We start from the raw sequence: 213,575 nt of genomic DNA, 5'->3' as shown, positions 1-213,575 counted from the left end.
CGACCCGCTACGACAAACTCGCCCTCACCTACCGCGGCGGCGCCGTACTACGCGCGATTACCCTCTGGCTCAAACGGTTAGGAGACACGCCCTAGCGGAGGGCCGAGATGGCGTGCTCGAGGTCGCCGATCAGATCCTCGATGTCCTCGATGCCGACCGACAGCCGGATGAGGTTCTCGGGCACGGCCAGTTCGGTGCCCTTCACGGAGGCGTGCGTCATGTCGCTCGGGTAGTTCATGAGCGACTCGATACCGCCGAGGGACTCCGCGAGCGTGAACACGTGGGTGGACTCGGCCACCTTCTTCGCGGCCTCCGCCCCACCCTTGAAGGTCACGGAGATCATGCCACCGAAGTCCTTCATCTGGGCTGCAGCGAGGTCGTGGCCGGGGTGCTCGGGCAGTCCGGGGTAGAACACGCGCTCCACCTCGTCCTGCTCCTGCAGCCAGCGGGCGATCGCCATCGCGTTCGAGGAGTGCCGGTCCATCCGGATGCCGAGGGTCTTGAGGCCACGCGTGGTCAGCCAGGCCTCCATCGGCGCGGACACGGCACCGACCGCGAACTGCACGAACCCGACCTTCTCCGCGAGTGCGTCGTCGTTCACGACGACGGCACCGCCGCTGGCGTCGGAGTGCCCGCCGATGTACTTGGTGGTCGAATGCACGACGACGTCGGCCCCGAAGGTGAGCGGCTGCTGCAGGTACGGCGACGCGAACGTGTTGTCGACGACGAGCAGCGCGCCGGCCTCGTGCGCGAGCTGGGCCGTGGCGGCGATGTCGGTGATCTTCATCATGGGGTTCGACGGCGTCTCGACCCAGACCATCTTCGTGTTGTTCGCGGCGATGGCGGCCTGGACGGCAGCGCTGTCCGCCATGTCCACGGCGGTGTTCGTGATGCCCCACTCGGACAGGACACGGTCGATCAGGCGGTGGGTGCCCCCGTAGGCGTCGTTCCCGAGCACGATGTGGTCACCCGGTCGGAGTGCGGCACGGATCAGGGCGTCCTCGGCGGCGAGGCCCGAGGAGAAACTGAAGGCGTGGTTGCCTCCCTCGAGCGCCGCGATCTGGACCTGCAGCGAGTCACGGGTGGGATTGGTACCGCGGCCGTACTCGTAGCCGTTGCGCAGCTGGCCGATGCCGTCCTGCGCGAACGTGGTGGTCTGGTAGAGGGGGGGGATCACCGCTCCGGTCGTCGGATCGGGGGTCTGGCCTGCGTGGATGGCCCGGGTGTTGAAGCCCTGGGCGTCAGAGTGCGTCATGATGCTCCTGGAGTTCGGGGTTACTTGCTCATGTATGTCAGCAAGTCATGCCGCGTGAGAATTCCCACCGGCGAGCCGACGGAGGTCACCATCAGCGTGTCGCTGTGCTGGAGCCGCTCGCGGGCCGTCTCCATGGACTCGAGGGACCCGATGAGGGGCAGCTTCGCATCCATGTGCTGGGAGACCGTGTCCGTCGGCTTCGCCTCGCCGTGGAAGATCTTCTCCGTCAGGGACCGCTCGTCGATCGATCCGAGGACTTCGCCCATCCTGACCGGGGGCTCCTGCGAGAGCACCGGGATGCTGGACACCCCGTACTCGTTCATGATCGCGATGACGTCGTGGACCGTCTCGGTGGGGTGCGTGTGCACCAGGTCCGGCAGGGCACCGCTCTTGGCGTGCAGCACCTCCCGCACGCTCGTGCCCTCGCCGCTGTCCATGAAGCCGTAGGACTTCATCCAGTCGTCGTTGAAGATCTTGCCGAGGTAGCCGCGGCCGCCGTCGGGCAGGAGGACCACGACGACGTCGTCCTCCGTCAGGTCCTTCGCCACGCGCAGTGCAGCGACCACCGCCATGCCGCAGGAGCCGCCGACCAGCAGGCCCTCCTCGCGGGCGAGGCGCCGGGTCATCTCGAAGCTCTCGGCGTCGGTGACGCCGAGGATCTCGTCGGGCACCTCAGGGTCGTAGGAGCCCGGCCACATGTCCTCGCCGACCCCCTCGACGAAGTAGGGACGGCCGGTGCCGCCGGAGTAGATGGAGCCGTCCGGGTCCGCGCCGATGATGCGCACTGGACCGCCCGCGCGGTCGGCGGAGATCTCCTTGAGGTACCGGCCAGTGCCGGTGATGGTCCCGCCGGTGCCGACGCCGGTGACGAAGTGCGTCAGGGTGCCGTCGGTGTCGTTCCAGATCTCGGGCCCGGTGGTCTCGTAGTGGCTGAGCGGACCGTTCAGGTTGGAGAACTGGTCAGGCTTGTAGGCGCCGGGGATCTCGCGGACCAGGCGGTCGGAGACGCCGTAGTACGACTGCGGGCTGTCGGGGGCCACGGCCGTGGGGGTGACCACGACCTCCGCGCCGTACGCCTTCAGGACGTTGCGCTTGTCCTCGCCCACCTTGTCGGGGACCACGAACACGCACTTGTAGCCGCGCTGCTGGGCGACGAGGGCGAGACCGACGCCGGTGTTGCCGGAGGTCGGTTCGACGATGGTGCCGCCGGGCTTGATCTTGCCCTCGGCCTCCGCGGCGTCGATGATCTTCGCCGCGATACGGTCCTTCACCGACCCGCCGGGGTTGAGGTATTCGACCTTCGCGAGAACGGTGGCCCTGATGCCGTCGGTGACGGAGTTGAGCTTGACCAGCGGGGTGTTGCCGATCAGGTCAACGATGGAATTGGCGTACTTCATGACTACAAAGCTACCGGTTGGCTCCCCCAACCTCCGCGCCGCTGTTACGTCGCGGGACGTCGGCGCCGGCCGCGGCGGCCGTCGGGGCGCCGTGCCATACTGGCCCGCGGAACGGAGACCGCCCTTGAACCTGCGCAACGCCTCGCATGCGATCCTGCCCGTCATCGCGGTGCTCTGCGTCCTGACCGGGCTGCTGCCCGGCCCGGACCTTGCAGCCCTGTGGGAGCGCATCTGGCCGATCCTGCTGTTCGTGACGGCCATGACCGTGGTCACCGACCTCCTGTTCTCAGCCGGCGTGTTCGAGCGCATCATCGCAGGCTCGGCACGCCTCGCCGGCGGCCGCACCCTGGTGCTGTGGCTCGTGACGGTCCTCCTCGCCGTCGCCTGCACGGTGTTCTTCTCCCTCGACACGACGGCCGTCCTGCTCACACCGCTCGTGGTCCTGCTCGCCCGCCGGGCCGGCCTGCCGCCGCTGCCGTTCGCAGTGACGATCGTCTGGCTCGCCAACACGGCGTCGCTGCTCCTGCCCGTGTCCAACCTCACGAACCTGCTGGTGCAGCAGCGTCTGCAGCTCAGCCCGTCCGCGTTCGCGGAGCTCGTGTACGGGCCCGCCGTCGTCGGCGTCGTCGTGCCCTGCGCCGTCCTGCTCCTGATCTTCCGACGGCACCTCGTGGGACGGTTCTCCCCCGCCCCCTCCCGAGCGGCCGATGACCGCGTCCTGCTGCGCTGCGGCTATGTGGTCCTCGCCCTCCTCCTTCCCGCGCTGGTCAGCGGGATCCCGGTGGCCCTCAGCGCCACCCTCGCCGCCGTCGTCCTCACTGTCCTCTTCGCCGTCCGGCGCCGCGACGCGCTCACGTTCCGGCTCATCCCCGTCAATCCGCTCCTCCTCGCGCTCAGCCTCTTCGTGCTCGTGACCGCGGCCCACGCCCAGGGACTCGATGCCTTCCTCGCCCCGGCGGCCGGGACCGGAGAGGGGTTGACCGACCTGCTGCAACTCGCGGCCGCCGGTGCGGCGGGCGCCAATGCCGTGAACAACCTGCCCGCCTATCTGGCCCTCGAACCCGCCGCAGGGTCACCCCTCCGGCTCGCGGCGCTGCTGATCGGCGTCAATCTCGGTCCGCTCGTCACCCCGTGGGGCTCCCTCGCGACGCTGCTCTGGGCCGAGCGACTGCGCTCGCTGGGTCTCCACATCCGGTGGGTGCCGTTCGGCCTGATCGGCCTGCTGGTCACCTCGCTGATGCTGCCCGCCGCCGTCGCCGCGCTGTGGCTGTCCGGCGCCTGAGCCTAGGGTGGGGGGACAGCACCGAGCCGATGAAGGAGACCCGGATATGACCAGGACGTACAGGATCGCGGTGATCGCGGGGGACGGCATCGGCAAGGAGGTCGTGCCGGAGGGGCTGAGGGCGCTCCGGGCAGCCGCGGACAGGTTCGGATTCACCGTCGACACCGTCGAGTTCGACTACGCCAGCGCGGAGTACTACGTGGCGCACGGGCAGATGCTGCCCGACGGCTGGTTCGAGGAGCTGCGCACCTTCGACGCCATCTTCTTCGGTGCGGTCGGCTGGCCCGACGTCGTCCCCGACCACGTGTCCCTGTGGGGCAGCCTGCTGCAGTTCCGGCGCCACTTCGACCAGTACGCGAACCTGCGCCCGGTACGCCTGCTGCCGGGGATCACCAGTCCGCTCGCCGGGCGGAAGCCGGGCGACGTCGATTTCTACGTGGTCCGCGAGAACACCGAGGGCGAGTACTCGAGTGTGGGCGGCCGCATGTTCGAGGGGACGGACCGCGAGACCGTCATCCAGGACACGGTGATGACCCGTGTCGGCGTGGACCGGATCCTCCGGTACGCGTTCGAGCTCGCGCAGCGGCGCGGGAAGAAGCACCTGACGTCCGCGACGAAGAGCAACGGCATCTCGATCACCATGCCCTACTGGGACGAGCGGGTGGAGGCGATGGCGGCGCACTACGGGGACGTCCGTGTGGACAAGTTCCACATCGACATCCTCTGCGCGAACTTCGTGCTGCACCCCGACTGGTTCGACGTCGTCGTGGCCAGCAACCTCTTCGGCGACATCCTCTCCGACCTCGGGCCGGCCTGCACCGGCACCATCGGCGTGGCCCCCAGCGGCAACATCAACCCGGACCGCACGTTCCCCAGCCTCTTCGAACCGGTGCACGGCTCAGCCCCCGATATCGCGGGCCAGGGCATCGCCAACCCGGTGGGCCAGATCTGGAGCGCCTCGATGATGCTCGAGCACCTCGGGGAGGCGGACGCCGCGGCGTGCATCCTCTCCGCGATCGAATCGGTGCTCGCCGCGGGCGGGGACGCGCTCACGCGGGACCTGGGCGGAACCGGGACGACGGCGTCACTGGGCGACACGATCGCGCGCACCATCGCGGGGACGTCCTAACGCCCCGTGCCCTCGGCGGACAGGTCCCACGGGCGGGCTCCCGCACCGGCGGCGCCGAGGGATTCGACCACGCTTCGGGTGCGCTCCCGGACGGCCGCCTCCTGCTCGGGCGACGAGCAGGCCCCGGCGGGCCGGTCGGGGGCCAGGGAGCACCAGCGGTACGGGTCGGCGACGATCAGGGACGGCAGCCAGTCGAGCCCGGAGACCGACCAGGTGCCCGCGTCTTCCCGGCTGAGGCGGGCCCGGACCATCAGTCCCTCGTTGTTGACCTGGTAGGTCGGTGACAGCTCGGTCACCCCGTTCCCCAGGCCGTAGACGATCCACGTGCCGTTGTACTTCTCGATGGGCAGGACCGAGTGGGTGTGGTGTCCGTAGATGAAGTCCACCTGGCCGCTGTCGGCGAGCGCGTGCGCGACCTCCGTCTGCTGGGCGTTCGGGACCGAGGAGTACTCGTCGCCGGCGTGGAGTGCCGCGACGACGATGTCGGCTCCCAGGGCCCTCGCGGCCGTCGCTTTGGCGATCATCGTCGGTGCGTCGAGCAGGTCCACCCGCCAGGGTTGATCGGGCACGAGCCCGTTCAGGCCGTAGGTCGCCTCGATGACCGCCACCCTCGCCCCCGCTCGGTCGAGGACGAGGATCTCCTCCGCGTCCGCGGCGCGGGCGTAGGAACCGGTATGGTCGAGGCCCGCCGCGTCCAGGGCCGCCAGGGTCCGCTCGACGCCCTCCGGCCCCCAGTCCAGGGAGTGGTTGCTGGCGGTGGTGCAGGCGTCGTAGCCGACGTCCCTGGCTGCGGTGATGATCTGCGGGGGGACGTTGAACCGCGGGTACCCCGCGAAGGGCCCTTCCGCGTCGGCCACAGGCGTCTCGAGGTGGCAGATTCCCAGCGTGGCGGCCGCGAGGTAGGGGCGCTGGCCCGCGAGGAGCGGCTCGAAATCGAGCGGAGGCCTCCCCGTCACCACGGCGTCCTCCGCGGCCTGCTCCCACAGTTGCGGATGCACCAGGAGGTCTCCCGTGAGGACGATACTCGCGCAGTCGTCGCAGGCCACGGGGGGCGGCGAGGACTGCGCGGAGGGCGTCGGTCGCGGTGCCGGGGTCGCCGCCTCCTCCCCCGGCCCGCCCGTGCACCCGCTGCACAGCAGGACCACCCACAGGAGGACGACGAGACGTGCGAGGGTGGACGGCGTGCGGCAACGCGCCCCGGGCACGGTCGGGGACGTGATCCGCTCCCGATCCCTGCGCGCCACTGCCATTGGTGTCCTCACGACAATTCCACCGGATGCCCGATGCTACTCCCGCCCGGAACGGAACGGGGGGACACGCCGTCCGGCCCGGACACCAGCGGCACCGTGGCACGATTGACCCATGACCATCGCTCCCGCCGTCGTGCCCTCGGGTGCGGAGGCCGCCGAGTGGGTGCCCGACGGCCCGTACAACCTGGCCAGGACCATCGGTTCCCTGCAGTGCGGGCCGCATGACCCGTCGTTCATCGTGCAGGGCCCGGATCACTGGCTCGCGTTCCGGACCGCGGACGGACCGGTCACCCTGGCCCTGCGCCAGCGCGGGTCGCTGAACGAGAGCCGCGTCCAGGCCAGGGCGTGGGGACCCGGTGCGGCCTGCGCGCTCGCGTCCGTCCCCCGCCTGCTCGGCGCGGACGACGACTGGAGCGCGTTCGACGCGTCCGAGTTCCGCGCCACCCTGCCCGACCTCGCCCGCAAGGGGAGGTACCTCAGTCCCGGGCTGCGCCTGCCGTCATCGGGGCGCATGCTCGACACCGTCGCACGGGCCGTCCTCGAGCAGAGGGTGACCGGCATCGAGGCCAAGCGCGCCTGGCGCTATCTGCTGGCCCGGTACGGGGATGCCGCTCCCGGCGCCGGCGACGTCGGACCCGCCGGGCTCCGCCTCCCACCGACCGCCGACCAGTGGCGCCGGGTCCCGTCCTGGGACTGGCACAAGGCCGGCGTCGACGCCCAGCGCTCGTCCACCATCCTGAAGGCGGCGCTCGTGGCCACCGGCCTGGAACGCCTCGCGTCGCTGGCCGGGGGCGACGCCGTCCGTGCAGGCCTCCGGTCCGTGCCGGGGATCGGCGTCTGGACGGTGGCCGAGGTGGTGCAGCGGACGCACGGCTGTCCCGATTCCATCTCGGTGGGCGACTACCACCTCGCCGCCTACGTGGGTGCCGCGCTCACCGGCCGGCGTACCGACGACGCCGGCATGATCGAACTCCTGAGGCCGTGGAAGGGCCACCGCCAGCGCGTGGTCCGCTCGCTCTACGCCAGCGGGTTCCGCAAGCCGACGTTCGGCCCGCGGCTCTCGCCGGAGGACCACCGCCGGCGCTGACGACGACGGCGGCACCGGCGACAGCCCTTGCGACAGCGGACCGCGATGCTGCGGACGGGCTGCGCGGAGGGCCGCCGCGCCGCGATGCTGCGGACGGGCCGGCCACCGCTAGGGTTGGAGGATGAGCCAGCCCGTAGACGTCACCGCAGTATTCACCCCGCTCGACGGCGAGTTCTTCCGTGTGAAGCTCGCCCTCGGCATCGCCATCGAACAGGTGGTGGAGGAGCCCGGCTGCATCCGCTACGAGATCACGGATGCCCGGGAGGACCGCATCCTCCTCACCGAGCAGTGGGAGTCCACCGAACTCCTGGACCAGCACCTGCGCGGCCCCGCCATCCAGGACCTCGGCGAATCCCTGAGCGCCCTGCTGGCCCGTCCGGTGGAGGTCGTGCGCTCGGACCAGGCCTGACCAGGCGCCCGGACCGACGGACGAAGAAGCCCCGCACTCGAAGGAGTGCGGGGCTTTCCCGATTCTTCGGGGCGACTACTGGCCGTCGGCGGCTGCGGGCCCCGCGGCCTGCTGCTGGGCGATCTGCTCGTGCACGGCCTTCATGTCCAGGCCCTTCACGGCGTCGACGAGTTCGCCGAACTGGGTCGCGTTCAGGGCGCCCGGCTGCGAGAAGACCAGCACCTTGTCGCGGAACGCCATCAGCGTGGGGATGGAGGTGATGCCCGCGGCGGCAGCGAGCGACTGCTCGACCTCGGTGTCCACCTTCGCGAAGGTGACGTCCTCGTGCTTCTGCGACACGGCATCGTACACCGGCGCGAACTGCTTGCACGGGCCACACCACTCGGCCCAGAAGTCAACGAACACGATGTCGTTGCCCTCGATGGTTTCGGGGAAGCTTGCCTCGGTGATATTGATTGTCGACATCCTTCAACGCTAACGACAGACGGCAGCGATGTCAGGTGTGTTCGCTACCGATGAAGAATCCGCACCCCCGACTGAAGGAGGCACGAGTGACCGACGACCCCTACGACCTGGCGCGATTCGTCGAGGCGCAGGATGCCGGTGGCACCTATGCGCAGGCCCTCGCCGAGCTGAACCAGGGCCGGAAGTCGAGCCACTGGATGTGGTTCGTGTTCCCCCAGATCGCAGGGCTCGGGAGCAGTCCGACGGCGGTCCGGTACGCCATCGCATCGCTCGACGAGGCGCAGGCCTTCCTGTCGCATCCCGTCCTGGGACCCCGGCTGATGGAGAGCACCCAGGCCCTCCTCACCCTGGACGGCAGCGACCCCGTGGCGGTGTTCGGCGGGATCGATGCCCGCAAACTGCGGTCCTCCATGACGCTCTTCAGCCGGGCCGCGCCGCAGGAGCCGTGGTTCACGGCAGTGCTGGACCGTTACTACGGCGGGGTGGAGGACCAGGGGACGGCGACGATCCTCGCCGGATGACGCCGTGGTGCCCCGCTCCCCTACTCGAGGGTGTGGTTGATCTTCTCGATGATGGGCAGGGCGGCGGCGAGCGCGGCCCTCTCGCCGTCGTCGAGCCCTTCGAGCAGGGCGGCCACGCGTGCATTGCGACGCCGGCCGGCCTCCTCCCACGCGGCGCGGCCCTGTTCGGTGAGCTGCACCAGGACGGCGCGTGAGTCGGTGGGGTCCGGGCGGCGACTGACGAGGCCCGCCTGTTCGAGCCTGATGATCTGTTCCGTCGCCGAGGGGACCCGGATGCCGAGATTCGCCGCGACCCGGCTCACCCGGAGCGGGGCATCCGCCGCCATGCCGAGGGTGCTCATCTGCATGGCGGTGATGTCGCTGTCGCTGTCCATGGAGCGGCTCAGGTAGACGGTGTGGCGCAGGGTGGTGCGGAAGGACTGCGCCAGGGCCAGCAGCTGCGGGTCCGGCGTCTCGAAACTCATAGTTAGGCAGCCTAACATTTTTGGACGTCGCTGATCAAGGTGCGCCGCCGCCGGAGCCGCGCTAGCGTGGGTCGGAGCCGACACGAGGAGGGACCATGCAGGACGCCGTGCAGCCGCCCGCATCCCGCACCGTCGGGCCGGTCCCCGTCCCCGATCCTCTCACCTTCCTCGCCGGCACGTGGACGACGGAGCGGACCATGCTGGACCGCGCCGGCAGCGCGACCGGCACCTTCACCGGCACCACCACCTTCACGCCCGACGGCGGCGGCCTGCGCTGGGACGAGGAGGGCACGGCCTGCTGGTCCTCCTACCGGGGACCGGCTTTCCGCTCCTACCGTGTCGACGTCGAGGACGCCCGGGTGGTGGTCACCTTCCCCGATGGACGGGTGCTGTGCCGCCTGGACCTCGGCCGCGGTCACGCACGCGACGAACACCCCTGCTCCCCGGACACCTACCGCGTGGACTTCACCGTCACCCGACCCGGTTCGATCGAATACTCGTGGGACGTGACGGGACCGGCAAAGGACCTCCTGCTGACCACCACGCTCACACGGCGGGCCTGAGCGCCTACCCCGCTCGCGAACGCCTTCCGGCCGACGCCGCCTCGCCCGGTCGGCGCTTGAGCGCCGGCAGTTCGAACAGCAGGTTCACCGAGGCGTGCTTCCTCGTCGAATACATCCACGCCAGGCCCAGCGGAACCCCGACACCGGCCACGAGCAGGACCGGCAGCAGCCAGGTCCCGGCGACCCCGAGGGCGTCCGCGACGGCGAGCGTGAGCATCACGGGTCCGAGGTGCACCACGTAGAAGACGATGGAGTAGCGGCCCACGAACTCGAGGGCCGCCGTCGCGCGATGGGCACCGAGCCGTGGGAAGAGCCAGCACACGACGCCGAGCGCACCCACCACGCCCCAGGCGAACTCCCCCCGGTAGAGCACGTCCCTGCCGGCCAGGTTGAGGACGCCCACCGTGATCGCCGACGCAGCGCCGAGCGCCAGCACCCAGGGTCGGCCGATGGCACGCTCGACCATCGGCGCGTGCTGCGCACACCATGCGCCGAAGAAGAAGAACGCCGCCAGGAAGGTCATCGTCTCGAGGCGGCCGCCGTCGGGCATCACGAACGACGCGGCAAGCCAGGCACCGGCGACGACGGACGACGGGACACGGCGCAGCGGGTAGGCCGCGGCGTAGAAGACGAGGATGAACCACAGGTACCAGAGGTAGGTCGGCGAGAGGTAGACGATCTGCCCGACGGCTCCTGTGCCGAGCCCCCCGGTCGCGGCCAGGACGATCAGCGACCACAGGAGGTACGGCCAGGCCACCAGGGACACCTTGCCCGTGAAATAGGCGCGGGCAGGCTTGGCCACCGACCGCGGCAGAAGGATGCCGGAGAGGAACATCAGCACGGGCATGCGGAAGGGCTCGAGGAGGAGGTTGAACTGGTCGAGTCCGGGCGTCGGGCCGACCGCCATCCTCAGCGCGTCGCCCGCATGGAGCAGGACGACGAGGAGGATGGCGACGCCGCGGAGGCTGTCCAGCCATCCGACCCGAGTCCGTGTGGTGCTGCTGATCATGGTCCCCCGCCGTCGAGCTTCTCCTGTAGTCATGCGCACGGAGTCTTCGTCGACACCGTCCCACGGGATTGCCGCGGCCACCGATCCGTGGTGGGGAAGCCCCGCCGCCGGTATCGACGCAGCCACGCGCCGCAGCGGGAGGAGCGCTCCCGGCCCACCCGAACGACAGGCTCCCGGAGCGTCGACGACGAAGGGCCCGCTCCGAGGAGCGGGCCCTTCCTTGCTGTGGCAGATGAGGGATTCGAACCCCCGTAGGCGTTGCCAGCTGATTTACAGTCAGCCCCCTTTGGCCGCTCGGGTAATCTGCCGAACGTCTTCATAGGAAGACCGCCCGCAGCAAGCGCGGGCAAGACAACTTTACCCACAAACGGGCCCGGTGACGAATCGGCCCGGGACGCTACAGGCCTGCTGCCACCCGACGCTCGATCTGCGCGTAGAAACCGGTGGCCTGCTGCGGCGTGACCAGACGCAGCAGGACGGCATTGTCGAGGTCCGCCCGGACTCCCGCCAGCCGCTCCTCGGCCGACGCGACCATGGCCTCGGTCGCGCCGGCACCCCACGACGCGATGCCGGCCGACGCCGGGCCCGCCGCCGGGAGGAGATCGCGCGCGTCGCCGTTCGAACCCTCTGAGCTGTCCGTCCCGGCGACCACCGACGGCGGGGCGGCGAGCGCCGGCGCCGCGGCCAGCCCCGTCAGCGATGCCGCCGAGGCTGCTGCGAGGAAGGACCCGGCGACGGCCCGGTTGAGGCGGACGCTGGTGCGGCGGCGTCGTGCTTCGGTCATGGCAGTTCTCCTTCGGTGCGGTTCCTCGTCACCACAGTGCCGACCCAGCGTGTGCCCGCCCCCTGCGCCGCCTGAGCGCCCGCTGTGAAAAGCAGCCGCACGGGGGTTGCGGATAGTCTTGGAGGCAAGGAACCCAACCACCCCGAGGAGGCATCGTGGCGAGTGAATCCACGTTCGACGTCGTAAGCAAAGTGGACAAGCAGGAGGTCGCCAACGCGCTGAACCAGGCGCAGAAGGAGATCGCACAGCGGTACGACTTCAAGGGGGTCGGCGCGGAGGTGGACTTCAGCGGCGAGAAGATCCTCATGAAGGCGAATTCGGAGGAGCGCGTCCTCGCGGTGCTGGACGTCCTGCAGTCCAAGATGATCAAGCGCGGGATCTCCCTGAAGTCCCTCGACACCGGTGAGCCCTTCCCCTCGGGCAAGGAGTACCGCCTCGAGACCTCCATCAAGGAGGGCATCGCCCAGGACCTCGCGAAGAAGATCAACAAGCTGATCCGCGATGAGGGACCCAAGGGCGTCAAGTCGCAGATCCAGGGCGACGAGCTGCGCGTCAGCTCCAAGTCGCGCGATGACCTGCAGGCCACCATGGCCCTGCTCAAGAACTTCGACGAGGCCGACCTCCAGTTCGTGAACATGCGCTGACCGAGCGACCCCGCTGACAGCACCCACGGCACGGACGACGGCGGCCCCACCTGCGGAAGGTGGGGCCGCCGTCGTCCGTGCCGGCCCTACCGGCTGAGTGGACGGCCCGCCATGCCCTCGAGGCGGGCGATGCGCTGGTCCATCGGCGGGTGGGTCGCGAACAGCTTGCCCACGCCGGCACCCTTGAACGGGTTGGCGATCATCAGGTGGGAGGTGTTGACGAGGCGCTGGTCCTGCGGCATCGGGGCCCGCTGGGTCCCGCTCTCGAGCTTGCGCAGGGCCGAGGCGAGGGCCAGCGGGTCGTCGGTCAGGGCGGCACCGTCCTCGTCGGCGTCGTACTCGCGGGTGCGGCCGATCGCGGTCTGGATGAGCCCTGCGGCCAGCGGCGCGAGGAAGGCGAGCAGCAGCGCCGCGATGGGGTTGCCGCCCTGGTTGCGGTTCCCGCCCATGATGCCGGCGAAGGCGAACATCTGCGCCACGGACGTGATCACACCGGCGACGGCGGCCGCGATGGACCCGGTGAGGATGTCGCGGTTGTAGACGTGCATGAGCTCGTGCCCGAGGACGCCGCGCAGTTCACGCTCGTTCAGCAACTGCAGGATGCCCTGCGTGCAGCACACCGCGGCGTTCTCCGGGTTGCGGCCGGTCGCGAAGGCGTTGGGGGCCATGGTCGGTGACACGTAGAGCCGCGGCATGGGCTTGTTGGCCCGCGTGCTGAGCTCCCGGACGATCCGGTACATGGTCGGCGCCTGCTGCTCCGTGACCTCGACGGCCCGCATGCTGCGGATCGCGATCTTGTCGCTGTTCCAGTAGCTGTACGCGACCGAGCCGACGCCGAGCAGGGCGAACAGCCAGATGAACATCGAGCTGCCGGTCGCCCCGGCGATGACCGCGCCGAAGACGAGGAAGATCCCCATCAGGGCGCCGAACAACAACGCCGTCTTGGCACCGTTGAAATGGTTGTGCACTGCTCTCTCCTTGCGCTGTGGAGGCCGTGGCGAATATCGGTACAACGCGGGCGCCGGGCGGCCTGTTCCGCTCATCGTACGGGCCCACGCTGCGGGCCGGCAGGGAGGAGCCAGGACGTCAGGGCTCGGGATGGCGCGCGTCGTACTGCGCGAAGCGGGGCTGCCAGCGGGCGACGGCGAGCACCAGCACCGCGCAGGCGATCCCCCCGACGACGGCGGTCCAGCCCTCCCCCAGCCATGCCGCCTGCCCGCCGGCCACCATGTCCCCGAGGCGGGGTCCACCGGCAACGACGACGATGAACACGCCCTGGAGGCGCCCGCGCATCGCGTCCGGCGTCGCCGACTGGAGGATCGTGTTGCGGAAGACACTGCTGATGGAGTCGGCGATGCCGGCGAGCACGAGGCAGGCGGCCGCGGGGAGGACCCACACGGAGATCTCACCCTCGTCTGCCGCGGGCAGCGCGGTCGCGGTGGCCATGACGACGACCAGCCCGAAGCCGGCCACGGACGCACCCCAGCCGACGATCGACCAGATGACCGCCTGGCCCTGCCGGTGGATGTGCCCGAGCGGGCCGGAGAACAGCCCCGCCAGCACCGATCCGAAGGCGCCGGAGGCCAGCAGGATGCCGACGGTCAGCTCGCCGCCGCCGATGAGCACCGCGCCGACGGCCGGCAGCAGCGCCCGCGGCTGCGCCATGATCATGGCGATGAGGTCGAGGATGAAGGTCATGCGGATGTTCGGCCGGGTGCCGAGGAAGCGGAACCCCTCGAGCACGGTCGCGAGGCCGGCCCGCCGCGTGGGGCCTTCGGGTGGCAGCGGCGGGAGTCTGTAGACGGCCCACAGCGCGAAGGTGAAGGTCACGACGTCGACCGTGTACGTCCAGGCGTAGCCCACCTGCGCCACGAGGACGCCCGCGAGCAGCGGACCCACTGTGAAGGCGAGGCCGAACGTGATCATGCTCAGGGCGTTGGCGGCGGGCAGCAGCGCCGGCCGCACCAGGCGCGGGATGATGGAGCTCCGCGTGGGCTGGTTGATGCCTGCTGCACCGGACTGGACGGCGATCAGGGCGTAGAGCAGCCACACGCTGTCGACGCCGATCCACGCCTGCAGCGCGATGGCCGCGGTGGTGGCCCACAGCGCCAGGCCCGAGAGCAGCGCGACCGTGCGGCGGTCCTGCGCATCGGCGATCGCACCGCCGTAGAGGCCCGCCACCACCAGGGGCACGAGGGCGAACAGGCTGAGCAGCCCGACGCTCAGGGTGGACTGCGTGAGGGAGTAGATCTGCAGGCTCACCGCGACGATGGTGAGCTGCGTGCCGATCGCCGAGAGCGCCGTGCCGATGTACAGCCGCCGGAAGGCCGGACTCTCCTTCAGCGGGGTGATGTCGGCGAGGAGTCTGGGCACGGGGAAAGTCTAGCCGCGGAGTGATTCGCTGCGGCAACCGTTGTGGCGCAGCGGACAGACCCTGCTCAGGCGGCGGCATCCTCCGCGGCGATCGCCCGATCGATCTCCCGCAGGACGCGCCCGTCCGCGATGGGCCGGAAGTGGCCCATCGTCTCGAGCTGCACGTTGCGGGCACCCTCCACGTAGCTGCCGCCCGGGATGTGCGGATCGAACCGCCCGTAGATGGAGGTGATGCGCCCGTTCAGGCTGAGATGGGCGCGGAGCATCTTCAGCGTCCGGTTGTACGGCGAGAACGCCCTGATGCTGGGCAGCAGGAAGAAGGCGGCATAGATGGAGCCCGAGAACGGGGTGTTGACCGCCACGAGGCGCTTGACGCGCGGGGCCGAACTCGACATCGTCAGGAGGAATTTGCCGATCAGGCCACCCTTGCTGTGCGCGACGATGACGACGTCGGTGAGGTCGTGCTCCTTCAGGTGCGCGGCGGCGAGGTGCGCCATGTCCTCCACCGTGCCCAGGTTGTACCCCAGCTTCTGCACCACGTGGACCGCATGCCCCGCCTGGTGCAGGTGGTGGGCGATCGGCCGCATGAACTGCCAGGTCTCGTAGATGCCGGGGAGGAGCAGGATGGGCGCCTTGCCCTCCGGCGCCCCCGGAACGGGCGTCCGGTACCGCGTGGGATCCGCCCGCAGCAGGAAGCCGTGCGCCTGCCAGAAGCCCACGTAGGCGTAGTCCAGCGCCCAGGCCCAGCCGCGCGCGAAAAGGTTCATTCTGTCAACGGTACCGACTGCACGGGCCGTGTGGGGCAGAAATTGCTGCTTCCTATTATGACAAAGTCACATTTACTGGTTCACTGAAGCAATGATGCAGACGATGGCAGCGACCCGCGAGGCCCGGTGGTCCGCTGCCCTGCACGCGCACCAGCGTCGTGTGACCCGCCAGCGCCTCGCCGTCCTCGCCGCCGTCGAGCAGTCGCCGCACGCCACCGCCGACGACGCCGCCACCGCGGTCCGCGCCGAGCTGCCCCAGATCACCGTGCAGTCCGTGTACGTGATCCTGGCCGACCTCACCGCGATCGGCCTGCTGCGCCGCATCGAGACGCCGCACTCCCCCGCCCGGTACGAGACCCGGGTGGGCGACAACCACCACCACGCAGTCTGCACCGGCTGCGGGCGGATCGAGGACGTCGACTGCGCCGTCGGGCATGCGCCGTGCCTCACCCCCGAGTGGTCGCCCGGCGCCTCCCGCATGACCATCCAGATCGCGGAGGTCCTCTACCAGGGACTCTGCGACGACTGCCGACCGGCAGCCCCGAGCCACCACCGATCACACCACCAGGAATAGGAGCACTATGTCCGCGAACTTCAGCACCACGCAGTCCGGCGCGCCCGTCATCGACGACAGCAACTCGTCCGCCCTCGGCCGCGACGGCGTCATCCCGCTGACCGACCACTACCTCATCGAGAAGCTGGCCCAGTTCAACCGCGAGCGCGTCCCCGAGCGTGTGGTCCATGCCAAGGGCGGCGGAGCGTTCGGCGTCTTCGAGACGACCGAGGACGTCAGCATGTACACGCGTGCCGCGCTCTTCCAGAAGGGCACGACGACCGAGACGCTCCTGCGCTTCTCCTCCGTGGCCGGCGAGCAGGGCTCCCCCGACACCTGGCGCGACCCGCGCGGCTTCGCCCTGAAGTTCTACACGTCCGAGGGCAACTACGATCTCGTGGGCAACAACACCCCGGTGTTCTTCATCCGCGACGGCATCAAGTTCCCCGATTTCATCCACTCGCAGAAGCGCCTGCCCGGCACCAACCTGCGCGATGCCGACATGCAGTGGGACTTCTGGACCCTCAGCCCCGAATCCGCGCACCAGGTGACCTGGCTGATGGGCGATCGCGGCCTGCCGAACTCGTGGCGCACCATGAACGGCTACGGCTCGCACACCTACATGTGGATCAACGAGTCCAACGAGAAGTTCTGGGTCAAGTACCACTTCAAGTCCGCCCAGGGCCACGAGGTGCTGACGGTCGACGAGGCCGAGGCGCTCGCCGGGTCGGACGCCGACCACCACCTGCGCGACCTCTCGGAGAACATCGCCAAGGGCAACCACCCGAGCTGGGACCTCAAGGTCCAGATCATGCCGTACGACGACGCGAAGACGTACCGCTTCAACCCGTTCGACCTCACGAAGGTGTGGCCTCAGGCCGACTACCCGCTGGTCCCGGTCGGCAGGCTCACGCTGAACCGCAACCCGGAGAACTACTTCGCGCAGATCGAGCAGGCCACGTTCGCGCCGTCGAACTTCGTGCCCGGTATCGCGGCGAGCCCTGACCGCATGCTGCAGGCACGGATCTTCTCCTACGCCGACGCGCACCGCTACCGCGTGGGCACCAACCACGCGCAGCTGCCCGTGAACATGCCGAAGAACGAGGTGCGGAACTACTCGAAGGACGGCGCGGCGCGCTACCACTTCAATGCAGCCTCCACCCCGGTCTACGCACCGAACTCCGTCGGCGGCCCCGCCGCCGATCCGGCGCAGTACGGCGCGCACGGCGGCTGGGAGAACGACGGCGACCTCGTGTATGCGGCCCACTCGCTGCATGCAGAGGACGACGACTTCGGCCAGGCCGGGACGCTCTACCGCGAGGTGTTCGACGACGCCGAGCGTGCCCGCTTCCTCGAGACCATCACCGGCGCCGTGGGCGGCGTGCAGAGCGACGAGATCCGCGCGCGGGCCATCCAGTACTGGGCCAACGTGGACGCCGAACTCGGCGCGAAGCTCGCCGCGAACCTCGGTCACGGCGATACGCCGGCCACCGAGTCGGAAGCCGCGCTCTACTAGCAGCTCCGGCGCGTAGCACGAGGAGGGCGGACCCGGAGGGGTCCGCCCTCCTCTCGCGTCCCCGGGGTCATGCGCCGGCCAGGATCCCGAGCGAGACCTCCCACAGCCGCCGGGCGCTGACCGGATCCAGCGCGTAGTCCCGGACGCCGTGGAGCCCGTCGACAATCGCCGGCACGACGTCGGCTTCCCGGCAGTCCTCGAAGTACCGGCCGCCGAGTCCCTCGAGCAGGGGGGACGTCGCGGCGAACACCGATGTGGCGGCGCCCTGCGCGGGCGTCTTCACGGTGAAGCCCTGCGCTGCGACCCGGGCCTTCGTGGCGGCGAGCTCCTCGGGGTCCCAGTGCCGCTGGAGCCCGGTCCAGACCCCGCCCGGCATGACGGCGTTCGCAGTGACGCCGTCCTCCGCCCAGCGCTGCGTCGCCTCGACCGCGAAGAGCACGTTCGCGGTCTTGGACTGGCCGTAGGCGTGCCCCGCGTCATACGGGCGACGGTCGAAGAACAGGTCGTCGTAGGCGATGTCCGAGCTCCCGTGGCCGCTCGAACTCACGGACACGATGCGCGCACCCCCGGCCGCCGCGAGCGCGCGGTGGAGTCCTGTGGCGAGGGCGAAGTGGCCCAGGTGATTCGTGGCGAACTGCAGCTCCCACCCCTGCGGGGTCCGCAGCTCCGGCGTCATCATGACACCTGCGTTGTTGACGAGCAGATGGAGCGGCCCGGTCCAGTCCTCGGTGAAGCGGCCCACGGATCCCGGGTCCGCGAGATCCAGCGTCCGGACGTGCACGGTGGCGCCGGGACTGCTGCGCCGGATGTCGACGGCGGCGCGCCGGCCGGCCTCGACATCTCGGACGGCGAGGGTCACCGCGGCACCCGCATGGGCCAGCGCCCGGGCGGTCTCGACCCCGATGCCCGCGGAGCCGCCCGTCACGATGGCGGCGCGTCCCAGGAGGTCGACGCCGTCGACCACGTCCAGGGCGGTACTGTCCGCCCCGAAGGCGGTGGGCGGGGCCATCAGCCCAGCCTCGTCGACGGGAGGCCGCGGTCGAGGAGCGCGGGCGGGGCAGGGGAGGTCGATGTCGGTCTGGTTGTCATGCTCCTGTTCTATCCGGCGCGCAGCGGGAGGACCAGACCGTACCGGACCGGGGCACGGCAGGACCACGCTGCGGGCGGCACCACCTCCTAGAGTGGGGGGATGCCCGCCGACCGCACCCAGCTCGGAGCGTTCCTCCGATCCCGCCGCGACAGCCTGACGCCGGCCGACGTCGGCCTGCGCGCCTTCCCCGGCCCGCGGCGCGTGCCCGGCCTGCGGAAGGAGGAGCTCGCCGTGCTGGCCGGAGTGAGTTCCGACTACTACAGCAGGCTGGAGCAGGGACGGCAGGCGAACATCTCCCGCGGCGTCCTCGACGGCCTCGCGACGGCGCTCCAGCTCGACGACGTCGAACGGGACCACCTGTTCGCGCTGGCCGACCCGTCGAACCGCCGGCGGGCGTCGACGCCCGCCGTCCAGCAGGCCGATCCCGGGTTGCTGCGCCTGATGACCGCACTGGACCACGTCCCGGCGCTGGTGCTCGGCCGGCGCGGGGACGTGCTGGCCACCAACGCGTTGCTCGCCGCCGTGCTCACCGGCCTGCGGCCGTCGTCGTCCTTCGTCCGGTTCATGTTCTTCGACCCGCTGGCGCGCGAGCGCATCGTCAACTGGGAGCACTTCGCTGCGGCGTCGATGGCCGCCCTGCGCGGTGAGCTGGGCCGGCATCCTGATGACGACCGGCTGGTCGCACTGATCGACGAGCTCCGCGCGCGGGACGCCGATGCGGAGCGGTGGTGGGCCGATCACGGCGTGCAGGACTATGCGTCCGCGGCCAAGCGGATCCTGCATCCGGTCGTCGGCGACCTCTCCTTCGACATCGAGACGGTGATGCCGCCGCGGGTCGCCGATCAGGTGCTCATCGTCTATACGGCGCAGCCGGACTCCGAGACGGCCCGTAAGCTGCCCTTCCTCGCGAGCTGGAGCGTGCAGGAGTCGGCCGGGCGCTGACCGGGTCGCTATCGCCGGGCCGGGAAGCGGTCCTCCGCCGCGTAGTCGGACGAGTCCTCGAAGAAGTCCGTCGGCTGGACGCCCGACCGTCCAGCCCGCGTGCAGCAGCCGCAGCGCCGCGGCGCGCCCGATGACACCCGTCCCACCCATGATGATCGCCCTGGCCATCCGAGCACCCTCCCGTCTGGCGGCCCGCCGCCCGTCTCTCCTAGGCTGGGACGATGCTGCCACTGCCCTGCGCCGAACTGCACCTGCACATCGAGGGGACGCTCGAACCGGAGCTCATCTTCGCGCTCGCGGCACGGAACGGCATCACCCTCCCCTACGCCGACCCCGCGGATCTCGCGGCGCGGTACGCGTTCTCGGACCTGCAGTCCTTCCTGGACCTCTACTACGCGAACATGGACGTGCTGCGCACGGAGGAGGACTTCACGGACATGACCCGGGCGTATCTGCGCCGGGCTGCCGCGGCCGGCGTCCGCCATGCCGAGATCATGATGGACCCGCAGGCGCACCTGGCCCGCGGCATCCCCCTCGCGACGTGCGTCAACGGTGTGGCGGCCGCCCTGTCCACGAGCGAGGCGGACGTCGGCATCAGCACGTCCCTGATCGCCGCGTTCCTGCGGGACCGTCCCGCGGCGGAGGCCCTGGTGGTGCTGCGCGACCTCCTCGCGATGGACGCGCCGATCGTCGGGATCGGCCTGGACTCGGCGGAGCTGGGCTATCCGCCGTCGCTCTTCCGGGAGGTGTACGACGTCGCCCGCGGGGCCGGCCTGAAGTGCGTCGCACACGCGGGTGAGGAGGGCCCGCCCGCCTACATGTGGGAGGCGCTCGACCTCCTGGCGGTCGACCGGATCGATCACGGGATCCGCTGCCTCGAGGACGAGGCGCTCGTCGAGCGGCTCGTCGCGGACCAGGTACCCCTGACGGTCTGCCCGCTCTCGAACGTGCGGCTGCGGGCCCTGGACACCATCGGGGATCATCCCCTGCCGGAGATGCTCGCGCGGGGCCTGAACGTCTCCGTGCATTCGGACGACCCGGCGTACTTCGGCGGCTACCTCGACGACAACCTCCAGGCGCTGCTGCACGCGTTCGGGCTGGGCGTCGACGCCCGCGCGCGGCTCGCCGCGAATTCGGTCCGGTCGGCGTTCGTCGGCGAGGAACGCCGCGGGCACCTGCTGGCGGAGATCGAGGAGTGGCGGATCGCCGCCCACGCCTCGCGCGCCGTTTAGGCGACCGTGCTCCGGCAGTGGGAGACTGCACTCGACAGTGCCTGCACCGGCAGGTGCCGAGCGAGGGAGGTGCCATCGTGGAGGACTTCACGATCACCCACGACGCGGGCATCCTCGAGGTCCTCTGGCGGCCCGGTATCGGGATCGGTCCGGCGGAGCTCGATGTCCTGGCGAACACGGTCACGCACTTCCCGCGCTGGCATGTGTCACCGGTGCTCGTGCACCTGAACCTCGTCCGGCACATCACGCCGCCCGCCCGCCGGATGCTCGTCGCCTACCGCCACGCGGGGCCGATCGGGCTGACCGGCAGCGACCCCGTGGACCGGGTCCTCGCAGCGTTCATCGCCCAGTCGCGCAGCAGGACCCGCTATTTCACGGACAGCGGGGACGCCCGCACCTGGCTGTCCTCCATCGGGACGGCGTCCCGGCTACGGCCCGCCCCCGCTCCCGCCCGCTAGGGCCGGGAGATGAAACCGTTGTCCACCATGAAGTCGAAGGCGACGTCGGCGGGTTCCTCACCCTCGACGTCGACGCGGAGGTTCATGACCCGCAGCGCCTCGTCCGTGAGGGTCGGCGTGATCGCATCGAACACCTCCTGGAGCTCGGGGAACTCCTCGAGCGTCTCCCCGTAGTACACGGGGGCGGCGTTGTAGGCGGGGAAGAATCCGAGGTCGTCCTCGAGGAGAGTGAGGTCCAGGGCCTCGATGCGTCCATCCGTCGCGAAGACCTCCCCGAAGTTGCAGGCGCCGGTGTCGGTCGCCCCGTAGATGGCGCCCGTGTCGTAGATGCCGATGTTCCCGTCCGGGACGCCGGTCGCCGCACCGCGCTCGAGGCCGTAGTGCTCCAGCATCGGCGTCATCCCGTCAGCGCGTGAGTTGAACTCCGCCTCCACGCAGAAGGTCCGCTGCTCGGGCGGCAGCTCGGCGAGCCCCGACATGGTGGTGATACCGCCCAGCTCCGGGAGGGCCTCGGTCCGCACGGCCATGGCGTAGGTGTTGTTCAGGGGCGCCGGCCCGCCCCAGACGAGCCCGTTGGCGACGTCGGCGTCGCGGACCGCTGCCCACTGCTCCTGCTGGTCGGCGATGCCCGCGTCCTCGCCCAGGAAGGCGAGCCAGGCCGTGCCGGTGTACTCCCACGTCAGGTCGGCCTCACCCGAGAGGATCAGGTCGCGGGGCGGCTGTGACCCGGGCGCGTTGGTCAAGTCCGTGACGTCGAAGCCGGCAGCCTGGGCCGCCAGGACGGAAATCTTCCCGAGGATCAGCTGCTCCGTGAAGTTCTTCGACGTCACGGTGAGCGGTGCGTCGTCGACGCCCTCGAGGGGCTGGATGGAGCCGGGGCCGGCAACGGGGACGTAGGACGTGGCGGGCTGCAGTCCGCACCCGGCTGCGAGGAGGCCTACGGCGGCGGCACCGGTCAGGGCGCCGGCGGCACGCAGCCGATGGCTGCGGGGGCCGGGACGGCGGCTCATGACAGTCCCTTCGGACGGGCGAGGAGTTCGACGACGCGCCCCACCCAGTCCACGAGCAGCGCCAGGAGGGCGACGCTCACGGCGCCCGCGACGAGGACGCGCGTCAGGTTGAGGTTCACCCCGGTGGTGATGAGGATGCCGAGCCCGCCGCCGTTGATGAAGGTGGAGAGCGCGGCCGTGCCGACGAGCAGCACGAGCGCCGTGCGGATGCCCGCGAGCATGATGGGCGCCGCGAGGGGGAGCTCGACGCGGAAGAGGACCGCGGGGGCGCTCATGCCCATCCCCCGGCCTGCCTCGACGAGGCGCTCGTCGACCTGGCCGAGCCCGACCATGGTGTTCCGGAGGACCGGCAGGAGCGCGTAGACCACGAGCGCGGTCACGGCCGCCCGGAAGCCGAAGCCGAGCCACGCGGCGAGCAGCACCACGAGCCCGATGGCCGGCGCGGACTGGCCGATGTTCACGAGCGCGAGCACGGGCCCGGCCAGCCGCCGGAACGGCTTCCGGGTCAGCACGATGCCGAGCGGGATGGCGAGCAGGAGCACGATCACGGCGGACAGCAGCGTCAGTGCCAGATGCTCCCGCGTATAGACGAGGAGTGAGGCCGGGTTGAGGGTGATCTGTTCCGTCTCGGTCAGCTGCGCCGTCACGAGCCAGACGGCCAGGGCACCGCCGGCCAGGAGGATTCCTGCGAGCTGGAGGAGCAGCGGACGCCAGCCACGGCCCGTGCCGACGGTCAGGGGATCGACCGCGCCCCGCGGGACGACCGCGGTCCCCGCCGTCGGGCCCTGGACTGCAGCGGCGGCGGGAACGCCGAGACGCTCACTCACCTCCGGCACCCCTGACGGCCGGGTGCAGGGGTCCGGGCTCGCCGCCGGCTCCCGGGAGCGTGGTGAGCCCACCGGTGTTGATGCCGACCGGCTTGCCCTCCGCGTGGGAGGTACGCGCCTGGGCGTGCGCCTGGCTCATCGCGACCATGATGGTCTCCACGTCGACGACGCCGCGGAAGCTGTCGCGACCACCGGTGACGAGCGCCGCGCCGACACTCGAGACGAGCATGATGTCGAGGGCGTCGTTCAGGGTGGCGCGCTCGCCGATGACGGGCAGGCGCGGATCGCTGTCGCCCCCGATCCGCTCGAGCCGGGCGAGCTGCCGTCGCGACAGCCACTGCAGCGGCCGGTTCCGGCCGTCGATGATGACCGCGTGGTCGTCGCCTTGCTGGTCGAGGCGCGAGAGGACGTCGGAGGCGAGATCGCCCGGTGAGGCGGTCACGGCGGACTGCAGGGTTACCTCGTTGACGCGCGTGAGGGTCAGTTGCTTCAGGCCCGCACCGGCGCCGATGAAGTTCTCGACGAACTCGTTGGCGGGCTCGGCGAGGATCCGCGCCGGGGTGTCGTACTGCACCAGCTGCGCGCCTTCCGTGAAGATGGCGATCCAGTCCCCGAGCTTCACGGCTTCGTCGAAGTCGTGGGTGACGCAGACGATCGTCTTCTGCAGCTCCTTCTGGATGCTGATGAGCTCGTCCTGCAGCCGCACCCGGGTGATCGGGTCCACGGCGCCGAATGGCTCGTCCATGAGCAGCACGGGGGGGTCCGCGGCGAGCGCCCGGGCGACGCCCACACGCTGCTGCTGCCCGCCGGAGAGCTCCCGGGGGAACCTGTCGCGGTACTGCTCCGGGTCGAGGGAGACGAGCTCCAGGAGCTCGTCGACCCGCGCGGCGACGCGCTCCTTGTCCCAGCCGAGCATCTTCGGGACGATCGCGATGTTCGTGGCGACGGTCATGTGCGGGAACAGGCCGCCGGCCTGGATGACGTAGCCGATGCGGCGGCGCAGGGCATCGCCGTCGATCGCCGTGACGTCGTCGCCGTCGAGCACGATCCGTCCCTCGGAGGGTTCGATCAGGCGGTTGATCATCTTCAGGGTGGTGGTCTTGCCGCAGCCCGAGGGGCCCACCAGCATGACGATCTTGCCGGCAGGGATCTCCATCGTGAGTCCGTCGACGGCCGCCTTGGCCTGACCCGGGTATCGCTTGCTGACCTTGTCCAGCAGGATGCTCGCGCCGGTGATCTCGGCCGAGGGGGCCGCGGACGTTGGGGTGGCGGGAATGCTCTCAGACACGGATACCTCGCGGGATTGTGAGCCGGCCGAGGCCGACCAGAAGGAGATCGAGCACCATGGCCAGGATGACCACGGCGATGATCCCGGTGGCGACCGATTCGAGGGCGTTGGCGCCGCCGAGCCGGGCGAGCCCGGTGAAGATGAATCCGCCGAGGCCGGGCCCGAGGACGTACGCGGTGATCGCGGCGATGCCCATGACCATCTGCGCCGACACCCGCACCCCGGCCAGGATGACCGGCCATGCCAGGGGGAGCTCGATCCGGCGGAAGGTCTGGAAGCGGCTCAGCCCGACACCCCGCGCGGATTCGACGATCGAACGGTCCACGCTGGTCAGGCCGACGACGGCGTTGCGCAGGATCGGCAGGACGGCGAAGAACACGACCACGATCACGGCCGGCGCGACACCGAAGCCGAACGGGGCGATCAGGAGGCCGATGAGGGCGAAGGACGGGATGGTCAGGCCGATCGCGGAGACACTGTTCGCGACGGCGGTGAGGGCGGGACTGCGGTAGACGAGCGCCGCGACGGCGATGGCCAGGACGGTTGCGATCACCAGGCACTGGACCACGAGCGAGAAATGCTGCCAACTGGCGAAGAGGATCTGCTCGAGCCTGCTGCCAACGTACTCGACCACGTCCACCTCCTCGTCGCGGCCCCGCCGCATCCCCGGTCCGGCGCAGGGCACGCCCGGAGGGCGCAACCATAAGCCGGCTGATTTTCAACCGTACCGGAGATCAGGGACGAGCGGGAAAGCTGTTCCTGCGCGGCACCGCTGGACTTCCCGGCACCGGCGAGCCGCGGGCGTCCGGCTCTCCGCCGTCGGCGCGGTGGTGTCAGGCCGGGACGGACACGGCCTCCTTCTCCTTCTCGTCGCGCAGGAGCCGTGCCCCTTCGACGTCGACGTCCGGGAGGATCCTCCCGAGCCATGCCGGGAGCCACCAGGCGTGCCGGCCCAGCAGGTACATGGCGGCCGGGACCAGGGTCATCCGGACCACGAAGGCGTCGAGCAGCACCCCGAAGGCGAGGCCGAAGCCGATGGGGCGCACCATGGCCAGGTGGGAGAACACGAATCCCGCGAACACGGAGACCATGATGATCGCGGCGGCCGTGACCACGCGGGCGCCGTGGCTGAAGCCGATGCGCACCGCGGCCTTCGGGTCGTCCCCGTGGACGTACGCCTCGCGCATGCCGGACACCAGGAACATCTGGTAGTCCATGGCGAGGCCGAAGAGCACCCCGATCAGGATGATGGGCAGGAAGCTCAGGATCGGCCCGGGGTTCGTGACCCCGAAGACGTCACCGAGCCACCCCCACTGGTAGATGGCGACCGTCGCGCCGAAGCTCGCGAGCAGCGAGAGCAGGAACCCGGCAGTCGCGATGATGGGCACCAGGATGGAGCGGAACACCAGCAGGAGCAGCAGCAGGGACAGCCCCACCACGATGGCGAGGTACACCGGCAGTGCCTCCATGAGCTTGGCGGAGACGTCGATGTTCGCTGCGGTCTGGCCCGTCACGGCGATCGCGACGCCCGTCCGTTCCTCGAACTCCCCGGTCGCGGCGCGGAGGTCGCGGACCAGGTCCTCGGTGGCCTCGCTGGCCGGCCCCTCCTCGGGGATGACCTGGAAGATCGCGGTGCGGCCGTCCTCGCTCACCGTCGCCGGTACGGACGCGGCGACGCCCGGCACGTCCAGCAGGCGGTCGTTGACGTCGAGCCGGAGCGCGGTGAGCTCGGCCTCGTCGGCGGTCTCGGGGAGGGATCCGACGACGATCAGCGGACCGTTGGTACCGGCCCCGAACTTGTCGCCGATGGTCCTGTAGGCCTGGAACGCCGTCGAATCGGCCGGCTCCGTGCCGCCGTCGGGGAGCCCGACGCGCAGCTGCGCCGCGGGGATCGCGATGACGCCGAGCAGGACCACGCCGGCCAGGACCGTCAGGACCGGCTTCCGTGTCACGAAGCCACCCCAGCCCGCACCCCTCGCCGCACGCCGGTCGGCCTGTGCGGTGCTGTCCTCGGAATCCAGGGACCCGGCAGCGGGGTGCTTGTGGCCGGCGGCCTTGGCCCAGCGGCGCTTCGAGATCAGCCGGCGCCCCATCAGCGCGAGGAGCGCCGGAGTGAGGGTGAGCGCCACAAGGACGGACACCGCGACCGTCCCGGCCGCGGAGAGACCCATGACGGTCAGGAAGGGGAGCCCGGGCACGGCGAGCGCGGCGAGGGCCACGATCACCGTGATGCCCGCGAAGAGCACCGCGTTCCCGGCGGTACCGGTGGCACGCGCGATCGACTCCTGCATGTCCATGCCGTGCAGCAGCTGCGTCCGGTGCCGGTTCACGATGAACAGGCAGTAGTCGATACCGACGGCGAGGCCGAGCATGAGGGCGAGGACCGGGGAGATGCTGTTCATCTCGACGATCCCGGACAGCGCGAAGGTGATCCCCACGCCCACGCCGACGCCGACGATGGCCATGAGCAGCGGCAGCCCGGCGGCGATCAGGGTGCCGAGCATCAGGATGAGGACGATGGCGGCGACGGCCAGTCCGACGGCCTCCGTCGCCCCGATGATCCCGGAGACGTCCTCGACGATCTCCTTGCTGTAGTCGACCGTCACTCCGGCGGACTCCGCCTCGGCGGCCGTCTCCTGCACCTCTCCGCGCAGTTCCGGCGAGACCGCATTGATCTGCTGGTCGAACTGCACGCTGGCGACTCCGGTGGAGCCGTCCTCGGACACGAGCCTCACCCCGGAGGTGGCGTCGAGCTGCCGCTGGGCGAGCTCGAGTTCCGCACGCCCGGACTCGAGCTGCGCCCTCCCGGACTCCAGTTCGGTGCGGCTCGCATCGAGGGTCGCCTGGCCCTGCTCGAGCTGCTGCGCGGTGGCCGCCGCCTGGGCGGCCGGAAGCTGTGCCCGGGCCTGTTCGAACTGTGCACGCTGCTGGTCGAGCTGCTGCTGGCCCTGCGCGAGCTGGTCCTCGCCGGCACTCAGCTGCTGCTCGCTGGCGTCGAGTTCCGCGCGACCCGCCTCGAGCTCGGAGCCGCCGGACGCCACCTGGTCCGCGACGTCGAAGGGGTCGATGACGCCGCGGACGCCGTCGAGCGCGGCGATGTCGGCCAGGGCCGACTGCACGCCCTCGCGCTGCTCGGGTGAGAAGGCGGCGCCGCCCTCCGCCGTGAACACCACGGTGCCCGTGCCGCCGACCGCCTCGGGCAGTTCTTCCCGCAGGCGGTCGGAGATCCGCTGGGACTCGGTGCCGGGGATGGTGAAGTTGTTGGTGAGCGTCCCGGAGAACGCGACGGCGGCGGCGCCCACCGCCAGGATGATGGCGAGCCATGCGGAGACGACCCACCACCGCCTCCGATACGCGAAGGAACCGAGCCGGTAGAGAAGAAAAGCCATCGAGGAGTCCTAGCAGGAGGGGGACGGACGGGGGAGGAAGGACAAGGAATCAGGCCCGGGATGCGGGGGCGACACCGATGGTGCGATGGGAGAACCCGTCGCGGAGCATGGTCAGCGCTGCGAGGATGCGCCCCTCGAGCTCCTGCCCGGGGTCTCCGGCGGAGTGGGGGGTCAGGGCGGCCCAGTCGCGCATCGCCGCCTTGGTGCAGGACAGCACGCTTCCCACGAGGGCGGTGAGGTAGAGCTCGGAGGCGTCCGCCCCGAGGCGGCGGCGCAGCCCCTCGACGATCCGCGCCTCGGCGCGCTCCCACGAGTGCAGTTGCGCGCGCAGGAGCTCCGGGTTGGTGTCCGCCATGCGGAAGAGCTCGCCGTGCTGCGAGAGGCCCTCCATCCGCGTGGTCTCGGTGAACGCGCGGATGATGGAGTCGAAGAGGGGTTCGTCCTGCGGCATCCGCCCGAAGACCTCCAGTGCCAGTTCGAGGAATCCGTCCGTACGGACGGTCAGGGCATCCTCGGCGCTGTGGAAGTAGTTGAAGAACGTGCGGCGGGAGACGCCGGCACGCCCGGCGATCTGGTCCACCGTGAACGAGCCGGGCCCCACGGACAGCGCGAGGTCGAAGGCGGCATCCGCGATCGCGCGCCGGGTGTCGATCTTGTTCTGCTCGCGGCGGCCCACGGGCGCTGCGTTGTCGGTGGTGTCCAGCACGATCCCAGCGTAGGCGAATTCTTGCACTGCGTGCAACAAGGTAACCGCAGGGTGACCCTGCCTGCGGGCGTCCGGCCCGGCGTACGCTGGCCGAGGCATCATCTCCCCCATTCCTCCCTGCGAAGGCGGCTCCCATGAAGACCATCACCCTCGGCACGCTCGGCTCGGGCCTCGACGTCTCCCGGCTGGGCCTCGGCTGCATGGGGATGTCGGCGTTCTACACCGGCAGCGGGAAGGACGACGCCGGCGCGACGGCCACCCTGCACCGCGCGCTCGACCTCGGCGTCACCTTCTTCGACACCGCGGAGATGTACGGTCCGTACACCAACGAGGAACTGCTGGGCCGGGCGTTCGTGGGCAGGCGCGACGACGTCGTGCTGGCCACGAAGTTCGGCACCATCCGCCACACCGCGGAGGACGCCTCCGGGCTGGACGGCAGCCCGGAGAACGTGCGACTCGCGGTCGAGGGGTCGCTGAAGCGGCTGCAGACCGACTACATCGACCTCTACTACCAGCACCGCATGGACCCTTCGGTGCCGATCGAGGACACCATGGGCGCCCTGGCCGCCCTCGTGCAGGAGGGCAAGATCCGGCACATCGGGCTGTCGGAGGCGGCACCCGCGACGATCCGCAGGGCTCACGCCGTCCACCCGGTGACCGCCCTCCAGACCGAGTACTCGCTGTGGAGCAGGGACCCGGAGGCGGAGATCCTTCCGCTCGTCCGCGAACTCGGGATCGGCTTCGTCCCCTACTCGCCGCTCGGCCGCGGCTTCCTGACCGGGACCATCCGTTCGGTCGACCAGCTCGACGAGTCCGATTTCCGCCGCAACAATCCGCGCTTCGCGGGGGAGAACCTGCAGGCCAACATCCGGATCGTGGAGCAGGTGGACGACGTCGCACGACAGCTCGATGCGACGCCTGGGCAGGTCGCCCTCGCATGGCTCCTCGCGCAGGGCACGGACATCGCCCCGATCCCCGGGACCAAGCAGGTGCGCTACCTGGAGGAGAACGTCGCGGCCGACGCCCTGGCGCTCTCCCCCGAACAGCTCGCGCAGCTGGACGGGGTCGCCGCCCCCGTGGGGGACCGGTACGAGGACATGTCCGGCGTCGACCGGTAGCGGCCGCTCTTACCGGCCCGCAGCAGGAACGGCGGGAGACCGCAACCCTCCCCGCCCGAACCCCAAGGTTCACGACCGGATGTACTATCGGGGCATGGGTTCCCACCACCACGCACCGGCGAGCGCCGACAGGCGCGGACCGCTGGCCGGCGCGCTCGCCATCACGCTCGGCGTCTTCGTCTTCCAGATCATCGGGGCGCTGCTGACCGGGAGCCTGGCCCTCCTCTTCGACTCCGTGCACGTCCTGACCGACGCCGCCGGCCTCGCGATGGCGCTCGGCGCCGCCACGCTCTCGGTCCGCCCGGCGTCGGCGCGCCGCTCGTGGGGTTTCCGGCGGGCGGAGGTCATCGCCGCGCTGCTGCAGGCAGCGTTCCTGCTCGCCGTCGGGGCCTACGTCCTGTTCGAGGGCGTACGGCGCCTCATCACGCCGACGGACGTCGCCGCCCCGGAAATGATCGTCTTCGGCGTGATCGGCCTCGCGGGCAATCTCGCTGCGCTCGGACTGCTCGCGCGACACCGGACCGCCAGCTTCAACCTGAGGGCGGCGTTCCTCGAGGTGCTCAACGATGCCCTCGGATCCGTGGCCGTCATCGTGGCCGCCGTGATCATCACCTTCACGGGGTGGATGCGGGCGGACGCCGTCGTGGCCCTGCTCATCGGCGCGCTGATCATCCCGCGGACCCTGAAACTGCTGCGCGAGACCATCGACGTGCTGCTGGAGTCCACCCCCGCCGGCATCGACCTCGAGGAGGTCCGCAGCCACATCGCGCGCCTGCCCCAGGTCCGCGACGTCCATGACCTGCACATCACCCAGATCGCCACGGGCCTGCCGGTCCTCACCGCGCACATCGTCGTCGACGACGGCTGCTACCGTGACGGCTCCGCGCACGCGGTGCTGGACCAGCTCCAGGAGTGCGTCGGCCAGCACTTCGACGTGAGCATCGACCACTGCACGTTCCAGATCGAGCCGCTGGGCCACATGCACCACGAGACGGAGCTGACACACTGATGCTGCAGACCCTGACCTCGACGTCGGTCCTGGAACGCGTGGGCACGGCGTTGTCCGATCCGACGCGCGTGCGGATCCTCGTGGCCCTGCGGGATGCTCCGGCCTACCCCACGGAACTGGCCGTCCTGCTCGGCGTCAGTCGCCAGAGCCTGTCCAACCACCTCTCGTGCCTGCGTGGCTGCGGCCTCGTGGTGTCGGTCCCCGAAGGCCGGCGCTCCCGGTACGAACTCGTGGACCCGAAGCTCGGGCACGCCCTCACGGACCTCCTCGGCATCGTCCTCGCAGTGGACCCCGCGCACCAGGGCCACCGCTGAAACGGGGCCGGCGGGCATGAAAAGGGCCCGGCGCATCACGTGCGCCGGGCCCTCCCACGATCCCTAGGTCATCAGCCGGGAGCGGATGAGGAACCTCTTGCCCTCCGGCGCCTCCACGGAGAAGCCGCTCCCCCGGCCCTGGACGACATCGACCGTCAGGTGCGTGTGGCGCCAGTACTCGAACTGCTCCCGCGACATCCAGAAATCGATGAGCCGCGGCTCACCCTCCCCGGACTGCGCGCGGGCGCCCTCCGAGATGTCCAGGACGCCGAGCAGCAGGTCCGCCTCGGCCGTGATGAACTCGCCCGCCGGGTAGCACATCGGCGACGAGCCGTCGCAGCACCCGCCGGACTGGTGGAACATCAGCGGCCCGTGGATGAGCCACAGCTTCTCCAGCAGTTCGACGGCGGCATCGGTGAGAGCCACCCGCGAGGTGGTCTCGCCCGGGATGGTCACCGAGGCTTCGACGGTCACGGCATCTCCTAGAAGAACCCGAGCTTGGACTCGGAGTAGCTGACCAGCAGGTTCTTGGTCTGCTGGTAGTGGTCGAGCATCATGGCGTGGTTCTCGCGACCGATACCCGAGGACTTGTAACCGCCGAACGCCGCTCCCGCGGGGTAGGCGTGGTAGTTGTTCACCCACACGCGCCCGGCCTGGATCTCGCGCCCTGCCCGGTACGCCACGTTCCCGTTCCGCGACCAGACGCCCGCGCCGAGCCCGTAGAGGGTGTCGTTGGCGATCTCGAGGGCCTCCGCGTAGTCGTTGAACCGGGTCACCGAGACCACGGGACCGAAGATCTCCTCCTGGAACACCCGCATGTTGTTGGTGCCCTCGAACACGGTGGGCTTCATGTAGTAGCCCTCGGCGAGGTCGCCACCGAGGATGTTCCGCTCGCCGCCGATGAGGACCTTCGCGCCCTCCTGCTTGCCGATGTCCATGTAGGAGAGGATCTTCTCGAGCTGGTCGTTGGACGCCTGGGCTCCCACCTGCGTGTCGGTGTCCAGCGGGTTGCCCTGCACCATCTTCTCCACGCGGGCGATCGCGTCGGCCATGAACGAGTCGTAGATGGAGCCCTGCACGAGCGCGCGGGAGGGGCAGGTGCAGACCTCGCCCTGGTTCAGCGCGAAGAGCGCGAAGCCCTCGAGTGCCTTGTCGTAGAACGAGTCGTTGCTCTCCGCGACGTCCGCGAAGAAGATGTTCGGGCTCTTGCCGCCGAGCTCGAGCGTGACCGGGATCAGGTTCTGGCTCGCGTACTGGCTGATCAGACGGCCCGTGGTCGTCTCGCCGGTGAACGCGATCTTGCGGATGCGCTTGCTCGAGGCGAGCGGCTTGCCTGCCTCCACGCCGAATCCGTTCACGACGTTGATGACACCCGCCGGCAGGATGTCGCTGATCAGTTCCATGAGGACGAGGATCGACGACGGCGTCTGCTCCGCAGGCTTGAGCACGACGGCGTTGCCTGCGGCGATCGCGGGGGCGAGCTTCCACGTCGCCATGAGGATCGGGAAGTTCCACGGGATGATCTGCCCGACGACGCCGAGCGGCTCGCGGTAGTGGTAGGCCGTCATGTCCTCGTCGAGCTGGGACAGGTTGCCTTCCTGGGCGCGGATGGCGGCGGCGAAGTAGCGGAAGTGGTCGACCGCGAGGGGCATATCGGCGGCGAGGGTCTCCCGGACGGGCTTGCCGTTGTCCCAGGTCTCCGCCACCGCGAGCATCTCGAGGTTCTCCTCCATGCGGTCCGCGATGCGGTTGAGCACCATGGCCCTCTCTGCTGCGGAGGTCTTGCCCCAGGACGGGGCGGCCTTGTGGGCTGCGTCCAGTGCCAGCTCGATGTCCTCGGCGGTGCCGCGGGCCACTTCGCAGAAGGCCTTACCCGTGACCGGGGAGATGTTCTCGAAGTACTGGCCCTTGATGGGGGGAACCCACTCCCCGCCGATCCAGTTCTCGTACCGCGGCTTGAAAGTGACCTTCGATCCATCCTGGCCAGGCTGGGCGTAAACAGTCATCGTCGAACTCCTTGAACTCCATGGGTGCAGGACGTCGTCGTCCCTTGATCACACAGTAGGAGCCCGAACGTTGCATCGACGTTGCACACCGCCCGACGCCGCCGAGGCTCCGTCGTGTCGCCGCGCTGTCGCGTCAGCCCTTCCCGGCTGCGGGTGCCGCCTCGTCCTCGGTCGGCTTGGCGGGCGCAGGTACGGCGGGGTCGGCGCTAGCTGGGGCAGGCGCCGGGCCGGGCTCGGCCGGTGCCTCCGGCCCGTCGCATGACGGATGGGCCAGGTCGGACGCGTCGCCGGGCTTCGGCCCGGTGCCGGTCTCGGCATCAGTCACGGTGCCGTCCTCCGGGGCTGCAGCCGCTGGGTCCGCCGTTCCGGCGGGCGTCGGCGGCTGCGCCGCGGGATCAGCACCATCGGCGGGCGTCTCCGACTCGGCGTCGTCCGGCGCCGACGGATCCGTTGCGCACGGCTCCTCGGGGGTCGTGGGATCTGGGGTCGGTGCCGGCGCGGGAGCCGGTGCCGGGGCTGGTGCCGGTGCGGGGGCCGGTGCCGGGGCCGGTGCCGGTGCCGGGGCTGGCGCGGGCGTCTCGTCAGCCGTGGCAGGCTCGGCGGGCTCTACCGGCTTCTCGGCGGGCTTTTCTCCTGGCTTGGCAGGCTCCCCGACAGGCTTGTTCGTCTGCTCCTCGACCGGCTTCCCTGCTGGCTCGGCAGGCTTCTCGGCAGGCTTGTTCGTCTGCTCCTCGACCGGCTTCCCTGCTGGCTCGGCAGGCTTCTCGGCAGGCTTGTTCGTCTGCTCCTCGACCGGCTTCTCAGCTGGCTCGGCAGGCTTCTCGGCAGGCTTGTTCGTCTGCTCCTCGACCGGCTTCTCAGCAGGCTTTTCCGCAGGCTTGTCCAGCGGCTTGTCGGCCGGCTTCTGAACCGGCTTCTCAGCAGGCTTCCCCGTCCCGGCGGGGGCGGGCGTGCTGCCCGAAGATGCCGCGGGGAGGTCGGGACGCTTCGGCGACGCCGGCGTCTCACGCCCCGACACGGTGACACCGGCAGCCCCGGTCGCCTCATCCGCACCGGCCACAATGCTCGCGCCCCATGGAGCAGCATCGAACCGAGGGTCGCCCTGCCCGCGCTGGCCCGACGGGGTGGTGGACTGCGCCCACGCAGGGATGTCGGCCGTACTGCGGCCCTCGGGGTTGTAGTCCCTGAGTGCCCCGATGCGCTTTCCGTGGTGCGTCGGTGCCATCTTCCAGTCGAGGGGGTCTGCGTGCTCACCGTCGAGGATCGTCTCGAAGTGCAGGTGGCAGCCGGTCGAGGATCCCGTGGTGCCGACCTCGGCGATGGGGTCCCCGCCATTGACGGCGTCGCCCTTCAGCACGGAGATGCCCTGCAGGTGGTTGTAGCTCGTGATCAGGCCGTTGCCGTGGTCGATCTCCACCCGGTTACCGCCACCCCAGGGATGCCAGCCCACGGCACGCACCGTGCCGGCGTCGGCCGCGTACACGAGTGTGCCGCAGGGAGCGGCGTAGTCCTGGCCCGTGTGGAACTCGCCGTCCTCCCCGGAGATGGGGCTGGTCCGGTGGCCGAAGGACGAACTGGCCACGAGTGCGTCGAGGGGTGCGAAGAGGGTGCCCGCCGTCGGTCGTCGCGTGGCGGACGCCGTCAGGACCTCAGGACCGTCAGCTTCACTGCCTGTGGTCGGCGGAACGTCGGCGGACGGTCGCCCGGGGGTGAGGGCGTCCAGCGGGTCGATGGCATCAAGGGGTACCAGCAGTGACGGGCCCACGATGCCCGACGCCGACAGGGCGTCGTTCCCCGACAGGACGAGGGTCGAGGCCGACACCGGCCCGGGTGAGACCGTGGAGGCGGCCTCCCATGACTGCGGCACGAAGCCCTGGAAGCCGACGAAGCAGACCACGATCGCCAGACTGGCATGCATGGTGGTTCGCGATGTCCGTGCGCTCCGGGCCGGTCCGGCCGGATGCCTTGTGGATTGCGTCATGAGTACCCCCCCTTGCCCGTCTGCTGCGTCAGTACAGCCGCCGGGAACTGTTGTCCGGCGGAATCATCAGCCACCAGGCCTAACGTTAACCCGGCCCCTGCCCGTATGACGACGGTTTATTGCGATTGGCTAACAAACTTTAGAAGAAATTGAGGGGGACGTCGAGGGTGCCGCCAATTCGGCGTCCAACCATTCCGCGTGGGCCACGACCGCGGCCCGCCGTGGGGAGCGCCGCGGCAGCACGCGCAGGGCGAGCTGCCATGCCTCGGCGTCGTACTCCGCCTCGGCGAGCGCGAGGTACTGCAGCACGGTCTCCGGTGCGCCGTCGTTCAGGACGGCATCACGCAGGAGCACCGACACCTCGTTGCGCAGTCTCACGATCGCGGGAGCCTGCGACCGCGGGAGGACGGGCCCTCGGTAGATCCCGAGTGCCATGCGGTGGGCTCCGCGGTGCAGGTAGCTCAGGACCTGTACCGCATCGACGACCAGCTGTCCCGGCAACCGGTAGGGACGCGACTGCGGCACCGTCGCGTCCCCGTGCTGCGCCAGGACCTTCCGCAGCCGCAGGATCTCCGCGCGGACCGTCGTCCCGGATGCTTCCTCCGGATAGGCCATGGTGGCCAGCTGGTCCGCGGTGAGCCCTTCCGGGTGCAGGGCGAGGATGGTCAGCAGCTCCGCATGGCGGAGGCTCAGCTCGAGCGAGGCCCCTCCGGTGTGGACCACCCCGTGGTCGATGCCCAGGATCTGCAGGCTGTTCCGGTAGAGCGCCGTCTGGGGGCGCCCCTGCCGGCGGCGCTTGGTCCGCGGCAGCCGGTCCTGCAGCCGATGGATGCTCAGCTGCGCCTCCGCGGCGGCGACCGCGGCTTCGACGAGCGCCAGCGTGTGGGTGGCGACGGCGTCGGCGGTTCCCGTGATGTCGACGACACCGAGCACCGTCCTCGAATCGGGATCGTGCACCGGCACCGCCGTGCAACTCCAGGGGTGTGCCTTGTGGCTGAAATGCTCCGCCCCGGCGATCTGCACGCTGCGGTCGAGGGCGAGCGCCGTTCCGGGAGCGCTCGTACCGACGGTCGATTCGGACCAGTCTGCGCCGGCGACGAAGAGCATGCCCTCGGCCCGGCGCCGTAGCTCGCGATCGCCGTCGACCCAGAGGAGCCGCCCGTTCTCGTCGCCGACGGCCACGAGCATCCCCGCCTCGAGGCTGGGCTGGACGAGCAGGCGATGGATCACGGGCATGACCGCGGCCAGGGGGTGGCCTTGCCGGTAGGACTCGAGCTCCTCCTCGGAGCAGAACAGGCGGGCCTCGGCGGCGGCCGGATCGCGGAGGAAACCGAGCGACCTGCGCCACGACTCCAGGACGACGCCGCGGAGGTCACCGTCGACCACCGCGCCCCGCCCCAGCGCCTCGTGCGCCGCGAATGCTCTTCGTTGCAGCGCATCGGAAGAGAGCTCGGCTTCGGCTAGTGAACGGGACGGCGACATCGGCACTCCGCTTCGTGACCTGTCCCATGGGTGGCGTGGGACAGGTCACAGTGTAGCCGGACTACTCACCTCGGGAAATGGCCACCATGTCTTCGCGGGGCACGAGCTTCACGCGCTCCCTGACGAGTTCCGCGTTGCCGGACGTGTTGACGAAGTTGGCGCCTGATTTCATCTCATGGGCGTCGAGTTTGAGCCACCCCTCCCACGTGGTGTAGCGGACCCCGCGCTCCTCGAGGAGGTCGATGATGGCGTCCGCCGACCCGTCCTCGGCCGGCGGGAGATTCAGCCGGTCCTCGAGGAGGTAGCCGATGGTCTCGAGCGCGTCTCCCTTGGTGTGGCCGATCAGCCCCACGGGTCCGCGCTTGATCCAGCCGGTGGCGTAGATGCCCGGCACGGGCCTGCCGTCCTCGTCGATGACGCGCCCGCCCTCGTTGGGGATGACGCCGCGCTTCTCGTCGAAGCCGACCTCGGGCAGTTCCGACCCGAAGTAGCCGATGGCCCGGTAGACGGCCTGGACGGGGTAGTCGATGATCTCGCCGGTCCCCCGGACGCTGCCGTCTCCGGTCAGCTCCGTGCGCTCGAAGCGCATGCCCGCGACCCGGCCGGGGGTCTCGGGAGAATCGTGGACCTCGACCGGCGAGTGGAGGAAGTGCAGGTGGAGGCGACGCGACGCCCCCGTCGGCTCGTCCTCGACCAGCCAGTTGGTGAGCGTCTTCACCATGGTCTTGGTCTGGTTGTTCGATGCGATCTGCGCCTCGGAACCCGCGTCGAAGTCGAAGTCCTCGGGGTAGAGGACGATGTCGACGTCGCGCGAGTGCGAGAGCTCCCGCAGTTCCAGGGGAGTGAACTTCACCTGCGCGGGTCCGCGACGGCCGAAGACGTGGACATCGGTCACGGGCGAGGCCTTGAGTCCCTGGTAGACGTTTTCCGGGATCTCGGTGGACAGGAGGTCGTCCGCGTGCTTGGACAGGACACGGGCGACGTCGAGCGCCACGTTCCCGTTGCCGATCACGGCGATCTCGCGGGCCTCGAGCGGCCAGTCCCGGCTCACGTCGGGGTGCCCGTCGTACCAGGACACGAAGTCGGCGCCACCGAAGGAGCCCTCGAGCCCGATGCCCGGGATGTCCAGGTCCGCATCCCTGATGGCGCCCGTCGCGAAGATGACGGCGTCGTAGAAACGCCGGAAATCGGAGAGGGTGAGGTCGCGTCCGTAGTTCACGTTCCCGAGGAAGCGGATGTCACCGCGGTCCAGCACCTTGTGCAGCGCGTTGACGATGCCCTTGATACGCGGGTGGTCCGGCGCGACCCCGTAGCGGATCAGGCCGTAGGGTGCCGGGTACTGGTCGAAGAGATCGATGCTGACGGCGAAATCGCCCCCCTGGACCTCGTTCGACTTCGTGAGGATGTCGGCGGCATAGACGCCCGCCGGACCGGCGCCGATGATCGCGACCCGCAGCGGTCGAGCCGCAGCTGAGGTAGACACTGATGATCCTTCTTCCCGGTGGAATGCTCCCGATGGTTACCGCGGTGCGATTAAGCGCACAGTTCCCTATTCTAAATGCCCCAGGGCGGCACCGACGAAAACAGTGGCGCGCATCTCCCCCGGGATTCGTCACCGGGAGCGTACCGGATCGGGCGGGGAGGGGAATAAAGGGCTTACGGGCCCCGTTCACGCCCTCGTGACTTCAACGGGCGGAAAGACACCGAGGCCGGCGCGGAGCGAGAACTCCACGGGCATCCTCTTCGGCATCGGAGCGTACGGCCTGTGGGGCCTGCTCCCGCTGTACTTCCTCATCCTGGCGCCCGCCGGCCCCGTGGAGATCGTGGCCAACCGCGTGCTCTGGTCGCTGGCCTTCTGCGCCCTGCTCCTCACGGTCCTGCGCTCGTGGCGGCCCGTCCTGACGGCCCTGCGCACGCCGCGGATCGTCGGGACCCTGACCGTCGCGGCGCTGCTGATCGCGGTCAACTGGCTGGTCTACACCTATGGGGTGACCACCGGGCAGGCGATCGAGGCCGCTCTCGGGTACTTCATCAATCCGATCGTCTCGGTCCTGCTGGGCGTGGTGGTGCTCCGCGAGAAACTCCGTCCGCTGCAGTGGACGGCGATCGGCATGGGCATCTTCGCCGTGATCGTCCTGGCGGTCGGGCACGGCGGCGTGCCCTGGATCGCCCTGACCCTCGCCTTCTCCTTCGGCCTCTACGGGTTCGCGAAGAAGAAGGTCGGCTCCCGCGTGGACGCGATCACCAGCCTCAGCATCGAGACGGTGGTCCTGGCACCGATCGCCCTCGCGGTCATGCTGTGGCTCGGCTCGACGGGCGCCGCGACCCTGACGACCGAGGGTACGGGGCACTTCTGGATCATGGCGGCGTCGGGCGTCATCACGGCGATCCCCCTCATCTTCTTCGGCGCTGCGGCGCGCCGCCTGCCCCTGACCACCATCGGGCTGCTGCAGTACCTCGCCCCCGTGCTCCAGTTCCTGCTCGCGCTCCTCGTCCTCCATGAGGAGATGCCGTTCGAGCGGTGGGTCGGCTTCAGCCTCGTGTGGGTGGGGCTCATCCTCCTGACCGTGGACATGCTCCGCACCGTACGCCGCCGGCCGAAGCCGGCACGGGTGCAGGAACCTGCGGCGACCGCCGTCTGAGACCGGTCTCAGCCCCTCCTCCGCACCCGGGGGTCAGCGCTCCTCCATCCCCCAGGGGGATCCGTAACCCAGCGGCGCATCCGCGGCCAGCAGGTCCAGGAAGGGCCGGGCGTCGAAGGCTTCCGGCCCGAGGACCCCGGAGCCCCGCCAGGTGCCGGCGGCCAGTAGCTCGAGGGCGATCACCGGGTTGACGGCGGTCTGCCACACCACCGCCTGGGAGTTGTACTCGGCCATGGACCACTCGTTGTCAACCACGTGGTAGAGGTAGACCGAGCGGGGCTCCCCGTCCCTGCCCACGCCCGTGACGAGGAGCCCGGCGCAGGTCTTGCCCGTCATCCTGTCGCCCAGGGTGGCGGGATCCGGCAGGACGGCGGCCACCACGTCCCGTGGCGCCACGGACACGCCTTTCACGGACACCGCCTCGGTGGAGTCCAGGCCCAGTTTGTGCAGGGTCCGGAGGACCCCGATGAACTCCTCACCGAGCCCGTACTTGAAGGTCACCTTGCTGGCGTCGGTCCACCGCGGCATCAGGATCACCTCCTCGTGCTCCACGTTCACGCACTCCACGGGGCCGATGCCCTCCGGGAAGTGGAACACCTCCGGCTCGCTGAACGGCTCCGTCGTGTACCAGCCGCGCTCCCGTTCGAAGACCACCGGCGGGTTCAGGCACTCCTCGATGGTGGTCCAGATGGAGAACGACGGCGCGAAGTCGTATCCCTCCACGGTCAGGTTGGCCCCGTCGCGGACCCCGAGTTCGTCGATGGAGGAGAACAGCTCGTCCTCCGCGTAGCGGGCGAAGACATCCGACAGTCCCGGCTCCACACCGATGCCCACCACGGCGAGCCGCCCCGCATCCGACCAGCGCCCGGCCGCCTCGAACTGCTCGTCGCCGAGCATCACCCCCGTCTTCTCGTACGGATGGTCGGGGTGCCGCGCGGAGAGGCTCATCGCCATGTCGAGGTAGGTGGCTCCGGCGTCGAAGCAGCCGTTGAACACCGGCATCACGAAGCGCGGGTCGACGGCGTTCAGCACGTGGGTGATCCCGTGTTCGCGCACGACGGCGGCCACGGCCTCCGCGGACGAGGCGTCGATCTGCGCCGCGAGCAGCCGCGGGTCGCCCAGCTCCTCCACGAGGCGCTGCGGGCGGGCGGGGTCGTAGTCGGAGACCACCAGCAGTTCGAAGAACGACCGGCGCACCGCGATCCGGGCGGCGGCGGAGCCGACCCCGCCGGTGCCGACGATGAGTATGCGCATCAGGAAAGACCTCCGTCGATCGAACGTCTGCGGGTGTCCGGCGAGTCCGGCACCAGGACCGGGGTGTCCTCGTTGAGGCTCTCCCCCCGGAAGAAGGGAAGCGACGCGGAGCGGGTCCGCCAGAGCACCATGACGACGAGCCCCAGCGCCAGCGACCCGACGCCGGTCACGAAGGTGCCGCCGATGCCCAGCAGCACGCTGTAGCCGTAGTCGACGTCGGCCATGTCCACGGCGGACCTGATGAATGCCGCCGTGAGCATCAGCGCACCGAGCAGCGGCAGCAGGAACCGGAAGACCACGTTGTGGCGTGAGGTGAACAGCTCGCGCCGGAAGTACCAGACGCAGGCGTACCCGGTGATGGCGTAGTAGAAGGCGATGGCCAGGCCGAGCGAGAGGATGGAGTCGGCCAGGATGTTCTCGCTGATGATGGTCATGACCACGTAGTAGGCGATCGCGGAGATCCCCATCACCAGGGTCGAGAAGGAGGGTGTCCTGAAGCGGGGGTGCACCACGCCGAAGCGGGCCGGCAGCGCCCGGTAGACGGCCATGGAGAGCGTGCCGCGTGCGGTGGGGAGGATGGTCGTCTGGGTGGAGGAGACCGCGGACACGAGGACCGCGACGACCAGCAGCCACGACCACGGCCCCAGGACGGCGTCCTTCAGTGCGAGGAACACGTCCTCGGAGTTGGCCTCGTTCCCGAGACCGATCCCTTCGTCCCCCACGCCCGCGTACATCATCGCGGCGACGCTGACCCCCACGTAGGTGACGAGGAGCAGGACCGTCGACACGAGGGCGGCGCGACCCGGGGTGTGCCGCGGGTCCTTCGTCTCCTCGTTGAGGGCCAGGCACGCATCCCAGCCCCAGTAGATGAACAGGGCGAGGAGGATGGACTCGGTGAAGCCCTCGACGCTCTCGAAGGCGAAGGGGTTGAACCATTCGAGGGACACCGGGGTGGCGTTCTCAGCGGTCCCGTTCGCCACGGAGACGAGAGCGGCGATCACGAACAGGGCCAGCGCCAGGTACTGGATGCCGAGCAGGACGTTCTGCAGCCGGGCACCGATCTCGACCCCGCGATAGCTCACCAGGGTCATCAGGGCGATGAAGACGACCCCCGTGACCGTGACCAGCAGCGGGTTCTCGGCGAGGGACCCGTCGCCCACGAGCAGCCAGAGATAGAGGCCGCTGATCTGTGCGAGATTGGCGAGGACGACGATGCCGGCGACGGCGACGCCCCAGCCGGCCATCCAGCCCGCCCAGGGGCCGAACGCCTTGGTGGCCCAGGTGAAGGAGGTCCCGCAGTCGGGGATGGCCTCGTTGAGTTCCCGGTAGGCGAAGGCGACGAACAGCATCGGGATGAACGCGAGGATGAACGCGATCGGTGTCTGGGCCCCCACGGCGAGGACCACGAAGCCGAGGGTGGCCACCAGGGAATAGACGGGCGCCGTGGATGCCAGGCCGATGACCACGGACGCCCAGAGCCCCAGCGTGCCGGTCGCCAGGCCCTTGCCGGGCCGCGCCGATCCACCACCGGAGGCCCTCGTCTCGGACGGGATCGAATTCATGGGGCGCCTCGACTCTGGAAGGGACTGTTTCCGCCACACGCCGTGGCACAGGTCACTATACCGACCAGTCGGTTTTCTGAAAAGGGTCCTAGACTGCGGATCATGGCCACGCCTCCGACCACCGTCCAGCGCCTGATCGACGCCTACGAGGACATCCTCCTCACGGACGGCGAGCGGGCCGCGACCCTCGATGCGATCGCCATGAGGGCGGGGGTGTCCAAGGGCGGCCTCACCTACCACTTCAAGTCCAAGGACGAGCTGGCAGCAGCGCTGTTCGACCGCCTCCGCCTCCTCGTGGACGAGGACGTGGCCATCATGCGCGCCGATCCGGCGACGGCGGCCACCTACTACGTCACGAGTTCGCTCGACGTCCGCAGCCCCCTGGAGCGGTGCAACGTCGCCGTGACGCGACTGGCGCAGGGCTCCCATCCGGAGGCGAACGAGCTGCTGGCCCAGTGCCGGACGCGGTGGTTCGAGGTCCTGATGGAGGCCATGGGACACGAGGACATGGTGCACCTCGTCATGCTGCTGGGCGACGGCATCTACTTCAACGCATCCCTCACCGGCACGGGCGCGATGCCCGCGGAGACGGACCCGGCGACGATCGACCGCATCATCGCGCTGGTGGGGACCATCCGGTACTGAGCCCTCGCGGTCGTGGCGGCACCTCAGGCGGGGGGAGCGTCGGCCCCGCGGAGATAGGACGCATTGAAGCGGGTCAGCAGATCCGCCAGGTCGACGACGTCGGTCCGGCTCCAGCCCTCGAGCTGCCGCAGGAAGCTCCGGCGCCGGCCGGCGCGCGCCTCGTCGATGCGCCGGAGGCCCTCGGGCGTCAGTCGCACGGGGTGGGACCGCTCGTCGTCGAGGGTGGCCCCGCGCTCCACCAGCCCGAGCCGCCGCAGGGCTGCCACATGCCCGCTCACGGCCGAGGTGCTCATCCCGAGGGTCGCGGCGAGGTCGGTCACCCGGCAGGACCCGGCCATGCGCACGGCGCACAGCAGGCTGTAGGCCGCCGGTTCCATCGCCGGGTCGATCCGGCGGGCGAGCGTCCAGCACACGAGCTGCTCACTGCGGCACATGGCGGCGGCCGTGCCCTCCACGACGTCGAGCACGGCGCGGCGGCCGTCTTCGCGGGGATCAGCGGGGAGCGGGTTCGCGCCCGCGCCGTCGTGGAGTGCGTCCATCGCCGCATCGTAGGCCGGAGTGGGCCCGTTCCGACCCGGAATCCCCAGCATTACGCGCCATGACGCGGGGCCGGGGCGGGAGCGGGGATCAGTGCGGAGCGCGCACCCAGTCCCGGGGGACCACGACCATGGGCACCGGCAGCGCGCGGAGCATCTGGTTGGCGGTGGTACCGAGGAAGATCTGGCGGCGCTGGGCGAGACGGCTCGACCCCACGATCACGAGCTCTCCGGGATCCCACTCGATCTCGTCGATGGCCTGCTCGATCGTCCGGCCGTGGGCGACGGCGATCGACGCCTCATGGCCCGCGGGCAGCTGCCCGACGGCGCGGGCCAGCACCGAGTGGGCATGCTGGTGGGCCTTGTTGATGGCCTCGCCGGAGTCGGACGCCTCGTAGACGTCCAGGGCGACGAGGGAGATCAGCCGCAGCGGGAGGCCACGCCGAGCCGCGGACTCGACGGCGACGTCGAGCACGCCGTCCGCCCCGGCCCGGGTGCCGACAGCGCTCGTCATCCGGGTGAAGGCGGACCGGTGCCGGTACCCGCGCGGGGCGAGCGCCACCGGGACGCTGGAACTGTGGAGCACGGCGTTCGCGACGCTGCCGACGGTGAAACGACGGAGGAGGCCGTTGCTGGACGCGCCGACCACGATCAGGCCGGCGTCGACTTCGGCCGCCACCTCGAGGAGTCCCTGCGCGAACGAGTCGGCGAGGCGCACGTGCGTGGCGACCTCGACGCCGTCGGGAACATGCTCGGCCGCGCGGTCGAGGGCGTCCTGCGCGCGCTGGCGTCCCGGTGCGACACTGCCGTCCTGGGGCCAGTCGAGGACGGTGACCAGATCGATGGCCGCCGACTGCGTGAGGGCCATCGATGTGGCCAGCTCGAGGGCGTCCTGCCCGCGGTCATTCCCGGTATAGCCAACGACGTAGCGCACGGCGGTTCCTCTTCTTCGATCGGTGCGAAGGCGATGCGGCCTTCGGGAGCGCCGCGGAGTCGATCCACTCTAGCGCAGCGCCCCCGTCCGGCCCGCTATTCCTTCGGAGCCGACCCCCGGATGATCACCTCCTGGCGGAAGAACGCCGGGTTGATCCGCCACCAGACGAGCATGAGCACGGCGCCGAGCAGGATCACGCCGACCCCGAGGATGAACACCATGCCGATGCCGAACAGCTCGGAGCCGGAGCCGTAGGCGGGATCCATCGAATCCGTGGCGGTCTTGAAGAACATGACGAGCAGGATGACCCCGCCGAGCAGCGGCGCGAGGAAGCGGAACAGCACGTTCCTGGCACTGCTGAACGCCTGGGCCCGGAAATACCAGACGCACGCGAGCGCGGTGATGCCGTAGTAGAAGCAGATCATCATGCCGAGCGCCGTGATGGTGTCCCACAGCGCGTTCTCCGACACCAGCCGCGTGAACACGTAGAAGGCGGCGGCCGCGACGGCGGCGGCGATCGTGGCGTAGCTCGGCGACTTGTACTGCGGGCTGATGCGGCCGTAGCCCTTCGGCAGGGCCTTGTAGTGGCCCATGGCGAGCAGGGTGCGGGCCGGGGAGACGAAGGTGGACTGCAGCGATGCGGCCGAGGAGCTGAGGACGGCGATCGACATCAGGATGGCGAACGGGCCCATCACGGGACCGGCCAGCGTCGCGAAGATGCTCTCCTGGTTGTCCGGGTTGCCCGCTCCGAGTTCACCCTCGCCCACGCCCGCGAAGGAGAGGGTCGCGAGTGCGACGGTGAGGTAGATGATCACGATGACGACGACGGTGAGGGCGCCGGCACGGCCCGGGGTCTTCTCCGGGTTCCTGGTCTCCTCGTTCATCGTGAGCGTCACGTCCCAGCCCCAGTAGATGAAGATGGACAGCGAGACACCCGCGGCGAAGGCGGAGAAGGAGCCGACGGCGAACGGGTTGAACCACTCCGCGCTGATCGGTGTGGCGTCGAAGGCCGTGCCGTTGGCCACATGGACGAACGCGGCGATCGCGAACCAGGCGAGGACGACGACCTGGAAGGTCACGAGCACGTACTGGACCGCCTTGGTGGTCTCCATCCCGCGGTAGGAGACGTAACAGGCGAGCGCGATGAAGACGAGCGTCGTCGCGATGTTCACCGGCAGGTTGAGCGTGAGGTCGGCGATGCCCGGGTTGCCGAACACCTGCGCGAGCATCAGGTAGAAGAAGTCGACGGCGACGGCGGCCAGGTTGGAGAGCACGATCACGGTGGCGGCGATGAGCCCCCACCCGCCCATCCAGCCGACCCAGGGCCCGAATGCACGGGTGGCCCAGGTGAAGGTGGTGCCGGAGTCGGGCATGGCGCTGTTGAGCTCCCGGTAGCCGAGGGCCACGAGCAGCATGGGGACGAAGCCCACCAGGAAGATGGCCGGCAGGTTCACCCCGACCTCCGCGACCGTGGGCCCGAGGGCCGCGGTCAGCGTGTACGCGGGGGCCACGCAGGACACCCCGATGACGACGGCGCCCAGCAGGCCGACGGTTCCGGCGTCAAGGCCCTTCTTGCTGAGCCCTGTGCCTTTCTGTGTTGTCTCCTCGATACTCATGCGTCCGCCTCTTTGGTCAGGGCGCCCGGGCCGGTGGTGGTGCCGGGCACGGCGTACGTACGCGGGACGACGATCATGGGAATGGTCAGCGTACGCAGGATCTTGTTCGCGGTGGAGCCGAGGAAGATGCGCATGTGCTGCGCGAGGCGGCTGGAGCCGACCAGCAGCACCTCCCCCTCGTCCCAGGCCAGGGCTTCGATGGCGTCCTCGATGGAGGAGCCGTGTGCCGTCTCGACGCTCACCCGCCCGCCGGCGGCGAGGGCGGAAGCGGCCTCCGCGAGCCGACGGTTCGCCTCGTCCTCCACGCCCTCCGGGTCGGAGTGTCCCGCGTCGAGCGCGACGAGGGACACGAGGCGCAGCGGGAGGCCGCGGCGCAGCGCCGAGGCCACGGCGACGGAGACGACGTCGTCCGCTCCCGCGCGGTTGCCGACCGCGCAGGTCAGGCGGGTGACGGGATCGGTGCGGCGGTAGGACTTGGGCGCCAGCGCCACCGGGACGGGCGACGCGTGCAGGAGGCCCCGGGCCACGTTGCCGACGTTGAACCGGTTGGCGAGGCCGCGGGAGCTGGCGCCGATCACGATCAGGGACGCCTCGGTGTCCTCGGCCGCCCGGATGAGGCCCTCCGCATTGGACTCCGCGCGCACCACCACGCCGCGTGCGGAGACGCCGTCCGGCACGAGGGCGAGACCCTGGTCCATCCACTCCTGCAGCTGGTCCGTCAGGAGGCTCTCGAAGGGCTTGCCCGGCAGGTAGATCCCCGAGTAGGGGGAGTGCTCGGGGGTGACGAGGACGAGGTCGAGGCTCGCGTCCTGGCGGCGCGCGAGGGCGACGGCGAGGCAGACGGCGTCGTGCCCGCGCTCATCGGCGGTGTACCCGACGACGTAGCGCATGACTACGCCCCCCGACCGGTCGCGGCGGCCTGCACACCGGCCGACAGCGCACGGTGGATCTCGACCGCGGTGCGCTGCCCCATCCGGATGGCGCCGTCGACATGCTGGTATCCCTCGGCCGCGATGTCGGAGCAGGACCAGTGGATGGGGCCCACAGGCGTGCGCTGGTCGCGGCCGTAGCGGTGCAGCCCGCCGAGGTCGTAGCTCGAGGCGTAGGCGCCCCGCGTCCACTCCTCCGAGGCCCAGTCCGATTCGTAGTACACCTCCGGCTCCAGCGCCTGCGGCCCGAGGAAGTTCGCGATCGCGGAGAGGATCCGCTCGCGGCGCTCGTGCGGAGGCAGCTCGAACATGGCGTCCGCCTTCTCGTCGGAGACGAAGCCCACCAGGGTGCCGCGGGGGTCCTCGAAGTTCGTGTTGTCGTAGACCTCCTGGACGATCGACCCCGCGCTGAAGCCCGTCCCCGAGAGCCCGTCCTCGCGCCAGAACGGCGTGGTGTAGACGGCGTGGACCTTGATCACCAGGCCGAGCGACTGGTGCTGGTGCATCTGGTGCTGGCGGCGCGGCAGCGGCGGGTCGTAGCTGATGCGCGAATAGAGGTTCGGTGGGACGGCGACGACCGCGAACCGGGCCCGCACCGTCGTCGTGTCCGAGACGACCGTGACCCCCTCGGTGCTGTCCGGGCCTTCCATGCCGCTCCAGCGGAGCGTGCGCACGGGGCTCGAGAGGATGACGTCCTCCCCCAGCTCGGCCGCCATGCGCTCCGACACGGACTGCATGCCGCCGATCACGCGCTTGTCGAGGATGAAGTCCTCGTCCACCAGGTTCGAGAAGGACCCGGCGGTCGCCGCCATCAGGACCGCCTGGAGGGTCGAGAACGAGTGCGCCGGCTTCGTCAGCATGCCGCCCGCGATGAACAGGCCGATGTTGTCGCAGGCCTCCTCGTCGTCGGACTGCTGCCGGAGCCAGTGGTGGAAGGAGATGGTGTCCAGGGCCCGCGCGTCCGGGTGGTTCCACGGCGATTCCGGCCCGGCCTCGGCGACGAGCCGGTCGAGGATCACGATGAGGCGCTCCATCTCCTCACGCGTGTACTCGCTGACGGGGAACATCTCCCCGCTGTAGCGGATCGGTTCGCCGTCGGGGCCGATGTACACGGAGTCACCCTCCCGGTACCGGGAGAACGTCTTCAGGCCCAGTTCGCCGAGGAGACCGATGAGCGCGGTCTGGTCCGGCGACACCCACTGCCCCCCGACCTCGAAGACGGCGCCGTCGATCACGTCCGTGTGGGTACGCCCGCCGACGCGGTCGCGCGCCTCGAGCACGGCGACCGAGTGACCGGCCTTCCTCAGCTCGCGTGCGGCGGTGAGGCCCGAGGGGCCGGCTCCGATGATGACGACGTCGCGTTCGATGGTTTTCACGTGATCCTCCTAGGGCTGCATGACGCAGGCCACAAAATGAATGGGATTCATTATTGCGCCCTACTATAGCCACAGGCACCCGGGGAGGGAAGGGCCCGCCCGTAGAGTTAACGCCATCGCAACAGGGAGCAGGATCGATGACCTCAGCAACACCGACCCCCCGGCGCGCCGGGCGCCCTCCGCGCAGCGTCCTGTCCAGGGATCGCATCACGGCCGCGGCGCTCGACCTCATCGCCGCGGAGGGCTACGAGGGTCTGACGATGTCCGCGCTCGCCCGCCGGCTCCGGGTGGCACCCTCCGCCCTCTACAACCACGCCGCCTCGAAGCAGGAGGTGCTCCGCTGGGTCCAGGACCACGTCATGACCATGGTGGACTTCAGCGCATTCGCCGTGGAGCCGTGGGACGAGGCCGTGCGGCAGTGGGCCTGGTCCTACCGTGAGGTCTTCGCGCGGCACGCCCCCCTGGTCCCGGTGATCGCCGTCATGCCGGTGACCGACGCGGCGGAGACGCTGCGCATGTACGAGGAGGTGGCCCGCGGCTTCGCCTCGGCGGGCTGGCTCGAGGACCGGATCGTGCCCGCGATCGTCGCCCTCGAGTCCTTCATCTACGGCTCGGCACTCGACGTGGCCGCACCCGGCGACATCTTCGACTCCGGCACGCTCGCGGACGAGTTCCCGGTGTTCACGTCCGCGGTGCGCAGCGCCTCGGAGGCGGCAGGAGCCGGACGATCCGCGGATGCCGCCTTCCGGGCCGGGCTCGAGGGCATGATCGCCGGCCTCCGCCAGCAGTTGGCCGCCGGCTCCTCCTGATCCCCGCGGGACCTCCGGCGGGTCCATGGACCCGCCGGAGCGCCGGTCGGGAGCGAACACCCCCGATTGCTAAAGCGCCTAGCTTTACGGATCCCCCGTCGGGTGTTACCTTTCTGTCAAAGGTCAAGCAACGGCCCAACTACTCCCTGATCATCAGAGGTACATCATGTCCGTTGCCCCCCTTCCCCCCACCTCCGGTTCCCGTCCCGCGGACCGCCGTGCGCCCGACACCCTGTCCGACGCCGACCTCGTCCCCTTCGCCGATCCGGATGCTCCGGCGGCGTCCGGTGCAGAGACCCCGGATGTCCCCCGCGACCTGTCCGCCGTCTCCACCCGTGAGCTGCGCATCCTGTGCAACGAGCTCTACCAGGCCCTGGACACCGCGTACCCGCCCTACGGCGTGCTGGACGACTACGAGGCGGTCGTCCAGGCCATCACCGACCGCGAGTCCCGTGCGGCCGAGCGCTCGGAGACCGAGCAGCTCCGCGAGAAGTTCCGCGACAACCAGGCCGCCTCGCGCTTCGAGCTGTTCCACGACGGCGTCATGGTCGGCTATGTGAAGTACGACCTGCGGGCCGGCCGCCTCCGCCTGCTGCAGACCGTCGTCGGGTCCGCCTACCTTCGGCTGGGCCTGGAGTCGGTGCTGGTCCGCAAATCGCTCCTGAACGCGCATCGACGCCGCCTCGCGCCCGTCCCCTACTGCGAACATGCCCAGGCCTTCCTGGTCGAGAACCCCCATTTCAGGGCCCTCATCCCGGTCGGCTGACCCCGGGAACGCACGGAAAAGGCCCTGCAGCACCGCTGCAGGGCCTTTTCCGTGCGTCGGTGATCAGCCGGCGCTGACCGCGCGGATCGCGGCCTCAAGGACGTCGAGGCCGTCCTCCAGCAGGTCCTCGGTGATCACGAGCGGCGGCAGCAGCCGGACCACGTTGCCGTAGGTGCCGCAGGTGAGGATGATGACGCCCTCGCGGAGGCATCGTGCGGCGATCGCCTTGGTGGCCTCGGCATTGGGCGTCCTGCCGCCCGGCTCCACGAACTCGATGGCCAGCATGGCGCCGCGTCCGCGGAGCTCCCCCACGATGCTCCGCTCGCCGAGCTCGGCCTGCAGTGCGGCCATGCGCTCGGAGACCCGGGCCTCGATGCTGCGGGCACGGCCCGCGAGGTCCTGGTCCTTCATGGTGCCGATCGCGGCGAGCGCCGCGGCGCAGGCCACCGGGTTGCCACCGTAGGTGCCGCCGAGCCCCCCGGCGTGCACGGCGTCGAGCAGGTCCGCGCGCCCCGTGATGGCCGAGAGCGGCATGCCACCGGCGATGCCCTTGGCCATGGTGATGATGTCGGGCACGACACCCTCGTGGTTCACGGCGAACCACTCGCCGGTGCGGCAGAACCCGGACTGCACCTCGTCGGCGATGAACACGACGCCGTTGGCCTTGGCCCATTCCGCGAGCGCGGGGAGGAAGCCCTCGGCCGGCACGATGAAGCCGCCCTCGCCCTGGACGGGTTCGATGATGATCGCGGCGACCGACTGGGCGCCGATCTGCTTCTCGATCATGGTGATGGCACGCTGCGCCGCCGCGGGGCCCGTGATGGACGGGTTCTCCTCGCGGAACGGGTAGCTCATGGGGACGCGGTAGATCTCCGGTGCGAACGGACCGAAGTTCGCCTTGTACGGCATCGACTTCGCGGTCAGCGCCATGGTCAGGTTGGTGCGGCCGTGGTAGGCGTGGTCGAACGCGACGACGGCGTCCCGGCCCGTGGCCAGCCGTGCCACCTTGACGGCGTTCTCGACCGCCTCGGCGCCCGAGTTGAACAGGACCGTCCGCTTCTCGAAGTCGCCCGGCGTCAGCTCGGCGAGCTGCTCCGCGACGGCGATGTAGCCCTCGTAGGGAGTGACCATGAAGCACGTGTGCGTGAAGTGCTCCACCTGCTCCTTGACCGCGCCGACCACGGCGGGGTCCGAGGCCCCGACGCTCGTCACGGCGATGCCGGAGCCGAGGTCGATGAAGGAGTTGCCGTCGACGTCCTGGAGGATCCCGCCGTCGGCGTCCGCCACGTACACGGGAACACCCGAGGCGACGCCCTTGGCGACGACGGCGGAGCGGCGCGCGGCCAGCTCGGTGGACTTCGGGCCGGGGAAGTCACCGGTGATGCGGCGCTTCTGCTCGAGCCTGAAACGGGGGGCGACCGCACCGGGAGTGGTTGCGAAGGTGGTCATAAGGAGTTCCTATCTAGAACGGATCTGTCAGACGTCCAGCACGCTCATGACGTGCTTGATGCGGGTGTAGTCCTCCACGCCGTACATGGAGAGGTCCTTGCCGTAGCCGGAGTGCTTGAAGCCGCCGTGGGGCATCTCGGCGGTGAGCATGATGTGCGTGTTGATCCAGACGGCGCCGAAGTCGAGGTCGCGGGAGACGCGCATCGCGGTGCCGTGGTTCGAGGTCCAGATGCTGGAGGCCAGCGCGTAGTCCACACCGTTGGCGAGCTCGACGGCCTCCTCCTCGGTGGTGAACGTCTGCACCGTCACGACGGGGCCGAACGTCTCCTGCTGCACCACGGGGTCGTCCTGCAGGGCACCGGTGACGATCGTCGGCTCGAAGAAGTAACCCTTGTCCCCGGCACGCCTGCCGCCCGTCGCGATCGTGCAGTGGGCGGGCAGCGCGTCGATGACGGCATTGACGGCGTTGAAGTGGTTGATGTTGTTCAGCGGCCCGAAGTAGTTCTCCGAGTCCTCGGTACTGCCGGTCTTCAGGGTGGCGGTGTGCGCGACCATCGCGGCGACGAACTCGTCGTGCGCCTGCTCCTGCACGAGGACCCGGGTGATGGCGGTGCAGTCCTGGCCGGCGTTGAAGAAGGCGAACTCGGCGATGGCCTCGGCGCTCTTCGTGAGGTCGGCGTCCGCGAAGACGACGGCGGGGGCCTTGCCGCCGAGCTCGAGGTGGGCCCGCTTGAGGCCCTTCGCGGCGCTGGTCGCGACGGCGATGCCGGCACGCACGGATCCCGTGATGGACACCAGTCCGGGCACGGGGTGTTCGGTCATGGCGGCACCGGTCTCACCCGTGCCGAGCACGACGTTCAGGACGCCGTCGGGCAGGATGCCCTGGGTGAGGCGCGCCAGGACGAGGGTCGATTCCGGGGTCGTGTCGCTCGGCTTCAGGACCACCGTGTTGCCGGCGGCGAGGGCGGGGCCGATCTTCCAGATGGCCATGAGGAGCGGGTAGTTCCACGGGGCCACCTGGGCGACGACGCCGATGGGCTCGCGGCGGACGTAGGAGGTGTGGCCCTCCATGTACTCGCCCGCGGACTTCCCCTCCATGAGCCGTGCGGCGCCGGCGAAGAACCGCAGCTGGTCGGCGCCGACGGCGACCTCCTCGGCGGCGATCATCGCACGCACCTGGCCGGTGTTGCGGTGCTGCGCCTCGACGAGCTCGTCGCTGGCGCCCTCGACGGCGTCCGCGAGCTTCAGCAGCATGAGCTGGCGCTGGCTCGGGGTGGTCCGCTTCCAGGTGGTGAAGGCACGTGCCGCGGCCTGCATGGCGTCGTCGACGTCCGCCGGGGTGGAGACAGGCGACTGCGCGACCACCTCGCCGTTGGTCGGGTTGACGATGTCCAGGAGCTCAGTGCCGGCGGGCGTCACGAACGCTCCGTCGATGTAGTTCTGAAGGGTCTCAGCCACGCTGCAGTGCCTTTCACGAGGGTGGAGTCCGCGGCGCGTACGGGGTGCATCCGGCCACGGGGTATCGACATGACCGTACCGGGGCACCGCACGGCGTGCCAGAGTGATCTGCACAGCGCATGACCGGACCTGCCGTGCAATGGCACAGTGCCGCCTAAGCTGGCTCCATGGCCATCACGCTCGCCGACCTGCTCTCCGATCCTGCCCTGGGCCTGGTCACGGAGGGCCGCTCGGAACCGCCCGCCCAGCCCATCCAATGGGTCGCCGTGACCGAGCTCGAGGACCCGCGACCCTTCCTCAACGGGGCGGAGGTGGTCCTCACGACGGGCGTGCGGCTGAAGACGGGCGCCGCCCAGCGGGCCTTCGTCCGGCGGGCGCACGACGCCGGGGCCCTGGCCATCGGGTTCGGTGTCGGCCTCACCCACCGGAGGATCCCCGCTGCCGTGCTCGCGGAGGCGGACGCCGTCGGCCTCCCCGCCTTCCGGGTCCCCTACGAGGTCCCCTTCATCGCCATCGGCAAGAGGGTGGCCGACGCCCTGTCCGCCGATCGCTACGCCGGGCTCGAGGACCTCCTCGAGGGCCACGCCGTCCTCGCCTCGGCGCTGCTGGGCCCGGGGGGCCTTGCCGCCCTCCTCGGCGAGCTCGCCCGGATGCTCGGCACCGACGTCGCACTGTTCCAGTACGGCGCGTGCATCGCACGTGCCTCCGGTCCCGGCACGGCCGGCCGCGCGCCCGGCGTCGCCCCCGCCCCCGGGACCGACGCTGCGGATCCGGAGCCGACGACGTGGCATCGGCTGCCGGTCGCCACCGGCCTGAAGGACCGCTGCACGCTCGCGATCGCCGAACCCTATGGCCGAACCGCCGTCGTCGACTACGCGCAGAGCCTGATCTCGGTCGAGCTCACCAACCAGGCCCGCAACCGGACCGGCGCCCGCACCGCGATGGGCCAGCTGCTCGAGGACGTGGTGCGCGGCTCGCTCGCCGGCGCCGAGGCGGCGGCCCGGCTCGCCAGTTCCGGCATCGACACGACACACCGGCACAGCGTCCTGATCGTCGACGTCGCCTCCGGTCAGCGACGCGCGCTGCGGACGCTCCCGCTGCCGGACGGCTGGAACGGCGGCGCCACGGGACTCGTCGACGAACGGCTCGTGCTCGTCCTCCCCGCCGGCGTCGCGCGCGACCCCGCCGAGTTGAGCCGGTACCTGCACGGCGCCGGGCTCACGGCGCGCGTCGGCGTCGGCGGCACCTACGCCCAGCCGAACGGCCTGCGGTGGAGCTACTTCGAAGCGCGCGAGGCGCTCCAGCGGGGGCAGCCCCTGAACTTCGCGGACCGCCTGAGCCTGACGTCCCTGCTGATGTCCAGCGCGGACGTGCCGCTCGCCGACCTCGCCGCGGAGACCCTGCGGCCGCTCGAGGCGTTCGACAGCGCCCACGGCGCGGGACTGATGACCACGCTGCAGCGCTACCTCGACCTCGACGGCTCGGTGGCTGCCGTCGCCGCGGACCTCGACCTGCACCGCAACACCATCCGCTACCGGCTCCAGCAGGTCGTGGCGCTCACGGGCTACGATCCGGCGGTCACCGCGGACCGCGTCCACCTGTACCTGGCCCTGCGCGTCCGGGCCCTCGGCTGACGCGGGCCGCTCCTGCCACGGCACGGCCCGTCGGCGTGGGATAGTTGACCCACCTACACCGGTCTCAGTCCCTCGGGGGTATTCGTGTCTCTGCTTTCTACCGATCCTTCCACCGAGCCTTCCACCGACGAGTTCGACCTCCGGGAGCTCGCCCGCCAGGCGGTCCTGCAGGAATACCGGCTGCCCTACGGCGAAGCCGGCGGCACACCGGTGGAGAAGCCCGACTACGAGACGCCGCCGGAGCTGCTCAACCTCGTGAAGCTCGCGGTGCGTGTGAGCGGCATGGATGCCGGTGTCATCAACATCATCACGGCGGACCAGCAGCACCAGATCGCGGCCGTCGGGGTGGACGCCGCGGTGTGCTCGCGGGACGACTCGATGTGCTCCAAGGTCTTCACCGGCGGCGCGATCACCGCGCTGGCGGACGCCTCCCTCGACCCGCGGTTCGCCGACAACCCCTTCGTCAACGGCGGTATCGCCCAGGTGCGCTCCTACGCGTCCGTCCCGCTCGTGACCGGGGGCGGCGCCGCCCTCGGCACCCTCTGCGTGTTCTCGCCGGCGGTCAGGGCGTTCGACGCCGAACAGCGGGAAGGGCTGGAGATCCTCGCACGCCAGGTCGTGGAGGTCCTCGAACTGCAGTTCAAGACGCGTCAACTCGTCGAGGCCCTCGAGGTGGTGCGGCGCAGCAACGAGGACCTGGCCGGGTTCGCGGCGCGCGTGAGCCACGATCTCAAGAACCCGCTGACGGCGATCCTCGGCTACACGGAACTCAGCGAACAGGACGACGACGTCGCGCCTGCCGGGCAGGCGGCGCGCTACTTCAGCATCATCCGGGGCAGTGCCAGCCGCATGCTGTCCACCGTGGAGGAGGTCCTCGAGTTCTCACGCATCGGCGGCACGATCAGCCGCCGGACGGTCCGGCTGAACACGATGATGAACGCCGTGCTGCAGGACGTCCTTCCGCTGAGCAGCGCCTGCGACGCCGTGGTGACCGTGCAGGACGCCGAGCTCACCGTCGACCAGGCGCAGGTCACCGCGCTGCTGCAGAATCTGGTGGCGAACGGGATGAAATACACGATGCCCGGCTGTCCTCCTCGCGTCGAGGTGATCGCGAGCGTCGGGGAGACGCAGGTGCTGCGCGTCATCGACCACGGCAAGGGCATCGCCCCGGCGGACCGGCAGCGGGTCCTGGAACCCCTCGTGCGGCTGCACCGGGACGGCGACCCCGCCGGGAGCGGGATCGGCCTGGCGACGTGCGCGCGGATCGCGGCTGCGCACGGAGGGTCGATCGGCCTCACGGAGACGCCCGGCGGTGGCATCACGGTGACCGTGGATCTCGGGCCCGCCTGACAGGGCCTCCCGGGTCCGTCGTCGCGGGGCCTCCCGGTCCGCCCGACAGGGCCTCCCGGGTCATCGGGAGCTAGCCCCGGGCCTGCAGTTCCTGGACCTGCTCCGCATGGGCGAGCGGCAGGAGGAAGGTGAAGGTGGAACCTTCACCGACGGCGCTCCGGCACGTGATGCTGCCGCCGTGGCGCTGGACGATCGCCTTGGAGATGGCCAGCCCGAGACCCACGCCGGGGATCGCCGCGTTGCGGGCCCCGGCGGTGCGGAAGAACTTGGAGAAGACGCCCTTCTGCTCCTCCGCGGTCATGCCGCTGCCCTGGTCGGTCACGCTGCACTCCACCTCGCCCTCGATCTCGCGGGCACGGATGGTCACGCGCCCACCGGCCGGCGAGTACTTGATCGCGTTCGAGAGCAGGTTGTCCAGCACCTGGCCGATCCGGGAGGCGTCGCACAGCGCGACCAGCCCCGGATCGGTGAGGTCCTCGAAACGCACCAGCGGGTTCGTGTTGCCCTGTTCGGCCGTGGCCACGCGCCGGCCGACGAGGTCGGAGAAATCCGTGGGCACAGGCCTGACCTCGGGGGAGCCCTCCGCGGTGGACAGCAGGTCCACCACGAGCTTGTGCAGCCGTTCGGAGTTGCGGGACACCACTTCGAGGCCGGAGGCGACCTCGGGGTCGAGATCCGGCGTCCCCAGCAGCAGTTCGAGGTATCCCCGGATAGCGGTCAGCGGGGTGCGCAGTTCGTGCGAGACGGTCGCCACGAACTCGTCCTTCGCATTCAGGGCCGTGACGAGCTCCGTGACGTCGTTGAACGTCACGACGGAACCCTCGCGGTGCCCGTCCTGGTTGGTCATCAGCCGGGACGACGCCGAGAGCACCCGCTGGCCGGGGCGCTCGCCCCACCAGAGGAGATAGTCGGAGAAGACGTGGCCCTCCGCGGCGCGCCGTGTCGGCCGCCGGGCCGCCGGCAGGTCCGTCTCGCCGTCCTGCTGGAAGATGCGCAGGGCGGCCTCGTCGGAGTCGCCGGCCCCACCGGCGAGCGCACGGAACTGGTCCAGCTTGCGGTTCGCGAGGAGCGTCCGCCCGGCTTCGTCGACGGCCGTCACCCCGATGTCCACGCTGTTGACCACGGTGTCCAGCAGCCGTTCACGGCGGGCGCTCTCCTCGAGCATCCCCAGCAGGGCGCGGTCCTTCTCCTCCACGACGGCCTGCTGCGCCATCATGCTCGCCGTCATCACGCGGATCGTGACGCCGATGGCCAGCATGATGAAGGGCAGGAGGAAGGACTGCGTGAGCGACTGCGAGGTGACTGCGGTGTCCGTGACGAAGACGGGCACCCAGACGATGGCCAGCGAGGAGAGGAAACCCGCAGCCAGGAGGGCCCGCGGATACAGCCCGGACGCGGCGAGCCAGATGATGGGGAACACGGCGAGCAGGCCCACGCCGGTGATGACGGTGCCCGCCCCGTAGCGCATGAAGCCGATGGGGATGAAGTCGAGCAGCGGGATGACCAGGAAGCTCGCGTAGGGAAGCCTGTCCCACGGGACGACCACGCACAGCACCAGCAGCGCAGCCTGCATCCAGAGGCCGATCATGAAGGACGGGCTGGCGAAGAGGTCCGGGTGGAACAGCAGGCCTCCGACGAGGAGCAGCAGGACGGTGAGCGACAGTGGCAACTGGCTGAGGATCACGCGCCATCGCATCGTGAGTTCGTGGAACTGCCTCGTGTTGAGCGTCAGGTGGGAGAGCACTCTGTCCATCTGCTGGCCGTGCCCCCCCCTGGTAGTGGTCGAACTCGTTCGTCGGAAGTGACGGGTGGGGCGATTCTCGGCCCGCCTGCGAAAGAATAACGCGGCAGGCCCTTGATTCCGGGTGCCGAAAGGCGGCCCGCCCCTCAAGATCGCATCAAGTTCACCGCAACAAGCCGATGAATCGGGCGAAGCCGTGTGCCTCGTCCGGGGAACGGCGCACCGTAGCGTTTAATGAGGTCCATGACTGCCCCTCCGGAGATCCGCCGTGCCCTCGTCGTCGAGGACGACGTCGACATCCGGGGCCTGCTCGTCCAGATCCTGAAGCGCGAGGGATTCGAGGTCACCGAAGCCGCGACCGCGCGTGAGGGGCTCCAGAAGGCACGCGCCGGCGCCGATCTGATCACCCTCGACCTCAACCTCCCGGACGGCGACGGCGTGGAGATCTGCCGCGAGGTCCGCACGTTCTCCGACGCCTACATCCTGATGATCACGGCCAGGACGGACGAGATCGAACGCCTCACGGGGCTCGAGACGGGCGCGGACGAATACATCAGCAAGCCCTTCAGCCCCCGCGAACTCGTGGCGCGCATCAATTCCCTGTTCCGCCGCCAGAGCCACCAGTCCGCCGTCGACGTCGCCAACGCCGACGAGCGGCGGCGCGCCGCTGAGGTGCAGCAGAACCTCCTCCCCCGCGACCGGCTCGCCCTCGACGGCTTCGAACTGGCCGGCCGCTTCAGGCCGTCGAGGAGCGTCGGCGGCGACTTCTACGACTGGTACCCGACGCCGGACGGACTGCACTTCACCGTCGCCGATGCCATGGGCAAGGGCATGGGCGCCGCACTGGTCGCCGCGACCGTGCGCGCGATCATGCGCTCCGTCGCCTCCCAGCCGAGCCTCGAGACCGCGTTCGCGACGGCGGCACGGGCCACGGAGGCGGACCTCGACCACACCAGCTCCTTCGTCACGCTGTTCCATGGCCGCCTAGACGCCGCCAGCGGCGTCGTCGGCTATGTGGACGCCGGGCACGGCCTCGCGCTGCATGTCGCGGCGGACGGCACCGTGACCCGCCTGCCCTCCGCGGGCCCGCCTGTCGGTGCGTGGCCTGACCAGGTCTGGCCCGCCGCCACCCTGCGCCTTGAACCGGGCGATACGCTCGCCATCGTGAGCGACGGCCTGCTCGACATCTACGAGACGGTGGACGAGTTCACCGAGGCGGTGGCGGGCGTGGTCTCCGGGGCGGCCAGCGCCGAGGAGGCTTGTGCGGTGCTGCTGGACCTGGCCGACGTGCCCGAGGTCGCCGACGACGTCACGGTCGTCATCCTGCGCCACTCGCGCGGCTGAGGCGTCCGCCGCGCCGGAGCAGGGCCGGAGCAGGGCCGGTTCTGCGGGGAGACTCGCGCGGCCGGCCCACAACGATGCACGACACACCGACAGGCAGCTGAAGAGGGAAGAGCAGATGGAATTCACGGTCCAGGACAAAGGGCGTTATACCGAGGTCACGGCGAACGGACGCCTGAACATGGTCGCGGCACCGAAGCTGCGCAAGGTCGTCGACGAGGTCGTGAGCGGCGGCGGGAAGCGGATCGTCGTGAACCTCGCGGACACCAGTTTCATGGACTCCTCGGGCCTCGGCGCGCTCATCGGGTGCCTGAAGCTGGCCAGGCAGTCCGGCGGTGACCTGCGGATCGCCGCGGTCCAGCCGCAGGTCACCATGGTGCTCGAACTCACCAGCATGAACCGGGTGCTCACCCCCCACGCGACGCCCGACGAAGCCTTCCGCAATGACTGACATCCTGGCGCGGCGCACCCTCGAGGAGCCCGCTGCGGAGCAGGCCATCGAGGATCTGCACGTCCTCCTGGAGCAGTTGTGGCTGGACGCCGCCTTCGTGCCGGCGCCGGACCAGATGGCCTTCACCACGGCGGTGATCGAGGCCGCGAGCAACGTCGTGCAGCACAGCGTCCCCGCGGAGGGCGCCACGCTCCTCCTCGGCGTCGAGCTCACCGTTGCCGTCGAGCGGCTGCGCGCCGTGATCAGCGAGATCGGCGCCGAGCCGCTGGACCCGGTCCCCGATCTCGAGGGGCACCTCGGGATCCCCGGGCCCGACGACGACGCGCTGCTGGAGGACTACGACGAGTCCGGGCGCGGGCTCTCGATGATCCGTGCCCTCGTCACCACCGTGACGGTCGAGCGCGAGGGCGACACCAACGTCTGGGTCCTGTCCCGGGACTCCGGCCAGGGCTGACCTCCCCGTCGGGAACCGGCGCGGCCCCCTGGACCCGGCGGCCGGTCACGGGAGCGCCGGCCTGCCCAGGAACGCGGCGATGTCCGCATAGACCTCCCGTGACTCCGGGAGGCGGGGGAACGCCGGGAACACGTGGAAACCGCCCGGGTAGACCTTCAGCTCCACGGCGGCACCGGCCGCGACCGCACGGTTCCGGAAGACCGCCGCGTCCGCCATGCAGACGTCGCGCGTGCCCTGGTAGATCCGCGTGGGCGGGAGGGTCGCCAGCATGTCTGCCGGAGCGCAGGCCGGGCTGACCAGCGGCGTCCGGGGGTCGTCGCCGTCCGCCCACCACAGCCCGGCCTGCACCCCGCCCGCCGCGGAGAGCATCGGGTCGACGGCGTCGTAGGCGGGGATGTCGGGGTTCGTGGCGGTGACGTCGAGCCACGGCGAGACAGCGACGACGCGGCCGGGCGCGGGAAGCCCTGCCTCACGGAACGCCCAGGTCTGCGCGACGGCGAGCCCGGCACCGGCCGAGTCCCCCATCAGCGTGACGTCGTCGGGCTCCGTGGTCCTGAGGACCTCGCGGAACACCGACACGAGGTAGGGGAAGGCCTCCCGGTAGCTGCTCTCGGGCGCCAGCCGGTACAGGGGCACCGTGACGGCCGCGCCCGTCCGCTTCGTCAGCTCGGCGATGATCCACCAGTGCGGCCGGGCGAGCTCGTTGATGTAGATCCCGCCGTGCGTGTAGATGATGTGCGAGCGGGTGGCGCCGAGCAGCGGGCGGACCGTGATGGTCCTGATGCCGTCGATCCGCTTCTCCTGGATGGTGTGCGTCTGCTTCAGCGTCCAGGGGATCGCGGCCATCGCCGGATAGCTGCGGCCCGGGTACTTCGCGTTCACCCAATCGGTGCCGCTCAGGTTCCTCTTCGTCGGCAGGACGCCGATCAGGCGGGCCGCCAGACGCATCGCGCGCGAGCCGTCCTTCGCACTCGGCTCCACCGTCTCCGTGCCGCCCGCGTATCTGCTCGTCATGGGCCCAGCCTAGTGCCGAGCACACGGCCGGTCCCGTCTGTCATGCTGGACTGGCCCTCCTGGCCCCCGTCGACCGGGCGGATCCTGCCGGGCACCCCTGCCGGAACGCCGAAGGAAGAGATGGATACCGCTTCACATGTCGCGCTCGGCGCCGACCTCCTCGGCGTGTTCTTCTTCGCCGTCTCCGGATCGCTGCTGGCGGCCCGCAAGGGCTTCGACCTCGTCGGGTCGCTCCTGCTCGCGTCCCTCGCTTCGCTCGGCGGCGGCGTGGCCCGGGACCTCATCATCAACGTCCCGCCCGCTGCCTTCACGAACCCGGCCTACCTGCTGCCTCCCCTGTTCGCCACCGTGGTGGTGTACTTCGTGTTCTCCGGCGTGGAACGCGGCATGCGCGTCCTGGTGGTCTTCGACGCCGCCGGGCTGGCCCTGTTCTGCATCACCGGCACCCTCAAGGCGCTCGACGCCGGCCTCCACCCCGTCTCGGCCGCCCTGCTGGGCGTCACCACGGCCGTCGGCGGCGGCCTGATGCGCGACGTCGTCGCGAACGAGGTCCCGCAGCTCTTCGACCCACGGGACATCTACGCGCTCCCCGCCATGCTGGGCGCCGTCGTCGTCACCGTGCTGTACCTGACCGGGACCTTCACCCTCGTCACGGGGACGGTCGCCGCGTCGGTGGTGTTCTCCCTGCGGGTCCTCGCCTGGCGCTACGGCTGGCACGCGCCGCTCGCCGCACGCACGTGGCACGCGCAGAGGTAGCCCGGGCGCCGGACGCGGCGGCTAGGATGGGGGTATCCCCCCACCCCACTCCTGGAGTACTTGTGACTGAGCTGTTTTCCGACAAATTCCGCGCCCTGGTGCCCCAGTACTTCGAGGACGAGTGGGCCGAGGAAGACGGCCTGTCCGACGACGAGCTGGCCGAGATGCTCGAGGGCAAGGACTTCGACCTGCCCCTGGCCCTGCGCGACTTCTACCGTGCCGTGGGTGCCACCGAGGACATCATGGAGGCCTTCCACTTCTTCTGGGATCCCGACGAGCTCGAGATCGAGGACGGCTTCCTGCTGTTCCTCGAGGACGAGAACGAGGAGTACACCTGGGGTATGCGGGCGGACCAGCTGGACGTCCCCGACCCGATCGTCTGGCGGCGCAACAACGTCCGCGGCGAATGGCAGAGCGAGGAGGGCACCTTCAGCGAGTACGTGCTCGATCTGTTCGAGTGGGTCTTCGAGGAGGGCGACGAGGACTGATGCAGTTCGCCCACCACGCCCCGGAGGGGTACCGGTGCCCGTTCTGCGACCTCGCACGGTCGGACTTCGGTAACGTCAGGAACCTCTGCCGCCCGGGTGACGTCATCTACGCCGACGACCTCGCCCTCGCGTTCATCGCCTCGCACGGCTTCGACCCGAATCCCGGCCACGTCCTGGTCACCCCGCGGGAGCACGTCGAGCTGCTGTACGAACTGCCGGATGCCGCCGCCGCCCGCATCATGACGCTGACCCGCGACATCGCGATCGCCATCAAGCTCGCGTGGGAGCCCGACGGCATCTCGACCCGGCAGCACAACGAGCCGGCCGGCAGCCAGCACGTGTGGCACTACCACCAGCACGTCCTGCCGCGCTGGCACGACGACGGTTTCTACTTCACGCCGAAGCGGCCGATCGTGGACCCGGAGATCAGGGCGCGGAAGGCCGACGAGCTGAGGGCGTTCCTGCCCCGCTAGCCTGCCGTCGTTCCTGCCCTCTGGTCCACCACGGTGTGTCGTCCCGCGACACACCTGTGATCTGCCGGGGGTCGGCGCCACCCCACCCAGGGACGCAGGTGCTCCTTCGAGGATTACGGAGCGTGTCCCGTTACGACACGCCGCTGAACCGCCGCGGGATTCGGCGAAGCCGGGAACGACAGCCGGTCCGGGCTAGACGTCCCGGCTGACGACGGCCTGCGCGAAGCTCGCCAGCGCCTGCTTGACCACGCTGTCCGGGAGGGGGTCGAGCGCCTCCACGGCGTCGTCCGCCCACTGCTGGGCCACGGCCCACGCCTCCTGCGTCTGCGGGTGCTCGCGCACCGCGGTGACTGCGGCGGCGAGGGCCTCGTCGGAGGACAGGTCACTGTCGACGAGCGCGACGACGTCGGCCGCCGACGGGTCGCCCGCGGCCGCGGCGCGGCGCAGCAGGATGACCGGCAGGGTCGGGACGCCCTCGCGGAGATCCGTCCCGGGCGCCTTGCCGGACTTCACCTTGCGGCCGGTCACGTCGATGACGTCGTCGGCCAGTTGGAACGCGACGCCGACCTTCTCGCCGTAGGAGACCATGATGTCGATGACCTCCCGCGGGGTGTCCGCGAAGAGGGCGCCGAGCTGCCCCGACGCGGCCACGAGCGAGCCGGTCTTGTCGGCGATCACCGAGAGGTAGTGCTCGAGGGCGTCCTGGCCGTCGCGCGGGCCCACGGTCTCGTGGAGCTGGCCGAGGCACAACCGCTCGAAGGTGCGGGCCTGGATACCGAGGGCCTCGCCGCCGAGTTCGGAGACGAGGATCGACGCCCGGGCGAAGATCAGGTCCCCGGTGAGGATGGCGACCGAGTTGCCCCACACCTCGTGTGCGGTCGGGGCTCCGCGGCGGTACGGGGCGGAGTCCATGACGTCGTCGTGGTAGAGCGTGGCGAGGTGGGTCAGTTCGACGACGACGGCGGCCTGGACCACCTTGGCCCGGGTCGGGTTGCCGAGGTGCGAGGCGAGGATCGTCAGGAGCGGGCGGATGCGCTTGCCGCCGGCCTCCACGAGGTGGCGGCTCGTCGCGTCGGCCAGCGGGTCCGAGTTGGCGATGGCGCTGCGGAGCTGCTTCTCCACCTCGGCCAGGCAGGACGAGACGGACGGTCCGAGCTCCGGATCCTCGGCGATGAGGGCGAAGCCGGGAGGCAGGCGCAGGGCGTCGCCGGGGGTGTCCGCCGTATCCAGCGCGCTGTTCAGGCCCACGCTGGTCCACCCGGAGTCGAAGGAGTGTGTCACGGTCTAAGACTAACGAAGTGAAGCGGCGCTTTGCGCACGCAGGTGAACGGCCACGGAAGGCTGGTTGGAGGTGGCCGGCACGAGCGACTCGAGCAGGTGGATGACGCGGTCCTCGAAGCCCCGGCCGCCGGCATCCGTCAGGTTCGCGAGCATGCGCACCACGAAGCGCATGAGGATGGGGACGGGCATGCCCGTGCGCAGGGCCAGGGAGAGGATGGCGGGCTTACCGATCAGCTGCGCGAAGATGCGGCCGAGCGTGAAGTGGCTCCCCCACTGCTCCCGGATGTAGGGCGCGTACCCGGACATCACCTGGTCGCGGCCGAGTGGCGATGCCACGCCCTGCGCACGTTCGATGAACTCCGCGGCGTAGCGGGCGGACTCCATCGCGTAGGAGATGCCCTCGCCGTTGAACGGGGACACCATGCCGCCGGCGTCGCCGAGGAGCAGGAGCCCCGGGCTGTAGTGAGGGGTCCGGTTGAAGCCCATGGGCAGCGCCGCGCCGCGGATCCCGCCCACCATGTTCGACGGCGTGAACCCCCACTCGGGGGGCATCCCGGCGGTCCAGTCCCGCAGCACCTGCTTGTAGTCCAGCTTGCCGAACTCGGCGGAGGAGTTCAGGATGCCGAGGCCTACGTTGGAGGTGCCGTCGCCGACGCCGAACACCCAGCCGTACCCGGGCAGAGGCTTCCCGGTGGCGTCCGGCAGCTCGAGCCAGCCCTCCATCCAGTCGTCGTCCGTGCGGGGGCTCGTGAAGTAGGTGCGGACGGCGACGCCGAGCGGGCGGTCGTCGCGCTTCTGCATCCCGAGGCTGACGGCGGTCCGGGTCGAGTTGCCGTCGGCGGCGAGGACGACGTCGGCCGTGAAGGTGCGGGTCTCGCCCGTCTTGCGGCCGTCGGCGTCGAGCAGGTTCACGGTGACGCCCGTGACGCGTCCGGTCTCGTCCCGGACGGCGGAGGACACGGAGTGGCCCTCGAGGATCGTGGCGCCGGCGGAGCGGGCGTGCCGGGCGAGGGCCTCGTCGAACCCGAGGCGCGTGCGGACCAGGCCGTAGTCGGGGAAGTCGCTGAGCTCGGGCCAGGGCACCTCGACGGTGCGCTTGCCGGCGATCAGGCGGAGCCCGCGGTTGCGACGCCAGCCCTCGCTCTCATCATGCGGCAGGCCGAGGAGCTGCAGTTCCCGCGTGGCGCGGGGCGTCAGGCCGTCGCCGCAGACCTTCTCCCGGGGGAAGAAGGTCTTCTCGAGGACGGTCACCTCGATCCCGGCACTCGCGAGGTAGTAGGCGGCCGTGGAACCCGCGGGGCCGGCCCCGACGATGAGGACCGACATCTAGCCGACCGCCGACGTCCGGCGGCTCAACCGCACCTGGCCGGGCAGGAGCGGTTCCTCGCCCGGTGCCGCGGGGGCCTTCGTGGCGCGGTGCACGGCGACGATGCCGCCATTGAGGTTCCGGTACGCGACGTCGTTCCAGCCGCTGTCGGCGATCCAGGCGGCGAGCTGGTCCTGGTCCGGCCAGGCCCGGATGGACTCGGCGAGGTACACGTAGGCGTCGGGATTGGAGCTGACCTTGCGGGCGATCGCGGGGAGCGCGCGCATGAGGTACTCGGTGTAGGTGGTGCGCCAGAGCGCGACGGTGGGCTGGGAGAACTCGGCGATGACCAGGCGTCCGCCCGGCCGCGTCACCCGCAGCATCTCCGCGAGCGCCTTCTTCGGCTCGTTCACGTTGCGCAGGCCGAAGGAGATGGTGCACGCGTCGAAGGAGTTGTCCGCGAAGGGGAGGTTGGTGGCGTCCCCTGCCACGAAGTCGATGTCCGGGCGGCGTCGCTTGCCCACCTTCAGCATGCCGAGCGAGAAATCGCAGGCGACGACGTCGATGCCCGCGTCCGCGTACGGCTCGCTCGAGGTGCCGGTGCCGGCCGCGAGGTCCAGGACGCGCTGGCCCGGCTCCGCGCCGACGGCGTCCACGACGATGCGGCGCCACCGGCGCGTCTGCCCCATCGACAGGACGTCGTTGACGACGTCGTACTTGGGCGCCACGTCGTCGAACATGGCTGCTACTTCGTCAGGCCGCTTCTCCAGCGATGCACGATTCACTCGCCCATTGTCTCAAACAAACTCCCATCGCCGGACCGGTGTCCGCCCGACGTGCCGAACCTCACGGACCCGCACGAATGCGGCCCGACGCCGCGGAGTACGCTTGAGGCATCATGAGCACTCCGTCCCTCACTGCGCTGCCCCCTGCGCCCGGACAGTCCCGCGGACTCCGCAGCATCACCGTGGCACGGGCGGACATGGACCCGCAGACGGGCCTCCTCGACCACGTGGTCCGCAACGACGTCCATACCTGGATCCGCCGTGGAGGCGGACTCGTGGCCTACGGCGAGACCGCCCGGTTCACCGTCACCGGCCCGGACCGCTTCACGCTGGCCCAGGAATGGTGGCGTAGCGAACTCGCCGGCGCGGAGGTGCTGGACGATCTCGGGGTCCCCGGCACGGGCCTGATCGCCTTCGGCTCCTTCGCCTTCTCCAAGACCTCGCAGCACGAGTCACGCCTGATCGTCCCCGAAGTGGTGGTGGGCTGCAGCGAGGGCCGGACCTGGCTGACCCTGATCACCGACGACGCCGAGGCCGAGCTGAGTGCGGAGGCCGCGGAAGCGGCGCTCGCCGCCTACCTCGTGGAACCCGATCCCGGGCGCTCCCCCAGCCCGGGCGATCACCTCGGCCCGGGCGTGCTCAGCGAGGACCAGTACGAACGCGCGGTCGCCGAGGGCGTGAAGCACGTGCAGGCCGGCGAGCTGAGCAAGCTGGTGCTGGCGCGGGACGTCGTCGCGCACCTCGAGACGCCGATGGCCACGGCGCAGGTCCTGCGTGAACTGGCGGTGCGGTACGAGGACTGCTGGACGTACGCCGTGGACGGCCTGATCGGGTCGACGCCGGAGATGCTCATCAAGGTGGAGAACAACACGGCCCGCGCCCGCGTGCTCGCCGGGACGCTGGACCGGGCCAACGCCCCCGCCGACGACCCCGGCTACGCCGACCGCGTGCTCGCGGGGTCCGAGAAGCAGCTGCACGAGCACCAGATCGCGATCGACTCGCTCACCGAGACGCTCCAGCCGTTCACGAGTTCCATGACCTCCCACAGCGAGCCGTTCGTGCTGCAGCTGCCCAACGTGTGGCACCTCGCCTCGGACGTCACGGCGCAGCTGGCTGTGGACGACGACGGCCGCGTGCCGACGTCGCTGGCCCTCGTCCAGGCCCTCCATCCCACCGCCGCGGTCTGCGGCACCCCCACGACGGTCGCCGGGGCGCTCATCCGCGAACTCGAGCACCTGCAGCGCGGCCCCTACGCCGGGCCGGTGGGCTGGATCGACGCCGGGGGCAACGGCGAGTGGGGCATCGCCCTCCGCGGCGCCGTCGTCGAGACGCCCACGCGCGTGCGGCTCTACGCCGGGTGTGGGATCGTCGAGGGGTCGCAGCCCGAGGCGGAACTCGCGGAGACGTGGAGCAAGTTCCGGCCGATGATCGAGGCCCTCGGGCTGTCCCGATAACCGGGCCCAGGTTACCGATAGGCAATCCCTGTAGCCTGTGATGCACCTCTCCCTGACGCTAGAATCAGCAGGACCGTTCCCCGTCCCACCCCCGTCCGCCCAAGTGAGGTACCCATGCTTTCCAAGAAATCAGCACTGCTCGCCGCCATGGCCGCCGGCGCACTCGCGCTGAGCGCCTGCGGCGGAGGCTCCGACGACGCCTCCTCCGAGGAGGCGAGCGGCCTGAACCTCGTCTCCGAGGGCTCGCTCACCGTCTGCTCGGACATCCCCTACCCGCCCTTCGAGTTCGAGGAGAACGGCGAGTACACCGGCTTCGACATGGACCTGATGAAGGAGATCGCCTCGGGCATGGGCCTCGAGCTCTCCGTGCAGGACGTCGGCTTCGACGGCCTCCAGAGCGGCGCCGTCCTCGGAGCCCGCCAGTGCGACATCGGCGCCAGCGCCGTGACCATCACCGAGGAGCGCAAGGCGAACCTCACGTTCTCGGACCCGTACTACGACTCCCTGCAGTCCATCCTCGTGCCGACCGACTCGGACATCGCCTCGATCGACGATCTCGCCGGCAAGCAGGTCGGTGTCCAGCAGGGCACCACCGGCGCCACCTACGCCGCGGAGAACGCACCCGAAGCGGAACTGGTCCAGTTCCCCTCCGACGCCGAGATGTATGCCGCCATCCAGGCCGGGAACGTCGACGCCCTGCTGCAGGACCTGCCCGTGAACATCGGCCACACCGAGGACGGCGCGTTCACGATCGCCGAGGAGCTGCCGACCGACGAGCAGTACGGCTTCATCATGGCCAAGACCGGCAGCGAGGAGCTTGTCGCCGCCGTCAACGAGCAGCTGGGCACGCTGCGCGACAACGGCAAGTACCAGGAAATCTACGACACCTACTTCGCGGAGTAGCCCAGCCCTGCCTGTGCGGCCCCGGATGTCCGACGACTCCGGGGCCGCACGGGTGCCACCTCCCGAAGGAAGGTAGACCCCCGCGTGAAACGTTCAACCCGCAGACGCCTCACCCAAGGCGTCCTCTACGCGGTCTTCGCCGCCGTCGTCGTCTTCGTGCTCCTCGCCGCCGACTGGGCGACGATCCGGGCGTACTTCTTCGACCTCGACGTCGCCCTGGATGTCTTCCCCGAGATCGTCACGATCGCGGCGAAGAACACGGTCGTGTACACGGCCATCGCCTTCGTCGGAGGGCTGCTGCTCGGCCTCCTGCTGGCGCTCATGAAACTCTCCCCGGTGCTCCCGTACCGCTGGTTCGCGACCGGCTACATCGAACTGTTCCGCGGGCTGCCGGCGCTGCTGGTCATCTTCGGGTTCGCCTACGCCATCCCCATCGCCTTCCAGTGGCGGGCACCCGGCGGCAATGCCGGTGCGGGCCTGATCGCGCTCATCATCGTCTCGTCCGCCTACATCGCGGAGACCATCCGGGCCGGCATCGAGGCCGTGCCCAAGGGGCAGGTCGAGGCGGCGCGCTCGCTCGGCATGAACGGGCCGTGGACCATGGTCACCGTCATCCTCCCCCAGGCCTTCCGCATCATCACGCCCCCGCTGACGAACGAGCTGGTCATCCTCATCAAGGACACGTCGCTCCTCTTCATCGCGGGCATGGCCATCGGCGACCGCGAGCTGACCACGTTCTCGCGCGACGCCCTCACCAGCCAGGCCAACGCGACACCGCTCGTGGTCGCCGCGCTGCTGTACCTGGTGATCACGCTGCCGCTGACGCAGCTCGTCGCGAAGCTCGAACGACACAACAAGAGAGGCCGGTGATTCCGGTGTCCCACCCAGCATCGGCTCCTGCGCATTCCACGGCGGTCCCCGCGATCGAGGTCCGCGCGCTGTGCAAGAACTTCGGCACCAACGAGGTGCTCAAGGGCATCGACTTCCACGTGGACCACGGCGAGGTGGTGTGCGTCATCGGGCCTTCCGGCTCCGGCAAGTCCACGCTGCTCCGCTGCGTCAACCGGCTCGAGGAGCCCACCAGCGGCACGGTCATGGTGGAGGGCGTCGACATCACGGACGGCGAGACGGACCTCGACGACGTGCGCACGCGCATCGGCATGGTCTTCCAGCAGTTCAACCTCTTCCCGCACCTGAGCGTCCTGAAGAACCTGACGCTCGCACAGCAGCGTGCCAAGAAGCGCGGCAAGGCCGAGGCGATCGAGGTCGCCCACCGGAACCTCGAGAAGGTGGGTCTGGCGGAGAAGGCGGACGCCTTCCCCGCGCAGCTCTCCGGCGGCCAGCAGCAGCGCGTCGCGATCGCCCGCGCCCTGTCGATGGACCCGGACATGATGCTGTTCGACGAGCCCACCAGTGCCCTGGACCCGGAGCTCGTCGGTGACGTCCTCGAGGTCATGAAGCAGCTGGCCAGGGAGGGCATGACCATGATGGTGGTCACGCACGAGATGGGCTTCGCCCGCGAGGTCGGCGACCGCGTGGTCTTCATGGACGGCGGCGTCGTCGTGGAGCAGGGCAAGCCCGAGGACGTGCTCGGGAACCCGCAGAACGAGCGCACGAAGCTGTTCCTCTCGAAGGTGCTCTAGGCAGGACCCACCGCGGACGCCACCGCCCGGCGGACGCGGGCGTGGAGGTCACGGAGCGTCGAACGCTCCGTGCGGACCTCCAGGATGGAGCGGCCCCTGATGGGCCGCTCCATCGCCGTATCCAGCTCCGCCAGCGTCGTCGCCCGCTCGTAGCGCAGCCCGTAGGCGGCGGCGAGCGCGGCGATGTCCACGGTGTGCGGCGTCCCGAACAGTCGCTCGACGGCGGTCCCGTAGCGCGCCGTCGTGCTCTCCGCCCCGTGCTCGAGCAGGCCGAAGATCCCGCCGCCGCCGTCGTTGAGGACCACGAGCTGCAGGTCGGGCTGCGGTTCGCCGCTGCCGAGCAGCAGGCCCCCGACGTCGTGCAGGAACGTGAGGTCCCCCAGGAGGGCGCGCGTGGGGATGCCCGCGGCGAGGGCCACACCGGACGCGGTGGAGATGGTGCCGTCGATCCCGGCGAGCCCGCGGTTGGCGAAGACCTCCAGGGGGTGCCAGTCCGTCGCGGCGACGAGGTCCACGTCCCGGATCGGATTGGAGGAGCCGAGCACCAGGTTGCCGTCCGTGTGCTCCCAGACGGCGTCGGCCACCTGCAGCCCGGTGATGGACTGCTCGTCCTCCAGCAGCGACTGGATCGCGGCCTCCGCCGCCGCCCCGGCCGCCCGCCAGGATTGCAGCCAGGCCTCCTCGCCGCGCCCCGCGAACTCGAGCAGCTCCGGCAGGGTGTCGATGATGCGCTCGGGGCGCCGACCCTCCTCGAACCAGGCGACGGGCACCGGCAGGTACAGCGCGTGCTCGACGTCGGGCCGGGCCAGCAGTGCGGTGACCGGGCGGGACAGCGTGGGGCGCCCGAAGACCACCACGCGCGTGATGGCGGAGCCGAGGTGCTCCAGGAGCAGCCGGTAGGGGGCGACGGCGCTGCTGCCGAACCGGGCGTTGGAGGACGGCTCCGCGAGCAGCGGGAGGTCGAGGTGCGCGGCGAAGACCGCGGCGAGCTCCCCCGCACCGTGACCGGCGACGACGACGGTCCTGCTGCCGGACTGCCGAGGGTCCGCAGGGCGGGCGGCGCGCGGCTCCTCCCGTGGTGCGGGGTCGGCGGTGGGAGGTCGGATGTGCTGGGCGCGCTCATCCGCGCGTCCACCGGGGACCAGCGGGTCGCGGAAGGCGAGGTTCAGGTGCACGGGGCCCGCCGGCCGGGTGGGCACGCCCTCCACGGGGTGGCCGAGCGCGGCGCGCAGGGCGTCCCCGATCGCACCGCTCGGGTCCTCCCCCGCTCCGACGTCCGCGCCCGCGCGCACGTGCACGCCGAACAGATCCGGCTGCACCGTGGTCTGGTTGGCCCCGGTGCCCCGCAGCTCGCCGGGCCGGTCGGCGGAGACGACGACGAGCGGCACCGCGGCGTGGTTCGCCTCCATGATCGCGGGCAGGAGCTCACCCACGGCCGTGCCCGACGTCGTCACCACCGCCGCCGGACGCTGGGCGCCGAGCGCCAGCCCGAGGGCGGTGAAGGCACCGGACCTCTCGTCGATCCGCACATGCAGCCTCACCAGGCCGGCGTCCTCCGCCTCGGACAGAGCGTAGGCGAGGGGGGCGCTGCGCGAGCCGGGAGCGACGACGACGTCCCTCACGCCGCCCGCCACGAGGGCCCGGACGGCGTGCCCGGCCGACGCCGCGGAGTCGAGGGGTACGGGGGGCGTCGCTGCGGGTCCGGCCGCTATGTCTGTCACCGTTCCATCCTTCCACCCCGACACGGACGCGACCCCACCCGGGGGTGGGGTCGCGTCGGATCGTGGCATCAGCGGCTGTCCGCCGCCTCAGCCCTCATGCCGGACGCCTAGCGGCGCGGCTTGCCCTGGCGTGCGCGGCCGCGGCCCGAGTGGTCCTCGTCGCGGCGACCCTCGGACGCCTTGTAGACCTGGACGACCGACGGGCGCGGCAGCGCGGCTTCGCCCGCCCGCGGGGTGCCACCCAGGGGCACGTAGTCGGGGAACAGCGACGCCTGCGCGGCCCAGCTGCCGTCCTCACCGGGGTGCTGCACCGCGACGAACACCGTGCCGTCCTGGTCGTGGATGACCGGACCGCACGTCTCGGCGTCGCGGGGCACGGCGAGGAACTGCTGCACGCGACCGCGCTCGGCGCCCTCGAGTCCCACCTTGAACAGGCCGTCGGCGAAGCCCACGGTGCTCGGCTGGCCGTCCGTGGAGATCCAGAGGTTGCCCGCCGAGTCGAAGGCCACGTTGTCGGGGCAGGAGATCGGGGAGACCTTGTCCGTCGGGTAGCCGGCGAAGTAGGTGGAGGGGTTGCGGGCCGGATCGCCGCAAACGAGCAGCAGGTTCCACGTGAAGCGCGTGCCGGTGGCATTGCCGCCCGCTTCCGTGAGCTCGACGACGTGTCCGTCGCGGTTCGCGGTGCGGGGGTTGGCCTCGTCGGCGACGGCGTTGGTGCCCACGCCGCGGTTCGTGTTGTTGGTGCACGCCACGTACACCTTGCCGGTCCGCGGATTCGGTTCGACGTCCTCGCACCGGTCCATCTTGGTCGCGCCCATCTTGTCCGCGGCCAGGCGCGTGAAGACGGAGACCTCGGCGGCGGTCATGCCGGCGACCACGGACTTGTTGTCGATGAGCAGCGGCAGCCACTCGCCGACGCCGTCGAACGCCCCGTCGGAGGGGAGCGTGCCGGTGCCGTTGATCTCGGCCACGGAGTTGCCCTGGAAGCGGGCCACGTACAGCGAGCCCTCGCTCAGCAGGGTCATGTTGGCCTTGCGTGCAGCGGGGCTCGCGCCCGGCTGGACCTTCTTCGTGGACACGAACTTGTAGAGGTAGTCGAAACGCTCGTCGTCGCCCATGTAGGCCACGACGCGCCCGTCGGCGGCGACGGTCACGTTCGCGCCCTCGTGCTTGAAGCGGCCCAGCGCGGAGTGCTTCCTCGGCGTCGACGTGGGGTCGAAGGGGTCCACCTCGACGATGTAGCCGAAACGGTGCTTCTCGTTCTCGTAGCCCGCGTTGCGGGTGTCGAAGCGCGGCTCGTCGATCTCCCAGCCGCGCACCGTCGGCTTGCTGGTGATGCCGTAGCGGCGGTCGCCGTCGCTGGTGCCGGCGGCCACGAAGTAGCCGTTGAAGTTCTCCTCGCCGGAGAGGATGGTGCCCCACGGGGTGGTTCCACCGGCGCAGTTGCCGAGGGTGCCGAGGATGGTGCGGCCGGCCGCATCGTCCTTGGTCTTGAGCAGGTCCGACCCCGCAGCCGGGCCGGTCACCTCGTAGGGGGTGGTGGTCAGGTAGCGGCGGTTGAGCGGGGCACCCTGGACGTAGGACCAGGGCTTGTTCCTGTTCTTGCGCTCGAGCTCGACGACGGACAACCCGTGGGCCGCCTTGCCGATGCCACGGACCTCCGCCGCGGGCGTCGTCGGGGGCACCATGATGTTCTCGTTCGTGTACTCGTGATTGGCGAACAGGACCGCGCGGCGGCCCTTGCTCCCGGCGATCTCGAGGACGTCGGTGTAGTCGCAGTTGTAGCCGAACTGCAGCGCCTGCGCGGCGGCGGTCTGGTTGTTCGCGTCGAAGGCCGGCGACGTGCGGAAGAGCGGATCGCCCCACCGGATGACGGGCTTCCAGCCGTAGCCCTGTGGCACGGTCATGTCGTCGACCAGCGCGTCCACGGGTGCGATGGCGTTGAAGGCCAGCGCGTTCGACGCCCTCGACCCACCGGGCGCGGCGACGGCGGACCCGGCCCCGGTCTGCGAACCGACGAGGAGCGTCAGCGCACCCGCCGCCCCCGTGCCGAGGGCGCTGCGGCGGGAGAACTCGCGCGAGACGATGTCGCGGAAGTAGTTGTTGCCGGAGGTGTTGCAGACAGCGTCCGAGCACGCGTTGTCGCACTTCAGCGCGCAGGTGACGGCGCTGCGCTTTCCCTTGGTGTGGCCGAGCATGGGCAGCAGGCGGCGCGTGGTGTCAGTCATGGGGGTGGTACCTCTCGACAGGATGAACAGCGTTCGTCCTCACCCTGTCGAGGGCAGCTGAACAACCGCGGTGCACGCCGGTGAACCCCGGGTGAACGGGACCGGAACACACGTCAGTGCTGCTGCGCCGCGGCGAGCACGGCGTAGCACCGAGCCAGGCGGTCCAGCCACCAGCGCTGCCGCTCCCCCGCGGCGGCGTAGCGTTCCAGCCGCTCCTCCCGGACCTCGACGTCGCGCACCGGGAGGTACCCGTGCTCGGCCACGAGGGACGGCTCGGCGACGTCGCCGGCCATGAGCGAGACCGTGGCCAGGCCGCACGCATACGGGAGTGCCGGCAGAGCGGCGGCGAGGGCCACCCCGGCGCGGATGCCCACGGAGGTGTCGAGGGCGGAGCTCACGACGGCGGGCAGCCCGGCGCGGTCGATGATGTCCAGCGCCCGCCGCACTCCGCCGAGCGGTGGTGCCTTGATGACGAGGACGTCGGCGGCGTCCTCGCGTGCCACCCGCAGCGGATCGTCCTGGCGCCGCACACTCTCGTCGGCCGCGACGAGGACCGCCTCCCCCCGGCGGCGCAGTTCGAGCCGGACGGCACGGAGGCCGGGGATGTCCGCGACCGGCTGCTCAACGTACTGCAGGTCGAACCGTCCGAGGGCGTCGAGGGCCCGCAGCGCCTCCGCCACCTCCCAGCCGCCGTTGGCGTCGATCTTGATGCCGGCGTCGGGCAGGAGGCGGCGCACCTCGGCCACCCGGGCGACGTCGTCCGCGAGCGACTGCCCCCGCTCGGCCACCTTCACCTTGACCGCGCCCACCTCGCCGAAACGGGACAGCACCCCCTCGACGTCGGCGGCCCCGACGGCCGGGACCGTCGCATTCACCGGGATCGCGGACCGGACCGGGTCCGGGAAGCCGTGCCAGGCAGCTTCGAGGGCGCAGGCGAGCCACGGGGCGGATTCGGCGTCGTCGTACTCCAGGAACGGGCAGAACTCCCCCCAGCCGGACGGCCCCCGGACCAGCAGGGCCTCACGGACGAGGACACCTCGGAACTTCACGCGCATGGGCACCGAGACGACCCGCGCCGAGGCCGCCACCTCCTCGAGGGGCGGCAGGGAGAGGGCGTCCGGCAGGGGCTGGTCCGAGGTTCGCACGCCCTCAGGCTACGGGAGCCGCCCGCCCGCGGGGAGGTCGCGGGAGGGTGACGGGTCGGGACGGATCGTGTGGAACGATGGACGGGATGACGTCCCAGCGAACCTCCACCGGACCGGCGCGGGCAGCACGCTCGCCGCTGTTGTTCGTCCTGGCCGCTGTCTTCTGCGCCTCGGCCCTCGGATGGACCTACTGGGCCTTCGTCCGGACCACCAGGGGCCAGTTCGCGGACGAGTCGGCGTGGCGCGAGGCGGGCGTCGCCGCGCCCGACACCCAGCTCCCGTTCCTCCGCTTCCTCGACACCCTGCCGCTCGTCTCGGTGGTCGTCGCGGCGGCCGCGATCCTGTTCGTCGCCGTGGTGCGCAGGCGTATCGCGGCCGCGGTGACCGCCGTCGGCGTCATCCTCGCCGCGAACCTGACGACGCAGCTGCTCAAGAACATCGTGTTCGACCGCCCGGACCGGGGCGTGGAGACGCTCGCCTTCAATTCATTACCCTCAGGGCATACGACGCTCGCGGCCTCTGCCGCGGCCGCCGTCTTCATCATCGTGACGCCCCGGTGGAGGCCGTTCGCCGCGGCCGCCGGCGGCGCCTACTCCGTCCTCGCGGGCGCGGCCACGTTCATCAACCTCTGGCACCGTCCGGCGGACGTCGTCGCAGCGCTCCTCGCCGTCGGGACCTGGACGCTCATCGGCGGGCTCATCATCATGCGGACCGGCGACCACTGGAACAACTGGCACGGATTCGGCGCGCACTGGGCGTCCCGGCGCGGCTGGCTGGTGCTGTGCTGGGTGCTGGGGATCGGTGGCCTGTTGGTCTCCCTGGTGCTCTACCTCTCCGTCCTGGCCATCGGGCCGGCCCCGGAGCCCGGCACCGCGAACGTCCCGCTGTTCTTCTGGTGGGGGCTCACCTGGATCATCGGCGTCGGCTTCACCCTCGCGGCCGCCGCGGGGTGGCTCTTCTCCGCGCAGGCCCGCGTGACCGCTCCCCCGCGCAGCCGCTGACCCTTCGAGCCGCCGCGTTGATCCCACTCAACTGCTTCACCGAGTGGGCATGGTCGAACACTCCCACTCCACGGGGTCACCCGGTGGGCCTGCGTGTCAGCCCCGGGAACGCGCCGGTTCGGCCGATCCCGGGGCCGCCCGCGGGATCCAGTACCAGAGGACCCCGGCCCCGAGGAAGCCGAGCACCGCCGTCGCCCAGATGCCGGCCGACAGGGTGGCGAGGGCAGTCACGAGGGCGAGCAGCCCGGGGCCGCCCATGGTCCCGAAGTCCGTGAGCAGGCGCCAGATCCCGAGGAACTGCGGCCGGCCGGGCGACGGCGAGAAGTCTGCTCCGAGCGTCATGACGATGCCGGAGCCGATGCCGTTACCGAACCCGATGAGCAGGGCGACCAGGAGCAGACCGGTCGCGTCCACGGTCAGGGGCAGCAGCGTGAGCGCCGCACCCATGATGAGCATGCACGGGACCGCGATCCAGCGGCGGCCCCGGACGTCCATGACCTTGCCGGACGGATAGAAGATCAGCATGTCGATCGCGCCCGACAATCCGTAGATCAGCGCCGTGGCCGACGCGTCCAGGCCGATGTTCTCGGCCCACAGCGGCAGGACCGCCTGCCGGGTGGCCCGCACCGCCGCGATCAGCAGGACCCCGATCCCGACGGTGAGGAAGACCCGGGCGTGGCTGCGCATCAGGGAGCGCACCGTCGGCGGAGACGCGAGCGCAGCCCCGATCGGGGTCAGGGCCGTCATCGCAACCCGGCCCGGGGCGTCGAGTTCGGGGACACGCCAGCTCAGGGCCGCAGCGGCGAGGCTCGCCACTCCGCCCACCCAGTACGCGCCGTCGAGACCGACGGCGCTCATCGCGAGGGCCGCCGCGAAGGGCCCGACGAAGACCCCGATGCGCGTGACGCCCCCGAGCGTGGACAGCGCGCGGGCGCGGAAGTACGCGGGCACGGCCTCCGTGAGGTAGCTCTGGCGCGCCAGCCCGAACACCGCCCCCGCCATACCCACCATGAAGACGGCGGCGGCGAAGAGGGGGAGAGTCGGGGCCGCGAGCGCGAGGAACATGGCCGCCGCGCACCAGAGGGCCGCCCCCACGAGCGCCGTGCGTTCGCCGAACCGCGTGGCGATCAGGGTCGCCGGGACGTTCGTGACGAGGGAACCGATGCCCGAGAGCGTGATGACCAGCGCCGCCGTCGCCACGTCCGCACCGAGGTCGCGCGCGGTGAGCGCGATGACCGGCAGGATGGCGCCGGTGGCCACCCCGTACAGCAGCGACGGACCGTAGGCGCCCACGGCGATCGCACGGAGGTCGAAGGTTTCCTTGGGCACCCTTCCAGCCTAGTCCGCGGACGTCGGGCCGGGCAGGCGGCAGGCCCGGGGCTATTCGGCGCCGTCGGGCCCGCGGCCGGTGGACTCCGCGTCCCCGCCGCCGGCGACGGGGCCGAGCTTTTCGAAGAGGGTCAGCTGAAGCCCTGCCGGCCCGTCCAGCCGCGCGTTCAGGGAGCGCCAGGGTGTCTCCACCGGTTCGGCGATGACCTGCGCACCGCCGTTCCGTGCCCGGTCCGTCGACGCGGAGGCATCGTCCACTTCGAGGGCCACGCGGATCCGGCGGCTGGGCCGACCGTCTGCTTCGACGGCGTCGATCAGGCGCTTCTGGGCGGGATTGGCGATCTCGAGGGTGGCCCGGCCGGCATCGAGAATGGTCACCAGGGCACCACCCCCGCCCTGGAACGCTGCCTCTTCGGGCATGCCGAGGACGTCCCGGTAGAAGGCGACGGCGTCGTCGTAGTCCTCTGCCTCCACGACGAGCCGCAGCTGACGGACGGGCGGTACCGGGCCGGTGGGAGCGCTCATGGCTGCAGCCTAGGCGAGCAGCAGCCCGGCGGACAGGCCCAGCGCGGCCGCCGCGAGCGCCGCGAGCGCCGTGCCCGCTCCCGAGAGCACGGCGGCACCGACGCGGTCCGCCTGGAGCAGGCGCACCGTCTCGCTGCTCGCCGTGCTGAAGGTGGTGTACCCGCCGAGGAAGCCCACGCCCCAGATCAGTGTCCACTCGGGTGGGAGGACGGAGATCATGCCCAGCGCAGTGAGGAGACCGAGCAGGAACGAGCCGCTGATGTTGACGGTCATGGTGCCGATGGGGACCACACCCCGGAGGGGAGCGCGGATGACGCCGTCGAGCACGAAGCGCGCCACCGCGCCCAGCCCGCCCGCGGCACCGAGCGCGAGCACCACGGCGAGGCTCACGGCCGTCCTCCCGGGAGTCCCGAGGACCGGCGGCGGACCAGGTGTCCCGCGACGACCCCGAGCGCCGTCGCCCCGAGCCCCACCAGGACGGACAGCGCGAGGTAGGCGAGGCCCGCGGCGGCCCGCCCGCCGCCCAGGAGGAGCGCGGAGTCGACGGCGAGCGCACTGTAGGTGGTGAAGCCGCCCAGGAAGCCCGTGCCGAAGAGGAGCCGGACCGCGCGACGCCGGCCCGCATCCGGCCCCCGCCGCGCCAGTGCCTCGAGGAGCAGGCCGAGGGCGAACGCCCCCGCGATGTTGGTCAGGAAGGTGTCGACCGGGAGGCCCGCCGTCTCCGGGAGAACCTCGGACAGCCCGAACCGCGCGAGGGTCCCGCCCATGCCGCCGAGGAACACCAGCCCGAGGTACTCGGGCCGGAGGTGCGGTGGCGCCTCACGCCGAGCGCGTCGGCTCAGACTCTGCGGATCAGGCAACGTACCGTGCGAGGAAGTCCAGGGTCCGGGTCCAGGCGTCCTCGGCCGCCTCGGCGCGGTAGGCGAAGCGGTTCGAGTCGTTGAAGAACGCGTGGCCCGCCCCCGGGTACACCACGGCGGTGAAATCCACGCCCGCTTCCGCCATCGCCGTCTCGAGCGCCGGCAGGCCGGCGATCAGGCCCCCGTCCTCGTCCCCGTAGAAGGCGAGGACGGGCGCCGTGATCCGGGAGAGTTCCTCGCCCGAGAAATCGGCATGGCCGTAGAACGGCGCGCAGGCGAGCAGGCGCGGCTCGTGGACGGCGAGCGAGAAGCTGTAGGTCCCGCCGAAGCAGAAACCGGTGATGCCCACGCGTCCTGCCACCTCGGCGTCGTCGTGCAGGAAGGTGAAGCAGGCCCGGACACGCTCCGTGGTGAGCACGCCGAACTCGGGATTCTGCAGCGGCGCGAGAAGCGCCCGGAGCTTCGGCTGCGCCTCGTTGCGGGCCGCCTCGTCCGGCCCGAAGAGGGCCTCGCCGAGCCCTGCGGTGGTCTCCTCGGTGATGCCCTGGTCGGCCAGGAGATCGGGGGCGACGACGACGTAGCCTTCACGGGCGAAGCGGTCGGCGACATCGCGGGTGTGGGAGACGAGTCCCCACACCTCATGGATGAGGACGAGGCCGCCCCGCACCGGTCCGTCGGGTCGCGCCACGTAGGCGGAGAGTGGGCCGGTGGTGGTCGGTATGTCCTGGAGCGGGCTCATCCGCCTAGGTTTGCACGCTTGGTGATGCGGCGCCAACCGCCCGCGCGGTGGTCAGCGGTGACGGGCCGGAAGATCTCCCGGAGACCCGGCCCGTGAACGAGGGAGGATCGTGCGACGTGTGCCTTTCAGGATCTCTCCGGGCATCCTCGGACGGGGCGCTGTCAGGCGAGGGACAGGAAGAGCTTCTCGAGGTCCTTCCTGTCCATGCTCGCGTCCTTCCGGAGGCGGCACTGCTCCAGGCCCGTGGCGATGATGGCGAACCCTTTCTCCGAGGTCGAGGGACTCCGTACCTTATACCCCAGGGGGTATTTTGACTACCCCCGGGGGTATCTGCGATACTCGGGGGGGTATTCATCTTCCCCCTACCGAGAGGCCAGCAATGACTTCCCCCACCGCGGCCACAGCCGTCACCGCCCTTGCTCCCGAGACCCTGCGCACCTGGATCACCGAGCACGAGGACCTCATCGTGATCGACGTTCGATCCGCCGCCGAGTACGAGTCCATGCACATCAAGGGCTCCTACAACGTGCCCCTGCCGCTGCTGTCCGAGCACACCGATGAACTCGCCGCACGGCTGGGCTCCCGCGTGGTCCTGGTATGCCAATCCGGAGTCCGCGCCGAGCAGGCACGCCAACGCCTCGGCAAGGCCGGCATGGACAGCACCTACGTCCTCACGGGCGGGGCCCCCGGCTTCGCGGCCGCCGGCGGCGACGTCGTCCAGGGCAGGGACCGCTGGGACCTGGAGCGCCAGGTCCGTCTGGCCGCGGGCTCGCTGGTGATGCTGGGCCTGACAGGAGGCCGGTTCATCTCGCCGAAGGTCCGCGTCCTGGCCGGCGCCATCGGTACCGGTCTGACGTTCTCCGCAGCAACCAACACCTGCGCCATGGGCAAGGCCCTCTCGGTGATGCCCTGGAACAGGGCGACGACGGAACCCACCCGCGAGAGCGCCATCCTTCAGCTCCCCGTTCCCGCGACCGACGGAGCCGCAGCGGCATGATTGCGGCCCTGCTCCTGGGGCTCCTCGTCGGTATCGTCCTGGGCGTAGTGGGCGGCGGCGGGTCGATCATCGCCGTTCCGGCCCTGGTGTACGGGATAGGCATGAGCCCGGCCCAGGCGATCCCGACCTCGCTCCTGGTCGTGGGGCTCTCCTCCCTGGCCGCGTTGCTGCCCCGTATCCGCGAAGGCCTGAACTGGCCCGTGATCGCCCTGGTCGGAGCAGCGGGCATCCCTGCGGCCTGGGGTGGGGCGGCCGTGGGCCGGCTCGTGGACCCCGACATCCTGATGCTGGCATTCGCACTGATCATGGTGGTCGCCGGCATCCGGATGCTCGTCGCGACCCGCGAGAGCGAGGGCTCCTGCAGCACCGGTCCCACCCGGGCTTTCCGGACCTGCGCACCCAAGGCGGTGGCAGTGGGCCTGCTCGTAGGCTTCCTCACCGGCATGCTGGGTGTAGGCGGCGGCTTCCTCATCACCCCGGCCCTGACGATCTTCCTCGGCCTGCGCATGAAACAGGCAGTCGGCACGTCCCTGGCGATCATCGTCATCAACTCCGCCGCAGGTTTCAGCGCCCACGCCGCCGGATACACGATCGATTGGCCGACCACGCTGACCTTCGCCGTCCCGGCCATCCTCGGCTCGATGGTCGCCGCCCGGTTCGCCCGACGACTGAAGGACAAACACATCCGCGTCTCGTTCGCGGCACTCATCTTCGCCGTGGCGGCGTGGGTCACCGCCAGCACTGTCACCGCCTGACCCCTCACCGATAGGAGAACACCATGGGCCTCTTGAATTCCCTGAAGAAAGCCTTCGCCAAGCCCTACAGGACGATCTCGGTCGCCGAAGCCAAGGAGCTCCTGTCCTCGGGCGCCACCCTCGTCGATGTCCGGTCAGTCCAGGAATGGCGCTCCGGTCGGGCACCGAAGCCCAAGCACGTCCCCCTGGACCGACTCCAGGCAAGCACTGCCGGAATCCCGCAGGGCCGGCCGGTGATCGCCATGTGCCAGTCCGGAGTCCGCTCCGCATCGGCGGCACAACTGCTGGCAGCCAAGGGCTACGAAGCCTTCTCCCTCCGCGGCGGGATGACAGCCTGGCGGCAAGCCGGCGAAACCGTCCGCTGAGAACACCACCCTCGAAGGAGAATCCAATGGCTGAAATCACCATCACGGAAACCGAACAACGACGCCCTACCGCCCGCATCCTCGACGTCCGCGAGGACTTCGAGGTCGTGGAGGGCATGATTCCCGGTGCCCTGCACATCCCCATGGGCCAGTTGCAGGCACGCCTGCCCGAGCTGGACCCCTCGATCCCGATCATCGCCGTCTGCCGCAGTGGAAACCGCTCCGCCAGCGTCGCCGACGCCCTCAACGGTGCCGGCTTCACCGCGGACACCATGGCCGGCGGCATGACCGCCTGGACCCGCGCGGGCTTCCCCACCACCTGAGCCCTCAGGACCACCACGACACCCCGTCCCACACCCGGAAGGACACAAAAGACCATGACAACCATCGACGTCACGGAACAAAGCCTCGCTGAGACCCTGGAGAAGAACGACATCGTCTTCGTCGACTTCTGGGCAGCATGGTGCGGCCCCTGCCGCATGTTCGCCCCCACCTACGGAGCCGCCGCGGAAAGGCACCCGGATATCGTCTTCGCCAAGGTGGACACCGAAACCGAGCAGGCCCTCGCCGCAGCGGCGAGCATCACCTCCATCCCGACCCTGATGGCCTTCAAGGACAAGACACTGGTCTTCTCCCAGCCCGGGGCCCTGAACGCCGCGGGGCTGGAGGAGGTCGTCCAGGGCGTGAAGAACCTGGACCTGGACAAACTCCGCACGGATGCAGCCCGGCACCAGGCCTGAGGCGGGATACCCGCCCGAACCGTTGCGCATCATCACGGACGACGGACTCGCGGTCCTCCGGCCCGGCGCCGCACCGGCGGACGTCCGGAGCGGGGTCACCGAGTGGTACCGCTGCGGCCACCGCGTCACCTGCACGCCGCCGCCGGAGAATCGACCGCACGCGCGGCGGCGGCACGCCCCCTCATCCATCGTGGACCGGCTCCGCCGCCGGCCCACGAGCAGTTCCCGACCTGCCGCAGCCCACTTGCGGTATACCCCTAGGGGTATTACGCTGAAGGAGAGCTAGATACCCCAGGGGGTATCGAGCACCGCCCCGACCGAAGGAGTACCCGATGCTGATCGAACGCATTTACGACGAGGACCTCGCCCAGGCCAGCTACCTGATCGGCTGCCAGGCCAACGGGACGGCGGTCGTCGTCGACGGCCGCCGCGACATCGCCGTCTACCAGGACCTCGCCGCGAAGAACAACATGAGGATCGTGGCCGTCACCGAGACCCACATCCACGCGGACTACCTCTCGGGCACCCGCGAACTGGCCGCCGCCACCGGTGCGACGATCTACGTCTCCGGCGAAGGCGGACCGGACTGGCAGTACGCCTTCGACGGGACCCGCCTGTTCGACGGCGACGCGATCACCGTCGGCAACATCAGCATCCAGGCCGTCCATACGCCCGGGCACACCCCCGAGCACCTGTCCTTCCTCGTCACCGACGGCGCGTTCAGCGACCAGCCCGGCTACCTGCTCTCAGGGGACTTCGTGTTCTCCGGGGACCTCGGCCGCCCCGACCTCCTCGATGAAGCCGCGGGCGGCGTCGATACCCGCTTCGAGGGGGCGAAGCAGCTGTTCCGGAGCCTGCAGGAGAAGTTCCTGACCCTGCCCGACTACGTGCAGGTCCACCCCGCCCACGGCGCCGGCAGCGCCTGCGGCAAGGCCCTGGGCGCGATCCCGTCCTCCACCGTCGGCTACGAGCGGCTCTACTCCTGGTGGGGCCCCTACCTCGCGGCGAACGACGAGCAGGGCTTCATCGACGAACTCCTCGACGGCCAGCCCGACGCCCACGCCTATTTCGGCCGGATGAAGCGCGAGAACCGCGACGGCCCCGCCATCATGGGCGAGCGCGCACCCCTGACCGAACTCGACCAGGACGACGTCGCCAAGGGTATTGCCGCGGACACGGTCACGTTCATCGACACCCGCACCGCCGACGAGGTGCACACCGGGACCGTGGCGGGGTCCCTGAACATCCCCGCACGCCCCACGCCCGCCACACACGGTGCCTGGGTCGTCAACCCCGAGACCGACAACAACCCGCTGGTCCTGCTCGCCTCCGGCCAGGACCAGGCCCAGGAGCTGTGGGACCACCTGGTCCGCGTCGGTATCGATAACGTCGCCGGGTACGTCACCAGCCTCGACGGACTACCCGCCACCACCCCGAAGCTGATCCAGCCCGCCGAGCTCGAGGGTTTCGACACCGCCATGGTGCTGGATGTCCGGAACCGCACCGAACACACCGCAGGACACATCCCGGGCGCCCACCAGCTCAATGGCGGACGCGTCATGTGGCACCTCGACGAACTCCCCGCCGACGGCACCATCGTCAGCTACTGCCAGAGCGGACTCAGGAACTCGGTCGCCGCAAGCGCCCTCCGCCGGGCCGGCTACGACGTCGTCGAACTCGACGGCAGCTACGCGGCCTGGACCGCCTCGCAGCAGGCACGGGAAACCGTGTCCGCCAACTGAACAGGTCTCCCTGGACACAGGCCATGGCGGCGGCACGGTGGACCCGGCCGCCGCCATCGCTCTGCCCCCGACCATGCTGCCGCCTTTGCGCTGTCCGGCAATGGACAGCACCGCGCGCCGGACGTTAGAGGGAGCTGGTCCAGGTACAGGTCACGTCGAGTATTGGCGGCACTGCGCAAGGCGCTGCCCAACAAGCCCGGTTCCGCCGTCCCGCCGCGTGGATCAGCAGACCCTTCATGTCCATGGCTGGGCGGACCTCAGGAGTGGGGGGGGCGAGCCCCACCCCTCATGGATGGGGACGGGCTCATCGGCCTGGGTTGGCATGCTTGGTGATGCTGCGCCAACCGCCGGCGCGATTGTCGGCGATGACGGCCCGGAAGATCTCCCGGAGCGCGTCCTCGGCGACCGGATGGTCCTCGTAGACGGCGATCGTCCGGCCTGTCGCGTTGCCGTGGCCCCCGGTGATGATGCCGTGCGGGTCGGGGGCCAGGCCGCCGTCGTAGAGGAAGACATCGACGTGGTCCCTGGTGGCGAGAAGAGCGCACACGTTGCCGTGGAGCACGAAGTGGGGCTGACGGGTGCGCTTGATCGTCTCCTCGACGTCAGGATCGGCCTCGTGCGCCACCCGGCGGACGGTGCGGCAGATCTCCTGCTGCCAGGCGGGCAGGGCGGCGATGTAGTCGTCGATACGGGCGTCAGGGGCTCCGGCCATGTGCACAGTCTGCCAGCGGGGGAAGCAGCAGGAAGGGCCGAGGGAGCCTGCACCCACCACCGTGACCGAGGGCGCCGGACACCCCGGACTACAGTTGCCGGGTGCCCTCCCCCACCTTGCCATCCGGCGTGACCATGCGCGGGCTGTCGGCGGTCGACGCCGCCGCCCTCGCCCGGGCATACCGGGACAACCGGGAGCACCTCGCACCGTGGGAGCCGCTGCGGGACGACGCCTTCTTCGCCGAGGCGGGCCAGGCCGAGCAGATCACGCGGCGACTCGAGGGCCTGGCGGCCGGCACCGACGTGCTGTGGGTCCTGGTGGCGGACGAGCGGATCGTCGGCACGATGACCCTGTCCGGCATCGTCCGCGGCCCGTTCCTCAGCGCCCATGTGGGCTACTGGGTCGACGCGCGGATGCAGGGCCGGGGCGTCTGCTCGGCCGCCCTGCAGGCAGCGTTGCAGCATGCCCGGGACGAGCTGGGACTGCATCGCGTCGAGGCGTCCGTCCTGCCGCGCAACGCTGCGTCGACCGCGGTCCTGCACCGGGCGGGATTCGGCCTCATCGGGACGGCGCCGTCCTACCTCCGCATCGCCGGGACCTGGCAGGACCACCTGCTGTACCAGCGCCTCCTGCACTGAGGCGCCGACCCGTCGACCCCCGGAGACGCCGGGCATCAGAGCGCGCCGAGCGCCTGCGCGATCGGCACGGCGGAGGCTGCGGCCCACGCCTGCGGACGGCACGACGCCGGGTAGGGCACCGGCCGCTCGACGTCGTCGGCCGCATGCCCCGAGAAGAGTTCGGGCAGCCGCCAGTCGAAGCCCTCGGCGGCATCGAGCAGCCCGAGCGCGAGGACCGCGGCCTCGTCCGCGAAGCCCGCCCGCAGCATCCCGCTGATGATCATGCCGGTATCGTGGCTCCACACGGACCCGGCATGGTACCGCGTGGGCCAGAAGCCCCCATTCGTCGTCGAGACCGTCCGGATGCCGAAGCCCGAGAACATCGTCGGGTCCAGCAGCCGAGCGACCACCACGGCTTCCTCCTCGGCCGTGAGGATCCCCGTACCGAGGAGGTGGCCCATGTTGCTCGTCACGCCGTCGACGGCGCGCTTCTGCGCATCGAGGGCAATCGCCGGGTAGCGGCCGGTGTCATCCGAGCACCAGAACGAGTCCCTGAAGCGCTCCGCCAGCGAGCCCGCGTAGCTGCGCCAGCCGTCCGCGCCAGGGCGGCCGAAGGCCTCGAGCAGGGCCGCTCCCCCGAGGGCCGCCTCGTAGGCGTAGCCCTGGACCTCGCTCAGCGCGATCGGCCCCTCGGCGAGGGAGCCGTCGTGCCAGCGGATCGAATCACCGGAGTCCTTCCAGCCCTGATTGGCCAGGCCGTGTCCGCTCGTGTCGAGATACTCGAGGAAGCCGTCGCCGTCCGAGTCCCCGAAGTCGCGCAGCCAGGCCAGCGCCTTCTCGAGCGGATCGAGGAGGTGCTCGACGACGTCGTCGTCGAGGCCCGCGCGCCAGGCGTCGTGGAGCAGCATGATCCACAGCGGCGTGGCGTCGATGGTGCCGTAGTAGACCGGCGGCAGCGCGATCCCGGTGCCGCCCTCCTCGAACTGGAGCGTGCCGCGGCGCACCTCGTGGAGGATCTTGCCCGGCTGCTCGGCCGTGGAGGCATCACTGACGGCGCCCTGCCGGGAGGCGAGGGCGGCGAGCGTCGAGCCGGCGAGCTCCGTGGACACCGGGAGCAGCATGCGCGCGGCGATAAGGGAGTCACGGCCGAACATCGTGAAGAACCAGGGCGCGCCTGCAGCGAGGAACGTCGCTGCAGGCTCATCCGCCGAGGCCATGCGGAGGCCGTTGAGGTCCGAGATGGAGCGGCGCAGCAGGTGATCGAGGCGGCGATCCCCCACCGCCGGCACCTGCAGGGGTCCGGTGGTGGGAGCGATCATCGGGGCACCCGCGTCCCGCAGCGCCAGCGACCAGACCACTTCTGCCGCCGATCCCGGGTCGACGGTGACCAGCCACCGGAGGTCGATCACGCCGCCGTCGAAGGAGACGGACGCCGTGCCGGGATCGAGCACGGCGGAGGTGTCGTCGTTACGCCAGTTCCACTGCAGCCCGTCGACCCGGAGCGGCGCGCCGGGCCCCTGGCCGGACTTCACCTTCTCCATCGGCGTGCTGTCCGCCGTGAGGCTGCAGGCGAGCGCCACGGTCAACGGTTCATCGAGAGCGGACTCGATCCGCAGGACCTCGCGGACACCCTCCGCGGACGCCGTCCGGGTGCGTGTGAGCTGCACGAGCGGATCCGCGCCGGCATTCTCGATCCGGACCATTGCCAGGAAGTCCACCCGGCGAGCCGACCTCACCTGGGCGCTGACCCACTCCGGTTCCGTACCGTCCACCGTCAGCACGGCCCGGCTGATCACTCGGTCGTCCCCGCAATGGATGCCCTGCGCACCTGTGGCACGGATTTGGCCGTGGGGATCCGACCACGCCTGGATGGGTGCGCTGAACACGCCGGTCAGATCGTGCAGGAAAGGCTGGAGGTGCGCCATCGGAGCTCCTTGTGGTTGGTCCAGTCGTCCACCCTCGCAGGGGATTCACACTGTTGGATCGTTCAAATTAGTCGCTGACAGCCTATTTGAACGTTCATATGGTTGTAAACACGCACCGACCGCCGGCGCCCGACCCGATGACGAGGAGGACGAACCCATGACGAAGACCACCCTGGTTTCCCTCGCTGACTCCCTCGGCGTATCACGGCAGACCATCTCGAACGTCATCAACGCCCCGCACCGGGTGAAGCCGGAGACCCGCGCCCGGGTCGAGGCGGCGATCGCGGCCAGCGGCTACCGCCCCAGCGCGGCAGCCCGGCAGTTGCGGACCCGCCGCTCCATGAACCTCGGCCTGCGACTCATGCCGGTTCACGACGGCATCAACGGCTCCATCCTCGACCGCTTCCTGCACTCCCTGACGGAGACCGCGCAGCGCGAGGGCTACCGGCTGACGCTGTTCTGCGCCGACTCCGACACCGACGAGATCCGCCAGTACGAGGAACTGCTCCAGGTCTCCGACATCGACGGGTTCGTCCTCACCGGCACCCACCACGGCGACCGCCGGACCGCCTGGCTCCTCGACCACGACGTCCCCTTCGCCGCCTTCGGCCGGCCCTGGGACGACGCCGAGGATCCCCTCCGGAGCAGGCACGCGTGGGTCGACGTCGACGGCGGGGCCGGGACGGCCGAGGCCACCGCCGCCTTCCTCGGTGAGGGCCACGAGTCCATCGGGTTCCTCGGCTGGCCGACCGGGTCGGGGGCCGGCGACGATCGCCGTGCGGGCTGGCAGCGCACCCTCGCGGCCGCCGGCGTCGGACCCGGCCGCATCCAGGAACTGACGGCGTCCATCGACGACGGCGTACAGACGGGGGCAGTGGCGGCCCGCCACCTCCTGGCAGCAGGCGCGACGGCGATCGTCTGCGTGAGCGACTCCCTCGCACTGGGCGCCGCCATGCAGCTGCGCCTGGCCTTCCCCGGCATACCGGCGGCCGTGACGGGCTTCGACGACACCCCGGTGGCCGCTGCCGTCGGGCTGTCGAGCGTCGCCCAACCCATCGAGGACGCCGCCCGCCACGCGATCGCCGTCCTCACCCACCAGCTTGCGGAAACGACCACGGGAGGCGCGGGCGGCCTGGCGCCGGAGCAGCACCTGCTGCTCCCGGCGACGCTCGTCCGGCGCATCCCCTATCCCATCGACACCGGCATCCCCACCGCCGGCACCACCTGACAGCACCCCACCGAAGAAGGACACAGACAATGATGACTGGCACTCCACGAAGCTCCCGACGCCTTGCCGCCGCAACCCTGGTGGCCGTAGGCGCACTGGCACTGACCGCCTGCGGCGGGTCGGGCTTCTCCAACGCCGGCGAGGGCTCGGGCGACCAGACCGAGGCCACGGACGCTCCCCTGACCGTCCTGATCGGATCCTCGGGCACCGCCGAGACGGACGCCGTGACCGAGGCAGTGTCCTCGTGGTCCGCAGAGTCCGGCACCGACGCGACCGTGAACGTCGCCTCGGACCTCCCGCAGCAGCTCAGCCAGGGCTTCGCCTCCGGCAAGCCCGCCGACGTCTTCTACGTCTCCGCGGACTCCTTCGCCGGCTACGCGGCCAACGGTTCGCTCGAACCCTACGCGGAGGACCTCCCCGCCAAGGACGACTTCTACCCGGCGCTGCGCGAGGCGTTCACGTACGAGGACACGCTCTACTGTGCGCCGAAGGACTTCTCGACGCTGGCGCTCGTGATCAACGACGAGCTCTGGGCCGCAGCCGGCCTCTCGGAGGAGGACATCCCGACCACCTGGGACGAACTCGCGGAGACCGCGAAGACGCTGACGAAGGAAGGCACTGTCGGACTGGCCTTCAGCCCCGAATTCCAGCGCGTCGGCGCGTTCGCAGCCGCGGCCGGTGGCGGCCTGGTCACCGGCGGCGAAGCGACCGCCAACAGCCCCGAGAACGTCGAAGCGCTCACCTACGTGCAGCAGTTGCTGAACGACGGCGTGGCCAGCTACTCCTCGGACCTCGGCGCAGGCTGGGGCGGCGAAGCCTTCGGCAAGGGGCAGGCCGCCATGGTCATCGAGGGCAACTGGATCGCCGGCGCCATGAGTGCGGACTACCCGGACCTCGGCTACACCGTCGCGGAACTCCCCGAGGGTCCGGGCGGCAAGGGCACCCTGCAGTTCACCAACTGCTGGGGCATCGCCGCGGACAGCGACAACGTCGAGGGCGCACGGCAGCTCGTGGAGCAGCTGACCTCGGTCGACAGCCAGCTGGCCTTTGCGGAGGCCTTCGGCGTGATGCCGTCCGTCCAGTCCGCAGCAGATCAGTGGTCGGAGCAGTACCCGGATCTCGCTCCGTTCATCGCGGGCGGCGACTACGCCCAGAACGTCCCGGCCCAGCCCGGCGCCGTGGACGTCGTCGCCGAGCTCAACGCGCAGCTCGAGAGCCTGAAGACTGCCGATCCGCAGCAGCTCCTCGACGGCATCCAGCCGGACCTCGAGGCCGTGATCGCCGACACCCAGTAGGGCATCAAGACCCGCGGCAGCGCCCGACCCGCAGGACGGGCGTTGCCGCGGTCCACCCCTGGCCAGGCCCTCATGGCCGGCCGCACCGCTGCAAAGGAGCACCCCGGTGGCACGATCGAGTACCTCCCCCCGACGCACAGGCAGCGCCCGTCGTCGAACCTCGCGAGGGCAGCAGGGCCTCACCGGCTGGCTGTTCATCTCGCCGGTCGTGCTGATCCTCGACCTCTTCCTCGTCATCCCGGTCCTGATGGCGGCGTGGGTGAGCATGTCCGACTGGACCGGGCGCGGCAGCCCGCTCGGGGAGTCGGTCTCCTTCGTGGGCGGGGAGAACTACACCGCGATCCTCGACGGCGACGGACTGGCCTCCCGCGATTTCGGGACGTCCATCCGGAACAACCTGTACTACGTCCTGCTCGTGGTGCCCCTGCAGACCGGGCTGAGCATGTTCCTGGCGGTCCTCGTAAATCGGGAAGTGCTCCGCGGGCGGGGATTCTTCCGCACGGCGTTCTACTTCCCCTCGGTCACGAGCTCGGTGGCGATCACGGTCCTCTGGCTGTTCCTGTTCAGCTCCACCGGCGTCGTGAACCGCGTGCTCTCCTTCATCTCGGTGACCGGGCCCAACTGGTTCCAGGATCCGCGCGGTGTGATCCACCTGATCCTCGCGGCAGCCGGCATCGGGACCGCCCCGGAATCCCTGAACGAGCCCGCCTTCCTCGGCATCTCAGGGTGGGAGTGGCTCGCGGGCCCGTCCGTGGCGATGAGCGCGTTCATCCTGATGGCGATCTTCACGACGTCGGGCACCTTCATGCTGCTGTTCATCGCCGCGTTGCAGAACATCAGTGGCGAGGTGCAGGAGGCGGCTATGGTCGACGGCGCCAACGGCTGGCAGCGTTTCTGGCAGGTGACCCTGCCCATGCTGCGGCCCACCCTGTTCACCGTGCTCACGCTCGGGCTGATCGGTTCCTGGCAGGTGTTCGACCAGATCTACACCGGCACGCAGGGCGGTCCCGCGAAAACCACGCTGACCCCGGCCTACCTGTCCTTCAGCACCGCCTTCAACAACCAGCGATGGGGTGAGGGTGCCGCAATCGCATTCATCCTGTTCGCCATCATCGTGGTCCTCACGCTGCTGCAGCGCCTCGCGCTCCGCGAGCGCGACATCCCCCGGCGCCGCCGCATCGTGCCGGTGACGGTGTCATCCACCGGCGCGCGCACCGCCTCCAGCAGCGCCCTGCCCGTCAAGGAGCCGAAGCCATGAGCCAGCTCGCCACCCGTCCCGCCGCATCGACGCCTCCCCCGCAACCGACCCCGTCCGCCGCCCGGCGCCGGAAGTCCCCGGGCGTGGGGCGCAGGGCGCTGACCCTCTACGTGCTGCTGGCCGTCCTGGCCCTGATCTACATCTTCCCGTTCCTCGTCCAGGTGTCGAGCTCGTTCAAGACGGAGCCGGAGGCGGCCCAGAACCCGCTCGGGCTGATCCCCCAGAACTGGACCACCGCGGCCTACACCCAGCTCTTCGCAGCGTCGGACTTCCCCACGTGGGCGCAGAACTCCTTCATCGTCACCCTCTTCGTGACGGCGGGCCGCGTGTTCTTCAACTCCCTCGCCGGCTACGCCCTGGCTCGCATCCCGTTCCGCGGGCGGGGCCTGGTCTTCGCCCTCCTGGTGGCGATCATGGCCGTGCCCGGCGTGGTGCTGCTCATCCCGAAGTTCCTCGTCATCAACCAACTCGGCATCTACGATTCCTACGCCGGAATGGTATTGCCGCTGCTCGCGGACGCCGCAGGGGTCTTCATCATGAAGAACTTCTTCGAGTCCATCCCGGCCAGCGTCGAGGAGCAGGCGAGGATCGACGGCGCCGGGACGTTCCGGACCTTCTGGTCCGTGGTCCTCCCCATGGCCCGCCCCGCCGTCATGACCATCGTCATCCTGTCCTTCCAGGGGTCCTGGAACGAGCTGAACCACTTCATCGTGTCCACGCAGGATCCGGCGCTCACCACCCTGACGAAGGGCGTCGCCCAGCTCTCGTCGGGCCAGCTGAGCCAAGGCACGCAGTACCCGCTGAAACTCGCGGCAGCGGCCCTGATGACCGTCCCGGTGGCCATCGTCTTCTTCGTCTTCCAGAAGCGGATCATGAACGCGTCGGCGGGTGCCGTGAAGGAGTAGGGCCGGCCCTTCGGTCGATGCCGCGCCCTCTGGATCGCGTCGCCGGCCGGGGGTACCATCGGTCCCACACCACCAGTCAACGACGACGGACGTGTGATGACCACCAGGCTGCTCCTTCCCCTTGCCACCCTCAGCATCTCCCTCGGGATCTTCGCGCTCGCCGCGGGGTCCCGGTACTACCCCCTCCTCCTCATCGTCACGGGCGGCGTCCTCCTCGCCCGGCTGTGCATCCGCCCGGGCGGCCCCCGGACCCCGCCGGCTGCCATGGGTCGCGAGAAGGCCGATCCCTCTCCCCATGGACGGTTCTCCATGCCCCCCGTGGAGGGCTGCTCGCCCGAGCGCCTGCGTGAGGCGCGCGATCTCGCAGCGCGGGTCCTCGACGCGACGGGACCGCGGCAGCACCAGCCCTGACGCTGCCGGCGCGCCCGGTGACCAAAGCCTCTGCCGCTGCGCCCGAGCGCGACCGACCATGGGCATGACGGTGGCGCAAGGACGGCCGCCCCGGATCCGGGTGCATCGAGGCGACTCTCGCGGACGCCGTCCGGGGGGAGAAACCATGACGGCGACACCAGCCGGAACCGGACGGCGGCGCTCGGCCGCTATCGTCCTCACGCTCGTCCTCCTGGTGCTCACCGTGGTGCTCACCGTGGTGATCGCTGTGGTGATCGCGGGCCGCGCCGGCGGCCCACCGCCGTCGGCCGAGCCCGTGCAGACCTCGCCGGGGCCGGTCACGACCTCCCCCGGCCCGACGGCGCCCGTGCCGGAGCCGACGCCCCCACCACCCTCCACACCCTTCCCACCGTCACTGCGCGGTCAGGACCTCACGGTCATCCCCGGCGCAGGGAACGTGGTGGCACTCACCTTCGACGCCGGCGCCAATTCCGCCGGCCTGCCGAAGATCCTGTCGACCCTGTCCGCCAAGGGAGTTCCCGCCACCTTCTTCCTGACCGGGACCTGGGCCACGGCGAATCCCGGAGGTGCCGGGCAGATCACCGCGGCGGGTCACCGCGTCGCGAACCATTCCATGACGCACCCCGGCTTCACGAGCCTCTCGGATCCGCTCATCGCCCAGGAAGTGCTCGGCGCCGAGCAGACGATCCTGGCGGCCGGCGCCGATCCCCGCCCGTTCTTCCGCTTCCCCTTCGGTGAACGGGATGCACGGACGATCGCCACCGTGAACGACCTCGGCTATGTCGCCGTCCGGTGGACCGTGGACACCCTGGGATGGAAGGGCACCAGTGGCGGCATCAGCACGCAGACGGTCACGGACCGGGTTCTCGGCGGGCTCCAGCCGGGCGAGATCGTCCTCATGCATATCGGGTCCAACCCGGACGACGGCAGCACCCTCGACGCCGACGCCCTGGGCCAGGTCATCGATCAGATCAGCAGCGCCGGCTACGGCTTCGTCACCCTCGACCAGCTCGTGGGCGGTTGAGGGAGTTCCGCTCCAGCGAGACCCTAGGACCGGCTCCTCGACCGGGGCCAGTAGCCCTCCACCTGGCTGACCGGACGGACGGACGCCGAGTCGGGATTCTCCCCGTACTCCTTCTTGGCCCGGCGCTGCCGCAGCAGGTCCCAGCACTGGTCCAGGCTCTCCTCGAGGCGGCGCAGGCGTCCCTCGTTCTCGTGACCGCGGACGCTACCGGCCGCTCCCTCGCGGAGACGGTGCTCCTCCTCCACGAGGGACCGGATGGTGGACAGGATGTCCTGGTCGTCCATGCCCGGCCTCCTCCCCGTTCCTGGGGGTACCGTACCCGCGAACGGCAGACGGGACCAGAGGTTCCCGCGGCCGCGAGAGGGCCCAATGAACGGCGATCAGGCCGTGCGAGCGGTCATTTCCGCCCTCCCGACCCGAGCGACCGGGGCGACCGGAGCCGACCGGGGCTACAGCGCCGAGATGGTCCAGCCGGTCCGGTGCGTCTCCCCCGGCTCGAGGACGATCAGGTCCTCGCCGGTGTTGAAGGCGTCGGGTGGGCAGGTCATGGGCTCGACGGCGAGACCGAGGCGCGTGCTCTCCGGCTTCAGCGGCAGGTCCGCCGTGTGGATCTGGACCCACGGGCAACTCCCGCCCCACACCATCGCCGTCCCGCTGCCGTGGATCGGGTCGATGACCCGCACCGTGGCCCGGCCGTCGGCGTCGCGCTGCAGGTCGGTGAACGCGTGGTCGATCTTCACGTCGCCGAGCGCATGGGCCGCCCGGAAGTCAAACGGCGTCCCGGCGACGGGCTCCTTGGCCACGGGCAGCAGCCGGTCGGGTGTGACCGTCAGGACCGTGGCGGCGGGCAGGTCGAGCACCCACTCGTCGAGGGGCGAGGGCCCGGCGACGAGGTACGGGTGCGGGCAGACGCCGTAGGGGGCGCGCCGCGAGCCGGTGTTCGTCGCCGTGATGTCGGTGCGGAAGCCCTGCACGTCGACGCCGAAGCGCGCCTCGAGGGCCACCTCGAAGGGGTAGCCCGCGCTCGGCGCGATGGTGCACGCGAGCGTGACGGAGGACCCGGTGTGGTCCACGAGCGACCAGGGGATGTCGTGGACGAGACCGTGGAGGGCCGTGCCGCGCTCGGGTTCGTTGATGGGCAGCCGGTGATCGGCGCCGTCGAACGAGTAGCGACCGTCCTCGATGCGGTTGGGCCACGGGGCGACGAAGGCGCCGCGGAAGTTGGGCATCGCCTCCGCCGCGCCGAAGCCGACCACGAGCGGACGCCCGTCATGGGTGAGTTCGCGGACTGCGGCGCCGAGGACGAGGACGACAGCCGCGTACCCCCCGCCCTCGATCCTGTACTCGGCGGGTTCCACGGAGGTATTCGGTCTCATGGTCACGCGGTCGGGCTCCTCGAGGGTGTTCCGGGCATAGGTCCGTATCGTACAGCGACTCCGCGGCGACCCGGGGGAGCCCCGGACCGGCGGCGTCGCCGGGACGGTGCGGAGGGCCCCTGCCGGATGACTAGGATGGGCGGGCACCCCTCCGAGTGTGCCGCCCCAGCCCTGCTGTGCGCGGCCGCGACGCCGGCCAGATGAGGAAGACCATGATCGAGGAACAGGTACGGGACAGGCTCAACTGGGCGGGCAACTACGAGTACCGGGCCCGGACGATCGAGCACCCTACCTCGCTCGCCGACCTCCAGCGGACCGTCGCGGGAGCCACCCGGGTCCGGACGCTCGGCTCGCGCCATTCCTTCAATGACATCGCGGACAGCCCCGGCACCCTCGTCTGCCTGGATGCGCTCGATCCCGGGGTACGGATCGATGAGGGCGCGCTCACCGTCACGGTCGGCGCGGGCGTGCGGTACGGGGTGCTCGCGGAACACCTGCAGCGTCACGGCTTCGCCCTGCACAATCTCGCCTCACTCCCCCACATCTCGGTCGGAGGCGCCATCGCCACCGCCACCCACGGCTCGGGGAATGCGAACGGCAACCTCGCCACCGCGGTCGTCGGGCTGGAGCTCGTGACCGCGGCCGGCGACGTCCTGGTCCTGGTCTCGGGCGACGACGATTTCGACGGCGCCGTCGTGGGCCTCGGCGCCCTCGGCGTCGTCCACAGCGTGACCCTGCGCATCGAGCCCTCGTTCGACGTGCGCCAGGACGTGTTCACGGACGTCCCGTGGGACGCGGTGCTCGCGGACTACGACGCCGCCACCTCCGCCGCGTACAGCGTCAGCCTGTTCACGGACTGGTCGGGCGACACCATCGGGCAGGCGTGGCTCAAGAGCCGCGTCGACGGCGCCGGTCCCGTGCCCGGGGCGTTCCACGGCGGCACACCGGCGGACCGCGCCTACCATCCGGTGCCGGGTGTGGCCGCGGACCACTGCACGCAGCAGCTCGGCGTCCCGGGACCGTGGTCGGACCGGCTGGCCCATTTCCGCCTCGCATTCACCCCCAGCAACGGTCAGGAACTGCAGACCGAGTACCTCGTGGGCCGCGACCACGCGGTGGAGGCGATCCAGGCGGTGCGTGCCCTCGCCCCGAGGATCGCACCGCTGCTGCTGGTCTCGGAGGTGCGCTCCATGGCGGCGGACGAGCTGTGGCTCAGCAGCAACTACCGCCGCGACGGGATCGGCCTGCACTTCACCTGGAAGCCGATGCAGGCCGACGTCGAGGCGCTGCTGCCGGACCTCGAGGCGGCACTGCTCCCGCTGGGTGCCCGCCCGCACTGGGGGAAGCTGTTCGCCGCGGACGCCGCGCAGCTGGCACCGCTCTATCCCCGTTTCGAGGACTTCCGGAGCCTCGCCCGTCGCATGGATCCCGAGGGCACGTTCCGCAACGCCTTCCTGGACCGCACGGTCTTCGGCGGCTAGGCGGACGCCGGCCTCAGTGCTTGCGCGTCAGCCACTTCCAGTGCGCGAGCGTGCGCAGGCGGATGAGGAGCGCGCGGGACTGCTCGGGGCCGTACGGCAGGATCGGGATGGCCTTCGTCATGTCCACCGAGGCCTCGTCCATCGCCATCCGGGTCACCCGGATGGCGCTGCGCATCGTGTTCATCTGCGTGACGACGTCCTCGACGGCCACGGGCTCGCCGTGGCCGGGAACGAACACGTCGTAGAGGTCCTCCAGCGCCGTGACCTTGCCGAGCGTCCGCACCCAGTCCACAGGGAACGAATCCTCGAAGGCGGGGTCGGTACCCTCCTCCACGAGGTCGCCGGTGAACAGGACGTTCCCGGCACCCACGAGCAGATCGTGATCGGTGTGGCCGCGACCGAGGTGGAACAGCGTCACCGACTGTTCGCCCAGGTCGAGGTCCACGGGCTTGCCCTCCACCAGCCGGTTCGCGGCGAGGATCCGCGTGTGCTCGCCCTCGCCCGCACCCATGGCGGGTTCGACGGCGGCGACCAGTGTCCGCTGGTCCTCGCCGTTCTCGGCCTGGACGGCGCCGCACCGCGACGTGGCCCAGAACTCCTCGACGCCATGCGCGGCGAAGTAGCTGTTCCCAAAGAAGTGATCCGCATGGGCGTGCGTGTTCACGACGACGAGCGGCAGGCCGGTGACGGCCCGCACGTGGGAGTACACCTCGGCCGCACCAAGCGGTCCCGCGCCGGTATCGACGACCAGCGCCTGCTCGGAGCCGACGATGAGCCCGACATTCATCCGGAAAGCCGGGGTGCGCAGCACGTAGATGCCCGGTCCGAGCTCGCGCCACGGACTGCGGGTCTCGGCGCTGGGGGCGTCGGTGGTCATGGGGTCCTCTCTGACGGCAGGAGTTCCAGTCTAGGGCGGCGGGCATCGGACCCGGGCCGCGCGGCGCGCTGCTGGATACTGCACGGCGTCGGTGCGGTGCTCGGCCCGGCAGGCGTCCGGTGGTGCCCGGCTCGGGCGGTCCGGCCAGACGGCGGCAGGTGCCGTGCCCGGGCGGTCCGGTCAGGCGGCGACGGCGGCCGGCGCCGGGCCCTGGCGCCGTTCGGGCATGCGGAAGATCGGCAGCGCGATGTTGATCATCGGCCCGATGAGCAGGGCGAAGGCGACGGTACCGAGACCGACGGACCCGCCGAGCAGCCAGCCGAGCAGCAGCACGGTCCCCTCGATGGCCGTCCGGACCAGCCAGATCGGCAGCCCGAACCGGGCGTGGAGCCCTGTCATGAGGCCGTCGCGCGGGCCCGGGCCGAGCCGAGCGCCGATGTAGAGGCCGCTGGCAACCGCCAGCAGCACCAGTCCGCCGGTGAACAGCAGGATCCGCGCCCACAGCTGGCTGGGCTCTCCGAGCAGCGCGAGCCCGATCTCGGCACTGGGCCCTACGAGCAGGACGTTCAGCACGGTCCCGATGCCGGGACGCTGCCGGAGCGGGATCCAGAGCAGCAGGACGATGACGCCGATGATGTTGGTCATGAAGCCGAACGGGATGCCGGTCCTGAGCGATCCACCCTGCCCGAGGACGTCCCACGGCGAGACCCCGAGCGTAGCCCTGATCATCATGGCGAGCGAGAAACCGTAGAGGAAGAGGCCGATCAGGAGCTGCAGCCCGCGTCGGGCGCCGAGGAACGTCATGGTCCCAGTAGAACCGTCGGACGGCCTCACCTCAAGACGCCGCGCGTGCCGCCGTGGCGGATGCTTCGTCCCGCCGTGGACCACACCGCGCCGGCGGCGGTGGAGGACTGCCGGTGCAGGGCCACCATTCCAGCACCGCCGGTACAGGACCGCGGGGTCAGGCCCCGCCCTGTGCTCCGAGGTGTTCCGCGAGGTACGGCGCCGTCGCGCTCACGTCCGGACCGAGCCCGGCGATCTGAGCGGGCGTGCCGGCGGCCACGATCCTGCCGCCGGCGGACCCTCCCCCCGGGCCGAGGTCGATCACCCAGTCGGCGGCTGCGACGACCGCCATCGTGTGTTCGACGACGACCACCGTGTTGCCGGCCCCGACCAGCTTCCCCAGCTGCGCGAGGAGCAGGACGACATCCGCGGGATGGAGGCCGGTGGTCGGCTCGTCCAGCAGGTAGAGGGTATGGCCACGCCGTGCCCGTTGCAGTTCGGTGGCCAGCTTGATGCGCTGGGCCTCCCCTCCGGAGAGTTCGGTGGCAGGCTGCCCCAGGCGCAGGTAGCCCAGGCCCACCTCCTGCAGCGTGGCGAGCGAGCGGGCTGCCGCCGGGATGCCCCCGAGGAAGGAGGCGGCATCGTCGACGGTCATCCCGAGGACGTCCGCGACGGTGCGGCCGTCCAGCGTGACCTCGAGCGTCTCCTCGTTGTAGCGGGATCCGGCACAGGCCGGGCAGGGGCCGTAGCTCCCGGGCAGGAACAGGAGTTCCACTGCCACGAAGCCCTCGCCCTGGCAGGTCTCGCAGCGTCCACCCTGCACGTTGAAGGAGAACCGCCCGGCCCCGAAGCCCCGTGACCTCGCAGCGGGTGTCGCGGCGAACGCCTTCCGCACGGCGTCGAACAGTCCCGTGTAGGTCGCGAGATTGGAGCGCGGTGTCCGCCCGATGGGTTTCTGGTCCACGCTGACCAGGCGGTCGAAGGCCTCCAGTCCGCTGATGCCCGCCACCGTGGAGCCAGGGTCCGCCTCGTGGGCCGGCTCGGCGTCGACGGGTTCGGCGTCGGCGGGGGTGTCGTCGCGGACGTGCGCCCCGACGGCCTCCGCGAGGACCTTGCTGACGAGCGTCGACTTCCCGGATCCGGACACACCCGTCACCGCGGTCAGGACGCCCACGGGGATGGCGGCGTCGAGCCCCTGGAGGTTGTGGCGGCGGATCCCCTCGAGGCGCAGCCAGGCCGAGGGCTCCCGTCGGGCGCCGTCGACCGGCGCCGTGGGCGCGGTCCGGGCGAGGAACGGCGCGGTGAGGGAGGCCTGGACGTCGACGAGCCCGCCGGCGGGGCCGCTGTAGATGATGCCGCCCCCGCCCTCCCCGGCGAGCGGGCCGACGTCCACGATCCAGTCCGAGTGCCGGACGACGTCCATGTTGTGTTCGACGACGAACACCGAGTTCCCGGCGTCCTTCAGTGCTTCCAGGACGGCGAGGAGCGGCTCGACGTCGGCGGGGTGCAGTCCGGCGGACGGCTCGTCGAGCACGTAGACGACGCCGAACAGGCCGGACCGGAGCTGCGTGGCGATGCGCAGGCGCTGCATCTCGCCGGGCGAGAGCGTGGGGGTGGAGCGGCTCAGGCTGAGGTAGCCCAGGCCGAGGTCCACGAGGACGCCGAGCCGCTGGACGAGATCGCGGCTGATGGTGACCGAGACTTCCGTCCCCTCCCCCGAGGTCCACGACCGGTGGGCTGCGACCGGGTGCTCCAGCGTGGCCGCCGGCTCGAGGTGGGCGGCGAGGTCCGCCAGCGGGAGGGCGTTCGCCTCCGCGATCGACAGCCCGGCGAAGGTCACGGCGAGCGCCTCGGGCCGCAGGCCGCTGCCACCGCACACGCCGCACGGGCCGGACTCCATGAAGGGCAGCACGCGGTCGCGCATCTGCTGGCTCTTCGAGTCGCGGAGGGTGTGCATCACGTAGCTCTTGGCACTCCAGAAGCGCCCCTTGTACGGCTTGGCCACCCGGTCCCGCTGCGGCGTGACTTCGACGACGGGCTGCTCCTCCGTGAACAGCAGCCAGTCCCGCGCCTGCTTCGGGAGCCTCCGCCAGGGGACGTCGATGTCGTGGCCGAGCTCGCTGACGATGTCGCGGAGGTTCTTGCCCTGCCAGGCGCCCGGCCAGGCGGCGATGGCGCCCTCGCGGATGGTCAGGTCCTGGTCGGGGACGAGCGTCTCCTCGGTGACGTCCCGCGCGATCCCCAGTCCGTGGCACCGCGGACACGCTCCCCCGGCGGTGTTGGGCGAGAAGGCATCGGATTCCAGCCGTTCGACGGCGTCCGCCGGGTAGGTGCCCGCGCGGGAGTACAGCATCCTGAGCGAATTGGAGAGGGTGGTGAGTGTCCCCACGGTCGAGCGCACGCTCGGCGTGCCGCGCCGTTGCTGGAGCGCCACGGCGGGAGGGAGCCCGGTGATCGAGCCGACGTGCGGAGAGTGCCCCTGCTGGATGAGCCTGCGCGCGTAGGGTGCGACGGATTCGAGGTAGCGGCGCTGCGCCTCGGCGTAGATCGTCCCGAACGCCAGCGACGACTTGCCCGAACCGGAGACGCCGGTGAAGGCCACCACGGCGTCGCGCGGGACATCGACGTCGACGCCCCGCAGGTTGTTCTCGCTGGCACCACGGACGCTGACGAAGCCGTCCCGGGTTATGGCGGGGTGGGTGGGGGCGTTGTTCGGGGACTCGATCACCAACCCCACCCTACGGTTTTCCGATGAGCGCATGGGACCGTCCTGCCCCGCGATGGACCCGCTTGCCGATCGGGGCGGGAGGCGGCTAGGACCTCTCGGGTCCCCCGTGCCCGTCCGGCTGCTCCCGCTCTTCCGGCTGTGTGGACGCGGGCGGTGCCGAGGGGTGCTTTTGCACCGCGTAGTGGTGCCCGAGGGAGTCCGTGTGGATCTCCATGGACAGCAGCGTGCTGTCGGAGAGATCCTCTGCGGCGTCATGACGATGCACCACCGGCGTGCCCCCGTCGGTGCGCGCCGCGGGTCCGAGGAAGGTCCGAGCGGCGGTGTCGAGTCCGTCGAAGAAGGATCTGTGGGCGTGCGGCCCAGCGTGCGGCGGGTCCTGCGCCGGCCCGCCGGCGGCCGTCGACGCCCAGGTGGACGGAGGTGCGGGCTGCGGGTCGTGCTTCCTGTGATTCCGGCCGATTTTCATCATGCACCTGATTCATCGTGGGACCCACAGTCTACTCCGCCGGGCCCTCGAAGGACCCGGCGGACCGTTCCCGTCCGCCTACAGGTCGGCGAGCATCCCGCCCGGGTTCTCGATCGCGTCCGCGACGAACCGCAGGAAGCCCCCGGCGGTTCCGCCGTCGCACACGCGGTGGTCGAACGCGAGCGTCAGCTCGGTCACCTTGCGCACCGCGAGCCCACCGTCCACGACCCAGGGCCGGTCGATGATCCTGCCCATCCCGAGGATCGCCGATTCGGGGTAGTTGATGATGGCTGCGCTGCCGTCCACGCCGAACACCCCGTAGTTGTTCAGGGTGAAGGTGCCGGAGGACAGGTCCGACGGCGTGGCCTTGCCCTCGCGCGCCAGGACGGCAAGGCGGCGGATCTCGGTGTCGAGCCCCCGGGCGGACAGGGTGTCGGCCCGTCGGACGCTGGGCACTACGAGGCCCCGATCCGTCTGCGCGGCGATCCCGAGGTTCACGCCGTCCACCCGCACGATCTCCTGGGCTCCGTCGTCGGCCGTCGCGATCCGGCTGTTCAGCTCCGGGTAGCGGGCGAGGCCCGCCACGACGAACCGTGCCACGAAGGCGAGCAGGCCGGGCACGGCGTCCGGCGTGCGGCGCTTCATCGCCTCGCGCAGTTCCACGAGGGCGGTGGCGTCGACGTCGACCCAGACCGTGGCCTCGGGGATCTCGCGCCGGCTGCGGGTCATCGCGTCGGCGATGGTCCGGCGCACCCCCCGCAGCGGGCTGCGTTCGAGGACGACGAGCCCGGACCGGGAATCGAGTGGGGCGTCCGCCGGCTCGGTGGTGCCGTCCGGCGCGCGGGTCACCGGCGTTGCGCCGGGGGCGGCTTCGACGGCGACTTCGAGATCCGACGACGCCGTCCCCGCGGCGATCGCCTGCTCCACGTCGCGGCGCAGAATCATCCCCTTCTCCCCCGATCCGCGGAGATCGGTGAGCCGGACGCCGTGGTCACGCGCGAGTTTCCGGACCAGGGGCGACACACACGTCGGAGCCGTCCCGCCGTCGGGCGAAGCGGCGGACGTCGGTGCCGGTGAGGCGGCGGACGTCGGTGCCGGTGAGGCGGCGGCCGCCGGCAGGGCCGGAGCCGCAGTCGATGGCGAGGCCGGAACGGCGTCCGACGCAGCGGCAGGCGGTGCCGACACTGCGGCCCCCGGCGTCGCTCCCTTGCGCGGCCGGGTGCGGCCACCGGTGAGACCGCCGGGAGTGCCGTAACCGATGAGCACGTTCCCCGAGCCGCCGCTGTTCGCGGCTGCGTCGCCATCGTCCCCGGTGGCGGCGGCAGGGACACCGGACTCCTCGCGGAGGGCAGCCGCTGCGGGACCGGCAGTCCCCGAGATCTCGCCCGCCGGTCCGCCGTCCACGCCGTCGGGCCGGACGGAGAGGAACGGCGCACCGACCTCGAGCACTTCGCCGGGCCTGCCGTGCAGCACGGCGACGGTCCCCGCGAAGGGCGAGGGGACCTCGACGACCGACTTGGCGGTCTCGACTTCCGCGATCGGCTGGTCGACGGCCACGGTGTCGCCCTCGGCGACGAGCCAGGACACCAGCTCGGCCTCGGTCAGCCCCTCTCCGAGATCGGGAAGGGCGAACACCTGGAGCCCGGAATCGACGGCGGGTGCACTCATGTCAGTCCTCCCACTGCAGGTCGTCCACGGCGTCGAGGATGCGGTCGACGCTCGGGAGGTAGAAATGTTCGAGCTTGGGCGAGGGATACGGGATGTCGAAACCGGTCACGCGCAGCACCGGGGCGGCGAGGGAGTGGAAGCAGCGTTCCTGCACCCGGGCCACGATCTCGGACGCCACGGACGCGAAGCCCGGGGCCTCGGCGACGACGACGGCGCGCCCGGTCCGGCGGACGCTCGCGCACACGGTCTCGTCGTCGAACGGCACGATGGAGCGGAGGTCGATGACCTCGATGGACCGGCCCTCCTCGGCGGCCGCGGCGGCGGCGGCGAGCGCGGTCGGCACGGACGGCCCGTAGCTGATGAGGGTCGCGTCCGTCCCGGGGCGGGCGACGACGGCCTTGCCGATGCGGCGGGGGGCCTGTCCGGCCTCGAAGGTCCTGCGCAGCTCCGCGAGGTCGACCTCCTCCTTGGACCAGTACAGCTTCTTCGGTTCGAGGAACACCACGGGGTCCGGGGACGCTATCGCCTCACGCAGCATGAAGTAGGCGTCGCGGACGGTCGCGGGGGCGAGGACCGTCAGGCCGGGGGTGTGTGCGTAGTAGGCCTCGGAGGAATCGCAGTGGTGTTCCACGCCGCCGATGCCGCCGGCGTACGGGATCCTGATGACGAGGGGGAGGCGGACCTTGCCCTTCGTGCGGTTCGGCATCTTCGCGACGTGGCTGACCACCTGCTCGAAGGCCGGGTAGGCGAAGGCGTCGAACTGCATCTCGACGACGGGCTTCATGCCGTTCATCGCCATGCCGATGGCCATGCCCATGATGCCGGCCTCCGCGAGCGGGGTGTCGAAGCAGCGTTCCTCCCCGAAGCGGGCCGTCAGGCCGTCCGTGATGCGGAAGACGCCGCCGAGCGTCCCGACGTCCTCGCCGAACATCAGCACGGAGGCGTCGGCAGCCATGGAGTCGGCAAGGGCGGCGTTGAGGGCCTTGGCGAAGGTGGACATGATGCGTCCTCCCGGCGCGGCGTCGGGCCGGGCTGACACGCCGCCCGTGGGCGCCGCCGTGGTCTGCGTCATGGTTGGTCCGCCTTCGTGTCCGACGTGGGGGTTCCTGTGCCTGCGGCGTCGCGCGCCAGTTCCTCGCGCAGCTGCTCGGCCTGCTCGCGCAGCTGCGTCGTCTTCTCCGTGTATACGTACTCGAACAGCTCTGCAGGGTTCACCTGGACCTCCGTGTTGAGTCCCTTCCGGATGGCGGCGGCAATCGCGTCCGCCTCGTCGGCCAGGGACTGCTCCTTCTCGTCCGTGAGCAGGTCCAGCGCCCGCAGGTAGGTGCGCATGCGGATGATCGGATCCTTCGGCACCCAGCGCTGGACGTCGTCGGCGGAGCGGTAGCGCGTCGCGTCGTCCGCGTTGGTATGGGCCTGCATCCGGTAGGTGTGGGCTTCGACGAGGGTGGGGCCGCCGCCGTCGCGGGCCCTGCGCACGGCGCCTCCAAGCACGGCGAGGAGCGCGGCGAGGTCGTTGCCGTCCACACGCTCACCGGGCATGCCGTACCCGATGGCCTTGTGCGCGAGGGACGGCGCGACGCTCTGGTTCCTGAGCGGCACCGAGATGGCGAATTCGTTGTTCTGGACGAAGAACACGACGGGGACATGGAACACGGCAGCGAAGTTCAGGGCCTCGTGGAAGTCGCCCTCGCTGGTCGCTCCGTCACCGCACATGGCGAGCACGACGGTCGGTTCGCCGCGCAGCTTGGCCGCGTGGGCTACACCGACCGCGTGGAGGAGCTGCGTGGCCAGCGGCGTGGCCTGGGTGGCCACGCGGTGCTCGTACGGGTCGTAGCCGCTGTGCCAGTCGCCGCGGAGCAGCGTGAGGACCTGGAGCGGGTCGACGCCGCGCGTGATGACCGCGACCGTGTCCCGGTAGGTCGGGAAGAGCCAGTCCTCGTCGCCGAGGACCACGGCGGCGGCGACCTGGCAGGCCTCCTGCCCGTGGGAGGAGGGGTACACGGCCATCCGGCCCTGGCGGACGAGCGCGTTGGCCTGATCGTTGATGCGGCGGCCGGCGACGAGGCGGCCGTAGGCGGCGAGCAGCACGTCGCCGTCGGGAAGCAGGTAGCGCGCGTCCGTGTGATGGCGACCGTCCGGGTCGACCAGTTGCACGGGCTCCGCCGACGGGAGCAGGGCGCCGTCCGGCGTCGTGCCGCCGTCGTGCACTCCGCGCTCGGATGCCCCGCCCAGCATGCTGCCGCGGCCCTCATTCGTTGCCGTACTCATTCCGCCTCCATCCCCAGCCGTTGGAACGGCTTTTCCTTCATGGCACGGAGCGGTGCTCCGGCACTGGATGCTGTGTGAGACCAGTATGGCCAGCGGGCATCTTTTGTATCCACGGAGTCGCCGAAGTGTGGATCTTCGCCCTGTTACCGATGTATTCTTTGGACGAATTGGCAGTGTGACCTGCATTACGCAAAGGAGCGTGGACACGTGGTGGACGGAGTGCTCGACGACGTCGATCGGAAGATCCTCGCCGAACTCACCCGGGACGGGCGGCAGTCCGTGACCTCCGTCGCAGAGCGCGTGCACATCTCGCGGGCCCATGCCTACTCCCGCATCGCGAAGCTCACCGAGGACGGCGTGCTGACGCGGTTCACAGCGATCATCGACCCGGCGAAGGCCGGCCTCCGTTCCTCCGCCTACGTGACCCTCAAGGTGCGGCAGCACTCCTGGCGCGAGCTCCGCGACAGGCTCCGCAGCGTCCCCGAGATCCACCACATCGCACTGGTCGGCGGGGACTTCGACGTCATCCTCCTGGTGCGGGCGGAGGACAACGTGGGGCTGCGGAAGGTCATCTTCGACCAGCTGCAGTCCATGCCCGGTGTCCTCGACACGCAGACGTTCCTGGTCTTCGAGGACCTCGACACGCGCTGAGGCCCGTGTCACCGAACCCGGTCATCACCCATGATCGCGACAAGCCCGAAGGAGTTCCCATGTCCCTCGTCCGCGTCCACAACTTCTCCGTCTCCCTCGACGGCTTCGCCACCGGTGAGGGCCAGACCCTCGATGCCCCGTTCGGCCACGCGGGCTCACGGCTCATGGGGTGGGCGATGGGAACCCGCACCTTCCGCGCGATGGGACTCCCCGGGGAGTCCGAGCCCTCCTTCGGCGTCGACGATACGTTCGCCGCCGCGTGGGGCCCGGGGATCGGCGTGGAGATCATGGGGCGCAACAAGTTCGGCCCTCACCGAGGCCCCTGGGAGGACGAGGAATGGAAGGGGTGGTGGGGCGGGAACCCCGTCTTCCACACCCCCGTCGTCGTCCTGACCCACCATCCCCGGCCGGTCCTCAAGATGGAGGGCGGGACGACCTTCCACTTCGTCGACGCCGACCCCGTCGCCGCACTGGAGCAGGCCCGCGCCCTGGCCGGCGACCTCGACGTGAGGATCGGCGGCGGCGCCATCACGGTGCGACAGTTCCTCGAGGCCGACCTGATCGATCACCTGCACATCGTCGTCGTGCCGATCGTCCTGGGCCGGGGCGAACGCCTGTGGGACGGACTCGAAGGACTGGAGGAACGGTTCGAGATCGAGGCGACGCCCTCCCCGTCGGGGGTCGTGCACCTGGTCTTCACGCGCCGGGCCCCCCGATAGGCCCCGAAGGCCGCGGCGGGCGTCAGGCCCCGAAGCGCGGCGGCCGCTTCTCCCGGAACGCCTTGAGCCCCTCGCGGTAGTCCTCGGAGGCACCGAGCACGCCCTGGACGTCGTTCTCGCCGCTGATGGCCTGCCACAGTCCGAGCCGCTCGTCGCGGATCCGTGCGACGAGCTGCTTCGAGGCGACCAAGGCCTGCAGCGGACCGCTCGCCGCCCGTGCGGCCTTCGACCGGGTGAAGCCGAGCAGCTCCCCGGCGGGGACGGCACGGCTGAAGAGTCCGCCGGCCACCGCCTCCGCTCCGGTCATCAGGTCGCCCGTGTACATCAGGTCCAGCGCCCGGTGCGGGCCGAGCCGCTCCGTGAACAGCCAGTGCCCGCCGGAGTCCAGCGCCAGCCCGAGGGCGGCGAACGGCGAGCCGATCTTCGCGTTCTCCGCGACGTACACGACGTCCGTCGCGAGCAGCAGTCCCAGTCCGACGCCGAGGCAGGCGCCCTGCGCCGCCGCGAACGTCGGGGCCGGGAAGTCGGCCATCTTCTTCAGCAGCGGCGTGAGCGTGGCATCGAGGAACCCGAAGGCGTCGTCGGCCCCGGGCACGATCGAGCCGAGGTCCCGGCCCGCGCAGAACGCGCGGCCCTCCCCGCGCAGCACGAGCGCACGGACGGTGCCGTCGCTCACCCCGGCCGCGGCGGCGTCGTAGGCGTCGGAGAGCTCGGAGAGCGCCTGCTCGTCCACGGCGTTGAGCCGGTGCGGCGCGTCCAGCACCACCTCGGCGATCCCGCCGTCGATGCTCAGGCGGATCATGCCGGCCTGCGGTTCACTGCTCGACGGCGTCGTCGTGGAGTGGGTGGTCATGGCTGCCTCTCAGGCGTCGTAGTCGACGGCGACGGCGTCGCTCGTGGGATGGGCCTGGCAGGTGAGGACGTACCCGGCGGCCAGCTCGTCGGGTTCGAGCGCGTAGTTCTCCTCCATCCGCACCGTGCCCTCGACGAGCTTCGCCCGGCAGGTCCCGCACACGCCGCCGGCGCAGGCGAACGGCACGTCGGGACGCACCCTGAGGGCGGCGTTGAGGATCGATTCGCGGGCGTGGGTGGGGCTCTGCACGGATCCCTGCAGGCCGTCCAGGTTGAAGGCGATGGTGTAGTTCTCGCCGCTGTCCGCGGGCGCCACCGGGCGTCCGTGGCTGCCCTCCGGCCGGGTGGGCTCGCCGGTGGTGAACAGTTCGAAGCGCACCTTCTCCGCGGGCACGCCGCGTTCGGTGAGGAAGTCCCGGCACAGCTGCACGAGCTCGAACGGCCCGCAGAGGAACCATTCGTCCACGCGGTCCGTGTCGATGACCGTGCCGAGCAGTTTCCCCAGCTTGTCGGCGTCGATCCTGCCCGAGAGCAGGGGCGAGATGCGCTGTTCGCGGGACAGGACATGGTGCAGCGCGAACCGGGCGGGGTAGCGGTCCTTGAGGTCCGCGAGTTCCTCGAGGAACATGACGTCCATCGCGGCCCGGTTCGCGTAGACGAGGTCGAAGCGCACGTTCGGCCCGCCGGCCAGCATGGACCGGGCGATCGCGATCACCGGGGTGATGCCGGATCCGGCGGCGACGGCCACGAAGGAGGCGACGTCCTGACCCGGCGTCGTGCGCGGGGTGAACTGCCCGAGCGGGCTCATGGCCTCGAGGGTGTCCCCCGCCTGCAGGGACTCGTTCACCCAGGTGGAGAAGACGCCGCCGAGGTCACGTTTCACCGCGACGCGCAGCTCACCGGGGCGCGGGTCCGCGCAGATCGAGTAGCTGCGGCGGACCTCTTTCGGTTCGCCGTCGACGTCGAGCGTGGTGCGCAGCGCGACGTACTGCCCGGGCAGGTACCCGAACGCGTCCTGCAGGCGGGGAGGGACGTCGAGGGTGACCTCGACGGCGTCCTCGGTCAGCCGGCGGACGCTGCGCACCGTGAGCGTGTGGAAGGCGCTCCGCCGCTTGGTGGAGGGGGCGAGGACAACGGCCATCAATGCACCTTGAAGTAGTCGAAGGGTTCCCTGCAGTCATTGCACACGTAGAGCGCCTTGCAGGAGGTGGACCCGAAGCGGGTCAGTTCGCGGGTGTTCAGGGACGAGCACTGGGGGCACTTGACGCTCAGGCCGATGCGCACCGGTCCGGCGGCGGCCTTGCCCGTGGGCGGCGCGATGCCGTACTGCGCGAGCTTCGCCTTGCCGTCGTCGCTGAGCCAATCGGTGGTCCAGGCGGGCGCGAGCACGAGCCGGACGGCGACGTCGTCGTACCCCGCCGCATGCAGCGCCGAGGTGACGTCGTCGCGGATGGCATCCATCGCCGGGCAACCCGAGTAGGTCGGGGTGATCGCGACCTCGACCCGGCCCGACGGCCCCACGTGCGCCTCGCGCAGCACGCCGAGGTCCGCGATGGTCAGGACCGGGATCTCGGGGTCGCAGACCGTCGCCGCGACGTCCCATACCGCCGCATCGAACGCCTCCGAGGGCCGCAGCTCCGTCCCGGTCACCATGACGTCCTCACCTCGACTCCTTCACCAGGACGCGCCCGGGAATTCGCGGGCGAGGACCTGCATCTCGGCTAGCATGTATCCGAGGTGCTCGCTGTGACGCCCCAGGCGTCCGCCGCCGACGGCGCCGGGCACCGCAGGGACCTCGAGTTCGGCTTCGGCGAGGACCTTGTGTACGGCCGCGTCGAAGGATTCGCGGAGGTCGCTCGGGCGCACGCCGGCGTCACCCACCTCGTCGATGAGCGGGTAGTCGGTGAAGAGCTCCTCCACGTAGGGCCAGGTGAGCCGGAGGCCGGCGATCATCCTGCGGCGCGATTCGTCGGTGCCGAGCGCGAGGCGCAGGACCCACTGGGTGGCGTGGTCCCGGTGGTAGTCGACCTCCTTGACGGCCTTCGCGGCGATCGCGGCGAGGGTGGGGTCGCTGGAGTGGACGAGGCGGGAGTAGAGCTCCCACTGATAGAGCGCGACGACGAACTGCCGGGCGATGGTGCGGGCGAAGTCCCCGTTGGGCTGCTCCACGAGGTGCACCGAGCGGAACTCGGGTTCGCGGCGGAAGTAGGCGAGGTCGTCCTCGGTCTTGTCCCAGGCGCGGCCGGCGTAGGTCAGGAAGGACCGGGCGTGCCCGATCTGGTCCAGCGCGATGTTCGCCAGCGCCACATCCTCCTCGAGTTCGGGTGCCCGGGAGATCCACCAGCCGAGCCGCTGCGCGAGGATCAGGGCGTCGTCGCCGAGCCCCAGCGCGTACCGGGCGACGGCGTCGCCGGGCCTCGACTCCTGGAGCGCGATGTCCTCGGGCCGCAGCGCGTTGCCCGGCGTGATGCGCGTCGCACTGGCATTCGCCTCGCTCACAGGTGCTTCACCCCCTCGCTCTTCGTGTAGTACGTGGCGTGGCGGTAGTCCTTGCCCTGCGGCGATTCGAAGAACGCATCCTTCACGTCCGGATCGCTCGTGATGATCGACGACGCCGGGACGACCCACAGGCTCACGCCCTCGTTGCGGCGCGTGTACAGGTCACGCGCGTTGCGGAGGGCCATCTCGGCGTCGGGCGCGTGCAGCGATCCCGCGTGCACGTGGGAGAGCCCGCGTGCGGACCGCACGAAGACCTCCCAGAGCGGCCAGGCCGCGCGTTCCTCGTGGAGGCCCGACGACGGCGCCGTCGCGCCGTCGTCGCCCGTGGTCGATCCGCCGGTCACCTAGGCCGCCTTCGCCGTCGTGCGCTTCGCTGCCTGCCGGGCGGCGTAGGCCGACGCCGCTTCGCGGACCCAGGCGCCGTCCTCGTGGGCCTCGCGGCGCCGTTCCATGCGCTGGGCGTTGCAGGGGCCGCGGCCGGCGAGGACTTCCTTGAACTCGTTCCAGTCGAGGGGGCCGTACTGCCACCGGCCGGTCTCCTCGTCGAAGCGGACGTCCTTGTCCGGCAGGTCGAGTCCGAGGACCTTGATCTGCTCGACCATCATGCCGACGAAGCGGGACCGCAGTTCATCGTTGGAGAAGCGCTTGATCTTCCACTCCATGGACTTCTGCGAATTGGGTGAATCGTCGTCCGGCGGACCGAACATCATGAGCGACGGCGCGTACCAGCGGTTCACGGCGTCCTGCGCCATGGCGCGCTGCTCGGGGGTGCCGTTGGCCAGTTCGAGCAGGATCTCGAAGCCCTGCCGCTGGTGGAACGACTCCTCCTTGCAGACGCGGACCATCGCCCGACCGTACGGGCCGTAGGAGGCACGGCAGAGGGGCACCTGGTTGCAGATGGCCGCTCCGTCGACCAGCCAGCCGATGGCCCCGATGTCCGCCCAGGTCAGGACGGGGTAGTTGAAGATGCTCGAGTAGCGGGCCTTGCCGGCGATCAGGTCCTCGGTCATCTGCTCGCGCGGGGTCCCGAGGGTCTCGGCGGCGGAGTACAGGTAGAGCCCGTGCCCGGCTTCGTCCTGGACCTTGGCCATGAGGACGGCCTTGCGCTTGAGGGACGGCGCCCGCGTGATCCAGTTCGCCTCCGGCTGCATACCGATGATCTCGGAGTGCGCATGCTGGGAGATCTGGCGGGTCAGGGACTTGCGATAGTCGGCCGGCATCCAGTCGCGCGGTTCGATCCGGGAGTCCTGGGCGATGAGGTCGTTGAAGACCTTCTCCCGGGCGGCATCGTGGTCCGTGCGGGTGGGGATCGCTGTAGCCGTCATGGTGCCTGCCTCGCTCGTCCGGACGTCCGGTTTAATTACCGACCGTTCGTTCAGTATAGGGAGGGTGCGCAAGGGCAGTCAACGGTCGGGGAGAACCGGGAAGGCGGCATCGGGCCGCGCGTCGTGCGGCTGTGCGGCTGGATCATCGCCGAGGCGGGAAGAGCCCGGCGGCATGTCTGGTTCACTGTCGTTCGTGGTTCTCTGCCCCCGGTCACGGTGCGGCAGGGTCTGACGTCAGCCGACCCGGGCGAGCGGCGCGTCCCGGCTGCCCTTGCTCCCGGCCAGGATCTCCCGCAGGGCACGGGCGGGTCCGTTCTCCACGGCCCGGGAGGAGAGCTGGGCGTTCATCCAGGCGGCGAGGCGCTTCTCTCCGGCGGAGGCGGGGGACGAGAGCGATGGCAGCCGGCCCTCGTCCTGGAGGAACGCGGAGATGCTCTCGACCTTCAGCCAGGCCGCTCCGGTGCGCTGGTGTTCGATCGCGTCCTCGGAGAGCAGCCCCGCCTCGCAGAGCTTCGCGCGGTGTTCGGCCGTCAACCGGCCGGCGCGGGCGGATTTGCGCTGTTCGTCGAGCCACATGGCCAGGCGGTGCTCGCCAGGGGTGGTCGCTCTGAAGTACGGGTCACGGCCCTCGCTGTCACGGAAGGCGATGAGTGCCCGCAGGCGGAGATCCCAGGAGGTCGTTAGCACGGGAGCGCCCTTTCGGAACGGAGCAGATGATAGTAATAAGCCTACTACTTACTAGGAAAGCTAACTATCACCCGTTAAGAGTGATGCGGGGTTGTCCGGGCACCGCTCGGGCTACCGACCGAACGGTCGTGCAAAAATGAGCGCATGACCGTCGATGGATCCCGCCCTGCCTCCACCGCCCGGCGTGGACGCCCCGGGTACGACCAGCAGTCGGTCCTCGCCGTCGCGGTCGCGGCCTTCAACCGGCACGGCTACGAGGCGACGTCGATGGGGATGCTCGCCGAGGAACTGGGCATCAGCAAGTCCGCGATCTACCACCACGTGCCGTCCAAGGGGGACCTCCTGCGACTGGCCCTCGATCATGCGCTGGGCGGCCTGGAGTCCGTGCTGCAGGATCCCGGGGCACACGCCGGTCGCGCGGACGCCCGACTCGAATTCGTGCTGCGGGGGACCATCGCCGTCCTGACCGAACGGCTCCCCTTCGTCACGCTGCTGCTGCGGCTTCGCGGCAACACGGAGATCGAGCGCGAGGCGCTGGAGCGGCGCCGGGCCTTCGACCGCGAGGTGGCGGCACTCGTCGATGCCGCGCGGCACGAGGGGTCCATCCGGAAGGACATCGACCCCAGGACCACCACGCGCCTGATCTTCGGCACCATCAACTCGATCGTCGAGTGGTACAAGCCGGGCGGGCCCCTGACCGCCGGGAAGCTCTCCGACGACGTCATCCACATGGTGTTCGACGGCCTGCACCGGCGCTGACCGGTCCGCCGTCGTCGTCCGCCTCTGCCTCGGCGCCTCTGATCCCATTCTGCGGCGATTCTGCCCGCCGCTACTTCCACGCCTTCGCGGTTCTGCCCGCTGAGGTGCGGTACTCGGTGGGCAACACCGGTCATGCCCACCGACTCGCCGGTCCCCATGGGCAGGACGGCGCATGTCCCGCCCACGTGAGCCGGACCCGGTGGGCAGGACGGCGCATACCCCGCCCACGTGAGCCGGACCCGGTGGGCAGGACGGCGCATACCCCGTGCACATAGGGCGGTCTCGTGGAACCGGAAGGCGGAGAAGCCGGCAGGGTCCTCTCATGGACCCTCGCACTGCACTCGAAGCACTCGGCGGCGTAGCCCGCAGCACGAAGCTTCTGCGGGCCGGTGTCAGCCCTCATAGGCTCAGGCTTGCCCTGGATCGCGGAGATGTGCTCCGTCCGGTTCGTGGCGTGTACTGCCTACCCGGTCATACCAGCGATCTCCTGACGGCAACCTGCGCGCACGCAGAACTCGCCTGCATCAGTGCCGCGCAGGGTCTCGGTCTCTGGATCTTTCAGGAACCTTCGCTGATCCACGCGAGCGTGAATCACGGACGCCCCCTCGACGCCAGATTCCGCGTGCACCGATCGGAGGGACCACTCACGCCCTTGCGGATCTGCCTGCAGGCGATGCGCTGCCTCCCCGAACTCGAAGCGCTGTGCATCGTCGAATCCGCGGTCGTGCTGGGCCATCTCCCGCTCGCCCGGCTGCGGGACGCGGTGGGAGGACAGAGAAACGCGGCCCTTCGCCGGGTTGTCGGCCTCGTCGATCCGCATTCCGAGTCCGTCATCGAGACGGTGGCCCGCTACCACCTCCGATCCGCAGGCTTCAGCACACAGTCGCAGGTGTACGTCCAGGGCGTGGGCCGGCTCGATCTGTACGTCGACGGCATCCTCGGTATCGAGGCGGACGGCCGGCAGTACCACAGCGACCGCCGCGAGTTCGAGGAGGACCGCCGCCGCTGGAACCTGCTCACCACTCGGGGGATCCCGATCCTCCGGGTGACCCATGCCCTGTTGACTCGGCACCCGGATCACTTCCTGATACTCGTGCGGGCTGCCATCGCCTCACGCCGGCCCGACGACTGAGCGGTCCCGGTGGGCATGAATACTGCTGCCCACCGGGACCCCTCAGTCAGTGGGCAGCCGCGGCGAGGACCCGACAGGCGGGGCGCCCGCTACTTCCGCACGAGGGTCAGGACGTCGTAGGTCGCCACGATCTCGTCGTCCTGGTTGTGCAGGACGGCGTCCCACGCGACCTCGCCGTACTCGTCCGTCTCGCGCGGCGTGATGCGCTTGGCCGTCAGTGTCACACGGATGGAATCCTCCGCGGCGACCGGCGTGAGGAACCGGAGGTTCTCCAGGCCGTAGTTGGCGAGCACGGGTCCCGGTGCGGGGTCCACGAACAGGCCGGCAGCCCAGGACAGCAGCAGGTACCCGTGGGCCACGATCCCCGGGAAGAACGGGTTCGCCGCCGCCGCCTCCTCGTTGGTGTGGGCGAAGAAGGTGTCGCCGGTGGTCTCCGCGAAGGCCGTGATGTCCTCGAGCGTCACCCGGCGCAGCCCCGACCGCACGGCGTCGCCGATGCGCAGCGTCGCCAGGTCCTTCCGGAACGGGTGGGAGTCGTCGAACCGGCGGTCCGCGCCCGTGTGCCACTCCCCCGTGATGCTCGTCAGCATGTTCGGCGAGCCCTGCACGGCGGTGCGCTGCATGTGGTGCAGCACCGAGCGCATGCCGCCCAGCTCCTCGCCGCCGCCTGCGCGCCCCGGCCCTCCGTGCACGAGGTGCGGGACCGGCGACCCGTGGCCCGTGGAACTGCGGGCGTCCTCGCGGTTGAGGATGAGGACGCGGCCGTGGTGGGCTGCGATCCCGAGCACGAGTTCCTGCGCCACCGCCGGGTCGTTGGTGCATACCGTGGCGACGAGGGAGCCCGAGCCGAGGGCCGCGAGGCGGACGGCGTGCGCGAGGTCGTCGTAGCCGATGACGGACGCGACCGGTCCGAAGGCCTCGACGGAGTGCAGGGCGCCGGCCTCGACGTCCTTCCAGGTGAGCAGCACCGGCTCCATGAACGCGCCGTCGGGGGCCTTGCCGGTGGTGTTGTCGGCGAGCACGACGTCGGGCGCGTCCAGTGAGCCGAAGGCCAGGGAGGCCCCGCCGTCGAGCAGTTCGCGGACGGCGTCCTGCACGCCCTCGAGCTGGGCGAGCGAGGCGAGCGCACCCATGGTGACGCCCTCGGCCCGCGGGTCCCCCAGCGTCACCCGGGAGCGGATCCGCTCACCGGCGGCGCGCACGACGTCGTCGACCAGCGCCTCCGGCACGATGGACCGCCGGATGCTCGTGCACTTCTGCCCGGCCTTGACGGTCATCTCGGTGACGAGGGACTTGATGAAGGCCTCGAACTCGGGGGTGCCCGGCACGGCGTCCGGACCGAGGATGGCCGCGTTCAGGGAGTCGGTCTCGCAGGTGAAGCGGACGCCGCCGCGCTCGACGGACGGATGGGACTTGAGGTGGTTGGCGGTGGACGCCGAGCCGGTGAAGGACACGAGGTCGCGGTAGTCGAGGTGGTCGAGGATGTCGCGGGCCGGGCCCGAGATGAGCTGCAGGGACCCCTCGGGGAGGATCGCGGAGCCGATGATGAGCTTCACGACGGCGGCGGTCAGGAACCCGGTGGGTGTTGCCGGCTTCACGATCGTGGGCACCCCGGCGAGGAACGCGGGGGCGAGCTTCTCGAGCATGCCCCACACCGGGAAGTTGAACGCGTTGATCTGCACCGCGACGCCGGGGATGCGCGTGTGGATGTGCGTGCCGAGGAAGGAGCCGTCCTTGGACAGCACCTCGGGCGGGCCGTCGACGATCACGTGCGAGTTGGGCAGCTCGCGGCGCCCCTTCGACCCGAAGGTGAAGAGCACGCCGATGCCACCGTCGATGTCCACCATCGAATCGACCCTGGTGGCGCCGGTCTTCGCCGACAGGTCGTACAGCGGCTCCCGCTGCGCGTTCAGGTACTGCGCGAGCTCCTTGAGCTTCAGGGCGCGCTCGTGGAAGGTGAACCGGCCGAGCGCCGCCTGGCCCGTGGTCCGTGCGAACCGGATCGCGGCGGCGGTGTCGATGCCGGCGGTGCTGACGAGGGCGAGTTCCTCGCCGGTGCTGGCGTCGCGCACCACGATCCCGTCTCCCGCAGCGGCCGTCCGCTCGGGCGCCCACCAGGAGTCCTCGAGGAAGCTGGGGACGACGTCGATCTGTACTCGTTCCGGGGCGGTTGTCATGGTCCGCTCGCCTTTCACTGGTGCTGCGGGGATGGGCGCTGGGGGTCCTGGTCGGTGGCGGGCGACGGCGGCGCGTCCTCCCAGTCGAAGAAGCCGCGGCCGCTCTTGCGGCCGAGCTCACCGCGCGCCACCTTGTCGCGGAGGATCGCCGGCGGACTGAAGCGGGGTCCGAGGGTGGACTCGAGGTATTCGGCGATGCCGAGGCGGACGTCCAGGCCCACGAGGTCCGTGGTGCGCAGCGGGCCCACGGGGTGCCGATAACCGAGGACCATCGCGGCGTCGATGTCCTCCGCCGTGGCGACGCCCTCCTCGAGCATGCGCATCGCCTCCAGCGCGATGGCCACGCCGAGCCGCGAGCTCGCGAACCCGGGAGAGTCGCGGACGACGACGGGCGTCTTGCCGAGCGCGGCCACCCAGGACCGGGCAGCCTCCTCGAGGTCGGCGGAGGTCTCCGTGCCGAGGACCACCTCGATCAGGGCCGACGCCGGGACGGGGTTGAAGAAGTGGAGTCCGCAGAACCGGGAGGGGCGCTGCAGGGCGCCCGCGAGGGAATCGACGGAGAGGGACGAGGTGTTCGTCGCCAGCCACGCGCCGTCGTCGAGCACGTCCTCGACGGCCCGCAGCGCCTGCCGCTTCAGGGCGGGGTCCTCCGGCACGGCCTCCACCACGAGGGCGCACCCGGCGAAGGAGGCGTAGTCCGTGGACACGGAGATCCGGGCCTCGAGCTCCGCGAGCGGGGCCGTCGTCGTCCCGCGCTCGACACTGCTCGCGAGCGCCCGGGTGGCGCGGACGAGGCCGGCGTCCGCCGCGGCGTCGTCCCGTTCGACGACGACCACGCTCGACCCGGCGAGGCAGAACGCGTGGGCGATGCCGGCGCCCATGCGGCCGCCGCCGAGGACGCCGACGCGCGCGGGGATGCCGACACGTGTGCTGGTGGGGTCGCCGCTCATGAGCCCTTCTTCCGGTCGAGGAACCGCTGCATGCGGTCGAACTTCGCATCGGATTCGAAGAGGACGGCCTGCGCCAGCTGGTCGATCACCGGGTGCGCATCCCGGGGCGCACGGAAGACGCTCTTGGTGATGCGGACGGCGAGGGGGTCCTGCCGTCCGATGCGGTCGGCGAGCGCGTGGGCCGCCGCCAGGAGGTCCTCCGGGGCGTGGATCTCGGTGATGAGCCGGGCATCCAGGGCCTCCTCGGCGGAGAGGATCCGCCCGGCGAGCAGGATCTCCAGGGCGAGGGGCTCCCCCACCAGCTCCTTCAGCCGCCAGGTGGCGCCGGCGGCGGGCAGGATGCCGAGGCCCGTCTCCGGATTGCCGATCCTCAGGCGCGGCGTCCCGAGGCGGAAGTCCGCCGCGAAGGCGAGTTCCGCGCCCCCGCCGAGCGCGAACCCGTCGAGGGCCGCGATGACGGGCATGGGCAGTGCGGCGATGCGCGCGAAGAGCGTGGAGTTGATGCCGGCGAGGGCGTCGTCGCGTCGGCGCTCGCGCAGCTCGGCGATATCGGCGCCCGAGGCGAAGACGCCGTCGGACCCGGTGAGGATGAGCGTGCGCGGAGACCCCTCGAGGTCCTCGCACACGGCGTGCAGCTCGTCGACCATCCGGCGGTCGATCGCGTTGCGGACCTCCGGCCGGTGCAGTTCGACGACGAGCCGGTCGGGTGCGTCGGTGAGCTTGAGGGAGGACGGCATCAGACGGCCTCGACGAGCATGGCGGTGCCCTGGCCGACGCCGACGCACATGGTCGCGAGGCCCAGGCGCCGGGCCGGGCCGGCGAGTTCGCGTTCGAGCCTGCCGAGCAGGGTGACGGCGATCCGGGCGCCCGAGGAGCCGAGGGGGTGGCCGAGCGCGATCGCCCCGCCGTCCCGGTTCACGATCGACTCGTCGAGCCCGAGCCGGCGGATGCACGCGAGCGACTGGGTCGCGAACGCCTCGTTGAGTTCGACGGCGCCGAGCTCGGCGACGGTGAGCCCGGTGCGTTCGAGCACCTTCTGCGTGGCCGGTACCGGGCCGATGCCCATGATCTCCGGCGGGACGCCCGCGGACGCACCGTCGAGGATGCGGGCGCGCGGCGTCAGGCCGTACCGCGCGATGGCCGCCTCCGAGGCGACGATGACGGCGGACGCGCCGTCGTTCAGCGAGCTCGAGTTGCCAGCGGTGACGATCCCGTCCGGCCGGACCACGGGGCGGAGCCCCGCGAGCGCCTCGAGGGTCGTGTCGGCGCGTGGCCCTTCGTCGGTGTCCACCGAGAAGGACGTCCTGCCGCGGTCCACCTGCACGGGGACGATCTCGTCCGCGAAGCGCCCGGCCTCGATGGCCGCGAGCGCCCGCTGGTGGGACCGGAGCGCGAAGGCGTCGGCGTCGTCGCGCGTGATGCGGTCCAGCGCCGCGAGTTCCTCGGCGGTCTCGGGCATCGAGTAGGTGGCCTTGTCGCGGGCGGCGAGCAGCGGGTTGGTGAAGCGCCACCCGATCGAGGTATCGACCACGGCGCCCGGCTTCGCGAACGCCCTGGTGGGCTTCTCCATGACCCACGGCGCGCGGCTCATGGACTCGACCCCGCCGGCGATGACGACGTCCGCGGCCCCGGCTTTGACCATGTGGGACGCCATGATGATGGCGGAGAGACCCGAGGCGCAGAGCCGGTTGACGGTGATGCCGGGGACGCCGTCCGGGAAGCCCGCCAGGAGGGAGGCGAGCCGTGCGACGTTGCGGTTCTCCTCCCCCGCGCCGTTGGCGTTGCCGAGGATCACCTCGTCGACGGCGGCCGGGTCGAGGCCGGCGCGCTGCACGACGGCGGAGAGCACGAGCGCGGCGAGGTCGTCCGGCCGGACGCTCGAGAGGGCTCCGCCGTAGCGGCCCACGGGGGTGCGGACGCCACCCACCAGGAAAGCCTCGGCCATGTTCGTCTCCCTCGTCGTCGTGGTCGGCCCGCTCCTGTCGAACGAATTACCGAACGTTCGTTCTGTAAAGGCCTGCTCCAGAATTGCACGGCCGCCCAGCACGGTCAACCGTCCGGGGCGGCACACCCGCCGGCGCCCGTCCGAGCCCGGCGGCGGACCGCCGGCGGACCGGCGGCGACGAGGCAGTGGCAAGATGGAAGCCATGACCGCTGACGCCGCTCGTGTACCTCTCCCTGTCCCCTCACCCGCCCGGAAGGTGCCCTCCGAGCGCACCCACCACGGGGACACGTTCATCGACCACTACGAGTGGATGCGCGACAAGGAGAGCCCGGAGCTGATCGAGCACCTCAAGCGTGAGAACGCCTACACCGAGGCCGTCACCCGCGGCCAGGAGCCGCTGCGCGAGGCCATCTTCGGCGAGATCAGGGACCGGACGCAGGAGACGGACCTGTCCGTCCCCGCCCGGAAGAAGGGCTGGTGGTACTACTCCCGCACCGAGGAGGGCAAGCAGTACGGCATCCAGTGCCGGGTGGCCGCCCAGGACACCGGCGACCTCAGCCGCGACTGGACGCCGCCCGTGGTGGTCCCCGGGCAGCCCGTCCCCGGCGAGCAGGTCATGCTCGACGGCAACGAGCTCGCTGAGGGCAAGCCGTTCTTCTCCCTGGGCGGCCTGTCCGTCACCGAGGACGGCACGCTGCTCGCCTACAGCGAGGACAACGCCGGCGACGAGCGCTTCACCCTGCGCATCAAGGACCTCGGGACCGGGGAGCTGCTGCCCGACGCCGTGCCGAACGTCTTCTACGGCCTGGCCTTCTCCCCGGACGGCACGCGGGTCTACTACACCGTCGTCGACGACTCCTGGCGTCCCTACCAGGTGCGCGCGCACACGCTCGGCACCCCCGTGACGGACGACGACGTCGTCTACCAGGAGGACGACGTCGCACTGTGGACCGGGTTCGAGGTCTCTGCCGACCGCACGCGGCTGCTCATCAGCATCGGCTGCTCCGAGTACAGCGAGTACCGCGTCCTCGACCTGGCCGCGCCGGAGCGGGGGCTGACCACGCTGCTCTCCCGCGACGAGCGCATCCTGTACGACGTCGAGCCGGTCACCGTCGACGGCGCACCGCACTACCTGCTCACCCACGACCGCGACGCGAAGAACTCGATGGTGAGCCTCGTGGCCGCGGGCGAGTTCGCCAGGCCGCTCGCCGAACAGTCGTGGACGACGGTCTTGCCGCACGACGACGCCGTCCGCGTCGAAGGCGCCACCGTCACCCGCACCCACCTCGTCCTGTCCGTCCGGAAGGACACCATCGAGCGCGTGCAGGTCCTGCCCCTGGCCGGCCTCGGGACGCCCGGGCAGGGCGCGCCGGCGGAACCGGACTTCGACGAGGAGCTGTTCACGAGCAACCTCGCCAATGCCGAGTTCGACTCCCCGATCATCCGGCTCTCCTACTCCTCCTACCTCACGCCGCCGCGCGTCTACGACTACGTGCTCGAGGACGGGTCGCTGGAGCTGCGGAAGGAGACCGAGGTGCGCGGGGGCTACGACCCCGCGGACTACGTCGCCGAACGGCACTGGGCCCCGGCCGCGGACGGGACGCTGATCCCGCTCTCCGTGGTCCGCCGCGCGGACCTCGCCCAGGACGGCACCAATCCCGGCCTGATCTACGCGTACGGCAGCTACGAGGTCAGCATGGATCCGGGGTTCTCGATCGCCCGGCTCTCCCTGCTGGACCGGGGCGTCGTCTTCGTCGTCGCGCACATCCGGGGCGGCGGCGAGATGGGCCGCAGCTGGTACGAACAGGGCAAGAAGCTCGCCAAGAAGAACACGTTCACGGACTTCGTGGACGCCACGACCTACCTCGGCACTTCGGGGTGGGTGGACGCCCACCGGATCGCGGCGATGGGCGGGTCCGCGGGAGGGCTGCTCATGGGCGCCGTCGCGAACCTGGCCCCGGAGAAGTACCGGGCGATCGTGGCGCAGGTGCCCTTCGTGGACGCCCTCACGACGATCCTCGACCCGGAACTGCCGCTCTCGGCGCTCGAGTGGGAGGAGTGGGGCAACCCGATCACGGACCCGGCGGTGTACCGCTACATGAAGGAGTACACGCCCTACGAGACCGTGCGCCCCGTCGCCTACCCGCGCATCGCCGCAGTGACCAGCTTCAATGACACGCGGGTGCTGTACGTGGAGCCCGCGAAATGGGTGGCCCAGCTGCGCGAGACGACCACGGGCACCGAACCGATCGTCCTGAAGACGGAGATGGACGGCGGCCACGGCGGGGCCAGCGGCCGCTACTCGCGCTGGCGCGACATCGCCTGGGACTACGCGTTCGCCGCGGACGCGGTGGGAGCCACGGCGGTGCTGGCCCGCTCGACGAGCTCCGTCGAGTAGATGACGGGCTCCGGGTGCGAGCCCGGGGCCTCGATCTCCTCGAGGAGCATCCTCCCCGCCCTCACGGCCATCTCGACCATGGGCTGCGTGATCGTGGTGAGGGGCGTCGGCGCCGTCTCGGCGACCGCATGGTTGTCGTAGCCCATCACGGCGATGTCCCCGGGGACGGTCTTCCCCGCGGCACGGAGGGCTTCCACCACGCCGAGCGCCATGAGGTCCGACGCCGCGAAGATGCCGTCGATGTCCGGGTGGTCGGCGAGCAGCCTGCGGGCCGCGTCGGCGCCGCCGTCGGTGGTGAAGTCGCCGTACGCCACGGGCGAGGCGGGGAGCCCCGCCGCGGCGAGTCCCTCGTTCCAGCCGCGCAGGCGGTCGACGGCGGCCGTCATGTCGGCGGGGCCGGCGATCGTCGCGAGGCGGCGGCGTCCGATCCCGAAGAGGTGCTGCGCCGCCAGCCGGCCACCGCCCACATTGTCGGAATCCACATAGGTGACCTCGGAGGCCGTGTCCCACGGCCGGCCGATGAAGATGGTGGGGAGGCCCGTCTGGGCGAGCGATCTCGCCCAGGAGTCGGCCTCGTGGTGCGAGACCACGATGGCGCCGTCCACGTGCCCGCCCCGCAGGTAGCGCAGGGTGCGGGAGGAGTCGTCGTCGGTCCGCGACATCAGCAGCACCAGCTGCACGTCGGTCTCGCGGAGGGCCTCCGTGATGCCGGTGATGACGACGGCGAAGAAGGGATCCATCATGACGCGGACGTCCGGTTCGGGGATGACCAGGGCGATCGAGGACGTCCGGCGCGTCACGAGGCTGCGGGCCGCCCGGTTCGGGATGTATCCGAGGTCCACGACGGCGCGGTCCACCGCGGCCTGGGCCTCGGGGCTGACGCGGTCGCCGCCGTTGATGGCGCGCGACGCCGTGGACCGCGACACCCCGGCCGCCAGCGCAAGATCCTCCAGCGTGGGGCTAGGGCGGCTTGCGGTCCGGCGCAGCGACCGGGGCGGAGACGTGTTCATCATCCCGACAATACGACACCCGCCGTCCCGGCGTCCTGCGTCGAGGCGATGGCCGGCACGGTGTTGGTGGCGGCCAGGCGCGCGTACCAGAGGGCACTCGCCTTCGGGGTGCGCTCGAGCGTCTCGTAGTCCACCCGGACCAGGCCGAAGCGCTGGTGGTAGCCCCAGGCCCACTCGAAGTTGTCCATGAGGGACCACGCGAGATAGCCGCGGAGGTCCACGCCGTCGTCGATGGCGTCCTTCATGGCCCGGACATGGACGTCGAAGAAGCCGAGGCGGTCCTGGTCGTCCACGAATCCGTCGGCGTCCGGGACGTCGTCGTAGGCGGCGCCGTTCTCCGTGACGTAGATCGGGATGCCGGCCGGCCCGGTGTACTCGTCCTGCAGGCGGTTGAGCAGGCGGCGGAGCCCCTCGGGCTGGACCTCCCAGTCCATGGCCGTCACGGGCAGCCCCCGCGGGACCGAGCGGACACCGTGCGCGGCCACGTAGGGCGAGGAGACCGGGCGCTCGAGCGGGGCGTGGCCCTCCTGCGGTGCGGCCTCGTCCGCGGGCGTCATGGTCACGGCCTCGCCATGGTAGTAGTTCACGCCCAGCACGTCGATGGGGGTGCCGATGACGTCCAGGTCCCCCGCCCGGATATGGTCGGCCATCCCCAGGTGCTCGACGTCGCGGAGGACGTCCTCGGGGTAGGCGGCCCGCAGCACGGGGTCGAGGAAGATGCGGTTGAACTGCCCGTCGATCCGCCGGGCGGCGTCGCGGTCCGCCTCGCTGCTCGGGTCCACGGGATCCGGGACCGTGAGGTTCAGCGTGATGCCAAGGGTCGCGTCCGCGTCCCGGCGGCGCAGCTCCTGCGTCGCCAGGCCGTGCCCCAGCAGGAGGTGGTGCGCGGCGGCGAGGGCCGCCGTCGGCTCCTGTCGGCCGGGCGCGTGCACGCCGGCGGCGTAGCCGAGGAAGGCCGCGCACCAGGGCTCGTTGAGCGTCGTCCAGATGCGGACACGGTCACCGAGGGCCTCGTGCATCACCGCTGCGTACTCGGCGAAGCGGTAGGCCGTGTCGCGGTTGGTCCAGCCGCCCGTGTTCTCGAGGGCCTGCGGGAGGTCCCAGTGGTACAGGGTGAGCCAGGGCTTGATCCCGGCGTCGATCAGCTGGTCGACGAGCCGGGAGTAGAAGCGGATGCCCTCGACGTTCGGCGTGACGCCGTCCGGCATGCAGCGGGACCAGGACGTCGAGAAGCGGTAGGCCTGCAGGTTCAGGCTTTTCATCAGCGCGACGTCGTCGGCCGAGCGGTGGTAGTGGTCGCAGGCGACGTCGCCGGTGTGGGCGTCCGCCACGGCGCCCGGGACGCGGGAGAACGTGTCCCAGATGGACGGACCGCGGCCGCCGTCGCGGGCCCCGCCCTCGATCTGGTAGGCGGCGGTCGCCGCGCCCCAGAGGAAGCCCTCGGGGAAGGTGATCTCGGTACTGCTCATCCTTTGACTGCTCCTTGCATGATTCCGGAAACGAGTTGGCGTCCTGCGACTGCGAAGAGGAGCAGGAGCGGGATGGTCGAGAGCACCGCTCCGGCGAGCACGATCGAGTAGTCGACGAAGTGCGCGGCCTGGAGCAGCTGCAGTGCCACCGGGAGGGTGGGGTTGGACGGGTCCAGCACGATGAACGGCCAGAAGAAGTTGGTCCAGGTGGCGACGAACGTGAACAGGGCGAGCATAGCGGCCGCCGGGCGCGCCGCGGGCAGCCCGAGGTACCAGAACGCCTGGATCATCGAGGCCCCGTCGATGCGCACGGCCTCGATCAGCTCATCGGGCAGCGCGTCGCGGAGGTACTGCGTCATCCAGAAGACACCGAACGCCGTGACGACGCCGGGCACGATCACCGCCCACAACGACCCGGTCCAGCCGAGCTTCGCCATCACGATGAACAGCGGCACCACGCCGAGCTGGGTGGGGACGGCCATCGTGGCGACCACGAACACCAGCAGCCCCTTGCTCCCCCGGAACCGGAGCTTCGCGAAGGCGAACCCGGCGAGCGTGGAGAAGAGGACGACCGAGGCTGCCGTGACCGTCGAGACGATCATGCTGTTGCCGAGCGCCTTCCAGAACGGGATGCTGTCCAGCACGGTGGCCGCGTTGGCGAGGAAGTTGCCGCCGGGCACCAGGGGGACGCCCTGGCTGATCACCGAGCTGTCGTGGCTCCCGACCAGGAAGGACCACCAGAGCGGGAAGACCGATCCGAGGATCACTGCTCCGAGGAATCCGTAGGTGAGGAAGCCGGGGCGGCGCATGGTCCCGCCCGGCGCGCCGCGGCGTCGTGCGCCGAGGCCCCGCCTGGCGGCGCGCGCGGCCCCCTTGCCCGCGGTCTGCTCGATCATGGGGATGGAACTCATCGTCGGCCTCCCTGGCTTGCGATGCGGCGGGTGATGAGGAAGTTGGCCATCGCGATCACCACGATGATCAGGAACAGCAGCCAGGCGACGGCCGATGCCCTGCCGAAGTTGCGCTGGCCCCAGCCGAGCTCCCAGATGTACATGGTGAGCGTTTGCCACTGCCGGTCCGCACCGCCGAGGCCCGCCTGGTCGAAGACCCGTGCCTCGTCGAAGATCTGGAGGCCCCCGATGGTCGCGGTGATGACCACGAAGATGATGGTCGGCCGCAGCATCGGGACGGTGACGGAGAAGAACTGGCGGAGCCGCCCGGCGCCGTCGATGGTCGCCGCCTCGTAGACGTCCCTGGGGACGGCCTGCATGGCGGCGAGGAAGATCAGCGCGTTGTAGCCGGTCCAGCGGAAGTTGACCATCGTGGCGATGGCCGCGTGACTCGCGAGGGAGTCGGAGTGCCAGCGGACCGGGTCCAGCCCCATCCCCGTCAACAGCTCGTTGACCAGGCCGGCCTGGTCAGCGAACAGGTTGTTGAAGATCAGCCCCACCGCCACGGGGGCCACCACGAAGGGGACGAGGACGCCCATCCTCCAGAACGTCCTGGCCCGGAGGTTGGCGTCGAGCACCGCCGCGATGGCGATGGCGAGGACGACCTGCGGGACCGACGAGAGGAGGAAGATGCTGAACGTATTGCCTACCGCGTTCCAGAAGAACGGCTGCGCGAGGACGAACTGGAAGTTCTCCAGCCCCGTGAAGGCGCCCTGCCCCCCGATGAGGTTCCAGTCGTGGAGCGAGACCCATGCGGTGTAGAGCAGGGGGAACAGGCCCGTGACGGCGAACAGCAGGAAGAACGGGGAGATGTAGAGATACGGAGACAGCCTGACGTCCCACGTCGACACCTTCCGGGAGAAGACCAGCCGCTTCACGCTCCTGGCGTGTGACGCCTGCTCGTCCGTGGGGGGCGGGGATGGGACCCGGTCCGTGACAGCCATTGGCTACAGAGCGCCTACAGCGGTGACGAACTTCTCCCAGGAGGAGGCCGCGTCGTCGGTCTTGTCGACGTCGACGCGGGTGAGGGCCTGCTGCATCGCGTCGTTGATCGCGAAGTACTTGGGGCCCTTGAACGGCGTGATCTCGACGGCGGTGGCCCGGTTGGCGAGGATCTCGCCGGTCGGGGCGTCGTTGAAGAACGCGTCGGTCTGGCCGAGGAGTGCGTCGCTCTCGAGCGCATCGACCTGGCTGGGGAACGTGCCCTTCGACTCGAAGGCCTTGATCTGCTGCTCGGGGGCCGTCAGCCAGTCCGCGAGCTTCTTGGCCTCGGCCTGGTGGGCGCCCTGGGTGGGGACGGTCAGGTAGGAGCCGCCCCAGTTGCCGCCGCCGCCGGGGAAGACATCGGCGATGTCCCAGCCCTCGACGCCCTCGGCGTTGCCCTCGATGACCCCGAGCATCCAGCCCGGGCAGAGCTTCGTGGCGAACGCATCGGACTGGAAGCTCGCCACCCAGTCGTCCTCCCACTGGGTGAGGTGCGCTGACAGGCCGTCGGTGACCGAGGCCTCCAGGACCTGCTCGTAGATGTCCTTGACCTCGGGGTTCTCGGTGGCGATGACCGTGCCGTCGTTGTCCTCGTAGGCGTTCTGGACCTGGTTGACCATGCCCTGGTAGGTCGCTCCGGCGGAGTCGAACCAGGCCACGCCGTCGCTCGCCGCGACGAACTCCTCGCCGGCGTCGAAGTAGTCCTGCCACGAGCCGTCGAGCATCTCCGCGACGGACTCGCGGTCGCTCGGGAGCCCAGCCTTCTCGAACAGGTCCGCGCGGTAGCAGACGGCCTGGGGTCCCGCGTCGGTGCCGTAGCCGATAAGGGCGCCGTCCTCGGTGGTGGCGGCGGCGGTCTTCCAGTCCAGCCAGCGGCCCTCGACGGCGGGGTCGGAGAGGTCCGCGAACTGGTCGGGGTACTCGAGCAGCTCAGGAAGCCAGTCCACCTCGATACCCTCGATGTCGGAGAGACCGGAACCGGCGGCGAGCCGCGTGGTGAGGTTGTCGCGGGCCTCGTTCGAGGTGGCGGCCTTCTTGTGCTCGATCGTGACATTCGGGTTGAGCTCCTCGTATTCGGTGAAGAGCTCCTCGTAACCGAATTCGTTGAACGTGCCGACCGAGAGGGTGACGTTCTCGGTGCCCGTCTCCCCCTCCACTCCGGCGTTCTCCTCCCCGCCCGAACCACAGGCGGTGAGGGTCAGGGCGAGGCATGCGGCTGCGGCCGAGAGGGCGGTGATTCGTGCTCGGTTCTGCACGGGTGACTCCTTTGTCAGCTCGGGTCCGCTGCGTCTGCAGCGGATCCTGGGTCGGGACTTCCTGGTGGCACCCACGTCCGCGGGGACACAGGCTGGACCGTCGGCTGGTGCGCTTTCGTCAGGATGTCGAAGGCGCCGACGTTTGCGGGAGCGCACGAGTGAGCCCTCCGCGGATGCGATGGGTGGTGCCGGCGAAGGGTGCGTGCCCCTCCCGGGACGACCCCGGTGGGAGCGCTCTCACGCTGAGTTCCCATCGTGACTGTGACGTAGGACACTGTCAAGTGGGAGCGCTTCCACGGTCGGATCCGCGGTTGCGGGGTCGGCATCACCGCAGGTCAACGCGGTAATCGCCATCACCCCGTGATCGGATCGTTATGGAAGCGGCCCTCCCTCGGCGAGGTCCGCCCGGCGCTAGAGTGGCGGACGACCCACGAATCGATCCTCAGGAGCAGCACGCCGTGACGCACGAATCCCTACCCCCCTGGACGATCACCCTCGGAGAGCTCGACGAGCGGATGGGTGTGTCCATCGTCGAACAGTCCGTCGAGCGGGTGGTGGCAACCATGCCCGTCGAGGGCAACCGCCAGTCCTTCGGACTCCTTCACGGCGGCGCGTCCCTCGCCGTCGGTGAGGCCGTGGGGTCCTGGGCCGCCGTGATCCACGCGTCCACCCTCGGCAGGACGGCGGTGGGCGTCGACGTGTCGGCGACCCACCACCGGAGCGTGCGGGAAGGCACCGTCACCGTCACGGCGACGCCGATCCACCTCGGCCGGACCCTCACCACCCACGAGGTGCTGATCACCGACGACGCCGGACGGCGCCTGTGCACGCTGCGCATCACGAACCTGCTCCTGGACCGGCCGGTCCCCGGTACGGTGAGCCCATGACCATCACGAGGCACCCCACCAGGATCCGGCCCACCAGGCTCGTCGCCCTTGCCGCGGCGGCCGCTGCAGCCCTGATCGGGGGCGCCGCGGGTCCCGTTGCAGCCGCCCCACCCGCGCCGCTGTCCTATGTGGCGCTCGGGGACTCGTACGCCTCGGGATTCGGTGCCGGCTCCTATGTGAACGCCTGCGGCCAGACGCCCCTGGGCCTGCCCGGGATCCTCGACACGAAGAAGCAGGTGGAGCTGGTGGCCGACGCCACCTGCGCCGGCGCCACGGTGGCCACCGAGGCGGGAGGCGCCCTGGACCTGCCGGAACAGGTGGCACGCGTCGTCGCGTCCGGCGCCCTCTCCCCGTCCACGGACCTCGTGACCGTCTCCGCCGGCGGTAACGATGCGGGCTTCGGGCAGGCCGCCGGGGTGTGTGCCACCCGGCCCACTGCGGAGTGCGCGCAGTTCATCGCGGTCCAGAACGCGACCGCCCTGCCGGCGCTGGAACGCAACCTCGACGCGCTGTACGGCACGATCGGTTCCGCCGCGCCCCGCGCCACCGTGGTGGTGACCGGCTATCCGCACCTGTTCTCTCCCGAGGCGGGGACGCCTGTCGTCCTGCCCGTGGCGTCGCAGACAGCGTTCAACGATGCCACGGACGCCGTGAACGCCGTGATCAGGGACCAGGCCGAGGCCCATGGCTTCACATACGTCGACCTGGTGCAGAAGTTCGAAGGACACGGGCTCGGTTCCACGGACCCCTGGATCACCTTCACGCCCGGCGCGGCGGACAACCTGCACCCCACCATCGAGGGCTACCGGTCCGGCTACTTCCCCTCCGTCCGCAGCTTGGTGAACTTCTCCCAGCTCCAGCGCTAGAGCGGCCACGCGGGGCTCGTCAGACGCGCCCTCAGGTCCGCGAGTTCCTGCGCCGTCAGACCGGCGTCACGGAGGAACTGCGCGGCGTCGAGCGATGACAGCAGGTCCTCGAGGTGTCCCCGCGCCCGGAGGAGCCAGACCGCCAGCTCGGCGTCGGTCTTCGGCGTCTCGTGCGGCGTCTCCTGGCCGCGGTAGCGCTCGTTCATGGTGGTGACGGCGCGTGCGTAGTCGGCGATGATCGCCGAGGACCCTATCCCCGCTGCGCTGAGCAGCAGGGCGACCACGAGTCCGGTGCGGTCCCTCCCCGCGGCGCAGTGGATCACCACTCCCCCGGGCGGAGCCGCGACGAAGGCCCGGGCCACGCGGACGAATTTCTCGGGCCACCGCCTGAGGTTCTCCCCGTAGTGCTCCGGCGAACTGAGATACGGTCCGCAGAGCGCCATGAACTCCTCATCCGACTGGTCCTCCGTCGGGAGGTTGAGGAACCTGAAACGCTCGACGGCGTCCGGTCCGACGAGCGGGTCCGCTCCCCGGCGGCCGAGCTCGAAGGGGTGGCGGAGATCGACGACGGTCCGGACGCCCTGCTCCAAGGCCTGGCGCCACCCCGACGCCGTGACCCACTCGTTCCTGCCCATCCGGAAGAGCCGGCCCGCCTGGACGGATCCCCCGACGCCCCCGAGGTCCCTGGCGTTCACGGCGCCGTCCCACGGGCCGTCCACCGCCGCCCGCGCGGTGGTGGTGTCGAGGCCGGCGATCGGGGAGGCGTCCATGGCCGAAGCGTAGCAACCACCCCTTCCCCTCCCGCGCCGGAGGTCCTAGCCTGCGGTCATGCCTTTCTCCGTCCAGATCTCGATCGACTGCAGGGATCCGCACGCCCAGGCGGACTGGTGGGCGGAGACGCTCGGCTGGGTCGTCGAACCGACCGACGAGGCGTTCATCGACCGGATGATCGCGCAGGGGTTCGCGCAGGAGTCCGACGTCATCACGCACCACGGCAGGCGCGTCTGGAAGGACGGCGCCGCCATCTGCCGGGCTGACGACGTCGGCCGGACGGGCCGCGAGCGCATCCTCTTGCAGCCCGTGCCCGAGCCGAAGACCGCCAAGAACCGGGTGCACATCGACGTCGACCTCGGAGGTACGGACCGCGACGCCCAGCGGGCACGGCTCGAGGCGCGGGGCGCGCGGTACGTGGAGCAGCACTCCCAGGGGCCGCACGCCTGGTACGTCATGCTCGATCCCGAGGACAACGAGTTCTGCATCGCATGACCGGCGCGGGCCGGGGCGCCCGGCACGGCCCGCGCCGCTAGACTCGACGGGTGACTTCAGAGCTCCCCGCCAAGGTATCCGACATCTTCGACCCCACCCGCTGGCGGGTCGTCACGGGCTTCGAGGATTTCACCGACATGACGTACCACCGCCAGGTGGAGCGCGACGCCGGCGGGGCCGTCGTCCGCGACCTGCCCACCGTGCGGATCGCCTTCGATCGCCCCGAGGTGCGCAACGCGTTCCGTCCCGGGACCGTCGACGAGCTGTACCGGGCTCTCGACCATGCCCGCATGACACCCGACGTCGCCACCGTGCTGCTCACCGGCAACGGGCCGAGCCCCCGCGACGGCGGCCACTCCTTCTGCTCGGGCGGCGACCAGCGGATCCGGGGCCGCGACGGCTACCGGTACGCGGAGGGCGAGACGAAGGAGACGATCGACCCGGCGCGGGCCGGACGCCTCCACATCCTCGAGGTGCAGCGGCTGATCCGCACCATGCCGAAGGTGGTCATCGCCGTCGTCAACGGGTGGGCCGCCGGCGGCGGGCACAGCCTGCACGTCGTCGCGGACCTCACGATCGCGTCCGCGCAGCACGGCCGGTTCAAGCAGACGGATGCCACCGTGGGCAGCTTCGACGCCGGGTACGGATCCGCCCTCCTGGCCCGGCAGATCGGCCAGAAGAAGGCGCGGGAGATCTTCTTCCTGGCCCGCGAATATTCCGCGCAGGACATGGTGGACATGGGGGCGGTCAACGAGGCCGTCGACCACGGGGAGCTCGAGGTCACCGCGCTCGCGTACGCGGCCGATATCGCCCGCCAGAGCCCGCAGGCCCTCCGCATGCTCAAGTTCGCCTTCAACCTCGCCGACGACGGCCTCGCCGGCCAGCAGGTCTTCGCCGGCGAGGCGACCCGCCTCGCGTACATGACGGACGAAGCGGTGGAGGGCAAGGAGGCGTTCCTCGAGAAGCGCTCCCCGGACTGGTCCTCGTTCCCCTACTACTTCTAGGAGCGGCGTGGAACTCCTCCCCGTGCACACCCCCGAGGGCTTCGACGCCCTCGGGCTGCTCAAGCCCCTCGCCGCGGCCCTCGCCGGCGAGGGTCCCGCGGTCGCCCCGCACGTGAGGCCCGATCAGCTGTTCGGCGGCGAGCTGCCCAACGACGAGATCGCGGCGGTCATCAGCACCTCCGGATCCACGGGGACCCCCAAACAGACCATGCTCAGCGTCGACGCGCTCGCGGCGTCGGCCATGGGCACGGCGTTCGCCCTCGGGGCGGAGGGCCAGTGGCTCCTCACGCTGCCGGTGCACTATGTCGCCGGATTCCAGGTGCTCGTGCGCTCCCTGTACGCCGGCACGCAGCCCTGGGCCATGGACACCTCCGCGGGCTTCACGCCGCAGGCCTTCACCGACGCCGCGGGCGAGCTGACGGACCGCGTCCGGTTCACCTCACTCGTGCCCACGCAGCTCCACCGGCTCCTGGCCGACCCGTCGCGCGAGACCCTCCAGCTCCTGCGCCGCTTCGACGCGATCCTCCTCGGGGGTGCGCCGGCCGGGGTGTCCCTGCGGTCCCTCGCCCGCAGCCAGGACCTGAAGATCGTCGAGACCTACGGCATGAGTGAGACCTGCGGCGGGTGCGTCTACGACGGCACCCCGCTCGACGGCGTCGAGCTCCGCTCCGTGGACGGCCGGCTGCGGACCGGCGGCCCCGTCCTCGCGGATGGATACCTCGACGCGCCCGAGCTCACGGCGGAGAAGTTCGTCTTCAACGCCGGGCAGCGCTGGTTCGTGACGGACGACGCCGGGGAAGTGGCGACGGACGGCTCCGTCACCGTGCACGGCCGGCTCGACGACGTCATCATCACCGGCGCGCTGAAGGTCTCGGCGACGAGGGTCTCCGACGTCATCCAGGCCCTGCCCGGCGTCGAACAGGCCATGGTCCTCGGCATCCGCAGCGAGGAGTGGGGCACGGCGGTCGCCGCGGCGATCGTCGGTGACGTCGATGCCGACGTCATCCGGCAGGCGGTCCACGTGGAACTGGGGGCGCATGCCGTCCCCAAGTCCATCGTGACGCTCGATGCCCTTCCCCTGCTGCCGGGCGGCAAGCCCGATCGCCGGACCATCCACCAGCTCCTCGAACGCGCCTAGGCGTCCGACGGACCTCCCGCTCCACCCACCCGACCTGAAGGACTGATCCGTGGCGACTGCCGCTCAGTGGCTCGAAGGAGCCCGCCCCCGCACGCTGCCGATGGCGTTCGCCCCCGTGATCGTCGGAAGCGCTGCCGCCGTCGGGCTGGAATCCTTCAAGCCCCTCCATGCGGCGCTCGCGTTGATCGTCTCGGTGCTGCTGCAGGTCGGCGTGAACTACGCGAACGACTACTCGGACGGCATCCGGGGGACGGACGACGTCCGGGTGGGCCCACTGCGCCTCACCGGGTCCGGGGTCGCACAGCCCCGGCATGTGAAGCTCGCCGCCTTCGCCTGCTTCGGCGTGGCCATGCTCGCCGGACTGGCCCTGATCGTGCTGTCCCAGGCGTCGTGGATCCTGCTGCTCGTCGGCGTGGGCTGCATCGCCGCCGCGTGGGGCTACACGGGCGGCAAGAATCCGTACGGGTACCTGGGACTGGGCGACGTGTTCGTCTTCGTGTTCTTCGGACTGGTCGCGACCCTCGGCACCACGTTCACCCAGGCGGGCCAGCTCAGCGCGGCCGCGTGGATCGGAGCGGTGGGCACGGGCCTGATCGCCATGGCCCTGCTGATGGCGAACAACGTCCGCGACATCCCGACCGACACCGCCGTCGGGAAGAAGACCCTGGCCGTGAGGCTCGGCGACACCGCCGCACGGATCAGCTACGTGATGATGCTCGCCGCCGCCGTCCTGCTGCCGCTGTTCCTGAGCGGGGAGTACCCCTGGATGCTGCTCGTCCTGCTGCTCGTCCCGGCCTGCCTGAAGCCGAGCCGGCTGATGCTCACGGGCACGCAGCGCACGAGCCTGATCCCCGTCCTCAAGCAGACGGGACTGATCAACCTGGCGTTCAGCATCCTGTTCGCGGCGGGCATCGTGATCACGCGGGCCCTCGCCTGACAGGATTCCCGGCCGCTCCCAGGAGGCCGGACCTGCGGACCGCTACTGCGTCGCCGCGGCCGCGCCGCTCGAGCGACACCGAACCTGCGGGACCGCTACTGCGACGCCGGGCCGTCACCGCTCGAGCGACGCTGCTGCGCCACCGGACCTGCAGACCGCTACTGCGACGCCGGTGCGGGACTCACGCCGCGTCGCGGCGGGGCTTGCGGTCGGCGTTGACGGGCATATTGGGATCGAGTGCGTCCTCGGCCGCGGCGTCGTCGAGCTCGACGGCCGTCCGGACCGGCGGGGCGCCCGGAGCCATGCGGCGCTGCAGGGTCGCTGCGGCGGCATCCCGGAGATCCCGCGCGAACAGGTAGGTCACGCACCAGGCGAGGATGGCTGCCACGACGGCCGAGAGGAAGAGGCCGAGCCCCAGCAGGACGCACGCCACGTAGAAGACGACGATCAGGAGCAGTCGGAGGGCGGTGAATTTGAGGAAGGCCACTCTCCAAGTTTACTCGCCTACAATTGGCGCATGCCCCGCCTCCTGCTGTTCGCCGCGATCCTCGGGGTCGCCGTCGTCATCTATGCACTGATCGACTGCGTCATGAGCCGAAAACACGAAGTGCGGAGCATCTCGAAGACCGCGTGGTTCATCACCATCCTGCTCCTGCCGCTCATCGGAGCGGGCATGTGGTTCCTGTTCGGCCGTCCCCGCAGCGAAGGCCCTCCCGGTCCCCGCCGCCCGGCCCCCCGCCAGCCGACGGCCCCCGACGACGATCCCGCCTTCCTGCAGAACCTCGAGACCCAGCGATGGCAGCAGGCCCGCGAGCAGGAGAGGCGCCGCCGCGAGCAGGAGCAGAAGGAGCGCGAGGCCAAGGCCCGCGATGCCGGGAAGAACAACCCCGCACAGGACGGCAAGCACGACGGCGACGGCAACGACGACGCCGGACCTGGCCCCACGGGAGCCCACCAGCCCTGACGGGCGGTCCCCCGCACCCGCGACGATCCAGCGAGGCCGCCCGTCGACCCTGCACGACAGGTACGCCCACCGACTGAGAGAAGTCGGTGGGCATACCTGTTTATGCCCACCGAGCCGACCCGCTCGGTGGGCAGGTTCGACGCCGGTTCGGGCTCCTCGGGCGCCTGATGCCCTACTGGCTCCGGACACACGAGAGCCCCGCAGCAGGAGCTGCGGGGCTCTCGTATGGCCCGGGCACGGCCGCAGCCGCCCCCGCAGCAGCAGTCGCTAGACCCCCGCGTAGCTGTGGAGGCCCGAGAAGTAGATGTTGACGATCGTGAAGTTGAAGACGATGCAGAGGTAGCCGACGATCGAGAGCCACGCGGCGCGCGTGCCCGTCCACCCGCGGGTCGCACGGGCGTGCAGGTAGCCGGCGTAGACGGTCCAGATCACGAAGGTCCAGACCTCCTTGGTATCCCAGCCCCAGTACCGGCCCCAGGCCTGCTCGGCCCAGATGGCGCCGGCCATGAGGGTGAAGGTCCAGCCCACGAACGCGATGGCGTTGAGGCGGTAGGCGAGGTTCTCGAGGCTCAGCGCGGACGGCACCAGGCGCAGGAACCTCGCCGTGTCCGCCTTGCCCGCGAGGAGCTTGGCCTCGCGGGAGGACTGGAGGAGCTGCAGCACCGACATCGCGAAGGTGATGGTGAACAGTGCGGAGGAGGCGACCGCGATGGAGACGTGCACGATCAGCCAGTAGCTCTGCAGCGCCGGGATCAGCCGCGCGACGGGCGTGGGGAAACCGACGGTGGCCGCGCACAGCATGACGACGACGAGGCCCACCACGAAGGACCCGACGAAGCGGAGGTCCTTGCGGGTGAGCGTGATCAGGAAGATCGCGGCGACGAGGAACGCGCCGGTGGTGCAGAACTCGTACATGTTGCCCCACGGCACACGGTGCGCGGCGACGCCGCGGGTGACGACGGCGGCACCGTGGATGACGGCGGCGAGCACCGTCAACGAGACGGCGATACGCGCCGAACCACGTCGGGGCCCGGAGCCGTAGTCCATCGAGTCGTCGGCAGTGGCGGGACCGGCCGGCACGGCGGTCGACGTCGAGCCCCCACGCGCACCGACGCCGGCGAGGGCGGGTGTGGCCTTCTCCTCGGCGAGCCGGGTCTCGAGCGAGCCGATGGTCGTGCTCGATCGCACGAGGTCGAGCACGAAGAAGATCAGGGCCGCCACGTAGGCGATGGAGGCCAGCAGCATGAAGAGCTCACTGACCTGCCCGAGCTCTGCGTTGACTGGTTGTGGCATCAGTTGTCCTTTGAGTTGTGGTGCGACTGCCCCGTGCCTGCCGCCGACGATGCGGCCTCAGGCACCTTATTTTCTCCCGTGCCGCCGTCCGGCACCAACCAGCGGTCCGCGAGCAGCTTCTCCACGGCCTGGCCCTCCGCGGGGAGCCGGTGGTCCTCGCCGCGCGCGAGCAGCCCGTATTCGACCATGAGGCGGCCGTCGGGGTGCTCCCCGGTGCGGACCCAGAGCCTCCGCCGTCCGATGAACAGCGATGCCGTCAGGCCGAGCAGGGCGAGCGTCGAGAAGACGAGCGCGCCGACCTCCCCGGGGTCGTGGTGGATGTCGAGGGCGACGTAGCGCTTCAGCCCGTCGAACGTGACCGAGCCCTTGCCCTCGGGCAGGTCGTAGGTTTGGCCGACGCCGAGCACGATCCCGCCGTCGTCGCTGGTTCGGCTGTTCAGCTCCGTCAGGTCCTCGGTGTCCAGGACGTACACGTTCTCCGGGGTGCCGTCGTCGAGCCCCAGGTCCCCGTAGTAGGAGTTGAGGTTGAGCTGGGGGTTGAAGGGATCCGGGTCGCGGGAGAAGGAGACGCCCTGCTCGTCCACGAACGCCGTGGGGAGGAAGAATCCCACGAACCCGAGCTGGTCGGGCTTGGCGTCCGGGGCCTTGATGACGATCAGCGACGTGTAGAGCCCGTCCGACGGCACGGAGACGACGGGACCCTGCGAGGCGATGTTGCCGTCGCCGTCGCGGACCGTCACGACCGGCGCGTAGCCGTTGCCGACGAGGTACACGTTCGTCCCGCCGATCGTGATCGGCGCGTTGACCTTGAGGACCTGGGATTCCTCGGCCCCGCCGGGCCCGTCCTGCGTGGTCAGGTTGGCGGTGAAGTCCAGCGGCTGCCCGTAGTGGCTCTCCTGCTCGCGGTCGAAGCGGACGTCGAAGGAGTCCAGCCGGAGCGAGTACGGCTCGAGCCGGTCGTCGGAGAAGTTGGAGCCCGGGTTGAAGGAGTCGTAGCCGATCAGGGTGTTGACGAAGCTGTCACCCTCCACGATGACCTTCTGGCCGTTGTAGCCGAACAGCCCTCCGACCGCGACCGAGACCAGGACCCCGATCAGGGAGGTGTGGAACACGAGGTTGCCGAGCTCCTTGGCGAGTCCGCGCTCGGCGCCCACCGAGGGGCGGTCGGTGTCGGCGTCCCGCACGTCCACGCGGTACCCGCGCTTCCGGAGCATGGCCGCGGCCTGCTCGGCGGCCGCAGCCGGGGTGATCCCCGCGCTACGGGCCTGATCCGCCGGGACCTCGAGCGTGCCGTAGACGGGCAGGCGTGAGAGCCGCTTCGGCGTGCGCGGCGGCGTGGAGCGCACCGCCCTGAAGTGCGCGATCGCGCGGGGGATCACGCAGCCGATGAGGGAGATGAAGAGCAGGAGGTAGATGGCGGAGAACCAGACCGACGAATAGACGTCGAAGAGCTGGAACCAGTCGAGGATGGGCCCGGAGTCGGGGTTGTCCTGGAGGTACTGCGTGACGACGGCGGGATTGGCGGGGCGCTGCGGGAACAGAGAGCCGGGAACCGCGGCGACGGCCAGCAGCAGGAGCAGGAACAGCGCGGTGCGCATGCTCGTGAGCTGCGTCCAGGCCCACCGCAGGGTCCCGAAGAAGCCGAGGGAGGGCAGGACGGCGTCGGACCGGGCCTTCGAGGCGCCCGGCCTGTCCCTCGTGTCCTGTGTGACGTCCTGCTTCACTGTGGGCCTTCCATCAAGTTGATTTCGATTCCGTGCCGTGCGCGTCCGCCGATCAGATCGGGAGGACGACGTTGCCGATCAGGAGATCCTGCAGCTGGGTGATCCAGAGGTTCCAGACGCCCGTGACCATGAGGACGCCCACGAGCACCAGGAGCCCTCCCCCGGAACGCTGCAGCAGGAGCCGGTGCTTCCGGAAGAACGCGAGCGCACCCATGCCGCGCCGCACGCCGAGGGCGATCAGCAGGAACGGCAGGCCGAGCCCGAGGCAGTACACGAAGGTGAGGACGGCGCCCTTCAGGGCCGTGGCGTCGTTGCCGGAGATGGCGAGCAGCTGCACCGCGCCCAGCGTGGGCCCGATGCACGGCGCCCAGCCGAGCCCGAAGGTCACCCCGAGCAGGGGCGCGCCCAGGAGCCCTGCGGGGACCTTCGCGTGGAGGCGGCTCTCCCGCTGGAACCAGGACAGTCCGCCCATGAAGATGATGCCCAGGAGGATCACGACGACCCCGAGCACCTGGAGGAGCCACCCCTGGGAGACCCGCAGGAAGGCTCCGAGCTGGCCGAAGAGCGTCCCGTAGGCCATGAACACCACCGAGAAACCGAGGACGAACAGGCCGATCCCGGCGAGCATGCGGCCCTTCCGCTGCTTCTCGAGGTCGACACCGGTCAGTCCCGTCACGTACCCGAGGTAGCCCGGGACCAAGGGCAGGACGCAGGGAGAGACGAACGAGACGAGACCCGCCAGGAGGGCGACGGGCAGTGCCAGCATCATGGAGCCGTTCAGGACGGCGTCGGCGAAGGCGTTGCCCACGGCAAGGGGCATCGACGCGGCCAGCGGCCCCGTCATCGGCATGCCCGGCCCGGCGCGCTATTCGGCGAGGGCATCGGAGATCAGGGCCTTGAGCGTGCTGCGGTCCGCGAGTCCGAGGATCCGCGCCGAGACGCGCCCCTCCCGGTCCAGCACGATCGTGGTGGGGACCGCCTGCGGCGGGACGTACTGCGTCATGTCCAGCAGCACGCCGCCGTCCTTGTCGTCGAAGCTCTCGTACGGGATGCCGAAGCTGCGTTCGAAGGCTTCTGCCGTGGCCTGCTCGTCGCGGATGTTCACACCGTAGAAGACGGCCCCCTGGGGCGCGTAGTCCTCGTGCAGCGAGACGAGGTCGGGTGCTTCCTCACGGCAGGGGGCACAGGCGGCGTACCAGAAGTTGAGCACGGTGACCTGGCCGTCCCAGTCGGCACTCGACACGGCGGTGCCGTCGAACAGAGTCCCGGCGACCTCGACGGGCTCTCCCCTGTCGCTCTCCGCGTACTCGGTGACCGAGCCGTCGCCCGCGATGTAGTTCTTGCCGTCCCCCGCAGCGGCCTGCTGCGCGAGGGGGTCATCCGCCGCGCAGGACGTCATCGCGAGCGAGACCGGCACGGCGAAGGCGAGCGCGAGGCGCAGCGTGAGCACGCGGCGGCGCGATGCGGGACGGACGGGTCTGGTCACGGCTTCTTCCGTTGATTTCTACGACGTGTAGTAATTCTATTACGCGCCGGGGACATTCGCCGCCTCGGGCAACAGGTCCGCGCACGGCTCGGCGTAGCGCACGCGCCGGATGGTGTCGCCGTCGAAGTCGAGGGACGTGACGGACGTGAGCGTGCACTCGCGCTCCCGCGGGTCGTGCCAGAGCCGGCGGTGTTCGGCGGCGAGCCTCGTCACCCAGATCGGGAGCTGGTGGCTGACCAGGATGGCCTCCGCGGGACGGTCCGACCCTTTCGCCGAGCTGAGCCCGAGCGCCAGCCGGCGCGCGTCATGGACTCCCGCCATCATGCGTTCGACCTGCCGGCTGTAGGGCTCACCCCAGGAGGGGCGGAAGGGATTGACGAGGAACGGCCAGTGCCGTGGCTCCCGGAGCCTGCTCTTGATCCCCGACATCCCCTCGAAGCGGTTCTCCGCCTCGATGATGCGCTCATCGGTGGAGATGGTGAGTCCGAGGGCGTCCGCGAGGGGCTGCGCGGTCTCCTGCGCACGATCCAGCGGCGAGGCCACGAGGTGCACGATGTCGGCGCCCTCGTCGCGCCGCTGCTGGAAGTGCCGCGCCATCTGGATGGCCATCTGGCGGCCCAGCTCGGAGAGATGGAACTCGGGGAGCCTCCCGTAGAGGACCCTGTCCGGGTTGTGGACCTCACCGTGGCGCACCAGGTGGACGGTTGATCGCTGCATCCCTCCAGTTTCGCGCATGCCGCGCGCGACGGCCAATCGGCGCCGGCCCTTCCCTTGCGGGCGGTCCGGTGGATTGGTTGAACATTTTAGCGAAGAGCGGAATAAAACATGCATACGCATGCTTCTACCCCGTGTAAGCATCCGCGAGCCATCATTCTCAGGAGTTCCCCATGACTGTCCCCTCAGGCCTCACCTCCGGCACCTGGTCCTTCGACCCCTCCCACAGCGAAGTGGGCTTCAGCGTCCGCCATGCGGGCATCAGCAAGGTCCGCGGCTCGTTCAAGGACGTCGACGCCGCGCTCACCGTCGGCTCGTCCCTCGAGGACTCGAGCATCTCCGCGACCATCAGGACCGCATCCTTCACCTCCGGCGACGAGAACCGCGACGGCCACGTCAAGGGCGCCGACTTCTTCGACGTCGAGCAGTTCCCCGAGATGACCTTCGTCTCCACCTCCCACGACGGCTCCGGCGAGACCTACCGGATCAACGGTGACCTCACCATCCGCGGGATCACCAAAGCAGTGGTCCTCGACGCCGAGTTCAACGGCGTGGCCGTGGATCCCTTCGGCGCCACCCGCGCCGGGGTCTCCGCCTCCACGAGCATCTCGCGCAAGGACTTCGGCCTCACCTGGAACGCGGCCCTCGAAGCGGGCGGCGTCCTCGTCGGCGACAAGGTCACCATCACCATCGAGGCCGCCTTCGTGGCCCCCGCGGTCGCCACGGTCTGATCCGTCGCTCGGGCCCGGTGCCCGCAGCCGGCCCCGACGGCCGGCGTCGTCCTCCCGACGGCGCCGGCCGCCGGCGTTTCGGCCTGTCCCCACCGGGAGCGCACGAACTAGGCTGACGGTGACCACATCCACGAGGGGCACCAGCGGCGGATGACCGACACCGATCAGCGGAGGACGCGACGATGAGCACACCACAGGACAACCCGGACGGGCAGAACGGCGGGCCCGCCTGGAATCCACCGGGATCGGGCAGCAGCGGCCAGAACCCCTACCCCCAGCAGGACCCACCCCGGTACGGCCAGCAGGACGACGGCGGCCAGTACGGCCACCAGGCCGCCCAGCCCTCGGGTTATGCCTATCCGACGTCGGGTGCGTCGGGCCTCGCCGAGAAGGGGCCGGCGCCCAAGGAGGTCGACCGGGCCTACTACCTCATCCTTGCTGCCGGCGTCGTCTACCTGCTGTCGTCCGTCATCTCCCTGCTGACGACCGAGGTGCCGGACATGGCGGGCGCCGCGGTCGGGGTGGGAATCGGGCTCGTGGTCTCGGTGATCATCGCGGCGCTGTACGTGGTCCTGGCCGTCTTCATCCGCAAGGGCCGGAACTGGGCCCGCATCACCGCCACCGTGCTGGCCGCGCTCAACGTGCTGGGCGTGCTCGCCACCGTCCTCCTGACGCCCATGCTCACCGCCGCCGCGGAGTCGACCGGACAGGCGGTGGCGGAGACGTCGGCGCTCTCGGTGGTGTTCAGCGTGCTGGTCATGCTGCTGGGCGTGGCCGGCGTGGTCCTGACCTACCTCAAGCCCGCGCGGCCGTACTTCGCACCGCAGAAGTTCGGGTACTGAGTGCGCAGCCGCGCGTAGACCCGCTTACTGGGCACGGGAGATCGGACCGAGGTCCGGCTCCTGCGCCCTTTGCGCGTGATAGGCCAGGATCTGCAGCTCGGTGGACATGTCCACCTTGCGCAGCTGGACGTGCGATGGCACCTGCAGCACCACGGGCGCGAAGCTGAGGATGCTGGAGATCCCGGCCGCGACGAGGCGGTCGCACAGCTCCTGGGCCACCGCCGCGGGAACCGCGAGCACCGCCATGTTGGTGCGGGTGCGCTCCAGCACCGCCTCGAGGTCGTCGACGGCGCTGACCCTGAGGTAGCCGACCTCGGAACCGACGACGAGCTGGTCGGCGTCGAAGAGCGCGACGATCTCGAAGCCCCGCGACACGAACCCCGAGTAGCCGGCGAGGGCCCGCCCGAGGTTGCCCGCGCCGAGGATGGCGACGCGCCAGTCGAGTGTCAGCCCGAGGGCGATCGAGATCTGCCGGTTCAGGTACTGCACGTCGTACCCGACGCCCCGTGTGCCGTAGGACCCGAGATAGGAGAGGTCCTTGCGCAGCTTGGGCGAGTTCACTCCGGCGGCGTCCGCCAGTTCCTCGGAGGACACGCGTTCGATGCCCTCCGCGAGCAGGGAATTCAGCGCACGCAGGTAGATGGTGAGGCGGGCCACCGACGCAGGAGGGATGTGGCGCGCCGCATCACCCACGGGGTGGAGGCCTGGCATGTCCGGCGTTGTCACTGTTCTCGGCTCCGTTGCTAGCACCGCGGCGTCCGGTCCGGGAGTCGCGGTTCCGGGATCCCTCGGCGTCGGGGGCGGAAGTAACACCACTGTATGCCGACGGCGCGGGGCCTCCAAGCCGGGCGGCGGGCCGCCGTGACGGGACGCCGGGCCGGACCGGCGGGATGTGTCAGGCGCCGGCCAGCAGCCGCCTCAGCCTCGACTCGTCGATCGACCAGAAGTCGCGCTGGACGCCGTCGATGAACAGGACGGGCAGTTCCTCCGCGAACCGGGCACCGAGCGCGGGGGCCTCGGCCGCCGACACCTCGCGCCAGCCGAGGCCCAGCTCGGCGGTCACCCGCTGCACCACGGCGCGGGCATCCTCGCAGAGGTGACACGCGGGTCGGGTGAGGAGGACGACGCCGGCACCGGGCATGTCCACGGGAGGTTCCATCCCTCCACGGTACTGCGCCCGTGCGGCGTCGGAAGCAGGAACGGCACCGGCAGAGGGTGCCGTCGGCGCGGGGAGCCGACGAACTAGACTCTGAGCATGCCGGACGCCGCACGGGTCACGCACCCCACCCCCCAGCCTCCGGCGACGATCGCGGGGGAAGCCGCCTTCTTCGACGTGGACAACACCCTGATGCGCGGCGCGAGCCTCTTCCACGTCGGCCGGAAGATGTACCAGCGCAAGGCCTTCACGCTGCGCTTCGCCGCAGGCCTGGCCTGGAAGCAGCTCCGCTTCATCATGCGCGGCGAGACGATGACGGACGTGAACTCGGTGCGCGACGCCGCCCTCGCGTTCGCCATCGGGATTGCCCACGAGGACATCCTGGCGCTCGGCGAGGAGGTCTACGACGAGATGATCGCGTCGAAGATCTGGCCCGGCGCGCGCGCCCTCGCGGAGCAGCACCTGACCTCCCGCCGGCAGGTCTGGCTGGTGACCGGCACTCCCGTGGAGGTGGCCGGCGTGATCGCGAGCCGCCTCGGCCTCACCGGCGCCCTCGGCACGGTGGGGGAGGTCGCGGACGGCCTGTACACCGGCAGGCTGGTCGGCGATTTCCTGCACGGTCCGGCCAAGGCTGCAGCGGTCCTGCACCTGGCGCAGCGGGAGAACCTCGACCTCTCGCGCTGCTGGGGCTACAGCGACTCCTACAACGACATCCCGCTGCTGACCGCCGTCGGGCATCCCGTGGCCATCAACCCGGACAGCCGACTCCGCCGCCATGCCCGCGCGAACAACTGGCCGGTCTACGACTTCCGCAGCGGGCGGCGCGCCGCGACCCTCGGCCTGCGGGCGGCGACCGTGATCGGATCCGTCTACGGGCTGTGGCGCGGGTACTCGCGGTTCAGGAGTCCCTGACTCCCGCGCAGGCCCCACCGGGAGCCCGCAGACGACAACGGCCCGGCGTCCACGCCAGAAGGCGGGAATCCGGGCCGGTCGGCACACTCCGGCTCGCGGCCGGGCGCCTGGCTACTTCTTGTTGCGGCGCTGGTGACGGGTCTTGCGAAGCAGCTTGCGGTGCTTCTTCTTTGCCATACGCTTGCGGCGCTTCTTGATTACTGAACCCATAGAGTCCTCACAAACTGTTGTGTTGCCAGGGCGGACTGCGGCGATGTGCCTCGAGGCACGCCCTGGTGATGACGAAAGACGCGTGCCTGGTGGCAGTTGCCCGTTTGATGCAATAAGTCGAGCAGGCTCGAAACCCGCCCAAAACGCTCCTTAACAGGGTACATCCGTTTGGGGAACCCTCGAACGACCGGCGGTCAGGCGCTCTCCGACTGCCCCTCGACCTGCGCCCGGTGGAGGAAATCCTCGACCGCGGACTCGGGGACCCGGTAGGAACGGCCGAACTGCACGGCGGGCAACTCTCCCGCGTGCACGAGCCTGTACACGGTCATCTTCGATACCCGCATGAGCCCGGCCACTTCCGCGACCGTCCGAAACTGCACATCCGAGAAGTGATTCCCGTCTGCCATCTCACCACTGTTCCTTTGCATGGAGGCTTGCACTGCACCCTGGGGCCGGCATCGATAAAACCACCCGGGGGCGACCGTTCGGCGTGTCGCCTTGTAGCAAAAGGATAATCCGCCTAAGGAGTCACTGTAGTGGCTGATGTGGTTGAAGTGAAAGACAGTCGACCGGTCGATGCGCGGGCCGTGCACGCACGGTAGCGACGGTCACCCGCCGTCGAACCTCACGAGGACGGATCGCGACGCCGACGTAGCTGGGAGAGCAGATCCGCGGCGCGCTCCGCCGCGCGGCCCATGGTCCGGCCGATCGGGGGACGCGGTGCGTCCGGTCCGGTGGGCACCGCTGGTGCTGCCAGGACCGCGGCGGCCAGCGCCGTGACGTCCGCGGTGTCCGACGCATCGGTCGTCTCCGGTTCGAGGGCGGCGACGACGTCTGCCACGGTCGTCGCGTCGGAGGAGGACAGCCGGTCCTGACGGGCGTCCTCGGAGGCCGCGATGGACACCAGGTCCGTGGTGGGCTCGAACCCGGCCAGCCAGTCGCGTACCCGGCCGAGCGGGGCGGTGTCGAGCGAGTAGTAGCGCTTCTGTCCCTGCGCCCGCATGCTCACCAGGCCCGCCTCCCGCAGCACCTTCAGGTGCTTCGACACCGTCGGCTGGCTGACCTGCAGCTCGATCACGAGCTCCCCCACCGCCTTGTCGCCGCCACGGAGATTCTCGAGGATCTGCCTGCGCGTGCCTTCGGCGATGACGGCGAATACATCATCGATTCCCATCCGCCCACCCTAGCGATATATACGCCGCGCGGCATCCTGATGCGATCGGCGGGTCCGGCTCAGTCGAACCAGGGGTCCAGCCCGTGGAGCGGGAAGAGTGCCTTCCTGGTCGCCATCACCGTCCTGTCGAGGTCGTCGTTCGGGTCGTAGCCGATCTCCCACGAGCGCCACCAGATGTCCGCGCCATCACCCATCAGGCGGGGCGCGTCGACGCCGTGCCGCTCGAGCACGTACTCCCGCCAGATCGCCGGGACCGGCGTCGCCGGGCCCACCGGTGCACCGGCGGCCACGGCCACGAGCAACGACCACGACCGCGGCACCACGCTCGCCAGGGCGTACCCGCCACCCCCGGTCGCGATCCACCGCCCCCCGCACAGGCGGTCCGCGAGGTCCCGGACACCCACCATCAGCGCGTGCTGGGCGTCCACGCTCATCCGCAGGTTCGTGAGCGGGTCCTCGCGGTGGGAATCGCACCCGTGCTGGCTCACGATGACCTCGGGGGCGAAGGCACCGGCGAGCTGCGGCACGACGGCGTGGAAGGCCCGCAGCATCGCCGCGTCCCCCGCGACGGTGGGCAGCGCCACGTTCACCGCGTACCCCTCGGCCGCAGGCCCCCCGGTCTCGCTGGCGAAGCCGGTTCCCGGGAAGAGGCTCATGCCCGTCTCGTGCAGGGAGATCGTCATGACGCGGGGCTCGTCCCAGAAGATGCTCTGCGTCCCGTCGCCGTGGTGCGCGTCGACGTCGATGTACAGGACGCGCTGGACGCCGCGGTCCAGCAGCCGCTGGATGGAGGCCGCGGCGTCGTTGTAGATGCAGAAGCCACTGGCCCGGGACCGTGCCGCGTGATGCATACCCCCGCCGAAGTTCACGGCCCGGACGGCGGAGCCCCGGAGGATCGCCTCGGCCGCGTCGAGCGAACCGCCGGTGAGCCGGGCACTGGCCTCGTGCATCCCCGCGAAGGCGGGGGTGTCCTCCGTGCCGAGGCCCATGGCGGCGTCCGAGGTGTCGGGGTTGCTGCTGACCTCGCGGACCGCCCTGATGTAGTCGGGGCTGTGGACGGCGGCCAGGTCGTCGTCCGAGGCCACGGGCGGAGCGGCAACGGTCACGCCGTCGAGGTCCAACAGCCCGCAGTCACGCGCGAGCCGGGCCGTCAGGTGCAGCCTCTCCGGGTTCATGGGATGCTGCCCACCGAAGTTGTAGGCCAGCATCGACTCGTCCCAGGCGACCTGGAGGGGCACCGCCGACCTTGAGTGCGTAGACATTCCTGAAAGGCTACGCGATGCGGGATATTCCGACGACGCACACCGGTGAGATGCTTTACTACTGCAAGGGACAAATCAGGCATGGTTATGCGCCAGTTCGGCGGAAGGACCAGCGGACAGGGCAGAGCGGACGTCAATGGTAGGTCAACAGCCGCGATGGCTGACGGACGATCGCCGCGGGTACATCAGGCTGCTGGCCTCGATCCGCGACTTCGCCGACTCCTTCGCGAACAGCTCGCCCGCACGCCTCGCCCTCTTCATCTTCACCGCCGTGATCCTGGTGTTCACCGCACTGCTGAGCCTGCCGATGTCCGCCGCCAGCGGTACCGTGACCCCGCTGCACGACGCCTTCTTCACGGCGGTGTCCGCCGTGTGCGTCACGGGCCTCACCGTGGTGTCCACGGCCGCCCACTGGTCCTTCTTCGGCCAGCTGGTGATCCTGCTGGGCATCTTCATCGGCGGGCTCGGAACGCTCACGCTGGCCTCGCTGCTCGCGCTGATCGTGAGCAAGCGGCTCGGGGTGCGCGGCAAGCTGCTGGCCCAGGAGGCGCTCAACAACGCGAGCCGCCTCGGCGAGATCGGCACGCTGCTGCGGATCGTCATCACGACGTCGGTACTGATCGAGATCGTCCTCGCCGTCGTGCTCATCCCGCGCTTCATGCTCCTGGGAGAGCCCTGGTGGCAGGCCGTCTGGCACGGCATCTTCTACTCCATCTCCGCCTTCAACAACGCGGGCTTCACCCCGCACAGCGACGGCCTGGTCCCGTACGAGACGGACCTGTGGATCCTGACCCCGCTCATGGTCGGGGTGTTCCTCGGGAGCCTCGGCTTCCCGGTGATCATGGTCCTCGTGCAGGTGCGCCACCGCTTCAGCAAGTGGACGCTGCACGCCAAGCTCACGGTGTTCGTCTCACTGATCCTGCTCGTGGCCGGGACGTTCGCCTGGGGCTTCCTCGAGTGGGAGAACGACCGCACGATCGCGGGCCTCAGCTTCGCCGACAAGACCATCCATTCCCTCTTCGCCTCGGTCATGACGCGCTCCGGCGGGTTCAACCTCGTGGACCAGACCGACATGAACACGACCACCATGCTCCTGACGGACGCCCTGATGTTCGCCGGAGGAGGCTCCGCCTCGACCGCCGGCGGCATCAAGGTGACCACGATCGCCGTCATGTTCCTCGCCATCGTGGCCGAGGCCCGCGGCGACTCCGACGTCCGCGCGTGGGGCCGCACCATCCCCCACGAGGCGATGCGCGTCGCGATCTCCGTGATCTTCATGGGGGCCACGCTCGTGCTGCTCGCGAGCGGGCTCATCCTCGCGATCTCCGACGAACCCCTGGACAAGGTGGTCTTCGAGGTGATCTCCGCCTTCGCGACCGTCGGGCTCAGCACCAACCTGAGCGCCGAATTGCCCCCCGAAGGAAAATACGTCCTGTCCGCCCTGATGTTCGCCGGACGCATGGGCACCATCACCCTCGCCTCGGCCCTCGCGCTAAGGCAACGCAGCACGCTCTACCGCTACCCCGACGAGAGGCCGATCATTGGCTGAAAGACCCGCCCACAACGCACCCGTCCTCGTGATCGGCCTCGGCCGGTTCGGTGCGGCGACCGCAGAACAGCTCGTCCGCCAGGGGCGGGAGGTCCTGGCGATCGAACGGGACCCCCAGCTCGTGCAGAAGTTCTCGGGCATCCTCACGCACGTGGTCGAGGCCGACGCGACGAACCTGGACGCCCTCCGCCAGCTCGGCGCCCAGGAGTTCTCGGCCGCCGTCGTCGGGGTCGGCACCTCGATCGAGTCGAGCGTGCTCATCACCGCCAACCTCGTGGACCTCGGCATCGACCACCTGTGGGTCAAGGCGATCACGCCCTCGCACGGCAAGATCCTCAAGCGCATCGGCGCCAACCACGTGATCTACCCGGAGGCCGACGCCGGCCAGCGCGCCGCGCACCTGGTCGGCGGCCGCATGCTGGACTTCATCGAGTTCGACGACGGCTTCGCGATCGTGAAGATGTACCCACCGAAGGAGACCCAGGGCTTCACGCTCGCGGAGTCCTCGGTGCGGTCGAAGTACGGCGTCACCGTCGTCGGCGTGAAGTCGCCGGGCGAGGACTTCACCTACGCACGCCCCGACACCAAGGTGTCCGGCCGCGACATGCTGATCGTGTCCGGGCACGTGGACCTGCTCGAGCGTTTCGCCGGCCGGCCCTAGCCGCATGGAGGAGACCACGGGGACGCCGGCGGGGCGGATGCGCGGCCCTGGCGGGTCCCGCCGTCGACCACCCGCCGCAGCTGCGCGATCGGCGGCCGGTCCGTGGTGGGCCGCCGGGTTCGGCGGCGCGCTCGTGCTCGCCGTCGTCGTGCTCGCCGCCCGGATCCACGGCCTCGACCTCTCGGTGTACCGCGAGGGCGCCCTCGCGCTGCTCGGCCGCGCAGGCGACAAGGAACTCTACGACGACGCCCTGATCCAGACCGACACCCGGGGCCTGCCCTTCACCTACCCGCCCTTCGCGGCCCTCCTCTTCGTGCCCCTCGCGCTCGTTCCGGAGGCCCTGGCCCTGGGGATCGTGACCGCCCTGACCTGCGCCTGCCTCGTGGGCGTGGCGGTCGTCGTCGTGCGCTACCTGCGCGCTTCGGGGGTGATGGCGAAGGTGGTGGGGACCCGGGCCGACCGGCGGGGGACCGCCGCCGTCCTGATCGCCGTGCTGCTCATCGGCGTCAGCGGGCCGTGGCGTGAGGGCCTCGGATTCGGCCAGGTCAACGCCCTCCTGATGGTGCTGATCCTCGCCGACCTGCTGCGCTCCACCAGGCTTCCCTCGGGCGTGCTCATCGGCATCGCCGCCGGGATCAAGCTGACACCGCTCGCCTTCGGGCTGGTGTTCCTCGCGCGCCGTGACTGGCGGTCTCTGGCCTGGCTGGCGGTGTCCTTCGCCGCGACGGTGGCCGTCGGCTGGTTCCTGGCGCCCCGCGAGTCGGCGATCTTCTGGCTGGATGCGCTCTTCGACGCCTCGCGGGTGGGGGCGACCGCCGATCTCTACAACGTGTCCCTGAACTCCATCGTGGCCCAGTCCGGCCTGGCCGAGGCCGTGCAGCGCCCCGTCTGGATCCTGGCGTCCCTGGCGGTCATCGCGGTCGGCTACCTGGCGATCCGGCGGGCGGACGAGGACGGCGACAGGCTGCGGGCGATCGCCGCCAACGCCGTCGTCATGCTCGCGATCTCGCCCATCTCGTGGTTCCACCACTGGGTGTGGATCGCCCTGGTGTTCCCGGCAGGCTGGGTCCTCGCCCGGCGGCAGGCGGGCAGCCGACGCGTGCTCGGCCGGGCGCTGCTGGCGCTCCTGGTGCCGGTGATGATGTTCTCCTCGATCACCGTCACCCTCACGCTGACCGGCACGGTCTCCGGTGAGGGATCGCTGTCGCTGCGGCTCTTCACCGGCCTGGGGGTGGTCCTGCCGGTGGCCCTGCTGATCCTGTGGTCCCTCCGACCCGTCAGCCGGCAGGAAGCGTCAGTTCGCGGGTGATCTCCGCGGCGCGCTCCGTGGCGGCGCGTGCCCCGTCCGCGACGATGCCGGGAAGGCCCCGCTCGTCGAAGGTCTCGATGGCGCTCTGCGTGGTGCCGTTGGGGCTGGTCACGGCGCGGCGGAGGGCGGCTGCGTCGGCGCCGTCCTCGGCCAGCATGAAGCCCGCGCCCGCAACGGTCTCCCGGGCGATCAGCGCGGCCAGTCCGGCGTCGAGGCCCAGCGCGACGCCGGCGGCGGCCATGGCCTCCGCCAGGTAGAACGCGTAGGCCGGTCCGGACCCGCTGACGGCGGAGAGGGCGTCCACCTGGTCCTCGGGGATCTCGACGACCATCCCGGCGGCGGCCAGGAGGTCCCGGGCCTGCGCCATCTGCTCGGGGCCGGCCGCGGTCCCGGCGGAGATCGACAGCACTCCCCTGCCGACCCGCGACGGGGTGTTGGGCATCGAGCGGATCACGGGTTGACCGTCGGGCAGGACCGCCTCGATCATCGCGATCGAGACGGCGGCGGCGACGCTGAGGACGACGGCGGCCGGCTTCAGGGACGGTCCGATCTCACGGGCGAGCGCGACGGTACCCGCGGGTTTCACCCCGAGGATGACGATGTCGGCATCCTGCACGGCGGTGGTGTTCGCGGCGTCGTCGTCCGTCGTGGCGAACGCCGTGACGCCGTGCCGCTGCCGGAGCTCCGCCGCACGTTCGGCGCGTCGTACCGTCGCGGTGACCCGCTCGGGGTCGAGGCCGGCGGCGAGGAGGCCGCCCAGGATGGATTCGTTCATGGATCCGCAGCCGAGGAAGGCGATGCGCGGGGTGCCCTGGGTAGTCATGGTCCCATCCTGCCACGGGGCCTCACAGGCTACTGTCAGCCTGTTCCGTGGTGGGGCACAAGGAGGAGCCCTAGTGTTGCGACTACCTCATAAGGGTGCGAGTGATGCGGCCGGAACTTCCTGATCCGGCCCGGCGTCGGTGGCACCGGATGGCTCCCCCACCATCCGGACCGTCCATCGGCGCCATTCCTCGTTCAAGTCCGTGTTCGAATCCTCGGTCGACGGCGCGGCCCGTCAGTGGCCCAGGTGCTCCCGGGCGAAACGCAGCGTCTTCGCGAGCCAGTCCTCGCGCTCCCCGGCGGCCTTGGCACGGCGTGTGCTGACCTCCACGGCGACCACGCCGTCCCACGCCGACTCCGCGAGGTGTCCCAGCGCCTCCGCGCACCGCTGCTGCCCCTGGCCGGGGAGCAGGTGCTCGTCCCTGCCGTTGGGGGTGCCGTCGGTGAGATGCACATGCGCGAGCCTGCTGCCGAGTGTCCGGATCTCCTCGTAGGAGTCCATGCCGGCGATCGCGGCGTGCGAGAAGTCCCAGGTGATGCGCTCGTACGGCTCGGGGATCGGGTTCCAGTGCGGCAGGTAGGCCTTCGCCTCGCGGCCCCGGACCTTCCACGGGTACATGTTCTCGACGGCGATGTCGACGCCGTACTCGGTCGAGATGCGCGCGATGCCCTCGGGGAACTCCTCGGCGTACCCGCTCTGCCAGCGGAACGGCGGGTGGGTGACGACGGTCGTGGCACCCACCTCCGCGGCCATCGCCGCGGACATCTCGATCTTCGTCCAGGCCTTGCCCCAGACCTGCTGGGTCAGGAGCAGGGTCGGAGCATGGATGGCGAGGATCGGGAGCTCGTAGCGTTCGCTCAGCGTGGAGAGCTGGTTGGGGTCCTGGCTCACCGAGTTGTTGGTGACCATCACCTCGACGCCGTCGTACCCGAGGTCCTGGGCCAGCGCGAAGGCGTCGTGGACCGCGAGCGGGTAGACCGACGCGCTGGAGAGCGCGACGGGGATCGAGGGCAGGCTGCCTGCGCGGGGCATGTCAGGCTCCCCGCGCGACGGGGGTGCGTGCTGTCGCATCGAGCTGGGTGTGGCCCACCCCGGCGCCCGGCAGGGGTTCGTCGGCGTCGAACATCTTGGTGTCGAAGCGCCTCAGCAGCAGTCCCTCGCGGAGCGCCCACGGGCAGATGCTGATCGACGGCACGCCGAACAGGTCGAGCGCGGACTCGGCGACGAGCGCGCCGGCGAGCACCTGCGGGGCGCGCAGCTCGGAGACGCCGTCCAGGTGGGTGCGGTCCTCCACGGTCATGGCCGCCAGCCGCTTCGTCCACAGGCTGAGGTCCTCGAGGCGCAGCTCCCGGCGGACGAACGGCCCGGCGGCGGACGGCGCCGCCCCCGCGATCCGCGCCAGGGAGCGGAAGGTCTTCGACGTGCCCGCGACCAGGTGCGGTGTGCCCAGGTGGGCGAACCGGGGCACGGCCTCGCGCAGGGTCGCCCGGATGTAGCGGCGCAGTTCCTTCACGCTCTTGGCCGACGGCGGGTCCCCGTGCAGCCAGTCGCGCGTGAGCCTCCCCGCGCCGAGCGGGACGGAGAGGGCCACCTCGGGCAGCTCGTCCGTGCCCATCGCCATCTCGAAGGAGCCGCCGCCGATGTCGAGGTTGAGGATGGACTCGGAGCCCCAGCCGTACCAGCGGCGTACGGCCTGGAAGGTCACCGCGGCCTCCTGGTCCCCGGACAGCTCCTGGAGGTCGACGCCGGTCTCCCGGCGCACGCGGTCGAGGACCTCCCTGCCGTTGGCGGCCTCCCTGATCGCGGAGGTGCAGAACGCCAGGAAGTCCTCTGCATCGTGGCCTGCCGCGAACTCGCGGGCCTCGCGGACGAAACCGACCAGCTCGTCCTGCCCCCGCCGCGAGATGCTGCCGTCCTCATCCAGGTAGGCGACGAGCTGCAGGGGCCTCTTGTGGCTCGCGAAAGGCACGGGGCGCCCCCCGGGGTGGGCATCCACGAGGAGCAGATGCACCGTGTTCGAGCCTATGTCCAGTACGCCTAGCCGCATTGTTCCCGCGCTTCCAGCTCATCCCCCGCCAACGTTCGTGTGCCCTGCCGTGCCCTGCCGTGCGGGCTACTTGCCTGCGGCGACCTTGCGCTTCGCGGGCGCCCGCCTGGTCGTCTTCTTGGGGGCAGGACCCTTTGCGCGCTTCTCGGCGAGCATGTCGATCGCCTGTTCACGCGTCAGTTCCTCGATCGCCATCGAACCCGGCACCGTGATGTTGGTGTCGCCGTCGGTGATGTAGGCGCCGAACCGGCCGTCCTTGACCACGATCGGCTTCTCGCTCACGGGGTCGTCGCCGAATTCGGCCAGCGGCGGCGTCACGGCGCGGCCGCCGCGCTGCTTGGGCTGCTTGTAGATCTCCAGCGCCTGTTCGAGGGTGATCGTGAAGATCTCCTCCTCCGAGCCGATGGAGCGGGAGTCGCTGCCCTTCTTCAGGTACGGGCCGAACCGGCCGTTCTGCACCGTGACCTCCTTGCCCTCCTCGTCCGTGCCGAGGACCCGCGGCAGGTTCATGAGCTTCAGGGCGTCCTCGAGGCTCACGGTGTCCACGGACATGGAGGTGAAGAGGGACCCGGTCCGCGGCTTGACCTTCGCGGGCTTCTTCGGGGGCTTGGGCTTGCCGTTCTTGAAGTACTCGACCGGCTGGGCGGCCAGTTCCTCCGCGGTCGGCTCGGTGATCAGTTCGATCACGTACGGTCCGTACCGGCCGTCACGGGCCACGACGGTCCGGCCCGTCTCCGCGTCGGTGCCGAGGACCCGCTCCTGGGACGTCGGGGCTTCCATCAGTTCGATGGCCTTCTCCGCCGTCAGCTCGTCCGGCGCGAGCTCCTCGGGGACGTTGGCGCGCTGCGGCTCCGTACCCTCGGGTGCGTCGGCGGGCAGGGGCTTCTCGAGGTACGGCCCGAACTTGCCCACCCGCAGCGTGATGCCCTCGGCGATCTCCACCGAGTTGATGCGCCGCGCGTCGATCTCGCCGAGATCGTTGACGATGGTGTGCAGCCCGGTGTCCTTGCGGTCGCCGTAGTAGAAGCGGTTGAGCCATTCCACCCGGCCCGCCTCGCCGCGCGAGATGCGGTCGAGGTCCTCCTCGAGCTCCGCGGTGAAGTCGTAGTCGACGTAGTCGTTGAAGTGCTCCTCGAGCAGGCGGACGACCGAGAACGCGATCCAGCTCGGCACGAGGGCCTGCCCGCGGGTGCGGACGTAGCCGCGGTCCATGATGGTGGACATCGTCGCGGCATACGTCGACGGACGGCCGATGCCGCGCTCGTCGAGCACCTTGACCAGCGACGCCTCCGTGTAGCGCGGGGGCGGCGACGTCTCGTGGCCGAGGGCCTCGATCGCCGCCGCGCCGAGCGCATCGCCCTTGACGACGTTCGGCAGGCGCGTGCCCTGGGCGTCGTCGTCCGTGGCGTCCTCGTTGCGGCCGGCGTCGCGGCCCTCCTCGTAGGCGGCCATGAAGCCGCGGAAGGTGATGACGGTGCCGGAGGCGGAGAATTCCGCGTCCCGGCCGTCGGCGCTCTTCGCGCCGAGGCGCAGCGACGCCGTCGAGCCCTTGGCGTCGGCCATCTGCGAGGCGACGGTGCGCTTCCAGATCAGTTCGTAGAGGCGGAACTCGTCGCCGCGCAGGGACTGGGCGACCTGCGCGGGGGTCCGGAAGGAATCACCGGAGGGGCGGATGGCCTCGTGGGCCTCCTGCGCGTTCTTGGCCTTGCCCTTGTAGACACGCGGGGACTCGGGCACGTATTCGGGACCGTACAGTTCCGAGGCCTGGCGCCGGGCGGCGTTGATGGCCTGGTCGGAGAGCGCCGACGAGTCGGTACGCATGTACGTGATGTAGCCGTTCTCGTACAGCCGCTGCGCCACCTGCATGGTGACCTTCGAGCTGAAGCGCAGCTTGCGGGCCGCCTCCTGCTGCAGGGTCGAGGTCGTGAACGGTGCGGCGGGACGGCGCGTGTAGGGCTTGGTCTCGACGGAGCGCACCGCGAAGACAGCACTCTCGAGCCCGGTGACGAGCGAGCGTGCGGCCTCCTCGTCGAGCCGGACCACGCTGGCGGCCTTCAGCTCGCCGCGGTCGGAGAAGTCCTTGCCGGAGGCGATCCGGCTGCCGTCGACGGCCACGAGCTTGGCGGGGAAGGTGCTGCCCTTGCTCGCGTCCTCGGGGGTGAAGGTGCCGGTCAGGTCCCAGTACGACGCCGTGCGGAACGCCATGCGCTCACGTTCCCGTTCCACGACGAGGCGGGTCGCGACGGACTGCACGCGGCCGGCGGACAGGCCGCGTGCCACCTTGCGCCACAGCACCGGGGAGATCTCGTAGCCGTAGAGGCGGTCGAGGATGCGCCGGGTCTCCTGGGCGTCGACCATCGGGATGTCGACGTCGCGCAGCTCACCCATGGCGCGCGTCACCGCTTCCTTGGTGATCTCGCCGAAGGTCAGCCGGTAGACGGGGACCTTCGGCTTCAGGACCTGCAGCAGGTGCCAGGCGATGGCCTCGCCCTCGCGGTCGTTATCAGTGGCCAGGTAGAGCTCGTCGGCGTCCTTCAGGGCGGCCTTCAGCTCGGCGACGGTCTTCCGCTTGTCCGGGGAGACCACGTAGTAGGGCTCGAAGTCCTTGTCGAGATCCACCGCGAACTTGCCCACCGACGACTTCTTCAGCTCGGCCGGAAGGTCGGAGGGCTGGGGGAGGTCGCGGATGTGCCCCATGGACGCGGCGACCTGGAAACCCTCGCCGAGGTAGCCCGAGATGCTCTTGATCTTGCTGGGGGACTCAACGATGACGAGCTTCTTGCCGTGCTTCTTGTCCGTGGCCTTGGTCGGCACTTCTCTCCTATATATACGGGTGAATGCCGCGGCAGATCCTGGATATCCGGTCCGGATCCCGCTGCCGGGCTCACCTCACAGTATGCGCCATGAGTACCTGCACAAGAGTAATGGCAGGTTTCAGGCGGCCGGAAGGAGGAAGCCCTCGCGGACGAGGTGCTCGACATCGAGCAGCAGTTCCGTGGTGAATGCCGCGTCGGGCCTGTCCAGCAGCATGGCGAGGGCTCCCGCGATCTGCCCGGCCGTGAGATCGCCGTCGCACGCGGAGGCGAACCCGGCCAGTTCCGTGCTGAGCAGGCTGGTCCGCCGGAGGCCGGCACCCTGCCGCAGCAGGATGACGCCGGGGTGCTCGGCGCCGGGCCGCTGGTGGCGTTCCTCGGTGACGTCCTCGGCGACGAGCAGGAACTCGTCGGCGATGCCGATCCCGGACGCGGCCTGCTCGGTGTGGGCGGCGAGCCAGTCGCTGCGGCCGATCGCCGCGGCGAGGTGCGGGCCCACGGGCTGTTCGATGTCGTGGGTGATCTCCTCGAGCGTCACCCGGACGAGGTCGCTCGGAGTCCGGGGGCGCCTCAGCCAGACGGACCCGAACCCGATGCCCTCGACGTCCCGGGCGGCGAAGTCGGCCAGATAGGCGGCAAAGCTCGCCACGTAGGCCTCGCGGTCGCGGTTCTCCGCGGCGTCCCGCAGCCAGGTCTCGGCGTACTGGACCGGCGTCAGCTGCTCGCGCTGGATGATCCACGCGTCGACGCCCGGCGGCACGAACCCCCGGATGCGGCGGTCCCACGGCGTCCCCTCGGTGATCTCCCAGTTGCCGAGCAGTTGCGCCGCGCCGCCCGGCGTGAGGACGCCCGGCAGCTCCCGCACCAGCGTGCTGACGATGGCGTCGCCTGCGAGTCCGCCGTCCCGGTAGGTGTACGCCTGCTCCGGACCACCCGTGCGGGGCGTGATCACGAAGGGCGGGTTGGACACCACGAGGTCGAACCGCTCCCCGCGCACCGGGTCGAGGAGGCTGCCGAGCCGGAGGCTGACCCGCGTGCCGGCCCGTTCGGGATCGATGCCCAGCGCGGGAGCGTTCAGGAGGAGATTGAAGCGGGCGAAGGCGAGGGCCCGGTCCGAGATGTCGGTCAACGTCACGTGGCCGGCGTGCGCCAGCAGGTGGAACGCCTGGATGCCGCAGCCCGCCCCCAGGTCCAGGGCCCGATCGACCGGCGTCCTCATGACGGTCTGGGCGAGGGTCAGCGAGGCTCCGCCGATCCCGAGGACGTGGTCGTGGCGCAGGGGTCCGGGACGCTGCTCCGAGCCGAGGTCGCTCGCCACCCAGAGGTTGCCGCCGACGTCCGAGCCGTAGGGGCGGAGTTCGACGGCGGCACGCCAGTGGCGCGCGGCAGCGGGGTCCGCTGCTCCGGCCGTGCTGGTCCCCGTCACGCGTTCGATGAGCCTCAGCCGCTCGAGGCCCCCCACACCGCTGGCGGGGAAGGCCTGTCCGAGCTCCTGCTCCGTCACGGTCTCGCCGAGCAGCCAGAGCAGCACGGGGACGGCGCGTGCGGTGTCACCGGACCCGGTGGGGCGACGGCATTCCAGCAGGGCCGGGACCAGCTGGCCCCGGCCGAGGGCCGCGCACGCCGCCGCCCCGAGGAAGGCGTCGACGCCGTCGACCGTGTATTCGAGGGATGTCAGGTCGGCGGCCAGTGCCGCGAGCGCAGCGAGGTCCCCGCTCGACGGTGCGGACGCGACGTCGTCGTCGAACTCCGGCCAGGCCGGGGTATCCGCCGGCATCAGGCGGCACCCGCGGCCGTCGCCTCGGCCTCGTCCGACTCGCAGCCCTGGGGGCAGCGCAGGGTCGAGGGATCGGCCGCGCAGGCGGCGCAGTACAGGGTGAGGTTGCGGCAGGACTGGTTGGAGCAGTTCTCGAACTTGTTGGTCGGCGCCTGGCAGCGCACGCACTTGCCGATCGTCACGGCGTCGTCGCTGAACTCGAGGTGCATCCGCTTGTCGAAGACATACAGCGACCCCTCCCACAGTCCGCCGTCCCGGTACGTCTCGCCGTAACGGACGATCCCGCCGTCGAGCTGGTAGACCTCCTGGAAGCCCCGGCTGACCATGAGGCTGGACAGCACCTCGCAGCGGATGCCGCCCGTGCAGTAGGTGACCACGGGTTTGTCCTTCAGGTCGTCGTACTTGCCCGAGTCGAGTTCGCGGACGAAGTCGTGCGTGGTCCGGACGTCGGGGACGACGGCCCCCTTGAAGCGGCCGATCTGCGCCTCGAGCGCGTTCCGCCCGTCGAAGAAGACGACCTCCTCCCCCACCTCGCGCCTGGCGTCGACGAGCGCGTGCAGTTCCTCCGGGCCGAGGTGGATGCCGCCGCCCACGACGCCGTCCTCATCGACCTTCAGCTCACCGGGGGCTCCGAACGAGACGATCTCGTCGCGCACCTTGACGCTGAGCCGCGGGAAGTCCTCCGCGCCGCCGTCGGACCATTTGATCTCCAGGCCCTTGAAGGCCGGGTACTCGCGCGTGGTCCTGACGTACTGCTTCACCGCGCCGATCTCGCCGCCCACGGTTCCGTTGATCCCGTCCTTCGAGATGAGGATCCTGCCGCGCAGCCCCCACTTCTCACAGAGCGCCCGCTGCCACAGCCTGACGGCCTCGGGATCGGGCAGGGGTGCAAACGCGTAATACAGGGCAATCCGGTTCATCGACACGGTTCAAAGCCTACGTCGCGACGCAAAACCGTCACCTCCCGGCCTCCTATATCATCGGCGGCGCCGGAGAACTATCGTCAGCACATGAACGCTCATGCAGACGACCAACTTCTCCAGACCTGGATCACGGGATGGTCCAGATGCCGGGGCTACGAGCGTCACGAGGACGGACGCAGCACCTCCGTCCTGCTCACCGACCAGCAGGACGAGACCGAGCATTTCCTGTTCGAACCGGCGACCGACCGGTTCCTCGAGCTGGCAGCCGACACGAAACGGGACCCGACACGGGTCCTGACGGTTGTCACCAACCGGATGCGGGAGCTGATCGATGCGGCGCTCCCGCTCGGCATGCGCGTCACCGACCGGCAGCAGGCCCTGATGAGCGTCGACATGAGCGGGCAGGACGTCGAGGATCCGCGCCCTCCCGGCGACGACTACACGCTGGAACGTGCCAGCGACGGCGGCTGCCGCCGTGTCCTGGTGCGGGCCCACGGGGAGCTCGCGGCCCGTGGGTCCGTGGCTGCCGTGGACGACTACGCGGTCTATGACCGCATCATCACGGAGGAGGGCTTCCGACGGCGGGGTCTGGGCAGCTTCGTCATGCGGGCGCTCACCGCCGGGGTCCTGGAGGACGACGTCACCACGGGCCTGCTCCTGGCCTCGGCCGACGGCCGTGCACTCTACGAGTTCCTCGGCTGGGAGCATCTCGCCGACGTGTTCGTCATCAGAGGATAAGACGCTTTTCCGCGGTTCCGCCCGGGAGCCGATGGGAGAATGGCCCGGTGGCTGCGCGCGATTCCCTCATCCCCCTGCTCGGGGGTGGACCCGACCCTGAGCAGCTGCTGCATGTCCGCGAGATTCCCGCACGCGACGCGGTGAACGCCCCGTGGCCCGACTGGGCTCATCCGGACGTGGTCGAGGCGTTCACCCGGCGCGGCGTGCACCAGCCGTGGCGTCACCAGGTGGAGGGCGCCACGTCCGCCCACGACGGCGCGCACACCATCATCGCGACGGGGACCGCCTCCGGGAAGTCCCTCTGCTACCAGTTGCCGGTGCTCGACGAGATCCACCGCAGCGAGCTGCTGGACCGCGCCACGCTGGCCCCAACCGGGTCCGTGGCCCTGTACCTGGCCCCCACGAAGGCGCTGGCCGCCGACCAGCTGTCGGCCGTCAACGCGCTGCACCTCCCCACGGTCCGCGCCGAGACCTACGACGGCGACACGGAGTCGGGCGCCCGGCGCTGGATCCGCGACCATGCGAACCTGGTCCTCGCGAACCCCGACATGCTCCACTACGGCATCCTGCCCAACCACACCTGGTGGGCGCGCTTCTTCCGCCGGCTGAAGTATGTGATCATCGACGAGGCCCACAGCTACCGTGGCGTGTTCGGGTCGCACGTCGCGAATCTCCTGCGGCGCCTGCGGCGGGTCTGCGCGAGCTACGGCGCCGACCCCGTGTTCATCGGGGCGTCGGCGACGTCGGCGGCACCCGCCGCGTCCTTCGGCAAGCTGATCGGCGCCCCCGCGCGCGCCGTCGACCAGGACAGTTCGCCGCACGGCTCCACGACGGTCGCATTCTGGGAGCCGCAGCTCACCGGCAAGAAAGGCGAGAACGGGGCCCCCACCCGGCGGACCGTGATCGCCGAGACCTCGGACCTCCTGGCCAACCTCGTCTCCTCCTCCGTGCGGACCATCGCGTTCATCAAGTCCAGGCGGGGCGCGGAGAGTATCGCGCAGACCTCGCGGCGGATGCTCGAGGACGTGCACCCGAGCCTGCCGCACCGCATCGCCGCCTACCGTTCGGGGTACCTGCCGGAGGAGCGGCGCGCCCTCGAGGCGTCGCTGCGCAGCGGTGAACTGCTGGGCGTGGCGAGCACCTCGGCACTCGAACTCGGGATCGACATCTCCGGCCTCGATGCCGTCCTCGTGGCGGGATGGCCGGGAACCCGCGCGTCGCTGATGCAGCAGATCGGCCGCGCGGGCCGCTCCGGCCAGGACGCCATCGCGGCTTTCGTGGCGAGCGACGACCCCCTGGACACCTACCTGGTCCACCATCCGGAAGCGGTGTTCGACCTCGCCGTCGAGGCCACCGTCTTCGATCCGTCGAACCCGTACGTGCTCGGCCCGCACCTCTGCGCCGCGGCGGCCGAGCTGCCGCTGACCGAGAAGGACCTCCAGTTGTTCGGCCCCACCTCCGAGGACCTGCTGGGCACCTTGTGCGAGCAGGGCTTCCTGCGGCGCCGCCCCGCCGGCTGGTTCTGGACGCACCCGCAGAGTGCCGCCGGGATGGTGAGCCTGCGTGCTGACGGCGGTGGTCCGATCAACATCGTGGAGGCCGAGTCCGGGGCCCTGCTCGGGACGATGGATTCGCCGCAGAGCCACTACCAGGCGCACCCCGGCGCCGTGTACGTGCACCAGGGCCGGACGTACGTCGTCCAGGATCTCGACGAGGAGGGCCACTGCGCCGTGGTGGCCCGGGCCCACCCGGACTACTACACGCAGGCCCGGGACGTCACGCAGATCGAGGTCATCGACCGGGACGTGAGCCAATTGTGGGGCGGCGTCCTCGCGAGTTTCGGCGATGTGAAGGTGACGACCCAGGTGGTGTCCTTCCAGCGCAAGGCCTTCTCCTCGAACGAGATCCTCGGCGAGGAGCCGCTCGACCTGGCCGCGCGCGACCTCTTCACGAAAAGCGTCTGGTTCGAGATCAGCCCGGAGCTGCTCGAGGCCGAAGGTATCCTCGCCGAGGAACTCCCGGGGGCGCTCCATGCCGCCGAGCACGCAGCGATCGGGCTGCTTCCGCTGGTCGCGTCGAGTGACCGCTGGGACATCGGGGGTGTGTCGACGGCCCTGCACGCCGACACCGGCCTGCCGACCATCTTCGTGTACGACGGCCACCCCGGGGGCGCTGGCTTCGCCGAGCGGGGGTTCGAGGCCGCCCGCACCTGGCTGTCGGCGACCCGGGACGCCATCGAAGCATGCGAGTGCGAGTCCGGCTGCCCCTCCTGCGTCCAGTCCCCGAAATGCGGCAACCGGAACAACCCGTTGAGCAAGGGCGGGGCCGTGGCGGTGCTGTCCCTGATCCTGCAGCAGGCCGCCGGCAGCGTCGCGCCCGGCACCTCCGGCACGTCCGGCACCTCCGGCACGTCCGGATCGGATGAGCCCTCGGCCCTGGACACCGGGGCCAGGAGCGGCGGGGCCTGACGTCCCGGGTCGGCCGCATTCAGCAGGACGCCGAGGTCGGGCCGTCGCCGCCGGACGTCACCTATCCGGCCGTCGCCGTAGGTACCCCGCGCGCAGACGGTCCTGACCGGATGTTCCGCTCGCGGCAGCCCTCACGGCGGCGGTCCGGCCCGTGCCGCGCCCACGGCATCCGGTAACAGTCCCGGCACACCCACGGACACCCGGATGACGGCGGTCCCCGGGCCGGTTGCACCGATCTCGCAGTCCTCGACCACGGCCCTGTGCTGTTCCGCGACCGTCGCGGCCGCAGAACAGGGGTCCTCGGAGGACAGTCCCCGGGCGGCGTCCGCGGCTGCGAGCGCCGCGAGGTCGGCCGCCGTCGCCGCCTTCGAAGCCGCTGATGCCGCCTGGAGCAGGAGTGCCGCCGACGCGACCAGCAGCAGCGCCAGGAGGGCGAGCGCGCCCATCAGGATCGTGCCGGCGCCCCTCTCGGGATCTCCGTGTCTCCGCCGCACCGCATGACCCTGCCGATCATCCTGCGCGTTATCCTGCGAATCACCCATCGTCTTCCTTCCTTCCCGAGGCCGATGCGCGCAATTCGATGTCCACGAGTTCGACGAGGGGACCCTCGACCCGCGCCCGCACCTCGACGGTCGTCCACTGACCGTCGGACGCCACCTGCGCCACGGCGGTGTCCCCGGCGAGGCGTTGCACGGTCTGTTGCACGCTCGCGCTGCTCTCGCCCCGCATCACCTCGCGGGCCCCGGCCCGCGCGGCCTCTTCCAGGCGCAGCTGCACCGTGCCCACGTGGGCTGTCGCGAGCAGGAGCGCGAGCAGGACGACCAGGGCGGGGAGCACGACGGCGACCTCGGCGGTGACGGATCCTCGCTGCGCACCCCGCACACGTCGCGTTCGGGCGCCGCGCCGGCGGGCGTCCCGGAGGAGCGTTCCGAGGCGTGGCACGAAGGGACGCCGATGTCTCCATGACGCTGTCGCGGTCGCCCCTCCGTCGTCCGTCGCCCCGCCCTGGCCGGTCCGCATCAGCCGAAATTCAGCGCCGAGGTGATGAGGGACATCAGCAGTCCCTTGATCTCGCCGCTGGACAGGACCGCGACGAGGAGCGCGGCGAATCCGACGGCCGCCAGTGTCGCGATGGCGTACTCCGCGGTCGCCATGCCCGCCTCCTGGTCCATGACCCGGCCCGGTACCCGCCGGATGACCCGATCATCGGCCCGCCGCCGCCGTGCCGCAGCGCGGCGCGCCGCCCGGTCCGCCAACGGGGCGGGTCCGCCGCCACCGTACCGGTCCGTCCCGGGTTCGGCCTCGGCTCCCGCCTCCGATCCGGCATCGACCGACCGCGCCGGCCGGAGGAACGATGGGGCGGTCACCGCGCACCCCTCGGCGCGTCCAAGCCGCTGCCGTTCGGGCAGCGGAGGGAGGAGGTCCCGCTCCCGCAGGACGCTCCTCGGCGACACCTTCTGAGCTCCGTCCGCGGGTGCATCCGTGGGTGCATCCGCGAATGCGGGGCTCGACCTGTGGTGGAGGCTTCCGGCATCCCTCTGCGGTACCCGGGACGCCGAGCCCCTTCCGTCCGTACGGTGGGTCTGAATCGACATGGCATGCCCTTTCGTCGGCGTGGAGTCGCCCCCACGTGCTGTGAGCGACGAACGTCGCTGGATCCACTCTGTCGATCCGACGATCTACCGCGGGGCGGAGGGGTCGCTAAGTGGATAAGCCGGGGTCCCGCCTGACCTGCGGCATCCGTGGTCGTGAACAGGACACGAGGCGGGCCGCGGCAAGGCCCGCACGCGCCAGGACGGACGACGTCGGGAACGGTCGTCCTGGAGGACGGGAGCCGCGGCCCGCCGGGCTAGAGGTCGGGGAGAAGCCCCAGGACCACCGGCACCACGCCCAGGCAGATGAACGCCGGCAGGGAACACAGGCCGAGCGGCAGCACGAGCTGGACTCCGAGCGCCGCGGCCCGCCTGTCCACCTCGCGGTTGTGTCGCCGTCGGAGCTGGGCGGCGTGGGCATGCAGGAGTGCCGCGGAGGGCGCTCCGGTGGCCGTACCGAACCGCAGACCCTGCCGGACGTCCTCGACGATCGGCAGCGGGTCGGACCGCCGATGAGCCACCCGCCCGAGCGGCGGACGCCGTCGGGTCGACCGGCCCGGCGCCTGGCGACCCAGGGGTGTCCGACCGGGCGCCTGGCGATCGGCTGTCCGCCGAGGGGCCGTCGGGAGGCCGGCGGGCAGGCCGGCGGACCGCCCGTCGGCGGACGGGCGATCATCCGCCGCCCCGGCATCCCAGGCGGCCTCCCAGGACGCACCGAGGAGTCGGGCCGCGCGTACCCGGGTCAGCACCGCACCGACGGACGGATCACAGGCTTCCCCGACGACCAGCAGCGCGCTCTCGACGGACGCTCCCGCGGACAGCACGGCTGCCAGCAGGTCGAGGATGAGAGGGCCGTCCTGGATGCCCCGGGGCGGGCCCCGATCCGCGGGCGCCTCCGTGACCCGTCGAAGGCGCCCCGACGGCGCGGTCAGGACCAATGCCCCCGCGGCGAGGATGAGGAACACGATCACCCCTGCCATCACGGGGCACCGTCGACTCGCCTGACCAGACTGCGGGACCAGAGACGGGCCACGAGCATGAGCAGGACGCCACTGGCGAGCGCCAGCCGTCCGAGGGAGGACCCCAGCAGCACCTCCAGCGGATTCACGCCGAGGGCGAAGGCCAGTACCAGCCCCACGGCTGGAAGCCAGGCCAGGAGCACCACCGTGGCGCGTGGTCCCGCGAGCGCCGTCTCACGCGCCGACAGGCCATCGAGCTGGGCATCGAGCTGCACGGCGTACTGCTCGAGGATCCCGGCGAGCGGCGCACCGCTGCGCTCCGCGACGATCAGGCACCCGGCGAGGTCGATCCAGAGCCGGTCGACGCGGGTGCCGGTCCTGCCTCCCCCGGACGATCCGGGGCTGTCGTCCCGGGCCTGGCAGAGCGCATCGGGGACGCTCAGCCCGAGCTCGGCCGCCCGCCGGGCCGTCGCGATCACCGGCAGCGCGGCTTCAGCAAAGGCGGTGCGTCCGTCCGCGTGGACACGCTCCATGTCCTCCCACAGCACATGCGGCGGGCGGCCCGCGCGGAGGAGCCCGGCAAGCTGGTGGACGAACAGTGGGAGCTCATGCAGATCGACGGCTCGGCGTGCGGCGGACCGGCCGGGATCCGCGTCGACGGGTACCCGCGGCCGCTGTACCGGGCCGGACGCCGGGATCCTTCGCGCATCCACCCCCGGCATCAGGGCGGTTCGTCGGCCCGCCCGGGGGAGGGCGAGGGTGACGCCGGCGATGGCCAGCAGGAGGGCCACGGCGATCCCGGTCACGGCGCCCGCCGTCCGGGCCCGGGCTCGCGTCCGGCGACCTGGCCGTCCTCCGGATCCGGGGGCGGCGCCTGACCGGGCCCCGCTCCCGCCCCGGGACCGGCATCCCGACCCTCCTCGGGCAGACGCACCCGACGCGCGAAGTCCTCCCAGCCCGCCTCGCGCCGGCACCCCGCCCCCGGGTCCGTGAGGATGGGCGTCACGGTGAGCTCCCCCGTGACGGCACGCCCCAGGCTGCCGATGCTCTCCACGCGCCGACCTCGCGCGTCGCGGACCACGTGCACCACCACATCGAGGGCGCTGGCCGCCTGCAGCGCCACCCCCTCCGGGGTGAGGCCGGCGAGCGCCGCGAGTGCGCTGAGGCGTGCCGGCACCGCGTCCGCGGAGTTGGCGTGGATAGTCGCCCCGCCGCCGTCGTGTCCCGTGTTCATCGCCGCGAGCAGTTCCCTGACCTCGGCGCCCCGGCACTCCCCCACCACGAGCCGGTCCGGTCGCATGCGCAGCGCCTGCCGGACGAGCTCGGTGAGATCCAGCACGCCCGCCCCCTCCAGGTTGCCGTGCCGTGCCTGCAGCCCGACCGTGTGCGGGTGCTCGGGGTTCAGCTCCGCGGCGTCCTCGACGAGGACGACACGCTCGTGGGGCGCTGCCAGGCCCAGCAGGGTGGCCAGGAGCGTGGTCTTGCCCGTCCCCGTGGCACCACTGATGAGGAAGTTCAGGCGATGCCGCATCATCAGCCGCAGCGCGTCGGCCATCATCGGCGCGACGGTCCCGCTCTCCACGAGGTCCCCGAGCGAGAACATCCGCGCCCGGCGGATCCTGATGGACAGCAGGGTCCCGGCCGTCGAGATCGGCGGGAGGACGGCATGCACCCGGAGGCCCTCCAGCCGGACGTCGACGGCGGGACAGCCGTCGTCGAGGCGCCTGCCACCGGCCGCGACCAGGCGGACGGCCAGCGCCCGCACCTCCGCATCGGAGGCGAAGGCGCACCCGACGCGGCGCAGGCCCGTCGAAGCGTCGACCCACACGTCGTCCGGCCCGTTGACGAGGATGTCCGTGATCGACTCCTCGGCGAGAAGATGCTCGAGCGGGCCCAGCCCCTTGAGTTCGGCACGCACGCGGTCGAGCGCGGACAGGGTGCCCTCCGAACCGAGCAGCCTGCCGCTCGCGCCGACAGCATCCGCGAAGGCCGCTCCGGTCGCCTGGACGTTCCCCGCGAGAACTGCTCTACGGACCGATTCCACCATCGAGGCAGCACGCGCATCACCGCCGGTCACGGCAGCCGTGGCCCGGCCCGCAGGACCCGGCGGGCTCGACGCCCACCCACCCGCCGCACGCAACTGGCGCCTGGTGGGCATGGCCGCGGCCTCGCTCTCCTCCCGCCCGCCCTCGGTCGTCCACCCCTCATCGGACCTGGTCATCCCGTCCGCTCCAGACCGGCGACGACCGACTCGACGAGCTTCCGGGCCCTCCGCGGCAACGGGAAGTCCAGCATCCTGCCCCCGGCCTCCGCTACCGAGGACCCCCGGACGAAGGGCAGGTACGGCAGCGGACCGGGGCGCCCGGCGAGGTCCGCGACCAGCCAGGCATCCAGTCCGTCGAGTACCGGACCGCGCAGGACCACGGTGGTCGGCACTGGGCTGTAGGCCTCGAGGATGCGGGTCACCGCGACGGCGCTCCGCGGCCTGGAGGGGACGAGGAGGACGAGCTGGTCGCACAGCGGCACCAGGGACTGGATCGCGGCACTACCGGCGCTGCCCAGGTCGACGACGCTCAGGTCGAACGCCCCGCGCGCGGCGTCGAGAACGGCGCCGGCGGACTCCATCCCGTGACCTGGGTGTGGACCGGCACCCTCGGGGTGCGCGGCATGGGACAGCACGGCGAGGCGCCCCTCGGCCGGCAGCGCCGCCACGAGTTGCTCAGCGTTGAGGGTCCCCCGGAGCTCACGCAGATCGCCCCACCGCACGCCAGGGCGCCCCTCGATCCCGAGTGCCAGATCCAGCCCTCCACCCAGGGGATGGCCGTCCACCAGCAGCGTCGACGTCCCCAGCCCGGCAGCATGACGCGCGCACCAGAAGGCGAACGTGCTCACCCCGGCCCCGCCGGCGGCCCCGAGGAAACCGACCACGGCCCCGGACGCGGCCGGGTTGAGGCGCCGACCGAGGTGCTCCGCGAGCCAGCCCGCGCCCTGCGGGAGGATCACCACCCGTGAGGAAGCCATGTTCGCCGCAGCGGCCCACGCCCTCGTCTCGTCGTCGGCCGCACCGACGACGATGACATCACGGTGCCCCGGCAGCCCGACGGCGGCCTGGTCGGCGCCGAGGAGCAGCACGGCGGGCTCGAGGGGAAGGGCCTGCGTGAGGTCGACGGCGAAATGCGGGGTGACACCGGCGGCCGCACAGGCCCGCGCCACCTGGTCCTGGACGAACTGGGAACCGCCGGCGAGAACCACCGGCCGTCGTCCCTCCCGGGTCCATGTCTGCTGGGTCATGCCTGAAGCATCCCCGGGCGGGAACCGCGCACCACGCCCGGGCCCCGTTATGTGGACAACGCCCCGGATTGGAGGAATGACACCGATGCGGCCGATGATATGGAGATGTACATCGCCGTGGCGCCTGGGGCATCGACCCGCGACAGCCGCGGTGCCGTGTCGCTGCAGCCCCTGGATACCACCGGCGCGCGCATCGGTGAGCCGATGCTGGTGGACCGCGAGCGGCTTCCCGCCGCCGTCGCGCAGGCGCGCGCCCGGCGGCCGGTGTGGGTCTGGGCGGGCACGAGGCTCTGGTACCCCGGCCTGTTGTCGGCCGGGGTCGACGTCGACCGCTGCCGCGACATCGGCCTCACCCGCGCCCTCCTCGCGAACGCCCCGTCCTGCCCGCCCTCGCCCTATCTGGCGTCGATCCGGGCCGCGGCTCTCACGGCGGACGGCACCGAACCACCCCGGACCCTTCTCCCACCCCCGCCCCCGCCGAACCAGCACTCGCTGTTCGACGAGCCGCAGGAGACCACCGGCCCCCTCCTCGACGACGTCGTCGAGGAGTTCGCCCACCAGCTCTCCACCATCGCCGGGGCCTCCGACCCCGGGCGCCTGAACCTCCTCGTCGCCGCCGAATCCGCCGGCGCGCTGATCGCATCCGAGATGGAGCACTGGGGGCTGCCCTGGCGCAGGGACGTGCACGAGGACCTCCTCGAACGGACCCTCGGCCCGCGGCCCGCGGAGGGCGTCCGTCCGGCGAGGCTCGAGCAACTCGTCGGCGAACTGCGCCGGACTCTGGGCAGTCCGGCGCTCAACCCGGATTCCCCGCAGGAGGTCCTGCGGGCCCTGCACCGGGCGGGTATCGAGGTGAAGACGACGCGGTCGTGGGAGCTCGAACAGCAGCAGCACCCGGCCATCGAGCCGTTGCTCGCCTACAAGAAGCTGTCGCGGCTCCTGACGGCGAACGGCTGGAACTGGCTCGACTCCTGGATCCGGGACGGGCGCTTCCGGCCGGAATACGTGGTGGGCGGAGTGGTGTCCGGACGCTGGGCCTCCCGCGGCGGCGGCGCCCTGCAGATCCCGCGGCAGGTCCGCGACGCCGTCCGTCCCGATGAGGGTCATGTCTTCGTCGTCGCCGACGCCGCGCAACTCGAGCCACGGGTTCTCGCCGCCCTCGGACAGGACTCGGCGCTCGCCGCGGCGGCCAAGGGCAGGGACCTCTACCAGGGCATCGCCGACCAGGGCTTCGGCGGCGACCGCTCGCAGGCGAAACTCGCCATGCTCGGCGCCATGTACGGCGCGACGAGCGGCGAGTCCGGGCGCCTGATGCCCCAGCTGACGCGCGCGTACCCGCGGGCCATCGGCGTCGTCGAAGCCGCCGCGCGGGCGGGGGAATCCGGCGACGGCGTGTCGAGCCACCTCGGCCGGGGCTGTCCTCCCGCATCGGAGGAGTGGCGGTCACGGCAACGCTCGACGACGGCGGAGGAACAGCGGCGCGCGGAGGCCGCGGCGCGGGCCCGCGGACGCTTCACCCGGAACTTCGTCGTCCAGGCGACCGCGGCGGAGTGGGCCCTGTGCTGGCTCGCGGAGATCCGGAGGCGGCTCGCGGAGAGTGCCATCCCGGAACCGCGCGGCCGGATCGCGTTCTTCCTGCACGACGAAGTGGTCCTGCACGTCCCCGAGGAGCGGGGCGCCGAAGCGACAGCGATCCTCGACGAGGCCGCACGGGCCGCGACCCGGCTGCTCTTCGGGGAGATCCCGATCGAGTTCTCGATCTCGACGGTCACCGTCACCTCCTACGCCGACGCCAAGTAGCCGCCCGGGCAGGCCACGGGGCGCCTCGAGACCGCCGTCGGTCTGGCGACACTCCCCGGTTCCCCAGGGACCGCTATGCACCGGGCAGGATCGCCGAGCTCCCGACGAGCGCCACGGGGCCGGGTCGGCTCACAGCGGTGCGGGGATCTCCTGAGACCGGTCCCACGGCCTCGTCCAGCCGAGCCCGTCGAAGATCGCGTCCAGGAGCATCGCCGTGAATCCCCAGATCACGGCGTCCGGGGTGAGGAAGGCGGGGGTCCTGCTCACGAAGCCGTTCCGCCGTACGACGGCCGTCCTCCGGAGTGAGGGGTCCAGGAGCGTGCTCACGGGACACCGGAAGACCAGCTCGGACTCCGCCGTGTCCACCGCATGGACCGGGGATTGCTCCCTCCACCACGCGAGGACCGGCGTGACCATGAAATTGCTGACGGGAAGCCCTACTTCGGGCAGCGTACCCAGGATCTCGATGCCGTCGGAATCCACCCCGGTCTCCTCGCGCGCCTCCCGCAGCGCCGCAGCGCCCTCATCCAGGTCCTCGGCGTCGATGGTCCCGCCGGGGAACGCCACCTGCCCGGGATGGTGGGCGAGGGAGCTGGCACGCATCAGGAAGAGGAGGTCGACGTCGTCGGGTGCCGTCCGCGGCGGTGAAGCGGGAGGCATGTCGGCCCTCGTCCCGAACAGGATGAGGACGGCGGCTCGTCGGCTCTTCGCGGGATCGAGGGTCGCGAACTGCCAGCCGTCCGCCCGCACGAGGGCCATCGACACCTGGAGGGAACCCACCCAGCGGGCGAGCTCGTCGCGCGCCGTCACCGCCGGACCCCCGCAGGTCGCACGGGGGCCCCCGCGCGGGCATCCGGGGACCGGCACTCGCCACGGCGTCCCGGCGCGGACGGCAGGCGTGCGGCGCTAGGCACCCAGCCCGTGCCCGGCCTCGCGGAGCTCGGACCGGGTCCGTCCGGCGCGCATCGACTCGAGCAGGTCCTCCCGACCGGGCGCGAGTTCGTACTTCTGGAGCTTCGCCGCCCTCAGCGGGTCCGTCTCGCCGTCGCCGTAGGACGGGCACAGTGCGGCGACCGGGCAGACACCGCACGCAGGCTTCTTGGCATGGCAGATCCGACGGCCGTGGAAGACGACGTGGTGCGAGAGCATCGTCCAGTCCTTGCGCTCGAACAGGGCTGCCACGTCCTGCTCGACCTTCACCGGATCCTCCGACGTCGTCCACCGGAAGCGGCGGGCGAGCCGGCCGAAGTGCGTGTCCACCGTGATCCCGGGGATGCCGAAGGCGTTTCCCAGGACGACGTTGGCCGTCTTGCGGCCGACCCCGGGAAGGGTCACCAGGTCATCCAGGGTGTCCGGCACCTCGCCGTCGAACTCGTCGACCAGGCGTCGGGACAACGCGAGCAGGCTGTTGGCCTTCGCGCGGTAGAACCCCGTGGGCCGGATGATCTCCTGCAGCTCGCTCTCCTCGGCCTCGGCCAGCGACCGCGGGTCCGGGTACCGCGCGAACAGCGCCGGCGTCGTGAGGTTCACGCGCACGTCCGTGGTCTGGGCGGACAGCACCGTCGCGACCAGCAGCTCGAATGCGTTCCCGAAGTCGAGCTCGGCCACCGCATAGGGGTAGGTCTCGCCGAGGATCCGGTTGATCTTCCGGGCCCGCCGCTTCAGGGCGACCGGCGACTCCTCGTCGACCTGCACTTTCCTGCCTGCCACTCGCGTGTTCCTTTCAGTACTGCTGTCCACTGGCTTCGCAGCGGCCGGGCGGATCAGTCCTGGGGGGCGCGTTCGATGTTGCGGAGATCCCTGAGGATGCCGACGGAGCCGGTCCGCTTGTCCTGCACGAGGAACTCGTGGCCGCGGTCCTCGATGCCGACCTCCCAGTCGCCGGGCTGCAGGGTGAAGACCTCACGGCCCGTCTGCTCGTCGAAGACCGGACGGGGGGACCCGACGGCGAACCAGAACGCCTCGACGACGGGCTCCTCCTCCGCCGAGCGGGTCGCGGTGATCGGCTCCTGGCGCTTCCGCTCCTCGGCGGAGGGTGCGGCGTCGGTCAGGGTCGGCTCGTCCCGGACGACCTCGTGGACCCGGGTCTCGCTCGCGGACGACGGGTGCGGTGCGGTGGAGGAACTCTCGTCCTCCACCGTGTCGCGACTCTCGACGGCGTGGGCGCCGCCCTCCGACGTGCCCGCTGCGCGCGCGGAGTCCTCCGATGCGCCGGCGGAGACGTCGGTGGACGTGTCTCCGGACGCGTCGTCTGCCGTGTCGTCGGGGGTGTGCGGGGAAGTGTGCGCGGACGGATCGTCGGACGTCCGGGCGGACGCCGCGGCCTTCGCCGAGCCGGGCGCCATCCCCGACTGGCCCGAGGCGGCAGCGCCGGCGCCCACGGCGCCCGCTCCCCCGGCCCCGTACAGGCCGGCACCGTTCTGCAGCACGGCCGCGGCGGCGGGATTCACCCCGGCCTTGTCCTTCCGGCCGAACCGGGGAGCCCACCCGGCGGCGTCCTTGGCGGGGGCTTCTATCGCGGCGGCGTCCTTCGCGGGGCCGGCTGTCGCGGCGGCATCCGCCGTCGTGCCCGCAGACTCCCCGGAAGCGGGCTTCGCCGGCTTGGCGGGGCGCGGCCGAGCCGCGGTGATGGAGCGCGCGGCCGGGTGGGCCGGGACCTCGGGGCGATCGGCGAAGTCCTCCTTGAGGACGGGCAGGAACGGTGCGAGGACGGTCGCCGCCAGCATGCCGAGCGCGCCGATCAGGGCCACCAGGGGCCCGAGGTGGAACGCGGTCACCGTCTGGAGGAAGAAGTAGGTGGTGGCCAGCACGGCCGAGACCGACGCGAACTGGTCGACCGACAGGGAGCCGACACGCAGCCCCGAGCTTCCGAGGCGGCGTCCTGCGACGAGGGCCAGGGCGATCACGGGCAGCAGGATCCCGATCCCGACGAAGAAGAGCGGCGCGGTGTTCCAGAAGTTCTCGTACCGCACGATCCCGTCGATGAACGGCAGCAGGGTGCCGATGAAGACGAGCACCACGCTGCCGCCGAACAGGACCTCCCGCAGTGTGAAGGGTCCCACGAGGGCCTGGCTCCGGCCGACGGGGCGGCTCTCGGTGGACGGCCCGGCGGGCGCCGCCTGCTGGACGGATGACGAGGACCGTTCCGCGCCGCCGGCCGGCCCGTGGTCCGTGCTGCGATGTTCCTCGGATGCTTCGGTCATGATGTACTCCCGTTCATGGCGCTGGTGTGAGGCGGAGCACCAACGGGCTCCGACATCGATTGCCTTCCTCCACCCTAGCCACCGGCCAACACCATCTCCACCGAGCCCGGGTGCCGGCACCGCGCCGCTCATCGCACAATCGCCGCAGTTCGGCTAGGTCCTGTGACGGCGGGCACACTCCGCCGGGGAGAACTCGATAGGGTTCCCCTAGAGCACGTGGTGGTGCACCGGACGGTCGCACCCCGCTTCTTCTGTCCGTTACCGACCACGTCACAAAGGGGTAGATCATGACCGCCGAACGACAAGGCGACGCCTTCGAGAACCTGCTGCACGAGGAGCGCCGCTTCCCGCCGAGCGAGGAGTTCGCGGCGCAGGCAGTCGCGCAGCCGTCGCTCTACGACGAGGCCCGTGAAGAGGGCACCGAATTCTGGGCCCGGCAGGCCCGCGAACTGCTGACCTGGGACCGCGATTTCACCCAGACCCTCGACTGGTCGGACGCGCCGTTCGCCAAGTGGTTCGTGGGTGGGACCGTGAACGCCGCCTACAACGCGCTCGACCGGCACGTCGAGGCCGGCCTGGGCGACCGCGTGGCCATCTACTTCGAGGGCGAGCCCGGGGACACGCGCACCATCACGTACGCGGAGCTGACCCACGAGGTCAAGAAGGCCGCCAACGCCTTCGAATCCCTCGGCGTGCAGAAGGGCGACCGTGTGGCCGTGTACCTGCCCATGATCCCCGAGGCCGTCGTCACCATGCTCGCCTGCGCCCGGATCGGGGCCGTCCACTCCGTGGTCTTCGGGGGCTTCTCCGCCGAGGCACTCCGCAGCCGCATCGACGACGCCGAGGCCAAGCTCGTGGTCACCGCCGATGGCACGTACCGCCGCGGCAAGCCGAGCGCGCTCAAGCCGGCCGTGGACGGCGCCCTCGAGGGGGAAGGCCACACCGTGTCCCACGTCGTCGTGGTCCGCCGCAACAACGAACCCGTCGCCTGGACGGAAGGGCGCGACCTCTGGTGGCACGACGTCGTCGACAACGCCTCGGACGACCACACGGCGGTCGGGCACGACTCCGAGCACCCCCTGTTCATCCTCTACACCTCGGGAACCACGGGGAAGCCGAAGGGCATCCTGCACACGACCGGCGGCTACCTCACCCAGACCGCGTTCACCCACCGCAACACCTTCGACCTGCGTCCGGAGACCGACGTCTTCTGGTGCACCGCGGACATCGGGTGGGTCACGGGGCACAGCTACGTCACCTACGCGCCCCTCGTGAACGGCGCCACCCAGCTCATGTACGAGGGGACGCCGGACACCCCGCACCAGGGCCGCTGGTGGGAACTCATCGAGAAGTACAAGGTGAGCATCCTCTACACGGCGCCCACGGCCATCCGCACCTTCATGAAGTGGGGGCGGGACATCCCGAAGAAGTACGATCTCTCCTCGATCCGCGTGCTCGGCTCCGTCGGGGAGCCCATCAACCCGGAGGCCTGGATGTGGTACCGGGACGTGATCGGCGGGGGCAAGGCGCCGATCGTGGACACCTGGTGGCAGACCGAGACCGGGGCGCACATGATCGCCCCCATGCCCGGTGTGACCTCGACCAAACCCGGCTCGGCGCAGGTCGCCGTGCCCGGGATCGCGATCGACGTCGTCGACGAGATGGGCGAATCCGTCCCGAACGGCGCCGGCGGCTACCTCGTCATCCGCGAGCCCTGGCCCGCGATGCTGCGCGGCATCTGGGGTGACCCCCAGCGGTTCAAGGACACCTACTGGTCGCGCTTCGACGACATGTACTTCGCCGGCGACGGCGCGAAGAAGGACGCCGACGGCGACATCTGGCTCCTCGGCCGCGTCGACGACGTCATGAACATCTCGGGCCACCGCCTCTCGACCACCGAGATCGAGTCGGCCCTCGTCAGCCACCCCTCGGTGGCGGAGGCCGCCGTCGTCGGGGCGGCCGACGAGACGACGGGCGAGGCGATCGTCGCGTTCGTGATCCTGCGCGGCTCAGCGAAGGACGACGACGACATCGTCACCACCCTGCGCAACCACGTCGCCAAGGAGATCGGCCCGATCGCGAAGCCGAGGAACATTCTGGTGGTCCCCGAACTGCCGAAGACCCGCAGCGGGAAGATCATGCGGCGCCTGCTCAAGGACGTCGCGGAGGGCCGGGAGGTCGGCGACGCCACCACGCTGTCCGATCCGACGATCATGCAGCAGATCGCCGTGTCGCTGCGGAAGTAGCAGCCCGGAGACGAGGAAGGCCCCCGCAACTGCGGGGGCCTTCCTCGTCTCCGGAACGGATCAGCCGATCGTGGCGTCGACCATGACCTCGATGTTCCCGCGGGTGGCGTTCGAATAGGGGCACACCTGGTGCGCCTGCTCCACGAGCCGGTCCGCGGTCTCCTGGTCCACTCCGCCGATCTCGGCGTGCAGGGCGACGGCGAGCTGGAACGCGCCGCCGTCCGCAGGGTTGATGCTGACCTCCGCGGTGACCGCCGTCTCGCTGATCGTGGCCTTCGTGCGGGCCGCGACGAGCTTGAGTGCACTGTGGAAGCAGGCCGCGTAACCGACGGCGAAGAGCTGCTCGGGGTTGGTCGCCCCGCCCGCGCCGCCCATCTCCGTGGGGACCGCGAGGTCGACGACGAGTTGGCCGTCGTCGGTCCGTGCCTTGCCGTTGCGGCCGTCACCGGTCGCCGTCGCCACTGCCGTGTAGAGAGCACTCATGGTGTCGATCCTTTCGTCGTGGGGGCCGGATGCCCTTACCGACTATGTAGACTAACTAGTAACTCTACATCCGCCAAATCGGCACGCCGGCCGCAGAATGGAGCATGATGAACGCCCACCCTCCCGTCCGCGAGCGCATCCTCGCGTCGGCGACCCGCCTGTTCGACGCCGCGAGCATCCGCTCGGTCAGCGCCGACCGGGTCATCGCCGATGCCGGCACCACGAAGGTGACCTTCTACCGCCACTTCCCGTCCAAGGACCACCTCGTCGTCGCATACCTCGAGGACCAGCTGCGCCTGCTGCAGGTGGCGGTCGACCGGGAGCGCACCGGCGGTTCGGATGCCTGCGGGATCCTGCTCGGGCTGGCGGCCGCGAACGGCGATGCGGCGTGCCGGCCCGGCTTCCGCGGGTGCACGTTCATCAACGCGGCCGCGGAGTACCCCGCGGAGGGCTCGATCGTGAGGAACGCCGTCGGGCAGTACCGGGCCTGGCTGCACGCGGTGGTCACGGACCTGTTGACCGAGCTCGCCGTGGAAGGACCCGAGGTCGTCGCGGACCAGCTCATCATGCTGCGCGACGGGGCCATGGTGCACGGTTTCATGGGAGACCCCGCGTCCGTGACCGGGTCCCTCACGACGGCCGGACGGGCGATCATCGACGCCCGCCGCCGCGCACCCCTGCCCTCCTGAGCCCAGCCGGGCCGGGGCGGCGCGGGTGTGACGTTCGTCCTGAAAGGTGGCCGGTGCTTCGGGGCGAGAGGATGATTTCAGCGTGTCCACAACCCTGCAGCAGCCTCCCGTCCCGAATCCGCGCATGGCCCGCCGCGTCGCCGGCGCGTCCTTCGTCGGGACGGCCCTCGAGTCCTACGACTTCTACGTGTTCGGCACGGCGGCAGCGCTCGTCTTCAACACGGTGTTCTTCACCGCACAGGATCCCGTGGCCGGGACCCTCTCGGCGTTCCTGGTCTTCGCGATGGGCTTCGTGGCCCGCCCGCTCGGCGCCATCCTCTTCGGCCACCTCGGCGACCGGATCGGCCGCAAACGCACGCTGATCCTGACCATCACGCTGATGGGACTGGCGACCGGCACGGTGGGACTCCTGCCGGACTACGACACCATCGGGGTCTGGGCGCCGATCATCCTCACCGTGCTCCGCCTCCTGCAGGGCCTGTCGCTCGGCGGTGAATGGGGTGGCTCCATCCTCATCGCCACCGAGCACGCGGAGCCGCGCAAGCGGGCCCTGTACGCCTCCATCCCCCAGCTCGGCTCGCCCGTGGGCACCATGCTGATCTCCGCCATCTTCCTGGCCCTCGCCGTCCTCGCGCCGGACGTCATGACCACCTGGGGCTGGCGCATCCCGTTCCTGCTCGCGTTCCCGTTCCTCGCCGTCGCGATCTACCTGCGGCTCGCGATCGACGAGACGCCCGTCTTCAGGGAGACCAGCCGCGAGCAGGCGCTCCCCCGCGTCCCCTTCCTCGAGGTCCTCAGGTCGCAGCCCACCGCCATCGCCATCGCCATCGCCTCCGCCGTGCTGGGCATCGGCTCCTACTTCCTGATGGTCACCTACACGCAGGCGTACGGCACCGCGACCCTCGGCCTGTCCCAGGAGACCGTCCTGAACGCAGCGCTCGTCGGGTCCGTCCTGCAGCTCGTGACCATCCCCGCGTTCGGCTACCTGGCGATGCGCGTCGGGTCCGCGCGGGTGGTCGCCGGTGGCGCGCTCGGAACAGCGCTCATCGCGTTCCCGCTGTACTGGGTCATCAGCATCGCCACCGAACCGGTGTACATCGCGGCGATCATCCTCGGCGGCATCCTCCCGACCGCCAGCTGGGCGGCGCTCGGCGGACTCATGGCGGACCTCTTCAAACCGGCGACGGCGTTCACCGCGCTGTCCTTCGCCTACAGCATCGCCGCGATCGTCGCCGGCTTCGCGCCGTCCGTCACGCAGCGGTTCGGCATCGCCACCGACGGCGCATGGTGGCACCCCGGCGTCGTCCTGGCCGCGATGAGCCTGGTCACGGTGGCCGGCGCGCTCGGCGCGGTGCGCCTGCGGTCCCGGCTCGCCGATCCGGTGGCGGCCGCCTCGTCCGCCGTGCCGGTGCGGCATAGTTAGGGCATGACCCCGCGCACGCCCACCATCCTCGTGATCAACGGACCGAACCTGAACCTGCTCGGCACGCGGGAACCGGACGTCTACGGGACGGCGACGCTCGACGACGTCGTCCGCCTTGCCTCGGACACCGCGCGGGCGCGCGGCTGCACCGCCAGCGCGCTGCAGTCCAACCATGAGGGCGGGATCATCGACGCCATCCACGGCGCGCGCACGACGGCGGACGGCATCGTCATCAACGCCGGGGCCTACACGCACACCTCGATCGCCATCCGTGACGCGCTCGCGGGCGTCGGCCTGCCCGTGGTCGAGGTCCACATCAGCAACGTGCACCGCCGCGAGGCCTTCCGGCACCACTCGTACATCTCCGGCGTGGCCGACGCCGTGATCGTCGGCGCGGGCATCGACGGCTACCGGCTCGCCGTCGACCACCTCGCCGGGCGGCTCACCGCGACGGACCCCGACGCCGCACCGATACCGGAAAGTTAGCCCGGGCACGTACCGCCAGGACACCGATCGCCCGGACCATAGGGCACGATGGTCCTATGACGGACATCACTCCCGCCGAAAGTACGGCCGCGCAGCCCGAGAACCCCGACGCACCCCTGCTCGAGGTGAGGAACCTCGCGGTGAGCTTCCGCACCACCCACGGCGCGGTGCAGGCGGTCGAGGAGGCGAGCTTCACCCTGAAGCGCGGCAGCACCCTGGCGATCGTCGGCGAATCCGGCTCGGGCAAGTCGACGACCGCGATGGCCTGCATCGGCCTGCTGCCGGGCAACGGCAGGGTCACCTCCGGCAGCATCCTCTTCGAGGGCCAGGACCTCGCGACCCTGCCCGAGGCGAAGATGCGGTCGATCCGCGGTCGGGCGATCGGCCTCGTCCCGCAGGACCCGATGTCCAACCTCAACCCGGTGACGAAGATCGGCACGCAGGTCGGTGAGACCCTCCTCGTCCACGGGATGGCCACGAAGAAGAACGTCAAGCAGCGCGTGATCGAGGTCCTCACCGCGGCCGGGCTGCCCGACGCCGGCGAGCGCGCCAAGCAGTACCCGCACGAGTTCTCGGGCGGCATGCGCCAGCGGGCGCTCATCGCGATCGGCCTGGCCTGCCAGCCGCGCCTGCTGATCGCCGACGAGCCGACGTCGGCCCTGGACGTGACGGTGCAGCGCACCATCCTGGACCAGATCGAGATCATGACGGAGCAGCTGGGAACGTCGGTGCTCCTCATCACCCACGACCTCGGCCTCGCCGCCGAGCGCGCCTCGCAGCTCGTGGTCATGCACCGCGGCCGGGTCGTCGAGACCGGGCCGGCCGATCAGCTGCTCAACGATCCGCAGCACCCGTACACGCAGTCGCTGGTGCGCGCGGCCCCCAGCGTCGCCGCCGTCCGCCTGAGCCCGGGCGCGTTCACCGCGGACGCCGCGAGCCGGACGGTGCCCGCCGACGCGGTCCTCGCGGAGCAGGGCTCCGGGCACGACGGCGGGCCGGCCCCGGAGAGCTCCGACGCCCCCCGCCCTGCCGCCCTCCACGCGGTCGACGGCGCCCATGCGGCGACGTCGTCGTCGCACCGACCGGCACCGCCCGCGGCCGGCGGGACGCCCGCTGCTCCCGCGAACATCGTCGAGATCCGGGACCTCACGAAGGTGTACAAGCGGCGTGGCAGCACGGAGGACTTCTACGCGGCGAAGAACGTCACCCTCGATATCCCGCGCGGGCAGACCGTCGCGATCGTCGGCGAGTCCGGCTCCGGCAAGACCACGACGGCGCGCATGCTGCTGAAGCTGGTCGAGCCGACGTCGGGCACCATGACGTTCGACGGCATGGACGTCGCAACGCTCGACAAGGCGCAGCTGAGCGACTTCCGGCAGCGCGTGCAGCCCATCTTCCAGGACCCCTACTCCTCGCTGAACCCGATGTTCACGATCGAGCGCATCGTCGAGGAACCCCTCAACGCCTACAAGCGCGGGTCGAAGAAGGAGCGCGCGGCCCGGGTCCGGGAACTGATGGACCAGGTCTCGTTGCCGCAGAACGCCCTGCGCCGCTACCCTGCGGAGCTCTCGGGCGGGCAGCGGCAGCGCGTCGCGATAGCCCGTGCCCTCGCGCTGAAGCCGGAGCTGATCGTGTGCGACGAGCCGGTGTCCGCCCTCGACGTGCTGGTCCAGGCGCAGATCCTGAAGCTCCTCGGTGACCTGCAGTCGGAGCTGGGCCTCAGCTACTTGTTCATCTCGCACGACCTCGCGGTGGTGCGGCTCATCTCCGACTACGTCTGCGTGATGAAGGACGGCGAACTGGTCGAGGCGGCCAGCTCGGAGGAGGTCTTCCAGAACCCCCGCCACCCGTACACGCGGAAGCTTCTCGCGTCCATCCCGGGCAACGAGCTCAACATCGGCGAGCTGGCCTCCTAGTACCCGTCACCAGCGGATCCGTTCGAACGCGTCCCGGAGCCGGCGTCCCCGCTGCGGGTTCAGGGACTCCACCCGGGCGATGCGCCCGGCGAGGTGCGCCCGGAAGTCTGCCTGCCCGCGGCGCTGGGACTCGGGACCGTGCACGCGGCAGTTGTGGAGGATCGCCTTGAGGGCGTCGTAGTCCGTGCGGGCCACGTTGGTGCGCGCATTCACGACGACGCCGGTCACGGTCTGCCGGACCGAGGCGCCGCTCACCCGGGTCTTGGGCCGGTTCACGGCATGGCCTTCGGCGACGACGATGCGCTCGACACCGCGGATGAACGCGTCGGCACGCCGGGCGAGGGGTGCCGGGCTGCTGAAGGCGAGGTCGTCGGCGTACCGCGTGTAACTTCCCCCGGCCGCTGCAGCCCAGCCGGCCAGCCGGGCGTCGAGGCGCCGGACGGCGAGGTTGGCGAGCGCCGGCGACGACGGCGCCCCCTGCGGCAGGTGCGCGGCCCGCAGCGCCTGCCGCAGGGCGAAGCGTTCACCGCTGCCGCCGCCGTCGGGCATCGACTGCAGCACCGCGTCGGGGACCTCGTGCGTGCAGAGTCCGGTGAGGGCGTGGGCGGTCGCCTCCGGGAAGCCCGCCTGGCGGAAGACCCCGAACACCCGGCCCGGTGTGATGTGCGCGAAGAAGGAGACCAGGTCGAGGGCAACGACGACGTCGGCGCCGGTGTGCACCGCCGCACCCGTCCGCGCACTGCGTCCGGGCGCGAATCCGTGCGCTGCATCGTGCAGCGGGATCGGGGCCAGGATGTGGTCGAGCACATGGCGCTGCACCGTCCGCAGGCGGATCCCGGGGACCTCCAGGAGCCGCGGCACGCGTCCCGGGCGCACGCGCCACTCGTACCGGTAGTGGTGCAACGCCCGGCTCGCGGCGCGTCGATTCCAATGCCGGGTGTCCGCGAACCAGTCGAGCTCTCCCGGGGTGAGCCGCAGCTCCCGCGCGAGCCAGGCGAGGTCCCTCGTGCCGGGTGTCGCCACGGCGCTCCCCGGGGCGGATCCGGCCGGGGCCGGCCCCTCCGTGACCGCGGTGAGGTAACGCGCCGGGCTGATGGGCATCCCGCGGGCGGACGCCCTGGCGATCGCGTCCGTGAAGGCAGGCTGGGCGGCGATCCAGCGGGCCAGCTCCCGGGGAGCGCCGACGGGCCGCCTCGGGTAGCCGGTCAGGACGCCGCGGGCGAGGGGGCCGAGCCAGCGCCGTCGTGCGCCGAGGAGGACGGCGCCCACCGCGATCAGCTCCTCCTGCCGCCAGTCCGGAGCGGCGAGGAAGGCGTAGGCCAGCAGGAGCGAGAGGCCCGGGGCGCCCGGGGCGGGCTCACGGCCCAGCGTGGCCGAGCCCCGCGTCGACCGCGGAGACGGCACATGGCGCCCGCCGCGACGGCGCGCCGTGGCGGGACCCGTCGGGTCGTCGTCGCCCGGGATCGGACCGGTCTCGTTCATGGCTCCCCCTGCCGAACCTGCATGTGTCTCCCTGAGGCGGTGTGACGGACCCCGGCCGACCTGTCCCTCTGTTCGGGCGCTGAGCTGCGCGGAGCGCAGTCGGGCGCCAGAGGCGCCCTGTGCCGGTCGGTCTGCGTGCCCCGGGGTAGCCCCGGAGAGGAACGCGCACAGCGTACGCGTTCCGCCTCGGCCGGGGTCCGTCGCTGCCCCCCTAGCAAGCGGCCCCGGCCTCGCATCGTCCCTCCCTGTACGAGCACCTGGACGGGCGCATAGATTGGCAGCACACGATGACGCCGGAGGTCACCATGAGCGGGCAGGGCACCATGAGCGGGACGACGACGGCAGGCGGCTGGCCCGGACTCCGGGTCGAGGACTGGCACGACACCCGGGACACGCTGCACCTGTGGTTCCAGGTCGTCGGCAAGGTCCGGATGGCCCACGCTCCCCTCATCAACCACTGGTGGCAGGTGCCGTTCTACGTGACGCCGCGCGGCTGGGGGACGTCGTCGATCCCCTACGGCAACGGCATGTTCGACCTGGAGTTCGACGTCGTGGACCACCGCCTGCTGGTGCGCACCAGTTCGGGCGAGGACCGCAGCGTCCCCCTCGAACCGCAGTCCGTGGCCCGGTTCCACGAGCGGACCATGGCGGCGCTCGCCGGGCTGCGGATCGACGCACCGATCCGGCCGGTCCCGACGGAGGTGGATCCGGCCGTGCCCTTCGCCGAGGACCACGAGCACGCATCCTACGATCCCGTCGCCGTCACGGCGTTCTGGCACCAGCTCATCCAGGCCGAGCGGGTCCTCACGCGCTTCCGGGCCGAGTTCCTCGGCAAGGTGAGCCCCGTGCACTTCTTCTGGGGAGGCATGGACCTCGCCTGCACACGGTTCTCGGGGCGGCCGGCACCCACCCATCCCGGGGGCGCCCCGAACTGCGCGGACTGGGTCATGGAGGAGGGCTACTCGCACGAACTCTCGAGCTGCGGATTCTGGCCCGGCGGCGGCGAGGAAGGCGCGTTCTACTCGTACGCCTACCCGGAACCCGAGGGCTACCGCGACGTGCAGATCGGCGTCGGGGGTGCATCGTACAGCACCGACTTCCGCCAGTTCCTCCTGCCCTACGAAGCCGTCCGCACGGCTGCCGACCCGGATGCGGCGCTGCTCGCGTTCCTGCGAGCCACGTATGACGCCGCCGCGACGACGGGCGGCTGGGACGGCGGTCTCCTGACGGACCCGCAGCGGCTGGACGTGCACGCCCGCTGACCGCCCGGACGCGGGAGCGGCCACCGGCCCGGAGGCTGGTGGCCGCGTAGTCCGCATCGGAAGGGGCTACTTCATGCGGGTCTTCGGGTCGAGGGCCTCGCGCAGCGACTCGCCCAGCAGGGTGAAGCCCAGCGCCGTGATGACGATGCACGCACCCGGGAGGAAGGCGAGCTGCGGGGCGACGCCGAGCTCCGCCTGCGCGTAGGTGAGCATGCGTCCCCACTCGGCGGTCTGCGGCAGCCCGCCACCGAGGCCGAGGTAGGCCAGCGCAGCAGCGTCGATCACGGCGGTGGCGAGGCTGAGGGTGGCCTGCACGATCACGGGCCCCATGCTGTTCGGCAGCAGGTGGCTCATCGTGATCGTCCGGCGGCTGAGGCCGAGGGTCTGCGCCGCGAGGATGTAGTCGGCGCCCCGCTGCGACAGCATCGTGGAGCGCAGGAGCCGCGCGAAGATGGGGATCTGCGAGACGCCGATGGCGATCATGATCGCATAGGTGCTCTGGCCCAGCATCGCGGCGATGCTGACGGCGAGGAGGAGGCTGGGGACGGACAGCAGGATGTCCACGAACCGCATGATCGCGCTGTCCACCCAGCCGCCGAGGCCGCCGGCCAGGACGCCGAGCAGCATGCCGCCCGCGAGGCCGAGCGCCGTCGAGACGACGCCGATCAGCAGTGACGCCCGGGCGCCCCAGATGAGCTTGCTGAGGACGTCTCCGCCGAAGCGGTCCAGTCCCAGCGGGAATCCGTCGATCTCGCCCGGACCGGGGATGCTGGTGGGGGTGATGGACGTGCGTCCCGGGAGCTCGTCGCCGCCGTAGGGCGCGAGGATTGGGGCGAGGATGGCCACGAGCAGGAAGAGCCCGATGATGACGGCGCCGACGATCGCCTGGGGGTTCCGGCGCAGCCGGAGATAGGCGTCCTTCCACAGGCCGGTGCCGCGCCCGGTGTCGACGGCGGGATCGGTCGGGGCCACGGAGCCGCCGGCGGCGGGGGGCAGGATGGTACTCATTGCACACGCACCCTCGGGTCGATGACGGAGTAGGAGAGGTCGACGATCAGGTTGATCAGCGCGTAGAGGACGGCGATGAAGATGATGAAGCCCTGGAGGACCGGGTAGTCCAGCCCGAAGATGGCGTCCCGCAGGAACCGGCCGATCCCGTTGAAGGCGAAGACCGTCTCGGTCAGCACCGCACCGGAGATGAGCAGGCCCAGCTGGAGGCCGATCGTCGTGACGACGGGGAGCATCGCGTTCCGCAGGATGAAGCTGCCGCGGATGGTGCTCTCCTTGAGCCCCTTGGCGCGGGCGGTGCGCACGTAGTCCGCGTTCTGCACCTCGAGGACCGAGGCACGCGTGATGCGGACGATGATCGCCAGCGGGATGGTGCCGAGGGCGAGCGCGGGCAGGATCAGGTGCAGGAATGCGTCCCAGGCGGCGTCGTACTCACCGGTCAGCAGGCCGTCCAGCACGTAGAACTGTGTGTAGTGCGTGGCATCCATCCGCGGGTCCTGCCGTCCGTCCGGGGGCAGGAGCGACCACTGGATCGCGAACAGGTACTTGAGGATGAACGCGAGGAAGAAGACCGGGACGGTGATTCCGATCAGGCTGAGGACCACCGAGCTGTGATCGATGAACCGGCCGTTGTGCCTCGCCGCGAGGTAGCCGAGGGGCACACCGACGCCGATGGCGAAGATCAGGGCGACGATCGTCAGTTCGACGGTGGCCGGGAACCGGGTGGCGAACTCCTCCAGCACGGGGCGTCCGGTGTTGATCGAGACCCCGAAGTCCCCCTGGAGCAGCTTGCCCATATAGGTCAGGTACTGGGTGATCAGCGGGCGGTCGAACCCGTACAGTTCGTTGATCCGGGCGATGGCTTCCGGAGTGGCCTTCTCACCGAGCAGGGCGGTGGCCGGGCCGCCGGGGAGATTGCGCACCCACAGGAACAGCAGGATGGACAGGCCGAACAGGGTGGGGATGAGCAGGGCTAGCCGCTTACCGATGACGCGTAACACTGGGGATCCTTCCGGGTGAACCGGGATGCCGGGCGGGGGTAGGACAGCACGGGCCGGCCACCGGGATCAGTGGCCGGCCCGCGCTGCGTGGTGGTGCTACTCGCTCAGCTCGATGTCCGTGAAGACCTCGTCGTTGACGGGGCTCGCAGGGTAGGAGGTGACGCGCGGCGCGAACGCCAGCGACGGAGCGGGGTGGGCGAGCGGGATGGCCGGGTTGAACTCGGCGATCTGCTCGTTGATCTCCTTGTACAGCTCGGTCTGCTCGTCGCGATCGCTGATCCCACGGGCCTCGTCGAGGGCCGCGAAGAGCTCGGGGTTGTCGAAGCCGAACTCCTGCTTCTCCTGACCGAAGAAGACGCCGATGAAGTTGTCGGTGTCGTTGTAGTCGCCCGTCCAGCCGAGCAGGTGCAGGCCGTGGTCGGGCGTCGCCTGGATCTGGTTCAGGTAGTCGGGCGACCAGGCGGCGGGAGCCGGCTTGACCGTGATGCCCACGTCGCTGAGCTGGGCCTGCAGGTTGGTGAAGACCTGCTCCGGCGTGGGCATGTACGGACGGGAGACGTTCGTCGGGTAGTTGAACGTGACCTCGAAGCCGTCGGGGTAGCCCGCCTCGGCGAGCAGTTCCTTGGCGCGCTCGGGGTCGAAATCGTAGGTGGTGATGTCCTCGTTGTATCCGTCGACGACGTCGGGGATGAACTGCGTGGCGACCTTGGTGCCTTCGGGCAGGGTCTGCGCCACGAGGGCTTCCTTGTCGATCGCGTGGGCGATGGCCTCGCGGACCTTCGGGTCCTTGAGCTCGGGGATGGCCTGGTTCATGCCCAGGTAGAGGATCGTGAAGGGGTCCCGGGCGGTGATGTTGTAGCCGGCGTCCTTGAGGGACTGCGTGTCGGCGGGAGCGACGAGGTCGTAGCCGTCGATGTCCCCGGCCTCGAGGGCCTGGCGGCGTGCCTGCGGATCGTCGATGATGCGGAAGATCGTCTTGGTGATCTGGCCCTTGTCGCCCCAGTAGTCGTCGTAGATCGAGATCTCGAGCTGCTGGCCGACGTTCCACGAATCGAACTTGAAGGGACCCGTGCCCACGGGGTGGCCGAGGGCGTATTCGCTCAGCGACGGGGCCTCTGCGGTGCCGCCGATGTCGTCGGCCGCGTACTCCTCGAGCGCCGTCGGGCTCTGCATCCCGAAGGCCGGCAGCGACAGCGCGGGGATGAACCCGGCGAACGGCTTGGCGAGGTTGATGGTGACTTCATTGTCCCCGTTGGCCTCACAGGACTTGTAGACGGCCTCCTCGGGGCTGTCGGCGAAGCCCCGGAACAGCGACCCGTAGTAGTACGACGTCGATTCGGCCTGCTGGATGCCGGTCCAGTTGTACCAGCGGTCGAAGTTGAAGCAGACGGCCTCCGCGTTGAACGGCGTGCCGTCGTGGAAGGTGACGCCTTCCTTGAGCTGGAAGACCGTGGACAGGCCGTCCTCGGCCGTCTCCCAGGACTCCGCGAGCAGCGGTGCGGGGTCGGCGGTGCCGGGTTCGACGCCCACGAGGCCCTCGAAGATCTGCCGGCTGACGCGGAAGGACTCGCCGTCGCTCGCGAACGCGGGGTCGAGGGACTTCGGGTCGGAGGATGCGGCGAAGACGAAGGTGGAGTCGACGGCGGAATCGCCCTCGGCTCCGGTGTCCTCCTCGCGCTGGCTCTGGACGCAGCCCGTGAGGAGGAGTGCGGCGATGGAGATTCCGGCAGTGAGCGCAGCGCGTTTCCTCACGAAACCTGCGCCGCGCACGGATGTGCCTCGGTTAGACATGTATTACTCCCTGGTGACGAGTGATTCCTGGCGCATGTGCCCGTATCCCTGCGGATCGCGTCGGCCAACGCGCTGATAGGTGTGACGAGCCTAACTTCCGGAAGGGGCGCAGGCAGTATTTCGGGGGTCCTGGTGGTTACGATTTGGTATCGCGCGCCGTGTCGATGCACCGGCGGGACATATCCGCGGACCAGGAGGACCGATGTCGGAGACAGAAGCGACCACCGCCGAGCGTTACCACCGCTTCGCGGAGGTGGAGGCGCGAGGCTACTCGCCGCTCTACGACGAGTGGTGCACGGGCATCAGCGACGACGGCGAACTCCTCGCCCTCCTCGACACCCTGCCGCCCCACCGACGCCAGCCGGTCCTGTTCCTCGGTGCGACACGCTTCGTCGGGGTGCCGCTGGGCGACTACGCCGCCTTCCGTTCCTTCGTCCTCGCCGAGTGGGCGTCCATCCGGGCAGTCATGGAGAGCCGGAACACCCAGACCAACGAGGCCGGACGGTGCGCCGTCCTGCTTCCGCTCCTCGCCTCCATCAGTGCCGTGGAGGGCCGTCCGCTCGCACTCATCGAGGTCGGCGCGTCGGCCGGTGCCTGCCTCTACCCGGATCGGTACGCGTACGCCTACACGCCGGGCCCGAGGCTCGAACCGACCGCCGGGTCACCGGTCCCTCCCCTCGAGTGCGCGGTGTCCGGGGACGTGCCGCTGCCCTCGCGGCTGCCCGAGGTGGCCTGGCGGGCGGGCATCGACCTGAATCCGCTCGACGCGCGGAACGACGACGACGTCCGGTGGCTCGAGGCGCTCGTCTGGCCGGAGCACGGTTTCCGGGCCGAGCGCCTGCGCGCCGCCCTCGGCGTGGTCCGGGCGGATCCGCCGCTGCTGGTCAGGGGTGACCTGAACGAGCACATCGAGCCGCTCGTCGAGCGCGCCCCGCAGGACGCCGTCGTCGTCGTGTTCCACAGTGCAGTGCTCGCCTACCTCGACCAGGCCGGCCGGGACCGCTTCGCCGGCACCATGCTGAGGCTCGCGGCGGACCGAACCCGCCCGGTGCACTGGCTGTCCCACGAGGGCCACCGCACGCTGACCGGCGTGCCCGGCGCCATGCGGCCTGCGCCCGGCGAGCAGGACGGCCTGTTCGTGCTGCAGCACAACGGACGGACGGTGGCCCGCACGGGTCCGCACGGGCAGTCCATCGCCTGGCTCTAGGGCGCGCGGATCAGGTGGCTATCCGCGCGTGCACTGTCCTGCGGAGACCGTGTCGTCCAGGCTCCCGGCGCTCTCGGCGATAGGGCGCAGTTCCTCGAGGGACAGCGCGTAGCCGACCGGGGCGTCCGCGGTGGACTTCGCGAAGACGATGCCGGCCACGCGGCCCTGCAGGTCCAGCAGCGGACCGCCGGAGTTGCCCTGCTGCACGTTGGCGGCGAGGCTGTAGATCTGCAACGGCCGGGGGTCCGCTCCGTAGATGTTGTTGACGAGCACGGGTGACAGACCCTGCACGCTCGCCGGTTGGATCCGGTAGGGACCGCCCGCGGGATAGCCGGCGAACGCCGCCGTCGAACCGTTCGCCAGTTCCTCGCCGAGGGGCAGCGGAGGGGCCTGCAGGTTGTCGACGGCGATCACGGCGACGTCGCGGACGGCGTCGAGCTGCACCACCCGGCCCGGCAGCGCGCCACCTCCCGGTACCTCGACGACGGGCTGGTCCACGCCGGCGACGACGTGCGCGTTCGTGATGACGCGCCCGGGCGCGATGACGAAGCCCGAGCCGGTCTGGTTCTGGCCGCACTGGAAGGCCGTACCGGTGATGCGGACCACCGACGCCCCGGCGTCGGCGAGTTCGGGCGTGTCCACCGAGGCGTCGGGCACCTCGGCGGGGGTGGCGGGCCCGACGCTCTCGAGGATGGTGGGGATGCCGTCGTCGACCGCGATGGACCGCAGCTGCGCCATCCACGTGCGGACGGGCCCGGGCGTCGCCGTGTCGATGGTCCGGATGACCTGCGAGGACGCGAGCTGCTGGGACAGGAACGGCACCCCGAGGGTCCCGACGCTGAAGGCGAGCATCGACAGCACCAGGGCGGCGACGACGACGTTCACCACCCCGCCGAGGATGCGGTCGATGACGCGCAGGGGCGGGAAATCGGACCAGCGGCGGATGGACGCGCCGAGGGCGGAACCGACGCCCTGGCCGACGATGATGAGGACGATGACCGTGCCGATGACCGCGATCAGGCGCCAGGGGTTGTCCGGCACCCACCCGCTGACCAGCGGTACGGCGAAGAAGGCGGCGACCGCCCCGGCGACGAAGCCGGCGATGCCGCCGAGGGTGACCAGGAACCCGTTGCGGAGCCCGGCGACCAGGTATCCGAGGAGGACCACCACCAGGATGATGTCGAGGAGGGTGAACTCCGCGAGGCTGACTTCCGGCACGTACATTCTCCCCTGGCTATGGACACGGGACGGCTGCGCAGGTCCCGGCACTGCGAGCGATTCTAGCGGCGAAGGGTGGGAGAAGGGTGGGAATGCGCCCTCCTGGCCCGCAATACGCGCGGCGGAGGCGTGTATCAGTCGTCACATCCGCTCGGGTACGGCAAGATGGGACAGGAGAAGACAGCGGGGACCGCTGCGGGACGACGCACTACAGACGCATCAGGAGAATTAATGGACATCGAGGTACTGCGCCGGGCACCCCTCTTCGCATCACTGGGAGACGACGTCTTCGCCGCGCTCACGGACGAGCTGATCGAGGTCGATCTGCCCCGCGGGTCGTCGGTCTTCCGCGAGGGCGACCAGGGCGATCAGCTCTACTTCATCGTCTCCGGCAAGATCAAGCTCGGACGCACGGCCCAGGACGGCCGGGAGAACCTCCTCGCGATCCTCGGCCCCGGGGAGCTGTTCGGCGAGATGGCCCTCTTCGATCCGAGCCCCCGCACCGCGACCGCGACCGCCGTGTCCGAGACGCGCCTGGCCGGCCTGAAGAACGAGGACCTGCGCACGCTGCTCGAGACCCGGCCCGAGGTCTCGGCCCAGCTCCTGCAGGCCCTGGCCCGCCGCCTCCGCCGTACCAACGAGTCGCTGGCCGACCTCGTGTTCTCGGACGTCCCGGGTCGCGTGGCGAAGGCCCTGCTCGATCTCGCGGACCGGTTCGGCCGGCCTGCGACCGACGGCGTCCTCGTGGCGCACGAACTCACGCAGGAGGAACTGGCGCAGCTCGTGGGTGCTTCCCGCGAGACCGTCAACAAGGCCCTGGCCGAGTTCGTCCAGCGCGGATGGCTCCGCCTCGAGGCGCGCGCCGTCGTCATCCTCGACATCCAGCGTCTGCGACAGCGTAGCCGCTGACCGTCGGCGTCCATTCGGCGCCGGGTGGGACTCCTCCCTCGTCCGAGTGCGCAGGTGTGGTGGGTGCTGGGCTGGCTGTCCCTAGTTCCCAACGCGACACCCACCACAGGTGCGCAACGAGCCGAACGGGGAGGGCAGAAGGCGGGCGAAGCCCGGGACGACGGCGTCAGCGCCCGCGCTGAACCGACCCGCCCTCCGTGAGCTTGGGACATTCGACCTGCAGCATGAGGTCGCCGTCGCGCTCGGAGAGCTCCGGGTGGTACAGCTTCACCGGGCGCTTGTGGGAGAGGTAGGCGATGCAGCCCCGCGAGGAGCCGATCTTCTCGAGGATGATCTCCACGGCGGGCACCGCGAGCTCGCTGAGCGTGCAGCCCACGGTATTCGGCTGGCCCACCTCGTCGCCGAGCCGTGTGGTGTCGCGGTCGGTCACCTCGTGCGCGGCCCAGCGCCACTCGCCCCAGACACCCTTGCTCTCGAGGATGCTCGGTTCCTGGTTCACGGGCTGCGCGGCCGCGAAATAGTGGGTGTCGAAGCGGCGGTGGGCGAAGTCCGGAGTGACCCAGTGCGAGAGCGGCTTGATGAGGTCCGTCCGGACGCCGAGGCCGCGGCGGCTGAGGATGTCCGTGAACCGGCACTCCCCCTCGTTGATGGCCTCGCGCGCCTTCATCCACTCCCTGGCCTGGGTGCCCTCGACCAGCGACGACGCGTCGGGCCCGGCCAGCAGCACGCCGGTCTCCTCGAAGAGCTCCCGGATGGCACACAGGACGTGCCGCCGCGCTATCCGGTGGTCCTCGACGCCGAGCGTCTTCGCCCACATCGACGGCGTGGGGCCGTACCAGGGGATCTCGTCGTCGTCGGACTCCTCGATGCTGCCGCCCGGGAAGCCGATGACACCCAACGGGGACTGCCCCCGGCGGTAGGAGAGGTAGGTCTCGGTGCCGATCGCGCTGTCGCGCAGCAGCACCACGGACGACGCCGGGCGGGCCTTGAGGGGTGTGCGCTCCCCGTGTTCGATCCAGCTCTGTGCCGCCGAACGCTGGTCCGGATGGACGGGGAAGAGCCTGGTGCTGAGACGGTCCACGGCCTAGATGAACTCCGCGATGATCTCGACCTCGACGGGCGAGTCGAGAGGGAGGACGGCGACGCCGACGGCGGAGCGGGCATGGACGCCGGCATCGCCGAGGACGGTACCGAGGAGGTCCGAGGCACCGTTGATCACACCGGGCTGGCCGGTGAACGAGGGATCCGAGGCGACGAACCCCACGACCTTCACGATCCGTGTGATGCGGTCGAGGTCACCGATCCGGTCCTTGATCGCTGCGAGCGCGTTCACGGCGCAGGTCGCGGCGAGACCCGTCGCGGTCGCAGCATCGACACCCGCTCCGACCTTGCCCGAAGCTGGGAGTTTGCCGTCAATGAAGGGCAGCTGTCCCGAGGTGTAGACGTGGTTGCCGCTCACGACGGCGGGGACGTACGAGGCGACCGGCGGGACGACGGCGGGCAGAGTGATCCCGAGGTCGGCGAGGCGTGCCTCGGCCCGCGAGATCACGGGATTCCCTGCGGTCACTGCTAGCTCTTCTCCCTCTTGAGGTAGGCGACGAGGCCGTTGCCGTCCGGCCCGGGAACCACCTGCACGAGCTCCCATCCGTCGTCGCCCCACTGATCGAGGATCTGCTTCGTCGCGTGGATGATGAGCGGAATCGTGGAGTACTCCCATTTCGTCATGGGGAAAGCCTAGCGCGTGCTTGTAAACTGGAATAATGGCTGCTCGCAAATCACCCCTGTTCGACACGGCGACCACTCTCGGCAAGATCATCGCATTCCTCGGAATCAGCTGCCTTGCCGGCGTGCTCGCCGCAGGTCTCCTCGTGCCCGTGGCTGCCGCCGCCGGAACGGGGGCCTCCGCGTCGATCGAGTTCTTCGAGGAGCTGCCCGCCGAGCTGGAACGCGAGGCGCTGGCGCAGCCGACCAGGATCGAGGCCGCGGACGGGGCGCTCATCGCGACGCTGTTCGAGGAGAACCGGCAGCCCGTGACGCTCGACCAGGTCTCGCCGACCATGCAGGACGCCCTGATCTCCATCGAGGACTACCGCTACTACAACCACGGCGGCGTCGACCTCGAGGGCATCCTCGGTGCGATCGCCAGCAACGTGTCCAGCGGCACGAGCCGCGGAGCATCCACCATCACGCAGCAGTTCGTCAACAACGTGCTGATCGACTCCGCACGGCAGAACGGCGGAACGGTCACCCTGAGCGGCGGCGGCAAGACCGTCGGCGACAAGCTCCGCGAGATGAAGCTCGCCATCGCCGTCGAGAAGGAGCTCTCGAAGGAGGAGATCCTCGAGGGCTACCTCAACATCGTCCCGTTCAGCGGCACCACCTACGGCGTGCAGGCCGCGTCGAAGTACTTCTTCAGCGTCGACGCGAAGGATCTCAACATCCAGCAGAGCGCGCTGCTGGCCGGGCTCGTCAACGGCCCGAGCGCCTACAGTCCCGAGTCGAACCCCGAAGGCGCACTGCAGCGCCGCAACATCGTCATCGACGCCATGCTCACCCGCGACAAGATCACGCAGGAGGAGCACGACGCCGCCATCGCCACGGATCTCGGCCTGAACATCACGCCGATGTACAGCGGCTGCGTCGGAGCCGCCCAGGCGCCCTACTTCTGCGACTACGTCACGCACCTCATCCTCAACGATCCCGCCTACGGCGAGACGGTCGAGGACCGCGAGAAGGTGCTGTACCGCAGCGGCCTGACGATCAAGACGACCCTCGACACCCCTGTCCAGGCGGCCGCGCAGATCGCGGTCAACGAGACGGCGGACCCCGACACCACCGACGGCGCCGTGGGTCATTCCATGACCAGCCTCGAGCCCGGGACGGGCAACATCCTCTCCATGGCGCAGAACACCCGGTACCTGCCGGGTGAGGCCGCCGGCGACTCGGTGCTGAACTTCAGCGTGGACCAGTATCAGGGCGGGGATCCCACCAAGAGCCTCGGCGGCGTGGGCGGTTTCCAGCCCGGGTCGACGTTCAAGCCGTTCACGGTGGCCGCCTGGGTGGACTCCGGCCGCTCCCTGAACACCCCCATCGACGGCCGGAAGCGCACCTACCCCGAGGGCGACAAATGGCCGGCGAGCTGCCTGCGCGGCGGCGCGTACACCGTCCTGAGCGACGACGGCAAGGGCTACACCCCGCAGAACTACGGCGACACCAACTACGGGACCTTCACGGTCCTCCGGGGCCTGGCGCAGTCCTACAACACCATCACCATGGAGACGGCGCGCCAGCTGGACATGTGCAGGATCTTCGACATCGCGTTCGACATGGGCGTGCACAACGGCAAGAGCGCGAGCGGTGAGCCGGAGAAGCTCGACGTCCTCGCGCCGGGCCTGATCGGTGGAGTCCAGGACGTGGCCCCGCTGTCCATGGCGACGGCGTTCGCCGGGTTCGCGGCCGAGGGCAATGTGTGCCAGCCCCGCGCCCTCACCGAGGTGACCGCCGCGGACGGCACGAGCTACCCCGTCGCCCCGATCGACTGCAAGCAGGCCGTGCCGAAGGAGACCGCGCAGGGCGTGAACTACGCGACGCAGGAAGTCATCGAGTCCGGTTCCGGCCAGCTCCTCGAGTTCGGGGACATCCCGATGGCCGGCAAGACGGGCACCAATGACCAGCGCTCGCAGACCTGGTTCATGGGGTACAACTCGGGCATGGCGACCGCGAGCTGGATCGGCAACTGGAAGGCCGGCAACACGTCCCTCAGCGGCCTCCAGATCGGCGGGCGCACCTACCCGGAGATCGACGGTTCGCTCATCGCCGGCCCCTCCTGGGCGCGGTTCATGCAGCAGATCCCGGGTCTGCACGTCGGGAAGCCCTTCGTGGATCCTCCTGCCCGCATCATCAACGGCTCGCAGCGCGGCACCACGCCGGGCACGAACAACCGGGGAACTGGCACGGGTGGCTCCACCGGTGGTACCACTGGAGGAACGACCGGCAACAACGGCAACGGCACCAATGGAGGAAACGGCTAGCGTGACATCGACTCAGACATCCCGGAGCGGGGCACCGCTCGGCTGGGCGGCAGGGCTCACCCTGACCGCCGCGGCCGCAACCCTCGCCTACGCTTCGACTGTCGAGCGCACGCTCTACGAGGTGAGGGAGGAGACCCTCCCCATCCTCCCGCAGGGCGCCGCTCCCCTGCGGGTCCTGCACCTCTCGGACATCCACATGGTGCCCGGCCAGATGTCGAAGGCCGACTGGCTGCACAGCCTGGCGAGCCTGAAACCGGATCTCGTGGTCAACACCGGTGACAACCTCAGCCACCGGAAGGCCCTGGGGCCCCTCCTCGACGCGCTCGAACCGCTGCTGACGGTGCCCGGCGTCTTCGTCCCGGGCTCCAACGACTATTACGCCCCGATGCTCAAGAATCCGCTGCGCTACTTCGCCGGTCCCTCGATCGCACCCAAGGAGTCCGTCCCGCAGGATCTGCCCTGGGCTGACATGTTCAGCGCGTTCGGCGCGGCCGGATGGGTGGACCTGACCAACCGGTCCCAGTCGGTCGGCTTCAAGGGCATGCGCATCGACTTCACCGGCGTGGACGATCCGCACCTCAACCGCGATCGGTACGTGCCCTACCCGTCCGGGAGCAGCACCTCGGCGCAGGCGCCGCACATCAGGGTGGCCGTGGCCCATGCACCGTACCAGCGCGTCCTCGACTACTTCACGGCCGGCGGCGCAGAGCTCATCCTCGCGGGTCACACGCACGGCGGCCAGGTCTGCATCCCGGGCTACGGTGCACTCCTCAGCAACTGCGACCTGCCGACCTGGCGGGCGCGGGGGCTGACGCAGTGGGAGTCGGGCGGGCGGTCCGTCCCGCTCAACGTCTCGGCGGGCATCGGGACGTCACGCTTCGCGCCGATCAGGTTCGCCTGCCGGCCCGAAGCGGTGCTCCTGACGCTCACCCCCGGGGGCGGGAACTAGCCGGCACCTGCCTGCTTCTTCACGCCCCGCGGCTGTGACCGACGTTACAGTCCCCGTGGCTTAGGATCGTTGCTGAGGGACACCAACAACCATCGATCACCGAAGAGTCGGCATGAAGAACCAGAACACGCTGTGGGAATCGCTCGGCTGCCTGTACCCGCACGTCAAGCCCATCGTTCCCCGGCTGCTCCTCGGCCTGCTCTGCGCGCTCGGTGCGAGCCTCATGGCCCTGGCGATCCCCCAGGTGCTCCGCGTGCTCATCAACGACGCCCTGGCCGAGGGCGGGTCCGCCCGCACGGTCTGGATCGCGTCCGGCGTCGTCCTGCTCCTCGGCGTCCTCGAGGCCACGTTCGTGGCGCTGCGACGCCAGTTCGTCATCACGCCGGCGACGACGGTCGAGACGGCCATGCGCACGTCCTTCTACCGCCACCTGCAGAACCTGACCGTCGAGTTCCACGACCGCTGGGGCAGCGGACAGCTCCTCTCCCGCGCCATGAGCGACCTCAACCTGATGCGGCGGTGGATGGCGTTCGGGCTCATCATGCTGGTCGTGACCTCGCTGACCGTGGTGATCGGCGTCGTCATCATGTTCTTCATGAGCTGGGTCCTGGCCCTGATCTTCCTCGCGGCCGCCGTGCCGCTGATGGTCTACGGCTACCGCTTCCGGACCTCCTACAGCCGGGTGTCCCGCAAGAGCCAGGACCAGGCCGGCGACCTCGCGACGACGGTCGAGGAATCGGTCCACGGCATCCGGGTCCTGAAGGCGTTCGGCCGCAGCGGCGAGGCCCTCGAGGATTTCGAGGAGCAGGCCGAGGAGCTCCGCCGGACCGAGATCTACAAGGCGAAGTCCCTCGCGAACTTCTCGATGATCGTCACGCTGCTGCCCGAACTCGCGCTCGGCGCGTCCCTCGTCGTGGGGGTGATGCTGGCCGCGAACGGCGACGTCAGCATCGGCGCCCTCGTGGCCTTCTTCGCGACCGCCGCCGCCGTGGCGGGACCCGTCGAGTTCATCGGCCCGCTGCTCGCCATGACCTTCACGGCGAAGACGGCGATCGACAGGCACTACGAGGTCATGGAGTCGGAGAATACCATCACCGATCCGGCCGTGCCCGTGCACCTCGAGGCGCCCCGGGGCGACGTCGTGTTCGACGCCGTCCACTTCCGCTATCCCGATGCGCAGGAGGACGCCGGCGATGTGGTCGACGGCGTCGACCTGACCCTGCACGCCGGCGAGACCATGGCCCTGGTCGGGGTGACGGGGTGCGGCAAGAGCACGCTCCTGCAGCTGGTCCCCCGCCTGCACGACGTGACGGCGGGCAGCATCACGATCGACGGCGTGGACCTCCGGGAGTTCACGCTCGGCGACCTGCGGACCCTCGTGGCGGTCGCCTTCGAGGACACCACGCTGTTCTCGAACTCCGTCCGCGACAACGTCCTCATGGGCTCCGACGCCACGGGTGCGGAGGCCGAACGGGTCCTCGCCGAGGCACTCGAGGTCGCGCAGGCCCGGTTCGCCTACGATCTGCCCGAGGGCCTCGACACGCTCATCGGCGAGGAGGGCCTCAGCCTGTCCGGGGGCCAGCGCCAGCGCATCGCCCTGGCCCGCGCGATCGCGGCGCAGCCCACCGTCCTGGTCCTCGACGATCCCCTGTCCGCACTCGACGTCGCCACGGAGGAGCGCGTCGAGGTGGGGCTGCGCGCCATGCTCCGCGCCACCACGACACTCATCGTCGCCCACCGGCCGTCCACCGTCGCCCTCGCTGACCGGGTGGCGCTGATGCAGGACGGCCGGATCGCCGACGTCGGCACGCACTCCGAACTGCTCGCCCGCAACGACCACTACCGCTACGTCATCGCCAGCCTCGACGACGAGGAGATCGCGCAGCTCGGACGCACCGTCCACCCCGTACCCGACGACGAGGAGGCGCTGGCATGAGCCGCGCCACGACAGCGCCCGGCGAGACGCCGAAGGACGGGGAGGGGCAGGGAGCCACCTCCGCCGGTGTCCTCAACGAGGACGACGTCCTCCTCGACCGGGCACAGAGCAAATCCGTCCGCGCCCGGTCCTTCCGCCTCCTCGGCTCGCTGATCCGGCCCAACCGCCGGCAGTTCATCTGGACCGTCCTGCTGGTCGTCATCTCGCAGGCGGCCCGCGTGGCCGGACCGGCGATCATCGCGTTCGGCATCGACCGCGCCCTGCCCGCCCTGATGGCGGGTGATCCCCTCATGCTGTGGGTCGCCGGCGGCACCTACCTCCTGGCGGCCGTCCTCGCCTCGGTCCTGACCGCGGGGTACGTGCGGGCGACGGCACAGCTCAGCCAGGCCATGCTGCTGGACCTGCGCCTGCGGGTCTTCCGGCACACGCAGCGCCTCAGCCTCGAGTTCCACGAGAAGTACACCTCCGGGCGCATCATCTCCCGCCAGACCTCGGACCTCGAGGCACTGCGGGAGCTGCTCGATTCGGGCGTGAGCTCCCTCGCGTCCGGGGCCATTTTCATGCTGTTCACCGCCGTCACGATCTTCGCCCTCGACTGGCGGACGGGACTGCTGATCCTGGCCGCCGCGGTCCCCATGTTCCTCCTCGCCCGCTGGTACCAGAAGCACTCGCAGATCGCCTACCGGGAGTCCCGGGTGGTGTCGGCGAAACTCATCGTCCACTTCATCGAGACGATGACCGGGATCCGCGCCGTCAAGGCGTTCCGCCGCGAGAAGGTCAATGCCGCCCGGTACGACGAGCTGGCGGAGGACTACCGGCTGGTCACGGTCCGCTCCATCAACCTGAACGGCGTCTTCCAGCCCGGACTGGTGCTGATCGGCAATGTGACCGTCGCCGTCGTCCTCGTCTTCGGCGGGTTCAGGGTCCTCGGCGGCTCGCTCGAGGTCGGGGCGCTGCTGGCCCTGCTGCTCTACAGCAAGCGGTTCTTCCAGCCCGTGGACCAGATGGCGATGTTCTACAACTCCTTCCAGTCCGCCGCCGCGGCGCTCGAGAAGGTCTCCGGCCTGCTCGAGGAGGTCCCCACCGTGCGTCCCCCCAAGCACCCGGTCGCCCTCCCCGATCCGCGCGGCGCCGTCGAGTTCCACGACGTCGAGTTCCGCTACGGGAACGGACCCGTGGTGCTGCCGCGGCTGGACCTGACCATCCACGCCGGGCAGACGGTGGCCCTCGTGGGCCAGACCGGTGCCGGCAAGTCGACGCTGGCCAAGCTGATCGCCCGGTTCTACGACGTGTCCGAGGGCAGTCTCACGCTCGACGACGTCGACCTCCGCGATCTCGCGCCGGCCGACCTCCGGCGCGCCGTCGTCATGGTCACGCAGGAGGCGTTCCTCTTCAGCGGTTCCGTGGCGGACAACATCGCCCTCGGCAAGCCCGAAGCCGGCCGCGAGGAGATCGTCGCGGCCGCCCGGGCCGTGGGCGCCGAAAGGTTCATCCTGGACCTGCCCGAGGGCTTCGACACGGACGTCAACAAGCGCGGCGGGCGCGTCTCGGCGGGGCAGCGGCAGCTCATCAGCTTCGCGCGCGCGTTCCTCGCCGATCCGGCGGTCCTGATCCTCGACGAGGCGACGTCGTCCCTGGACATCCCCAGTGAACGCCTGGTGCAGGAGGGCCTGCAGAAGCTGCTCGGGAACCGGACCGCGCTGATCATCGCGCACCGGCTCTCCACCGTGGCCATCGCCGACCGCGTGCTCGTGGTCCACGACGGCCGCGTCGTGGAGGACGGGACGCCCGCCGAGCTCATCGGCGGTACGGGGCGCTTCGCGACACTGCACGCGGCATGGAAGGACTCCCTGGTCTGACGCAGCAGGGCGGAGCCGGCGCCGGTTTTCCTCGCCGGTGATCCTCCGCTATCCTTGGACAGTTGCTGTTCGGGAGGTCCGCCTCCCGGGAGCGGCATCGGGGTGTGGCGCAGCTTGGTAGCGCGCGTCGTTCGGGACGACGAGGTCGCAGGTTCAAATCCTGTCACCCCGACCAGTGAAAGAAAGAGGCCCGCCGGCAGCAGCCGGCGGGCCTTTCCCATGTCCGGCCCGCGGTCAGCGCGCGGAGACGGTCACCACCTCGTACCCGCCGGGATCGACGACGCCGAACTTGGCGTTCGCGAGTGCGAGCGTGTCGCCGAACAGTGCCACCGTCGTCGGCACGTTGAACAGCGGGCTCGTGATGACGTCCTCGACCTCGCCGCGGGTCAGGTCCTTCGACAGGTCGATCCGGCTGACCTGGTTGATCCTGTTCTGGACGGCGTAGACGGTGTCCCCCTTGGCGAGGATGCCGTCCACGTTCGGCAGCGCGCCCGTCGCGATGTCCGCGCTGACGCCGGTCTCCGGGTCCACGGTGTAGATCGCCTGGTTCGCCGAATGCGCCACGATCAGCGTCCTGCCGCGGTCCACCGAGGTGATGCCGTTGAGGTTGAAGCCCGGCGTCACGGCTGCTGCCGGGCCGGACAGGGCGATCGTCTCGGGGTCCCCGAGCTCGCCGTCGTGGCCGACGGGGACGAAGTACAGCTCTGCGGACCGGGAGTTGGTGAAGTAGGCGCCGTCCCGCGTGAGCGTGACGTCGTTGATGAACGCATCGCCCGTGGCGAGCTGGAAATCCGCCACCGCGGCGCCCGTGTCGGTGTCGTAGACGTACGCCTGGCCCGTGCCTCCGCCGGCGACGAACAGCAGGTCGTTCCGGACGTCGGCCTTGAGGCCGACGGCGGCCCTGCCGTCGGGTGCGTCGATGAAGAGTTCGGCCGTCCCCTTCCGGAGGTCGCCGCGGAAGACGTCCCCGCGGCCGAGGTCTCCTGCATAGAAGGTGGAGCCCTTGCCCTTGGCGATACCCTCGGCGGAGGATGCGCCGGGGAGCGGGATACTGATGTCCTGCTGCCGGTGGGAGGACACCGACGCCGGGAGGGAGGACGTCGGTGGTGCGGCCACGGCGCCTGCCGCCGGCAGCAGGACGGCGGTCACGGCGAGAACGAGGGCCGCCCGGGTCGTGTGGCGGGTGGCGGTCGAGCGGCGCGGGGTGTGCTGGGTGCTGTTCACTGTGCTCCTCGATGGGTTCGGCGCCGCTCGTCGCCCTAAGGATCCGCACGGCGCTGTGTCGAAAGGAATGCTGGTCGGCAGAATGCCGGGTCGGAAAATCCGGGTCGGAAAAAGCCCGGTCGGCCGGCGGGGCTGCAGGCCGGACCGAGACGACAACGATCCGCCCGCGGGCATCGTCCCCGCGCCTCGGCGTGGCGCCGGTCGGGCTGCAGGTGACGGGGGCCGCCTCGGTGGTCGTCGCGCACGGCCTTCGCGGCCGGCCGGGCGTGTCCCGTCGCGACCCGCCGCAGGAGCAGCCCGACCCGTGGAACCTGGACCGACGGCCGTTCGACCGGCACGGGCCTCAGGCGAAGGTGCGGCCCGTCAGGCGCTCGTAGGCCTCGACGTAGCGGGCGCGCGTGCGCTCGACGACGTCGGCGGGCAGCGCCGGGGGGTCCGACTCCCGGTCCCAGCCGGAGGCGTCGGACGTCAGCCAGTCGCGGACGAACTGCTTGTCGAAGGAGGGCTGTGCCTGTCCGGGCGCGTAGAGCGCGGCATCCCAGAAGCGTGAGGAGTCCGGCGTCAGCACCTCGTCGCCGAGGGTGATGAGGCCGGTGTACGGATCGAGGCCGAACTCCACCTTCGTGTCGGCGAGGATGATGCCGCGCTCCCGGGCGATCGCCTCCGCCGCGGTGTAGATGTCGAGGGTGAGGGACCGCAGCTGGGCCGCGGTGTCGTCGCCCACCGTCATGACGACGGCGTCGTAGGTGATGTTCTCGTCGTGCTCGCCCACCTCGGCCTTCGCGGACGGCGTGAAGAGGGCCGGCTGGAGCCGGGAGCCGTCCATGAGGCCCTCGGGCAGGGGCAGGGAGCAGACGGTCCGGGACCGCCGGTATTCCAGCAGCCCGCTCCCGGTCAGGTAGCCGCGGGCGATGCACTCGATCGGGTACATGACGAGCCTGCGGCAGATCATCGCCCGGCCCTCGACGGCGGCGGGGACGCCACCGGCGGCGTCGGAGGCGATCACGTGGTTCGGGATGCCGGTGAGGCGCTCGAACCACCAGAGGCTGAGCTGCGTGAGCACGCGCCCCTTGTCGGGGATCTCGGTGGCCAGGACGTGGTCGTAGGCGCTGATGCGGTCGCTCGCCACCACGAGCACGACGTCGTCGCGCCCGTCCTCCGGCTCGTACAGGTCGCGGACCTTGCCCGAATAGACGTGTCGCCAGCCCGGCAGGTCGGGGTGCTCCGGTGCGAAGGTGCTCATGCCGTGGCCGTCGCGGGGCCCGTGACCGCGATCTCCGATCGGGAGGCCTTGAGGGCGATGTCCGTGCGGAACTGCCCGCCCGCGAGGTCGATCCGGCCCAGGCTCTCGTAGGCGGTGGTCCGTGCCTCCGCCAGCGAGTCCCCGACCCCGACGACGGCCAGCACCCGGCCGCCGGAGCTCACCACCTTGCCGTTCCGCAGCGCGGTGCCGGCGTGCAGGACGTGCGCGCGCTCCACCTGTGCTGCCTTCTTCAGCCCGCGCACGCGCCGGCCCGTCACCGGGGCGTCGGGATAGTTCTCGGAGGCGAGCACGACGGCGACGGCGGTCTCGGGCGACCAGTTGAGCGGGTCGATCTGGTCGAGGGTGCCCTTCGCGGCGGCGAGGAGCACCCCGCCGAGCGGAGTGGTCAGGCGTGCGAGGACGGCCTGCGTCTCCGGGTCCCCGAAGCGTGCGTTGAACTCGATGACGCGCATGCCGCGGGACGTCAGCGCCAGGCCGACGTAGAGGACGCCGGCGAAGGGCGTGCCGCGGTGCGCCATCTCGTCGATCACGGGCTGCGCCACCCGCGTGATGACCTCGTCCACGAGGCCGGCCGGCACCCACTCGAGCGGCGAGTAGGCGCCCATGCCGCCCGTGTTGGGGCCCTGGTCGCCGTCGTGGATGCGCTTGAAGTCCTGTGCGGGTGCCAGCGGGACCACGGTGCGGCCGTCGGAGAGCACGAACACCGAGACCTCGGGTCCGTCGAGGTACTCCTCGATGACCACGGTGCCTCCCGCCGCGAAGCACGCCGACGCATGGGCACGGGCCACGGCGAGATCGTCCGTGACGACGACCCCCTTGCCGGCGGCGAGCCCGTCGTCCTTCACCACATAGGGCGCACCGAAGGAGCAGAGCGCTTCGCCGGCCTCCTCGTCCGTGGCGGCGACGCGGGCCATCGCGGTCGGCACGCCGGCTGCGGCCATGACCTGCTTGGCGAAGGCCTTGGAGGCCTCGAGCTGCGCAGCGGCCCGCGTCGGTCCGAAGACGGGGATCCCGGCCTCGAGCAGGGCGTCCGCGACGCCGGCGGCGAGCGGGGCCTCGGGTCCGATCACCACGAGGCCGGAGCCGAGCCGGCGGGCGAGCCCGACGACGACGGCGGGATCGCTCGCGTCGACGTCGTGGGTGGGCACGTCCTCGGCGATTCCGGCGTTGCCGGGGGCCGCATGCACCTCCCGGACGAAGGGGTCGGCCAACAAGGCCCGGACGATGGCGTGCTCGCGGCCTCCGGGGCCCAGTACAAGAACCTTCACAGTTAGACAGCGTACTTGAGGGGCTTCCCACCCGACACAGGATCGGCGCCTGTTACGGCGACCTGCTCGACCCATACGGCCCGCAGGCCTCTCCGAATACTTCCCATGAGCAACCTCTCGACGTCCCGCCGCGGCCTTCCCCTGCTCGCCGCGCTCGCCGGCATCATCGCCGCCGGCGTGGTGCTCGGCGTCGCCGAACTCGCCGGGGCCTTCTTCCGGGCGAGCGCCACCCCCGTCATCGCCATGGGCTCCACGTTCATCGACTTCACCCCGCCGTGGATGAAGGACTTCGCCATTGCGACGTTCGGCACCAACGACAAGCTGGCCCTGCTCGTCGGGATGGGCATCACGATCACGCTGCTGGCCGGCGCCCTCGGCATCGTGGCGTTCCGTCGGTGGGCGCTCGGCGTCGTGGGGGTGCTGTTCATGGGGGCCGTCATCCTGGCCTGCGTCCTCACCCGGGCCGGCGCCTCCCTGCCGGATGCCATCCCGACCGTCGTCGGCACCGCCGCAGGGCTGCTGGCGCTGCGCTGGCTGGTCGCCCGCCTGCGGCACGCCGCCGTCGCTCCTTCCTTTGACGGTCCCGCGCCTGCGGATGCCGCGGGCGGGACGGAAGTGACCATCACGGAGGCCGCCGGGAACGACGGCGCCCGCACCGGGTCCGTCGCGACAGCGACCGCACCCGCGACCGGGCATGCCGGGCCGACGAGCTCCGGAACGACGTCGCGGCGCGGCTTCTTCGCCGCCGCGGGCGTGACCGCCGTCGTTGCTGCCGCGGCCGCCGGTGGTGGCCGCGTCCTGGCGGGAGCGCGCAACAACGTCGCCGCGGTCCGCGACAGCCTGCAGTTCCCCGCTCCGGCCAGTCCGGCGCCGCCGCTGCCCGCGGGAGTCCAGTCGCCCGTGGCGGGCGTGACCCCCTTCGTCACCCCGAACGGAGACTTCTACCGGATCGACACGGCGCTCAGCGTCCCCCAGCTCACCACGGACGACTGGGTGCTCCGCGTCCACGGCATGGTGGAGGAGGAGTTCGAACTCACCTTCCAGGACCTTCTGGACGCCGACCTCATCGAACGCCACATCACCCTCACCTGCGTCTCCAACCCCGTGGGCGGATACCTGGCCGGGACCGCGAAGTGGCTCGGCTACCCGCTGCGCGACGTCCTCGCGCGGGCCAGGCCCCTCGACGGCGCGGACATGGTCCTGTCCACGAGTTCGGACGGCTTCAGCGCCTCCACTCCCCTGCCCGTCCTGCAGGACGACCGCGACGCCATCCTCGCCGTCGCCATGAACGGCGAGCCCCTGCCGGTGGAGCACGGGTTCCCGGTCCGCATGGTGGTCCCCGGCCTCTACGGGTACGTCTCGGCGACGAAGTGGGTCGTGGACCTCGAGGTCACGCGCTTCGCCGACAGCACGGCGTACTGGACGGACCGCGGCTGGTCCGAGATGGGCCCCATCAAGACGATGGCGCGCGTCGAGGTCCCCAAGTCCTTCGCGCAGGTCGACGGCGGCAGCGTCATGCTCGGCGGCGTCGCCTGGTCCCAGCAGCGCGGCATCACCGCGGTCGAGGTCTCGATCGACGGCGGCGACTGGGAGGCCGTGACCCTCGCCGCCGAGGCCTCCGTGGACACCTGGCGCCAGTGGTCGCACGAGATCTCGCTGGAGCCCGGGCTGCACACGGTCCGGGCGAGGGCCACGGACGCCGTCGACGGGCTCCAGACCGACGAGCGCGCGGACACCGTCCCGAACGGTGCGTCGGGCTGGCAGTCGGTGCAGTTCACGGTGAAGTAGCCGCCCGCCCCGCCGCTCCCGGGACCTGCGCCCACCGGATGACCGTCCTCTCGGGTGGGCGTAGTGGCGCCGGCGGAGAATTGCCCTGGGTCAGCGCAGCAGATAAGGAATACTGGGACCATGCCCTCCACTTTCACTACGGCTGACGCCGTGGACTTCGCCGTCCTCGAACGCAACGGTTTCATCGAGTCCCGCCACGTCGGTGCCGCCGTCGTCCTCGCCGCCGACGGCTCCGTGGTGACCGGACTCGGGGACATCACGAGCCCGATCTTCCCGCGGTCCACGCTCAAGCCGTTCCAGGCCCTGGCCAGCATGAAGGCGGGGGTGCCGCTGCGTGGACCGCAGGTGGCCCTCGCAGCGGCCAGCCACGTGGCCAGCAAGGAGCACATGGCCGTGGTCCGGACCATGCTCGACGCCGCCGGGGTCACCGAGGACCACCTGCAGTGCCCCGAGGACTGGCCGCAGGACGAGGAGGCCCGCAACGAGCTCGTCCGCAGCGGCAAGGGCAAGCAGCGCATCGCCTTCAACTGCTCCGGCAAGCACGCGGCCTTCCTGTGGGCGTGCACGGAGAACGGCTGGGACACCGACACCTATCTCGACCCCACCCACCCGCTGCAGCGGTCCGTGGCCTCCGTCATCGAGGAGTACACGGAGGAGTCCGTGTCGGCCTGGGGCGTGGACGGGTGCGGCGCACCCGTCGCCGCCGTGTCGCTGACCGGCCTCGCCCGCGGGATCGGGAAGATCGCGAAGGCGCCGTCGGACAAGCATGCGGACGCGCGCGCGGCGACGATCGCCACCGCGATGCTCGACTACCCCTGGGCCGTACACGGCAACGGCATGGAGAACTCGGTGGTCATGGAGGATCTCGGCGTGCTCGCCAAGAGCGGGGCCGAGGGTGTCCTCGTCCTCGCAGCACCCACCGGTGCCTGCCTGGCCCTGAAGGTCCTCGACGGCAACGCCCGCGCGGCGACCCTCGTGGGCCTCACGCTCCTCGCGGCGTCCGGTGCGATCGACGCCGAGAAGGTCGGGGCCACCCTCGAGAAGGTCGTCTCCCCGGTCCTCGGCGGGGGTCGCTCCGTGGGCAGCCTGCGCCTGGCCGCGCCGGTCCTGGCCCTGCTCGACTAGGAGCGGCAGCGCATGGCACGACGACGCATCTCCGCTGAGGACGGCCATCGCGCACTGGCGCAGGTGGCCGACGGCTCGGCCGGCCGGACCGAACTCGCCATGGCGGTGCGGTTCACCCTCGAGGAACTCGCCGAGCTCGCACCCGGCAACAGCGTCGAGGTGCGCGTCCCCCCGTTCGGCGTCACCCAGTGCGTCGAGGGGCCGCGCCACACCCGCGGCACGCCACCGAACGTCGTCGAGACCGATGCCGCCACCTGGCTCGCGCTCGCCACCGGGACCACGGGCTGGCCGGATGCGGTCGCAGCGGGCAAAGTGGCGGCCTCCGGCCAGCGCGCCGACCTGAGTGCCTGGCTGCCCCTCGTCGGGCGCCGCCGGTGACCGGCGACGCGCCGAGCGCGGGCCTGACGCCGCAGTCCGGGAAGACGCCGCCGGCGCGCCCGGAGCCCGGAGCGGCCACGGATCCGGCGACCTCCAGGCCACGTGCGACCGGCCCGGACCGGTCGCCAGGGAACGACCAGGACCGGGAGCCCGGGCACCACCCGGACCGTGCGGACCGCCCCGCCACCCTTCGCGCGCGCACGGCCGCCGCGGTCCGCCGGCAGCCGCCCGGCGCCTGGCTGACCGGCCTCGCGGCCACCATCCTCTACACGGTCTTCTCCGTCACCCAGTGGAACCGGCTGGATTCGCCGTCCTGGGACCTCGGGATCTTCACGCAGCTCGCGAAGGCCTACGCGCGCTTCGGCGCGCCGATCGTCCCGATCAAGGGCGAGGACTTCAACCTCCTGGGTGACCACTTCCACCCGCTGCTCGTCCTGCTGGGACCCGCGTACGCGGTCGCGCCGTCGGGCCTGGCCATCCTGATCGTGCAGAACCTGCTCTTCGGTCTGTCCGTGGCGGTCGTGGCGCGCACCGGCGTGCGGCTGCTCGGATCCGTCGCCGGGATCGCGGTCGGGATCGCCTACGCACTGTCCTGGGGCCTGCAGTCCGCCGTCGCGGCGCAGTTCCACGAGATCGCCTTCGCCGTCCCGCTCCTGGCCCTCAGCCTCGAGGCGGTACTGGCGCGGCGGGTGCTGCCCGCCGTCCTGTGGGGCGGGCTGCTCGTCTTCGTGAAGGAGGACCTCGGGCTCACCGTCATGGCCCTCGGGCTGGTCATCGCGTGGCGGCTCCGGGCGGTGGCCGGCGTGTGGCTCGCGGCCTGGGGAGCGCTGTGGCTGGTCCTCTCCGTGCGCCTGATCCTGCCGGCGCTGAACGCCACCGGCCAGTACGACTACTCGGACCGGATCGACGCCGGCGCGATGATCGCGGACCCCGCCGGCGCCGTCGTCGGCCTCCTCACCGGCACCGCGAAGCACGAGACGCTCCTGCTGCTCCTGCTCGCCGGCGGTGTCCTGTTCCTCCGCTCGTCCCTGAGCCTGATCCTCGTGCCGACCCTGCTGTGGCGGTTCGCCTCCGGCCAGGAGGGGTACTGGGGACCCGAGTGGCATTACAGCGCGGTCCTCATGCCCGTGCTGTTCCTCGGCCTCGTGGACGGCGTGCACTCCCTGCGGGCCGACCGCCGCCGCTGGGTGCGGTCCGCGGCGCTGCTGGGGATCCCCGCCGCCGTCGCCGCCTGCCTGGTCCTGCTGCCGAGCCAGAAGTTCGCCGTCCTCGCCGAGCCGGACACGTACCGGCAGTCCGGCCGCTGGGACGCCGCCCACCGCATGATGGACCTCATCCCCGAGGGGTCCACGGTGGAGAGCGGCGTGGTCCTCATGGCGTACCTGGTGCCGGAGACCCGCGTGTACTGGCTCGGCAACACCAATCCGGCGCCCGATTACCTGATCGTCGACGCCGACGACTGGAGCTGGGGCGCAACCCGGCCGGCCGACGCCGAGGCGCACGCCGAGCAGCGCTACCCGGGGACGGAGTACACCCCGGTGTTCGACGAGGACGGCTACCAGCTCGTCCGGCTGGAACGCTGACGCCCGGTAGCCTTAAAGCATGACCTCCGAGCAGCCGTCGCCGCACACCTCCCCCGACCAGCCGGATCCGCGGGGCGAGGATCGGGCACCGGCGGACGACCGGCCCGTCCCCGAGGACCGACCCACCGACCGCCCGGACACGCCGGTCCACGACGCCGATCCCGTGCCGGCGCCGGCCCCCGCGCCGGCCGTGCGCGAGGTGACCGTGCGCCGGGCGCCGAAGTTCGTCCCCTTCATGGCGCTCGGCGCGGTCCTCGGTTTCCTCGCGGCCCTGGTGGTCGCCTACACCGGCCCGGAGGATCCGACCCTCACGCGCGAGTCCATCCTCGGGTTCTTCACCGTCGCCTTCGCCCTGCCCGGGCTCCTCCTCGCCGCGCTGCTCGTGCTCGTCATCGACCGCCGCAGTATCAAGCGCGCCGAGCGGGCGCGGGCGGAGCGCGCGGACGACGACGCCTGACGTCCTCCGCCGACGGATCCTGCGCGGAGCTGCTTACACCGCGGGCCCGGGTGACGACAGTAGGGCGTGATGGGGGTAACCGTCGAGCTGGAGAAGAGGACTGTGCCATGAAGGCATTCGCATGTGGAGACGTAGTACCGGGCTGCGAAGCCCGCTGGGTCTGCAGCACGGAGGATGAGGTCCTCGCCCAGGTGGGCGCGCACGCGGCGTCGGCGCACGGCCTGACCGAGATCACGCCCGAACTCGTGGGCGCTGTCCGCGGCAGCATCGTCGCCGTCTGATCCCGGTCCGGTGGAGGCCCTGAACCAGGCGGACGCCGCGCGGGAGAGCGCCGACCTCGCCGCAGCATGCCTGGGTGAGGGGATCACCTCCGCCTACCAGCCCATCATCGACACCGCCCGCGGCACCGTCGTCGGCTATGAGGCCCTCGTCCGTTTCCCGGGGTACAGCGAGAAGAATCCCGAGGTGTGGTTCGCCCGGGCGCGGCGCGAGGGGTGCGCTGCGGAGCTCGAGGCGGCAGCGCTCCGCAGCGCCTTCGCACACCGGGGGACGCTCCCGGCGAACTGCTTCCTCACCGTGAACCTCTCGCCCGCCCTGCTCGCCTCGCCCCTGGTGCGGCATGTGTGGGCCGAGCAGGGCGGCCTCGGCGGGGTCGTCGTCGAGCTGACGGAGCAGACGCCGATCGATTCCTACCTGCAGCTCGAACCCCACCTGGACGCCCTGCGTGCGGCCGGCGCAATGATCGCGGTGGACGACGCAGGGTCCGGCTACGCGGGCCTCCAGCACCTGCTCGCGCTCCGGCCCGCCATCATCAAGATGGACCGGGAGCTGGTGCGCGACATCGACACGGACGAGGCCAAGCGGGCACTGATGGAGATGATCGGACTCTTCGCCAGCAGGGTCGATGCCTGGATCCTCGCGGAGGGCATCGAGCGGGTCGAGGAACTCGACACCCTCGCCGCCCTCGGGGTCCCCCTCGTGCAGGGGTACCTGCTGGGTCGGCCCGCTCCGCCCTGGCAGGCCCTCGACCTCGACCTCGCACTCCGCCTGTCCACCCGGGCGCGCGATGGCGCCGCGTCGACGATCCGCGGCGTCGTCGAACCGGCGGCCACCGCTCTCTCGCCCCTCGCGGCGGCCGCATTGTTCGCCGCGAACCCGAACCTCACCGACGTCGTGCTCCTCGACGGGCGGAGGCCACAGGCGGTCCTCACCGAGGAGGCGGCGCTCCTGGGCATCGTCACCACCGGCCTGGTCGTCAACGTGGACACCCCGGTCGAGGAGGCACTCGCCCGCTCCATCACCCGGGAGGCGTCCTCCCGCTTCGCCCCCCTGCTCGTGACCGACAACGCGGGACGATTCGTCGGCATCGCCCGGATGGAGCGGCTGATCGGGAAGCTGGCCGGCGCGAAATAACCGCGGGTGGAAGAAAGGCGGCGGACCGTACCGTGAGAGAATGGCGGCATGGTGCGCGGCGACGGACAACTCTCCCATGATCTTCTCCCCGGCGAAAAAGGACCCCAGGATGCCTGCGGTGTCTTCGGTGTCTGGGCGCCCGGCGAGGAGGTGGCAAAGCTCGCCTACTACGGCCTGTACGCGCTCCAGCACCGCGGCCAGGAATCGGCGGGCATCGCCACGAGCGACGGCCGCCGGATCAACGTCTACAAGGACATGGGCCTCGTGTCCCAGGTCTTCGACGAATCCACGCTGAACACGCTGACCGGCCACATCGCCGTCGGCCACTGCCGCTACTCCACCACTGGATCCTCGCACTGGGCCAACGCGCAGCCCACGCTCGGCGCCACCGCCGCGGGCACCGTGGCCCTGGCCCACAACGGCAACCTCACCAACTCGGCCGAGCTCTACCAGATGGTCCTCGCCCGCCACGGCAAGCCGCGCGCCGGTGAGATGGCGCAGGGCAACACGACGGACACCGCCCTCGTCACCGCGCTCCTCGACGGCGACGACGACCGCTCCCTGGAGCAGACGGCCCTGGAGCTGCTGCCGAGCATCCGCGGCGCCTTCTGCTTCGTCTTCATGGACGAGGGGACGCTCTACGCGGCACGCGACACCTATGGCGTCCGGCCCCTCGTCCTCGGCCGGCTCGAGCGCGGCTGGGTCGTCGCGTCCGAGCAGGCGGCGCTCGCCACCGTCGGCGCGAGCTTCATCCGGGAGATCGAGCCCGGCGAATTCATCGCGATCGACGAGGACGGCGTACGCAGCAGCCTCTTCGGTCCCCCCACCCCCGCCGGCTGCGTCTTCGAGTACGTGTACCTGGCCCGGCCCGACGCCGCGATCGCCGGCCGCTCCGTGTACGAGGCCCGCGTCGAGATGGGCCGCCAGCTGGCCCGCGAGAACTCGGCCGAGGCGGACATCGTGATCCCGGTCCCCGAGTCCGGGACCCCCGCCGCCGTCGGTTTCGCCGAGGAGTCCGGCATCCCCTTCGCCCACGGCTTCGTGAAGAACGCCTACGTGGGCCGCACCTTCATCCAGCCCAGCCAGACGCTGCGCCAGCTCGGCATCCGGCTCAAGCTCAATGCCCTCGAATCCGTCATCCGCGGCAAGCGCATCATCGTGGTGGATGATTCGATCGTCCGCGGCAACACACAGCGCGCCGTCGTCCGGATGCTGCGCGAAGCCGGCGCCGCCGAGGTCCACGTCAAGATCTCCTCGCCGCCCGTGCGCTGGCCCTGCTTCTACGGCATCGACTTCGCGTCCCGCGCCGAGCTCATCGCGAACGGTGCGGCGGTCGACGAGATCAGCAAGTCCGTCGGTGCCGACAGCCTCGCCTACATCTCCGAGGACGGCATGATAGACGCCACGCAGCAGCCCCGCGAGCGCCTGTGCACGGCCTGCTTCACCGGCAAATACCCCATCGACCTGCCCGACGACGACCGCCTGGGCAAGAACCTGCTCGAGCGCCTCAACCCGGCCGACAGGTCCGGTGCCATCGGCTGCGACCCGGGGCCGGATGCCGAACTCGAAGCCGTACTGACCGTCGACGACAAGAAGGAGCGGGTATGAGCGCGCCCAACCCCATCACGTATGCCAGCGCAGGAGTGGACGTCGAAGCGGGTGACCGCGCCGTCGAGCTCATGAAGGACGCCGTCCGGGCCACGCACGGCGATCAGGTCATCGGCGGGGTCGGCGGTTTCGCCGGGCTCTTCGACGTCTCCCACCTCCTCACCTACACGCGGCCGCTGCTCGCGACGTCGACCGACGGCGTGGGCACCAAGGTGGCCATCGCCCAGGCCATGGACATCCACGACACCATCGGGTTCGACCTCGTGGGCATGGTCGTGGACGACATCGTGGTGGTCGGCGCGGAGCCGCTGTTCATGACCGACTACATCGCGTGCGGGAAGGTGGTCCCCGAGCGCATCGCGGACATCGTCCGCGGCATCGCGGCCGGGTGCTCGGCGGCCGGCACCGCCCTGGTGGGCGGGGAGACCGCGGAACACCCGGGGCTGCTCGGCGAGAACGAGTACGACGTCGCGGGGGCTGCGACCGGCGTCGTCGAGGCCGACCGCGTCCTCGGTCCCGAGCGAGTCCGGGCGGGCGATGTCGTGATCGGCATGGCCTCCTCCGGCCTGCACTCCAACGGCTACTCCCTCGTCCGCCGCGTCATCAACCAGGCCGGCTGGGCGCTGGAGCGGCAGGTCTCCGAACTCGGACGGACGCTCGGCGAGGAACTGCTCGAGCCCACGCGCGTCTACGCCTCCGACTGCCTCGCCCTCGCCCGGAACGACGCCGCGCAGGTGCACGGTTTCAGCCACGTCACCGGCGGCGGGCTGGCGGCGAACCTCGCCCGCGTGCTGCCACGCGGACTCGAAGCCACCGTGGACCGCTCCACCTGGGGACTGCCCCCGATCTTCACGATCGTCTCGCAGCTCGGTTCCGTCCCGCTGCCGGACCTCGAGCGCACCCTCAACCTCGGCGTCGGCATGGTCGCGATCGTCGGGGCCGCCGGTGCCGACGCCGCCCTCGCACAGCTGAACGCGGCAGGCGTCCCGTCCTGGGTCATGGGCAGCGTGCAGGTCGCGGGCGGCGGGAGCACCGACGGACCGGACTACGTCCAGGGTGCCAAGGGCGTCGACGGCGGTTCCGTGCGGCTCCTCGGCGCGTACGCCTCCTGACCCTTCTGGCCTCCAGGGCTCCGGCCCCGGAGCATCCGCCGCCGTCGGATCCGCCCACCCAGTCGCCGAACCCGGCGGGCATCCGCGTCGGTGCCCACCGGGCAGACCACCTGAGTGGGCACGTGCGACCCCCGCGACCGCGGAACGTCAGGGCATCCCGGGCTGCTTGCGGATCACGACGACGTCGAACGAGCTGGTCCGGGTGTTCCCGGCCCTGTCCGTCGTCGTGCACGTGACCGTGGTGGTACCGATGACGAGCCGGGTGCCCGGCGCCGGATCGCAATCCAGCGGGACCGCGCCGTCAAGGGTGTCGATGGCCGACGGCAGCTGCACATCACCTTCCCGCCGCTGGCGGCTCGGCCCCGCCGTCGGACTGCGCATCCCGGACGACCTCAGCGTGATCGGCTTCGACGACCTCCCCGAGGCGGGCTGGGCCTCACCTCCCCTGACGACCGTCCGCCGGCCCCTCTCCGAGATGGGGAGCCTCGCAGCCCGCACGCTCGTCCGCCTCATCCGCGGCGAGGCGGTCGAGAGTCCGCGGATCGAGCTCTCGACGCGGCTCGTCCAGCGGGCGAGTGTTCGCGCCCTGCATCCGTAGGGCGCCCGGGAAGGCGCGACTTTTCGCTTGACTCTGGGCTCGAACCTAATATGTTTGTAACGGCAACATACTGGTCACACACCCTTCCTGGAGCACTCAATGGCGATCGAGCCCACACGCGATGACAAATTCTCCTTCGGCCTCTGGACGGTGGGCTGGGAAGCCCAGGACCAGTTCGGCTCCGCGACCCGTGCGCCCCTCGACGTCGTCGAGGCCGTCGATCGCCTGAGCGACCTCGGCGCGTACGGCATCACCTTCCACGACGACGATCTCTTCCCCTTCGGCTCGAGCGCCGGTGAGCGGCAGACGCAGATCGACCGCCTCAAGGGCGCCCTCGACTCCACGGGACTGATCGTCCCCATGGTGACGACGAACCTGTTCAGCCACCCGGTGTTCAAGGACGGCGGCTTCACCAGCAACGACCGCGGCGTGCGCCGCTTCGCCCTCCGCAAGGTGCTCGACAACATCGATCTGGCCGCCGAGCTCGGCGCAAGGACGTTCGTCATGTGGGGCGGCCGGGAAGGCAGCGAGTACGACGCCGCCAAGGACATCCGCGGCGCCCTCGAGCGCTACCGCGAGGCCGTGAACCTGCTCGGCGACTACGTCACCGACAAGGGCTACGACATCCGCTTCGCGATCGAGCCCAAGCCGAACGAACCGCGCGGCGACATCCTGCTGCCCACGCTCGGGCACGCGATGGCCTTCATCGAGACCCTCGAGCGCCCCGAACTGGTGGGCATCAACCCCGAGACCGGCCACGAGCAGATGGCGGGCCTGAACTTCACCCACGGCATCGCCCAGGCCCTTTACCAGGGCAAGCTGTTCCACATCGACCTCAACGGCCAGCGCAGCATCAAGTTCGACCAGGACCTCGTGTTCGGCCACGGCGACCTGCAGAACGCGTTCTCGCTCGTCGACCTGCTGGAGAACGGCGGCCCCACGGGCGGCCCGTCCTACGAGGGACCGCGCCACTTCGACTACAAGCCGAGCCGCACCGAGGACATGGACGGCGTGTGGGATTCCGCGGCCGCGAACATGCAGACCTACCTGCTGCTCAAGGAGCGCGCGGCGGCGTTCCGCGCGGACCCCGAGGTCCAGGCGGCCCTCACGGCGTCCCGCGTGTCCGAGATCAACGAGCCCACGCTCAACGAGGGCGAGGGCTATGAGGCCCTGCGCGCGGACCGCGCCTCCTACGAGGACTTCGACGCGGACGCCTACTTCAACGGCAAGGGCTTCGGATTCGTGAAGCTGCAGCAGCTCTTCATCGAGCACCTGCTAGGGGCCCGCTGACCCATGGCACTCGTTGCCGGCGTCGACTCGTCGACGCAGAGCTGCAAGGTCGTCGTCCTCGACTCCGTGACCGGCGTGGAGGTCCGCACCGGGCGTGCGCTCCACCCGGAGGGCACGGAGGTGGACCCGGAGGCCTGGTGGCAGGCGCTGCGCGCCGCGCTGGAGGCGGCGGACGGCCTGGGGGACGACGTCGATGCGCTTGCCATCGCAGGCCAGCAGCACGGGATGGTGCTCCTCGGCCGTGACGGGAGGGTCCTCCGCGACGCCCTGCTGTGGAACGACACCCGGTCCGCGGATGCCGCCCGGGACCTGATCGGCGAACTCGGGCTCGGGGAGATCGTCGCCCGGACCGGGTCCGCGCCCGTGGCGTCCTTCACCGGTGCCAAGGTGCGATGGGTGCGCGACGCCGAGCCCGACGTGGTTCCGGCCATCGCCGCGGTGGCACTCCCCCACGACTGGCTGACCTGGCGACTGCGCGGGTTCGGCCCGGAGGGTGAGTCGCCGCTCGGACCGGTGCTCGAGGAACTGGTGACCGACCGCTCGGATGCGAGCGGCACCGGCTACTGGAGCCCCGCGGCGGACGCCTACGACCTCGCGCTGTTCGAGCACGTGCTCGGTCGCCCGGGCCGTGAATCCGATCCGGGCCGGGAGGCGCGCGGGGTCGGAGAGGCCGGCCCGGACGCGGTCATCCTTCCCCGCGTGCTCGGCGCGGATCAGGCCGCAGGCGAGGTCCACCCCTCCGCCACCGCCTCCGGTGACCGGCGCATCGTGCTCGGCGCGGGCGCCGGTGACAACGCGGGAGCCGCCCTCGGGCTCGGCGCGGAGGAGGGCGACGTCGTCGTGTCCCTCGGCACCAGCGGCACGGTCTTCGCCGTCACCTCCGACGCCGTCGCGGATGCCGGCGGGACCGTCGCGGGCTTCGCCGATGCCAGCGGGCTGTTCCTGCCGCTGGTGGCCACCCTCAACGCGGCGCGCGTCCTGTCCTCGGTGGCGGGGATCCTCGGAGTGGACCATGATGGCCTCGCCGACCTGGCCCGGACCGCCGGGCCGGGCTCGGACGGCGTGGTCCTCGTCCCCTACTTCGAGGGAGAGCGCACACCCAACCTCCCGACGGCGAAGGCCAGCTTCCACAACCTCAGTATCGCCTCCGCCACGCGGCAGAACCTCGCCCGCGCGGCGATCGAGGGCATGCTGTGCGGGCTGGCCGACGCCCTGGACGCGGTGCGTGCCACGGGCGGTCGACCGCGCCACCTGCTGCTGATCGGCGGCGCCGCCCAGAACGCGGCCGTTCAGGAGGTGGCGGCGCAGGTGTTCGATCTGCCCGTGCGCATCCCGGCACCCGGTGAATACGTGGCGCGGGGCGCGGCGGTCCAGGCCACCTGGGTCCTGACCGGTTCCCGGCCGTCCTGGACGCTGGACACCGTGGAGGACCGTGCCGTCGATCATCGGCCGGTCATCCGCGAGCAGTACCGGGAAACCGTGGGGCCCCTGCGGTTCTGAGGTCCCCGAACGACGGGAGGCACCACCCGGCCGGGTGGTGCCTCCCGCTGTCTGCGGTGATAGTGGTCTGCTACCCGCCGGCGGGGTGGCCGACGCCCACCCCGCCCGGCATCCGGGCGCAGCGTGAGGGGCTCCTAGCGCGCGTTCTTCTTCCCGGGGAGTTCACCGCTGGTGATGAGGTGGTCGGCGACGTCCCTCAGCTTGATGTTGCTCCGCTGGCTGGCCATCGACAGCACGAAGAACGCCT

Annotated in this window: 205 protein-coding genes, 2 tRNA genes and 2 pseudogenes (1 of these 209 cut by a window edge); 93 read left to right on the top strand and 116 right to left on the bottom strand. The window is 70.6% G+C overall.

Translation table 11 applies throughout. The features are described from left to right. Positions 1-91: 91 nt before the first annotated feature. Together IWX63_RS05960 and IWX63_RS05955 are read right to left on the bottom strand one after the other, a co-directional pair. The gene (locus tag IWX63_RS05960; protein WP_199277223.1) at positions 92-1,255 is read right to left on the bottom strand and encodes a cystathionine gamma-synthase; all 1,164 of its coding nucleotides are present in this window, start codon (positions 1,253-1,255) and stop codon (positions 92-94) included. A 20-nt stretch (positions 1,256-1,275) separates the two neighbouring features. After that, a complete protein-coding gene (locus tag IWX63_RS05955; RefSeq protein ID WP_199277222.1) occupies positions 1,276-2,652 on the bottom strand; it encodes a cystathionine beta-synthase in 1,377 nt (458 codons plus the stop codon). Between the two features lie 124 nt (positions 2,653-2,776). Between IWX63_RS05955 and IWX63_RS05950 the strand changes: the two genes are divergently transcribed. Together IWX63_RS05950 and IWX63_RS05945 are read left to right on the top strand one after the other, a co-directional pair. After that, the gene (locus IWX63_RS05950) at positions 2,777-3,934 is read left to right on the top strand and encodes an SLC13 family permease (RefSeq protein WP_334685669.1); all 1,158 of its coding nucleotides are present in this window, start codon (positions 2,777-2,779) and stop codon (positions 3,932-3,934) included. Positions 3,935-3,980: 46 nt separating this feature from the next. Continuing rightward, on the top strand, positions 3,981-5,063 hold the full coding sequence (locus tag IWX63_RS05945) for a tartrate dehydrogenase (RefSeq protein WP_199277220.1): 1,083 nt from the start codon (positions 3,981-3,983) through the stop codon (positions 5,061-5,063). Here the strand turns inward: IWX63_RS05945 and IWX63_RS05940 are convergent. Further along, positions 5,060-6,313: a CapA family protein gene (locus IWX63_RS05940; protein WP_199277219.1), complete on the bottom strand. Its 1,254-nt coding sequence runs from the start codon at positions 6,311-6,313 to the stop codon at positions 5,060-5,062. The two genes, IWX63_RS05945 and IWX63_RS05940, sit on opposite strands and share 4 nt — an antisense overlap. A 112-nt stretch (positions 6,314-6,425) precedes the next feature. Between IWX63_RS05940 and IWX63_RS05935 the strand changes: the two genes are divergently transcribed. Both IWX63_RS05935 and IWX63_RS05930 read left to right on the top strand, forming a co-directional pair. Beyond that, complete coding sequence (locus IWX63_RS05935) at positions 6,426-7,400, top strand: DNA-3-methyladenine glycosylase family protein (protein ID WP_199277218.1); 975 nt, start codon at positions 6,426-6,428, stop codon at positions 7,398-7,400. A 121-nt stretch (positions 7,401-7,521) separates the two neighbouring features. Continuing rightward, on the top strand, positions 7,522-7,809 hold the full coding sequence (locus IWX63_RS05930; protein ID WP_199277217.1) for a putative quinol monooxygenase: 288 nt from the start codon (positions 7,522-7,524) through the stop codon (positions 7,807-7,809). Between the two features lie 75 nt (positions 7,810-7,884). Here IWX63_RS05930 and IWX63_RS05925 read toward each other — a convergent pair whose 3' ends face one another. Continuing rightward, positions 7,885-8,274 (bottom strand): thioredoxin family protein, encoded by a 390-nt coding sequence (locus tag IWX63_RS05925; RefSeq protein ID WP_199277216.1) that lies wholly within the window; start codon positions 8,272-8,274, stop codon positions 7,885-7,887. A gap of 50 nt (positions 8,275-8,324) precedes the next feature. Between IWX63_RS05925 and IWX63_RS05920 the strand changes: the two genes are divergently transcribed. Further along, on the top strand, positions 8,325-8,795 hold the full coding sequence (locus tag IWX63_RS05920) for a DUF1810 domain-containing protein (RefSeq protein WP_199277215.1): 471 nt from the start codon (positions 8,325-8,327) through the stop codon (positions 8,793-8,795). Between the two features lie 20 nt (positions 8,796-8,815). Here IWX63_RS05920 and IWX63_RS05915 read toward each other — a convergent pair whose 3' ends face one another. Next, the gene (locus tag IWX63_RS05915; RefSeq protein ID WP_334685668.1) at positions 8,816-9,259 is read right to left on the bottom strand and encodes a MarR family winged helix-turn-helix transcriptional regulator; all 444 of its coding nucleotides are present in this window, start codon (positions 9,257-9,259) and stop codon (positions 8,816-8,818) included. Positions 9,260-9,354: 95 nt separating this feature from the next. Here IWX63_RS05915 and IWX63_RS05910 point away from each other — a divergent pair, with 95 nt between their 5' ends. Further along, positions 9,355-9,822, top strand: coding sequence for a DUF6314 family protein (locus IWX63_RS05910; protein WP_199277213.1), 468 nt, complete (start codon positions 9,355-9,357; stop codon positions 9,820-9,822). A gap of 4 nt (positions 9,823-9,826) precedes the next feature. On the opposite strand, the gene IWX63_RS05905 is transcribed toward IWX63_RS05910, so the two are convergent. From IWX63_RS05905 to IWX63_RS05895, 3 genes are all read right to left on the bottom strand, one after another. Next, the gene (locus IWX63_RS05905) at positions 9,827-10,864 is read right to left on the bottom strand and encodes an acyltransferase family protein (RefSeq protein ID WP_199277212.1); all 1,038 of its coding nucleotides are present in this window, start codon (positions 10,862-10,864) and stop codon (positions 9,827-9,829) included. A 193-nt stretch (positions 10,865-11,057) separates the two neighbouring features. Continuing rightward, positions 11,058-11,139, bottom strand: a tRNA-Tyr gene (locus IWX63_RS05900). A gap of 89 nt (positions 11,140-11,228) precedes the next feature. Continuing rightward, positions 11,229-11,615: a hypothetical protein gene (locus IWX63_RS05895; RefSeq protein ID WP_199277211.1), complete on the bottom strand. Its 387-nt coding sequence runs from the start codon at positions 11,613-11,615 to the stop codon at positions 11,229-11,231. Positions 11,616-11,770: 155 nt separating this feature from the next. Between IWX63_RS05895 and IWX63_RS05890 the strand changes: the two genes are divergently transcribed. Further along, complete coding sequence (locus IWX63_RS05890) at positions 11,771-12,259, top strand: YajQ family cyclic di-GMP-binding protein (protein WP_043440455.1); 489 nt, start codon at positions 11,771-11,773, stop codon at positions 12,257-12,259. A gap of 86 nt (positions 12,260-12,345) precedes the next feature. Here IWX63_RS05890 and htpX read toward each other — a convergent pair whose 3' ends face one another. The 3 genes from htpX to IWX63_RS05875 all read right to left on the bottom strand — a co-directional run bounded on the left by htpX (position 12,346) and on the right by IWX63_RS05875 (position 15,399). Continuing rightward, on the bottom strand, positions 12,346-13,227 hold the full coding sequence (gene htpX, locus IWX63_RS05885; RefSeq protein ID WP_199277210.1) for a zinc metalloprotease HtpX: 882 nt from the start codon (positions 13,225-13,227) through the stop codon (positions 12,346-12,348). Positions 13,228-13,345: 118 nt separating this feature from the next. Then, positions 13,346-14,632 (bottom strand): MFS transporter, encoded by a 1,287-nt coding sequence (locus IWX63_RS05880; RefSeq protein WP_199277209.1) that lies wholly within the window; start codon positions 14,630-14,632, stop codon positions 13,346-13,348. 65 nt (positions 14,633-14,697) lie between these two features. Next, complete coding sequence (locus IWX63_RS05875; RefSeq protein ID WP_199277208.1) at positions 14,698-15,399, bottom strand: esterase/lipase family protein; 702 nt, start codon at positions 15,397-15,399, stop codon at positions 14,698-14,700. A 91-nt stretch (positions 15,400-15,490) separates the two neighbouring features. Here IWX63_RS05875 and IWX63_RS05870 point away from each other — a divergent pair, with 91 nt between their 5' ends. Next, positions 15,491-15,973 carry a Fur family transcriptional regulator gene (locus IWX63_RS05870; RefSeq protein WP_442859101.1) on the top strand — a complete coding sequence of 161 codons (483 nt, stop codon included), beginning with the start codon at positions 15,491-15,493 and terminating at the stop codon, positions 15,971-15,973. 7 nt (positions 15,974-15,980) lie between these two features. After that, entirely contained in the window at positions 15,981-17,468 is a 1,488-nt protein-coding gene (locus IWX63_RS05865) for a catalase (protein WP_199277207.1), read from the top strand. 67 nt (positions 17,469-17,535) lie between these two features. On the opposite strand, the gene IWX63_RS05860 is transcribed toward IWX63_RS05865, so the two are convergent. Further along, complete coding sequence (locus IWX63_RS05860; RefSeq protein WP_199277206.1) at positions 17,536-18,477, bottom strand: SDR family NAD(P)-dependent oxidoreductase; 942 nt, start codon at positions 18,475-18,477, stop codon at positions 17,536-17,538. Positions 18,478-18,657: 180 nt separating this feature from the next. Between IWX63_RS05860 and IWX63_RS05855 the strand changes: the two genes are divergently transcribed. The 3 genes from IWX63_RS05855 to IWX63_RS05845 all read left to right on the top strand — a co-directional run bounded on the left by IWX63_RS05855 (position 18,658) and on the right by IWX63_RS05845 (position 21,190). Next, complete coding sequence (locus IWX63_RS05855) at positions 18,658-19,500, top strand: helix-turn-helix transcriptional regulator (RefSeq protein WP_199277205.1); 843 nt, start codon at positions 18,658-18,660, stop codon at positions 19,498-19,500. Between the two features lie 221 nt (positions 19,501-19,721). After that, positions 19,722-20,732 (top strand): adenosine deaminase, encoded by a 1,011-nt coding sequence (locus tag IWX63_RS05850; RefSeq protein ID WP_199277204.1) that lies wholly within the window; start codon positions 19,722-19,724, stop codon positions 20,730-20,732. A 53-nt stretch (positions 20,733-20,785) separates the two neighbouring features. Beyond that, complete coding sequence (locus IWX63_RS05845) at positions 20,786-21,190, top strand: hypothetical protein (RefSeq protein ID WP_199277203.1); 405 nt, start codon at positions 20,786-20,788, stop codon at positions 21,188-21,190. On the opposite strand, the gene IWX63_RS05840 is transcribed toward IWX63_RS05845, so the two are convergent. The 6 genes from IWX63_RS05840 to IWX63_RS05815 form a co-directional block, all read right to left on the bottom strand. Then, the gene (locus IWX63_RS05840; protein ID WP_199277202.1) at positions 21,187-22,200 is read right to left on the bottom strand and encodes a glycine betaine ABC transporter substrate-binding protein; all 1,014 of its coding nucleotides are present in this window, start codon (positions 22,198-22,200) and stop codon (positions 21,187-21,189) included. The genes IWX63_RS05845 and IWX63_RS05840 overlap by 4 nt on opposite strands. Continuing rightward, positions 22,197-22,937 carry an ABC transporter permease gene (locus IWX63_RS05835; protein ID WP_199277255.1) on the bottom strand — a complete coding sequence of 247 codons (741 nt, stop codon included), beginning with the start codon at positions 22,935-22,937 and terminating at the stop codon, positions 22,197-22,199. Before IWX63_RS05835 ends, IWX63_RS05840 begins: the two co-directional genes overlap by 4 nt. A gap of 82 nt (positions 22,938-23,019) precedes the next feature. Then, the gene (locus tag IWX63_RS05830; RefSeq protein ID WP_334685667.1) at positions 23,020-24,315 is read right to left on the bottom strand and encodes an ABC transporter ATP-binding protein; all 1,296 of its coding nucleotides are present in this window, start codon (positions 24,313-24,315) and stop codon (positions 23,020-23,022) included. Continuing rightward, positions 24,308-24,979, bottom strand: coding sequence for an ABC transporter permease (locus IWX63_RS05825; RefSeq protein WP_442859100.1), 672 nt, complete (start codon positions 24,977-24,979; stop codon positions 24,308-24,310). Before IWX63_RS05825 ends, IWX63_RS05830 begins: the two co-directional genes overlap by 8 nt. Before the next feature lie 169 nt (positions 24,980-25,148). Next, on the bottom strand, positions 25,149-27,704 hold the full coding sequence (locus IWX63_RS05820) for an MMPL family transporter (RefSeq protein WP_199277200.1): 2,556 nt from the start codon (positions 27,702-27,704) through the stop codon (positions 25,149-25,151). 49 nt (positions 27,705-27,753) lie between these two features. Beyond that, on the bottom strand, positions 27,754-28,410 hold the full coding sequence (locus tag IWX63_RS05815; RefSeq protein WP_199277199.1) for a TetR/AcrR family transcriptional regulator: 657 nt from the start codon (positions 28,408-28,410) through the stop codon (positions 27,754-27,756). A gap of 134 nt (positions 28,411-28,544) precedes the next feature. Here IWX63_RS05815 and IWX63_RS05810 point away from each other — a divergent pair, with 134 nt between their 5' ends. The 3 genes from IWX63_RS05810 (at position 28,545) to IWX63_RS05800 (ending at position 30,851) form a co-directional block, all read left to right on the top strand. Then, positions 28,545-29,528, top strand: a complete 984-nt coding sequence (locus IWX63_RS05810; protein WP_199277198.1) for an aldo/keto reductase — start codon at positions 28,545-28,547, stop codon at positions 29,526-29,528. A 94-nt stretch (positions 29,529-29,622) separates the two neighbouring features. Next, the gene (locus IWX63_RS05805; RefSeq protein WP_199277197.1) at positions 29,623-30,537 is read left to right on the top strand and encodes a cation diffusion facilitator family transporter; all 915 of its coding nucleotides are present in this window, start codon (positions 29,623-29,625) and stop codon (positions 30,535-30,537) included. 2 nt (positions 30,538-30,539) lie between these two features. After that, the gene (locus tag IWX63_RS05800) at positions 30,540-30,851 is read left to right on the top strand and encodes an ArsR/SmtB family transcription factor (protein ID WP_334685682.1); all 312 of its coding nucleotides are present in this window, start codon (positions 30,540-30,542) and stop codon (positions 30,849-30,851) included. A gap of 63 nt (positions 30,852-30,914) precedes the next feature. On the opposite strand, the gene IWX63_RS05795 is transcribed toward IWX63_RS05800, so the two are convergent. The 5 genes from IWX63_RS05795 to IWX63_RS05775 form a co-directional block, all read right to left on the bottom strand. Next, positions 30,915-31,325 carry a DUF779 domain-containing protein gene (locus IWX63_RS05795; RefSeq protein WP_199277195.1) on the bottom strand — a complete coding sequence of 137 codons (411 nt, stop codon included), beginning with the start codon at positions 31,323-31,325 and terminating at the stop codon, positions 30,915-30,917. 8 nt (positions 31,326-31,333) lie between these two features. Next, positions 31,334-32,857 (bottom strand): acetaldehyde dehydrogenase ExaC, encoded by a 1,524-nt coding sequence (gene exaC / locus IWX63_RS05790; protein WP_199277194.1) that lies wholly within the window; start codon positions 32,855-32,857, stop codon positions 31,334-31,336. Between the two features lie 133 nt (positions 32,858-32,990). Further along, entirely contained in the window at positions 32,991-34,775 is a 1,785-nt protein-coding gene (locus IWX63_RS16745; RefSeq protein WP_334685666.1) for a peptidoglycan DD-metalloendopeptidase family protein, read from the bottom strand. A gap of 192 nt (positions 34,776-34,967) precedes the next feature. Then, positions 34,968-36,320, bottom strand: a complete 1,353-nt coding sequence (locus IWX63_RS05780) for a GAF domain-containing protein (RefSeq protein ID WP_199277193.1) — start codon at positions 36,318-36,320, stop codon at positions 34,968-34,970. 61 nt (positions 36,321-36,381) lie between these two features. Next, positions 36,382-37,803 carry an FAD-dependent oxidoreductase gene (locus IWX63_RS05775; protein ID WP_199277192.1) on the bottom strand — a complete coding sequence of 474 codons (1,422 nt, stop codon included), beginning with the start codon at positions 37,801-37,803 and terminating at the stop codon, positions 36,382-36,384. 196 nt (positions 37,804-37,999) lie between these two features. Here IWX63_RS05775 and rarD point away from each other — a divergent pair, with 196 nt between their 5' ends. Beyond that, entirely contained in the window at positions 38,000-38,962 is a 963-nt protein-coding gene (gene rarD, locus IWX63_RS05770) for an EamA family transporter RarD (RefSeq protein WP_334685665.1), read from the top strand. 33 nt (positions 38,963-38,995) lie between these two features. On the opposite strand, the gene IWX63_RS05765 is transcribed toward rarD, so the two are convergent. Together IWX63_RS05765 and IWX63_RS05760 are read right to left on the bottom strand one after the other, a co-directional pair. Beyond that, positions 38,996-40,216 carry a saccharopine dehydrogenase C-terminal domain-containing protein gene (locus IWX63_RS05765; protein WP_199277190.1) on the bottom strand — a complete coding sequence of 407 codons (1,221 nt, stop codon included), beginning with the start codon at positions 40,214-40,216 and terminating at the stop codon, positions 38,996-38,998. After that, entirely contained in the window at positions 40,216-41,778 is a 1,563-nt protein-coding gene (locus tag IWX63_RS05760) for an APC family permease (protein ID WP_199277189.1), read from the bottom strand. Before IWX63_RS05760 ends, IWX63_RS05765 begins: the two co-directional genes overlap by 1 nt. Before the next feature lie 102 nt (positions 41,779-41,880). On the opposite strand from IWX63_RS05760, the gene IWX63_RS05755 reads away from it, so the two are divergent. After that, complete coding sequence (locus IWX63_RS05755) at positions 41,881-42,423, top strand: TetR/AcrR family transcriptional regulator (RefSeq protein ID WP_199277188.1); 543 nt, start codon at positions 41,881-41,883, stop codon at positions 42,421-42,423. Positions 42,424-42,446: 23 nt separating this feature from the next. Here the strand turns inward: IWX63_RS05755 and IWX63_RS05750 are convergent, their stop codons facing one another. From IWX63_RS05750 to IWX63_RS05730, 5 genes are all read right to left on the bottom strand, one after another. After that, positions 42,447-42,962, bottom strand: a complete 516-nt coding sequence (locus IWX63_RS05750) for a MarR family winged helix-turn-helix transcriptional regulator (RefSeq protein ID WP_199277187.1) — start codon at positions 42,960-42,962, stop codon at positions 42,447-42,449. Positions 42,963-43,050: 88 nt separating this feature from the next. Next, on the bottom strand, positions 43,051-43,893 hold the full coding sequence (locus IWX63_RS05745; RefSeq protein WP_199277186.1) for a universal stress protein: 843 nt from the start codon (positions 43,891-43,893) through the stop codon (positions 43,051-43,053). A gap of 95 nt (positions 43,894-43,988) precedes the next feature. Beyond that, entirely contained in the window at positions 43,989-45,509 is a 1,521-nt protein-coding gene (locus IWX63_RS05740) for an APC family permease (protein WP_199277185.1), read from the bottom strand. Continuing rightward, positions 45,506-46,399, bottom strand: coding sequence for a universal stress protein (locus IWX63_RS05735; protein ID WP_199277184.1), 894 nt, complete (start codon positions 46,397-46,399; stop codon positions 45,506-45,508). Before IWX63_RS05735 ends, IWX63_RS05740 begins: the two co-directional genes overlap by 4 nt. 2 nt (positions 46,400-46,401) lie before the next feature. Beyond that, positions 46,402-47,814 (bottom strand): flavin monoamine oxidase family protein, encoded by a 1,413-nt coding sequence (locus IWX63_RS05730; RefSeq protein ID WP_199277183.1) that lies wholly within the window; start codon positions 47,812-47,814, stop codon positions 46,402-46,404. 137 nt (positions 47,815-47,951) lie between these two features. On the opposite strand from IWX63_RS05730, the gene IWX63_RS05725 reads away from it, so the two are divergent. Together IWX63_RS05725 and IWX63_RS05720 are read left to right on the top strand one after the other, a co-directional pair. Then, positions 47,952-48,623 carry a TetR/AcrR family transcriptional regulator gene (locus tag IWX63_RS05725; RefSeq protein WP_199277182.1) on the top strand — a complete coding sequence of 224 codons (672 nt, stop codon included), beginning with the start codon at positions 47,952-47,954 and terminating at the stop codon, positions 48,621-48,623. A 166-nt stretch (positions 48,624-48,789) separates the two neighbouring features. Continuing rightward, a complete protein-coding gene (locus IWX63_RS05720) occupies positions 48,790-49,389 on the top strand; it encodes a GNAT family N-acetyltransferase (protein WP_199277181.1) in 600 nt (199 codons plus the stop codon). 63 nt (positions 49,390-49,452) lie between these two features. On the opposite strand, the gene gabT is transcribed toward IWX63_RS05720, so the two are convergent. Both gabT and IWX63_RS05710 read right to left on the bottom strand, forming a co-directional pair. After that, on the bottom strand, positions 49,453-50,838 hold the full coding sequence (gabT, locus tag IWX63_RS05715) for a 4-aminobutyrate--2-oxoglutarate transaminase (protein WP_199277180.1): 1,386 nt from the start codon (positions 50,836-50,838) through the stop codon (positions 49,453-49,455). 27 nt (positions 50,839-50,865) lie between these two features. Next, positions 50,866-52,296 carry a gamma-aminobutyraldehyde dehydrogenase gene (locus IWX63_RS05710; protein ID WP_199277179.1) on the bottom strand — a complete coding sequence of 477 codons (1,431 nt, stop codon included), beginning with the start codon at positions 52,294-52,296 and terminating at the stop codon, positions 50,866-50,868. A 167-nt stretch (positions 52,297-52,463) separates the two neighbouring features. Here IWX63_RS05710 and IWX63_RS05705 point away from each other — a divergent pair, with 167 nt between their 5' ends. Together IWX63_RS05705 and IWX63_RS05700 are read left to right on the top strand one after the other, a co-directional pair. Continuing rightward, entirely contained in the window at positions 52,464-53,930 is a 1,467-nt protein-coding gene (locus tag IWX63_RS05705; protein ID WP_199277178.1) for a PucR family transcriptional regulator, read from the top strand. 84 nt (positions 53,931-54,014) lie between these two features. Further along, on the top strand, positions 54,015-55,280 hold the full coding sequence (locus IWX63_RS05700; protein WP_334685664.1) for a sensor histidine kinase: 1,266 nt from the start codon (positions 54,015-54,017) through the stop codon (positions 55,278-55,280). A gap of 70 nt (positions 55,281-55,350) precedes the next feature. Here IWX63_RS05700 and IWX63_RS05695 read toward each other — a convergent pair whose 3' ends face one another. Then, positions 55,351-57,024, bottom strand: coding sequence for a sensor histidine kinase (locus tag IWX63_RS05695; RefSeq protein WP_334685663.1), 1,674 nt, complete (start codon positions 57,022-57,024; stop codon positions 55,351-55,353). Between the two features lie 240 nt (positions 57,025-57,264). Between IWX63_RS05695 and IWX63_RS05690 the strand changes: the two genes are divergently transcribed. The 3 genes from IWX63_RS05690 to IWX63_RS05680 all read left to right on the top strand — a co-directional run bounded on the left by IWX63_RS05690 (position 57,265) and on the right by IWX63_RS05680 (position 59,267). Next, positions 57,265-58,365, top strand: coding sequence for a PP2C family protein-serine/threonine phosphatase (locus tag IWX63_RS05690; protein WP_199277176.1), 1,101 nt, complete (start codon positions 57,265-57,267; stop codon positions 58,363-58,365). Positions 58,366-58,480: 115 nt separating this feature from the next. Continuing rightward, a complete protein-coding gene (locus IWX63_RS05685; RefSeq protein ID WP_199277175.1) occupies positions 58,481-58,813 on the top strand; it encodes an STAS domain-containing protein in 333 nt (110 codons plus the stop codon). Then, complete coding sequence (locus IWX63_RS05680; protein ID WP_199277174.1) at positions 58,806-59,267, top strand: ATP-binding protein; 462 nt, start codon at positions 58,806-58,808, stop codon at positions 59,265-59,267. Before IWX63_RS05685 ends, IWX63_RS05680 begins: the two co-directional genes overlap by 8 nt. Positions 59,268-59,312: 45 nt before the next feature. On the opposite strand, the gene IWX63_RS05675 is transcribed toward IWX63_RS05680, so the two are convergent. Next, on the bottom strand, positions 59,313-60,281 hold the full coding sequence (locus IWX63_RS05675) for an alpha/beta hydrolase (protein ID WP_199277173.1): 969 nt from the start codon (positions 60,279-60,281) through the stop codon (positions 59,313-59,315). 120 nt (positions 60,282-60,401) lie between these two features. On the opposite strand from IWX63_RS05675, the gene IWX63_RS05670 reads away from it, so the two are divergent. The 3 genes from IWX63_RS05670 to IWX63_RS05660 all read left to right on the top strand — a co-directional run bounded on the left by IWX63_RS05670 (position 60,402) and on the right by IWX63_RS05660 (position 61,998). Continuing rightward, a complete protein-coding gene (locus IWX63_RS05670; protein WP_199277172.1) occupies positions 60,402-61,037 on the top strand; it encodes a trimeric intracellular cation channel family protein in 636 nt (211 codons plus the stop codon). 62 nt (positions 61,038-61,099) lie between these two features. Then, on the top strand, positions 61,100-61,525 hold the full coding sequence (locus IWX63_RS05665; protein WP_199277171.1) for a hypothetical protein: 426 nt from the start codon (positions 61,100-61,102) through the stop codon (positions 61,523-61,525). After that, entirely contained in the window at positions 61,525-61,998 is a 474-nt protein-coding gene (locus tag IWX63_RS05660) for an HIT family protein (RefSeq protein WP_199277170.1), read from the top strand. Before IWX63_RS05665 ends, IWX63_RS05660 begins: the two co-directional genes overlap by 1 nt. A gap of 192 nt (positions 61,999-62,190) precedes the next feature. Here the strand turns inward: IWX63_RS05660 and IWX63_RS05655 are convergent, their stop codons facing one another. From IWX63_RS05655 to IWX63_RS05645, 3 genes are read right to left on the bottom strand one after another with little or no spacing between them, the layout of a single operon-like run. Next, a complete protein-coding gene (locus IWX63_RS05655) occupies positions 62,191-63,279 on the bottom strand; it encodes a polyprenyl synthetase family protein (protein WP_199277169.1) in 1,089 nt (362 codons plus the stop codon). A 9-nt stretch (positions 63,280-63,288) separates the two neighbouring features. Then, positions 63,289-64,605: a geranylgeranyl reductase family protein gene (locus tag IWX63_RS05650; protein WP_199277168.1), complete on the bottom strand. Its 1,317-nt coding sequence runs from the start codon at positions 64,603-64,605 to the stop codon at positions 63,289-63,291. After that, positions 64,606-65,370: a demethylmenaquinone methyltransferase gene (locus IWX63_RS05645; RefSeq protein ID WP_199277167.1), complete on the bottom strand. Its 765-nt coding sequence runs from the start codon at positions 65,368-65,370 to the stop codon at positions 64,606-64,608. Positions 65,371-65,483: 113 nt separating this feature from the next. Here IWX63_RS05645 and IWX63_RS05640 point away from each other — a divergent pair, with 113 nt between their 5' ends. From IWX63_RS05640 to IWX63_RS05625, 4 genes are all read left to right on the top strand, one after another. Then, positions 65,484-66,824 (top strand): isochorismate synthase, encoded by a 1,341-nt coding sequence (locus tag IWX63_RS05640; RefSeq protein WP_199277166.1) that lies wholly within the window; start codon positions 65,484-65,486, stop codon positions 66,822-66,824. Positions 66,825-66,938: 114 nt separating this feature from the next. Beyond that, a complete protein-coding gene (locus tag IWX63_RS05635) occupies positions 66,939-67,727 on the top strand; it encodes a transporter substrate-binding domain-containing protein (RefSeq protein WP_199277165.1) in 789 nt (262 codons plus the stop codon). An 84-nt stretch (positions 67,728-67,811) separates the two neighbouring features. Beyond that, a complete protein-coding gene (locus IWX63_RS05630) occupies positions 67,812-68,597 on the top strand; it encodes an amino acid ABC transporter permease (RefSeq protein ID WP_199277164.1) in 786 nt (261 codons plus the stop codon). 5 nt (positions 68,598-68,602) lie between these two features. After that, a complete protein-coding gene (locus tag IWX63_RS05625; protein ID WP_334685662.1) occupies positions 68,603-69,370 on the top strand; it encodes an amino acid ABC transporter ATP-binding protein in 768 nt (255 codons plus the stop codon). Here the strand turns inward: IWX63_RS05625 and menD are convergent. The 3 genes from menD to IWX63_RS05610 form a co-directional block, all read right to left on the bottom strand. Next, on the bottom strand, positions 69,367-71,091 hold the full coding sequence (menD, locus tag IWX63_RS05620; protein WP_334685661.1) for a 2-succinyl-5-enolpyruvyl-6-hydroxy-3-cyclohexene-1-carboxylic-acid synthase: 1,725 nt from the start codon (positions 71,089-71,091) through the stop codon (positions 69,367-69,369). The two genes, IWX63_RS05625 and menD, sit on opposite strands and share 4 nt — an antisense overlap. Positions 71,092-71,198: 107 nt before the next feature. After that, complete coding sequence (locus IWX63_RS05615; RefSeq protein WP_199277162.1) at positions 71,199-73,319, bottom strand: PhoX family protein; 2,121 nt, start codon at positions 73,317-73,319, stop codon at positions 71,199-71,201. A 113-nt stretch (positions 73,320-73,432) separates the two neighbouring features. Continuing rightward, on the bottom strand, positions 73,433-74,374 hold the full coding sequence (locus IWX63_RS05610; protein ID WP_442859103.1) for an o-succinylbenzoate synthase: 942 nt from the start codon (positions 74,372-74,374) through the stop codon (positions 73,433-73,435). 176 nt (positions 74,375-74,550) lie between these two features. Here IWX63_RS05610 and IWX63_RS05605 point away from each other — a divergent pair, with 176 nt between their 5' ends. Further along, a complete protein-coding gene (locus IWX63_RS05605) occupies positions 74,551-75,465 on the top strand; it encodes a phosphatase PAP2 family protein (protein ID WP_199277161.1) in 915 nt (304 codons plus the stop codon). Positions 75,466-75,561: 96 nt separating this feature from the next. Here the strand turns inward: IWX63_RS05605 and IWX63_RS05600 are convergent, their stop codons facing one another. From IWX63_RS05600 to IWX63_RS16740, 6 genes and pseudogenes are all read right to left on the bottom strand, one after another. Further along, on the bottom strand, positions 75,562-76,794 hold the full coding sequence (locus tag IWX63_RS05600) for an MFS transporter (RefSeq protein WP_199277160.1): 1,233 nt from the start codon (positions 76,792-76,794) through the stop codon (positions 75,562-75,564). A 51-nt stretch (positions 76,795-76,845) separates the two neighbouring features. Further along, positions 76,846-77,319, bottom strand: a complete 474-nt coding sequence (locus IWX63_RS05595) for a VOC family protein (protein ID WP_199277159.1) — start codon at positions 77,317-77,319, stop codon at positions 76,846-76,848. 9 nt (positions 77,320-77,328) lie between these two features. Continuing rightward, complete coding sequence (gene crcB / locus IWX63_RS05590) at positions 77,329-77,709, bottom strand: fluoride efflux transporter CrcB (RefSeq protein WP_199277158.1); 381 nt, start codon at positions 77,707-77,709, stop codon at positions 77,329-77,331. Beyond that, a complete protein-coding gene (locus IWX63_RS05585) occupies positions 77,706-78,179 on the bottom strand; it encodes a fluoride efflux transporter FluC (RefSeq protein ID WP_334685659.1) in 474 nt (157 codons plus the stop codon). The genes crcB and IWX63_RS05585 overlap by 4 nt, the downstream gene beginning before the upstream one ends. Next, positions 78,172-78,918: a dienelactone hydrolase family protein gene (locus IWX63_RS05580; protein ID WP_199277157.1), complete on the bottom strand. Its 747-nt coding sequence runs from the start codon at positions 78,916-78,918 to the stop codon at positions 78,172-78,174. Before IWX63_RS05580 ends, IWX63_RS05585 begins: the two co-directional genes overlap by 8 nt. A gap of 161 nt (positions 78,919-79,079) precedes the next feature. Next, positions 79,080-79,184, bottom strand: a pseudogene (locus IWX63_RS16740) (cytoplasmic protein); the annotation flags it as partial. Positions 79,185-79,297: 113 nt separating this feature from the next. On the opposite strand from IWX63_RS16740, the gene IWX63_RS05575 reads away from it, so the two are divergent. From IWX63_RS05575 to IWX63_RS05550, 6 genes are all read left to right on the top strand, one after another. Then, positions 79,298-79,915, top strand: coding sequence for a rhodanese-like domain-containing protein (locus IWX63_RS05575; protein WP_199277156.1), 618 nt, complete (start codon positions 79,298-79,300; stop codon positions 79,913-79,915). Then, positions 79,912-80,670, top strand: a complete 759-nt coding sequence (locus tag IWX63_RS05570) for a sulfite exporter TauE/SafE family protein (protein WP_199277155.1) — start codon at positions 79,912-79,914, stop codon at positions 80,668-80,670. The genes IWX63_RS05575 and IWX63_RS05570 overlap by 4 nt, the downstream gene beginning before the upstream one ends. Before the next feature lie 23 nt (positions 80,671-80,693). Next, positions 80,694-81,035, top strand: a complete 342-nt coding sequence (locus IWX63_RS05565) for a rhodanese-like domain-containing protein (RefSeq protein WP_199277154.1) — start codon at positions 80,694-80,696, stop codon at positions 81,033-81,035. A 26-nt stretch (positions 81,036-81,061) separates the two neighbouring features. Next, entirely contained in the window at positions 81,062-81,358 is a 297-nt protein-coding gene (locus tag IWX63_RS05560) for a rhodanese-like domain-containing protein (protein WP_199277153.1), read from the top strand. A 54-nt stretch (positions 81,359-81,412) separates the two neighbouring features. Continuing rightward, positions 81,413-81,775, top strand: a complete 363-nt coding sequence (locus IWX63_RS05555; protein ID WP_199277152.1) for a thioredoxin family protein — start codon at positions 81,413-81,415, stop codon at positions 81,773-81,775. Positions 81,776-82,107: 332 nt separating this feature from the next. After that, positions 82,108-83,517, top strand: coding sequence for an MBL fold metallo-hydrolase (locus IWX63_RS05550; protein ID WP_199277151.1), 1,410 nt, complete (start codon positions 82,108-82,110; stop codon positions 83,515-83,517). 304 nt (positions 83,518-83,821) lie between these two features. Here IWX63_RS05550 and IWX63_RS05545 read toward each other — a convergent pair whose 3' ends face one another. Next, on the bottom strand, positions 83,822-84,229 hold the full coding sequence (locus tag IWX63_RS05545) for a DUF1801 domain-containing protein (RefSeq protein WP_199277150.1): 408 nt from the start codon (positions 84,227-84,229) through the stop codon (positions 83,822-83,824). Positions 84,230-84,330: 101 nt separating this feature from the next. Here IWX63_RS05545 and IWX63_RS05540 point away from each other — a divergent pair, with 101 nt between their 5' ends. Then, entirely contained in the window at positions 84,331-84,867 is a 537-nt protein-coding gene (locus IWX63_RS05540) for a GNAT family N-acetyltransferase (RefSeq protein ID WP_334685658.1), read from the top strand. 35 nt (positions 84,868-84,902) lie between these two features. On the opposite strand, the gene IWX63_RS05535 is transcribed toward IWX63_RS05540, so the two are convergent. Beyond that, a complete protein-coding gene (locus tag IWX63_RS05535; RefSeq protein ID WP_199277149.1) occupies positions 84,903-86,771 on the bottom strand; it encodes a glycogen debranching N-terminal domain-containing protein in 1,869 nt (622 codons plus the stop codon). 157 nt (positions 86,772-86,928) lie between these two features. On the opposite strand from IWX63_RS05535, the gene IWX63_RS05530 reads away from it, so the two are divergent. The 6 genes from IWX63_RS05530 to IWX63_RS05505 all read left to right on the top strand — a co-directional run bounded on the left by IWX63_RS05530 (position 86,929) and on the right by IWX63_RS05505 (position 92,892). Then, a complete protein-coding gene (locus IWX63_RS05530) occupies positions 86,929-87,999 on the top strand; it encodes a LacI family DNA-binding transcriptional regulator (protein WP_199277148.1) in 1,071 nt (356 codons plus the stop codon). Between the two features lie 29 nt (positions 88,000-88,028). Beyond that, a complete protein-coding gene (locus tag IWX63_RS05525; RefSeq protein WP_442859099.1) occupies positions 88,029-89,294 on the top strand; it encodes a sugar ABC transporter substrate-binding protein in 1,266 nt (421 codons plus the stop codon). Between the two features lie 106 nt (positions 89,295-89,400). Further along, positions 89,401-90,552 (top strand): carbohydrate ABC transporter permease, encoded by a 1,152-nt coding sequence (locus tag IWX63_RS05520; RefSeq protein ID WP_442859098.1) that lies wholly within the window; start codon positions 89,401-89,403, stop codon positions 90,550-90,552. Further along, on the top strand, positions 90,549-91,457 hold the full coding sequence (locus IWX63_RS05515) for a carbohydrate ABC transporter permease (protein ID WP_199277147.1): 909 nt from the start codon (positions 90,549-90,551) through the stop codon (positions 91,455-91,457). The genes IWX63_RS05520 and IWX63_RS05515 overlap by 4 nt, the downstream gene beginning before the upstream one ends. Before the next feature lie 96 nt (positions 91,458-91,553). Next, a complete protein-coding gene (locus IWX63_RS05510) occupies positions 91,554-91,868 on the top strand; it encodes a hypothetical protein (protein ID WP_199277146.1) in 315 nt (104 codons plus the stop codon). A gap of 145 nt (positions 91,869-92,013) precedes the next feature. Continuing rightward, positions 92,014-92,892 carry a polysaccharide deacetylase family protein gene (locus IWX63_RS05505; protein ID WP_199277145.1) on the top strand — a complete coding sequence of 293 codons (879 nt, stop codon included), beginning with the start codon at positions 92,014-92,016 and terminating at the stop codon, positions 92,890-92,892. 23 nt (positions 92,893-92,915) lie between these two features. Here IWX63_RS05505 and IWX63_RS05500 read toward each other — a convergent pair whose 3' ends face one another. Both IWX63_RS05500 and IWX63_RS05495 read right to left on the bottom strand, forming a co-directional pair. Further along, complete coding sequence (locus IWX63_RS05500) at positions 92,916-93,176, bottom strand: DUF2630 family protein (RefSeq protein WP_199277144.1); 261 nt, start codon at positions 93,174-93,176, stop codon at positions 92,916-92,918. 165 nt (positions 93,177-93,341) lie between these two features. After that, entirely contained in the window at positions 93,342-94,268 is a 927-nt protein-coding gene (locus IWX63_RS05495; protein WP_199277246.1) for an aldose 1-epimerase family protein, read from the bottom strand. A 212-nt stretch (positions 94,269-94,480) separates the two neighbouring features. On the opposite strand from IWX63_RS05495, the gene IWX63_RS05490 reads away from it, so the two are divergent. Next, positions 94,481-95,749 (top strand): FAD-binding protein, encoded by a 1,269-nt coding sequence (locus IWX63_RS05490; RefSeq protein WP_199277143.1) that lies wholly within the window; start codon positions 94,481-94,483, stop codon positions 95,747-95,749. Positions 95,750-95,762: 13 nt separating this feature from the next. On the opposite strand, the gene IWX63_RS05485 is transcribed toward IWX63_RS05490, so the two are convergent. From IWX63_RS05485 to pdhA, 7 genes are all read right to left on the bottom strand, one after another. Further along, positions 95,763-96,626, bottom strand: coding sequence for an MBL fold metallo-hydrolase (locus IWX63_RS05485; protein WP_199277142.1), 864 nt, complete (start codon positions 96,624-96,626; stop codon positions 95,763-95,765). 180 nt (positions 96,627-96,806) lie between these two features. Beyond that, on the bottom strand, positions 96,807-97,430 hold the full coding sequence (gene yczE, locus IWX63_RS05480; RefSeq protein WP_199277141.1) for a membrane protein YczE: 624 nt from the start codon (positions 97,428-97,430) through the stop codon (positions 96,807-96,809). Positions 97,431-97,587: 157 nt separating this feature from the next. Continuing rightward, on the bottom strand, positions 97,588-100,137 hold the full coding sequence (locus IWX63_RS05475) for an excinuclease ABC subunit UvrA (RefSeq protein ID WP_334685657.1): 2,550 nt from the start codon (positions 100,135-100,137) through the stop codon (positions 97,588-97,590). A gap of 85 nt (positions 100,138-100,222) precedes the next feature. Beyond that, positions 100,223-100,606, bottom strand: coding sequence for a hypothetical protein (locus IWX63_RS05470; protein ID WP_199277258.1), 384 nt, complete (start codon positions 100,604-100,606; stop codon positions 100,223-100,225). A gap of 75 nt (positions 100,607-100,681) precedes the next feature. Then, positions 100,682-102,271 (bottom strand): dihydrolipoamide acetyltransferase family protein, encoded by a 1,590-nt coding sequence (locus IWX63_RS05465; RefSeq protein ID WP_199277139.1) that lies wholly within the window; start codon positions 102,269-102,271, stop codon positions 100,682-100,684. 1 nt (position 102,272) lies between these two features. Next, positions 102,273-103,271 carry an alpha-ketoacid dehydrogenase subunit beta gene (locus tag IWX63_RS05460; protein WP_334685679.1) on the bottom strand — a complete coding sequence of 333 codons (999 nt, stop codon included), beginning with the start codon at positions 103,269-103,271 and terminating at the stop codon, positions 102,273-102,275. A gap of 68 nt (positions 103,272-103,339) precedes the next feature. Beyond that, positions 103,340-104,542 carry a pyruvate dehydrogenase (acetyl-transferring) E1 component subunit alpha gene (pdhA, locus tag IWX63_RS05455; protein ID WP_199277137.1) on the bottom strand — a complete coding sequence of 401 codons (1,203 nt, stop codon included), beginning with the start codon at positions 104,540-104,542 and terminating at the stop codon, positions 103,340-103,342. A 207-nt stretch (positions 104,543-104,749) separates the two neighbouring features. Here pdhA and IWX63_RS05450 point away from each other — a divergent pair, with 207 nt between their 5' ends. Together IWX63_RS05450 and IWX63_RS05445 are read left to right on the top strand one after the other, a co-directional pair. Beyond that, complete coding sequence (locus tag IWX63_RS05450; RefSeq protein WP_199277136.1) at positions 104,750-105,193, top strand: Lrp/AsnC family transcriptional regulator; 444 nt, start codon at positions 104,750-104,752, stop codon at positions 105,191-105,193. A gap of 59 nt (positions 105,194-105,252) precedes the next feature. Next, a complete protein-coding gene (locus IWX63_RS05445; protein WP_199277135.1) occupies positions 105,253-105,912 on the top strand; it encodes a dihydrofolate reductase family protein in 660 nt (219 codons plus the stop codon). Between the two features lie 22 nt (positions 105,913-105,934). On the opposite strand, the gene IWX63_RS05440 is transcribed toward IWX63_RS05445, so the two are convergent. From IWX63_RS05440 to IWX63_RS05410, 7 genes are all read right to left on the bottom strand, one after another. After that, positions 105,935-106,714 carry an enoyl-CoA hydratase/isomerase family protein gene (locus IWX63_RS05440; RefSeq protein ID WP_199277245.1) on the bottom strand — a complete coding sequence of 260 codons (780 nt, stop codon included), beginning with the start codon at positions 106,712-106,714 and terminating at the stop codon, positions 105,935-105,937. Between the two features lie 60 nt (positions 106,715-106,774). After that, a complete protein-coding gene (paaE, locus tag IWX63_RS05435) occupies positions 106,775-107,905 on the bottom strand; it encodes a 1,2-phenylacetyl-CoA epoxidase subunit PaaE (RefSeq protein ID WP_199277134.1) in 1,131 nt (376 codons plus the stop codon). Then, entirely contained in the window at positions 107,905-108,417 is a 513-nt protein-coding gene (gene paaD, locus IWX63_RS05430; RefSeq protein ID WP_199277133.1) for a 1,2-phenylacetyl-CoA epoxidase subunit PaaD, read from the bottom strand. Before paaD ends, paaE begins: the two co-directional genes overlap by 1 nt. Positions 108,418-108,438: 21 nt before the next feature. Beyond that, positions 108,439-109,263: a 1,2-phenylacetyl-CoA epoxidase subunit PaaC gene (gene paaC / locus IWX63_RS05425; protein WP_199277132.1), complete on the bottom strand. Its 825-nt coding sequence runs from the start codon at positions 109,261-109,263 to the stop codon at positions 108,439-108,441. Beyond that, the gene (gene paaB / locus IWX63_RS05420; RefSeq protein ID WP_199277131.1) at positions 109,260-109,607 is read right to left on the bottom strand and encodes a 1,2-phenylacetyl-CoA epoxidase subunit PaaB; all 348 of its coding nucleotides are present in this window, start codon (positions 109,605-109,607) and stop codon (positions 109,260-109,262) included. The genes paaC and paaB overlap by 4 nt, the downstream gene beginning before the upstream one ends. Then, positions 109,608-110,588 (bottom strand): 1,2-phenylacetyl-CoA epoxidase subunit PaaA, encoded by a 981-nt coding sequence (gene paaA, locus IWX63_RS05415; protein WP_199277130.1) that lies wholly within the window; start codon positions 110,586-110,588, stop codon positions 109,608-109,610. A gap of 234 nt (positions 110,589-110,822) precedes the next feature. Next, the gene (locus IWX63_RS05410; RefSeq protein ID WP_199277129.1) at positions 110,823-111,275 is read right to left on the bottom strand and encodes a helicase associated domain-containing protein; all 453 of its coding nucleotides are present in this window, start codon (positions 111,273-111,275) and stop codon (positions 110,823-110,825) included. 144 nt (positions 111,276-111,419) lie between these two features. On the opposite strand from IWX63_RS05410, the gene IWX63_RS05405 reads away from it, so the two are divergent. The 3 genes and pseudogenes from IWX63_RS05405 to IWX63_RS05400 all read left to right on the top strand — a co-directional run bounded on the left by IWX63_RS05405 (position 111,420) and on the right by IWX63_RS05400 (position 113,166). Then, positions 111,420-112,034: a TetR/AcrR family transcriptional regulator gene (locus IWX63_RS05405; RefSeq protein ID WP_199277128.1), complete on the top strand. Its 615-nt coding sequence runs from the start codon at positions 111,420-111,422 to the stop codon at positions 112,032-112,034. A gap of 322 nt (positions 112,035-112,356) precedes the next feature. Further along, positions 112,357-112,491, top strand: a pseudogene (locus IWX63_RS16925) (hypothetical protein); the annotation flags it as partial. A gap of 165 nt (positions 112,492-112,656) precedes the next feature. Beyond that, the gene (locus IWX63_RS05400) at positions 112,657-113,166 is read left to right on the top strand and encodes a hypothetical protein (RefSeq protein ID WP_199277127.1); all 510 of its coding nucleotides are present in this window, start codon (positions 112,657-112,659) and stop codon (positions 113,164-113,166) included. An 89-nt stretch (positions 113,167-113,255) separates the two neighbouring features. Here the strand turns inward: IWX63_RS05400 and paaZ are convergent, their stop codons facing one another. Genes paaZ through IWX63_RS05380 form a run of 4 tightly spaced genes read right to left on the bottom strand, consistent with a single transcriptional unit; the run spans position 113,256 to position 118,238 of the window. Continuing rightward, a complete protein-coding gene (gene paaZ, locus IWX63_RS05395; RefSeq protein ID WP_199277126.1) occupies positions 113,256-115,343 on the bottom strand; it encodes a phenylacetic acid degradation bifunctional protein PaaZ in 2,088 nt (695 codons plus the stop codon). Between the two features lie 14 nt (positions 115,344-115,357). Beyond that, positions 115,358-116,293, bottom strand: coding sequence for a 3-hydroxyacyl-CoA dehydrogenase family protein (locus IWX63_RS05390; protein ID WP_199277125.1), 936 nt, complete (start codon positions 116,291-116,293; stop codon positions 115,358-115,360). Further along, entirely contained in the window at positions 116,290-117,030 is a 741-nt protein-coding gene (locus tag IWX63_RS05385; protein ID WP_199277124.1) for an enoyl-CoA hydratase/isomerase family protein, read from the bottom strand. The genes IWX63_RS05390 and IWX63_RS05385 overlap by 4 nt, the downstream gene beginning before the upstream one ends. Then, entirely contained in the window at positions 117,030-118,238 is a 1,209-nt protein-coding gene (locus IWX63_RS05380; RefSeq protein WP_199277123.1) for a thiolase family protein, read from the bottom strand. Before IWX63_RS05380 ends, IWX63_RS05385 begins: the two co-directional genes overlap by 1 nt. Positions 118,239-118,440: 202 nt before the next feature. Here IWX63_RS05380 and IWX63_RS05375 point away from each other — a divergent pair, with 202 nt between their 5' ends. Beyond that, positions 118,441-120,636: a S9 family peptidase gene (locus tag IWX63_RS05375; protein WP_199277122.1), complete on the top strand. Its 2,196-nt coding sequence runs from the start codon at positions 118,441-118,443 to the stop codon at positions 120,634-120,636. On the opposite strand, the gene IWX63_RS05370 is transcribed toward IWX63_RS05375, so the two are convergent. The 5 genes from IWX63_RS05370 to IWX63_RS05350 are packed head-to-tail and all read right to left on the bottom strand — an operon-like array spanning position 120,567 to position 126,305. Next, complete coding sequence (locus IWX63_RS05370) at positions 120,567-121,646, bottom strand: LacI family DNA-binding transcriptional regulator (protein WP_442859102.1); 1,080 nt, start codon at positions 121,644-121,646, stop codon at positions 120,567-120,569. The genes IWX63_RS05375 and IWX63_RS05370 overlap by 70 nt on opposite strands. After that, positions 121,646-123,115, bottom strand: a complete 1,470-nt coding sequence (locus IWX63_RS05365; protein WP_199277120.1) for a GH1 family beta-glucosidase — start codon at positions 123,113-123,115, stop codon at positions 121,646-121,648. Before IWX63_RS05365 ends, IWX63_RS05370 begins: the two co-directional genes overlap by 1 nt. Beyond that, entirely contained in the window at positions 123,112-124,026 is a 915-nt protein-coding gene (locus tag IWX63_RS05360) for a carbohydrate ABC transporter permease (RefSeq protein WP_199277119.1), read from the bottom strand. The genes IWX63_RS05365 and IWX63_RS05360 overlap by 4 nt, the downstream gene beginning before the upstream one ends. After that, positions 124,023-125,009 (bottom strand): carbohydrate ABC transporter permease, encoded by a 987-nt coding sequence (locus IWX63_RS05355; protein WP_199277118.1) that lies wholly within the window; start codon positions 125,007-125,009, stop codon positions 124,023-124,025. Before IWX63_RS05355 ends, IWX63_RS05360 begins: the two co-directional genes overlap by 4 nt. A gap of 3 nt (positions 125,010-125,012) precedes the next feature. Further along, complete coding sequence (locus tag IWX63_RS05350; protein WP_199277117.1) at positions 125,013-126,305, bottom strand: ABC transporter substrate-binding protein; 1,293 nt, start codon at positions 126,303-126,305, stop codon at positions 125,013-125,015. Between the two features lie 515 nt (positions 126,306-126,820). Here IWX63_RS05350 and IWX63_RS05345 point away from each other — a divergent pair. Together IWX63_RS05345 and IWX63_RS05340 are read left to right on the top strand one after the other, a co-directional pair. After that, positions 126,821-127,192 (top strand): hotdog fold thioesterase, encoded by a 372-nt coding sequence (locus IWX63_RS05345; RefSeq protein ID WP_334685677.1) that lies wholly within the window; start codon positions 126,821-126,823, stop codon positions 127,190-127,192. After that, positions 127,189-128,058 (top strand): SGNH/GDSL hydrolase family protein, encoded by an 870-nt coding sequence (locus tag IWX63_RS05340; protein WP_199277115.1) that lies wholly within the window; start codon positions 127,189-127,191, stop codon positions 128,056-128,058. Before IWX63_RS05345 ends, IWX63_RS05340 begins: the two co-directional genes overlap by 4 nt. Here the strand turns inward: IWX63_RS05340 and IWX63_RS05335 are convergent. Next, a complete protein-coding gene (locus tag IWX63_RS05335; protein WP_199277114.1) occupies positions 128,055-128,828 on the bottom strand; it encodes a tyrosine-protein phosphatase in 774 nt (257 codons plus the stop codon). The genes IWX63_RS05340 and IWX63_RS05335 overlap by 4 nt on opposite strands. Before the next feature lie 58 nt (positions 128,829-128,886). Here IWX63_RS05335 and IWX63_RS05330 point away from each other — a divergent pair, with 58 nt between their 5' ends. From IWX63_RS05330 to IWX63_RS05315, 4 genes are read left to right on the top strand one after another with little or no spacing between them, the layout of a single operon-like run. Beyond that, a complete protein-coding gene (locus IWX63_RS05330; RefSeq protein ID WP_199277113.1) occupies positions 128,887-129,324 on the top strand; it encodes a VOC family protein in 438 nt (145 codons plus the stop codon). 50 nt (positions 129,325-129,374) lie between these two features. Continuing rightward, complete coding sequence (locus IWX63_RS05325; RefSeq protein ID WP_199277112.1) at positions 129,375-130,328, top strand: 1,4-dihydroxy-2-naphthoyl-CoA synthase; 954 nt, start codon at positions 129,375-129,377, stop codon at positions 130,326-130,328. Between the two features lie 7 nt (positions 130,329-130,335). Then, positions 130,336-131,466, top strand: a complete 1,131-nt coding sequence (locus tag IWX63_RS05320) for an AMP-binding protein (RefSeq protein WP_199277111.1) — start codon at positions 130,336-130,338, stop codon at positions 131,464-131,466. Positions 131,467-131,515: 49 nt separating this feature from the next. After that, on the top strand, positions 131,516-132,403 hold the full coding sequence (locus IWX63_RS05315; RefSeq protein ID WP_199277110.1) for a 1,4-dihydroxy-2-naphthoate polyprenyltransferase: 888 nt from the start codon (positions 131,516-131,518) through the stop codon (positions 132,401-132,403). Positions 132,404-132,584: 181 nt separating this feature from the next. On the opposite strand, the gene IWX63_RS05310 is transcribed toward IWX63_RS05315, so the two are convergent. Then, complete coding sequence (locus IWX63_RS05310; protein ID WP_043441901.1) at positions 132,585-132,890, bottom strand: DUF4229 domain-containing protein; 306 nt, start codon at positions 132,888-132,890, stop codon at positions 132,585-132,587. Between the two features lie 30 nt (positions 132,891-132,920). On the opposite strand from IWX63_RS05310, the gene IWX63_RS05305 reads away from it, so the two are divergent. Further along, on the top strand, positions 132,921-133,367 hold the full coding sequence (locus IWX63_RS05305; RefSeq protein WP_199277109.1) for a PLD nuclease N-terminal domain-containing protein: 447 nt from the start codon (positions 132,921-132,923) through the stop codon (positions 133,365-133,367). Positions 133,368-133,634: 267 nt separating this feature from the next. Here the strand turns inward: IWX63_RS05305 and ccsB are convergent, their stop codons facing one another. The 5 genes from ccsB to IWX63_RS05280 are packed head-to-tail and all read right to left on the bottom strand — an operon-like array spanning position 133,635 to position 138,587. After that, entirely contained in the window at positions 133,635-134,660 is a 1,026-nt protein-coding gene (ccsB, locus tag IWX63_RS05300; RefSeq protein ID WP_199277108.1) for a c-type cytochrome biogenesis protein CcsB, read from the bottom strand. After that, positions 134,660-136,384 carry a cytochrome c biogenesis protein ResB gene (gene resB / locus IWX63_RS05295; RefSeq protein WP_199277107.1) on the bottom strand — a complete coding sequence of 575 codons (1,725 nt, stop codon included), beginning with the start codon at positions 136,382-136,384 and terminating at the stop codon, positions 134,660-134,662. The genes ccsB and resB overlap by 1 nt, the downstream gene beginning before the upstream one ends. Before the next feature lie 52 nt (positions 136,385-136,436). Beyond that, positions 136,437-137,192 carry a cytochrome c biogenesis CcdA family protein gene (locus tag IWX63_RS05290; RefSeq protein ID WP_199277244.1) on the bottom strand — a complete coding sequence of 252 codons (756 nt, stop codon included), beginning with the start codon at positions 137,190-137,192 and terminating at the stop codon, positions 136,437-136,439. A 57-nt stretch (positions 137,193-137,249) separates the two neighbouring features. Further along, positions 137,250-137,870, bottom strand: coding sequence for a TlpA family protein disulfide reductase (locus IWX63_RS05285; RefSeq protein ID WP_442859097.1), 621 nt, complete (start codon positions 137,868-137,870; stop codon positions 137,250-137,252). Positions 137,871-137,909: 39 nt separating this feature from the next. Then, complete coding sequence (locus IWX63_RS05280; RefSeq protein WP_199277106.1) at positions 137,910-138,587, bottom strand: histidine phosphatase family protein; 678 nt, start codon at positions 138,585-138,587, stop codon at positions 137,910-137,912. Positions 138,588-138,757: 170 nt separating this feature from the next. Between IWX63_RS05280 and IWX63_RS05275 the strand changes: the two genes are divergently transcribed. Together IWX63_RS05275 and IWX63_RS05270 are read left to right on the top strand one after the other, a co-directional pair. Then, the gene (locus IWX63_RS05275; RefSeq protein WP_199277105.1) at positions 138,758-139,315 is read left to right on the top strand and encodes a YceI family protein; all 558 of its coding nucleotides are present in this window, start codon (positions 138,758-138,760) and stop codon (positions 139,313-139,315) included. A 182-nt stretch (positions 139,316-139,497) separates the two neighbouring features. Next, the gene (locus tag IWX63_RS05270) at positions 139,498-140,157 is read left to right on the top strand and encodes a hypothetical protein (RefSeq protein ID WP_199277104.1); all 660 of its coding nucleotides are present in this window, start codon (positions 139,498-139,500) and stop codon (positions 140,155-140,157) included. A gap of 24 nt (positions 140,158-140,181) precedes the next feature. Here the strand turns inward: IWX63_RS05270 and IWX63_RS05265 are convergent, their stop codons facing one another. Then, on the bottom strand, positions 140,182-140,868 hold the full coding sequence (locus IWX63_RS05265) for a redox-sensing transcriptional repressor Rex (protein ID WP_199277103.1): 687 nt from the start codon (positions 140,866-140,868) through the stop codon (positions 140,182-140,184). 184 nt (positions 140,869-141,052) lie between these two features. Next, positions 141,053-141,316 (bottom strand): glutaredoxin family protein, encoded by a 264-nt coding sequence (locus IWX63_RS05260; RefSeq protein ID WP_334685656.1) that lies wholly within the window; start codon positions 141,314-141,316, stop codon positions 141,053-141,055. 96 nt (positions 141,317-141,412) lie between these two features. Here IWX63_RS05260 and IWX63_RS05255 point away from each other — a divergent pair, with 96 nt between their 5' ends. Then, positions 141,413-142,225: an HAD family hydrolase gene (locus IWX63_RS05255; protein ID WP_199277102.1), complete on the top strand. Its 813-nt coding sequence runs from the start codon at positions 141,413-141,415 to the stop codon at positions 142,223-142,225. 111 nt (positions 142,226-142,336) lie between these two features. On the opposite strand, the gene IWX63_RS05250 is transcribed toward IWX63_RS05255, so the two are convergent. The 4 genes from IWX63_RS05250 to IWX63_RS05235 form a co-directional block, all read right to left on the bottom strand. Next, entirely contained in the window at positions 142,337-142,435 is a 99-nt protein-coding gene (locus IWX63_RS05250; protein WP_003792170.1) for a 30S ribosomal protein bS22, read from the bottom strand. A gap of 194 nt (positions 142,436-142,629) precedes the next feature. Then, a complete protein-coding gene (locus IWX63_RS05245; RefSeq protein ID WP_199277101.1) occupies positions 142,630-142,842 on the bottom strand; it encodes a helix-turn-helix domain-containing protein in 213 nt (70 codons plus the stop codon). Between the two features lie 218 nt (positions 142,843-143,060). Further along, complete coding sequence (locus IWX63_RS05240; RefSeq protein ID WP_199277100.1) at positions 143,061-143,609, bottom strand: ArsR/SmtB family transcription factor; 549 nt, start codon at positions 143,607-143,609, stop codon at positions 143,061-143,063. A gap of 59 nt (positions 143,610-143,668) precedes the next feature. Continuing rightward, positions 143,669-144,871, bottom strand: coding sequence for an acetoin utilization protein AcuC (locus IWX63_RS05235; protein WP_334685655.1), 1,203 nt, complete (start codon positions 144,869-144,871; stop codon positions 143,669-143,671). Positions 144,872-145,007: 136 nt separating this feature from the next. Here IWX63_RS05235 and IWX63_RS05230 point away from each other — a divergent pair, with 136 nt between their 5' ends. Genes IWX63_RS05230 through IWX63_RS05220 form a run of 3 tightly spaced genes read left to right on the top strand, consistent with a single transcriptional unit; the run spans position 145,008 to position 148,390 of the window. Then, positions 145,008-146,420 (top strand): TrkH family potassium uptake protein, encoded by a 1,413-nt coding sequence (locus IWX63_RS05230; protein ID WP_199277099.1) that lies wholly within the window; start codon positions 145,008-145,010, stop codon positions 146,418-146,420. Next, positions 146,413-147,081 (top strand): potassium channel family protein, encoded by a 669-nt coding sequence (locus tag IWX63_RS05225; protein ID WP_199277098.1) that lies wholly within the window; start codon positions 146,413-146,415, stop codon positions 147,079-147,081. Before IWX63_RS05230 ends, IWX63_RS05225 begins: the two co-directional genes overlap by 8 nt. A gap of 4 nt (positions 147,082-147,085) precedes the next feature. Continuing rightward, positions 147,086-148,390 (top strand): glycosyltransferase 87 family protein, encoded by a 1,305-nt coding sequence (locus IWX63_RS05220; protein WP_199277097.1) that lies wholly within the window; start codon positions 147,086-147,088, stop codon positions 148,388-148,390. Here the strand turns inward: IWX63_RS05220 and proC are convergent. From proC to trhO, 6 genes are all read right to left on the bottom strand, one after another. Beyond that, complete coding sequence (gene proC / locus IWX63_RS05215; protein ID WP_199277096.1) at positions 148,359-149,213, bottom strand: pyrroline-5-carboxylate reductase; 855 nt, start codon at positions 149,211-149,213, stop codon at positions 148,359-148,361. The two genes, IWX63_RS05220 and proC, sit on opposite strands and share 32 nt — an antisense overlap. Before the next feature lie 234 nt (positions 149,214-149,447). Then, positions 149,448-150,245 (bottom strand): sugar phosphate isomerase/epimerase family protein, encoded by a 798-nt coding sequence (locus IWX63_RS05210; RefSeq protein WP_199277095.1) that lies wholly within the window; start codon positions 150,243-150,245, stop codon positions 149,448-149,450. A gap of 1 nt (position 150,246) precedes the next feature. Then, complete coding sequence (locus IWX63_RS05205; RefSeq protein ID WP_199277094.1) at positions 150,247-151,260, bottom strand: Ppx/GppA phosphatase family protein; 1,014 nt, start codon at positions 151,258-151,260, stop codon at positions 150,247-150,249. A gap of 66 nt (positions 151,261-151,326) precedes the next feature. After that, positions 151,327-154,074 (bottom strand): type I DNA topoisomerase, encoded by a 2,748-nt coding sequence (gene topA / locus IWX63_RS05200; protein WP_199277093.1) that lies wholly within the window; start codon positions 154,072-154,074, stop codon positions 151,327-151,329. Positions 154,075-154,194: 120 nt separating this feature from the next. Further along, positions 154,195-155,850: a DUF7059 domain-containing protein gene (locus IWX63_RS05195; protein WP_199277092.1), complete on the bottom strand. Its 1,656-nt coding sequence runs from the start codon at positions 155,848-155,850 to the stop codon at positions 154,195-154,197. Next, a complete protein-coding gene (trhO, locus tag IWX63_RS05190; protein WP_199277091.1) occupies positions 155,850-156,776 on the bottom strand; it encodes an oxygen-dependent tRNA uridine(34) hydroxylase TrhO in 927 nt (308 codons plus the stop codon). The genes IWX63_RS05195 and trhO overlap by 1 nt, the downstream gene beginning before the upstream one ends. Before the next feature lie 84 nt (positions 156,777-156,860). On the opposite strand from trhO, the gene IWX63_RS05185 reads away from it, so the two are divergent. Both IWX63_RS05185 and IWX63_RS05180 read left to right on the top strand, forming a co-directional pair. After that, on the top strand, positions 156,861-157,511 hold the full coding sequence (locus IWX63_RS05185; RefSeq protein WP_199277090.1) for a GNAT family N-acetyltransferase: 651 nt from the start codon (positions 156,861-156,863) through the stop codon (positions 157,509-157,511). Positions 157,512-157,558: 47 nt separating this feature from the next. Beyond that, positions 157,559-159,979 carry a DEAD/DEAH box helicase gene (locus tag IWX63_RS05180; RefSeq protein WP_199277089.1) on the top strand — a complete coding sequence of 807 codons (2,421 nt, stop codon included), beginning with the start codon at positions 157,559-157,561 and terminating at the stop codon, positions 159,977-159,979. Between the two features lie 131 nt (positions 159,980-160,110). On the opposite strand, the gene IWX63_RS05175 is transcribed toward IWX63_RS05180, so the two are convergent. The 7 genes from IWX63_RS05175 to ssd form a co-directional block, all read right to left on the bottom strand. Further along, positions 160,111-160,521, bottom strand: a complete 411-nt coding sequence (locus IWX63_RS05175; protein ID WP_199277088.1) for an Rv3654c family TadE-like protein — start codon at positions 160,519-160,521, stop codon at positions 160,111-160,113. Beyond that, on the bottom strand, positions 160,514-160,921 hold the full coding sequence (locus tag IWX63_RS05170) for a TadE family type IV pilus minor pilin (protein WP_334685654.1): 408 nt from the start codon (positions 160,919-160,921) through the stop codon (positions 160,514-160,516). Before IWX63_RS05170 ends, IWX63_RS05175 begins: the two co-directional genes overlap by 8 nt. 77 nt (positions 160,922-160,998) lie before the next feature. Next, positions 160,999-161,433: a DUF4244 domain-containing protein gene (locus IWX63_RS16735; RefSeq protein WP_334685653.1), complete on the bottom strand. Its 435-nt coding sequence runs from the start codon at positions 161,431-161,433 to the stop codon at positions 160,999-161,001. A 395-nt stretch (positions 161,434-161,828) separates the two neighbouring features. Continuing rightward, entirely contained in the window at positions 161,829-162,551 is a 723-nt protein-coding gene (locus IWX63_RS05160; RefSeq protein ID WP_199277086.1) for a hypothetical protein, read from the bottom strand. Continuing rightward, positions 162,551-163,336 (bottom strand): type II secretion system F family protein, encoded by a 786-nt coding sequence (locus tag IWX63_RS05155; protein WP_199277085.1) that lies wholly within the window; start codon positions 163,334-163,336, stop codon positions 162,551-162,553. Before IWX63_RS05155 ends, IWX63_RS05160 begins: the two co-directional genes overlap by 1 nt. Further along, a complete protein-coding gene (locus tag IWX63_RS05150) occupies positions 163,333-164,751 on the bottom strand; it encodes a TadA family conjugal transfer-associated ATPase (RefSeq protein ID WP_442859096.1) in 1,419 nt (472 codons plus the stop codon). The genes IWX63_RS05155 and IWX63_RS05150 overlap by 4 nt, the downstream gene beginning before the upstream one ends. Further along, on the bottom strand, positions 164,748-165,821 hold the full coding sequence (gene ssd / locus IWX63_RS05145) for a septum site-determining protein Ssd (RefSeq protein WP_199277084.1): 1,074 nt from the start codon (positions 165,819-165,821) through the stop codon (positions 164,748-164,750). The genes IWX63_RS05150 and ssd overlap by 4 nt, the downstream gene beginning before the upstream one ends. Before the next feature lie 105 nt (positions 165,822-165,926). Here ssd and IWX63_RS05140 point away from each other — a divergent pair, with 105 nt between their 5' ends. Beyond that, the gene (locus IWX63_RS05140; protein ID WP_199277083.1) at positions 165,927-167,621 is read left to right on the top strand and encodes a bifunctional 3'-5' exonuclease/DNA polymerase; all 1,695 of its coding nucleotides are present in this window, start codon (positions 165,927-165,929) and stop codon (positions 167,619-167,621) included. Positions 167,622-167,750: 129 nt separating this feature from the next. On the opposite strand, the gene IWX63_RS05135 is transcribed toward IWX63_RS05140, so the two are convergent. The 3 genes from IWX63_RS05135 to IWX63_RS05125 form a co-directional block, all read right to left on the bottom strand. Next, positions 167,751-168,431: an NUDIX hydrolase gene (locus tag IWX63_RS05135; RefSeq protein ID WP_334685652.1), complete on the bottom strand. Its 681-nt coding sequence runs from the start codon at positions 168,429-168,431 to the stop codon at positions 167,751-167,753. Positions 168,432-168,527: 96 nt separating this feature from the next. Next, entirely contained in the window at positions 168,528-169,331 is an 804-nt protein-coding gene (gene nth, locus IWX63_RS05130) for an endonuclease III (RefSeq protein WP_334685651.1), read from the bottom strand. A gap of 53 nt (positions 169,332-169,384) precedes the next feature. Then, positions 169,385-170,824, bottom strand: a complete 1,440-nt coding sequence (locus tag IWX63_RS05125) for a hypothetical protein (RefSeq protein ID WP_199277082.1) — start codon at positions 170,822-170,824, stop codon at positions 169,385-169,387. Between the two features lie 287 nt (positions 170,825-171,111). Here IWX63_RS05125 and acs point away from each other — a divergent pair, with 287 nt between their 5' ends. After that, positions 171,112-173,070, top strand: coding sequence for an acetate--CoA ligase (gene acs, locus IWX63_RS05120; protein WP_199277081.1), 1,959 nt, complete (start codon positions 171,112-171,114; stop codon positions 173,068-173,070). A gap of 60 nt (positions 173,071-173,130) precedes the next feature. Here the strand turns inward: acs and IWX63_RS05115 are convergent, their stop codons facing one another. Then, positions 173,131-173,553, bottom strand: coding sequence for an organic hydroperoxide resistance protein (locus IWX63_RS05115; protein ID WP_334685650.1), 423 nt, complete (start codon positions 173,551-173,553; stop codon positions 173,131-173,133). Between the two features lie 104 nt (positions 173,554-173,657). Between IWX63_RS05115 and IWX63_RS05110 the strand changes: the two genes are divergently transcribed. The 4 genes from IWX63_RS05110 to IWX63_RS05095 all read left to right on the top strand — a co-directional run bounded on the left by IWX63_RS05110 (position 173,658) and on the right by IWX63_RS05095 (position 178,067). After that, complete coding sequence (locus IWX63_RS05110) at positions 173,658-174,242, top strand: TetR/AcrR family transcriptional regulator (RefSeq protein ID WP_199277080.1); 585 nt, start codon at positions 173,658-173,660, stop codon at positions 174,240-174,242. An 82-nt stretch (positions 174,243-174,324) separates the two neighbouring features. Beyond that, positions 174,325-175,665 carry an MFS transporter gene (locus IWX63_RS05105; protein ID WP_334685649.1) on the top strand — a complete coding sequence of 447 codons (1,341 nt, stop codon included), beginning with the start codon at positions 174,325-174,327 and terminating at the stop codon, positions 175,663-175,665. 3 nt (positions 175,666-175,668) lie between these two features. After that, on the top strand, positions 175,669-176,151 hold the full coding sequence (aroQ, locus tag IWX63_RS05100) for a type II 3-dehydroquinate dehydratase (protein ID WP_199277079.1): 483 nt from the start codon (positions 175,669-175,671) through the stop codon (positions 176,149-176,151). A 56-nt stretch (positions 176,152-176,207) separates the two neighbouring features. Then, a complete protein-coding gene (locus tag IWX63_RS05095; protein WP_199277078.1) occupies positions 176,208-178,067 on the top strand; it encodes a dipeptide ABC transporter ATP-binding protein in 1,860 nt (619 codons plus the stop codon). 6 nt (positions 178,068-178,073) lie between these two features. On the opposite strand, the gene IWX63_RS05090 is transcribed toward IWX63_RS05095, so the two are convergent. Further along, complete coding sequence (locus IWX63_RS05090) at positions 178,074-179,549, bottom strand: reverse transcriptase family protein (protein ID WP_199277077.1); 1,476 nt, start codon at positions 179,547-179,549, stop codon at positions 178,074-178,076. Positions 179,550-179,836: 287 nt separating this feature from the next. Here IWX63_RS05090 and IWX63_RS05085 point away from each other — a divergent pair, with 287 nt between their 5' ends. Further along, a complete protein-coding gene (locus IWX63_RS05085) occupies positions 179,837-180,811 on the top strand; it encodes a DUF5996 family protein (protein WP_334685648.1) in 975 nt (324 codons plus the stop codon). A gap of 66 nt (positions 180,812-180,877) precedes the next feature. Here the strand turns inward: IWX63_RS05085 and IWX63_RS05080 are convergent, their stop codons facing one another. From IWX63_RS05080 to IWX63_RS05070, 3 genes are all read right to left on the bottom strand, one after another. Next, entirely contained in the window at positions 180,878-181,819 is a 942-nt protein-coding gene (locus IWX63_RS05080) for an ABC transporter permease (protein ID WP_199277076.1), read from the bottom strand. Continuing rightward, positions 181,816-182,820, bottom strand: coding sequence for an ABC transporter permease (locus tag IWX63_RS05075; protein ID WP_199277075.1), 1,005 nt, complete (start codon positions 182,818-182,820; stop codon positions 181,816-181,818). The genes IWX63_RS05080 and IWX63_RS05075 overlap by 4 nt, the downstream gene beginning before the upstream one ends. A gap of 96 nt (positions 182,821-182,916) precedes the next feature. Further along, entirely contained in the window at positions 182,917-184,611 is a 1,695-nt protein-coding gene (locus IWX63_RS05070; protein WP_199277074.1) for an ABC transporter substrate-binding protein, read from the bottom strand. A gap of 202 nt (positions 184,612-184,813) precedes the next feature. Between IWX63_RS05070 and IWX63_RS05065 the strand changes: the two genes are divergently transcribed. Continuing rightward, the gene (locus tag IWX63_RS05065) at positions 184,814-185,818 is read left to right on the top strand and encodes a DUF2332 domain-containing protein (protein ID WP_199277073.1); all 1,005 of its coding nucleotides are present in this window, start codon (positions 184,814-184,816) and stop codon (positions 185,816-185,818) included. Between the two features lie 18 nt (positions 185,819-185,836). Here the strand turns inward: IWX63_RS05065 and IWX63_RS05060 are convergent, their stop codons facing one another. Beyond that, entirely contained in the window at positions 185,837-187,042 is a 1,206-nt protein-coding gene (locus IWX63_RS05060; RefSeq protein ID WP_199277072.1) for a MarP family serine protease, read from the bottom strand. A gap of 225 nt (positions 187,043-187,267) precedes the next feature. Here IWX63_RS05060 and IWX63_RS05055 point away from each other — a divergent pair, with 225 nt between their 5' ends. Next, positions 187,268-187,945, top strand: a complete 678-nt coding sequence (locus IWX63_RS05055) for a Crp/Fnr family transcriptional regulator (RefSeq protein ID WP_199277071.1) — start codon at positions 187,268-187,270, stop codon at positions 187,943-187,945. Between the two features lie 166 nt (positions 187,946-188,111). Here the strand turns inward: IWX63_RS05055 and IWX63_RS05050 are convergent, their stop codons facing one another. From IWX63_RS05050 to IWX63_RS05040, 3 genes are read right to left on the bottom strand one after another with little or no spacing between them, the layout of a single operon-like run. Beyond that, positions 188,112-189,026, bottom strand: coding sequence for an NUDIX hydrolase (locus IWX63_RS05050; protein ID WP_199277070.1), 915 nt, complete (start codon positions 189,024-189,026; stop codon positions 188,112-188,114). A gap of 3 nt (positions 189,027-189,029) precedes the next feature. Beyond that, positions 189,030-189,512, bottom strand: a complete 483-nt coding sequence (locus IWX63_RS05045; protein ID WP_334685647.1) for a RidA family protein — start codon at positions 189,510-189,512, stop codon at positions 189,030-189,032. Between the two features lie 2 nt (positions 189,513-189,514). Then, positions 189,515-189,670: a DUF4177 domain-containing protein gene (locus tag IWX63_RS05040; protein ID WP_137370103.1), complete on the bottom strand. Its 156-nt coding sequence runs from the start codon at positions 189,668-189,670 to the stop codon at positions 189,515-189,517. A 35-nt stretch (positions 189,671-189,705) separates the two neighbouring features. Here IWX63_RS05040 and IWX63_RS05035 point away from each other — a divergent pair, with 35 nt between their 5' ends. From IWX63_RS05035 to IWX63_RS05015, 5 genes are all read left to right on the top strand, one after another. Then, positions 189,706-191,976, top strand: a complete 2,271-nt coding sequence (locus tag IWX63_RS05035; protein ID WP_199277068.1) for a transglycosylase domain-containing protein — start codon at positions 189,706-189,708, stop codon at positions 191,974-191,976. A gap of 1 nt (position 191,977) precedes the next feature. Next, positions 191,978-192,925 carry a metallophosphoesterase gene (locus IWX63_RS05030; protein WP_442859095.1) on the top strand — a complete coding sequence of 316 codons (948 nt, stop codon included), beginning with the start codon at positions 191,978-191,980 and terminating at the stop codon, positions 192,923-192,925. A 112-nt stretch (positions 192,926-193,037) separates the two neighbouring features. After that, positions 193,038-194,861: an ABC transporter ATP-binding protein gene (locus tag IWX63_RS05025; protein ID WP_199277066.1), complete on the top strand. Its 1,824-nt coding sequence runs from the start codon at positions 193,038-193,040 to the stop codon at positions 194,859-194,861. After that, entirely contained in the window at positions 194,858-196,720 is a 1,863-nt protein-coding gene (locus tag IWX63_RS05020; protein ID WP_199277065.1) for an ABC transporter ATP-binding protein, read from the top strand. The genes IWX63_RS05025 and IWX63_RS05020 overlap by 4 nt, the downstream gene beginning before the upstream one ends. 98 nt (positions 196,721-196,818) lie before the next feature. Beyond that, positions 196,819-196,895, top strand: a tRNA-Pro gene (locus tag IWX63_RS05015). 59 nt (positions 196,896-196,954) lie between these two features. On the opposite strand, the gene IWX63_RS05010 is transcribed toward IWX63_RS05015, so the two are convergent. The 3 genes from IWX63_RS05010 to purD form a co-directional block, all read right to left on the bottom strand. Then, positions 196,955-197,944, bottom strand: a complete 990-nt coding sequence (locus IWX63_RS05010) for a hypothetical protein (RefSeq protein WP_334685646.1) — start codon at positions 197,942-197,944, stop codon at positions 196,955-196,957. A 343-nt stretch (positions 197,945-198,287) separates the two neighbouring features. Beyond that, positions 198,288-199,187: a phosphoribosylaminoimidazolesuccinocarboxamide synthase gene (locus IWX63_RS05005; protein ID WP_199277064.1), complete on the bottom strand. Its 900-nt coding sequence runs from the start codon at positions 199,185-199,187 to the stop codon at positions 198,288-198,290. Continuing rightward, complete coding sequence (gene purD / locus IWX63_RS05000) at positions 199,184-200,476, bottom strand: phosphoribosylamine--glycine ligase (RefSeq protein WP_199277063.1); 1,293 nt, start codon at positions 200,474-200,476, stop codon at positions 199,184-199,186. Before purD ends, IWX63_RS05005 begins: the two co-directional genes overlap by 4 nt. Before the next feature lie 105 nt (positions 200,477-200,581). On the opposite strand from purD, the gene IWX63_RS04995 reads away from it, so the two are divergent. The 9 genes from IWX63_RS04995 (at position 200,582) to purM (ending at position 209,940) form a co-directional block, all read left to right on the top strand. Continuing rightward, positions 200,582-202,264: a molybdopterin-dependent oxidoreductase gene (locus tag IWX63_RS04995; RefSeq protein ID WP_199277062.1), complete on the top strand. Its 1,683-nt coding sequence runs from the start codon at positions 200,582-200,584 to the stop codon at positions 202,262-202,264. A 120-nt stretch (positions 202,265-202,384) separates the two neighbouring features. Next, positions 202,385-203,389 carry an asparaginase gene (locus IWX63_RS04990; protein ID WP_199277061.1) on the top strand — a complete coding sequence of 335 codons (1,005 nt, stop codon included), beginning with the start codon at positions 202,385-202,387 and terminating at the stop codon, positions 203,387-203,389. Between the two features lie 12 nt (positions 203,390-203,401). After that, complete coding sequence (locus IWX63_RS04985; protein WP_199277060.1) at positions 203,402-203,767, top strand: sterol carrier family protein; 366 nt, start codon at positions 203,402-203,404, stop codon at positions 203,765-203,767. Beyond that, positions 203,764-205,350, top strand: a complete 1,587-nt coding sequence (locus tag IWX63_RS04980) for a DUF2079 domain-containing protein (protein ID WP_199277059.1) — start codon at positions 203,764-203,766, stop codon at positions 205,348-205,350. The genes IWX63_RS04985 and IWX63_RS04980 overlap by 4 nt, the downstream gene beginning before the upstream one ends. Before the next feature lie 19 nt (positions 205,351-205,369). After that, a complete protein-coding gene (locus IWX63_RS04975; protein WP_334685645.1) occupies positions 205,370-205,807 on the top strand; it encodes a hypothetical protein in 438 nt (145 codons plus the stop codon). Between the two features lie 107 nt (positions 205,808-205,914). Then, a complete protein-coding gene (locus IWX63_RS04970; protein WP_199277058.1) occupies positions 205,915-206,088 on the top strand; it encodes a DUF1059 domain-containing protein in 174 nt (57 codons plus the stop codon). 10 nt (positions 206,089-206,098) lie between these two features. Further along, complete coding sequence (locus IWX63_RS04965) at positions 206,099-207,220, top strand: EAL domain-containing protein (RefSeq protein WP_199277057.1); 1,122 nt, start codon at positions 206,099-206,101, stop codon at positions 207,218-207,220. Between the two features lie 48 nt (positions 207,221-207,268). Then, positions 207,269-208,828, top strand: coding sequence for an amidophosphoribosyltransferase (gene purF / locus IWX63_RS04960; protein ID WP_199277056.1), 1,560 nt, complete (start codon positions 207,269-207,271; stop codon positions 208,826-208,828). After that, positions 208,825-209,940: a phosphoribosylformylglycinamidine cyclo-ligase gene (purM, locus tag IWX63_RS04955; RefSeq protein WP_199277055.1), complete on the top strand. Its 1,116-nt coding sequence runs from the start codon at positions 208,825-208,827 to the stop codon at positions 209,938-209,940. Before purF ends, purM begins: the two co-directional genes overlap by 4 nt. Before the next feature lie 147 nt (positions 209,941-210,087). Here the strand turns inward: purM and IWX63_RS04950 are convergent, their stop codons facing one another. Next, the gene (locus tag IWX63_RS04950; RefSeq protein ID WP_199277257.1) at positions 210,088-210,273 is read right to left on the bottom strand and encodes an HYR domain-containing protein; all 186 of its coding nucleotides are present in this window, start codon (positions 210,271-210,273) and stop codon (positions 210,088-210,090) included. Here IWX63_RS04950 and IWX63_RS04945 point away from each other — a divergent pair. From IWX63_RS04945 to IWX63_RS04935, 3 genes are all read left to right on the top strand, one after another. Beyond that, positions 210,254-210,538, top strand: coding sequence for a substrate-binding domain-containing protein (locus tag IWX63_RS04945; protein WP_334685644.1), 285 nt, complete (start codon positions 210,254-210,256; stop codon positions 210,536-210,538). The genes IWX63_RS04950 and IWX63_RS04945 overlap by 20 nt on opposite strands. A 99-nt stretch (positions 210,539-210,637) precedes the next feature. Beyond that, complete coding sequence (gene xylA / locus IWX63_RS04940; RefSeq protein ID WP_199277053.1) at positions 210,638-211,828, top strand: xylose isomerase; 1,191 nt, start codon at positions 210,638-210,640, stop codon at positions 211,826-211,828. Between the two features lie 3 nt (positions 211,829-211,831). Then, on the top strand, positions 211,832-213,328 hold the full coding sequence (locus tag IWX63_RS04935) for a xylulokinase (RefSeq protein ID WP_199277052.1): 1,497 nt from the start codon (positions 211,832-211,834) through the stop codon (positions 213,326-213,328). A gap of 196 nt (positions 213,329-213,524) precedes the next feature. On the opposite strand, the gene IWX63_RS04930 is transcribed toward IWX63_RS04935, so the two are convergent. Next, positions 213,525-213,575 carry the 3' end of a GAF and ANTAR domain-containing protein gene (locus IWX63_RS04930; RefSeq protein WP_334685674.1) on the bottom strand. It continues 474 nt past the right edge of the window, so only the last 51 of its 525 coding nucleotides appear in the window; the start codon falls outside the window, past its right edge — the gene reads right to left on this strand; it ends in the stop codon at positions 213,525-213,527.

It is taken from the genome of Arthrobacter sp. CAN_A2 (assembly GCF_015752045.1).
In the GTDB taxonomy this organism is placed as follows: Bacteria; Actinomycetota; Actinomycetes; order Actinomycetales; family Micrococcaceae; genus Arthrobacter_D.
This window is presented reverse-complemented; position numbering and strand designations above follow the sequence as displayed.

Bases quoted from the DNA above. Each gene is read 5' to 3' on its own strand.
- IWX63_RS05380 (WP_199277123.1), bottom strand. From the start codon at position 118,238: ATGGCCGAGGCTTTCCTGGTGGGTGGCGTCCGCACCCCCGTGGGCCGC.
- IWX63_RS05150 (WP_442859096.1), bottom strand. From the start codon at position 164,751: ATGACCAGGTCCGATGAGGGGTGGACGACCGAGGGCGGGCGGGAGGAG.
- IWX63_RS05370 (WP_442859102.1), bottom strand. From the start codon at position 121,646: ATGAACACGTCTCCGCCCCGGTCGCTGCGCCGGACCGCAAGCCGCCCT.
- IWX63_RS05905 (WP_199277212.1), bottom strand. From the start codon at position 10,864: ATGACTACAGGAGAAGCTCGACGGCGGGGGACCATGATCAGCAGCACC.
- IWX63_RS05525 (WP_442859099.1), top strand. From the start codon at position 88,029: ATGATGACTGGCACTCCACGAAGCTCCCGACGCCTTGCCGCCGCAACC.
- paaA (WP_199277130.1), bottom strand. From the start codon at position 110,588: ATGACGGCTACAGCGATCCCCACCCGCACGGACCACGATGCCGCCCGG.
- IWX63_RS05920 (WP_199277215.1), top strand. From the start codon at position 8,325: ATGAAGAATCCGCACCCCCGACTGAAGGAGGCACGAGTGACCGACGAC.
- IWX63_RS04985 (WP_199277060.1), top strand. From the start codon at position 203,402: ATGGCACGACGACGCATCTCCGCTGAGGACGGCCATCGCGCACTGGCG.
- IWX63_RS04990 (WP_199277061.1), top strand. From the start codon at position 202,385: ATGCCCTCCACTTTCACTACGGCTGACGCCGTGGACTTCGCCGTCCTC.
- IWX63_RS05895 (WP_199277211.1), bottom strand. From the start codon at position 11,615: ATGACCGAAGCACGACGCCGCCGCACCAGCGTCCGCCTCAACCGGGCC.
- IWX63_RS05070 (WP_199277074.1), bottom strand. From the start codon at position 184,611: ATGTCTAACCGAGGCACATCCGTGCGCGGCGCAGGTTTCGTGAGGAAA.
- IWX63_RS05220 (WP_199277097.1), top strand. From the start codon at position 147,086: ATGGAGGAGACCACGGGGACGCCGGCGGGGCGGATGCGCGGCCCTGGC.
- IWX63_RS05675 (WP_199277173.1), bottom strand. From the start codon at position 60,281: ATGACGAGCAGATACGCGGGCGGCACGGAGACGGTGGAGCCGAGTGCG.
- IWX63_RS05405 (WP_199277128.1), top strand. From the start codon at position 111,420: ATGACCGTCGATGGATCCCGCCCTGCCTCCACCGCCCGGCGTGGACGC.
- IWX63_RS05855 (WP_199277205.1), top strand. From the start codon at position 18,658: ATGCCCGCCGACCGCACCCAGCTCGGAGCGTTCCTCCGATCCCGCCGC.
- IWX63_RS05245 (WP_199277101.1), bottom strand. From the start codon at position 142,842: ATGGCAGACGGGAATCACTTCTCGGATGTGCAGTTTCGGACGGTCGCG.
- IWX63_RS05490 (WP_199277143.1), top strand. From the start codon at position 94,481: ATGATCGAGGAACAGGTACGGGACAGGCTCAACTGGGCGGGCAACTAC.
- IWX63_RS05935 (WP_199277218.1), top strand. From the start codon at position 6,426: ATGACCATCGCTCCCGCCGTCGTGCCCTCGGGTGCGGAGGCCGCCGAG.
- paaD (WP_199277133.1), bottom strand. From the start codon at position 108,417: ATGGTGACCGGGACGGAGCTGCGGCCCTCGGAGGCGTTCGATGCGGCG.
- IWX63_RS05865 (WP_199277207.1), top strand. From the start codon at position 15,981: ATGTCCGCGAACTTCAGCACCACGCAGTCCGGCGCGCCCGTCATCGAC.
- IWX63_RS05125 (WP_199277082.1), bottom strand. From the start codon at position 170,824: ATGACCGAAGCATCCGAGGAACATCGCAGCACGGACCACGGGCCGGCC.
- IWX63_RS05945 (WP_199277220.1), top strand. From the start codon at position 3,981: ATGACCAGGACGTACAGGATCGCGGTGATCGCGGGGGACGGCATCGGC.
- IWX63_RS05040 (WP_137370103.1), bottom strand. From the start codon at position 189,670: ATGACGAAATGGGAGTACTCCACGATTCCGCTCATCATCCACGCGACG.
- IWX63_RS05340 (WP_199277115.1), top strand. From the start codon at position 127,189: ATGACCATCACGAGGCACCCCACCAGGATCCGGCCCACCAGGCTCGTC.
- IWX63_RS05140 (WP_199277083.1), top strand. From the start codon at position 165,927: ATGTACATCGCCGTGGCGCCTGGGGCATCGACCCGCGACAGCCGCGGT.
- IWX63_RS05390 (WP_199277125.1), bottom strand. From the start codon at position 116,293: ATGAGCGGCGACCCCACCAGCACACGTGTCGGCATCCCCGCGCGCGTC.
- aroQ (WP_199277079.1), top strand. From the start codon at position 175,669: ATGACCCCGCGCACGCCCACCATCCTCGTGATCAACGGACCGAACCTG.
- IWX63_RS05940 (WP_199277219.1), bottom strand. From the start codon at position 6,313: ATGGCAGTGGCGCGCAGGGATCGGGAGCGGATCACGTCCCCGACCGTG.
- purM (WP_199277055.1), top strand. From the start codon at position 208,825: ATGAGCGCGCCCAACCCCATCACGTATGCCAGCGCAGGAGTGGACGTC.
- IWX63_RS05755 (WP_199277188.1), top strand. From the start codon at position 41,881: ATGGCCACGCCTCCGACCACCGTCCAGCGCCTGATCGACGCCTACGAG.
- IWX63_RS05080 (WP_199277076.1), bottom strand. From the start codon at position 181,819: ATGAGTACCATCCTGCCCCCCGCCGCCGGCGGCTCCGTGGCCCCGACC.
- IWX63_RS05875 (WP_199277208.1), bottom strand. From the start codon at position 15,399: ATGAACCTTTTCGCGCGCGGCTGGGCCTGGGCGCTGGACTACGCCTAC.
- IWX63_RS05360 (WP_199277119.1), bottom strand. From the start codon at position 124,026: ATGAGTTCCATCCCCATGATCGAGCAGACCGCGGGCAAGGGGGCCGCG.
- IWX63_RS05365 (WP_199277120.1), bottom strand. From the start codon at position 123,115: ATGAGCAGTACCGAGATCACCTTCCCCGAGGGCTTCCTCTGGGGCGCG.
- IWX63_RS05850 (WP_199277204.1), top strand. From the start codon at position 19,722: ATGCTGCCACTGCCCTGCGCCGAACTGCACCTGCACATCGAGGGGACG.
- IWX63_RS05720 (WP_199277181.1), top strand. From the start codon at position 48,790: ATGTCCGTTGCCCCCCTTCCCCCCACCTCCGGTTCCCGTCCCGCGGAC.
- IWX63_RS05460 (WP_334685679.1), bottom strand. From the start codon at position 103,271: ATGTCCACCTTCGCCAAGGCCCTCAACGCCGCCCTTGCCGACTCCATG.
- IWX63_RS05055 (WP_199277071.1), top strand. From the start codon at position 187,268: ATGGACATCGAGGTACTGCGCCGGGCACCCCTCTTCGCATCACTGGGA.
- xylA (WP_199277053.1), top strand. From the start codon at position 210,638: ATGGCGATCGAGCCCACACGCGATGACAAATTCTCCTTCGGCCTCTGG.
- IWX63_RS05240 (WP_199277100.1), bottom strand. From the start codon at position 143,609: ATGGGAATCGATGATGTATTCGCCGTCATCGCCGAAGGCACGCGCAGG.
- IWX63_RS05470 (WP_199277258.1), bottom strand. From the start codon at position 100,606: ATGATGAAAATCGGCCGGAATCACAGGAAGCACGACCCGCAGCCCGCA.
- IWX63_RS05230 (WP_199277099.1), top strand. From the start codon at position 145,008: ATGGTAGGTCAACAGCCGCGATGGCTGACGGACGATCGCCGCGGGTAC.
- IWX63_RS05195 (WP_199277092.1), bottom strand. From the start codon at position 155,850: ATGCCGGCGGATACCCCGGCCTGGCCGGAGTTCGACGACGACGTCGCG.
- IWX63_RS05925 (WP_199277216.1), bottom strand. From the start codon at position 8,274: ATGTCGACAATCAATATCACCGAGGCAAGCTTCCCCGAAACCATCGAG.
- IWX63_RS05275 (WP_199277105.1), top strand. From the start codon at position 138,758: ATGACTGTCCCCTCAGGCCTCACCTCCGGCACCTGGTCCTTCGACCCC.
- IWX63_RS05385 (WP_199277124.1), bottom strand. From the start codon at position 117,030: ATGCCGTCCTCCCTCAAGCTCACCGACGCACCCGACCGGCTCGTCGTC.
- IWX63_RS16745 (WP_334685666.1), bottom strand. From the start codon at position 34,775: ATGCATGCCAGTCTGGCGATCGTGGTCTGCTTCGTCGGCTTCCAGGGC.
- IWX63_RS05825 (WP_442859100.1), bottom strand. From the start codon at position 24,979: ATGCGGCGGGGCCGCGACGAGGAGGTGGACGTGGTCGAGTACGTTGGC.
- IWX63_RS05375 (WP_199277122.1), top strand. From the start codon at position 118,441: ATGACCGCTGACGCCGCTCGTGTACCTCTCCCTGTCCCCTCACCCGCC.
- IWX63_RS05535 (WP_199277149.1), bottom strand. From the start codon at position 86,771: ATGGCGCACCTCCAGCCTTTCCTGCACGATCTGACCGGCGTGTTCAGC.
- IWX63_RS05495 (WP_199277246.1), bottom strand. From the start codon at position 94,268: ATGAGACCGAATACCTCCGTGGAACCCGCCGAGTACAGGATCGAGGGC.
- purF (WP_199277056.1), top strand. From the start codon at position 207,269: ATGGTGCGCGGCGACGGACAACTCTCCCATGATCTTCTCCCCGGCGAA.
- IWX63_RS05205 (WP_199277094.1), bottom strand. From the start codon at position 151,260: ATGCGGCTAGGCGTACTGGACATAGGCTCGAACACGGTGCATCTGCTC.
- IWX63_RS05255 (WP_199277102.1), top strand. From the start codon at position 141,413: ATGCCGGACGCCGCACGGGTCACGCACCCCACCCCCCAGCCTCCGGCG.
- IWX63_RS05955 (WP_199277222.1), bottom strand. From the start codon at position 2,652: ATGAAGTACGCCAATTCCATCGTTGACCTGATCGGCAACACCCCGCTG.
- IWX63_RS05635 (WP_199277165.1), top strand. From the start codon at position 66,939: ATGCTTTCCAAGAAATCAGCACTGCTCGCCGCCATGGCCGCCGGCGCA.
- IWX63_RS05355 (WP_199277118.1), bottom strand. From the start codon at position 125,009: ATGGCTGTCACGGACCGGGTCCCATCCCCGCCCCCCACGGACGAGCAG.
- gabT (WP_199277180.1), bottom strand. From the start codon at position 50,838: ATGACCACCTTCGCAACCACTCCCGGTGCGGTCGCCCCCCGTTTCAGG.
- ssd (WP_199277084.1), bottom strand. From the start codon at position 165,821: ATGACCCAGCAGACATGGACCCGGGAGGGACGACGGCCGGTGGTTCTC.
- exaC (WP_199277194.1), bottom strand. From the start codon at position 32,857: ATGACTGTTTACGCCCAGCCTGGCCAGGATGGATCGAAGGTCACTTTC.
- IWX63_RS05810 (WP_199277198.1), top strand. From the start codon at position 28,545: ATGAAGACCATCACCCTCGGCACGCTCGGCTCGGGCCTCGACGTCTCC.
- IWX63_RS05280 (WP_199277106.1), bottom strand. From the start codon at position 138,587: ATGCAGCGATCAACCGTCCACCTGGTGCGCCACGGTGAGGTCCACAAC.
- IWX63_RS05610 (WP_442859103.1), bottom strand. From the start codon at position 74,374: ATGCGCGTGAAGTTCCGAGGTGTCCTCGTCCGTGAGGCCCTGCTGGTC.
- IWX63_RS05685 (WP_199277175.1), top strand. From the start codon at position 58,481: ATGGAATTCACGGTCCAGGACAAAGGGCGTTATACCGAGGTCACGGCG.
- IWX63_RS05345 (WP_334685677.1), top strand. From the start codon at position 126,821: ATGGGTGTGTCCATCGTCGAACAGTCCGTCGAGCGGGTGGTGGCAACC.
- IWX63_RS05095 (WP_199277078.1), top strand. From the start codon at position 176,208: ATGACGGACATCACTCCCGCCGAAAGTACGGCCGCGCAGCCCGAGAAC.
- IWX63_RS05870 (WP_442859101.1), top strand. From the start codon at position 15,491: ATGATGCAGACGATGGCAGCGACCCGCGAGGCCCGGTGGTCCGCTGCC.
- IWX63_RS05740 (WP_199277185.1), bottom strand. From the start codon at position 45,509: ATGAGTATCGAGGAGACAACACAGAAAGGCACAGGGCTCAGCAAGAAG.
- IWX63_RS05020 (WP_199277065.1), top strand. From the start codon at position 194,858: ATGAGCCGCGCCACGACAGCGCCCGGCGAGACGCCGAAGGACGGGGAG.
- IWX63_RS04975 (WP_334685645.1), top strand. From the start codon at position 205,370: ATGACCTCCGAGCAGCCGTCGCCGCACACCTCCCCCGACCAGCCGGAT.
- IWX63_RS05465 (WP_199277139.1), bottom strand. From the start codon at position 102,271: ATGAGTGCACCCGCCGTCGATTCCGGGCTCCAGGTGTTCGCCCTTCCC.
- IWX63_RS05595 (WP_199277159.1), bottom strand. From the start codon at position 77,319: ATGAGCGCTCCCACCGGCCCGGTACCGCCCGTCCGTCAGCTGCGGCTC.
- IWX63_RS04995 (WP_199277062.1), top strand. From the start codon at position 200,582: ATGAGCAACCTCTCGACGTCCCGCCGCGGCCTTCCCCTGCTCGCCGCG.
- IWX63_RS05110 (WP_199277080.1), top strand. From the start codon at position 173,658: ATGATGAACGCCCACCCTCCCGTCCGCGAGCGCATCCTCGCGTCGGCG.
- IWX63_RS05260 (WP_334685656.1), bottom strand. From the start codon at position 141,316: ATGGAACCTCCCGTGGACATGCCCGGTGCCGGCGTCGTCCTCCTCACC.
- IWX63_RS05005 (WP_199277064.1), bottom strand. From the start codon at position 199,187: ATGAGCACCTTCGCACCGGAGCACCCCGACCTGCCGGGCTGGCGACAC.
- IWX63_RS05330 (WP_199277113.1), top strand. From the start codon at position 128,887: ATGCCTTTCTCCGTCCAGATCTCGATCGACTGCAGGGATCCGCACGCC.
- IWX63_RS05570 (WP_199277155.1), top strand. From the start codon at position 79,912: ATGATTGCGGCCCTGCTCCTGGGGCTCCTCGTCGGTATCGTCCTGGGC.
- IWX63_RS05505 (WP_199277145.1), top strand. From the start codon at position 92,014: ATGACGGCGACACCAGCCGGAACCGGACGGCGGCGCTCGGCCGCTATC.
- IWX63_RS05750 (WP_199277187.1), bottom strand. From the start codon at position 42,962: ATGGACGCACTCCACGACGGCGCGGGCGCGAACCCGCTCCCCGCTGAT.
- IWX63_RS05185 (WP_199277090.1), top strand. From the start codon at position 156,861: ATGAACGCTCATGCAGACGACCAACTTCTCCAGACCTGGATCACGGGA.
- yczE (WP_199277141.1), bottom strand. From the start codon at position 97,430: ATGACGTTCCTCGGCGCCCGACGCGGGCTGCAGCTCCTGATCGGCCTC.
- IWX63_RS05335 (WP_199277114.1), bottom strand. From the start codon at position 128,828: ATGGACGCCTCCCCGATCGCCGGCCTCGACACCACCACCGCGCGGGCG.
- IWX63_RS05440 (WP_199277245.1), bottom strand. From the start codon at position 106,714: ATGATCCGCCTGAGCATCGACGGCGGGATCGCCGAGGTGGTGCTGGAC.
- IWX63_RS05305 (WP_199277109.1), top strand. From the start codon at position 132,921: ATGCCCCGCCTCCTGCTGTTCGCCGCGATCCTCGGGGTCGCCGTCGTC.
- IWX63_RS04935 (WP_199277052.1), top strand. From the start codon at position 211,832: ATGGCACTCGTTGCCGGCGTCGACTCGTCGACGCAGAGCTGCAAGGTC.
- IWX63_RS05910 (WP_199277213.1), top strand. From the start codon at position 9,355: ATGCAGGACGCCGTGCAGCCGCCCGCATCCCGCACCGTCGGGCCGGTC.
- IWX63_RS04945 (WP_334685644.1), top strand. From the start codon at position 210,254: ATGGCCGACGGCAGCTGCACATCACCTTCCCGCCGCTGGCGGCTCGGC.
- IWX63_RS05960 (WP_199277223.1), bottom strand. From the start codon at position 1,255: ATGACGCACTCTGACGCCCAGGGCTTCAACACCCGGGCCATCCACGCA.
- IWX63_RS05780 (WP_199277193.1), bottom strand. From the start codon at position 36,320: ATGTCGCCGTCCCGTTCACTAGCCGAAGCCGAGCTCTCTTCCGATGCG.
- IWX63_RS05270 (WP_199277104.1), top strand. From the start codon at position 139,498: ATGAGCACACCACAGGACAACCCGGACGGGCAGAACGGCGGGCCCGCC.
- ccsB (WP_199277108.1), bottom strand. From the start codon at position 134,660: ATGCCACAACCAGTCAACGCAGAGCTCGGGCAGGTCAGTGAGCTCTTC.
- IWX63_RS05615 (WP_199277162.1), bottom strand. From the start codon at position 73,319: ATGACTGACACCACGCGCCGCCTGCTGCCCATGCTCGGCCACACCAAG.
- IWX63_RS05515 (WP_199277147.1), top strand. From the start codon at position 90,549: ATGAGCCAGCTCGCCACCCGTCCCGCCGCATCGACGCCTCCCCCGCAA.
- IWX63_RS05500 (WP_199277144.1), bottom strand. From the start codon at position 93,176: ATGGACGACCAGGACATCCTGTCCACCATCCGGTCCCTCGTGGAGGAG.
- IWX63_RS05565 (WP_199277154.1), top strand. From the start codon at position 80,694: ATGGGCCTCTTGAATTCCCTGAAGAAAGCCTTCGCCAAGCCCTACAGG.
- IWX63_RS05530 (WP_199277148.1), top strand. From the start codon at position 86,929: ATGACGAAGACCACCCTGGTTTCCCTCGCTGACTCCCTCGGCGTATCA.
- IWX63_RS05575 (WP_199277156.1), top strand. From the start codon at position 79,298: ATGACTTCCCCCACCGCGGCCACAGCCGTCACCGCCCTTGCTCCCGAG.
- IWX63_RS05025 (WP_199277066.1), top strand. From the start codon at position 193,038: ATGAAGAACCAGAACACGCTGTGGGAATCGCTCGGCTGCCTGTACCCG.
- IWX63_RS05670 (WP_199277172.1), top strand. From the start codon at position 60,402: ATGGATACCGCTTCACATGTCGCGCTCGGCGCCGACCTCCTCGGCGTG.
- acs (WP_199277081.1), top strand. From the start codon at position 171,112: ATGACCGCCGAACGACAAGGCGACGCCTTCGAGAACCTGCTGCACGAG.
- IWX63_RS05760 (WP_199277189.1), bottom strand. From the start codon at position 41,778: ATGAATTCGATCCCGTCCGAGACGAGGGCCTCCGGTGGTGGATCGGCG.
- IWX63_RS05640 (WP_199277166.1), top strand. From the start codon at position 65,484: ATGAGCACTCCGTCCCTCACTGCGCTGCCCCCTGCGCCCGGACAGTCC.
- IWX63_RS05840 (WP_199277202.1), bottom strand. From the start codon at position 22,200: ATGAGCCGCCGTCCCGGCCCCCGCAGCCATCGGCTGCGTGCCGCCGGC.
- IWX63_RS05860 (WP_199277206.1), bottom strand. From the start codon at position 18,477: ATGGCCCCGCCCACCGCCTTCGGGGCGGACAGTACCGCCCTGGACGTG.
- paaZ (WP_199277126.1), bottom strand. From the start codon at position 115,343: ATGACAACCGCCCCGGAACGAGTACAGATCGACGTCGTCCCCAGCTTC.
- IWX63_RS05765 (WP_199277190.1), bottom strand. From the start codon at position 40,216: ATGCGCATACTCATCGTCGGCACCGGCGGGGTCGGCTCCGCCGCCGCC.
- IWX63_RS05115 (WP_334685650.1), bottom strand. From the start codon at position 173,553: ATGAGTGCTCTCTACACGGCAGTGGCGACGGCGACCGGTGACGGCCGC.
- IWX63_RS05735 (WP_199277184.1), bottom strand. From the start codon at position 46,399: ATGCGCTACGTCGTCGGGTACACCGCCGATGAGCGCGGGCACGACGCC.
- IWX63_RS05560 (WP_199277153.1), top strand. From the start codon at position 81,062: ATGGCTGAAATCACCATCACGGAAACCGAACAACGACGCCCTACCGCC.
- IWX63_RS05680 (WP_199277174.1), top strand. From the start codon at position 58,806: ATGACTGACATCCTGGCGCGGCGCACCCTCGAGGAGCCCGCTGCGGAG.
- IWX63_RS05160 (WP_199277086.1), bottom strand. From the start codon at position 162,551: ATGGCAGGGGTGATCGTGTTCCTCATCCTCGCCGCGGGGGCATTGGTC.
- IWX63_RS05605 (WP_199277161.1), top strand. From the start codon at position 74,551: ATGACGTCCCAGCGAACCTCCACCGGACCGGCGCGGGCAGCACGCTCG.
- IWX63_RS05660 (WP_199277170.1), top strand. From the start codon at position 61,525: ATGCAGTTCGCCCACCACGCCCCGGAGGGGTACCGGTGCCCGTTCTGC.
- IWX63_RS05580 (WP_199277157.1), bottom strand. From the start codon at position 78,918: ATGAGCCCGCTCCAGGACATACCGACCACCACCGGCCCACTCTCCGCC.
- IWX63_RS05510 (WP_199277146.1), top strand. From the start codon at position 91,554: ATGACCACCAGGCTGCTCCTTCCCCTTGCCACCCTCAGCATCTCCCTC.
- IWX63_RS05065 (WP_199277073.1), top strand. From the start codon at position 184,814: ATGTCGGAGACAGAAGCGACCACCGCCGAGCGTTACCACCGCTTCGCG.
- IWX63_RS04970 (WP_199277058.1), top strand. From the start codon at position 205,915: ATGAAGGCATTCGCATGTGGAGACGTAGTACCGGGCTGCGAAGCCCGC.
- IWX63_RS05820 (WP_199277200.1), bottom strand. From the start codon at position 27,704: ATGGCTTTTCTTCTCTACCGGCTCGGTTCCTTCGCGTATCGGAGGCGG.
- IWX63_RS05545 (WP_199277150.1), bottom strand. From the start codon at position 84,229: ATGGCCGGAGCCCCTGACGCCCGTATCGACGACTACATCGCCGCCCTG.
- paaE (WP_199277134.1), bottom strand. From the start codon at position 107,905: ATGGCCGTTGTCCTCGCCCCCTCCACCAAGCGGCGGAGCGCCTTCCAC.
- IWX63_RS05265 (WP_199277103.1), bottom strand. From the start codon at position 140,868: ATGCCAGGCCTCCACCCCGTGGGTGATGCGGCGCGCCACATCCCTCCT.
- IWX63_RS05650 (WP_199277168.1), bottom strand. From the start codon at position 64,605: ATGTCGGTCCTCATCGTCGGGGCCGGCCCCGCGGGTTCCACGGCCGCC.
- IWX63_RS05035 (WP_199277068.1), top strand. From the start codon at position 189,706: ATGGCTGCTCGCAAATCACCCCTGTTCGACACGGCGACCACTCTCGGC.
- IWX63_RS05175 (WP_199277088.1), bottom strand. From the start codon at position 160,521: ATGGGTGATTCGCAGGATAACGCGCAGGATGATCGGCAGGGTCATGCG.
- IWX63_RS05915 (WP_334685668.1), bottom strand. From the start codon at position 9,259: ATGAGTTTCGAGACGCCGGACCCGCAGCTGCTGGCCCTGGCGCAGTCC.
- IWX63_RS05090 (WP_199277077.1), bottom strand. From the start codon at position 179,549: ATGAACGAGACCGGTCCGATCCCGGGCGACGACGACCCGACGGGTCCC.
- IWX63_RS05250 (WP_003792170.1), bottom strand. From the start codon at position 142,435: ATGGGTTCAGTAATCAAGAAGCGCCGCAAGCGTATGGCAAAGAAGAAG.
- IWX63_RS05805 (WP_199277197.1), top strand. From the start codon at position 29,623: ATGGGTTCCCACCACCACGCACCGGCGAGCGCCGACAGGCGCGGACCG.
- IWX63_RS05235 (WP_334685655.1), bottom strand. From the start codon at position 144,871: ATGTCTACGCACTCAAGGTCGGCGGTGCCCCTCCAGGTCGCCTGGGAC.
- pdhA (WP_199277137.1), bottom strand. From the start codon at position 104,542: ATGAGTACGGCAACGAATGAGGGCCGCGGCAGCATGCTGGGCGGGGCA.
- IWX63_RS05210 (WP_199277095.1), bottom strand. From the start codon at position 150,245: ATGCCCCGCGCAGGCAGCCTGCCCTCGATCCCCGTCGCGCTCTCCAGC.
- IWX63_RS05085 (WP_334685648.1), top strand. From the start codon at position 179,837: ATGACGCCGGAGGTCACCATGAGCGGGCAGGGCACCATGAGCGGGACG.
- IWX63_RS05690 (WP_199277176.1), top strand. From the start codon at position 57,265: ATGACTGCCCCTCCGGAGATCCGCCGTGCCCTCGTCGTCGAGGACGAC.
- IWX63_RS05555 (WP_199277152.1), top strand. From the start codon at position 81,413: ATGACAACCATCGACGTCACGGAACAAAGCCTCGCTGAGACCCTGGAG.
- IWX63_RS05060 (WP_199277072.1), bottom strand. From the start codon at position 187,042: ATGTACGTGCCGGAAGTCAGCCTCGCGGAGTTCACCCTCCTCGACATC.
- IWX63_RS05705 (WP_199277178.1), top strand. From the start codon at position 52,464: ATGGCCATCACGCTCGCCGACCTGCTCTCCGATCCTGCCCTGGGCCTG.
- IWX63_RS05550 (WP_199277151.1), top strand. From the start codon at position 82,108: ATGCTGATCGAACGCATTTACGACGAGGACCTCGCCCAGGCCAGCTAC.
- IWX63_RS05445 (WP_199277135.1), top strand. From the start codon at position 105,253: ATGTCCCTCGTCCGCGTCCACAACTTCTCCGTCTCCCTCGACGGCTTC.
- IWX63_RS05930 (WP_199277217.1), top strand. From the start codon at position 7,522: ATGAGCCAGCCCGTAGACGTCACCGCAGTATTCACCCCGCTCGACGGC.
- proC (WP_199277096.1), bottom strand. From the start codon at position 149,213: ATGACTACCCAGGGCACCCCGCGCATCGCCTTCCTCGGCTGCGGATCC.
- IWX63_RS05485 (WP_199277142.1), bottom strand. From the start codon at position 96,626: ATGACCACCGACGCCCCCAGCGCCGAGACCCGCAGTCCGTGGCGCGAG.
- IWX63_RS05725 (WP_199277182.1), top strand. From the start codon at position 47,952: ATGACCTCAGCAACACCGACCCCCCGGCGCGCCGGGCGCCCTCCGCGC.